We start from the raw sequence: 223,113 nt of genomic DNA, 5'->3' as shown, positions 1-223,113 counted from the left end.
TTGCCCCCCGTGTTCTCAGCATCGGAGCCCGTGGCCTGGGAGAACTCGACCGTCACGCTGTCGTCGTTGTTGATCGTGCCGGCGCCAGTGCCATCGCTGATGTTCCCGTAATTGCTCAGCTCGACCGTGAAGCCCTCGTCAAGCTCAACGTCCGTGTCCCCGTTCACCGTAACCGTAATGGTCGTGCTAGGGCTCCCGGCCGTAATCTGTCCCGAACCAGCCTCAAGGTCATAGTCCCCATCGGCAACCGTCGCGGTGCCATCAGACGTCGTGTAGTCAAAATCTATGTTGGACGAAGCGTTTCCGCCTCCGTCTACGCTAACCGTGAAAACAAAGTCCGTAGTGCCGGAATCGCCCTCGTCAAGGGTCACATCGCTGATGCTGATACCCTCTTGCCCATATCCAAAACCAACACAAAAAAGTGTAAATACAAAAAATAGAAATCTTCCTTGTCCATAGTTGGAGAAAGGGGGTATAGCAATTCTTTTAAGGAAGGGTAACATTACCTAATCAATGATTTTCAGTGTCCGTTCTTTTGTAACATGTGGTTGGTTGTTTGGGAGAAGCCAATATTACTAAAAAACAAAAGAATGCCAACTACTTTACAGATTAAATCTATGTTTCTTGGGTGAAATACCTTTTAGGTAAGAAAAGCCCTATTTTTAAACGCTTGCAGAAGCAGTTTCTGTATCAGAATTTATCTTTCTCACCAATCCTTGCAACACCTTGCCCGGACCTACTTCAATAAAAGACTTTGCTCCATCTGCAACCATTTGTTGTACACTTTGTGTCCATTTTACCGGAGCGGTCAGTTGTAGCATAAGGTTCTTTTTTATTTCATCGGCATCTGATACCGCAGTTGTTGTTACATTTTGATAAATGGAACAAGTAGGAACATTAAATGCAGTATTTTCAATAGCCGCTGCCAGTTCTTCTCGTGCAGGTTCCATTAATGGCGAATGGAACGCGCCTCCAACAGGTAACAACAAGGCTCTTCGTGCTCCAGCTTCTTTTAATTTTTCACAAGCTGCATTCACGGCATCCACTTCTCCTGAAATTACCAGTTGTCCAGGACAATTATAATTGGCCGGCACTACTATTCCATCTGTTTCCACACAAATTTTTTCGACCACCTCATCATCCAACCCCAAAACCGCTGCCATGGTACTGGGTTGCAACTCACAGGCTTTTTGCATGGCCAAAGCGCGTTGTGAAACCAATTTGAGGCCATCTTCAAAATTAAGAGTTCCGTTGGCCACTAAAGCGGAAAACTCCCCTAAGGAATGACCTGCAACCATATCTGGCTTGAAATTTTCCCCAAGGACTTTACTTAGAATTACTGAGTGTAAAAAAATAGCCGGCTGGGTAACTTTTGTTTGTTTCAAGTCTTCGGGGGTTCCTTCGAACATAATATCCGTAATGGAAAATCCTAAAATATCATTGGCTTGCTCAAAAAGTTGTTGTGCTTCGGGATGATTTTCGTATAAATCCAATCCCATTCCCACAAATTGTGCTCCTTGTCCGGGAAAAATATATGCTTTCATTTAGTTCGGTTTTGAAAGGTGCTAAAATAGGGATGATTCTTTAATCTTCCTTAAACCAACTGGCGTAAGTTACATAGTTATTTGCAATACGATCAATCTCTCCAGATGTCAATTCTGGACTTACATCTTTTATTTTTTTAGCGGGCATGCCTGCATAAATGCTTCCAGCTTCAACATGTGTGCCTTTTGTAAGCACAGCTCCCGCGGCGATTATAGAATTGCTTTCCACTACACAATCATCCATAATGATACTGCCCATTCCCACCAACACATTATCCTTAATGGTACAACCGTGTACAATGGCATTATGGCCTATGGATACATTATTTCCAATAGTGGTTGGTGATTTTTGATAGGTACAATGAATTACGGCTCCATCTTGCACATTCACTTTATTGCCCATTTTGATGTAGTGTACGTCTCCGCGAACAACCGCGTTAAACCATATACTGCACTGTTCTCCCATATCCACTTCGCCAACTATAGTTGCGTTTTCTGCAATAAAACAATCCTTGCCAATATTTGGGGACTTTCCTCTAACGGATTTCAGTATCATTTTTATGTATTTATTGAAAATAGGACAACAAATCAGATTTTTTGGAGGCAGAAACGGACAATTCCTTTCCGTTGGACAGCACTACACTCCCTCCTTTTCCTTTTTTATATTTGACCACTTCGGTCACATTTACCAAATATGATTTATGGATTCTGGCAAACGCATACGGTTTTAAGGCATCTTCAAAATATTTTAGGGTTTTGCTGACCACTATCTTCTTTTGTTCTAAATAGATTTCTGTGTAATTATCATCGGCCTTACAAAAATAGATATCTCCAACTTCCAGCACCTGAAAACCATCTTGTTGTGGCAATGTAATTTTCCCTTCTGCCTTCATGGGCATAACTTTAAGGACCTGACCATCCAAATCGTTTTCTTTTTTCTTGATGTCCTTTACATAATCAACGGCCTTGATTAATTCATCAATATTGATAGGCTTCATTAAATAGTAAGCCGCGTGATGGTTAAGGGCATCTATGGCATATTGATTATACGCGGTCACAAAAACAGTCTCGAAAGTACGGTTCGGTACTTTGTCCAACAGGTCAAAGGCATTTCCAAACGGCATTTCCACATCTAAAAACACCAAATCGGGTTTTTGACCTTGGATTAATTTCAATCCTTCTTCCACATTGGATGCTTCTCCCAACAATTGGACTCCTTCACAGTATTTTGCTAAATAGTTCCTCAGGATTTCTCTACTGTTTGCCTCATCCTCAACTATAATTGCCCTTAGTTCCATTAATCTTTTTTAAGCTTTAGGGACACCTTGGTGCCGGTTTGGTCATTGTATAAATCAGAAATGGATACGTCTACTTTGTTCTTGTACATTTCATTGAGAATCTGGATACGTTTTTTGATATTCCCCATTCCTTTTGATTTCTGTTTCTTTTGATTTTTGGTCTTCAGCTCAGCGGATTTTTTTCGTCCTATACCGTTATCCTCTATCTTGATTTCCAATAGATCATTGGTTACATGAATTACCGTGATCTTTAAGAATCCTTTTTCTTCCTTGTAACGCAAACCGTGCCAAATAGCATTTTCAATATAGGGTTGCAATAACATGGGGGGAATCTGAAAGGCTTCAACATCTATTTTTTCATCCACCTTAATTTCGTAATCGAATTTATCCTCAAAACGGGAATGCTCCAACTTTACATATAGCTCCAGCAGTTCCAGTTCTTTGGACAGTGGAATAAAATCCTCTTCTGAATTTTCAAGCACGCTACGCATCAAAACAGAGAATTCACTCAAAAATCTATTGGCACTGCGCTCATCACTTTTAGCAATATAATTATTCACCGAATTCAACGCATTGAAAATGAAATGCGGGTTCATTTGTGTGCGTAAGGATTTTAAAGCCAATAGGTTATTGGCCAACTTCTGTTGCCTATTACTTCTGTAGTATAAAAAGGCCGTCAATCCCATTAAGAAAATTCCAAAAATCAAGGAATAAATAATCCATTTTTGCCTTTTACTGGCTTCTTGAAACAGTTGTTGCTCGGTAACTGCCAAACTGTATTTACTCTGCGAAAGCTCTCTTTCCTGCTCCAAGCTTGAAATTCGGTTTTGCTTTGTCGCTATTTCTCGATTCAATCGGGCCGACCTGGAAATTTCTTGCTCTTTCCTGATATAAAGACTGTCCACAACAGTAACATAGGCCTGATAAGACTCCAAGGCTTTTGAAAAGTCGCCCTTGTAACGATACACCTCAGAAAGTTTACGGGTAGCATCTTTTTGGACCACTAAATCGTCCTCCGCATCAGCCTCAACAATACTTTTTTCCAAATAGGGAATAGCCTCATCCAATTTATCTTGGGCAATGTAGGCATTGGCAATTTTGTAGTTGATACGCTGCGATGTAATGGTATCCGAATTGGAAATTCCTTTCTGGGTGTTCAGGCTAGCCACACCATCCAGTTGCTGCAGTTCACTTAAACTTTGTTTGCGCAACTGAATCTCATCATCAAACCGGTTCTTCTGATTGTAAAAATCTGCAACTTTTTCATTTTCTTGAATCTGTCGCTGAGGATTCACCTGTTTTGATAGATTCAAAGAATTACTGTAGAAACCCTCTGCCTCAACTAATTTATCCTCACTTGCATAGGTATCAGCTATTTTAGAGTTTAAATCGATAACTTTTGGAGAAATTTGGTTCTTTTCAGCAACTTTGAGTCCTTCTTGATAGAAATCGAGTGCATTTTTATGGTTGGACAGCCCTTTATTGGCATCGCCGAGTGCTTCATAAAGTTCAACACGCTGATAAGGAACCATTTTTTTCACTTCCAATAAAGGAGATAGTGTGGTTTCGGCATCTTTAAGTTGTCCGTTCAGAATGTAGGTTTTCCCTAAAAGTATTTTGGTTTTAATTGATGATCTCGCAGCTAACGCATCTTTAAAATTAGTGATGGCGAGGTCGTATTGTTTGTGGTAGAGATAAATTTCGCCCAACATTGACAATGATTGGGAAAGTTCTTTTTTATTATCTCGTGAACCCAAAGGTGCAATGGATTTGGTAATAAAGTCGATACTTTTTTCTAAATCTATCCGCTTATAAAAGTTCGCAGAATCCAGAAACCTTTGGTGCCCCATAACACTTCTGGAACTTGATTTTTTCTCTTTTTTTGAAACGCTCTGTTCCGAATATCCCATAACCAGGACATCTATATCCTCTTTTGATTTTATGCGGTGGCGTACTGTTTCAAAATCTGTACTTTCCACGATAAGGATATCCCCGACTGAAGCCCTGATCTTAAACTCACCCAACCCATTCGTTGTGGTAAATCTTCCTTTGTCCGTTGAAATCTGCACTCCAGAAATCGGCATAAAGCTCTCCTTTCCCTTCACAGAACCTTTAAGTTCAAACTGTGCAGAGGTATTTTCCACTTGAGCAACTCCAATTTGGAAAACCAATAAAAGGAAAACTGTTATGTAATTTCTAACTATCATTTTTCTGGTAATACTGAGGTAAACTTAGTTCATCCTAAGCGTATTAAAAAATGGAAAAGTTGCCAAAATAGCCTGAAAAGACCTTCAATTGACCACTTTACAAAAGCACAAACACGGTTTACTCATCCAGAAAGCCACTTCACTCATTCTAGATTTTTATCCAAAAAAGTTGCCGCTACTTTTATCCCGACTTTTAAAAACATTGAACTATGAAACATTTGAAACACCTTTTAGGAATAGCGCTTTTAACGCTTACTACTGGCAGCATGTATGGTTGCGACCTCAAGGCCAAAGAGCCAAAGAAAACTGCTTTGCTAACAAAAACACATGCAGAAAAACCCGCTAAACAATATGTGAAAATTGCATTGCTGTTGGATACAAGCAATAGTATGGACGGACTAATCAATCAGGCAAAAGCACAATTATGGGATATTGTGAATGAATTTACCTATGCGAAATGTGGCAATGACGCTAGACCATCATTGCAGATATCATTGTATGAATATGGCAATGATAACCTTTCTTCCAATGAAGGTTATATAAGACAAGTTATTGGCTTCAGCAGTGATTTGGATGAGATTTCAGAAAAGTTGTTCTCCTTGACCACCAATGGCGGAGAGGAATACTGCGGTCAGGTAATTCACACCTCATTGAAACAATTGGATTGGGGCAAAAACGCAGACGATCTTAAAATGATTTTTATTGCAGGCAATGAACCTTTTACTCAGGGGAAGCTAAATTACAAAGATGCCGCAACCAATGCCAAGGAAAAAGATGTAATTGTAAACACTATTTTCTGTGGCAACTACCAACAGGGCATTTCCACTATGTGGAAAAGTGGCGCTGTTTTAACCGGTGGTGAATATATGGCCATCGACCACAATAGACAGGTTGTCCATATTGATACCCCATATGATGATGTTATTATTAAATTGAATTCTAAGCTGAACAACACCTACATTTCTTATGGTTCGCTTGGCAAACAAAAGAAAATGCTTCAAAGTGTTCAGGACAGTAATGCTGCTGACATGGAAGCCGCAGTAGCCGTAAAAAGATCGGTAAGTAAAAGTTCACGTCTTTATAAAAACTCACAATGGGATTTGGTAGATGCCATAGAAGAGGATGAAGTGGTTCTATCTGAGTTAGAAGAGCAAGACCTTCCAGAGGGGTTGAAAGGAAAATCAGAAGAGGAAATCAAGGAATTTGTTGAAGAGAAAAAAATAGAGCGTGAAAAAATTCAAGATCAGATTAAAGAACTAAACGCTAAACGAGAAGCTTATATCGCTAAAAATCAAAAGGATGAAAAGGGAGAGTTGGAAAATGCTTTATTGAATGCCATAAAGACCCAAGCTTCCAAGAAAAATTATAAGTGGGATTAGACGCTTATTTCATGCTGGTTGGAAAAAATGGTCCATCTTAAAAGGTGGGCCATTTTTAATTGTTGGCAGCTGGGCAGTAACAATCATATCGCTTGCCTTGGTCGTTTTCCCCAAAATCATATCCCAAGGTAATTTGATGAAAGCCACCATTATCAAAACGAATATCCCCAGATTGATAGGAGTAATTATAGGAAAACATAAATCGATTTACATTGATTCCAACTATCGGAGTGAACAATTGAAGTCTTTGCTCGCCAAAACCACCATTGGTCTGAAATTGAGCACCATCAAAACTTCGTCTATAAGAAAGTCCGGCCCAAACCGTGGTCTTTTCATTTAAATCTTTATAAACCTTGGCATTGAGGTCAATGGTTTTCTCTTTGGTAAAATCTGTCATTTGGAAAAGTATCGAAGGTTCTACCCGGGTGTTTCTTCCAAAAACATAACCAGCAGAAAGCAAATACCTTCTCAAATTATCAAACTCCTGAACGGTATACAAATCACGTCCACTACCTAAAAGATTAAGAACGGCAGCATGAGCATAAAATTCAAGAAAGTTGTAGGAAACCCCTAAATCCACATTAAAGTAACTGGCCGTATTCTTCACCCCAGAAACAACTGGATCAGGAATTACAGAACGGAACTCTGTCTCATCCAAACTACTTAAAATTACTCCTGCACTTAAACCAAAAGATAATTGATTCAACGTTCTAAAATCTCCAGCCAATTGTAAATGATGGGCATAAGTCCCCTTAAAACCTGTCTGGGAATGGTATCCATTAGCATCATTGAACAAGATACCCCCCACACCACTTCGTTGACCAGCCCTAAAATTGACATTCAATGTTTGTAAGCTGGGCGCTTCATCCACATTAAACCACTGTTTTCTAGCAGTAAGACGTATTTTACCTCCTTCACTGATACCGGCCATTGACGGATATACCAAATAATAGTTATCAGCCAAATAATCAAAATAAACAGGGATTCCTTCTTGAGCATTACTAGTAAGCCCAAAAAATAGGGTAATAATGAGTGAGGTTAGATAGCGTCTCATGTGACGATTTTGGGCTAAGTTTAGATTTTAAAGGTAATCAAACAATAAGATAACGGACGAAGTAATACATTATTATATATTTTGCTCCTCATATTTTCTATTGGTATTTTTGTATAAATCTTTGCTATGAAAGAATACAATATCACAGTTACTGTTACAAACAATCCCAAAATACTAAAGTTTGAAGCCAATCATTTTTTGGTGAAGGGAAATTATGAGTTCAAAAACATAGATGAGGCCAAAAATTCGCCATTGGCACAGCAACTTTTCTACCTCCCTTTTATCAAGACGGTTTACATCTCTGGAAATTTTATCGCTCTAGAACGATTTGACATTGTGGAATGGGAGGATGTAAAGGATGAAGTAGCACAACAGTTGGTGGAGTATTTAAATGCTGGTGAGAGCGTTGTCAATGAAGAATCTGTGGCAAAAAAACAGCCCATCACGGTATATGCAGAAGTAACGCCCAACCCTGTTGTGATGAAATTTGTGGCCAATAAGCGTATTGTCCCCACCACTTATGAATTCAAGAACATTGACGATGCCAAAGATTCTCAATTGGCCACGGAACTGTTTCACTTCCCTTTCGTGAAAGAAGTATTTATTGACGAAAATTATGTGTCCATTTCCAAGTATGATGTTACCGAATGGGATGAGGTGACCATGCAGATCAGGGAGTTCATCCGAGATTTTTTAGCTGATGGCAAAGAGGCTGTTTCCCAAGAAGCAGTGCAAAAAGCAAAAGAAATTGCTGACCAACAGAAGTCCCAAACGCATTATGATGATACCTCTCAACAAATCATAGACATTTTGGAAGAATATGTAAAACCAGCTGTTGCCAGTGACGGTGGAAATATTCTGTTCCAATCCTATGAAAAAGAAAGCAAAACAGTGAATGTAGTGCTTCAAGGTGCTTGCAGTGGATGTCCCTCATCAACCTTTACATTGAAAAATGGCATTGAAACCATGCTTAAAAATATGATGGGCGACAAAGTAAATGAAGTAGTTGCCATCAATGGTTGATTTTAGGGTTTTGTCTTCAATTTTTGCTAAATTGAACAAATTTTAAAACATTAACCATGGCAGTATTAAAAGTAATCGAAGTATTAGCAAATTCAGATGAAAGCTGGGAGCAAGCGGCAAAAAATGCACTTGAGCAAGCAGCTAAATCTGTAAAGAATATCCGTTCGGTGTATATCAACGAACAAAGTGCCTCTGTAAAGGATGGCAAGATAGACGACTATAGAGTCAACGTAAAAATTACCTTCGAGGTCCAATAAACCTTTTGCAGGGAAATTAAAAAATGCGCCTCTGTATGGCGCTTTTTTTATGTTCAAGAAAAAACTAGACATGCTCAGAAAAATCACCCTAGCAACAGTTTTACTGTTCCTAACCCATGGATGTACCCAAAAACAACAAAAAGTGACCCATAAATACACCAATGCCCTTATAGAAGAGACAAGTCCTTATCTACTGCAGCACGCACACAATCCCGTGAATTGGGAAGCTTGGAAACCAGAGGTTTTGGAAAGGGCCCAAAAAGAGGACAAGCCCTTGCTCATAAGTATTGGCTATGCAGCCTGCCACTGGTGCCATGTAATGGAAGAGGAATGTTTTGAGGATGAAACAGTAGCCCAAATGATGAACGAAAACTTTATCAATATTAAGATTGATAGAGAAGAAAGACCAGACGTTGACCAGATTTACATGGATGCCATTCAAATGATGTCCGGTAACGGGGGCTGGCCGTTGAATATTGTTGCCCTACCTGATGGCAAACCCTTTTGGGGAGCCACCTACCTTCCAAAGGATAGCTGGGTAAAATCTTTGGAACAATTGATTAAATTATACAAAGAAGATAAATCAAGGGTCACCAACTATGCTGCTGACCTTGCCAACGGCATCAATTCCATCAACTTGGTGGAAAACAAAGGGGACTCGGACCTATACTCCATGGAACAATTGGATGCTGCAGTTAAAAAATGGAGTCAGTACTTCGATAATTTCTTGGGCGGATATAAACGCGCACCAAAATTTATGATGCCCAATAACTGGGATTTTCTGCTGCATTATGCCACTGTGAATGATAAGCCAGAGCTTATGGAGCAGTTTAATACCACATTGACCCGCATGGCCTACGGAGGTGTTTATGACCATGTTGGCGGAGGATTTTCCAGATATGCCGTGGATACTAAATGGCATGTTCCCCATTTTGAAAAAATGCTATACGATAATGGACAGTTAGCAAGTCTTTATGCAAAAGCTTATGCCGTGACACAAAATGAACTTTATAAAGAAGTAGTTGAGGAAAGCATCAATTTTGTACAAGAAGAATTATTGGATGAAAACGGTGGGTTCTATTCCTCTTTGGATGCGGACAGCCTGGATGAACATGGTGAACTGGAAGAAGGAGCCTATTATGTTTGGACCAAAGACCAGCTAATGCAACTATTAGGGTCTGACTTTGAAATCTTCAAGGATTACTACAACATCAATTCTTATGGACTTTGGGAAGAAGGAAATTACGTTTTGATACGGGATAAGGATGCTGATGAAATAGCTAAAAAGCATACTATTTCAGTTATAGACCTTAAAGCAAAAATGAAAAACACCTTGAAAATCCTAAAGGAAGAAAGGGCAAAACGATCCAAACCCAGATTGGACGATAAAATCCTGACCTCTTGGAATGGGTTGATGCTTTCCGGACTTGTAGATGCGTACCGATACTTAGGCAACAAGGAATACCTTGACCTAGCGTTAAAAAACGCCCGTTTCCTTGAAAAGGAAATGATCAAAAAAGACCATTCCCTGTATAGAAATCATAAAGAAGGTGAAAGTACCATCAACGCCTTTTTGGAAGATTATGCCACAGTCATTGAAGCTTACTTGGGGTTATATGAGGTAACTTTTGATGAAAACTGGTTGAATCATGCCAAATCACTATTGGATTATTCAAAACTCCATTTCTTGGACAAAAATTCAGGCATGTTCTTTTTTACTTCGGATGATGATCATTCCCTTATACGAAGAAGTGTTGAAACCAATGACAATGTTATCTCGGCCTCCAATTCCATCATGGCCAAAAACTTGTTGAAGTTCCATAAACTCTATCCTGAAGGGGATTATGGTGACATTGCTAAACAGATGCTGAAAAACGTCCAAGAAAATTTTGATGAGGCCGCCCAGGGTTACACTAACTGGTTACACATGGTTCTTTTTGAAAACCAGAACTTTTATGAAGTAGCCGTAGTCGGTGAAAATTACAAGAAACTTGGAAAGGAAATCAGCAAAAACTACCTTCCAAACAGCATTTTGACCGGTTCCAGTAAGGATGGAAATCTCGAATTATTGCAAAACAGATATGTTGAAGGTGAGACCTTTGTCTACGTTTGCATTGAAGGTACTTGCAAATTACCAGTAACGACTTCCGAAGGAGTCCTTCAACAAATTAAATCATTCAAGTAAGTTTAATGAATCCTTAATTTTGCCTTTTTGATTTTAAAAAAATAATGAATTAGGTTGCCCAAATAAAAATAAACATGGAGGAGTTAAAAGAGTATCAGAAGTATATCGATATGTCGGTGGAATGGGTCGTTAAAATGTTCCCACATTTTGTTTTGGCCGTAATCATACTTGTAGTGGGGCTTTGGGTCATTCGCTTTATCAACAGATTGGTAAAAAGATTTTTTGATAGAAAGGATTATGACGAAACCCTGGAAACCTTCTTGCAAAGTTTTATCAGTATAGCTCTTAAAGTTTTGCTATTTGTTTTGGTCGTGACACAGTTAGGGGTAAAAACCTCTTCCTTAGTGGCCATGATTGGCGCAGCTGGGTTGGCCATAGGTCTTGCTTTGCAAGGCTCTCTAGCCAATTTTGCAGGTGGCGTTCTCATTTTAATCTTCAAACCTTTTAAAATTGGAGATTGGATTGCAGCCCAAGGCGTGGAAGGCTCTGTAAAGGAAATCTCTATATTTAGTACCAAACTGAACACTTTTGGCAATCAGGTAGCGATAATCCCCAACGGACAATTATCCAATGGAAGTATTGTCAATTACAACATGGAGGATACGCGCAGGGATAAATTTGATGTAGGTATTGGCTACGGGTCCAATATTAAACAGGCCAAAGATATTTTGCTACAAATCTGTGCAGACAATCAAGATATTCTGAAAGACCCTATTCCAGAGGTCTACGTTGGGGAATTGGGGGACAGTTCTGTAAATCTTACATTACGTTTTTGGGCCAAAAATGATGTTTTCTGGCCGGCACATTTTTATGTGATCGAAGAAACCAAACTCCGTTTTGATGAGGCTGGAATCGAAATTCCGTTTCCGCAACGTGTCATTCACACTACAGATACAGATTAGCTTTTCTTTTTGGTGTGAACCACAAAATCTTTAAGATAAAAGGGTTCAAAATAGGCTACATCTTCAAACTGTTTGGCTTGATATTTTTCAAAAGCTATTCTTGTCATTTCCCTTGCGGATGGCATTACGTCTGCATCAAAGTGAAAGTTGGAATGATACGATAATACTTCTTTGCATTTCGCTGCGCCATTCCCTATCAAATGGATTTTTTGATGGGATGTAAAATTGACAAATGAGTTTTCATCAACTATCTCAGCTCTGGTTTCCCTGATTTCATTGTAGTTTTCATCAAAAACTGCTGAATACACTTCCATTCTACGTGCATCCAATACTGGAATAATCACCTCATCATCCGAAGCATTAACCTGATGGGCCATACTTTTTAATGTAAGTACCGAAATCAAGGGTAAATCCAAAGAAAAACATAATCCTTTGGCAGCTGATACTCCAATACGAAGTCCGGTATAGGAACCTGGACCTTTACTAATGGCTATAGCATCCAGCTGAGAAAAAGACAAGGAAGCCTCTTGCAAGACTTCCTTTATAAAAACATGTAATTCTTCTGAATGGGAATAGTTTAAGGCATTATTTTCCTTAATAGCCACGATTTTTCCATCGTCAGAGACACTGACAGAGCAATTGGTGGTGGCGGTTTCTAAACAAAGTATCTTGGCCATAGCGGCCACAAAGATACTAGTTTAAGCTAATGGGAATACCAAAGTAGAACTCCAAAATCTTCAATCTGAAAATGTAATCGTATTTTGTTCTGATCACATCTGCTTCTGCATTGTCCACTCTGGATTGCGACTGGCTGAAATCAAAAGCATTCATCAAACCTACATCATAACGATCTTTGGCATATTCATAGGCCAATCTACGTGCTTCCAAGGTTTTTTGAGCCGCCTCGTAGGCTTTTTTAAAAGTGGTTACATCCACATAAGCCTGTTGAATGTTGGATTCCAGGTCCAGCTTATCTTGCTCCAACTGTAATTTGGCCCTTTCCAGACTTATTTGGGAACGCTTCACACTATTTCTGGTACTCCAGCCATTAAAAATGGGAACATTTAACTGAAATCCGTATGAGATTCCATCATTTTGCCAAAACTGGTCTCCAACCTTTTCTCTTGTCAAAAGAGGAAATCCTGTATTTGGATCAATAATAAGTTCTCCTGTATCTGGGTCAAAAACCCGCTGAAACTGATTGGAATAAAACGTATTATAGCTAAAAAAAGCATCAATTGTTGGATAATAAGCTCCTTTGGCAATTTCCAAATCTTTGCTAGCTAATTCAACATTAGATTGCGAAAACTTAATATCATTCCTAAAAGTCAAAGCTTTATCAAAAATAACCTTAGCAGAGTTATCTAAAATATCTGAAGGAGGCACATTGAACTCATCATCAGCAATATCAAAATTTTCATAATCGGTAATCTGCAGTAATTGTGCGAGGTTGACTCTTGAAATCAAAACCTGGCCCTCGCCATTCACAATTTGCTGTTCTTGATTGGCAGCCGTAGCTTCAATCTCCAAAAGATCTCCCCTAGGAACAACTCCAGATTCCACCAATTCCTTGGTGCGTTTCAAATCTTGCTCCGTAACAGCATATTGCGCTTCAAACGTTTTTAGCTGCTCTTTATTGGAAAGTACTTGTAAATAGGCATTGGCTACATTCAATCTAATATCATCTTTCAAATCATCCAATCGATATTGATTGGCAATAGCGTTCAACTTGGCTCTATTAAGACGATGTATATTTCGAAGTCCATCAAACAAAGTAATATTCGAGGACAATCCCGGTGATATTGAAAAAATTGTACCTGAAACGTTAGCATTGGTCTGAGGATCCGTAACTAATCCAGATCTTTCAGAAAAACTCGAACTGCCGCTTAAACTTGGCAGAAATGCTCCTATAGCATCAGATTTATCAATTTTTGCGTTATCTAAGTCCAATTCAAACTGTTCAACACTTAAATTGTTCTCTACTGCGTATTCCACACATTCCTGTAGCGTCCATTTCCGCATTTGCCCATAGGATGTGCATACTACAAACAGTAACAATAGGGTTATGGTTATTCTAATTCTCATTCGTTTTTTGATTTTGTTCGTTATTTAGATTAGGCATCCTCATCGGATTCTTCCTCATCCTCTAGGCCTTTTTTAATAGGTTCTGTTTTGTTCCATTGTTTTACCTCATCATTTTCATCCAATCCAGAAACAATTTCTACATTGATGCCATCAGAAATACCTATCTTAACATCCCTTCTTTCAAATTCTTGCTCTCCGGTGGACACTTCCACATAAGGCTTATCCGTTTCTTTATCAAATTGAAGCAAAGCTTCAGGAATTACCAATATGCTGTCTTTCTTCTCCAAGACCAAAGATGCATTGGCACTGTATCCTGCTCTGATCAAAAAGTCATCCTCAACAGCCACGTCTCCTTCAATTTTAAACTGAACGGCTCCTGATTCCTCTACACCTTTGGGTGCAATGAACTTTAATTCTGCATCAAACTCTTTATCCTCAATGGCTCCCAAACTTATTTTAAGTGGCATTCCTATTTCAAGTTTGCCCACTTCTCCTTCATCTACTTTTCCTTCAAAAATCATTTTCCCCAAATCGGCAATGGAAGCAATAGTGGTACCATCATTGAAATTATTACTTTGAATTACTTGATCACCTTCTTCCACAGGAATCTCCAAAATGGTTCCGGTAACCGTAGCCCTTATGTTGGTGTTGGCAGAAGCTGAACCTCCAGCAGAACCCACTCTGATAATTTGATAGTCCGCTTTGGCATTTTTCAACTCCTGAATTGCCTGATCGTATTGCAATTGTAGGTTATTGAAATCCTGACTGGAAATCACACCTTTTTCAAAAAGTTCCTTATTACGATTATACTCAATCTTGGTGTTGCCCAAAGCTAGTTCTGCATTTCTTACTCGACCTTTTGCTTGGTTCAGTGATTGTTCGTTGGGAACAACCTTGATGACAGCAATAAGGTCGCCAGCTTTTACAGGGGTTCCCTCTTCCAAGTAAATCTTATCGATAATTCCAGAAATTTGTGGTTTGATTTCAATCTCATCTTCCGGAATTACCTTTCCCGTAGCAACAGTTTTCTTTTCAATATTGGAAATGAAAGGCTTATGGGTTTCGTATTCTATTGCGGATTTGCTATTGGACTTTATGAAAAATGTAGCTGCCCATAAAGCGCCTAAAACAAGTACTCCCAGTCCTACCCATTTTAAAATTTTCTTCATTTTATTGATTATTTAGTTTTTACTTTTTTATTCTTCTCTTAGTGCATCAATAGGTCTAATGCTGACCGCTCTTTGGGCCGGAATCAAACCAATTAGTGTTCCCAATACCAACATTAACACAAAGGCACCCAATACCAAAGGAATGGGTACAGTTGGATTGGTATATGGAAAATCAATACCCTGTGTTGCGTTATTCACAATATTGAGCGTTAAGGCTCCAAGAATGATTCCAATCACCCCAGCGATAAGGGTTAGGAACAAACACTCCAATATGATCAAGGTTCTTACTTCTCCTGGTGTGGCTCCTAAGGCTCTCCTTACACCCAATTCTTTTGTCCTTTCCTTTACTGAAATCAATAGAATAGCTCCAATACCGATGATTCCCGCCAAAATGGTAGCCACTCCAACGATTAAGGAAATAAAAGTCAATCCTTTTGAAAAACCCATGATTTTACCGAAGACCTCCCCAAGGTTAAAAGTTCCAAAAGCACGCTCATCAGTAGGATCCACCCTATGGATGCTCTTTAATACTGCTTTTACATCTTCCTCAACTTGAATTACATCGGCATCATCATAAGCTGCCATGGAAAACCATCCCACATCATCCCCAGAATTGTACAATCTTCTATATGTTGTAAAAGGGATATAAATATCACTATCTGAATCAAATGGAGCGTTCTGCACAAACTTATGCACGCCCACTACCTGAAAAAAAATACCATCTATTCGGATATACCCTCCAATAGGGTCTTCATCCTCTTCAAACAATTCTTTTTGAGTCCGTTCGCCTATGATACATACTTTTCTGGCCTGTTCAATATCATCATCGTTGACAAATCTCCCTCCATCATATATTTTTTTGGTAGCAATTTTAGTAAATACCGGAAAATCACCATAAACCGGATAGCTCCCCGACTTTGAACCTCTTGTGATGGATGCAGGGGCAGAACCAAAGGTTCCTTTTACATTTCTTGGCGCCACATATTGCAAATCGGGAATACGATTCTGTAATACAGTGGCATCCCCCAATTTTAGCTGTAATTGTCTCCCCGTCTTATAGCCCGCATAGGGTTTACTGGTACTTTGGGCCCAAGCAAACAAACTGTTCATGGCCACAGTTTCAAACGATTTTTCAAAACCATTATCCATTCCTTTGGCTGCTCCGGACATTGCGATGTAGACAAAAATTCCCCATAGCACCCCAATAATGGTAATTATGGTACGTATTTTATTTTTTTGGATTGACCCAAAAATTTCTTGCCAAGTATTTCTATCAAATAAGAGTCTCATATTATTCGTCTCTAAGTGCAACTATAGGTTTAATCTTTGCCGCTCTTCGAGCTGGTATATATCCGGCCAATGCTCCGAATAGGATCAGGAATATTGTGGCAATAATGGCCACAGTTGTATTTATATAAGGATTCTTTATAAAGAAATCTTCCAATCTAGTTCCTATGGAATTCAGTACCGCCAAACCTATAATCATGCCCAGATAACCAAAAATTGTTGTAATGAAAACAGACTCCAATAAAATAGAGCTGATAACTGCTTTAGGCGTAGCCCCCATTGCCTTTCTTATCCCTATTTCTTTGGTACGCTCCTTAATTACGAACACCATAATATTGCTTATTCCGATAATTCCGGCAATCAATGTTCCTAATGCAAAAACAGAGGCAATAATGGCGAGAACATTGGCAAATTGCTGGTTTTGCTTCAATTGGTCTGCCACATTTCTTATAAACAAACCATTGGGGTCTTTGGGACTAATGTATTTTTTATCACGTAAAAATTTCTCCAGACTTCCTTGGAATGCCATGGCTCCGGCATATCCAATTTCTGGTTTAAAACCCAATATGATCTGGTCAATTTTATCCGTATTCTTCTCAATAAGCTGCCTTGTGGTATACGGAATATAGATGTAACGTTCTTCATTATCCCCACCATCATCCTGAAATACTCCTATCACTTTAAAAACACTGCCACCAATGTCAATGTATTTATTCAGGGCGTTCTTGTTGCCGAATAAATCCTGCTCCACCAAACGTCCAATGACCGCATATTTGGTTTTATCCTCAATATCCTTTTCATTAATGTAGCGCCCCTTCATCATAATGGTCTTTTCATTGAATTGGTGACCGGGGGCTACGGCCCGGGTATTATAATTATTGGATTCTTCTTTGTATTTGGTCAATGCCGAACGTGTGATTCTTGGTGTCACATATTCCAAGAACATGGAAAAGTTCTTTTTGATATCCTCTAAATCAGAGTTTTCAAACTCAATGACCCTATTGGATTTATACCCTTTGTACGGCATAGATGTTCTTCCAGGAAAGATATAGAAGGTATTGGTGGCATCATCATTAAAAAACTCCTCAAAGGTATTTCGAAGTCCGTTTGTGAGTCCTACCAAAGTAACAAAGATGAGAATACCCAAGGCCACGGTGAAACCCGCCAAAAAAGTACGAAGCTTGTTCTTTTTGATAGCCAAAAATATCTCCTGCCAAGTATCTCTATTGAACATATTCCGATGCCCTTACTTGTTCCACCTTTTTATCCTCAACTATAACTCCATCACGCAAATGCACAATTCGCTTGCACATATGGGCAATGTCTTCTTCGTGGGTCACCACTAAAATCGTATTTCCCTCATCATTGATTTTTTGAATCAAATCCATGACCTCATAGGAAGTTTTGCTGTCCAACGCTCCAGTAGGTTCATCTGCTAAAAGAACCTTAGGTTCTGCTGCCATGGCCCTTGCAATGGCAACCCTCTGTTTTTGACCTCCGGACAGCTCACTTGGTAAGTGCGTGGCCCATTCTTTGAGTCCAACCCTCTCTAGATATTGTAGTGCTTTTTCTTGCCGCTCTTTTCGGGGTACTTTTTGATAATATAGGGGCAGTGCCACATTTTCCATGGCGCTTTTATAGTTGATCAAGTTGAAGGATTGAAACACAAAACCCAAAAACTTATTTCGATATTGTGCTGCTTTAGTCTCGCTCAAATTTTTGATAGGAACACTATCTAACGTATATTCTCCTGAGTCAGCTTCGTCCAACATCCCCAAAATGTTCAATAAAGTGGATTTACCTGATCCTGATGAACCCATGATGGCAACGAGTTCTCCTGCTTCTGCTGTAAAGTTGATTCCTTTTAATACATGAAGGGAGTTGCTCCCCATTTTGTAGGATTTGTGAAGATCTTTGATTTCTATCATGATTGGTGATGTTAGCTATCCGGAAAATGATTCCGGTAATAGGACTTACAAGTTGTTAAAATGTTACAAGATTCTATTGAAAATTTTTGTTAAATCATTAGTTGGAATCTCCGTCTCCCTCAATAGCGTTCCAAACCTTGATTCTATCGTCCGCATTTAGCCCAGATTTAACCTCCACGTATATTCCGTCACTAATGCCCAATTCAATGTCCCTACGCTCAAATTGTTGTTCTGAAGTTTGGATTTCCACATAGGGCTTCTTGGTCTCATCATCAAATTGGACAAGTGCTTCCTTAAGGGCCAACACACTATCGGCCCGTGCTAGAATAATGGAAGCATTTGCACTTAAACCAGCTCTGATAAAAGTTGAATCTTGTTTCTTTAATGTTCCTTTTATTTCAAATTGGATAGCTCCGTTTTCTTCGTTTCCTTTGGGAGCGATATAATCCAAAACCGCATCAAAAACTTTATTCTCAATGGCTCCTACGGTAATTTCCAAAGGAAGATCCTCTTTTATTTTTCCCACTTCGGATTCATCTACTTTCCCTTCGAAAATCATTTTCTCAACATCCGCAATAGCTGCAATAGTGGTTCCTTCATTAAAATTATTGCTCTCGATCACCTGATTTCCTACCTCAACAGGAACTTCCAGCACCATACCACTTACAGTTGCCCTAATCAAAGTGTTTGCAGAATTTCGAAATCCACTTGTAGTACCTGTTTTTACAATGTCATATCTTTTATTGGCTGCCCCATAAGATTGTTTCGCTTGATCGTAAGCTACTTGTGCTCTTTCCAAATCTGCTTGGGAAATTACCCCTTTGTTGAAAAGCGACAGCTGTCTTTCATAATTTCTCTTTTGATCATCCAAATTGATTTTAACCTCATCTATGGCATTTCTAGCATCATTAAGTGCACTCAAATTGGGAACCACCTTTATCTTGGCCAAAAGGTCTCCAGACTTGACATAATCCCCTCCTTCTACGTAAATTTCTTCTATAACTCCAGAAATATTGGGTTTGATAAGTACTTCTTCTAAAGGAAGAATGCTTCCCGTTGCAACCGCTTTTTTGACAACATTCTGTTTTGAAGGAGTTTCTGTCTCATACACAATAGGGTCTTCGGCATTCTTTTGGTAGAGGTAGTACATGGATCCACCAAAAACAATTATGATGAACAATAAGATGATAATGGTTACTGACTTTTTCATTTTCTTATAGTTTGTTTTGATTGATTTTATTCCGTTCTCAAGGCTTCAATAGGTCTTACCCTTATGGCACTATTGGCCGGAATAAATCCTGCCAATAACCCTGAAATCATCAATATTAATAAGGCTCCTGTTACTACCCCAACGCTTACGCTTGGACTCAGGAACATATCTACTGGACCTACGCTGTCCAGCAAAGCATTGATGCCGTAAATGACCAAAGACCCAAAAATGATGCCTACCATGCCTGAAATTATGGTGAGAAAAATGGACTCCATGAGGATTTGTTTTTTTATCGACCAGGGTTTTTCACCTAGCGCTCTTCGTATACCTATTTCCTTAGTTCTTTCCTTGACTACAATGAGCATAATATTGCTTACTCCTATGATTCCCGAGAGCAATACCATTATTCCCACGATATAGGCTACTCCCTTTAGAGCTCCAAAAAGGCTTTCTACCCGATTAAATTGCTCATATAAATCAAAATATCCGATAGCGCGGTTATCTTCAGGGTGAATTTTATGCCTTATACGCATTACATCGATAATCTTATCCTTCAATTGGGAAATGGAACTTCCATCATGTGCGGTAATGGCCATCCAACTTACATCCTCCCCCCAATTGAAAGCTTGGGAAAATGATGTGAAGGGTACAAAAATTTCTTTCTGTGCCTCTTCACCATCCCCATCATTACTATTTTTCTTGTAAGTGCCGACTACCATGAAATTTACCCCCTGAATTTTAATGTAAGTTCCCAAAACATCATCCCCCTTTTCATACAAGTCATTTTTAACCCCCAATCCAATTACTGCAACCTTTCTTTTCTCATGGATATCATTATAATTAATAAACCGTCCAGATGTAACCGTCATTGGGTCTTGATTGATGATTTCAGGATAATCCCCATATACATTATAGGCACCGGTTCTAATACCCCTAACCACATTATTGCCTCCTCTAAATCCACTAAGTCGATTTCTTGGGGAAATGAACCTAAGGTTGGGCACATTATCCTTTATAGCCTGTACATCATTGATTTTGAACTCAAAACTTCTTCCCTTTGGAAGCCCTTCATAAGCTTTTGTAGTGCTTCTGCTCCACATGAACATAGTATTGGTGGCGATATCACCAAAATCTTTTCGAATTCCATTCTCAAGACCTTTACCAGCGGCCAAGAGCACAATTAAAATGAAAATCCCCCAACACACTCCAAAAGCAGTGAAAATAGTACGCCAGATATTGCTGGTCAATACTTCCAATATTTCTGCCCATCTATCTCTATTGAACATGTCTTATCGTTTTGAGTTGGAAAACTTATTCATCACGCAATGATTCTATGACCTGAACCTTTGCAGCTCTCCATGCCGGGACAAATCCTGCCAAGGCTCCTGCCAAAATAAGCACCAATACTGTTGAAAAGGCTACATTAAAGTTTACGGATGGATTTACCACATAATCAATTTCTACATTGGGTCCAACAATTTCCAAAAGTGCCATACTGAAAATAAGTCCACCAAATCCTGATATTGCAGTAATAAAAATCGATTCATGTAGAATCATGCCCACTATGGACCATGGTTTGGCGCCCAAAGCTTTTCGGATTCCAATTTCCCTGGTACGTTCACGCACCACAATCAACATAATATTGCTCACCCCAACAACTCCTGCTATTATGGTGCACACTCCTACAAACCAAAAGAACAGCTTTATGTTTCCGGTAAGTCCATAATACCTTTTAGCCTCTTCCATGGCACTCCAAACTTCCATGGCACCATTATCATCAGGAGCAACGGTATGGGCTTGTTGTAGATAATTCCGCAAATCATTTTTAAACTGAACTGCTTGTGTAACGGCTTCCTCAAAATTTTCAACCGGAGGCAGCGTGTACGACATATTACTGATTCTATCTCCCCCATTGAAAACACGTTGCGCAGTAGTGATGGGGATATAGATTCGCTCTTCTTCGCGCTCCCTCATTTCGGTATAAACGCCAACTATTTTAAAAGGAATACCAGAAATATCGATGAATTCTCCAATCGGAGTATCCACTTCATTAAAAACATCCTTTTTTATTTTGTTTCCGATTATGGCAACCTTACCCGTGGATATCTCATCTTGGTAGTTGATGAATCTCCCTTCTTTCATGGAGACATTTTCAATAAATTGAAACCCAGAAGCCACCCCTTGGATGCTATAGACCAGAGCTTCTTTACCATAGTTCACAGTTACTCCTCCAACAAAAATTCTGGAAGACTCATATTCCACAGTTTCCTTGAACATGGAACTGGCCATTTCAAAATTTTCATTTACAAACTGGATTCTTCTGCCTGGATTAAGACCCTTATATTCTTTTGAAGTTACTCCCGGCCATGCCCACACACTAGTAGATGCATCTTCTTTGAACTCTTGGGCAATACCATTTTGCATGCCTTGACCGAAGCCCAACAAAATCACAAGAATAAATATGCCAGAAGCTACCGATAGTCCGGTCAAAAAGGTTCGTAATTTGTTCTTTCGTATGGTGTCAAATATTTCTTGCCACCGCTCTATATCGAACATAGGTTAGCGTTTTGAGATTGATGAATTCTACAAAGCACTATTATAAGATGAGCAAAAACCTAAAATGTTACACTTTGCAACAAAAAATCACTAAATACTGGCAAGTATTTTAGCTTTTCATCTTTCTATAAATAAAATAAAATAATCCGGCCACAAGAATATAGGGAACAGCCATGAGATAGACTATTCCATTATTTAATCCTTCAGCGGTTTTTCCATCACCTTCACTTTCCACAACCGCCCTACACATGGCACACTGGGCATCCAAGGTCTGGGGCAGTACCAAAACCAACATCAGAATTATGAAAAGTTTCAACTTCATGAAAGGAATCAATAAGGGTAATATGGTGAAATCATAAAATAAACAACGACTCCGGTCACGGCTACATAGAGCCAAATAGGAAAAGTATATTTTGCCCACTTTCGGTGTGCATCAAAATCTTTAAGGTATGATTTACTATATGTAATCAATACCAATGGAATTACACCTATAGAAAGTAAAATGTGTGATATCAAAATGAAAAGATACAAATACCTTAATATGCCCTCTCCTCCATATGGTGTAGACTCAGAAGTCATATGATAGATTACATACATGACCAAAAACAACAAAGAAAGTACAATACAAGTAGTCATCATGTTTTGGTGCAACTTCTGCCTTCCATTTTTTATTGCGATAACGGCTCCTACCAATAGTATTGCCGTAAGACCATTAATTCCAGCATAAATTGGCGGAAGAAAACCTAAAGGTTCTGCATTAGGTATTTTATATCCAAACAAAATTGCAACTACTACTGGAATTACTACGGACAGAATAGTTATCCAAATCTTTATCTGTTTTTCTTTTTTTAGTCTCGCTTCCTCTATCATTCTGCAAGTAATTTTTTAATATCTTCCTTAAGCATGGTGATTTGCTGGGCCTCCCCTTCATCATTCACCCCTTGTTTTTCTGTTATTGTTCCTCGATAATAAATCAACGGATTTCCATTCCTATCCCTACGCGAGCGAATATATCCCTTCTTGTCCACCAAGGCGAACATCCCCGAATGCTCAAATCCCCCTGGAGCATCTTCAGATTCACTGGCAAAAATGTAAAAACCTTCTTCCGCCAATTGATAAATTTTGTTGCGGTCACCGGTCATTAAATGCCAGTCCTTATCTGTTACCCCATAATGTCCAGCATATTTTTTCAGCACATTGGGAGTGTCATATCTTGGGTTTATGGTAAAAGAGGCCACACCAAAATCATCATAATCCTTAAATGTATCTTGTAAGGAAACTAAGTTCTTGGTCATTATAGGGCAAATGGTAGGACATGTTGTAAAGAAAAATTCCACCACATAGACCTTCCCTAAATAGTCTTCATTGGAAACTTGTACACTGTCCTGATTTAGAAAAGAAAATTGCGGCACCTTTCTTTTTTGGCCATCATTGAGGATAAAACTTAAATCTTCTGATGTGGTGATTCCGCTCATACGATCATTCTCCACGATATCTCCTTCCTTTACTTTTTTTGTAATCTCATGAACGGCAAAGATTCCAAAAACCAAAATAACTGCGGAAACCCAAACATAGGTGTACTTCTTTTTACTGGTTGCTCCTGTCGGCATTGTTCTTTTTTAAAGCTAGACGATATTCTGCGAGAATAATCTTGACATCGTCTTCCATTTTATTGTTCAATTCTGCTACAGAGGCTGTGTCAAACCCAAATTTCACCCCTTCATCTTCATCATTATTTCTTCCTCGGAGGTTCCTGTCTTTATCAATGATAAAAACATAAGGAGTAGATAAATCCTCAGATAATTCTATATCTGTTTGCAGTGCTTTGAAATAGGATTTTATTTCTTCTTCACTTCCATAGACAAAATTCCACTTATTTGTGTTGGACAACTTACCAAGTTCAGCTTTTAAGGATTCCACTGCTTTTTGATTTCCTTCAGGAACCATCATGACCAATTGAAAATCCTTGAACTCGCTAAATCGCTTATAAATTTTCTGGTTAAGGTTAAAGACATTCCCTCTTTTTTGGTCTATTGTATTTCCCAAAAACCCTAGAATGGTAATCTTATTTTCCAAACTGACGGATTGGTCAATCTTGGAAATTTCAGGGACTTGTTCCGTTAAAATAGGCAACTTTCCAAAGTTATTAACGCCCGAGGCAAAAAAGAGATAGGCCACTAACGGAAAAATGAAAAGAATTACTAAAACAAATGCCTTCTTCATAATTTTCTAAACCCTACAAAAATAAAAAAAGACGGTTGGATAACCGTCTTTTTTTATTGTTAATACTTTACACTATAGGTCCCAAGCCAGAAAGCTAGTCTTGAACACATTGTAAATATAGTCTGCTTCAAAAAGAAGAATGAAAATCAAGTAGCTGACCAAAAAAATAGGGGTCCAAACTATAGCTCTTCTCAGAGAACTTTTTTCATCTCTCAAGTGCATAAAGTCCCATGCAATATAGTAGGCCTTCACTAAAGTGAGTATAATGAAAATCCAATTGAGGAGTTTCATCCCAACAAAATAGTTATGGGTCAAAAATCTTGGTTTTGTAATACCCAAAGCCACCTCAATGGCCGTAACAATTGAGAGGAAAATTAATACTCCCCATATTTTTTGGGTATTGGACTTAAATTTTAAGAGACCTCTGAAAATTTCAAGTTTATGTTCGTGTGCCATTATATAGAATGTTTTAAACCAAATAAAAGAATGTAAATACAAATACCCATACCAAATCTACAAAGTGCCAGTAGAGACCCACTTTCTCCACCATTTCATAATGTCCTCTGCGCTCATAGGTACCCAAGATTACATTGAAGAATATAATAACATTGATCACTACTCCAGAGAATACGTGAAAACCGTGGAATCCTGTGATAAAAAAGAAGAAGTCTGCAAAAAGCCTGCTTCCATATTCATTATGGATAAGGTTTGCACCTTCCACAACTTGTGTTGCTTTGGAAAGTTTAGCCAAGGACTCTTGTCTGCTCAATACTGTTTTTTCACCTTCTTCATTGATTGTCTCGGTTCTTATCAATATATCAGAGTTGGCTTTGAAACCTTCTATTACCTCATTTAATGAAAAGGAAGTTTTATAGCCTTCTTTTTGGAACCAAATACCTTCACTGCTTACATGCTTTACTCTTTCTTCAGGTAAAGTCTTGGCAAAATCAGCCAATGCCACTCGATGACCTTCAGCATCAACAAACTGAAGAATTCTACCCCCTTTAGTTTCCAATGCTCCATAATCTCCCTTGATGAAAGTAGCCCATTCCCAAGCTTGGGAGCCAACGAATATGGCACCACCGATAATGGTTAGGAACATGTATAGAATAACTTTTTTCTGCATCATTTTATGACCAGCATCAACCGCCAACACCATGGTTACGGAAGACATAATAAGAATGAAGGTCATAAAAGCAACATAATACATGGGATAATTACCGTGAAAAAAAGGAACGTGGGTAAAAACCTCATCCGCAATGGGCCATGTTTCGATAAACTTAAACCTGGAAAAGCCATAAGACACCAAGAACCCAGAGAAGGTCAAAGCATCAGAGACGATAAAGAACCACATCATCATTTTTCCATAGCTAGCGTTAAGCGGGCGATTTCCGCCTCCCCAAACGCTGTCTTCTGTACCGGTAGTCACCGTTGTATCCATATAACTAAGGTAGTTTTAATAAAATTTTCACAAATTTACATCTTTTGATGTATTCAAAAAGTAAAGTTCAAGGAAAACTGCTTCTTAAAAAATTTATTTTATGAAATACATAAATAGTATCAAATACACCCAAAGAAAATCCAAAAAATGCCAAAAAGTAGCACCTAATTCCAATCCCAACATATCTCCGGGCATATACTTATCTCTTAATTGCTGTACCAACACCACCAAAAGCGAAATTAAACCCGCAACAACATGTGCTATATGGACTGCTGCAATCAGAAATACATAGGACATTTTAATATTGCTGGTGGGTCCTGTAAAATAATACCCGTTTTCCAACATTTGGGAAAAACCAAAAAATTGTAAAATAATGAAAGTAATTCCCAAGACCAAGGTGATCACCAATAGCAACGTACCTTGACTTTGTTTATTTCTTGCCACAGCCTGTTTGGCCATAAAATAGGTAAGACTGCTCAAAATAATAATGAAGGTGCTTATAAAAAAAGCCTGCGGGAGTTCCAAGTCACTGATCCAATCCTCACGTTTACTGCTCACAATATAAGCACTGGTCCAACCGGCAAAACCCATGATCAAACTCACAATGCCAAACCAGAGCATCATTTTTTTGGCCCTTCTGCTCTTTTCCTCTACCGTCCCTTGGGTTAAATCCATAATTAATTAATAAACTTATCTATTACGTATATTATTTGAATCAATGATATGTAGGTAACACTGGCCAGCATTAATTTTCTTGCTGATACATTATCCCTATTTTCATATAGTTTGAAGGCAAAAAAGAGCATTGCCAAGCCAGCAATCAAAACAATAACTGCAGCAGGAATGGACAAATGCAATCTCCCAGTAAATCCAAAGACTGGCATAATGGATATCACAATCATCCATATAGTGTACAATATGATTTGCAATGCAGTACCTGCATCCTTTTTACCTGTAGGCAACATTTTAAAGCCCCCTTTTTTATAATCTTCATCCAACATCCATCCTAAAGCCCAAAAATGCGGAAACTGCCAAAAAAACTGGATCATGAACAAGGTACCAGGCTCAATTCCAAATTCATTGGTTGCTGCCACCCAGCCCAACATAAAGGGAATGGCCCCTGGAAATGCCCCTACAAATACCGATAATGGTGTTTTAGTTTTTAATGGTGTATAAACACTCGTATATAGAAAAATAGAAATAGCGCCGAACATGGCTGTCTTCGGGTTAAGGACATATAAAGTTGCCACCCCAAGCAGCGTCATTACAATAGCGATGGTCAATGCGGTTTTTACCGACATTCTACCGGAAGGAATAGGTCGATTTTTGGTTCGACTCATTAAGGCATCCAAATCCTTTTCTATTACCTGATTATACGCATTGGAAGCACCAACCATGCAATATCCTCCAAAAGCAAGGAGACATATGGAAAATAAATCGACTTGAACTGCCCCTAAAAAATATCCCGCAATTGAAGAAAAAACCACACTAACAGCCAACTTGGCTTTGGTAATTTCCTTAAATTCTGAAAGAACCCAGGACAGTGTGTTATTTTTTACGGAACCTACAGCAGATTTCATCCACGATCATAATTGGCTGGCAAAGATAACGTCGATGTTATTCTTTTCCAACCCGTTGCCGGTCTTTGTGTTATTTTTGAGAGAATACAACGTCTTATAAACTATCAATCCAAAGAAAAAGCCATGAACCGAATTATTCTGCTAGTTTTTATTTCAATCTGCAGTGGTCTTTACGCTCAATTTGAAAATGTCACCATCTCCATCGATACGATTTCTCCAAAAATTTACATGCTCACCGGAAGAGGTGGCAATATCGGGATTTATGTGGGAAGCGACAAGGTATTTATGATCGATGATCAATTTGCTCCATTGAGCAAAAAAATAAATGCTAAAATTGATTTACTGACCGATAAACCTATCTCCTATTTAGTAAATACCCATATGCATGGGGACCATACGGGAGGAAACAGTAATTTCAATACCGATACAACTACATTAGTTGCTCAGGACAATGTTCGTAAACGACTTATAAAAAGAGGATTGAAAAGTATTGCTGAACAAAAGATGACCTCTTCGGATTATGAGAAAAGTTTGCCTGAAATCACTTTTTCTGAAGAAATGACCTTTTATGACGGTGAAGAAACGATTATACTATTGCACGTTCACAATGCACATACAGATGGTGATACCATGATTTATTTTGTGAATGAGAATGTAATCCATATGGGTGACACCTATTTTGCAGGTCGTTATCCATATATTGATGTAAACAGCGGTGGAAGCATTGATGGATATATTGCCGCCCATAAAAAAGCTTTGCTTGTTATGAACGAAGAGACCAAAATAATCCCAGGTCACGGAAGACCTTCCAATAAAAGTGAATTAATAACATATGTTGATATTTTGAAAGATATTCGTTCAATTATTCAAAAAGAAATTACTGCTGGAAAAACACTGGAACAAGTAAAAATGGATTCTACCTTGACTTCCAAATATGATAGCACCCTTGGAAATGGCTACATTAATCCAGAACGCATGCGTGAAACAGTGTATAAAAGTTTATCCCAATAAAAAAAGCCCTGATGCAAACATCAGGGCTTTTTCAAATTTCTACCTCAATAGAAATTCTATATTTTTTATTGAAGCTTAAAGGTAATTGGGATACTAAATGGAACTTTTACCGCTCTACCTCTTTGCTTACCTGGAGTCATTTTAGGTAATTTTTTAATGATTCTCATGGCTTCTGCTTCCAAGTTTTTATCCGGACCACGCATTCTAATGTTTCCGATGCTTCCATCCTTCTGAATCACGAAAATTACGTTTACCCTACCTTGAACACCCATTTCTTGAGCAATTTCTGGGTAACGGAAATTTTTACGAATGTGCTTTTGCATCATTTCCTGGAAACATTGCTTCTTATTTCCTGCTTTTTCACAGCCAGGGAATACAGGAACATCCTCAATAACAGCAAATGGAACTGAAATGTCTTCGTCAATCTCTTCTACTTCAACTTCTTCTACCTCTATCACTTCCTCTTCTTGGCTGGTTTCAGTAGACTCAATTACAGTTTCTTCCACTTCCTCTTCGTCCTCAACAACCTCAATTACTTCTGGTGCTGCTGGAGGCGGTGGAGGCGGTGGTGTCTTAATTTGTTCTGTCATTGGCACCTCTTCATCCAACTGATCCTCAACATTCAATGCAATGTCATAGTCATTGGACTTATCATATTTTTTCCACTCCATGGCTCCATAAACCAATCCTAAGACAGCTGCCAACCCTATTACAAAATAGAGAGAACTGTTTTTTCCTACATCCGCTTTGGGACTCTTTTTTAGTTCCATCTTTTAGATTTTAATGTTTGCTAATTTAATTATTAATTGATTAAATAAGCAATTAAATTTTCCATTTTAACTGCCTTTCTTTAGAAAAATACCACCAAATGAAGCTAATCCCTGCAATTGCTCCAATGGTATTGGCCAAAATATCACCAAATTCAGCCATCCGGTCCACAGTAATTGTATACTGAAGTATCTCAATAAATATGCCATACCCTACTGCCACCAACAATATATATATTAAGGTCTTGCCCAACTTCATAGTACCTTTTGAGCGCTCCCTTAAAAATAAACATCCCAATACCGCAAACACCAAATAAAATACAAAGTGCACAATTTTGTCGGCATAGGGAATATTGATTTCACCCGTATCCAATTCCAATCCTGAAAAAGAAAATAAGCTGAGTATTGTTATGAAAAGTACCCAGCCAACAAATAATAGGGTGTAAATGTTTCTTTTAAGCACCTATCAGGGCCTTGTAATCTTCATCACTGATCAAATCGTCCACTTGAGAAGCGTCACTTATTTTAATCTTGATCATCCAACCTTCTCCATAGGGGTCTGAGTTTACTTTTTCTGGCTCATCCTCCAAGGCTTCATTGAACTCAATAATTTCGCCACTAAGAGGTAGAAAAAGGTCAGAAACTGTTTTTACTGCTTCTACAGTACCAAAAACCTCTTCCTTATCCAAAGTTTCATCCAACGTTTCCACTTCTACATAAACAATATCGCCAAGTTCACTCTGTGCAAAATCAGTAATGCCCACAGTAGCCACATCGCCTTCAATCTTGACCCATTCATGGTCTTTGGTATACTTTAATTCTGATGGTATGTTCATTCCTTCAATTTTGTTTTAGTCGATAAACAAATGTAACTTTTTGAGAATAGTTTGCAAGGAATCCGAGCAACAAAATTTCTACCTTTTTGATTAAAGCAAAAACAACTAGTTACCGAAGTTATAACGAAGCGTGAATCCTGTATTGATGGTGGTCTGAGGGAATGCCGTGGATACCGCAAATTCAGAGAAAGAGTGATCATAGAAGAACAAAGCATTCAAACTCTTGCTCAAGGCATAATCAGCAGTGAACTTGATGGACATTAATTTTTGACCAGAAGTGATTTGGTTATTATTAATATCCAAATTTCTTATTATGGTGATATTATCTCTAAGAGATAAATCAGCTTTTAAGTTCAAGTCACCTTTCAAACGGGTTTTTTCCCCACCAATGTTGGTTACGAATTTCACGTCCTTAAAACGATACCCCAATCCTAAAGTATATTCCTTACCATTAATTTCCGTAAGCAAGTTGTTGTCAAAACTAAGCGAGAGCGTTCTGTCCGTTCTCACTTCGGCTAAAAAGCTAAAGGAATTCTTCATTTCAAAATCTACCCGCATCAACGGATTGAACTGATCGGTAAGCACTACATTATTTATAATATTTTCTGGAAGAAGGTCTCCCGTCTCAGGATCAAAAGTTGTATTCTCTCGCTCCAAATTGGTTTGAAATGAATTGATACTGTAGGCCGCCCTGTAGCCATGACTTAAGGAGAAACGTTTGAATTTCTTTTTGAACCAACGGTTCTTCATCAATCCTGTATACTTAATGTTCCAGTTTGGAATTGGAATTTCCCGGAATGCATCCAAGTTGACCCTGTTTACATCCTGACCAGTATAGGCTGCAAAAAATGCCGGCAACAATACTTCTTGTTGTGTCTTTCCATATAGTTCCGGGAATCCATCTTCATCCAGGTCTCCAGGAGACTGTCCTCTATCTGAAACCAAACGATTGGCAATGGTTATCCTATTTTCTTTAAATTTTTCAAAGGTTTTAGAATCAAACTCATCACTTTTGTTGAAAATGGTACCGATCATGACGGTAGAAATACTAAAATTACCCAACTCATTGACCAAACCATCTTGTCCGTTTATCCAATCTTGAACACTATAATTTTCCTGCGAATTGCTGGAATACTGACGGTCTGCCGTCAAATCAATGGTCAAATCGGGTGTTGGTTGGGCAGTTGCCGTAATGTTCAACTGTTTATTGGTGGTCCTAATATATTGGGAATTGTATTCTGGGAAAGTTGTCAACCAACCATTTCGGGCCGCCTCGTATCTTACATCTGCCTGACTACCAAAAACAAACCCTATAGTTGGTCTAGCGGTTCCGATAAATCCTATGGATTGGGTATACCCTGGCAGCACAGTTCCATTATTTTCACTGTAATTTACATTCAATCGTTTCACCATAGTTACGATATCCACCAAAGTATTGAATGCCTTACTTGTTTTCTTGGGAGGTTTTTCATCAGTTCCATCGGCAGGATTCCCAGCTTTGTCCCTACGGATTGAAGCTTGGGCTGCAGTAACCTTTCCATCTCGCTTTTTCAATCCCAAAAAGTCATACAAGCGTTGCATGCCCATATTCGCCGTTAAGTTGTGGGTATTGGCGTTCTGTATGGTATTGATTTGCTCCCCTGCGACTTCAATCAACGCATCGCCACCTCTTTGCCAATCAAAATTACTGGTATAAGTATATTGAGCATTGATAAAATTGAGAAATGGAATCTTACTGAAAGGTAGCTCGTAGTTCAGTTGCATTTGTTGCGAATGCCTATTGGGTTCACCGATATCAAAAAATCCATCCCATAAATCCAAAGCTTCATTGATTCCTGAATCTGAATCATCATCGACATTGAAATAATTACGGACAATGTTGTTGTTCGATGCAGTAAGATTTAATCGCAAGGATTTTGAAATACTATAATTTAATGCATACTGCCAATTGAATAAATAATTGCGCTGTTGCAATAAGGGCAATTCCAGAGCATCGACTCCAGGTTCCAAAACATCTCGAAACCTTTGTTGGTTGAAAGATCGATTATAATTGGCATTGACCGACACACTGGTTGGCAATAGATTAAAGTTCAAATCTTTGAGCCATTGCCAGTAATTACTGGTGAACAATGAGTCTTTTTTGGCAAATGGAGCAACCTCCAATGGTTTAAAGTTATGGTTGTACACAAAACCAGTTGTAACGTTTTGATCGCTCAAGTTGGCCACTTCAAAATCCCTATGGTTGGTTTCATTATAGGAATAGTTGAAGGTGAAATTCTCTATATCAAAGAAATTTTCCTTAGCTTCTTCCCCTCTGTTTTTTCTAACCCCAATAAGGTTGATACTGGTTCTTTTGGTGTAATCCTCTGCCTGTTCTCTAATGGTTTCCGCTTCTTCCTCTGTTTCAGCTGCAGCTATCCGGTCGTCCAATTTTAAGTCATCATAAACTGGATCAAACTCTGGAGTAATTAGAGTTTCTGATATCCCATAATTAAATGGTAATTGCAGGTTCCATTTCTTGGGGAACAACTGCCCTACATTCACATTGGTGACCACATCATAAGAAATGGCATCTTCCCTTGAACGTTCATTGGGCATCTGGTCTATGGAACCGAAACCGGAAGTGCTGGTACTTGCCGTCGCCGTTACATTGGCAAAATCAGCCATGTTAGCATCCAAGGCAGCAATGGCAGCCCATCCGCCGTTATTATCCAATCCGGCCAACCGAAGTTCATTGAACCATACTTCTCCCCTAGCTGGAAGGTCATCAATATTTTTAACACCCACCATCATACCGCGAATACTTCCCAAAGATGGGTTACCCTTAATTCCAATACGAAGTCTTCCCAATGTTCTTGGCGCAAACTCATCCACCAAAACTGCTTCGCCATCAATGATTTCATAATAACTGACCTCATCAAGGGTTTGGTCTGAAATACCTTTGGATTTCACCTTGCTCAAGTCACTTAAAGCAATGTCAATTTCATTTACATCGGGCCAAATCTCTTCTGCAGATGTAGCATTGAAAGGTGTAAACTGCAACGGAAGTTCTATTTGATAGAAATTTTCCGAGAAATCAGTACCGATTCTCAAGAACCCGACCAATGGAGTGTCATTATCAGAATAATCTCCATTCAATATTTTTTCAGCATGCATGAACATTTTAATTCGCTCATACTGTCGCACATCAATATTTACATTTTTGAAAACACCCCTTGAATCTTCAGATTCTAAATTTTCGACCACAAAAGAAAGGGATTGCTCATTTTGACGGATAATAGTGTTGTTGTTGTTCAACTGCTCCCTAACCACCCCCGGAGGCAACACATAAGGAATTGGCTGTCTTCCAAAGTTTTCCTCAATATTAACCGTATTCACATCAGTAACAGTACCATCATCCGAAGGATCACTGTCCACTTCATCAGGCTGCAAGGAATTGGTATAAGTTCTCCAATCTCCACGCACTAAATCCAAGGTTGCAAAACGGAGTACCACATCATCTGTAAATCCTGTGAGGTACATCCGCATAAAACTTATGGATCTAAAATCTGCGATTCCACCCACAGCTTCGGTAAAATCACTTAATGGAATTTTATACTGGATCCACCTTCTGTTCAACTGCGTTCCGTTGGGAAGCGTTGGAGTGAGTCCTTCACGAATATCAGTGACATACTGGTCATCAATAGTGGTATTGGGCCTTATTTGAATGCGATATTCATAGTAACTATTCACCGTGTTCATGGTCAAATCCCTATCAATATCCTCTACATCTGGCAAAGTAGTTGACCCTCTATTCGTATTAGTAACAGCTACGGGCGAGTTACCTTCTGTATTGTTAAAATCAAAATAACGCTCTAAGATGCTGCCTTCCCTATTGAGGTAATATTGGTAATTATCCAAAGCAGGGTCATCACTTGGGCCGTTGTAAATGGCCTGTTCAGCTGCATCATCCAATCCATCCAGACCCACATCCTGCAAAGTCCTGTTTGTTTCATCTGCATCAAAAGCATAAACCAAAGATTGTGTTGAAGGCACCTGACCCCAAATAGTTTCCCTTGGAACTTCGCTATTGGTACTACCGGGCAATCCATTTTCGTATTGCTTTCGACCATCACGTAAAATATCCTCGGAAATGTTTCCTAAGTTCAATACCAACTCACCAGCATTGGCGCTAGTGGTTTGGCCATCAATATAAGGGTCCAATACCCAAAACTGCACAAATTCCACATTGGATTGTTCAAAATTGGTACTGCTCAATGGCCTCATAATCCCAGCCCATTTACCTTCCGGTGTCTCGGCCTCAAAACTAGGATTGGCATTGTACGGCCCTTTTTCATTGGGATAATAAACGATATCTAAAGTACTCTGTACCTGGGTTTGCCCTTGTGCAATATCAGTCTCTGTAAATACCTCATCAATAAAAACCCTACGGGTGGCATTCAAGGAAATGTCATTATCCGATAATCCTGAAGGTCTCTGATTGGTATAAAATATTGGGTCGATAGTGTACCAGGACATTTTTGCACGTTCAAAACCGACATCTATATCCGTTCTATCTTCCAAAAATTCTACTGGCGGACTTGCCAACGTCCATCCCAAAGAGGAACGAATATCAATTAGCGCCTGTGCTCCTTCAAAATCATCTAAATAGGTAGTTGTTTCTCCTTCAAAATCTGCGTTCTTGGGAGAGTTGGGTTTTAAAAAGGCCACTTCACCACGTACAGATAAATTTGACGGTACATCTGTGTCAATATTCGGCAACTTATTGGCCAAACGGGTCAAAAATGGAATTTCTGTACTAAAGTTCCCGTTCAGACCATAAATGGTATTGTTAACGGGTTCTACTCCATAATTGGATTTTTGGGTAAGAGGTCTCTCATTCAAGTTGAGCAAAGTACCACCTAACACAAAATTGTCACTAAACTTATGTTCAATATTGATTCCCGTAAATCTTCTAGTCTGTTGGCCAAACACCGCATTGTTTTCCACCGAAATATTGATGGGCGTATTGGATGCCGCCAAACTGGGATCCAAAATTTGAACTGTCCCCGCTTGATAGTTTACCGTATAATCTATGTATTCTTGAAGCTGACGACCACCAGCAGTAACCCTCACAGAACCTCTCGGCACATTGAATGCCCCTATTGGAATACCATTGTTGCCTTGTGATTTGTACCGCCCTTTTAATTGGAATCTGTTCTTTTCAGCATCCTGCAAAGATGCAGCTTTGGTTTTTGCGTACATGTTTCGGAACACATAGCGCTGCTGGTTGACATTGTATCCTTGATCATTTTCAACATCGTAAACACCACCCCCTAATTGTTCAAAAAGGAATTCTCCAAATGGCTCAACCTTCGTAAAGATGATACGTCCCGTTTGTGTATCTATCGTTATGCCTGGCACATAATCAAAGAAACCATCTCCCCCCGGCTGTACATCATTGTAAATATTGAGTCGATCTAAATTAAACACACTTAGCAAGATACGGTCTTCCAAACCTACTGGCCATCCTGCATTAGGGTCGACCGGAGTAATGTAGTTTCTTGGTGTTGGATCAGAATAAAGGATATTCAATTTAAAATCCTCTTGATCTAATTGAAAAGCTCCAGTGGAATAGATATTTTTCATCATCAAATCCCAAATGGGATCTTCCACATTGGTAATGTTACTCTTCAATAATTTTAGAATAAGCGTATTGTTTTCAACAATGGGATTGACCCCTCCAGAAACTGTAGTGGCATCCACTCCGCCATTGGCAAACTCTCCAACTTGAAATACTTCCCCACTAGTGGTGGTATATTGAAATGCCACTCCCAGTACCTCATCATTACTTAAACGTTGGTTCAAAGAAATATACCCCAATTGGGAATCGAATTCGTAATCCCTTCCTTCTTCCAACTTACGTGCATTTTCCAAAATGGCGTAATCAAAACCTTGGTTCACTGGATAGCTTGGAATATTGAAACCAGATTCAACCGTGGCAATATCTCTAATGGATTGTGTTAAAGCGCCTGTTCCAATTTGATTGGGGTCATATGCATTGGCTTCATTCCTTGGAAAACCTGATGCTACAGCAGCAGGATCAAAAAAGCCGGCTGGGTCTCCGTTATTGATTCCTATCCTCGTCTTATCCTCTGATGTTTCTCCCAAATCCTGAATAGCAACAACATTTCTTACATTCAAGGTTTGTTGATTTCTATTGGTCACCCATACTTCTAAGCGCGTTATCTGCACCTGACTTCTTATGAATGGATAATTTTCCAGCGCTTGGTCATAATTGTCCCTAAAGTACTGCGCTAAAAAAAAGTGCCTATCCTCATCATAGTCCAAAGCAGTAAGCGAAAACTCGTTCAAAGTGCCACCTCCTTGTGCCACAACGGTATTGTTTTGTGAACGTTGCTCAGAGAATACCGCAGTAACCGTTGTTTTTCCAAATTGTAATTGGGTCTTTACCCCAAAAAGACTTTGTGCTCCGGTAATTAAAGAACTGTTGAGGGGCATGTTCACATTACCTATTTCAATTTTCCGAAGAATGTCGTCCTCAGTTGGGGTGTAATCCAATTTTACCAAATTCTGGAAATCGAAAGTTGCTTCTGTATCATAGTTGGCGGTAACTTGCAATCTTTCACCAACTTTTCCCAATAAACTTAAACTGATTCGCTGATCAAAATCAAACGACAGATTTGTTCTATTTCTGGGGGAAAGTGCAGGGTTATCATTTTTTTGCCATAAAATACCTAAATCCATGGCCACTGACCCTTGCGGGATAACTTCGATAGTATTTCCACCAAAAATGGATTCAAAAAAGCTGCTATTTACATAGAAATTGGGCAATAGGTTTTTTCTGGCTTCCTCACTACCCTCTTTCTTTCCTGTAAATGCATCTATCTTTTCTTTGAAGTACAATTTCATCTGTTCCTTTTGAACAAGGTCAAAGTACTGTTCTGGTGTTAGAATAATAGGATGGCTGACATTGAAATCACCAACACTTTCAGTATAAATGTATCGGTCAAGTTCGGGGTCGTAAGTGTATTTGGCAATAATGCTATCAGGGTTTTCCAAAATCAAACGACCAAGGGCAACTCCGGTCTTTACAGAATCCTGGATTTGCTCATTGGTCTCCTGCCCCTTTAAAGTGGTAAAAGCCAGAAAACAAACGAATAAGAAAATGCACTTAAAACTTAATGTTTTAAGTATTGGTTTTGCCCCTCTTTTCAAACTAGTTACAAATTTTTCAGCGCCAATTTTATAATGTCCTCAACGCTTAATAAAGGATCTTGGGATAGTACCTTGTCCACTACCTTTTCAGATTGTCTTCGGACAAAACCAAGAACCTCTAAAGCAGATAACGCTTCTTCTTTGCCTGTATTGTTTGATTGAGGCGAAACTTCGCCTACATCTTGTACTTTTAAAATCTTATCCTTAAGATCTAAAATTACCCGTTGTGCAGTCTTAGCTCCTATACCCTTGATTGCCTGTATAGTGCGCACATCTTCATTGGCTATGGCATCTCTTACTTCAGCTGGCGACAAAGAGGACAACATTGTTCTTGCCGTACTGGAACCAATACCAGAAACTGAGATAAGCAACCCGAATACTTCCCGTTCCGATTTCTCGGCAAAGCCGAACAAAGTATGGGAGTCTTCGCGAACCAATAAATGTGTATAAAGCAGTATATTTTCTTGATCTTTAAGTTGGGAAAAGGTATGTAATGAAATATTTAAAAAGTAACCCACACCGTTACACTCTACTATAGCATAGGTTGGGTTTTTCTCTACCAATTTTCCTTTAAGATGGGTAATCATAGTTTATGTCCGATTTTAATCTATTCTCCCACTTTAGCCTTATATCTTTTTTCACGCTCTTGGGCATCAATAACCGCCACTGCCGCCATATTCACCATTTCATCCACACTGGCTCCCAATTGCAAAATATGGGCGGCTCTTCGCAAACCTACCATAATAGGTCCTATAGAATCTGCCTTGTTCAACCCTTTCAGCAATTTGTATGTGATATTTGCCGATTCCAAATTAGGGAATATCAACGTGTTTACCTTTTTTCCTGATAGTTTGGAAAACGGAAAGTTGTTATGGCACAACTCTTGACTCAGAGCAAAATCAGTTTGAATCTCCCCATCTACCACAAGATCTGGATTTTTCTCATGTAAAATTCTTACCGCTTCCCTAACCTTTTGTGCATTGGGATGACTGGATGAACCAAAATTGGCATACGACAATAAAGCCATGACTGGATTGAATCCAAAAGTAGAAGCCACATTTGCAGTCATTTGGGCAATTTCTGCCAATTCTTCTGCATTGGGATCAATATTGATGGAGGTATCCGCCAAAAACAATGGTCCTCTTTCAGTAATCATAATATTGACCGTTGAAGCATTTTTTACTCCTTTTGCGCGACCTAAAACTTCAAAAACAGGTCGTAGCACTCTCGGATATGATCTGGAATACCCAGAAATCATTCCATCGGCATCACCCTCCAATAGCATCATCGAACCAAAATAGTTACGTTTCCCCATATTTACCCGAGCACTGTACTTTGTTTCCCCTTTTCGTTTTCGGGATTCCCAAAGTTTAAGGGCATATCTGGTCCTCATCTCACTAAATTCATCTGATCGTGGGTCTATAATAGGCACATCAGCGGTAAAATCCAGTTCTTCCTTTAAATTTTCAATGGTTTCTTTATTCCCCAAAAGAATAGGATGGGCAATCCCTTCATCGTGCACAATTTGAGCTGCTTTAATAACATCTAAAAGCTCTGCTTCAGCAAAAACGATTCGTTTTGGATTCATTTTTGCCCTGTTGTGCAAGAGTCTTACCACTTTGTTATCATTCCCTGATCTTTGGTACAATTCTTCCTCATACCGTTTCCAATCCTTGATGGGTTCTTTTGCCACTCCACTGTCCACGGCTGCCTTTGCAACTGCCGGCGGAATATGGGTGATCAATCTAGGGTCAAAAGGTTTTGGGATGATATAATCTCTTCCAAATGTCAACCGAGTGGCATCATAGGCGATGTTAACTTGCTCAGGAACGGGTTCTCTTGTCAACTCTGCCAAAGCACGAACGGCAGACATTTTCATTTCTTCATTGATCTTGGTTGCCCTAACATCTAAAGCTCCTCTAAAAATAAAAGGAAAACCTAATACATTATTTACCTGATTGGGATGATCAGACCTACCGGTTGCCATGATGATATCTTTCCTTGTCTCACAGGCTAGATTATATTCAATCTCCGGATTGGGATTGGCCATGGCAAAAACTATGGGGTCTTTACTCATGGAGAGAAGCATTTCTGGTGATAGAATATTGGCAATTGAAAGTCCGATAAAAACATCTGAATCTTTCATGGCCTCTTCCAAAGTGTCTATTTTTCGGTCTGTGGCAAATTCTTGCTTCTCTAGGGTCAAATTTTCCCTATCACTTCTAATGACACCCTTACTGTCCAACATCACAATATTCTCAGCTTTTGCTCCGAAGGCTTTGTAAAGCCTAGTACAAGAAACTGCTGCCGCACCAGCACCGCTGACGACAATTTTGACTTCTTCTATCTTTTTATTTGCTATTTCCAAAGCATTCAACAAAGCTGCTGCCGAAATGATTGCAGTTCCATGTTGGTCATCGTGCATAACAGGAATATCCAACTCCTCTTTCAAACGTCTTTCGATTTCAAAAGCTTCGGGCGCTTTAATATCTTCCAGATTGATACCGCCAAAGGTGGGCGCAATGGTCTTTACGGTTTCAATAAATTTGTCGACATCCGTTGTATCCAACTCAATATCAATCCCATCAATATCTGCAAAGATTTTGAACAAAAGACTTTTGCCTTCCATAACAGGTTTTGAAGCTTCGGGTCCAATATTGCCCAAGCCCAAAACTGCCGTACCATTGGAGATTACCGCAACAATATTTCCTTTTGCAGTATATCGATAGACTTCATCCTTATTTTTTTCAATCTCCAAGCAAGGTTCGGCAACCCCAGGAGAATAGGCCAAAGCCAAGTCTCGCTGTGTAGCGTAAGGCTTGGTTGGAACAATCTTTATTTTCCCAGGTTGCGGCTTTGCGTGATAGAGCAATGCTTCTCTTCGTTGTTTCTCTTTACTCATATAGTGGTCTATGAAGGGGGTAAAGTTAGGGCATTCCAAAGTTTTATGAGTAATACCATAAACACCAATTTTGGTACTAAATTCAGAATCACCCAAATTTTGAAGAGTCATTCCTCTCTAAGTTTCCGGTATTCCCATGCCCAGATCATCACCTTATTTGTTTTAATGGGGTTGAGCTGAAATGAAAAAATCTAAAGTTGCTAAAACTAGTCCTTGGGCATATTTAAACGGGTTGCCAAAATGGATGCGATCACAAAAAATGCTCCCGCGAAAAACATGGCATTAACGGAATTGGCCCCCAATAAGTTTTTGAATATTGGGCCAAAACTCAATGTCTGGATTCCCATTGGAATCACAATCATCATATTTAGGATCCCCATATACACCCCTCTTCTTTCTTGAGGCACTATTTTGGAAACCATGCTATACGGAATACCCATCATTGCTGCCCAACCAATTCCGAATAGGATCATTGGGAAGAGTACTTGGACTGGATCTGAAATATTAGGAATAGCAAATAGTGCCAAACCTGTTCCAAACAGACTGAGTGCATATATTTTCTTACCTCCAAACCTCATGGTCAAGGGGACCAAAATAAGGGCGACCACTGCTGTTACCACATTATATGTGGTACTCATTTTGGCCGCTTGCGCAGCAGCTTCTGAGGTATCATACCCCAAAGTGGCCCTAAAAAGAGGTGTAATAAACTGCCAATACACAAAAAGGGCATACCACTGAAAAAGATATACTCCAGCAAGTTTCCACATAAACTTGGGCATTTCTTTTACAGCATGGGAAATTTCAATGAAGGGCATTTTAAATCGTTCTGCAAAGGGTAGTCCTTTATGTGCATTTATTTCTTTCAACTCTTCATCGGAAGGAGGTATTTCCGGAGTTTTCAGTACTGACCACAAAATGGTGGCTATAGACAAAAACGAGCCTATAAAAAAGGAATAGTACAACCATTTGGGCACTGCCCCTTCAACTTCTTGTCCACCACCAAACCAATCTTGGAACAAAAAGATGGAAGCATTGGCCAGAAGTATACCAGCCCCAACAAACAAACTCTGCATCTGGTAACCTATACTCAATTGATTATCTGGTAACTTATCCCCTACAAAAGCGCGATAAGGTTCCATGGCCATATTGTTCCCCACATCTAAAATCCAAAGCAACCCAACTGCAAACCATAGCGCGGGACTCAATGGAAATGCAAACAAACATAGACTCCCTAGAACGGCGCCAATCAAGAAAAATGGTTTTCTTCTACCCCATCGTGGCGACCACGTTTTATCTGAAATAGCACCAATTATAGGTTGTATTATTAAACCAGTAACGGGTCCAGCTATGTTCAAAATAGGCAAAAGCTCCTCTTTAGCCCCTAGGAAAAGAAAAATAGGATTAATGGCACTTTGCTGAAGACCAAAACTGTATTGAATCCCGAGAAATCCAACATTCATGTTAAATATTTGCCAGAAACTCAACCGGGGCTTTATCAATTTTGTCATTAGCTATGCAATATTTGTTTACAAAAAGATCTCTTGGCTATACTTAACCATTAACAATATAGGGTTTTTAAAATTTTTCCCGAAAATTTAGAATCCTTTAATTTCTTCTATTGATTTTTAACAAATCAACTATCAAAAAGAACTCCTGTCTTTTTTCCATCTGTTCCGGTAACCTGAAACTTCCCTGCTTTCAAATCCACATCCAAAGCTATCCAATCCTCATTCTTTTTCCATTTCATTTTGATGTGGGATTCTTCGGTATCTTCCAAACCAAATTCCCCATTAAATGCTTCATGTGTATTCCTCAACTTCATCAATTCAGCTAATTTTTGAAACATCTCTGTCTGGGTCTTTAGCTGAATTTCCTCTTTGGAGTAATAATGCCTGTTAATATCCCTACCAACATTGGTCCTTGCCAAAAGTTCCATATCATTTTCATCCCCGAACAGCCCTACATAATAGACCTGAGGAACACCTGGAACAAAAAACTGAATGGCTCGCGCTGCTAAATATGTATCTTCATTACTGCCCAAGGCTTCAAAATAGGTGCAGTTTACCTGATATAAGTCCAAATTTGAGGCAGCCGCACCCGTTGCCTTGCGACTCCTTCCTTCACTGTTTTCATGGATTTTATCCACTATTCCTTCCAATACATCATCGGGTATCAATCCTTTTTCTTCTCCTTCGGAAGCAACATCTACTATACCAATACCATCATGGGTGTCCAAAACCGTAATCACGTTTCGCGGGGCAATCTTGAGCCAATATTTCAGGTTATCCGCCCTTTTATTGAATAAAGCGTCCAGCACCAAAACAGGCAAGGCAAAATCATAGACATAATCTACCTTTTGTGCTATTTCAATTTGTGTTTTATAAAATGAATGAATCTCAACTAAAACCTCAATACCATGATTTCTAGCTTTTTGCGTAAGTTCATCAATAAACTCAAAGGTTTCAGGAATCATAAAACAAGAACTGCCCGCTTTCTTTATAGCATACCCAGCGGCATCCAACCGAATCATTGTAATTCCTGCTTCTTGATAGATTTCAAGAATGGAATCCAGATAATCAATCCCCGAGGGTGAGTTTACATCAATATCGATTTGCTTTGGAGTAAAGGTGGTCCAAATTAATTTTTGGGAGCCATCTGCCATCTTATATTTTGTGAATGGAAATCCAGGTCTAGGTCTATAGATGGACAATAAATCCGTTTCAGAAGCACCGTTTGGAAATACACTTTCAAAAGTCAAAAACAATGGTGCATGTTGGGAAGCATCGCCATGCTTCAAGAAATCCTTGAACTCATCAGAATCTGCCGACACATGGTTGACAATGAGATCGGCCATCACATCTGCCGTTTTTGTCAGCCTCTTTACATCAGTCCAATCTCCTAATCTTGGGTCCACCATTTTGTGATTGATGGGATCAAAACCAGCATCTTCACCATCTATGGGGTTAAAAAAGGGCAATACATGAACGCCACCGAACAATCCTGCCAATTCTTTGTTCAAAAGACCGTTAAGCTCCTTAAAATTGGAACAGGCAATACGATCCACATATGTAATTAATTGTATTTTATTCTTCATTCAGTATTAAGCTTACCTATAAGTATTTTTATAATTTGCTCAATTCAATGGTATTAAACACAAAGAGTGAAAGTTACCATGCACTTTCACTCCTTTGTCTACTCACTTTAAACCAAACGCATTGAGCAACAATCTAACTGATCTAACTCAAATAATCCTTGGTAACGGATCATTATGGTTCTAATTTAGTGGTTGCATTTCATTTTTGACAGCTTTTCTTCACGAAAACGTTTTCGATTCTCTCAAAATCCAATTTTTGGTACCTTTGTAACTGCCTGTTCTTCAATTTTATCCAAATATTTTATGAGTAGAACCACGCTACAACAAATAGCACTTAGTCTAAATATTTCAGTGACAACTGTCTCGAAAGCACTGCGATCTTATCCAGATGTCAGCCAAAAAACCATCGAGAAGGTCAAAGAAGCGGCAGAACTGCTCAACTATAAACCAAACACCTTTGCAGTAAATCTTAGAACTCAAGAATCCAAAACTATTGGATTGGTAATTCCTGAAATCGTACATCAGTTTTTTTCAAGTGTGGTAAAAGGTGTCATTGAGGAGGCAGAAAGGAACGGCTACACGGTCTTCATACTTCAGTCCAGTCAGAACGTGGAAATTGAAAAAGAAAGAATTGATTTCTTGATCAACAAACAGGTTGATGGTATCCTTATAGCCCTTGCCGATGATACTGTGGAATATTATCACCTTTTTGAAGCCCAAGCTATAGATCTTCCTATTGTGATGTTCGATAAAATAGGAAAGACAGTTCCTTGTTCCAAGGTCATTATTGATGATTTGAAGGCAGGTTATGAAGCCACTAAACATCTCATTGAACGTGGTTGCACAAAAATTGCACATTTTAGAGGGCCATTGACTTCGCAAAACTCCATAGACCGCTACGAGGGATATAAAAAGGCCTTGGAAGAATATGGTCTTGAGTTTGCTGAGTCCAATGTTTACCATTGTCAAGAAATGAGCTTCGATATTGGTAAAGAGAATGCCCAAAAGCTTTTAAAAAGTGGTAAAAAGATTGATGGTATTTTTATTAATACAGATTTAATTGCCGTTGGTGCCATGGCAGAGCTTAAAGAACAAGGTATAGATATTCCCGGTGATATTGCTGTTATCGGCTTTGGAAATTGGTTTTTAAGTTCGGTGATTACTCCTTCCCTGTCCACTGTGGCCCAACCCAGTTACACCATGGGTAAAATTGCCTTCAATACCTTGTTCTCTGAATTGAATCGGCGAAAAGAGAACCAGCATGTAGATTACGAAACAATTATTTTACCAACTGAAATCATTGAAAGAGCATCAACCCTCACGGGAAAGAAAGTCGATGTTTCGCACTAGTCCAGTATATTTGGTCCGCTTTACTGCGGATTTTTTAAATAGTTTTTGAAATACTTCTGTTGTAATTTCCTGCCAATCTTTTTGGGTCATGGACAATAAATCTGGATGGGGATTGAAAAGTGGCTCCTGATGTGGTTTTGAAAAACGGTTCCATGGGCATACATCTTGGCACACATCGCAACCAAACATCCAGTCGTCAAACTTTCCTTGAAATTCTGACGGAATTTCATTTTTTAGTTCAATAGTAAAATACGAAATGCATTTGCTACCATCTACAACATAGGGCTCCACAATGGCTTCCGTTGGGCAAGCATCGATACATGCCGTGCATGTACCGCAGTGGTCAGTCACAGGGGTGTCATAGTCCAACTCCAAATCAATAATAAGTTCGGCAATAAAATAGAAAGAGCCCACCTGTTGGGTCAATAAATTACTATGCTTACCTATCCATCCCAAGCCGCTTTTGGCCGCCCAAGCCTTATCCAATACCGGGGCAGAATCCACAAAGGCACGACCATGCACCTCTCCTATTTCATCCTGAATATAATGTAGAAGCGATTTAAGCTTATCTTTTATCACAAAGTGATAATCTGTTCCATAAGCATATTTGGAAATCTTAAATGAGTCCTGGTTTTGTTCTTCTGAGGGATAATAATTTAACAACAAAGAGACCACTGACTTGGCCCCATCCACCAATTTTGTAGGGTCCAAACGTTTATCAAAATGGTTTTCCATATACTGCATTTCACCATGCCTATTTTGGTTAAGCCATTTTTCCAAGCGGGGTGCTTCTTCTTCTAAAAATCCGGCTTTGGATATTCCACAAGACAAAAAACCGAGGCGCTGGGCTTCGGTCTTGATCAATTGGGTATGTTTTGCCTTCTGATTCAAATTAAAACAATCCTCCCTGCGTTCCTCCTTTTAATCTTCCTAAATGTTTATAGGCCAATTCAGTGACTTCCCTACCGCGTGGAGTCCTCATAATAAATCCTTGTTGGATCAAAAAAGGTTCATAAACCTCTTCAATGGTTTCTGCACTTTCAGAAACCGCAGTAGCCAGAGTTGTGATTCCAACAGGACCACCTTTAAATTTATCAATGATGGTCGATAAGATTTTGTTGTCCATCTCATCCAAGCCATGGGCATCCACATTAAGTGCTTTAAGCCCAAATCTTGAAATATCAATATCTATTTTTCCATTGCCCTTGATTTGGGCAAAATCCCTAACTCTACGCAACAAAGCGTTGCAAATACGGGGGGTTCCTCTACTTCTTCCGGCAATCTCAATGGCGGCTTCTTGTGATATGGGCATTTTTAAAATATCTGCACTGCGTTCCACAATAGTGGAAAGCAATTCGGTATTGTAATATTGAAGGCGGCTTTGGATACCAAATCTGGCCCGCATTGGAGCGGTCAGCAAGCCTGAACGCGTTGTTGCACCCACCAGGGTAAAAGGACTCAAATTAATTTGAACGGTACGGGCATTGGGGCCTGTCTCAATCATGATGTCAATCTTATAATCTTCCATGGCCGAGTACAAATACTCCTCCACTATGGGGCTCAATCTGTGAATTTCATCTATAAAAAGAACATCCCGCTCTTCCAAATTGGTCAGTAAGCCCGCTAAATCTCCCGGTTTATCCAAGACTGGGCCTGAAGTGACTTTAATTCCCACTCCCAACTCATTGGCCAAAATATGTGCCAATGTAGTCTTTCCCAAACCTGGAGGCCCATGAAACAGTGTATGGTCCAATGCTTCTCCTCTAAGATTAGCGGCTTCTACAAATACCTTTAGATTCTCCAGCACTTGGGCCTGACCTGTAAAGTCATTAAAAGTAATGGGCCGCAAAGCTCTTTCTATATCAAGCTCCTCTTGGGAAAAATTATCTGCAGTTGGATCTAAATTCTCGTTCATTATAATTCTTTCATTCTTCTTTTTTCAAAAGTTGAGCAGTATCCATAAACTCAACAATATTGATTTGGGGATTCCCATAAAGATAGGTTCTTGAGTTTCCTCTCGCTTTCAGCTCTAAAGTTTGATAAGCGTAGATTCTTGCACTGGCACTGTTTTCAATTGAGGTTGCTATATTGCCAGCTTCCATTCTTTCCGCTTTTAACTTGGCATTACCCATAAGATTGGCCACAAATCCATCCGAAGTTCCTTCAAAGGTAAGGGAGCCATTTCCATCCAAGTCAATTAAACTTGTGCCATTTACTGCATAAATATAAGCTTCGGCCCTATCGGAAAGACCTATGTTTAATGAATCAACATCTACATTGAATTCAGCTCTGCTTGTATTTTCTAAATTTATGTCCATAACAGAGGCACTGGCCCTGAGGTTTAATCGGGTATTTTCAAAACCATCAACAAAGAGCTCATCACTTTCTATAATATCATCAGAACTAATACTGCCTTGTTTTAGGGTTATTGCTTTCAAATCTGTGTAATTTATAGTGATATCCAATTGCTTTTTAGCGGTTACATCATAAAATGCACTAATAATCAAGGTACTGTCCATCACTTTAAACTTAAAGATATCTATTAAGTTATCATCCGCCACAATACGGTATCCAGGGCCAAAAGATTTTTTCAGGATAATATCATAATCATCATTGAGCTGAACGGCATTGAATGCCGGAAGTTCCTCGCTCACTTCGGTCACAATCCGACTACCTTTTATCCTCGGTTTTCTTTGTGCCTCCAACGTAACGTGCGTAAGCACAATAAGCAATAAAATAAGATTTTTCACAGGTTCTCACTTTAGGGTTATTAAAGATATTACAATTAACCTTAACAATAGCCGTACCACATTGAACAACAAAAAGCCCATCCTATAGGATGGGCTTTTCTATATTGTATACTTAAACCTGATCAGTGGTTAAGTTCTTCCTCATTTTCTTGAAGTGGAACGTTCTGTGGCACAAAATCCTGTCCAGGAATTATGTACTCTCCATTTTCATAGGTCTTACTGTAGTCATACGCCCAACGATATACATGAGGAATAGCACCTGGCCAGTTTCCATGTATGTGTTCTTGTGGTGCGGTCCACTCCAATGTATTGGAACCCCATGGGTTTTGCGGTCCTTTTTTTCCATAGAAAATACTAGTGATGAAATTGTATACAAATACCAATTGAGCCAATCCTGCAATAATCGCGAAGACAGTCATTAATACTTGAACGTTGGTCAATTCATCAAACATTGGGAATGCCGTGTTTTGATAATAACGTCTTGGGACACCGGCCATACCTACAAAATGCATTGGGAAGAATACACCATAGGCGCATATTGCTGTAATCCAGAAATGGACGTAACCTAGGTTTTTATTCATCATTCGTCCCTGGAACATTTTAGGGAACCAGTGGTAAACTCCCGCAAATAATCCATACAAGGCCGAAATACCCATTACCAAGTGGAAGTGTGCAACCACAAAATACGTATCGTGCACATTGATGTCCAAGGTGCTATCACCCAAAATGATACCCGTTAATCCTCCCGTAATAAAAGTAGATACCAAACCAATCGAGAACAGCATAGCTGGATTCAACTGTAAGTTACCTTTCCAGAGTGTTGTGATGTAATTAAATGCCTTAACCGCAGAAGGTATTGCAATTAAAAGTGTTGTAAATGTAAATACAGATCCCAAAAATGGATTCATTCCAGAGATGAACATGTGGTGTCCCCAAACTATGGTAGAAAGGAAAGCAATGGCCAAAATAGAAGCTACCATCGCCCTGTATCCAAAGATTGGCTTTCTTGCGTTCGTAGACATTACTTCTGATGTAATTCCTAATGCTGGCAACAATACAATGTATACTTCTGGGTGACCCAAGAACCAAAACAAGTGTTCATACAATACTGGAGAACCTCCTTGATAGTGCAGTACCTCCCCTTGAATAAATATATCTGAAAGGAAAAACGAAGTTCCAAAACTTCTGTCCATAATCAACAAAAGTGCTGCCGATAACAATACCGGGAAAGAAATTACACCAATTACTGCGGTAACAAAGAAAGCCCAAATCGTCAAGGGCAAACGCGTCATTGACATTCCCTTAGTCCTTAAATTGATAACCGTTACGATGTAATTCAAAGACCCCAATAAAGAAGATGCAATAAAGATTGCCATGGAGACCAACCATAGTGTCATACCAGCTCCAGATCCTGGCTGTGCCATTGGCAAAGCACTCAAAGGCGGATAAATTGTCCAACCCGCTGCTGCAGGACCTGCTTCAACAAATAAGGAAATTACCATGATTACTGAAGAAAGGAAGAACAACCAATAAGATACCATGTTCAGGAATCCAGAAGCCATATCTCTAGCTCCAATCTGCAACGGAATTAAAAGGTTACTGAAAGTACCACTTAGTCCAGCAGTAAGTACAAAGAATACCATTATGGTACCGTGTATGGTCACCAATGCCAAATAAATATCAGCATCCATAACACCATCTGGTGCCCATTTTCCAAGTAAAGCTTCAAAAATTGGAAAGGATTCTCCTGGCCATGCCAATTGCATTCTAAACAGCAGCGACATTGCAATACCTATAAATCCCATAATGAGACCTGTAACTAAGTACTGCTTGGAAATCATCTTGTGATCCTGACTGAATATATATTTGGTAACAAAGGTTTCCTTATGATGATGTCCGTGATCTTCGTGTCCGTGTTCGTGTCCAGTAGCTGACATAATCGTTTTATTTTTTTTAGTATCCGTGTATCTTTTTCTAGCCTATCTTATTGAACTGGAGCTACAGTTTCCTTAAAAGTTGTTTGCTCAGCCATCCACTTGTTGAATTCTTCTTCTGTCTCCACAATAATCTTCATCTGCATGTTGTAATGTGACTTTCCACAGATTTTGTTGCAAAGTAGTACATAATCAAATTCCCATGGATCGGTATTAGGTTTACCTTCTGCAGCCCACTTTGCACGTAGGGCGTTGGTTCTTTTCACCTTATCCACAACATCAGGATTTAATCGCATTTCCTCAGTGGTTACTGTTGGAGTGAATGAGAACTGAGTCACCATTCCAGGCACGCAATTCATTTGTGCTCTAAAGTGGGGCATGTAAGCCGAATGCAATACATCCTGAGATCTCATCATAAAATTCACTTTTCTACCTACTGGCAAGTGTAATTCCTTCACGATTACATCATCGTTACTATTAGGGTCTGCCTCATCTAAGCCAAGTACATTGGCTCTATCAATATCGATCAAACGTACACTTGCATCCCCTAAAACATTATCATCTCCTCCGTAACGTGCCGTCCAGTTAAACTGTTGGGCATATAACTCTACAATTAGAGGATCATCCTCATCATTGATGTCCATGATATTGGTCCACGTATATAACCCCCACAAGATCAAACCAGCCAATACTATTACTGGAATAATGGTCCAGATAAACTCCAAACGGTCATTATCAGCAAAGAAAAGAGCCTTTCTGCCTTTTTCGCCACGATATTTATACCCGAAATAGTGCAATAGGAACTGTGTAATGGTCTGCACAAAAAATATAATTGCAAATGACACCCACATCAGTTGGTCATACTCTCCTCCGTGAGCCGAAGAAGCTTCTGGCAATAATACTTTAGAATATTTTGCAAAACTGAATATGGTAATTCCGTAGATAAAAATCAGGAAGCCAAATAGTAAATATCCGTTATTCTTGTTATCGGAATCATTTGCTATCTCTGTGTTCGCTGTTTTGACTTGAGACAATTCAAAAATCTTGGTCATTTGCCAGATTGCAATTGCTACCAGTACTAAAACAGTCAATGTTAATAATGCCGTCATTGTATATCTATCTAAGACTTAATCTAATCGTATTAATAATGAAAATGTCTACTTTCCTCAATAAATGGATTTCTCTTGGGTTGCAGTGGTGCCTTGGTCAATGTATTGAACACCCAGAACACAAACAATCCTCCAAAAAATAGTATTCCTCCAATTTCAGGTAATCCTATATGCCATTGGTCTCCCACTGTTGCAGGCATTACCATGTTGAATATGTCCAAATAATGGCCAAAAAGCACTACCAAACCTGTCATGATCACAAACCAGTTTACTCTCTTATAGTCACTATTCATCAACACCAATAATGGGAAAATAAAATTCAATGCCAGCATACCAAAGAATGGTAATTTATAATTTTCAATTCGAGTTACGAAATAGGTAACTTCTTCAGGAATGTTGGCATACCAAATCAACATGAATTGGGCGAACCAAAGGTAAGTCCAGAAAATACTTATCCCGAACATGAACTTGGCTAAATCGTGAATATGGCTATCATTGACATCTTCTAAGTATCCTTTTGATTTTAAATAGATGGAAACCATTGCGATAACCGTGATACCAGAAACAAACATACTGGCAAACACATACCATCCAAATAACGTACTGAACCAGTGGGGATCCAAACTCATGATCCAATCCCATGACATCATAGACTCAGTGACCAAATAAAACACCAAGAATCCTGCGGACCATCTAAAGTTTTTTACAAAGTTGGAGTCATCATCAGATTCATCTTGAGCTAAAGATAGTTTTCTGGAATATTCACGGTAGAAAATCCATCCACCCAAGAAAATCGCAGCTCTCACCAAAAAGAAAGTTGGGTCAAGGTATCCCGATTTACCTTGTAATAGTTCATCGTGGGCAACTACATCAGCATCCATCCAAACGAACATATGATTCATGTGCAGCACGGAAAGAACCAAAATTACAAACACGATAATACCACCGGGCACTAAATAAGAAGTAATACCCTCCATTACTCTAAACAATAATGGTGACCATCCTGCTTGGGCAGCTCTTTGTATTGCATAGAACGCCAATACTCCAAGAGCAATCATAAAGAAAAAGAATGCGGCCACATACAGTGCGGACCAAGGTCTATTTTGTAGTTGGTGAAGCAAATGTTCATCGTGGGAAGCATCATGCCCCTCTCCATGTGTAGCTTCTTCTCCGTGTGCTGTGCTCTCTCCATGTCCTTGATCTTCCCCATGGCTTACAGTTTCCTCTGCATGCCCTCCTCCGTGACCATCATCATGGGCAGAAGCAACAATAGCTTTGGCTTCTTCCACAGTAGAAGGAGCAGACACAAAACCAATTGCCAACAATATAAGCCCAAGGCCCATAGCAATGAAAGATCCTATTTTAAGTCTGTTTGAAAAGGTGTACATAGTTTACTCTTATCCTATTATTTTGTTAGGTCTTCCTTTAATTTGATAACATATTCGGAAACTTGCCACATTTCTTCTTCGCTTGCGAATTGAGATGCGTAAGATCCCATGGAATTCAATCCATAATAAATGGTGTGGTAAGTAGTACCAACGGTAATGTTACGTGCTGCATCAGCATAGGTTGGAACACCCAATATTTTTTCTCGTTTCACCAAATTTCCTTGTCCGTCTCCTTTAGAGCCATGGCAAATAGCACAATAAATATCATACAATTCTTTCCCTTTGGCCAAATTGGTTTCAGACTGTAAAGAATCTAAAGGACTTGTATTCAACCTTGCCAAATCCTTACCCTCTGGTGTGTTTTCAAATTCGTATGGCAACCAGTTTCTGGAAACCGTATTGTCTGGGGGCAATAAAGCTTCTGTACCATCAGGAAACAATCCATTATCCACTCCTTCATAGGTTTCATACCCCACGGATTCGTACATGTTTGGCATGTATTGATAGTTAGGTCTGTTTTTATCGGCACAAGCCGCCACAAACAGTACCAAAACCAAAATCATACTTATTTTACCTAAATGCTTCATAGTATTAAGAATCCTTTTCTGTAACATTTATTTCCACAGCCCCTGTTTCCCACAACAAATCTGTAAGTTCCTTTTCGTTATCATGCACTCCGATTTCCATTAAAAAATGATCATCAGTAGTACGCTTATCTGGGTTCTCCGCTTTTTTGAAAGGCCACATTCTACTTCTTAAGTAAAAGGTTATTACCATCAAGTGAGCAGCAAAGAATACTGTAAGCTCAAACATGATTGGCACAAAAGCCGGCATGTTTTCCAAATAGCTAAAGCTCGGTTTACCACCAATATCCTGCGGCCAATCCTCAATCATGATATAGTTCATCATAACGATGGCAACCGTAAGACCCAAACATCCGTACATGAAGGAAGTAATTGCTATTCGGGTATCCTCCAATCCCATGGCTTTGTCCAAACCATGCACAGGGAAAGGAGTATACACTTCCTCAATATGATGGTGCTCTGCCCTTACTTTTTTTACGGCATGCATCAATATGTCGTCATCATTATAAAGTGCCTGTATAACTTTTGATGCCATAATTACTTTTTATCGTTTAATTTTTTTGCCTGTCCAGCCCAATCATCTCGTTGTGCCCTTCCTGGGAAGGAACCAGTGATGGAATCCAACAGATCATATTCCTTTTGGGTCATTTTACTTACTTGAGCGAAGGTAAAAATGCCTATCTGGTTCAAAGTCTGTTCCATTTGTGGACCAATGCCTTTTACTTTTTTCAAATCATCCGGTATTTCTTTATCCGCATCAAACGTTCCGATAGCATCTAAAAGTGATGACACCTGTTTTTCATCTGCTTCGAACTTTTCTTCAACCGGAGCTTCGTCTGCCTTTTTTGATTTTCCTTTTGCAGGCATTTCGTACAGAGGCTTACCTGCATCTCTTAATTTTTTGTAACGCTCTCCAGAAGATTTCAAAATAGATTTTACTTCTGCTTGAGCAATTACTGGGAATGTTCTGGAGTATAATAGGAACAATACAAAGAAGAACCCTATGGTACCAATGAAGATTCCGATATCCACAAAAGTTGGGGAGAACATCGTCCAAGAAGATGGCAAGTAATCCCTATGTAAAGAGGTAACGATAATCACAAAACGTTCAAACCACATTCCTATATTCACCACTATGGAAATAAAGAAAGAGAACATAATACTGGTTCTCAATTTTTTGAACCACATGAATTGAGGCGAGAACACGTTACAGGTCATCATGGACCAATATGCCCACCAGTAAGGCCCTGTCGCTCTATTCAAGAATGCATACTGTTCGTATTCGACACCTGAATACCATGCTATGAACAACTCTGTAATATAGGCACATCCTACTATAGAACCAGTAATCATGATTACGATGTTCATCAGCTCTATATGCTGCACAGTAATATAAGACTCTAGATTACACACCTTTCTCATGATGATCAAAAGTGTATTCACCATGGCAAATCCAGAGAAAATTGCACCTGCAACAAAGTATGGTGGAAAAATAGTGGTATGCCATCCTGGAATTACCGATGTAGCAAAGTCAAAGGATACAATAGTGTGTACGGAAAGCACCAAAGGCGTGGCCAAACCGGCCAATACCAAGGAAACTTCCTCAAAACGTTGCCAATCCTTAGCTCTACCTGTCCAACCAAAGCTCAACAGGCTGTATATTTTCTTTTGAAATGGTTTAATGGCCCTATCGCGAATCATGGCGAAATCTGGCAAAAGTCCTGTCCACCAGAAAACCAATGAAACCGAAAGATAGGTTGATATCGCAAATACGTCCCAAAGTAGCGGTGAATTAAAGTTTACCCAAAGCGAACCAAATTGGTTAGGAATTGGAAGTACCCAGTAAGCCAACCAAGGACGCCCCATGTGAATGATGGGAAACAATCCGGCCTGAATTACCGAGAAGATAGTCATTGCCTCCGCAGAACGGTTGATTGCCATTCTCCATTTTTGGCGGAAAAGTAACAATACCGCTGAAATCAGCGTTCCTGCGTGACCAATACCTACCCACCAAACGAAGTTTGTAATATCCCAGGCCCAGTTAACAGTTCGGTTAAGACCCCAAACCCCAATACCTGTGGAAATGGTATAAATAATACATCCTAGACCCCAAAGGAATGCCACCAATGCTATGGTGAACACAATCCACCATTGCTTATTGGCCTTTCCCTCAACTGGACCGGCGATATCCACAGATACATCGTGGTATCCTTTATCTCCAAGTACTAAGGGCTTTCGAATAGGTGCTTCGTAATGCGACGCCATAATTTATCTTCTAATTACTTCTTTTTATTGATTAAGCCTCGTTGGTGTTTCTTACCTTAACATGATAGAACACATTGGGTTTTGTACCCACATGCTCCAACAAGTGGTACATTCTATCATCTTCTTTCAACTCGGCAACCTTGCTTTCTTTATCGTTAATGTCCCCAAAGACCATTGCTCCACTGCTACAAGCCGCTGAACATGCCGTCTGGAACTCTCCGTCTTTGATGGTTCTGCCTTCTCTCTTGGCATCCAAGATGGTTTTTTGGGTCATTTGGATACACATAGAACATTTCTCCATAACCCCTCTAGACCTAACATTCACATCTGGGTTGATGACCATTTTACCCAAGTCATTGTTCATGTTAAAATTGAACTCATCATTATCACTGTACAAGAACCAGTTGAAACGACGTACTTTATATGGACAGTTGTTGGCACAGTATCTAGTACCCACACAACGGTTATATGCCATATGGTTTTGTCCTTGTCTACCATGCGAGGTAGCAGCTACAGGACATACAGTTTCACAAGGAGCGTGGTTACAGTGCTGACACATTACAGGTTGGAAAGCCACCTGTGGGTTCGCGGAAGGATCTTCCATTTCCCTGAAACCTCCCAAGGAACCATTATCTCCCCAAAGACCATCCATTCCTTCCTTCTTCTCATTATCTTCTTCAAAGGTATCTTCGGAAGAGTAATATCTATCAATACGCAACCAGTGCATATCTCTTGAGCGGCGAATTTCTTGTTTTCCAACTACTGGAACATTGTTTTCTGCATGACATGCAATTACACAAGCTCCACAACCCGTACAAGCATTCAAGTCTATGGATAGATTGAAGTGATGCCCGATGGAACGATCAAATTCTTCCCACAAATCAGCATCAGGAGATGTAACAGGTATTTCTTGATGGTCCAAGCTTACATGAGGCATTGGGTTCCACTCATGGTGGTCTTTGGTATTGAAGATTTCCAAGGTAGTTTCCTTGATGATATCTCCTCTACCCATTAAGGTTTTATGTTGTTGAATACATGCAAATTCATGCTCCCCAGCAGCTTTTTCAACAGTAACGGACTGCACATCTGAGAAATTATTATATAGTGCAAATGCATTTACCCCTGTTGCCATTTCTGATTGCATTCCAGCTTTTTTACCGTATCCAAAAGAAAGACCAACAGTACCATCCTTTTGACCGGGCTGCACAATCACAGGAACATTGTCCAACACTTTCCCATCAACAGTAAGCTTAACATAGCTACCGTTTACACCACCATTAGCAACTGCATAATTTTCAAGATCCCATTTTTCAGCATCAGCTTTGGAAACAGTCACGTAATTGTCCCAAGAAACTCTTGAAATAGGATCAGGGAATTCTTGCAACCAAGGATTATTGGCCTGACGACCATCCCCCATTCCAGTTTTGGAATATAAAACCAATTCGGTTCCAGCACTGGTTGAATTCACCAAAGAACGAATTGCAGAGGCAATTGGCGCTATATTTGGCTCAGCACCTTCTTCTTCCTCAACAACCGTAGCAACAGCTTCTTCACCATCAGCAACAACCGCAGCAGGAATGAACACACCATCTTGCAATGTTTTGTTCCAAGAGGCACCTTGAAGCACATCAGCATCCCAAGTCTCCTTGATGTATTCATAATATGTTTTTTCACTGCCCATCCATGTTAGCAAAGCAGTTTGGAACTGTTTGGTATCAAAAAGTTCGCGGATAGCAGGTTGCATCAAGCTATAATGACCTTTTTTAATCTGTGTATCACCCCAAGACTCCAAGTAATGGGATGCCGCACCTACATATTTTGAAGCTTGTGCAGTTTCATCATTATTAAATGCAAAGGCAACAGAAACATCAACTTTTTCAAGTCCGGCAACAAACTCATCTGCATTTGGCAAGGTGTAAGCAGGATTAACCCCATCCATCAATAAAGCACCAACGCGGCCCGCATTCATATCAGCGACCAGCTTTGTTACTTTGGCAACATCTCCTTGACGAACATATTTTGGTTTTTCTGTATCAAAAGCTTCGCTAGCCAACAATTTATTGATGGCCAACACCACATTCTGCGCATTAACGTCATTCAATCCTGTAACAACAACAGCTTTGCTCCCCGCTTTTTTGATTTGGGCAGCAACCTGATCAACAGCAGCATCCACATCAGAAGTTCCCCCTCCAACGTTACTGCCATTAAGTTTACCGTATAATTTAGCCAATGCTATTTTTTGCTGGGTGGCAGTCATCGGATATCTTTTATCCGCATTTGCACCGGTCAAGGACATATTCGCCTCCAACTGAACATGCTTGGACATTTTACCATGCTTTGGCACACGTCCTTTTGCATATCCTGTATCATAACCTCCTCCTTGCCAATCTCCAAGGAAATCAGCACCGAAAGAGACAATCAAATCCGCTTTTTCAAAATCATAATCCGCTAGGGCACGTTCACCATAATTGGCCATAAATGCATTCAAAGCAGCATCTTCAGAAATGGCATCGTAAACAACATGGCTTACATTGTCCCCAAATTCAGCTTTGAACTCCGCAATTAATTTATCCGTAGATGGGCTTGCATAGGTTTGCGTCAACAACACAATTTGTTTATTGGAACCTTTTAAACTTCCAAGTTTAGCCCTAACCGTAGCATCTAAAACCTTCCATTCAATAGGCTCTCCGTTGCCCATAGGCCCCTGAACCCTCTTGCTGTCATACAATGTCAAAACAGAAGCTTGCACTCTAGCATTGGCTCCACCGTTGACTTTGGCATCTGTATTATTTTCTATTTTAATGGGACGACCTTCACGAGTTTTCACTAGTACACTCGCAAAATCAAATCCATCTGCAATGGTAGTAGCATAGTAATTGGCAACACCAGGAACTATATTGTCCGGCTGCATTACATAAGGAATAGATTTATGCACTGGGCCCTCACATGCAGCAACGGTAGCGGCCGCAGTACTGAACCCAACATATTTCAAGAAGTCCCTTCTACTAGTGCTAGAATTTGACAGATTTTCCTTGTCTCCTAAAAACTCATCAACAGGAATCTGTTCAGTGAATTCATTTTGTCTTAGCGTCTCAACAATGGAATCGTTAGGATTTAACTCCTCAACGCTTTTCCAATATTTTTTGTTTGATGCCATACGATATATCTGAGATTATCTTCTTTTTATTCTTAATAGTGACATTTACCACATTCCAAACCACCCATCATAGCAGCGGTCAATTCCTCAACACCATACTTTTTGGAAAGCTCTGCATGAATGGCCTCATAGTACTCATTGCCTTCAACCTTAACATTGGTCTCTCTGTGGCAATTGATACACCATCCCATAGTCAAAGGGGAATACTGATACATGATTTCCATTTCCTCCACTGGCCCATGACAAGTCTGACATTCAACTCCCGCTACAGAAACGTGCTGAGAGTGATTGAAATAAGCAAAGTCTGGCAGATTATGGATTCTCACCCATTCTACTGGCTGAGTTTCACCTGTATATCTTTGGTTTTCCTCATCCCATCCAACAGCTTTATATAACTTCTTAATTTCAGCCGTATAGAATTCATTGGTATATCCATTTGCCAAATCTTCAGCGCTAGGACCTTCGGGATTACCAGTATATTGATAAATGGATTTATGACAGTTCATGCAAACATTCAAAGATGGAATGCCTGAAGTTTTAGATACTCTTGCTGATGAGTGACAATACTTACATTCAATCTTATTGTCACCAGCATGGATTTTGTGCGAATAATGAATTGGTTGCACTGGAGCATAGCCCTGATCAACCCCCACTTGCATCATCCAACCATATGCAAAGTAAGCAGCAGCCAATAGTAGAAAAATAGATGTCACCAGCACCAAGAACTGATTTTGAGCAAAAGCCTTCCAAATTGGAATACGCTTTTCTGCTTTTTCCTTTTCCAATACCACTCCATTGGCCTCAGCAATACGACGCAAAGTCCTGTTCACCAAGACAAGCATAATCACCAATAAAGCAAATATTAGAGTAAGGGCTCCTAAAATCAACTCATTTGAAATACCGGACGATTCCCCGCCTGAAGCATTCCCACCACCATCAGCAGTTGCAACAACAGCCGGTTTAGATGGAGGAGCAGCGGTATAGGCCAAGATATTATCAATATCCTCATTGGACAATGTTGGAAAAGCCGTCATTGCCGCTTGATTGTATTCAGCATAAATTTTGTTAGCGTAGGCATCTCCAGAACTTATTACACCAGGACTATTTTTAATCCAAGCATACAACCACTCCTTATCCAAGCCTTCATCCTCGGACAACCTTGACTCAACATTAGCCAAAGCAGGACCGGTCATTTTACGATCCAAGGCATGACAAGCGGCACAATTTTGATTGAACAACTGTTTTCCCTTCGCGGGGTCACCTCCAGCAGCACTCTCCGCTGTTACCGTCTCTGCAGTAGCATCAGCAGCTTCTTCTTGCGCATAAAATGAAGTGGAGAAAAGTAGGAGAGAAAAACCTAAAACTTTAGAAAATAGATGGCGGTATAAAACCTTTTTCATATTAACGAAATTTCTATCGAAATCTTTGGCACGATAATTACTGTTGATACTGAGAACAATAGTATTTTGCCCCACCAAAATTGGTGACAAAAGTACGACATAGAGTCATTTTTCAAAATGTTAAGGTATTTATAAACTATAATTTATAAGGATTCTAAATAAGAGGCTCGAATCGCTTCAATTTGTTAAAAAAATTCATTTGTATCTTAGCGCAATCAAAAAGAAGATTTCCTTTATGAAAACCCCAATATATATATTGCTGCTAACAGGTTTTACCTTAGGACTTTCTGCCCAAGAAGGCACTGTATCCATAGAACAGGATGCAAGAATTGACGAACTGATACAGTTGTACACTGAAGTCAATTCCAAGGCAAAATTTTATCAAATACAAGTTGGTTTTGGCACTTATCAGAAAGCTCAAAATCTAAAATCTAAAGTAGACGTGGATTTTCCCAACTGGTATTCTAAAATTGAGTTTGAATCACCAACCTATCGTGTTCGTCTAGGCAAGTTTAAAACTAAACTGGAAGCTGAACGAAAATTTTTGGAGGTTCGAAAAAAATACCCAGATGCCATGTTGCTGAAACCGGAAAGCGATGCTAGATAAATAAAAAAATCCCGCTAAATGCGGGATTTTTTTACTCATATATTCAATAACCTATAGTTTCTTCTTAACGGCCACCTCTTGGAAGGCTTCTATGATATCTCCTTCTCTGACATCATTGTAGTTTTTGACCTGTAAACCACAATCGTATCCTTTGGATACTTCCTTCACATCATCCTTGAAGCGTTTCAATGAAGACAATTCTCCCGTGAAGATTACCACTCCATCCCTGATAAGTCTTATCTGAGAATTTCTGAAAATCTTACCACTGGTCACCATACAACCCGCAATGGTTCCAACCTTAGAAATTTTAAAGGTCTCTCGTATTTCTGCATTACCGGTAACTTCTTCCTTCATTTCTGGAGACAACATACCCTCCATAGCATCCTTAAGGTCATTGATGGCGTCGTAGATGATAGAATATGTCCTAATGTCAATTTCTTCTTTGTCAGCAACAGCCCTGGCATTGCCCATTGGCCTTACATTAAATCCAATGATAACCGCATCCGAAGCACTGGCCAATAACACATCAGACTCTGTAATGGCCCCAACTGCTTTGTGAATGATATTGACTTGAATTTCATCAGTCGACAATTTTTGGAACGAATCTGTTAATGCCTCGACCGATCCATCCACATCACCTTTTAAGATAATGTTCAACTCTTGGAAGTCACCTAGAGCAATTCTTCGGCCAATTTCATCAAGAGTGATATGACGCTGAGTTCTAACTGATTGCTCTCGCTGTAATTGCGAACGTTTAGCAGCAATTTGTTTAGCCTCCCTTTCATCTTCAAGCACGTTGAATCGGTCCCCAGCTTGCGGAGCACCATCCAAACCTAAAATTGAAATCGGTGTTGCCGGACCCGCGACTTTAATGTTCTTGCCCCTTTCATCCTGCATTGCCTTAACCTTACCACTGCAAGTTCCTGCCAACACATAATCTCCAATTTGCAAGGTTCCCGTCTGCACCAAGATAGTGGATACATAACCACGTCCTTTATCCAAGAATGCCTCTACTACAGTTCCTGTGGCCAATCTATCTGGATTTGCTTTCAGCTCTAACAATTCAGCTTCCAACAAAACTTTTTCCAAAAGTTCCTTGACACCTTGCCCAGTTTTTGCAGAAATATCGTGGGATTGAATCTTACCTCCCCAATCTTCTACTAACAGGTTCATGCTGGCCAAGCCCTCTTTTATCTTATCTGGATTTGCCGTAGGCTTATCCACTTTATTGATTGCAAAAACAATAGGAACTCCAGCTGCTTGAGCATGACTGATAGCCTCTTTAGTCTGAGGCATGATATCATCATCCGCAGCAATAACGATTATCGCAATATCTGTTACTTGCGCTCCACGGGCTCGCATAGCGGTAAACGCCTCGTGACCCGGAGTATCCAAGAAGGTAATCTTTTGACCATCTTCCAGAGTAACCCCATAAGCCCCTATGTGCTGGGTAATACCTCCACTTTCGCCTGCAATTACATTTTCCTCCCTGACATAATCCAACAAAGAGGTTTTACCATGGTCTACGTGACCCATTACAGTAACAATTGGAGCCCTTGCTTTCAAATCTTCCGGAGCATCTTCTTGCTCTTCAATGGACTCCTCAATCTCAGCCGTTACAAACTCAACTTCATAACCAAATTCTTCAGCTACAATGGAAAGTGTTTCAGCATCCAATCTTTGGTTCATGGTCACCATGATTCCAAGCGACATACAAGCAGAGATAATTTGGGTGGTGGATACATTCATCATGGTAGCCACTTCATTCACCGTTACAAATTCGGTTACCTTAAGAATCTTGCTTTCCAACTCCTGTTGCTCCAGATCCTTTTCAGTCTGCTGACGGTGCTGATCTCTTTTTTCTCTTCTATATTTTGCCCCTTTGCCTTTGCTCGATTTGCCTTGAAGCTTCTCCAAGGTTTCCCGTACTTGTTTTTGTACTTCTTCCTCTGTAGGCTCCACTTTAGGAGTGGATGGGCGCTGACCCCCTCGTCTTCCCTGGTTATTACCGCCTCTTTGAGGACGACCATTACCTGATTGAGGGCCTTTGCTTACAATACGTTTTCTACGCTTCTTTCTATCAGAAGAAGCATTTCCCGCTTCTTTCTTCGGCTCTTCTTTCTTTTTCTTCGGTTTATTGAACTGGGAAAGATCAATTTTATCTCCAGTTATTTTTGGACCACTAAGCTTTTTATACTGGGTTTTGATAGTACCCGTTTCTTTAGGCTGCTCTTCTTTTTCAACCTTAGCCTCAGCTTTCTTTTCTACAGTAACTTCAACTTTAGGGGTTTCTGGTTGTTTTTCTTCAACTGGCTTTTCAACCTCCTCTGGTTTCACTTCTGCCTTAGGCTCTTCTTGAACTTTAGGCTGTTCCGGTTTTTTATCCAAATCGATTTTACCAACCGTTTTGGGACCAGAAAGCTCAGCTTTGGCCTTGATGACCTGCTCCGCTGCTTCCCTTCTTTCTCTTGCAAGACGTCTTTCTTCCTGCTCTTGCTCCATCCGAACCCTGATGGCCTCCTTCTCCTTTCTTTTCTCCTCTCCTACCTCTTTGGAAGCTACCTTTTTGCTCTTATCCGTTTGGAACTCATCCAACAGTACTTGATATACCTCATCTGTAATCTTAGTGGTAGGCCTTGCCTCTACATCATGTCCCTGCGCAGACAGATAATCCACCGCTCGATCCAGTGAAATATTCAATTCCCTAAGAACCTTATTAAGTCGTATTGTTGGGTTTCCTGCCATAAATAATTTTTGCTTGCCCTAAAATTCGCTGCTAATATATAGTTTAATCTTCAAATTCTTCCTTGAGGATACGCACTACATCATGAACCGTTTCTTCTTCCAAATCGGTTCTTTTGATCAAATCCTCAACATCTTGCTCCAAAACGCTGCGCGCAGTATCCAGACCTATTTTCTTGAACTCCTCAATTACCCATCCTTCTATCTCATCTGAAAACTCGGTCAACTCCACATCTTCCTCTACACCTTCTCTAAATACATCAATCTCATAACCAGTAAGTTGCCCTGCCAATCTAATATTATGACCTCCTCTACCAATAGCTTTGGAAACCTCCTCTGGCTTTAGGTAAACTTGAGCCGTTTTCTTTTCATCGTTCAGTTTTACTGATGACACTCTGGCCGGACTCAACGCACGAGTAACCATTAGTTGTGGGTTGTTGGTCCAATTGATGACATCAATATTTTCATTGCCCAATTCACGTACAATACCATGAATACGGGATCCCTTCATACCAACACATGCACCAACAGGGTCAATTCTATCGTCATAGGAGTCAACGGCAACTTTAGCTTTTTCTCCTGGAATGCGAACTGCTTTTTTGATACTTATCAATCCGTCAAACACCTCTGGTATCTCTTGGAAGAACAATTGCTCCAAGAAAATTGGTGAAGTTCTGGACATGATAATGGCCGGTTTATTCCCTTTCAGCTCTACACTTTCAATGATCCCTCGGACATTATCTCCTTTTCTGAAAAAATCAGATGGTATCTGTTTATCCTTTGGAAGAATGATCTCATTTCCTTCATCATCCAATAATATAATGGCTTTATGACGGATATGATGAACTTCAGCCGTATAGATTTCACCTTCAAGATCCTTGAACTGCTTGTAAATAGTCGTATTGTCATGTTCATGGATTTTGGAAATCAAATTTTGACGCAATGCCAAAATAGCCCTTCTCCCCAAATCCATCAGTTTTACCTCTTCCGATACATCTTCACCGACCTCAAAATCAGGTTCAATCTTCCTTGCTTCAGAAAGAGATATTTCTTCATTGGGTTCCTCTACTTCTCCATCTTCAACCACAACACGGTTCCTCCATATCTCCAAATCCCCCTTATCTGGGTTAATGATAATATCAAAGTTCTCGTCTGAACCAAATTTTTTCTTGAGCGCATTTCGGAATACATCTTCCAAAATGGCCATAAGGGTCACCCTGTCTATAAACTTATCGTCCTTGAATTCCGAAAAGGATTCGATTAGCGCTAGGTTTTCCATATTTGATCTTCAATTAAAATTTTAATACAACTTTTGCTTGCCGAATATCAGAAAACGCTATTTCCTGCTTTTTCTGAACCGTAACTTTTCCTTTACCTACAGGTTTTGGCTCACGTGCCTTCCATTCCAAGGTAATGTTATCTTCAGTGGTCTGAGTCAAGGTTCCTTCCAATTCTTCAGAATCGGTTCTCACCTTTAATTTTCTTCCAATGTTCTTTTTGTACTGACGGGGCAATTCTAAGGGAGATGTAGCTCCGGCGGAAGTAACTTCCAATGAAAAATCTTCCTCCTCCCTATCCAGATTATGCTCAATAGCCCTACTAATGTTCATACAATCCTGAAGATTGACTCCATCATCGCCATCCAAAACAACTCTGATCGTATTATCTCCTCCAATGGTAAAATCAATCAAAAACAAGGAAGGGTATTCTTCCAAGGCCTTGTTCAATAAAGACTCCACTTTCTCCTTAAACATTAGAAATCAGTAATAAAAGAGGGGACTCAAAGTCCCCTCATGAATAGCTTTATATCCGTTCAGTGGTGCAAATATACGATATTTAATACGGTATTTGCAACCCATGCCAGTAAGAATTATCCAAACATGGGGTCCCATCTTACAAAAACTCGCAAAACCCACGCATAAACATCCCTAATCGAGGGTTTCACAACAATTATTTTCCATCAAACCCATTGAGAATAGCTTTGTATTATTGAAAACGCCGACATGAAGTCAACCTCAAAAGGTTTAAAAAAGCAGCAGAACCTTTCATTTCTAAATTTCTCACTCCTAATATTTCTGTTTGGGACTTTTTCGGTGTGGTCACAAACCACCATTTGGAGCGAAGATTTTAATAGTTATTCCAACGGAACCGAAAACGGGACAGCGACCGGCCCATCCCTTACAGACTGGGCATCAAATAACGGAAGATTGGACATTCGGAATGGCAGCATGAGAGGCAGAAATCTAGACTCAGAAAGTACTTGGTCCACTGACCCCATCAACATATATGGATACACCTCCATTAGTTTTAGTATGGACGTTGCCGTGAACAATGCGAACAATTTTGAACAAGGAACCGATTATTTTATTGGGGAATATAGAATTGATGGAGCAGCTTCTTGGACAGAATTTGAAAATGCCTCAGGAGATGCCAGTCCAAGTGACCCTTTAGATTCTTCCTATACGGTAAACCTTCCAACAACGGGATCCACCCTTGAGATTCGGATTCGGATGTATAATACAGACAATAGCGAACATTATTATATTGATAACGTTTTGGTGGAAGGCACACTCCCTTTATGTTCTGGGGAGGTGGATTTTGAGTTTTACGACAGCGTCCCCTCCGGGAATACTGTGGACAATATTCCAACCTCTGGAGCCTTGAGCACAGGGGTTTTTACCAGTTTCGATGTGGATGCCCTTCAAAATCAGGAAGATTCCGGGGACACCAATACCTTCAGTATCCGCTATGTCGGATATCTCCAGATAGATACCCCTGGCTCCTATACCTTCTATACTTCTTCAGATGATGGTTCAAAACTCTTTATTGATGGAACCGAAATTGTGAGCAATGACGGTCTTCACGGTACACAGGAAAGATCGGGAACAGTCTCATTGACTACAGGTCTCCATGATATTACCGTACTTTTCTTTGAAAATGGCGGCGGCGAGACGTTGACAGTACAATACCAAGGTCCATCGATTTCCAAACAGAATGTTCCCTTCAGCAACCTGTATTCCAACTGTGGAACACCGGTTGTTCCTAATGACCCACCAAGCATTACGGCAACAGGGGACCAAATATTCTGCCCGGGTTCCACCATTCAAATCATTGAAACCGTATCCATTACAGACCCTGATGACACCACTTTGGATGCTGTTTATGTTCAGGTTACCGCAAACTATGACAATACTGGCGACCAACTATCCTTGACCGGAAGCCATCCAAACATAACCTCTAGCTGGGATGTTTCCGAAGGAAGATTAACCTTAACAGGGCCTGCTACACTAGCTGAATTTGAAGCAGCTCTTCTCGATGTTACTTTTCAGACTACGGCAACGGTAAACTCCGGTGACACCAGAACGTTTTCCACAGTATTGAATGAAGCCAATTATTTGGCTTCCACGGGTCACTATTACGAGTACGTGCCCTCATTGGGAATTACATGGACTGCAGCCCGTGATGCGGCAGCACTAAGGACTTTTTACGGTCTTCAAGGATATTTGGTCACCATAGGTGCCCAAGACGAAGCAACCCTAGTGGGGAGTCAAGCTCCTGGTGCAGGCTGGATTGGTGCCAGCGATGAAACCACTGAAGGCGATTGGCTTTGGGTTACCGGACCAGAGGCAGGGACCCTTTTTTGGCGCGGCACGGCCGGAGGAACGGCTTTTGCTTACGAATTTTGGAATACGGGAGAACCCAATCAGGCAGGTAATGAAGACTATGCCCATATTACCGCTCCAGGCGTGGGTCTAGATGGATCCTGGAACGACCTCTCCAACACTGGGGCATCAAGTGGATCCTACCAACCCCAAGGTTACCTAGTTGAATACGGTGGCATGCCCGGTGATCCTGCCGCTCCCAACATTTCAGCCACCACAACCATTACAGTTGATACAACAGCACCTACCGCAACTAGTCCAGCCCCTGTGACCGTGTATTGCAGTGCCGACGTTCCTACTGCAGATGTCACCGTTATTACCGATGAGGCAGATAATTGCGACCCAAGTCCAACGGTTACTTTTATAAGTGATGTTAGTGATGGCGGCACCGACCCAGAAATTATAACCAGAACTTATCGTGTAACCGATGCATCTGGAAACACTTTGGATGTACAACAAACCATAACGGTATCTCCATTTTCCTTTACGACCCAACCCAATAATCAAACCATAATTGTTGGCAATAATGGCAGTTTTTCAATTGTGGCAAACGGACCGGATACTTTTCAATGGGAAGTGAGCACAGATGGCGGTTCCAATTTTAATCCAATAGCTGATGGTACCGAATATTCGGGCACACAAACTGCAAACTTAACTGTGACCATTCCCGGTATAGACAAAAATGGCCACATTTTCCGAGTGATAGCTTCCAATTCAGGGGCCTCCTGTAACTCCATAACCTCAAATACCGCAACTTTATCCGTAAGAGCAGGCACGGTCATCACCAATCGGAAAATCACCTACCGGGTAAATCAGAATTAATTATAGCTTAAGTATTATTCGTGTTTATTACTACCCACCACTAATTGTCCATATATTCAGACGGTGAGCAGCCAAAATGCTGCTTAAAAGCTGTGGAGAAATAAGCGGGTTGGTTAAAGCCAACGGCATAACCCACTTCAGAAATATGGGTATGGCCATCCTTTAGCAACTTTGCCGCCATTTTTAACCGCTGGACCCTAATAAATTCTGAGGCAGCATAACCGGTCAGAGCCTTTAGTTTTCTATGCAGGTGCATCCGGCTTAGGCCCACCTGATCACAAAAGGATGCCGTATTGAATTCAGAATCGGTCAGATTATCATCTAAAATCTGCTGTATTCTTTTGAGCAATAGGCTGTCTGGGTCCGTAAGTTCAATTTCCTGTGGTTTAAGTATAACCTGCTTGTTCAACTTCTCACGTATAGCTTCGCCAGTAGCCACAAGTCGCTTAATGATTACCCGTAATTTTTCCTCTTTAAAGGGTTTTACCAAATAGGCATCCGCTCCCGCTTTAAAGCCCGTAAGTTCATTTTCTTCCCCAGACTTTGCTGTCAATAAAATAATGGGGATATGGGAAGTCCTTTCATCATTTTTCAGCACATTACTCAACTGGATTCCATCCTTAACAGGCATCATAATATCAGAAACAATCAGGTCTGGAACTGCTTTAAAGGCAACCTTAATACCTTCTTCACCATTTGGGGCCTCCAAAATTTGATATTCTTTTTTGAACAAGGTTTTAATGAAAAGTCTAATCTCTTCATTATCGTCTATAACCAACATCACAGGAAGGTTGTTATCTTCAAACTCGGCAATAGGCTCATCTAGAGCAATGGATTCTTTTTCTGTACTTTCAAAATTTCCTTCATACTTCTCGGCCATTACCATATCTTCATTGGAAAATGCACCCTTGGCTACGGGCAACGTAACGGTAAAAAGAATGGTACCACTATTAAGTTTTGAAGCCACAATACTTCCTTTTGAAAGATGTACCAATTCCTTCACCAAAGAGAGGCCAATACCCGCACCTGGGTTGAGCATATTGTTCTGATAAAAACGATCGAACAGTTGGGGGAGTTCGTTTTCTGATAGCTCCTCATTCTCATTGGTTACGGTTAGGGTCATTTGTTGGTTTTTCAACTCGGCATTAAAACCTATGGTTCCTCCCTCCTTATTGTACTTGATGGCATTGGACAAGAGATTGGCCACCACCTTTTCCACAATATCCCGATCAAACCAGGCTTCACTGGGCACCATGACCTCTCTCTTAAAAACCATCCCTTTGCGTTCGGCTTGATATTGGAAAGGTTCTACCAAATACTTAAGAAAAAGTTCCAAATTACCTTTAGAGACCATTAGTTTCCTATGCCCCACCTCAATTTTGGAGAGTTCCAACAACTGGTTAACCAAATTCAATAATCGATTGGCATTACGCTGTATCAGGTTTAAATCGGTTTTATCATCCGTAGATAAACCATCTTTAGAAAGTTGGTGTGCCACCGGCCCGGAAATCAAGGTGAGCGGTGTTCTAAACTCATGGGAAATATTGGCAAAAAACTTGGATTTGGCAGATTCCAGTTCCTTCAACCTTTGGTTGGTTTTCTGCTTATTCCTAAAAAGAAAAAACAAGGTGCCAAAAGCAAGCCCTAAAATCAATAAGCCCAGTGTTAGCAAATTCCTTTGATTTTTAGACTTTTGCGCTGCAAGTTGTGATTGGGAAGTCAGAAGCTCAATTTCCTGTTGTTGTTTGTCCGTTTGGTATTTTTTATTGAGTTCTTCAACCTCCAACTCATTTTGTGACTTTTGAATGCTTGCCTCCAATTCCATTTTTTTTTCAAGGGCATTCAATGCATTCTTATAATCGTTATTGTCTTTGTAAGCACCATAAAGTCCTTTATAAATATTGAATAGCTGAAGGTCCTTAGCGTCATTGCCATCATTCTCTTGCAATAGTTCCAAAGCATTTTTAAAATGGGAGACAGCCTTCTGATGCTGTTTTTTATGCGAGTATAGGTCTCCCAAACCTATTTGGTTTAAAACTTTTATAGATTTGTCCTGTGACGCTTCCGGCATTGAAGAAACCTTTATCAGGTATAACTCAGCGTTCTCAAAATCATTTAATTGCAGGTAGCAACTACCTAATCTGCCATAAATATGCCCAAGCATATTTTTATCACCATATTCTTCATAATACTTTTTGGCTTTCAACAAATGGTTAATTGCAACCTTGTCTTCTTGAAGAAAATCGTAGTAGGTGGCCAAGGCCACATCTCCATAACGAGCTCCTTCTTCGAGTCCCAACCCTTCATATATCTCAATGCTCTTTTTAATGTAATCAACCGCTTTCGGATTTCTAAGCTCGGAATAAATCATTCCTATATTGTTGTAGGCTGCCGCCAGAGATTTATCAACCTTATTTTGGGATGTATAAATGGAATCCAGTTTAAGATAATAGGTGAGTGCTTCTGGATATGCTGTCTGTATAAAATTTTGATTGCCCAATAAGATGTATATGGATGAAAGTATTCTCCAATCATCAGTTTGTTTTGCATTCTCCAAAGCCATATGTGCATACTTGGCTGAAAGCGAATCATTTCTTCTGACATTATAAATGACACCTATTTTCTTATAACAATCTGCCAAATACAATTTGTTTTGCAGCTTTTCAGCTATTGTGGAGGCTTTTTCGATATGATAAAAAGCACTATCAATATCAGATTTGGCAAAGTGATAACGACCGCTCAATGAATGATATAGATACTGACCATCGATATAATTATTATTTTCCGAAATACGTTTGATGTTTTTGCGGTAGTGGTCAGCAGAATCTGGCGAAGTATAGAGGTAAGCCACAAAAAGCTGCTCATTCAACCCAACGGATTCCTCAACGTTCTTGGTGTCCGTCAATAATTGTCTTAGAGAATCAACCCTATTTTTAGCTTGGCTCCAAGACACTGAAAGACCAATGAAAAGAAAAAATATGAACGCTATTTTTTTCATTTAAGATTGATTCACAAAAAGATACAAAAACCGAACTAATGACATGATTAAACTATTAAAAAAACCACGAATTCATCGGTAATAGGTCAAATAACCGGTAGATGGAAACTCAGAAGGGCAAGTCCCCGACGTTTCCCGTACAACACGCAAAGTACCATCTGCCTGTAATTGAAAATAGAAATAGCCCCCAGAACCTACTTCATAACAATGTTCCAAGGTCACCTCTTCGGGATCTGCATAGGTTGCATCACCAAGGGAAACCCTATACACATTGGTTTCTGTTCCACGGATTATCTTGACCGTTCCGTTCAATGCCGTGGCTACTACAAGGGGAGAATATCGGGTCTGCCCATAGTAAGGGGTCACTACTTCATCGGTGTCGAACCAAGGTCCGGCAATGGTCCCAGCCCTTCCTCTTGGCCCCCTACAATCCAAAGGTTGTGCAAGTGGCTTTGGACCAAAGAGGGCATACATTTGGTTTTGCAGATCAGATGTATAATAATCGTAGGGACAGGTTGAATATCTAAAAGTTTCTACTGGATGGAAGCGATCGTTGTTCAGGAAATTTTGAGATCGTTCACCGTGGTACACCCCAAAATCAAAACTTTTGGCCTGCGCTGTTCCAGATGTCGTTCCCATCAAATCACCTGCCGAAAGTTTTAGGAGGGAGGGCGCATAAGGGTCGAACAGCCCCATTTGATTATTCACGACCAAGTTTTGAATGGATTGGGCAGGATTGGTGATGTGCGAAAAACGGACCACCACTTCACAACTGGCCCTTGAGACAATTTGATAATCTATCCCGTCGTATGTCACATTGATCACATCCATATCCGTAGGAGCGTAAATGGGCACTTCGGTCACCTCCTGTTTTATAAACACATAGGTATGCCCTACAAAGTTATGGGCTATCTGTACCTCGCCCAAGGGCTCTATATGGTCTATATCCTCCAAATCTGTAAACGAGACCGTAAACGTTGCATTGGGGTTAGAACCTGTTTCGCATGCCGACAATGGCAATGGCCCATTACCTTCATCGTTTCCACACCCATGAATCGCAAAACATAGAATCACAAGCACAAAATATTTTAACTCACCTGCAATTTTCATAACGTATTACCTTTTGACAACAAAGGAATTGGATTTATCCGTAAACCGATACAACCGTTGGTCATTGGAACCTTTTTTACAAAAATCACCGGAACTTTGATTTCCTTTGAATGTCTCGATATGCAAATAATTAAGGTTCCAGTTGTCACCCCCCATACCCCCTTTAAAGGTTGTTTGGAGAACTACCTGACTGATTTCGGAAATGGAATTGACCGGGTAATTGAGCTCCACATCCAAAGAAACTGTAGTGTTGTCTTTCCAGCGTGTACCCTTATTCACATTTTTTACCGTTTGGCGCCTTCCGCTTTTATAATGTATCACGATGTTTAAATTATCATTGCCTCCCCTAAGGTCATCATCTCCTGTACGAATTCTGAACCGAAGTTTATCAATAGGCTTTGTTGAAGGCACAGTTTCAGCTTTAGTGGGCATTGAGGTTGTTGCACCCGTCGCAATAGACCTTGTCTGTGGTGGTCTGCTATTGATCACGGCCAAAAAAGTCTTGTCTTTTCCAGTAAAACGTTTTAATGGGGCACCCCTCTTATCATAGACTTTCCTATTCCTATTGAAACCTTTAACATGTATCCGCAATACATCCAAATTGAAATTGTCGTTTCCGGAAATTGTATTTAACTGTACAGATTTAATCGCATTCAAAGGAACAGGCTTGCGCAATGGTATTGTTATATATTGCGAATAGTCATCTATCCATTTGTTTCCTTTGTTCACGTTATAAACCCTTTGCTGAGTTCCATTATGATAAAAAATGGTGAGGTTTAGATTGTCGTTCCCTCCCCTAAGGTCATCCTTGCCAACGCCAAATTCAAAAACCAGTTCGTGAATATTACCATCGTTGGGATAATCCTTCAATGAGGTTCTTAGCGGAGTTTTTGCGCGATATTTCTTATCCACAAAATAGGTTCTCCACCGCATATGTGGTTCTTTCTCGTAATAAAAAACCTCGTCCTTAAAATTGGGTATTAGGGTCATAATTTTATTGGGATAGTTAGGGTCGTAAGTATAGATTTTCATTTTGCGTTTGTATGCTCCATTGGCCAAATCCTGGGCTGTTCCAAAATCATAGCCAATTGCCAAAACCTGATGATTCCCTGGGTCAGATTCTTTTTCCCCAACACTTTGCAAGCCCAAAGGCACAGGTTGTCTTCTATTAATAAAAGAACGTAACTCATTGATCCTGCTACCCTTCTTGTTTTCTACTCCCCAATTGAAGAATTCGCTATTACGAGCTCCTTCTATATTGAACCCTATTTCTGCCCATTTGTCCAGATTGGAAGTCAGTGACGTTACCTGGCGATCATAGAGGTATTTCTGTAATGGACTCCCCTCTGTAGGTCTGATCGTGGTTTTTGGTGTGGAAATACCTCTTGCATAATAATAATCCAAGGCGGAGTAGGACATTCCTCCACAAAGCCCTCCGGTTCTCCAATCAATTGCATCTATAAAGATGTTCTTAAAACTATTATCAAATTTAAACCCATGCAGTTCTGGCTTAAATGATGTCATTTTTTTGGTCTGGCCCCAAATAGGACTTACCAAAGTGCAAAAAAGAAAGAATCCTATTAATTTTTTCATTTTAATTGATTTGAATGATTTAATCTGGAAGGTTATAAAAAGCCTTTACAGCCTCGTAGTTGGAATAATCCAACTTTCCGGATTGGGCACTTTCTGGTATCAACACATACCGAAACCTATTACCTCTGGAACCTGAGTACTGAAATTCAGTTAAATCCACCCCGTTGGTACTTAAAAGAGTTACGGTTATGCCATTTAACGTTATCCCATTATTTCCAAACGTATAGGAATACCATGTATTGGACCAACGGCCGGCATTCGGCATAGGATAAATACTAGAAGTCCCCCATTGTTGTAGATAGACAAACACCAAGGTTTTATTCCTAAGCTCAATATTGTCTATCTCCGTGACCAGAAGGTTCATTACCTTTGCTCTAGGGTCGTCTTGAACATTCCAATCGGCATCTATCCAATTGGAAAAGATTACATTGGCATTGCCATCCTGTCCATCTGTTCCATCCTGTCCATTGACTCCTTGTGGGCCTTGTTCTCCCTGAACGCCCTGTTCTCCTTGAGGGCCTTGAATGCCCTGTTCGCCTTGAGGACCTTGGGATCCGGTTTCCCCATCTTCCCCGCTGCAGGAGGCAAAGAAAATGGCACATAGTAACGTAGCTCCGAATTTAAAAAAATTGTGAGGTTTCATATGGATAAGTTTTATGGGTTAATTCCTAAGTATTCCACTACTTCTTTATAGCTCATTTTGGTAAGGTCTATGCCACTGTTTTTGTCAGATGTTGATGCGGGCCCAACAATCATATATCTAAATTGGGTCTCTGGCCCTAGATATTCCTCAGCTTCCACATTCCGACCATACGATTGCACCTGGATGAACAATCCGTTCCCAGATATCCTATTCTGTATAGTTAGCTCCATACTTCCAGTGTTGCTCAATAGATATAGCGGTAAAAGTTCTATTGTGGTAAGTGCTGGACTTGGCTGGTATCTTCGATACACCAAGAATACATGATTTTCAATTTCAAAATCCGTTAAGATCAAATCGGGAATTCTGTGAAATTTGAAATTGGACAGGTCTGTGTCCCAGGTATTAATTTCAAACCATCCGGAGGAAATTACAGTAGAATTGGCATCAATTCCATCAACACCATCCTGTCCATCAGCTCCTGCAGGACCTTGCTCTCCTTGCGGCCCTGTAGGCCCCTGTTCTCCCTGTTCCCCTTGCGGACCAATGGCACCATCTTGTCCATCTTCTGCTGAGCAAGCCAATAAAAGGCTCATCGCGCACATTAACATTAACTTCAAAGTGTTTTTCATGATTTTCAACTTTTTATGAGTATTTAATTTTCCGAAATAAAAAGGGGGGGGGAACTCAAAAGTTTTAATCTTCCATTGAAGGATTGTAAAAACATGCTTCGAAATTAACAGTGGGGTTTAGGACTAACTTTCCAGTATGTAACAAGTCCTTTTTGAAATGTAACAAAGGCAGAAAAAATGGTGCCGAAAGTAGCAGGTAGGTACGTTTTGAAAGGAAAATACGTAAAGACCAAAAACAAACAACCCAGCTAAAGCTGGGTTGTTTTCTTAATCTTTTGTTGGCCTACAAGGACTTGGGAAATGCTAAAATGCAATTTATCATATTGTAACTAGCTTTATATCAAATCACTACAATTGCATTTGAAAATTTAAAAATAATTTTCATAGCTTTATGTTAAGTGTGCGACCCACTTTATGTCCCACCAAAAGTTAGCATTCAACCTCTTTAATCATAGTTAAATTAAACCTATTGTAAATAGGTTAAATCAGGTTGAATGTGGAGATAATTTTTTCATTAAGGACAGATGCGATCAATAGTAAGGGATTTGCCCCGGTCCGAATCAATATTACCGTAAACTCTCAACGTATCCGCAGAAGTGTTCCCAAGGTAAGGGTGAACCCTGAGGATTGGGAAAACCAAAGAGTAAGACCCAACACAAAATCGGAGCCATACAATTATCACATTGAGTACAATATCATTCTGGACGGCCTTGAGCACAAGGTCAAGGAATTATATCGTATGAGCCTGATCTCAGGGGAATTGCTCCGCCATCAAGATATTTTGGATTGCTTGGACGGCAAGGCTTCCAAACCTATGGCTCCAGATATTTTTGAAGCTATGGATGAATTCTTGGAGACCCATCGGGCAATACGGGCAGTGGGCACTCTAAAAAAATACAACGCCAGCAAGAACTTTATTAGAGATTTTGAGCGTGCAAAAAACTACAGATTGAATTTTGAGCGGGTGGACCAAAAATTCCTGGAGAATTTTCGGGATTACGCATTTCTGGAAAGAAAAACGCTTAACAACTATTATGGAAAATTGATCGCTTTCCTCAAAACTTTTATGACCTGGTCTATGGAAAGAGGTTACCATAGTAATACAGAATTCAAAAAGTTCAGGACGATAAGTGAGGATATTGAGGTTATTTATCTGACTATGGACGAGCTGATGTCACTATATGGCCATGAGTTTAACTCGAGACGGCTCTCCATGGTAAGGGACCTCTATTGTTTTGCGTGTTTTACGGGTCTTCGTTTCTCAGATCTGAAACAGCTTCGTTCGTCCAATATCTATAAGGAATATATCCGCCTTACGATACAAAAGACCAAGAGCCTTGATCACAAAATTCCGTTGAATAAACTTGCCAAGGGCATCTTGGACAAATATAAAGGAACCATATACGAACCGATACCCCGGATCTCTGGTCAAAAATTCAATGAGTACATCAAGGAATGTTGCGAAATTGTCGGGATTGACCAACCCACAACGATAACTAGGTATGTAGGCAACCGCAGAGTGGACAGAACCTGTCCAAAATATAAATTAATCACAAGCCATACCGCCAGAAAAACCTTTGTGACAAACAGTCTGATATTGGGTATGAACGAACGGGTGCTCAAGAACATCACGGGACACAACGATGATGCTTCTTTTCGCAAATACCTCAAAATAGCTGAAGATTTCAAATCAAATGAAATGATCAACACATGGGATAAAATTTAAATCATAAAACATCATATAATCAAATTTAAAACTCGTCAAAATGAAAGGAGACAAAACCGTTCTCTATGCCTTCTCCATGCAGGATTTGGAGCGTATAGTGGAAAACGTAATCGACAAATTAAGAAAGACCGAACTCATTGGAGAGTCCCCGATAGCCCCGGAGGAGGATAGGCTTTCCCAAACAGAGGCCGCAAATCTTCTGGGCATAACCGTACAGAGCCTTATCGCTTGGAAGAAAAAAGGCCTGGTCCCCTATTATCAGATCAATCGTTCAATTTTCTATTCCAAAACGGAACTATTGGAAATTTGCAGAAAAAATCCCGCACTGGTAAAACTTCCAAGAAACTAGGCCCATGGAAAAATCAAAGAAAGTATTGCAGCCCATGCGATTTGTGGATGCCTATTGTGATTTCACACCGGTTCAAAAAGATTTCATCATGTTGGTCCAATATATGACCAGTAAACAAAAGGAGATTGTGAACGACTTCAAAATCGACCTTAAGCCTTATTTTTTGGCAAAGGGGTTGAATGTTTCGGCCATCAGGCCACACCATTACAAGGAGGTTACCGATGATCTGATGAAGTCAAAAGTCACCTTTAAGTACCACAAGGGAGATAAGTTGTATTCCATTTACAATCTTTTTAGCAGATGCGTGGTAGATGAAACACTTGCCCTTCAAATCTCGATTATTGATGATGTACTGCCACTGTTCTACATCAATAAATTGGAGGAGGGCCATTTTCAGGACAATCGTTTGGTCAAGGAACTCTATCAACAGAGCTATCCGGATTATGACAGATATATTTCCTACCTACCAAAGACCTTTGTTGATTTTGGGGAAAGCCAGACCAAAAAGCTTTTTGAAAAATTGCTACAGTTCAGGAGGCTGCAAAAGCATACTTATGAATTTGCCAAAAATGAGCTGTATTTAATGCTGGGCTATGGGTTTTTAAGGGATAAGGACGAAGATACCGTACAAAAGCAAATCTTTAAGATTGTTGGCCAGGAGTTCATCCAGACCTCGTATAAGGGGGTTGATGGGTGGAAAAATTTGCGGGCAAAATTGAACAAATGGCTAAAAGAAATTTCCGAAAATAAGGACACGGGTATAACGATAATTAAAAATGGGAGGAACTATTTTACAACTAAGGGAAAGCCCATTAGGAGCATCTTTATTGAGGTGGAATATGATGACGCGCTTTTGATTTTTACCGAGGAACGGCAAAAAGCCTATGATTATCTAAAACGATATGGTCTATCTGAAAAACAATTGATAAGGATTGTCTGCAACTTTGATTATCGAACAATTGTTCGAAAAATAACAGAAATGGTAGTCGCCAAATCGGATGCGCATGGGAAACGATATTATGGGGACAATAGAACCCCGGACGATAAAATGATTAAAAATGTTCCAGGGTTCATTTATGGAGTTGTGTTCGAATTCGGAAAACGATTTGAGCAAGCAGATGGGATGTGAACATAGAATTGGAGAAATAACCGTTCGTTATATTCCGTCAATAAATAGGATTCTGGTCGTCAATGATAATGGCATAAAATTCTATACCAATGATTTTGGAATCGTTAGGGATTACATCCAAAAACAATCATCAAAAAGACAATGCAAAATCGATTATGAAACCTGATTTTGAATCCTTGTGATTAAAAAATGAACTGCAGTAATAGTGCTACTTTAAATTGTAGATGTTTCCTTATGGTTAAATATTGTTTATTGAGGGAAAACCATTAAAAAACTAAGGTTTTTCCGCAAAAACATTTAAGGGAATTTATCTACATTTAACCACTTCCCCAATTCTAGAGAGAGCATTTTAGAAAGAAACGTATTTCAGATTCTTAATGATATATGTTCAATTCTATGACTATGAAATTTTAACAAAAGTAACTTTATCCGCCATTTTGGTAGTTATGTTAAAACATTAACAGACCTAACCATAACTACCCGAATTGTCGAGTTATAGTTTATGTAATGGATATTTTAAAGGACAAACTTTTATACAAACGTTGTGCCTAATACAAATTATCGATTGAATAAAAATGAAAATTAGAATAGTAAAAATTATACTAACTATAATCTTGACTTTCTCTGGAGTTATAGGATTACTATTCAAATTCAAAAATGAAGAAGGTACTTTAACTTATTCCGGTTACGTAGGATTAATACTTATTATAATTGCTGGATTAATTCATATCATACTTGAAGTCCTTGAAAATTCAAAGGATAAAAAAGAAAAACATCTAGCCGAAATTGCTAGAAAAGATAATTTGCTTCGAGACTTGCACAGTCCAGTTAACGAGGTGGCTAATAAAGCTGTTCATGAATTAAGAGCATTAGGAAAATTAACTGGAGAAAAATCTTGGGTAAGATTCGCTAAACTTGGAGGTAAAGCTGACTTATCCAAAGCAAGACTATATGACACGAATTTTGAAGGAGCCAGATTACATGGTGCGAATTTATCAAAGGCTGACCTTAGAAATGTAAATTTTAAGAGTACAGATTTGACTGGAGCAAACCTGTTTGAATCAAATATTGTAAATGCAAAGTTTGATGAAAACACTATTCTACCTGATGGTACTCAGTGGAATTTTGAGGTTGATATGTCTAAGTATATTAATACAGACAGTTGGACGAAAAAGAATAATTGGCTAGAACAAATTGATGTAGTTAAAGAATCGTTAGATTTAGAACAATTGCTTAAACAAAAAACCACAGTCCGAAATGTAATTTTATATTTAAATCATCAATTCCCAAACTCTGAAATTGAAATAGCTGAAGATGAGTTACACTTCTTAAGGCATTGGAAGGCTTTAATAGAATCAGGTTACGAAACGATAAGTGACGTACATGACTTACTATACAGAACCGAAAAAGCTCGGCAATGGGTTTGGGAAAATAGAAAACCACCATATTTGATAATCTATATATCATATTCTATTGCGCTGGAAAATCCAAAACATATGAATCTAACTCATTGGACAAAAGACACTATAGAAAAAGTCAATTTGGCACGAAAAGAGTTTTTTAACATCTAAGTACTAGGCACAACAAAGTGTATAAATAATAGCGATTTAAGTGATAAAATGAGAATATAAATATAAAACAAAAGGTCTGTGCTAAACTGAAAAGTTAGTGAGTAAAAATCCGCTACTACTCATACACGAGACCGTTAGGGGCAATACGAATGAAACTACATAGATTTAAAATACAGGGATTTAAGCGACTTGAGGATATAGAAATTTATCTTGAAGATGCGACATTCTTAATCGGACAAAATAATTCTGGAAAGAGTTCAATACTGAAAGCTATTGGTGTTTTGCTTTCCGCAACCAAAACATTACCAAGTTCAGATTATTACTCGGTTATTGATGAAGAAACTGGAGAAACAAAACCTCAAACAACCAAAGTTATTTTTGAAGCTGAATTTAGAAACCTACCTGAAGAATCAAAGACTTGGAGAGGATTTAAAGGAAGAATTTTTGAGTACGAAAGTGAAACTGAAACAGGGCTTTCAGTTACTTACAAAAAAACCTATGAATTAGGCAAAGATGTAGTTATAGAGTTTAAATCAAAAATTCGAAACCTAAAAGCGGAATTTGAAGACTGTAAAAAGCCACAAGATTACATAGATAAGGGAATTTTGGAAGATGTTATTTCCGATTTTTTTCCAGAATTAGACAAGAACATTGGCAAGAGCAAAGGAGCATTAGAAAAATTAGAGCAACTTGATGAAATATGGGATATAGTTGACGAAGATACTTGGTTTCAAAATCCTGGTGGAATACCTGGTAATGTTTTAAAAATGCTACCAAGATTTTTACTAATTCCAGTTGACACTTCTATGAATGAAATACAAGGAAATACGTCAGGTGTTCTGGGTAAAACATTAAATGAACTTTTTCAAGTAGTAAGAGAAAACTCTGATAATTTCAAAAACGCTCAAGAACATTTAGAAAAACTTGCAAAGGAATTAGACCCAGAAGATGACACATCGGAATTTGGTAAAATGATGACTGATTTAAATTCAGTTCTGACAAAAGTATTTCCTGAATCTCAATTACACGCAACTACAGACTTAAGTGACCCAAATAAAGCATTAAAACCAAGCTTTAATATTGAAATGTCCAGTAACATAAAAACATCAGTTGAAAATCAAGGAACAGGTATGGTTCGAGCTGCGGTTTTTGGTATGCTACGTTTTAGACAAAAATGGCTATCTGAAAGAGAAGATGAACATAATCGCTCACTGATTATTTGTTTTGAAGAACCTGAAATTTATTTACATCCAAGTGCTGCAAATCAAATGAGAGATGCTATTTATGAATTAAGCAGTTCAAATTCTCAGATAGTGGCATCCACTCATTCGCCATTTTTAATTGATATTTCAAGAAAACCAAAGCAAGTATTGAACAGACTTATCCGAAATAAAAAGTCCGTTAAATGCAGTACATTTTCAGTATCAAATGCGTTTTTAGAACTACAAGGAGATGATAAGTCATACGTCAAAATGCTTCTAAAGATTGATGATTATATTTCCAGAGCATTTTATACCAATAATGTCGTTATAATTGAAGGAGACACAGAAGATATTTTAATAAGAGAGTCTTTAGCAAGATTACCTAAAGAAAAGTATTTGAGGATTATTTCAAACTTTGAGGTATTAAAAGCCAGAGGAAAAGCTGCTATTATTGGTTTAGTAAAATATTTAACCTCTATGGGCATTAAACCTATTGTTGTCCACGATAGAGATAATGGAATCGAAGGAGCTGTAAAGTTTAATCAACCCATTAAAGATGCTGTAGGTACAAATGGCAGAATCGTTGAGATGCACGAAAATGTTGAAGATGAAATTGGATATCAAGCGAATTACGAAAAGCCATTCAAAGCTTTCGAGCAGACTCAAAATTGGGGAGATAACTGGGAAGATATTCCAGAAAATTGGCGGAATAAAATGATTGAGATTTTTGGTAGTTACATTTCAGAATAAGTACTGCCCCTAACATTGTATAAAAATAATAGCGGTTTAATCGCTTAAACGAAAATGCATTTTATAAATCAAACAACAGTAACAAACCGAAAAGTAAGTGCATAAAATCCGCTACTATTCTTATACGTTACCGCTCAATGCAATATAACCCTAACGAAAACTAAATATGAATCAAAAAAAACTTGGTATTATTCTAATTTCTTCATTGACTTTAAATAGTTGTACAAAAGGTGAACCCGAAGGAATTTCATTAGTATTTACTATTGTACTTGGAATTATTTTTGTTATTGCAGCATTTAGAACAATGTTTGCTGAAGATGAGGAGAATCAGTCAGTAAGTGGAATTGTTGGACTAGTTTGTTTAATCGCAGCATTATTGATATTGGCATAATCACAATAGAAAGTAATTAAATGGGAGGTTGGGGTAGTTTAATAGAAAATTCTTGGTCCAGTATAACAATAACAGCTATAATCTGTTCAATTGCAGCACTCATCACGATTTCTAAAACTGTTCGTTCTTTTATATATTCATTGATTTCCTCTAAGCCAAATATTTCGGGTAAATGGTTGCTTATAATTTATGACGGTCAAAAAAAAGTATATAAAGTTGATGAATATCAAATTAAACAAATTGGAAATAAGATATCAGGAAAAATCAAAAGAATCTATTCAAGTGAGAATACAAATCAAGAATTTTTAAGAAAATATACTTTTAAAGGCTTTTTTTTCAATAGCGAAGTTTTTTATGCTTTTAAGCCAAATAATATAGCTATAAGAAGCTATGGAGTTTGCGACCTCAAAATGAAAGGCGATTTAGAGTTTACAGGATATTATTACGTTCCTATCGATAAACAAGGAAGGAGAAAAAAATACGACATTAAATTAACTAGATTAATTAAAGAAATTTACGAAATCGAGAATTTCAATCAAGCTAATCTAGCTCAAAGTTTACTTAAGTTACCAGTAAATAAGAGGCTGAAAAGTAAATAAAGTACTGCATTGAACAATGACTATTTAGCCTTCCCTAAAAATAAGACAGTATAAAACCAAACATGTCCAAAGTAAAATATTACTACGATCCAGACACCTTATCTTATCGAAAGATAGAACCAAAGAAATCCAGAAAGTATAGAAACGCATTCATATTCCTTCTTATTAACTTTTCATTCTTGTTTTTAGGGTATCATCTTGCATACCATAATAAATTTCCACACCATGTAATTTGGGGGAATGGAAAAATGGTGAAACACAAACTTCAATTTGCCCATACTTCGCTTCAAGGCCTTGATAACACACTATCGTCAACACAACAACATATAAAAGAAATAATAAAGTTCAATGAACAACTAACAAAGTCTCTCCATCAAAGTAAACGGAAAGTTCAAAATTTAGAGAACAACGTTAAGAATTTAAATACTAAACTAACAGTTACTAAATATGAGTTAAACAAGGAGATAGAACTTAAGGACATCCTTATAGAGACTCAAGAAAAAACCTTGCAAGAGCTTAGACATAAAAGTGATAGCACGGAAGTTGAAATAGACAACCTTGAAAACGAGGGGGCAAAATACATATCTACCTATACTAAGTTATATGACAAAAAGAATAGGAATGAAAAAATCATTTACACCGTATTAGGGGTACTGCTAACCCAGTTAATCAACTATATCGTTAACAAACGAAATTCAAAAAGGAGAGAAGAAAAAGCATATAGAGAAGCTAAGTTCAATAAAAAAATATTTGAAGATGGCTTTGAAAGTGTAAAAGAACAATGGGCAATTGAACTGACAGAAACAAAAAAAGAATTGAAAGAAAAAGAGTCTTCCTTCACAACATTACAATTACTTTTTAACAATTCAGAAAAAATAATCGTGAGGTTATGTTTGGTTTTAATCAAATTGAAACACCCTATCCATCAAAATAAAGAAGCAACAATAAAATGGCCAGAAAATGAAAGAAAATTATTTTACCAAATAATAGAAAGACATACAGCATAAAATCCCAAACAGATAATAGCAAAAAACCATTAAAAAGGGGCATATACTATTCAAAACTAGAAATATTAAAGAAAACCCCCAGAAAAAGTAAGGTTATTGTTTAATTGAAATAACAGGAAACTTACTACCTTGTAATCACTTCCCCCCTATACTATCAGGCTTTAAAAGATTTAATCAAAGATGGTTGATGATCATCAAAACTTATGTTTTGTCTGCCCAATCTATGGTATACATTTAACATAGTTGCACTCCATTAAACGAAACTAAAATGGCAATAATAAAAGCAGTGCTCTAAGAACAATAAATAGTTGGAGCAGGGATTATAATGGGAAAACGATGAAAGAAATTAGAGCTGTACATACAGAATAATTGAAATAAATAATAAAAGCACAATAAAATGGCAGGAAACAATTCTACAGAGCACATTAACGAGGTAATGAACAATAATGTAGCCGAACAAACAAATGTAGCTGAACAAGAAGAGGCTATAACCAAATTGAATCTAAGAAGTCATACAGCTTATATCGATGCTGACCCTTACATTGCAAATCCTTATGCTTTATTGGGAATGGTACTTCAGATAAGAAAAGTCAATGACAACTGTCCGGATAACCTAGCTGACCCAAATTACCAATTTGAATTTACCCCATTCCCCATTAAAAGAACCGTTGATGAATTATCTAAATTGTCAACTCCTAAACTGAGGAGTTCAATAGTTGTAGATGAACAACTTGCTGCAAACGTTTCTTTCTTAAGTTACTTAAGTGCAGAATTATCCTCCGAAAATTTCTTCTCGTTAATGATTTTTGACCAAGCTGCAGGTGTAATTAATCAACATCATCCTGACTGGCCTTCAAATGTAAGACAATGGAAACAAGACAATCAAGATTTATTGAATGATTCTCAAATCTGTTATCTATTTGCCATCTCCGGATTTGTTCAGAAAAACATTGTCCGAAAAAAATACAATAAATTTAATGCTGGTGCAAAGGGAGGTGCTTATGGCCTAAATATTGGTGGAGAGTTGGCAACTTCTACTGAAGAATATTCTTTAGATATTAAGTTTGGTATAAATCCCATTGTCCTTAAAAGACCCACAATATCAAGTCCTGCAGAAGTAGCCAACCTAATAGCGACACCTACACTTGAAGAAAACAAATTATTTGAAGGGTTAACCGGCAGCACATTTCGAACTCTAACAAAACTCACAAAATAAATGTAATATGGAAGAAATAGACTTGTCAAATTATTGTCCTAATTCCATATCTCAATATCGTGCCACATGTTATGCTTATGCTGTAGTATATACAGCTTTAAGTGCTGAATTCAATATCAGAAACAATATATCAGACAGAGAATTAATCAATAAAAACTATTTTTCTTCAGGTATCGTAGCCAGTAAGAATAATTCAAATCTGCCTCTATTTAAAAAAAGTCCTTATTGTGGAAGATCTGGTACAGCAAAAAAATCATTGGATATATTAAAAAGTACTGGGACAGTCTTCAGCAATGAATACGATTGTAATTGCAAAAGTTTTTCAAAAATAAAACGACGGGTTCCCAGAAATACTAAATGGCACAAGATTTCCGGTTATAGTAAACTGGAAATAAACAATAAAATGAGTGAGGATAAAAAAAACTGGATTATTTCTGCACTTATTGAAAAGCATCCCGTAATTATTGGATTATACCAAAATAGTTTTTTTAAGAATATTAAAACTGAATTTTCAACTGAAGAATTTTTAGATGAAGAAACGAATAGAATTATAACCTCAAATTCAGGAGGTACATCTAACCATGTTGTTTGTATTGTTGGATATAATTCACAATATAGGGACGATAGAGAATATTTTTTAGTGAAGAACAATTACACTACCTGGGGCATAAATAATGGTTATTCATGGATTCCAGCAACATTTCTTATGCCTTTGATTCACGAATCATATTTTATTGAAGGAATTGTCGAATAAAACAATAAGAATCACCCTTTTCCATTCTGATTGAAACAAGCGAAAAATATCATTATTTAATAATCAGTATTTATTAAGTTTAACAAAAATCAAGCTTGATTTAAAATGAATCAAATCAGAGAAATTCTATAAGACAACCAAGTCTTGAAGATTTATACAAGATAGCTGATATATTAAATGTGAGTGTATCTGATTTACTAATTGACAATAAGAAAGAATTGAATGAAAAACTTCAAAAGCAGGCAAAAGCGAATAAAATGGATACGTTTAAATATGCCTTTGAGGATATGTTTATGACCAAACTAATTGGACGAATGGACCAAAATCAAGACATATTTGAGAAAATATTGGAAGACAAAATCTTCGGTGACTTGGTGAAAGAATTAATGATGAAAAAGATATACCGAAAGATGAATGAATAAGCCAACATATATAACTGGCTAAACAAATTATTACAGACTCACTTCTTCAAAATAGAATCAGCGTTAATATATTCCAGAAATTCCGCATACTTTTTTTCCTTTTTAGGAAAATCCATTTCCTTGGCCAATAGCTCCAGGGCCTCACGAATGATGCTGCCCTGGGAAATCGACTTCACCCCTGGAGTGGTCAGTTCCTTGATCTTTTGGATTTTTTCGAGCAGCACTTTGGTAGAAACATCGTCCCTTACCGAAAAAGTATGCTGCGGCTCTTTTTTGGGTTTTCTTCCGGGCTTTCCCTTTTCCCGTTGGGGCTTGTTGGGTTTGTTTCCCCTATTTTCTGGCAATAAATCGTTTAATCCCATTTAACCGTATTTTTTTATTTTTTGTAAAACCTCTTTTCCGAACTTGGTATAATCGATTGCTCCATGGCTTTTTTGGTCATACTCAAAGATGGTCTTACGGTTATGTTTCAATTGTGACTTTTCTATGGCCGTATTCCTTCTGATCTTTGTTTTGAACAGCGCACTTTCCCAATCATTCTCCTTTAGGTTCTTTGAAATGCTCTTGCTGATGTTCAACCGTTCATCAAAGTGCGTAATCAAAAGACCCAAAAGCGCAAGGCTTTCATTTAGGGAGTCCCTGACCCCGCTAATGAACTCTACCATGATATGTACCCCATCCAAGCTAAATTGCGTCGCTTGGACGGGAATAATGACATAATGCGCTGCAGTAAGCGCATTGACCGTAACCAAGTTCATATCCGGTGGACAATCCAATAAGATGTAATCATAATCCCCTTTTATTTTAGCAATGGCCTTTTTGAGAATCGTCTCTCTGGCCAATTCATTTTGTATCAAAAGGTCTACCCCCGCAAAATCAATGGAACTTGGAACCAAGTCTATGTTTTTCCCCACCTTATAGACCTGAAAAGGTCTTTTCAAAAACATATCGTTCACCGTTGTTTCGGCCCCTTCCATTCCAAAAAAAAGGGAAAGGTTGGCCTGTTTATCGCAGTCGATGACCAGCACTTTATGTTTTTTTGCGATAAACGCAGCAAGGTTGATACAAGTGGTTGTTTTTGCAACGCCACCTTTTTGATTACTAACAGCAATGATTTTCATATACAATATATATAATATTTAGAATATATAAACTAACTCTGTATCGGAAGCTCTTCCAATAACATCAATCTGGCGTTTTCATAATACAAGGTAACATCCCTTTCCAATCCCTTTGAGTTGGGAACCGAAAAATTATTCAAATCATTTCTGGAGGTATCGAAGAAACCAAAGAAAATCTTTTCATCATCAGGGGTGAGAAGCACAAACATATCTTGTTCTTCCTCTAGACATATCAGTGCCAATTTAGTAAGTAGTCCATAGCCCAGTGATTCATCACATAAGGCTTTCACCTTATCGGTTATGGCAATTCCAACATTACCAAAAGAGTTGAATATTAATGGCGTTGTAGGATTTGATTCGGGTTGTTCATTGGGATTCATAGTTGACGAATTTTAAATTAATGAATATTTGACATATTTAAAATAACAATATATATCATATTATATATATAATATTTTATTTATTAAAACAATGAAAGCTGTAATTTCTTGATTTCCATCGTTTTTTCATGCTCTAGGTAGCATTTCCATTGCTTGGATTTGCTTTGAACATCTAAGCCTTTAAGAGTGTATTCAAAAGGGTCTGTACCCTCCAGTTCCCCATCAAGTACCCAATGGGAGCGATACCCAGTTTCGGTAATAGGAAGTGGTTCATCGGCCCTAACCTCCAAATGGGAAACATTGGCACTTTCAAAATAGTTAGGCTGATAAACCACCGTAATTGCGATGCCGTTCCAACGACCTTTATAGGTGTGCACTTCTTTATCATCTTTATAAGAAATAATGGGTTGTTGTGGATTGTCCATACTAAAGATTTAAGGGTGGATTTCATTTGCAGCGTTTAGAAAATTTTGGATGTAAAAGCAATGATCTATGGAAATTGCGCAACAGCAAAAATTTTCAGCTTTGCAAAGGTGAAATAGTACCCGCTTTAAGATGGGCCAACAACCCACTATAAAGCAAAAGACCACTTGGTCATTTCAGCAGGGACAATAACCGGAAACTCGGTAAATAAGCCCGCCAATTCAGTTCTGTTCTTTTGGTCATAGTGCAGTGCCCTGCATTTAAAGCAAACACCTTGCCCCGTATCCAGGTCCAGAAAACCGTTCCAAACTATGGAGTTGGGCCTGTTGCCAGGGTTTGAATTACAGTAACAACACTCCATGACCTAATCAAATGAAAATTTCACCTTAAAATCCTTGTCAAGGACCAACTGGGCATCAAAAGATTTGCCTTGCTTACTCTTAAACCCTTTCAGTTTTCGGGTTTCCCTCTTTACCAAAAGGTCAGTAATCTGGATATCGGTCAGCTTTTTGTTGGCAACAACGCTCCAAATGGAAAAATCACATTTCGGCTCTTGGTTCCAGTTGGAGCAATAGGCCCCTTTTTTTCCTTTACGTATCTCCCCTTGTTTGCACTTGGGACATTTCCCATAGCTAAAACTTTTGGAGATCTCATCAGGAGTCTTGATTTGGGACACCTTGGAGGCCGACTCCAAAAGAGAGGGAAAAGTCCTTTTGACGTAAGAACCGATATCCAGCATAAAGTCGGCATACGAGAGTTCATTCCGTTCAATTTGTTTCAGTTTGTATTCCCACTCTCCAGTAAAACCAGGAGAGCAAATATCCAAATCCCCCAAAGCATCAATAAGCCCGCACCCCATATCCGTAGGGATTAGTTTTGTTTTATTTCTCAGGACATATTCCCTTTTGATAAGTGTTTCTATGATGGCCGCTCTGGTGGCTGGTGTACCCAATCCCCTATCTTTCAATCCTTCACGGATTTTGGGGTCACTGACCAATTTCCCTGCCGTTTCCATGGCCCCTAGAAGTGAGCTATCCGAGAACAAAGGCTTTGGTTTGGTTTTCCCTTCGTGAATTTCGATATCGATTATTTTGAGTTGGGTTCCCTGTCGCAACTCTGGCAATACATTTCCGGTATCATCATTTGGCGAAAGTATTCTCCAACCCAATTCGACAATTTGTGTTGAAGAAGCAGAAAATGTATGCCCGTTCAATTCGAAGAACAACTTTCTATTTGCCTTTTTGCAAAGAGGCAGAAAGGTCTGAAAGAAGCGTTGCACGATCATTAGAAAAACGTTCCGTTCATTTTCCTTCAGAATAGATAGATCAATAGACCTCCCGGTGGGAATGATGGCATGATGGTCAGAAACTTTCTTATCATTAAAAACGGGGTTGCCCTCAATAGCAATGTCCTTTTTTAATGTATCCGTTACCACGCCATTTATAGAAAAGCCCTCCAATGTATCAAAGACGGTGGCCACATCCTTTTCTTGGGCATTGGCCAAATACTGGCTGTCGGTTCTAGGATAGGAAACCACTTTGTGTTTTTCATAAAGTACCTGGACCATATCAAGAGTTTGTTGTGCCGTGTAGCCATAGACTTTGTTGACCGTTCTTTGCAAGGTGGTAAGGTCGTACAATACAGGCGGTTTTTCGCTCGACAACGTATCCTCTCTGGTGATTTTAGGGCTTAATGTACCTTTTACATTCAGGAGTATATGCTCCGCAAGCTCTTTTTGTTCAAATTTATCCTCAGACGAAAGCTTCAAAGACACCTCTCCATTTTCCAAACTTAGCATTGGCACATAAAAAGAGGTTGATCTGAACCTTTGATCATCCAAATAGCGTTGCACAATAAGCTTTAAGGTGGCAGTCTGCACCCTACCAATGGACAATGCTTTGTTTTTACCACTGGCCAAGGTAAACCCTTGGGTGAAATTGATACCAACCAACCAATCGGCCTCACTTCTTGCTTTCGCAGCAAAATACAGGCGGTCAAAATCAGCAGCAGGGCGCAAATCCCGCAAACCTTTTTTGATGGTAGCATCGGTTAAATCCGAAATCCATAAGCGTTTGATGGGGATATTGGAAGGAGTATTGGCCAAAGTATGGATATACCTAAAAATGAGTTCCCCTTCTCTCCCTGCATCCGTGGCCACAATAATTTCTGTGGACTCATGGAAAAGAGTTTTGATGGTCTGAAACTGTTTATTTGGCCCAATAGCACTGCTAACATGAAGTTTAAAAGGATTTGGGATGATGGGCAAATAGTCCAGAGACCATTTTTCGTGACCATAAGCAAGGGGCATGGACAAGCCCACAAGGTGGCCAATGGCCCAAGTTACACGATAACCGTTGCCCTCCATATAACCCTCTTTTTTTTGGGATGCGCCAACAATGGACGCAATGGAGAAAGCAACACTAGGCTTTTCAGCTAGAATTGTTTTCATTTTTGACGAGTATTAATTTAAAATTATTTGACAATTAAATATATATAAAAAATATATGACATACAATATTTATAATATATATTTTAAATAAAAAAATTGGAATTTTAAACTGTAACTAAAAAATAGTTACATTAAAATCATTATCTTTGCACATGGGTGAAATTGACAAGCTGACAGAGAAGTTTCTAAGAGCGCCAAAGGACTCGACTTGGGAAGAGCTGGTAAAAATATTGGCACACTTTGGCCTTATGGAACTATCTAAAAAAGGCAGAACAGGAGACTCTAGAAGAAAGTTTGCAGATACAGAAAAGAGGATTGTAAACTTACACAAGCCCCACCCTGGCAACATCGTAAAACAATACGCCATCAAACAGATCATAGAAAAATTAAAATCATGGCAAATTATTTAAATCACAACGGTTATATAGGTTCGGTGGAATACAGCAGTACAGACGGGGTTTTGTACGGCAGTATTATAGGAATAGATGATTTGGTCTCCTATGAAGGAGAGTCCGTAAAGGAGCTTGAAAGCTCTTTTAAAGAAGCTTTGGAAGATTATTTAGAGACTTGCAAAGAAATCGGCAAAAATCCCGATAAGTATTATAAGGGCGCTTTCAATGTAAGGACCACATCAGACAAACACAGGCAATTGGACCATATGGCAAAGCGCAAAAACATGAAATTGAACCAGCTTGTGAACAAGGCATTTGATTATTTGGTTGAGAATGAAGAAAAAGTACTGGACTAAATTTAAAATAGAACATAGTCAATAAATGTATTTTTTGGTTTTTTCTGAGCATTTTGAATTAAATGCATGACTTCAATAAAAAGATTGGTCGCCCTAAAGATTAAGAGCCTTAGAGCCTTTGTATTGCCCGTATGGCGAAGTTAGTCGCCCCGTCGATGCCTCAACAATTATGGCGGGCATGCCAACAAGAGGTTTTTGGAAGCTTGCGACCAAACAAAAAAATCGTGGTGGGTTCCCCTGGCAAGAGGGATTCCCTGTTTTTTTGAAAAACATTGCAGATGTGCATAAGGCAAGCCATTACATTTGCCGTCGATGGGGAGATACGAACCGATACGGATTTAGCAATACAAAAGATGGACTTGCTTTGGATTTTAGAGCAGCTCTTTGCCGTATAGGTCAAAGATTGGCCATGGCGTGTGTTTTTGGTCAAAAACCATGACAAGGGAACCGTAAGGGCAATCGGTAAGAAAACCAAAGCACCGATGCTTATTGAAATTATGCTTTGAGAACAAGAAACCCTGAAAATTTAACAAAAGTGTCTTTATCCGCCATTTTGGTAGTTATGTTAAAATATTAACAAACCTAACCATAACCGCCCGAATTGTAGTGTTATAATTTATTAAAACGGTCATTTCATTTGATGTACCTTTATACAACCGTTAGCAAACATTTTGTAAATCCAATGTATTTTTGAAATAAAATGTCAAGAGTTCAAACCAATATTAAAATCATAAGTCCTGACGGAGGAGATTTTGCCTATTTCACGGACAAAAAAGACTTGTATTCCAAACTTAGCGGTGTAAAAGACGAGTATGGCGAGAATATGGAGTTCATCGAAATCGGACAACACATCCAATTAAATGAGCACACTCTTAAGGTGATTGATATTAATTTGAAATTTGAGAACATTGATATCAAAACAAAGCATATAGAAAAGACAGAAGAATCGATGCCCGAAAACCTGATTATTGAGGTAGTTATAACAGTTGAGAATGTTCCATTAAGTATTTAGGTAATGAAAAATAAAAAAGCTCTTTTGGTAATTGATATGCAAAAGGGTTCTTTCACGCGCAAAACCCCTCGATTTGACACAAACGGAGTCGTAAACCGAATAAATGGACTGGCGGACTTGTTCCGCAAAATGGACTTTCCAGTTTTTTTTATACAACACGATGGAAATGGTACTGGAGAGTTTGAAAAAAACTCTTGGGAATGGGAATTGTTAGACGAACTTAAAATCAAACCGACAGACATTCGACTGGACAAATATGCAAACGATGTTTTTTACAAATCTGGACTTCAGGACAAACTTGCGGAATTGAAAACGCAGAAATTGGTAATTACTGGTTGTGCAACAGATTTTTGCGTAGAATCCACGATTCAATCTGCCCTGACAAAAGATTATGACATAACCGTGGTTGCGGATGGACATACAACGGGAGAAAGGCCTCATTTAAGTGCGGAAAAAGTAATTGAACACTATAATTGGGTGTGGCAAAACATGATTCCAACAAACGGAAAAATAAAAGTGGAAAACTACGCTGGAATAATAAAAACGTTTGCTAACACGGTGTATAATTAATTGCGGTCGGAATTTCCACTTGGAAATTCCTGCAATCAATTATCTTTAAAGTCAGGCGGACATTTTCCGTTGGAAAAGTCCGCAACTAATCATACACATGACCGTTGTACCTAATTGGAGAATGAAGAACAACCAATACTCTAAATATAGTCCTGAAGAAATCTTTGAGATTTTTAAAGAGCAGCACAGGCTAGCAAGTCCTCTTGACCCAATTGCTGATGAGACATTTGAATTGACAAAAGAAACTGTGATTGTTGACCTTCAAGACGCTCAGGACTTACTTCCTTGGCAAGAGTGGACAGAGTGGCTGAACCAATGTTACGGAATAGAAGCAAATAGAGTTGAATGGAAAGAAGTTGTTAAACCAACAACCGAAAAAACTTTGTGGGATGTCTGTCTTTTCATTTCCGAAAGAGCTGAAAAAGAAGAAGTAAAACCAATTAAACTCTTAGGGAATGAATGCTTAAGCTCCGCTGTCTTCCTTACTCTAAAAAAGAATTTAAAAATTAAAGGAGCTAACGTGGACAACTTGAGACCGTCTACCAATATCTCTGAATATTTGGATAATAATGACAACTTTTCTCCTTTACTTGAAGAAGCAACATTAACAGGAGTAAGAACTTTTGAAGAACTGACCTACGGGAAATTGGAAACTGAAAGAAGATTTAAATATTGGATAGATAAGATAATACCTAATGTCATTTACAAACGACCTCTGAAAACTGGAAACTTAGTCACTTTTGGAGATTTAGTGAACAGAATAATTGAAAATAATAAACTAGGTACAACACTGTATATGAAATCATAGCCACCTATCGGCAGGCTACGCTTCATATACTCAACGTTGGCAACAAGCTGAAAAAACGAAATGCTGAAAGGAAAACGAAAACTGATTTTACTAATTGTTATTGTAATTCTGACTTTTATTTTCGGAATGCGATACGAATTGGATTATCGGATTTTGACTCGCAGAACGGTAAAATATTTAGCAGATTACAAACTCGGATTTTATGGTGGAAAGGACTTTCGGATTTTCGAAACTGACATTGCTTTCATTCTGACTTTAATCCCAATCGGATTTTATTTTACCTCTCGAAAGATTAATTCTCTAAAAAAAATAATCGGACTGAATCTAATCTATCTGATTATAATTCCGACTTTTTACTGTCTGTATTGTTTTCTCGAAAGTCAGTTTATTAAAATAACCATAACGAACCCAATAATGAATGACGGAATTTTGAAATATCATCAAAATAACGTGAATTATAGAATGATTTTATTTCTGACAATAATCTCGACTTTTATAAGTGGAATAATAATTAAGAAAATAACGAATGGAAAAAAGCCAGTTGCCAACAATGTATAACCGCAATTACGGCGGATTCGACTACGTCCGAATCCACTCGGAATTGCTAAAGCCTGTGCTAAACCGAATATTAACGCATATAAACCCGTAACTGACGGTTATACGAGACCGTTGTGTGTAATTTAAACCATCCTTGAAAACAAAATGATATTACCGAAAAACAACTTTTTAAAAGCAAGAGATTTTATATTGACAAATGCAAGAATGATTGAGAGACGTTTATTTGAATTTCACTTTGCAAACGGAGATATGAATGGTGTTTTTCACGCAGTTTACGCTTACCGAAATCCTGATGGTGGATTTGGACACGGAATGGAACCAGACACAGCATCACCAGAAAGTCAACCTCTATTTAGCATTATGGCACTTGAAACGCTCGATGAAGTTGGTTATCTGACCAAAGAAATCATTCTAAATGACTTTATGCCTTATTTTGAAAGCATAACAACAGAAAAAGGGGGAATTCCGTGGATGTTTAGACCAAAAAGCATTTATCCTTGTGAAGAACATTTTAAAACAGTTAAAGAATGGGGTGCTTTAAGCACTACTGCACCACTACTTGGAATTTTGGAAAAATATGAGATTGATATCCCTTGGATGAAAAAAGCGGAACAGTTTGTTTGGAGTGAATTTGAGCGAATTAAAGACAAACACATTTTTTGCTATTTATGCGTACCAAGATGGTTAACGTTTTTAAAGTTTACTAAAAGTCAAGATAAAGCTGAAAAAACAATAAATGACTTAAAAAATTGGGTGTCGAATAAGGGAATAATCTGTGAAGATAAGTCTGATGACGGTTGGGGACTTTACGGAAAACCACATAGTTTAAATTATGCAACATCTTCCGAAAGCATTCTATATTCGTTATTTACTAAAGAGACTATTGAATCCGACATAAAAGAATTAATTAACAGGCAAAAAGATGATGGACGATGGGATACTTGGTATGGCATTAGTGAAGGAACAAAATTAGAGTGGGCTGGCATACAAACATTGTGGACTTTGAAAGTGTTGAAAAACTATGGAAAAATTGAAAAGTAAAAAACTACACACAACAATGTATAACCGCAATTACGGCGGATTCGACTATTTCCGAATCCACTCGGAATTGCTAACGTCTGTGCTTAACCGAAAATTATTTACTTTAAACCCGTAACTGACGGTTATACCAGACCGTTAGCTGTAAGCATAAAACCAACCTAGCCTATGTCGATGACAATGGTTGCTTTTTACTCGAAAGCAAAATCACCTACCAAAGTTGAATTGGAATCAGAAATTGCAAAACTCAATTATGACTTTAAATTCCTTGGAGAATTTGAATCAATTAATGAGTTTGGAGGTACTTGCCAACTAAATGGGAAGGAGACTTTTTTCCAGACTTATGTGGTGAGCAAGAGGGAAATACTGAATGACTATGATTTTCTAAATAAGGACATCGAAGAATTCGATTCTGGAATTTCTTTTATCTGGGGGGCGGACTTCATTGCTGGAGCTTGCATAGGAATTATTTCTACTGCCTTAATAGACCTATGCGGTGCCAAAATAGTGTATGTCGATGATGAAACTTGGTATACCCGACAAATGCTTTTGGACGAAATACCAATATTCATTGAAGAGCACAAAAAGCAAATCCATAAAAGAATTCCAAGCTCTTCACAATCAAAACAAAAGAAAAAAACAGAGTGGATGGATTGGGCAATTATTGGGCTTATGATAATTTCAGCTGTCCTTTTGAAGAGAGAGATAATCACCTGGCACATCCCTACAATTCTGATAGCCACTTACATTGGATATAGCATATGGACAAAAAGAAAATAAATGCCTACAGCTAACAATACCTATAATCCATTGCGGTGGATTTTCCAGACGGAAAATCCTTACTTTTAACCTATGGCTCGGATCTAGGCGGACTATTTCCGGTGGAAATGTCCGCAACGAGATCATAGCCGAACCGTTGGCAATAATGCAAAAAAACAAACTAATGAAAAAATACCTACATCTAATAATAATTTTTATCAGTTTAATAATACTAAACAGCTGTTCTGATGATGATGACTCACAAACTTGCCCTCAAACTGAAATTGCATCTATGGAAATTAACGATGAATCAAAACAGTTCGATATTAACGGATGGGGAATAGATTTAGATAACGATGGAACGGGTCATACATTAAGTTTATGGTTAATGACAGGAGTCCTTCAACCACAACAAGATACATACGCAATAACTATTAAACTTCCCTACAAACAAACAGGTAATAATATAATTGAAGAACTTAATTATTTCAGAGTTCAAAATGGCACTTCTTCCGAAATTGATTTTGTCGCCCAAGGCGAATTAGTAAGTAATGTTATAGTTAATACAAATTCATGTTTTAGTGCAACATTTTCGGGAAGTGTATTCTTAGATGGAAATGAAATTATTATTGAGGATGGAATTGTCGAACATGTTTATGATGAACCTTTTGACTAATAAGCACTATTGCCAACAAAGAACTGAGGTAAAAAACAATCTTTTTTAAGCCAATTTTGATACAAAATTCTCATCATAGGGCAATCCGTTTTTCACAATACTAAAAGCTTGTTTTAAAAGTTTGTTTGCAACGGCAATCAAAGCCAATTTTTTACTTTTTCCTTTCATGGTAATTCGTTCATATAGCGCTCTACAGGCCTTATTATGTCTACATGCATTGAATGCACATAAGAACAACAGATTACGCATTTTTTTGTTTCCTACCTTACTGATTCTACTCCTTCCCCTTATACTACTCCCAGACTCCCTGGTTGTTGGCGTTATACCAACATAACTGCAAAGCTGTGATGCGTTCTCAAACTTGCTGAAACCTTCGGTCATCACCACTAAGAACAATGCGGTTTTAATGCCTATCCCAGGGATGCCCGTAAGTAGGGTCAACTGATGTTGGTACTCCTGTTTCACCAAGGTTAGCAGACGTTCTTCTATACCGGATATCTCTTTGTCCAAATGCTTACGATCCCGTTGAAGGGAACGGTATACAAATGTAGAGGGTCTCCCCAAGGCCTCCTCTCCATGGATCTTGTTCTTTGTAGCTGTCCGCTTTTTTAAATAGCTGTCCAGTAACCGAAAGAGCTGTAGACATTCTGACTGTACCTCACTTAAAAAATTATAAATAGGAACTTGATTCTTCATTGCATATTCGCAAATACTTTTGGAATCGCTCTTATCCGTCTTTACCTTAGAAAGTTTCATTTGAATAAATCGCTTTACAACCAAAGGGTTCACAACCGATACCGTTATCGAACTCTTGGAAAGATATTGTGCCAAACGATAATGATAATAACCTGTGGCTTCCATTACGACTATACTTCCTTGGGGAATGCGTCCTAAAAATTCCTTGAAGCCCTTTGGGCTGTTTTCATATTGAAGATGACCGCTAAGACTTCCATGGACATCGAATACATCCTTACTGATATCCACACCAAATGTTTCTGTATATTTATTCATAGAACTGATTTGGAAAGAACATACTACGCTGGTCACAACAACTTAAAAACGAGATCTCACGTCTCACAGAACTGAACGTGCTATCGTAGAAAAAGAGAGAGGGTTATCAATGTTGTCGAAGTCTTGGCTTCACCCTGTATACTAACCTTAATTCTCTCTTTTGTTCTTTCTGATTTATTACTTGAATTTAAGCAGTTCCAAACTTAAGCGGTGTATAATTAATTGCGGTCGGATTTCCTAAATGGAAATCCTAGCAATCAATTATCTTTACTACAGGCGGACATTTTCCGTTGGAAAAGTCCACAACTAATCATACACGAACCGTTGTGCTTCATTAAAAAAGACTAAATGACAAGAATTGAGTTCATAGAATTTCTGAAAGAGTTTAGAGAAGACTTAAAAGAGAATAAATCGAATTGGGAAAATAAAACTCTTGAAGACTTTCTAGAAGCTATGGAAGCATATATAGAAGATGTTCAAGGCTTTTATGACAATATGAAAATGGACGTTGACGCAGATAAACCAACTTGGGAAAATTTCAAAAAGATTCTTAAAGGCGCGTCCATTTACGAATAGAATAAGAAAGAACTATGACAGAATCTTACATTCAATACGCTGCTGGATACCAAAAAGACAATGTCGATTTATCTGATATAGAAAAAGCAATTAAGGACATTCAAGAAATGGATGAAGAACATGGAGCTTTTTGGGTTTCTATGATTACAGATGACGAGAATGTGATTGAAACGAATAAAGATTTAACTCTTTCCTTTATTATTGACGGAGAGGAGTCAAAATTCAAAGCTTCAGACTGGACGGAAGTCAAAGAATTATATGAATCGCTTTTGAATAAGGATTTTGAGCAAATTAAAACGAAAATAAAATAACGAAAGCACAACAAAGTTGGCTATAATTCATTGTGGCTTTGTGCCAAACCAAAATATAAACATAAATCTTACCGCAGCAAGCCGAACAAAGATGTTAGACAAGACCCAAAGGTTTGACGATATTTTGAGAAGGACGGGCAAGGAAAGAATTATGTAACTTCGTAATAGCATAGCCCGTATTCAAAACAGTTCAATGAGAATATTAGTTTTTCTTCTGTGGGTTCCTATGCTGTGCATTGCACAAATCCAGGGCAAAGTAGTAAAGGTCAAAGACGGTGATACAGTGGTGGTTCTCGACAAAAATTTGAGAGAACACACGATAAGGATTGCCGATATAGATTGTCCTGAATATGCCCAACCCTTTAGCAAACAGGCCAAAAAATTCACTTCAGATGCCATCTATTTTAGAGAAGTTGAAGTAATCAGTAAAGGACAAGACCGCTACGGGCGTACCATAGCTTTTATCCACTACGGAGATGGATTGGACTTGTCCCAAGAATTACTTAAAAATGGGTATGCCTGGCATTATAGAAAATATTCCAAGGATAAAGACTTGGCCGCCTTAGAAGTGCATGCCCGTAATCAAAAGTTGGGTCTATGGAAAGACAAGTCACCAGTTCCACCATGGGAATGGAGAAGAAAACATTAATATCAATTCTTTAAAACAAAACGCAAGGGCAAAAACAACGGTTTTGGCTTGAGCATCAAATCAATACTGTTGTGCGGGGTTTTGAGGGGCCATAACGATTAAAATGAATAGGAATGAACACTGGCCCGGTTTTCTGGCCTTGCGAAGTTCCAGCAATGAAGGGAGGTCATTGCTCCCGCAGAAAAAAGGGGGGAATATTAGAAAATCTGCTCAGTTAAAATTATGATTTCAATTTTTCAAAGAATCTGAATCAAATCCTGAAACTGCGCAAAATCCCCAGAAAAACTAAGGTTTTTATGTAAAACAATTTTGGGAAATCAAACTAACTTGGTGCTACAAGTATTCGATTTATTAACCTAAACCATTTTGAATGAAAATTACGATTAAAGTACTGAGATTTTGCCTGTTATTGCTTATGATTATAAGCTGTGAAAAGGAGAATTCTTATATGGAGAACTTAGAAAACTCCTCAGAACAGAAACAGGAGATAGGATTAAAGCTCAATCTTGACAATTTCACTGACTCGAAGAATATTCCAAAGGGCAATTTGGTTGTTGACTGGGACACTGGCAAGGAATATAATGTAGATGGGGGCACATGGTATGAATATGCGATACAACAAAAGGTTACACCGATGATTGTTGATGAAAAAATAACAAATATTGATTATACTTTACTGGAGCATCACGCTCAATCCGGAAACGTGGAATATAGTGTTGTCAAGATGGATTCACATAACGGAGACGTTCAATACTCTTATTTTGACCTATCCAAAAGGAGTTTTACTGGGACAGTTCAGGTCTATGATGAAAATGGTTATGTTCAAATGGCTCAGTATTACGATAAAGGGAATGCCTTACAGGGAGTTATCACAGAAGGCACAAAAGGAGGTGCGCCATTGACCAAAGGAAGTACCGCTAAGTGTTACCAACGCGGGAGTGTTTGCGATGGGAATGCCAATTGCAGAGAACCCCAAACCTCTGGAGGCAGTTGTGGTGGCACTAGCGGTGAAACCTCATACGGCTGGCAGCGAGTTGTCACAATAACAGATTGGTATATGGACCGTAATGGAGACCGTATAGCCCAACCAAGTGAATATTCCTCAACCACCACAGAAGTCACATATAATTATGTGCAATATTCTGGGACATCGGGACCACCTTCCCAGAACAATTATTATTCTTACGGCACATCAGGTTTTGAGGGAACAGCCACCTACCCAATTAAAGTTCCTACAGAAGTAAAACCCACTAAGATTACATATTTGATTTCTGATGATAAAAAATGCCAGAAAAAGATAATTCATGCAACAACACAAAACACCCATATTATCTCAAAACTTATGAGAGATGTATTTGGTGAGGAAGGCGTATATAATATAGAGTACTCTTCAGCAGATTTAAAGGGTTCAAGGGCTCATACAGATTTTAAAGTTGACAAGTACGGAAACATACAAAAGTTCGTGATAGTTTTTGACAACACTTTTTTGGAAGAGGCAACAGATATTGCAATATATGGTGTAGCATTCCATGAAAATATCCATGCGCTTTTATACTATCTTGCAGAAAATGGTAATATTACCAAATATGATGAACTTGCTGACCTTTCTGCTCTAGCAGAGGAATATGTAAAACTAAAAGTAGCCAAGGAAAAAAATATCGAGTACCAAGGCTACAACAACTTTTATCATCATCAGGCGATGTCATACCTTGTAGATGACATAGCGGATGGAATAGAGGAATTTGGTGACTCTAGGGGCTATGACCTTGACCATGAATATTATACCTATTTAGCATGGAGTGGTCTACATATGACTACAACCTATGCTACTCAATATTCTGACCCAGATGAACAAGCAAATTTTGAATTGGCCGTACAAAACACTGTGGATTGGGAAAGTACTAACTTTCTGGGTTTAGCCGAGGGAAAACCTTGTGCCAGCAACTAGTTTTGTTATACCTTTATCAATATGAAGCACAGCTTTTGCGTCTTGTTAGTAGTTTACTTTATCTCAAGTTATATGGGTGCCCAAAATTGTTTGGGCATCCATTCCTATAATAGATTCATGAGTGAAAAAATTCTTGAACACCAACAAGAGGTAGAAGCACATTTTGATTCACTTGTTGCACAAAGAATAATTACAAAAAGGGAAGCGCAAAGCATATTAAAATCGGAATATCCTTTCCCTTTGATACTAGAAAAGGAAAAAATCGATAGCGATTTAAAGCAAGAGCTAAAATTTTTTAAAGACAGAACAACCCCTTTAAGTATTTATCTATCTAAACATTTTGGGAAAGGAATTATGGATTCTGTCATATCTGAAATCAATACAGACAACAGTCCCCATTCAATAGTAGGACTTGACCAAAAAATAAGGTTGTCTGAGGACCACTCATTGATACACTTTGGCTTTTCCTCTCCTATACGATTGGACAATGAACATTATCTTCTTTTTATGTTTTTAAAAAAATACAGGCCAACATGGAACCGAGACAAAAGAGCCTATATCGTAAAATGTGATGGGTATGGTAGAATAATCACCGAGGCGGAATTTTATATTTGGCATCCATAATAATCCAATCTATTAAATTGAAAAGGGCACTTAAAATATTGATTTTCTTTTTCGTTTGTTCAGGTTCAGGCCAGCAATCCCCGAGCCAAGAGGCCTATAATGGTTTCTTGATAGATAAAGTAACAGGAAAGAGACAAGCGGCTATCAAACATCTCATGGTACAGTTGATGAGAGATGTAGTTGACTATGCTTACATCGAAAAATATCTTGAGAGCCAATTCCCTTACCCGCATCTAATAGATAATCAACAAATGGGAAAAGATTTGAAAAAGGTTATACTAAAATCTAAAAAAAGGGGCGGTTCATTCTATAATGGGATTTCCAATAATTTTGGCAAGGAAGCTTTCAGAACAATTATAGAGAACATCCCTAAAAAAAATAATTATCATTCCTTTTCTGGTTTCGAAGACGAGAAGTTCATTTCCTTTGTCAGCGAATACTGGTCATATCGTTTTTCTCCGCCCATTAGAATGGATAATGAACATTTTGTGATTGTTATGAAAGACTTGAATAATTCAGATATCGGGATTGCATATATTGTCAGTTGTGATAAAAATCAATTAAAAAGCATAGCTTCATATTATCTTAATTTTTCGCAATAGAGACATTAATCTTGTTGAAAGACTCCATTAATAATGGTTGTATTAGGGATATGTGCGGAAATCCACTACAAGGATTCTTATGGAACGATTAGGGCAAGGAAGCTTCCTTTGGTCGCTTCCTTGCCCAAACTGTTCTTAAAACACCTATAAATGATTGCAGGGATAGCCCGCTCAAATACCCCTATAATCATTGTTCCTCTTCGATTTTGTACAAGACTCCACGAGATTTTCTATTGCCCCAAATAGAATTGAATCTATAACCTGTTTTCAACATCGGGTCGTTCACATCCTTTTTAATGTGATAGAAATAAAATTTAGCCTTAGCTCCAAAGTATCTCTTTCCACTTTCAAAATAAAGTCCTTGGTATACTTTATCAAGATTAGCTTCCCCAAAAGTCTTGGCAAGCTTTTCTTCAGGGACAATGGACAAGGTATCTTTATCGCTCCAACTACCATCCTTTTTAACAGATTGAACAAAATAAAGGTCTCTGTCTTTGGAAAACAGAAAGTCGGCTTTACCGTTAGGGCTTTGGGCAAAAGCTCCAATAAAGCCCTCCTTTTTAGGTTCAGAGGAACAATTACATAAAAGCAAGGCCACGAAAGCCAAGCATAAAACATTTTTTTTCATAATGATAGATTAAGATAAGTAAGATGTACGGGGCAGGGTATAAAGATAAAAAAAGGGGGCAAAAGCCCCCAATGATCAGTTAACATAAGGGACGCTGACAGGCACTTCCACCACATGGCCATATTGATTTTTGATGAACAAGGTCAAAAAGAAACCATCCGTATCGTTTTCTATATAGAATCCATCGGTTATACTGCCACTGGTAACCAAAGACTCAAGAGGGCCGTATTCATTTTCAACATAGTACGTAAAAGTAAAAAGAAGTTGATCAGGCACTTTGACGGTATAGGCTTGTATTTGCTCATCAAAATCCACCTGCATCATCTCGAACACCTGTCCTTCAGTATCGGGAATAATTTCTAAAGAAAAACCCATTGAATTGGTTGAACCACCACCAGGAGTAACATTGGCAGGAACATCCAAATTCACGGAAAACCCGGGCAAACCAACATTAAATATTTGAGAATCCTCAGCAATGGTTCCCTGTTGGTTTTGCAAGGTAAAGGTAACCTCATGGTTGCCGGCAGATAGCGGATTATAGAACAAGGAAAATTCTTGTTGAGCAATAGTAAAGGGAACACCTTCCTCATAGGAAACACCAGCATATTCAATAGTACCACCACCATTAGAAGAGAAGCTGAGTATATAAGGAAATGAGGTAGTAGGACTTTCAGAGATAGTAGTAGTCATTTCAATTTTATTGTCGACAACCGTTTGGAAAGCCAAAGGAACAGTTTCAATGCTCAACTCATTTTTGATGACAGAGAAAGTAACATTATTGGTCAACTCCGCACCGAATTGATTTTTTAGCGTGAATACTATCTCCACATCATTTTCATAATTGGCAAGGGCTTCCCAAGTAAAAGCACCGGGCAACACATCATAAAAAACACCGGGGTTGATGGGCTGATTATTAAAGAACAAATCAATATCACCCTCCACCATCTCATATTTAAGCTGATATTGTCCCCCAGAACCCCCATTCTCAGAGACGGTAAAGAAAATATCGTTGGCATCACCAAAAGCCACCTCGTTTTTGTCACTTGTGGCAGAAAAAGAGACATCAATTTCCTCAATGGTAAAATTTAGGGTCTTTTCTACAATTTGATTATTACTATCCTTTACGCTTACTTTAATTGTCGCTTCGCCAAGGTCGGCAAATGAAGCTTCAAAGGAAAAAGTGCCCGGTTGGACCTCCTCATAGGTATCCAAGGCCACTTTTTGGTCAGATCCTGGCAAATACATATCGGCAGACCCCTGCGTAATGAAAATTGCCCTTTCAAAGCTGACATTATCATCCACTCCATTATTGAACAAACTGATGGTCAAAGGTACTCGGTCTTTGACCTTGGCCACGGAGAAGGGAGCAGAAAATTCGACCGTGAAATCGTTGTGCACGAAATTGTAGACCAAAAGGATATTTTCCTCCTTTCCCTCGCTATCCCGTACATATACCCTAACACTCTCTTCCCCGATAACCGAAGAACTGTAGGACATTGACGTTTCCAGAGCAGAAATGGGAAGATAGGAGCTTTTGGGGATGGGGTTACCATCAGCATCATAAAATTTACCACTCCCGGATTCCACCTCGTATTTGACCTCATAAACGACGGAGGACACGACTTTTTCAGGAATGACCCTTATGAGGGTTTCATTAAAGAGGTTGACGGTGGTAGTTTCAGCATGTGTTTCCGAAAGCGAAAAGGAAAAACTGGAAACCACCTCAGATTCCTTGGAACAAGAAACAAAGAGCACCAAGGCAAAAAGAATTGACGATAAAAGATTAATTGACTTCATAATAAAACAAAAAATTGATTAAAAGATTAAAGATTATTGGGTCAGCGAATAGCGAAGGCCAAGGCCGCCATAGATTAAATTGTTGCCCATATCGCTATTGAATTGGTAAATAAAATTGATAGGAACAAACAAGGAAATGGAGCTGCTTAAAAAGACATCATAATCAGCCCCTGCGGTCAAACCGTAGACAAAGCCACTCTCAGAGAGGATGACCGAACCATTGGACAGTTGTTGCTCACCATTGTTGATGCTTTCATAACCAAAGGAGATACCCGCACCAACAGCAAATGTCATCCCCGAAGAGGGACTTTGCATCAAAGCGGTATAATAGCCCGCATTGAGCAAATAGTTTTGGTAAGGGATTTCCAGATCCGCATCAAAAGGCTCATTGGCCAAAGTGGCCAAAGTGGCGATTTTGATAAAATCGGTACGGTTATGATAATGGTTAAAAGAAGCTTCAATCCCGAAGCCATCGGGCACATAGCCCCCGGAAACCCCGAAGGCCGATTTGCTCCTTTGGGCGTGTCCTGTAAAGGCAACGCCCAATAGGGCAATAAGGGTCAAAAAATTCAATTTGTTTTTCATCATAAGCATAAGAATTAAAAATTAGTATTTGGATTATTTATAATTCTGTAACCAATGGGCAATTCAAGGTTTCGTTCACCTTGCATCTCATTGATTTCAATATTTATCAGTTTATTCTTGTCAATGGACAATTTGTCAAACACATAGACGGCCTTGCGGGTGGAAAAGGCATCAATTCTATCGAAGGTCTGGTAATTGGAGTCTTCCAAAGATTTAATCTCAATGGCCTGATAGTTGGATTTTTTACTGGCTTTCTTGGCAATCTTGTTGAACTGGATAAAGTTCAGGTCGTAATCGACCGAGGATTTATTTTCGATGGTCACCACCATAAAGGTCTTATTGTTCCTATACCCGATATTGGACAGTTTAAGGAGCATATTGTTTTTGGTGCGGTAGATGTTTTTATAATAATCCTCTTGATCAATGAGATTTTTACAAAACTCCAGCTCCAGGTTTTTTTGTTCTTTGCTGGCCTTATAATAACTGTCCTCGGTAATCTTTACGCCCTCGGGATTTACAGTGCCATCCATGGCCATAACCGCATTTTTACCCTTGTTGGCTTCTCTATCGCTTAGATTACCGACCGCTTTAGAACCATCCAGAAAATATTCAAACTGCGAAGGATTCGGGGCATAGCGGACAATAAAGGAATAGACTGTTCCATCCTCGGTTATCACATGCAAGGTACTTTCCCCTTCTGAGGAAACGGCCTTGAGCACCCCGAACTTTTCTGCAGTCTGGGTGTTATAACCAAACTTGAAATCCCCATTGCCCGATAAAGCTTTGGAAATAGGAGAAGGGAAGAACAGGAACACATTTTTGTCCGTGGTGGCCTCAATGGCCTGTTTTTCTTGTTGGGCAAAAAGCCCAAGACTAAAAAAAGAAATAAAAAGAAATAGCTTGTTCATTATGATTTGGGTTTCAGGATTAATTTTGTATTGTTCAACAATGTGACGGTGGGCTGTTCCTGCTTCTTCTGGAATACCTTTTTGATTGTCGAGCCAACGGGAACACCGCCCACATCCACATCATCCACGGCATCTTTAGAGCTTTCGTCCACAACTTCACCAACCATTCTGGCCCCTTTGACATAAAGTCCCAAAGCACTATCCTCAGTATCGTAAGCAGAAATGCTAACAGGAACATGGTTGATGGAGGTTATGGTCAAGAGCACCCTATTGTTCTGAAAGGAAGGGAATGCATACACATAACTGTTCTGGTCAAATTCCATCCCTGCAATGGTGGCCTTTTGGGTAAGTCTCAATTTGACCCGCTCCCCTTGCTTTATGGTATGATCTCCATGGATAACCGCAAAAATGAAGGGGTCTGTTTGTGAAGTCGCAGCATCACTGGAAGATTGACTTTTAGGAGCAGCAGTAAAAAAGGCATCGAACTCTTTACCAACATTCTTGTTGACCTGAGCTTTGTTATTGTCGGGGGAAGCGGAATGACCACGGGCAGGAGCACCGCCAGCAGAAGAACGATGACCCACCTTTTGAGGATTAGCCCTTGGAGCATCCGCTCTTTTGTTCAGGTTCATCATGGAATCAATTTCCCTTTCCATAGCCTCCTCTTCGTCCTCATCCTCCTTAAAATCATCCAGATTAAATTCAATCGACGGGCTATCATCATTTTTAGAGTTATCGTCATAAGCTTCTAATTTTGAATTGTAATCCTCTATTTTGTCCCTGTTTTCAGGAGTTTCAAATTCTTCAAAATCTTCGTTTTCAGATCCATCCCCGCCCATGAACAATAGCGGAGAGGTCAGAATAAAAAGAACCCCAAGAACAATAACTATGCGCTGTTTGGGTTCCATGTTTTTAAATTTCTCTAATAGTTCATTCATCTTTTATTTGTTTTTTGGATATTTCTTTAAAATCTAGAATGAGGTAGCCGTAAGGATTCAAAGGATAGTTCTGGGAAACCTGTTTCAATTTCCCTGCAACTTTGAGCACATACCGTTTCGGCTCCTCTTGGTTGGCCTTGTTGATGGCTATAATGGCAGAGGCTTGAAAATTTCCATCCCCATCAATGACGATTTCAGAAGATGCTATGGATTGGCTCGATGTTGTCTGTATCATCCGGTTGTAATAACCACTTTGTTTATAATGGTTATAAAGACCTTTACCAGATTCATCAATGAGCCAGAGCGCCTTCTCAATTCTTTTTTTATAGTTCCATTGGTCATAGGCATAGAAATTATTGAGGAAGTGTTCAATGTGCGCTTTTTTTAAAATCTGTTTGATTTCCGCTTTTTCGATTTGTTCCAAAGGGAGCAACTTTTCGTTGGAGGAAATCCCATAGACAAATCGTTCCGCATTGGCAGCAGCTTTGTTGGACATATAGACCGAATACATGGCCACAGAGGCACACAATACGGTCATGGCCCAAACAATGAGATTATTGCGTTTCAGGTTTTTGTAAATGTCATGTTTAACTTCTTTCATAGGATTTGGGTTTAGGAGAATATCTTATAAACTAGATCGTAGGACTTTTTGAACAGGCGGAGTTTTAACCAAATCATGGTGCACAGAATAACTACATTGATTTGGGTACCAACAACTGGCATATCAAAATTTTCTTTGAAGAAATCGGTAACGAATGAGCCAAACCCAATGATCAAGAAAAATGGGAAAATCAACAGATAAATCGCGATATAAAGTTTAATCCATTTGTAGAAGAGATCCCGGAACTTTTCAAAAACGGCCAATACAATAGCAATGGCCCCAAGGACTTTTAGCAGACCTATAAAAAAGAAGCGTTCCAAGAGAAAGACACCGTATATAACGGTATCCACAATCCATGCGATTCCCTCCAAGAACATTAAAAATATATAGGTAGGGTCAGCAAAAATGTGCAAAGCTTCCGTTGCAAACTCCTTAAGCATTGCGGCGTAATCCAAAATACCCCCGTCACCGTCCTGTTCAATTTGTTCATTTTTGGGAAAATTATAGAGCGTGGGGGAAAATTCATTGTACGTTTGGTCAAGTCCCAATAGCAGCGAGTCTAAATAACCAAGTAGCTTATCATAAAAAATAAGAACCAAAACCATTGCAATAGAAGAGAGCAATTTCTTTTCATCAAAGGGAAGCTTGGCCTGTCCGAACGAAGTCATTCTACTGAACATACCAGTATAGACGTTCAACAGAAAAAAGATGATGGCCAAAACTTTGAGAGCATTGGTAATGTCATTTAAGTACAGTTTTTGGCTAAAGAAGTCTTGATACAGCTTTAAGATCACCTCATAAGAAATATCCATGACTATTTATTTTTGGAATTGGCAAAGTATTGTCGCAATGCTCTTTTTTCAGCTATTCGCAGATATTTTTTACGAGAAATGCGAGTATCTATCAGAGCCTCATTAAGTTCTTGTCTGGATTGTTTCAAAAGGGCAAGACGTTCAGCATCGTTCATTTTAAAAATACCACCACTTAAAAGGTCATTGGCAACTTTTAAGATTGTGTTTCCCCTTTCCATACCTCTAGAAAATTGACCTGAGATAATGCCCATTTCTTTGTCAGAGAACATATTGGTGGCCTGAATCTCTTTTAAAAAACTACCTGTGTTTTGCAATATCTGTGTGGTAACATTGGTCATATCGGTAATGTACCCAAAGGTCTGCAGCGCCGAATTGATGTCGTCATACATTTCTTTGGTCTCTTTCAAAAGCTTCACGGTCTTTGTGGTCTGTTCCACGGTTTTGACGCTCTGGGCAATCTGTTTTAAGAGGGAGGCGTTGGCCTGAGTATCATTGACCACCATTTGGCAAAACCCTTGATAGAAGGAGCCAAAAATGACCAGGGAGACGAGTAATTTGGTTTTCATGATTGTTTGACTTTATGGATTCAATTTATTTTTTGCATGTAATCGGTGATAGCAGCTTCCATATCTCCAGTAGCTTCAAAAAGTTCCATGATGGCGTTATAATCCTTCCCATCGGTCTGGTAGGCCAGGAAGCTTTCCCTGGATAGCTCCAACCGCATAATCCATATTTCTTTTCCGATAATGAGTGCAAACTCCGTATAGGGATTCTTGGCCTTTAGATTGGGGGTTATGGATTTTAATATGTTGTGCTGGTGTTCAGAAAGATTGAAACGGTCCACTATGGGTTGATAGCCCTTATCATTATGGAGGATATATAGTACTTGTGAATTTTCAATCATGGCATTGGTATCGGGCCCAACAGGCAATTGGTCAGGGGTTTGCAGCGCAGTTCCCACAGAAGCGGAATGTTTACGGTTGGTCTGGTAGTAATGGGTGACACGGTTTCGAATACCATTGTCCTTGATGAACTTGGCCAGCTCATCGTAAAAGACCACTCCGTCAATGCTCCTATCTTCCAAAACAACCTTGTTGACGGCCTCATTGCCCAGTTGTAACAAGAGCGACAATAAAATGACATTTTCGTTTGCTTTTTCGAACTCAAAAATTATCAAGTCCTTGTCTTCCATTTGATGGCTGAAATCCTCGGTATCATCGAACAAAAAACTGTATTCGCCCCTTACATAAGGTTCAGTGAGCAACAAAAGGGATTGGAGGTCAAAAAAGCGCTCATCGATATGGAGTTTCGACAATATATCCGTTTTGTTGACCTCCAAGAACTTATAAAAATTGGGAAAAGAATGCGCTTTGTCCACATTGGTATAATAGACATCCAAAAGTTTGTTGATAATGGTTCTTTGACCATTATCAATAAGTTTATCCGGTTGCCAGAGATTGAAAATAAATTCAGAGAGTGAGTTTTTCTTATCCACCCCCATTTGGGTAATATCAGTCACATGAAAGGGATTAAGTCCCAAGGGTTTTCCATGTTCATATGAGAAAAAAATGGATTTGTTCTCTGGAACGAGATAGGACAACTTTTTGAAGGAACCGCCAATATCAAAGATGACCAACTTTTTTCCCTGTTCGTTCAATTGCCGGAAGATGTGCTGAGAAAGAACAGACTTCCCTTCACCCGTGGGTGCAAAAACAAAAAAGTTCCATGCCTTAATCCTTTTTTTGGCTTCGTCCCTTATATCCCTTTTAATGGGAATATTGAAAATCCTATCAGAGAAAACCACCCCATCATCATCCGATTTATAAGAGGTAATGTTCAAAAAAAGCGTTAGGGCATTTTGCAGCTCTGTACGAAACAGATTATTGCTGTGCAATGTTGAGACATAGGGAAATAGCGATTTAACATAAACTTCCTGTATACCGCTTTTATGTGGATAGTGTGGTTTGAAATCCAAGGAACGATACACTGTGGAAATCAAGTTGCTGTTTTTTTCAAACGCCACATCCGTATCAGCATAAAAAATAATATTGCTGTGGCCCCGTACTATTTTTTTGCTTTCATCTTTCGAGAGTTCCTTGAGATAATCGGTCAAGTCCTCGGCAGCAGTTTCATTATCTGTACCAAAACCACTTGCCCCAATAAGATGTTCCCTTCTGGATTCAAGATGGCTCTTATGTTCCGAATGCTCATCGATGAAAATGACTTGATTATAGATATGGTCAAAAGGCATTTTAAACCCAAAATCATCAGAAGCACCCTTAAATATTTTGAACTTTTTACTACTGTAATCATTGTCCAGTTTGAAGATTTCCACATAATCGGGAAACTGCTTGATATTATTGATGGAATAGACCCCGACCTTTTTTTCACCGACAGCGATGGCATTAAAGCTCTGCCCCGAAGCCTTTATCGAAATATCCATATCCGTATCGACAAACCTTTCAGAGTCAAAACCGTTAAAATAGTTCTGAATGAGTGCTTCAATTTCTTCTTTATAAAGAGGTATTGCCTTAATGTATTTGGAACTGTTCAGGAATTCAACGGATTTTACCACTTCCCCTATAAAGGCATTATCGGCATCAAATTCCTCAACTATTTTTTTTGGGTTGGGAAAAGGCTTGAATGGGTTGGAAACCGCATTGGACTTTAAAGCGCTCTTGCCATGGTACCCAATAAAAAGATAGGAGGTATGGGCCATGAAGGGTCTGCCGGAAAAATGATTCTTGGTGGATCTCTGCAAAAAAGTTCTTTCCGGCAAATCATCACCGGTATACCTCTGTTTCAGGAAAATATCTTGTTTGTGCACAAAACTATGGGCGGGTAGATATTTGATGGTTCTATACCAGAAATCTTGCAGATTGACGTAATCCTCTTTCGACAAAGTGAAAATTTCAGGGAGTTCCAGGGCATAACAGAGAATGATATCCCCTGTATTGGAAAGGGTGATATTATCCTTGATGGATAAAATGGGATAATGGTCACTAAGATTGATTTTCTCCACGGTCTTCTAATTTTTTATATAAATCGTTAACTAAGATTTTGGGATAGTTCTGGATATTGAACTGTTCCAAGAGGTCTTTTTCATCTGCGTACTTTACGAGCATATAACTCACAGAGGCAGCAATGACAGATACTATAAAACTGCTGAAACCAACACCGTTGATAATGAGCGGGATTAATGAAAGGAAAACAAAGGCCCCGTATATGGCTAGATATTTAAGTTTGAAGCCCAATATCGTAGCTTGCCTTTCGAGGCCTTTTTCAACTTTTAAACGGTGTTCTTCAGTTTTACCTGAAGATTCCATGATTTAAAATGACAGGGACAGCAGATAGGTTACAATTCCTCCAATAATGGTCACACCACCAAAGAATAAGAAAACGCTGACCAAGAAACTCTTGTAGTCCCGATTCTCTCCCAGTAGTTTCCCAATGTTCAACAAAATGCCAACCAGAAAGATTATTGCAAGAATTACGGGTGCTGCCGCTTTGATTTCTTCCCAGAGGTCATCGACCAAGGCCTTGATTCCTAGATCAGCAGCAAAAATTTGTGTAGAGGATAGCAAACATGCCACCAAAAATAGACGAGTGTAGGGAGTTTTCCCTTTTGATAAAAACATAGATTATTTGTTTTTGGTTAATAAATAGAATTAAAAATTTCAATGTTTTTAGACGAATTATTTGACAATGTAAATGTAAGATCAACTTAGAAATATGCGTAATAAGTATATTTATAGTTCTTTAGCTTTCTTTAAAATTAAATGGAACAAACTCTGTATTTCACGATCGGTAGTGATATTTGTTTTCTGAAATTTTAAAGGTTCAAATACTGGCATTTTAATTTTTGCATCGTAATTGTTTCCCTTCTCATCAAAAACAAAGAACTCCCCGGCACTTCTTTTGAACATCTCGTGCGAGCGATGTTTTTTCTCATCTTTTTCAGATTCAGAAATACGACGGTCTGCACTACCCCACCCAGCTTTTTTACTGGTACTTTTGGTTTTTACCTTAACGGTTTCAAAATAACTTTCAAAAAACTTGGCTGTATCGGGGTCGTTGGTTTTACCAAAGAAGATAGTCGAAAGGTTCGCCAGTACCTCCTTCATTTTATCCACTCCCATCTGTACCTGGGCCTGCACCTTATCCTGTAGCATGTAAATAGTAGCGATATTGAAACTTCGCATGGTGGCGGGGACTTTTCCGATACGATTGATTTTCAAAGTGGGTGCTTCATCCAACATGAGATAGGTTGGGCTTTGGTCACGTTCACTCAATGACGTAATAATGGCCTGTGTAACTATGGAGAGAATCGGTGAATATATTTCATCATATTTTGGTTTGTTGACCAAACAGAGTACCGCCATATTATCTTGATTATTGATGTTGAGCGGTATGGTGTTCCTTTGCATGGTATAAAAGATATTTGGCACGGCCAGCACACGAAAAGCATTGGAAAGAGTGGCCTTTACCGCCGCCATTTGTTTTTCAGAATCCTTCCCGTCCAAAAAAGCCCTGGCATGAATACTGGCAACGGGACTTCGTTCAATAAACTCACACAGTTCATCGGCTTCTTTGGTCAATAGGATAGCGGCCAGATAGGAAAACGAACAGTACATGGGGTATTTATCCCTAAGCACATAAATAATACCTATAATGGCCCCTTCGGCAGCTTGTTCAAAAAAGTTGTCCCCTTTGCTATTATTGCCCAAAACATTTTGAACGATACATTTGGCCATGAGGGAAATATCCTCATCAGTCTTTAGTATGGATATATCTATGGGGTTGATATGGATGGATTTATCGGGTTCATGGGGAGCAAATGCATGGACAGTCAAGTTACTTTCCCTATAAAACCATTGTACCACTTCCACCAGTTCAAAATCCTTATAGTCATAAATTAGACCAGGAATATTTCGCAAGCCCATCCAATGCAATATCCAACCTGCCACGGATACGGTCTTTCCACTTCCAGCAGCACCTTGGACGCTCACCCCTCTTTTGATGTTTACCGTCATCTTTCCTTTGTTATAGGGGATTTCGACATCAAAAACATTGGTAAGCTTGGTCTTTTTGTTGGGATTGATGGAGTAGAATACAGCCAAAACAAACAAGCTTAACAGGAAACTAGGGGCAACATAGAGCACCAAAAAGTAAGAAATGGGCAATTGGCTGGACATTTGGGCAACCCCAAAATAAATCAAGACATACACTAATACAGGAGCTATGGCCTTAATCTCTGGCCTTGGTAGATGAAACGCAATTCCCATGAGTAGGGCAGCAACAAGGTTGATGACAACAATTATTTGCTGTGTTTGTTCTGAAGCGGCTAAAAAAGCATCAATAATTTTCATATTCCCATTCCTTTTGATACGGTTTTTGCGGCCATGGATATAGCCTGTTTTGCCACCTGAACACCTGCGGTCACAGGATTGGTATAAGCGGCAGCACCCATCTTGGCCACTATAGCTTCAATGGCCTTGGTTTCCAATTTACCGACAAGCTTTTTTGGTATTTTACGGGGGTCTGTAACTACAATACTCATCTGCCTTTGCAAGGTTTTGTCGGCAATCATTTCCGACATGGCTCGTTTATAGGCCATTTTGGCAAAAACCTTCGGATTGGTCAAATGCAATAAATTGCCCATCGTGCGGATGTCCTTGGCTTCCTTATAATAGTTATAGCTTTTCGTATAGTCCCTTTTGTACTGGAATTTTTCATCGAACAAAGACTCGCACTTGCCCACAAATTCGTCCCTATTAAAACCAATCTTCACCTCTTTCCCGTTAAGCTTGTTCTTGCTCTGTCTATGGTTGGCCATGGGTGACAATCGAATTTGTTGGGACTTGTCCATTCTGCTCACGATAATATGGGCGTGAAGGTTCTTGCCGTCCTTTAAATTACCTTCCTTGATGATGGTGCCCTCGGCGTTACGTTTAAAGTTTTTGTCCAAAAAATCAATCCTTCTATGCAAGTCTTTAATTTGCTTTGGATTGGCATCTTTTCCAATCTTGGATTTCAATTGGTATATTTTCTTTTCAACGGCCTTATTGTGCTGCATTTCCTTTTCATAGCGCCTTTCATTGTGTTTATAGGTGCGCTCATGTTCTATTTTGGCATAATAGAGAATATCATCCCCAGTAAGCGGCCTGCCATCCGAAAATTCACGATTGAAGTTTTCGGCGTATTTATCCATTACATCTTTGATATACTCTTGAAATAGTCTTTCATCGGAAATTTCCCCATCATGGCCTTTAGCTTCCATAATTCCCTTCAAATGTTCAAGCTCTGCTTTGGAAGGATTTACGGTAAGCATATAAAACTTCGTTTCTTCGCTTGACAGCTTGCCTTTATTGTTGTCAATTTCCCGCTCTACCACAGCAGCAGAAAAATGTTCCCCATCATGATTAAAGAAGTGTTCGTGTTCCATTTCGGGCACATCCCTGTTTTCCTTGTCGAGATATTCAACTAAATCCCCACAGGAGCCTTGGTTCTTTCCAAGGGTATGTTTGGGATTGTGAATCTTAACTACCATCTACGAGATTTTTAATTTTGTCTATATCTTTTTGAAATAGGTTACAGACAAATCTTGGCCCAGAAATAGACTTGCTCGGCTTAATATTATCCAACAAAAATTTGAGCTGTTCCAAGTAGGTGTCACGCTCAATTTTGGACCTTTCCAACTCATCCAGAATCCGCTCATTATCTACATTGGAAAGTTGGTTTTTTTCAACCTTGATATCAGTGTTTGGAACAGGGGTAATTTCTTCTTTTTTTTTGGTGAAGTTTTCAGGAATTTTGAGACTTGGTTTTTCGGGTTCTGGTATCGAAAATCCCTCTTTCTTTTGCAAGCCTATTTCTCCTGGTTTAAGAACATCCAACATTTCAAAGGTACGGGTGTGCAACTCTATCATTTTACGAAAGGATTTATCCATTGGAATAAAAAAATCCTGCTCCCTCTTCTTTAAAAATGACACCATTCTCCTATCAAGGTTCTTGATTAAATCGGTAATGTTTGGATTGATGTCCGTGAAAATATCCACCCCTGTTTTGTGGACAAAATAAATCATCTGAGAAGCAAACTGTGTTTCAGAAACCTCACTGTTCCCCGCCATTATCTTAATCTTTTGTTTGGCTGGATGGCTTACCCTAATGTTATAATATTTATCCTTCAATGTGGCACAAACTGTGGCGTGAAAATAGGTTTAACCTATTATAAATCAGCATGTAAATTGATGAATACCACTTTTGAGTTGATAGATGTGGAGCAAAAAAATCAACATGCCACGTAAATTTGCAGTAGAGAAAACCTTTAAAATGGGGACTTCAAAAAAAACAGAGGGAGAAAATCACCACAAAGCAAATCAGGGGTTCCCTGATTCCATCTCGCTTTCCTATTTTCTCCCTCACTACGTTCGCAGAAAAAGGAAATTTACACCGTCAATTTTCTTTGGCCGGAATGTAGTTTTTTCAACACTCGTTTTGATTGTGGGCATACAATATGGGACAGCTCAAAACAAAACAGAAACAGAGAAAAAATTTATCGTTGTACTTGATGCTGGACATGGTGGACATGATACCGGGGCCATTCATACAGATGGGTATTATGAGAAGGAAATAAATCTGTTGGTAGCGAAGTACACGAAAATATATTTGGAAAAATTTGCTCCAGCAATAAAGTGTGTGCTCACCCGAAACGATGATACTTTTTTGCCCTTGAAAAGACGTTCCCTGTATGCCAAATATCTGCATGCGGATTTGTTCGTTTCGATACATTGCAACCACAATCCAAATAGAAGTGCGGAAGGCATGGAGATCTACATACAAAATACCTCTAAAAAAGAGGCTCAGCCGAACCTCAGAAAAGCGGTTAGGTTTGGTTTGATTTTGGACAGGGTGATCGAGGACAAATTGAACTACAAATCAAGGGGGGTTTTAAGGGAAAATTTTCAAGTACTACGAGAATCGATTTCACATACTCCAAGTGTCCTGGTCGAATTGGGTTTTTTCTCAAATGCCAATGAGTCAGATTACCTGATCTCAAAGAAAGGAATCAAGGGATTATCTTTGACACTAACCAAAAGTATCATTGAATATTTTGAACATATATGAAAGGTTTTCTTAAGCTTGCGCAACCAATAATCAAAAGAACAAGAATTGATAGAATTAGTTTTTTCATTAAGTATGCCAATTAGACTTATCCTTTTTTTGAACTTTAGTTTAATTCAACTTTTTATAGCCTGCTTTCACTGCAGATTAAATGTAATTGGAAATGTACCTTTTGAATTCTCATAAATTCCATTTATTTTTTTTGGCAACCACAAAGGTCCAGTTTTGATTAGTCGAACGGCTTCTTCCCCAATACCATAACCTGGATCGTTTTCTGCAAAAAAATTCTTCATTTCAAGGTTTTCATCAACTGTGAAATGAACATAAACCTTTCCCGTTACACCATTCAGTTGCGCTTCTTCTGGGTATTGGAATTGTATTCGAATATGTTTTAGAAGCCCTTCATTTCCACCCAGTATCATGCGCTTGTGGTTTTCCGAATCATTTAATAGTTCATTTGGTTGTTCTGATGAAGCATCCTCATTTGTTGTATAATAAATCAATTCGTTTAAAGTATGGTCAAATTTATGGATTAATGTTCCATGCTTGTTGGTATAACTCCAAACACCAACTTTATGTCCTTTTTCATAATGTCCAATACTACTAGGTATGCCAGAGTCCCAGTAATAATATAACCATTCTCCATTTTTCTTGCCTTTTGAGAATCTTCCCTTTTCCAGGATTCTTCCATCTCCGACATATCGTGTCCAGATACTATCCTTCAGTCCATTTTCAAAGCTACCAATCTTAGAAATTGAACCATCCCAAAAATAGTATTTCCAAACACCATCTTTTTTATCGTCCTTGTACTGTCCAGAAATTCTGGGGAGTTTCCTCTTGAAATATTTTTTATAGGGACCGTGCTTTATGTTCTTATCAGTTTTTAAAACATGGTAGACTTCATTTTTCTGGCGATTCTTTTCTTCAATTATTTCTTGAGAAATAATATTTGAAATTGTTAAAGTGAAAAGTATGGTATAAAGTTTCTTCATCGTTTTTTTGAACTTTTTGTTTCATACCGATTACTGGAATGACGTATCAATATAATACATCAGTAAAACCAAAAGAATCAGAAGTACCATACCAATATATATTGGGATACTGTCTTTGTGGTGCTTCCAAATCATCTTTCTTAATTTTTCATTATCGAACCACATGCAATCGTTTTTTTGAACTTTGTATTGACCCAGTTTTTTAAAGTACTGTATTTTTATTTGTTTTTCGGTTTAGCTCTTCTATTCATTTTTTTAATGTCCCTCTTTTCAAGTCTTAAAGCCTTTTTATCCCTTTTTTGTTTGTCATTTTGGGTCAGAAAATGAATAGCTAGAACAATTTGGACATTTCGGTCTTCCAAATTCCAATTTTGAGGATATTCTATGATATTCCAGACCAGAAATTTCCCAGATTCAAAAGACCCAACGTTTTCTAGTTTCTCAGCATATCCTTCTAAATATGGATTTGACTGCCCCACTTTTTTTAAGAAACCCATGAAATTTTCATTTTGGCTAAAGCATATGCTTTCATATTCATACTTCGGTTCAATTGTTCTCCAAGTCTTGCAAAGAGTCCATATTTTATGAAAGGTTGAATAGGATATTTTTGAATATAATTTTTTCTGTTTTCGCCAACCTATTTTTTCTTGGACATAAGTTTGTTTCCAATCTGCCAGGTCAGGCAATGATAATTTTAAGCAATTCCCAAATTTGGTCTTATCTACAATACCGCAGAGTTCACGTTGAAAAAAGTTCGTTATTGTATTCAAGTCCTTAATCTCGGTATCAGAGAAATATTCGTTTAAGTCAACTTTGGAATCTTGTCCAATACAAATTCCAAAACTTAGAAGACATATTAAAAGTATATTATATTTGACTGGGTTAGATCGAACCAAAATTGTCTTTACGTTTATTTGAACTTTCCAAAGTCAGTATTATTAATTCTCTCAAATTCTATTTATTGCAATACTTTTTTACAGCATCCAAAACCATCCAACTTTTATCTCCCAAAGCAACAGCTTTGTTCAAATCTTCACATACTTTTTGTAGCTCCGACTCTGGGATTTTGGCTTCTTTAGATGCAATGATTTGAACATCTTTATTTTTTGAAAGAGTCCTGCTATCGGCAAATTCATACTTACGAATTATTGCAAAGGCACGATTTGAATATGCGTTTGTAAAATAAGGCTCAATTTCAAGGGTCTTATTGAAATCCTTTATCGCTTCGTTAAATTCAAAATTGTTTAGTTTCGCCGTTGCCCTGGCAAAATATCCATCCGCCCAATTCCCATTCAGCTCTATGCACTTTGTATATTTTTTTATTGCAGATTTAAAATTGCCTTGTTTGTAGTAGGATTGTGCCTGATTATACAACTCTAATATCTTGCCATCTACTTTTTCTTTCTGGTACACCCCATTTTTATAGTGGTTTTTACCTTTGAGTTCTCCAGTGGAATAATATGAAATGGATTCTCCATCCATTTTACCGTTAACAAATGTTGAACGTTGTTTTAGTTTTCCATTAGGATGATACATTTCCCATATTCCAATCTCCTTTCCATCTCGAAATTCTCCCTTTTGCATGAGGGTTCCGTCTTCATAAAACCGCTTTTCAATTCCATCACTAATTCCATTCTCATATTCGATTTCATCTGAGACATTTCCATTCAAATGGTACATTAATCGCCTGCCTTTCAGTCGGCCATTAAATAAAATTCCTTCTCCCTGCTTTTTGCCGTTTAGGTAATAGTCAATGAAAGGCCCTGAATATGGAACAACTTCGTCCTTATAGAACCAGGTTCCATTTTTTTGGGTCATCAACTTGGTGGATGGTATGGCCAAGAGGCTATCAGGTCTTTGAGCGTAGGACTTTGTGAACACGAAGATTATCTCATCCAAATTTTTGAACCCGGTTGAGTCTATAATGCTTTTGTCCTTAACAACATCTATTCTTTCTATCTCATCTTGGGACAAGGTTCCAAACCCCTCTTTTGGCTCCTCGATAACAGGAATGGAGTCCACAATGTAAAGGACATTTTTGCCTTCATTTTGACCAAACCCAATGAATGAACATAAGGTCAATATTGAAATTAAGAGATTTACTTTCATTCTAATTTTATCGTTTTTTGCAACTAGTATTTGCACCTTGCTCTTATCCTTTATTTAGACTTTTGGCTTATTATTGTTTCTGCCCGTGGGGCTTGTTCCCTATCATAATTTTCAAGTTCAATGGTATGGGTGTGGGTTTTAGTTTGTAATACCAGTTTTCCTTTACCTCTTTTCCAGTGACCAACACCATGACCAGAAATTAAATCAATTACCGATGTGATCATTCCAGTGAACCAAGGTATGCGGCCTTTAATAAATCTGGCGCTCGTGATATGGGAGAATTTTGTCTTTTCAATTACAGGCGTTCCAGAATTTAACACCTCCAATTCTTGTTCATAAAAAACAATTTCAATCCTTGGTATAGCCTGTAAAATCAATATTTCTTGAATCATCGTTTGTTTGAACTTTTATTTCTTCAGTACTTCCTTCCACATTCCTGATTCAGCAAACTCTTTTATCGTTTGATTGCGTTTTTTAAGTAATGTCTTCATATATTTTTCCAAAAACAAACTATCGGCAAGGTTTCCCAATAATCCAAGTGGTGACTTATATTCAAAATAATCAATCATTAAGGTGCCGTAATCAGACTTTTTAAAATAATGCTGATGCCTAAAACTTTTAAAGGCACCTTTCTCCATTTCATCTACAAAGTATTCGGGTCTTTCAAATTCGACAATTTTTGAAGTCAGGGTTTGGTAGAATCCAAAATGTTTAGCTCGCCACGTCACCCATTCACCCTTGCCAATGAGACCGGAAGTTTTGCCTTTTATTGCTTCTTCTTTTGTCTGTTCGGTCGAAATTTTATGCAAATCAATACTTCTGGATAAATCAAAAACGATTTCTTTCTCGGCTTTGATTTCAGTTTTCAATTCAATCTTCGGCATTGTTCATTTAAGTTTAGATTTCCTTGGGCCTAATACTCTCTATACTATACTCAAAACGCAAAACCCTTAAATTCCATAAAGTTAGCGTTTGTATGGCAGTTATTTTTCCATTCTCGCCAGTTACTACCAGTTTATCTTTAAATGATTTGATGAATTTTGCCCATAGTTCTCCTTTTGAGTCTTCTAACAAAAAGTAAAATCCACTATCGCCAATTTTTTGTCCCGTTGACTCCAAGATTAGGTCACCTTTCTCACCGACTCTAGGAGTTAAAATGACTGTTGCACTTCCATTTGGTAAAGGAAAAATTGCTTTTATACACGCCTGACCCGAAGGGAGGGTACAAGTTTCATATACTCCTGAATATACTACTTGCCCAGTTGCCTTAAATGATCTGAGCCAGATTGTCCGCTTTAGTTTATTCGTTTTTTGATCGAGTAAATGGATTATTTCGCTTTTCAATCCTTTAGAATCCGCAATGTTTTGAATAGGAACATTTAATTGCTCTATTCTTTTACTGAAAATTATTCTCAATAGAACACCAAAAATTTTGAAGAACGGATTCCACTTGACTTTTAATTGAAGGTCATAATTGGATGTGTTTTCATAAAAATCAATTACACTTTGGGACAGGGCTGCCAATTCGTTTTCAGGTAAATTTAGTTGGTGTATTGATTGAATCAATCCCTTTGCTTCTGTTTGGTCATCAACAACCAAATTTTCACTTTCCGCTAATTGACTGATAAATTTGTGACCAATACCATTTGTTCCCCCAAAAGGGCCGAGTAGCCATTGGTGATTTATTCTGTCAATTCTATGGCCACAAAGAATAACCCATTGCTGTGTGATCCAATCTTGAAAAGTTTGTTTTTTATGCGGTGTTCCCATTTACCCTAAAATTCTTTAAGTTTTGGGAATATAATTCGATTGGCCCTTCCAAGTACCAAATTCGGCAATAGGTTTAAACCTTAGTGTCGTGAATTCAAAGTGAAAGTCTTTTCGTTCTCTTTCTTTCATTGCAGCATTGTGTCTTTTTGGTTTTTCCACGGCACTATGTCCATGAACCATGTCGGTCATTTCTTTCTCCGTTTTCCAAATTGAAAAAGTAGAGACCGTATTTGGAAACTTCACTGATGCTAAGGAAAGTGTAGTTCCTGGATGGTCTCTTACCAGTTTTTCCACGGGCCTTCCCCAATGAATAAATCGTGGTACGGAAAAAGGCTTCATTCTTGCTATGGTCACTGCAACCACGGGAGAATTTGGGCTTTCCAATTTATCTTTGTGATGTGGGATTTGGAATCCACTGAATTTTCCCCATTCCCTTATAAAAGTCAATCGTACATGCCAACCTTTTGCCAAGATTTTTCCAAAACTGGTTTGTTCCAAATAGTTTTGAAGTGCAATTTCATTTTCCCATTGTGCAAAAACCGCTACTTGTCCTATTAAAACTCTGGAGATGGAAATGATTGGGGAACCCAAGGTCATCACGGTCATATATTCAGAGTGAATCAGTCCTTTGGTATTTTTGGAAATAGGACTAGAGAATATTCCACCTATCGCTTCAAAAAAGGTAATCTCGGCCAAATGATAAGAGAATATGCTCACTTTTTATTGGTTGGATTAAAACTTGTATGGTTTATTTGAACTTAAGAAACTAGATCAGTCTCCATTGAACACAAAGTTGTCAAGGTTTTCGATTTTTGCTCTTGATTATCTTTTTAGGCTTAAAATACCTATACAGCAGAATAGAGACTATAGCAACAAATAATAAAATTATCGAAGTTAAAATTGCTGTTATTTCGCTTTGAATTTCCATGGTTTCAATCGTTTTTCTGAACTTTTATTCTGTTCAAGCTTAAATTAGTTCCTTTCATTTGGAAAAAGGAACTTCGGTTTATACTCTTTCCTTACACAATAATCAATTAAGGCATTTCTAGTTAAATAGCGTGTAACTCCCACATTAGGTACAATATACTCTTTACTCATAGTTAATTCTCCTTTTCCAATTTCTTGGTGTAGCATGTTCTTGGTCTCTTCAATTTTCCTAGTCATTTTAACAAAATGAGCTTCAATCCCTGGTGGCTCATAATCATGCCATAAAAAAGCCACCTCATACACCATCCATTCATTTCGTTTATCTTCTTCCATATAGTCAACTTTAGAAAGGTCATTATTATTTATTACCGTATTGGTTATGCTTCCGGAATTATCTCCACCAATGGCTGTAATATTGCCAGAATTACTCGTTTTCTTTAAGGAAAAACTTCTATCTGACTTTTCTTTTCTTTTTGAATATTCTAACCAAGCGATTACTACGCCTACCACAGCTGTTATTGCGGCAATTAATGCAATGATATCCGAAGTGTCCATATTGTATGCAATATCAATAATCGTTTATTTGAACTTTATTGATTTAAATATTGATCGTACATTATCATGGCTTTCTTAATGTCTTCCTCTATCAAATAGTCTGAATTGTTTTCGTTTGACCGGCTCAACTTGACGTCCATATTTCGGTAACTCTTTTGTGCGCCACCAACCAACTTGATGGCAGAATTAAGTTCATTTAAACTAGCAATCAAATGATGTTTAGCATCGATTGTCCATATCACTTCATGAAGCAAAACAGTCTCGTTTTTTGTAAATTTTCCATTTAGAATGCTGGCAATTTCGTTGACTATTTGACTCTTCATATGTGAATCGTTTTTCTGAACTTCTATTTTACTCATGTTTTATCGGAAGTCCGGCGGGAGCGGGAGGTGGAGGGATAAAGCTACTATCTTTTCTTTCCAATTTGCTTGCATCTCCATCTATATTCTCAATATTGACATTCCTTCGAAATTCAATACTTGAAATTTTTGAATCCCCATTTTCATCAACCAATTCAATTTGAATCTGGAAAAGGTATTCAAATTCTTCTTCGGATTTTCTAAAATATGTTCTTTGATACCACAGAAAATCTTTCTCTTTGTTCGAAATGAATCCAGGGATGCCTTCATCAAAAGGAAAATTTTCTGAAATGTAGTTGCACTCCTTTTGAAGAAGAGCATGATTTATTTTTGAGTTTTTGGACAGGTATTCTATTATTCTATCTGGCTTGTTCATTTCCATCCATGCAAGTGCTGATACTGCTGTGTTCAATTTTTCAATTTCTTCACTTCCTCTATCAATCACGAAAACTTGACAGTAAGATTTGATGGTGAAATTTAGCAATGCTATTAAAAAAAGAATTCTCATTTCTTTGGCTTTATTTTTATCTGTTAAATCCCAAATTTACCTTTTCCAGAAAATGATTTAATTTCATCTTTATATTCATATTGATACATTTCATTGGTCAGGTAAGAATACCAATTCCAAAATTTTAAGGGATTTCGTTTAAATGTCCTAAACAGGACTAAATCCCTATACTGTGGATGAGCTGTCCTAAAATGGGAAAATTGTATTTCCATTATCTCAATATCTCTTCCTTTCGTTGGCATAGTCGTAAATTCAAATTCAGCACGATTGGTTTGATACAAATATGTCTGAAACATATTAATGAATCCTGAAGAAACGTTTCCCAGTACAATAACTGAAATTACTAAGATTGATATTTTCAAATATCCTGCTTTCATCGTTTTTTTGAACTTTAAATTTATAGATGCTTTCTCTTATAGATTAGAACGTAATTCAGTCTATCTGCTATCACCATTGAGTCTTTTTCAAAAAATAGAATACGCTTCTTGACCGGTTTTTGATAGTATTTTCCATCTTTTCTTTTTTCTACAATCTTCTTTAGATATTCCCAGGCCGGATTATCTGGAGATATTATCAATTCAAGATTAATTTCTTCCTTTTCTTTATCAAAGAACCAAGTACCATTGGAAACATTTAAGGGATTATAACTTTTGTAGCTCATATTAGAGTTAAAGATATAGTTGTCCCTATTTACTTTCTCTATTGATTCTTTGCCCAAGACTCTAATAGGTATTTCTACGAGAACATTCCCTTTTTCATCCTGAAGATTGATGAATTCCCACTTGCCAATAAGTTCAGATTCACTTAACTCTTGACCAAGAACAATTTGAATTGAAAGAAACGCAAATAGCAATAATAAGTTACTGTTTATTCTCATTTAAAATCGTTTATTTGAACTTTGTAAAGTTTTACCAAATTCAAGATTTTTAAATTTTAATTATTTCATAGTTACCCCTCAGGTTCTAATATCAACGTTATTTTATTGAAATCCGCAGCGGTATTGATTACTTTTCTAAATTTCACAAATATCGATGGAGCAACAATATTGGTTCTATAATGTTCGTCTGCGGTAATGCTTAAAACATTGTCCTTTAATTCATAAAATGAGGTAAACGAAAAGAGTTCTTCTCCATTCTCATCATACTTGTTTTCTATATTGAGTTCATCCAGATTGACCACCCTGTAGCCTTTAGGCAAGGTAATGTTAAGTGTTCGGTAATAGCTTCTAGTATGCTCATTCTCCAATGGAAGCACACGTTTTTTCTCTTGGTACATCTCTATTTGAGGGCCTATTAGTTCCCCTAGTTTAAATAAGTATTTTCGTCCAGCCTTTTCAACAAAAGCATCAGACTTTAAGTCTATTATAAACCCTATCGGCTTTATCCCAAAAAGGTCTGGGCTTTCATTGACCAATTCCATTTTTTTTACTTCGATATTCTCATTCATGGTTTTTGCCAATCCCTCCATCATTTCACTCCTGTTATCTCCAATTATCTGATTCATATACGGATGGAACGGCATTGCATAGTAACCCGAAAAAGAACGCTGTAACTTTATCGAGTTATAGGTTAAATCCTCTTGGTCGAACTGGACATCAATTATCATTTTATCAATGGTTTTATCAGCACTTAATGGCTCAATATATTTTATTTTCCCTATAGCAGATTTAAAAGACCCAACACTTACCTCCTTTATGAAAAGACCATAGTTATCCGTTAAAAAGGCTGGTGGATAACCATATCTGGATTGCATATCTGTGGGTGAAAGGTAAGTTTTCAGGTCAGGAAAATAAATCAAGAAATCCTTCAAAAAATTGTGGGCTTCAAAATCTTTATCAAATTTTAAAGTTTTACGATTAGATGTTATAACGATTTCATGAGCTATTTGAAGGTGCCTCAAAAGAGCGACATAAAGCTTTATCATTCCAGTGGAACTTGCAACCTTCTTTTCAAGAATTTCCTCTAGATTCTTAAGGTTCTCACCTCCAGACTCCGATAAGATAAAACCAGATTTGATTAAATTATCAATACTCCGGATTTTGGATTCTAAATCATTATTGTTTTTAGATGAAGAGGCTGCAAACTCCTGAATTTGAGAGCTTGCTTTCTTGCTTGGTTCGGTATAGTAATAGTTATAAATATTCTGAGCAACTTTTCCATAGGAGGATAAGTCGCTTTTATTGGTTTTTAGATTTTTGTCAAGCTTATAAATCAAATAACCGCGAGAAGCAGCGTAAGGGGCTTGTTCCTCCTTCTGCAACCCTGCTAAACTTTCCAAGCTTAACTTCCAATGCAGTCTATTTTTTGACAATGTGTCCTTAACAACATCTGGCAATCCATTATAGCTTTTGAATTGAAATACTAGGTTTGATGGAGAGTATAAGTCAAAATCAACATTTTTTTTATCAAAATCTGATTGTAGCCGAAATGCTATTCCATTGTAGCTGGGTTTTTTCTTCTCTACATAAAAGTATTCAATGACACTACCTTTTTCCACTCCTTCAAAAGCAAAATATTTGTAGTGCTTCCCCGTTTCTTCGTCTTGGGCGGTCAATATTTTTGATTCGTCCAAGTCAATGATTTTTCCATTCTTGGTAATTACCCTTGCCTTGTTTTCAAGCAGCTCAGAATTTGTGGAATAAGGCAAATATATTTTATTATATGCCTCAATTTTCTCATTGCTGTTTAACCAAAATGCCTTGTGTTCTAGATAATGCTCAGTAAATGCGTTATCCGAATAGGCAAATTCTGTAATGTATTTTTCCTTTAAAGCCATCATCGGCTCTTCACTGTCAACAGGTAATTTGTAGTTAGGGGTTTTATCCCAATTGTAACTTGACACATAAAGGTTGTCTTGACCATAAATCGAATAGGATAAAAAAATAATAACCAGAAAATAGAGATTTCTCATATGGGTTTTGGAAGTTATATTATTGTTTCTTTAATACAACAACTTCTTTAAGTTGCCGCTCAATTTTTTTGGCGAGTTGATTTACCTTTTTTTGAGCATCTGAATCAAAAACCAATGTATTAAGCCGAAAGTTACGTTTATATATTATTTGATTTGAACGAAGTTCATAAGCAATGCCATAATCAAAGTATTGATTAGATAGATTTATGCCTTCAGGTAAATAATCAACTATGTAGCCCTCAGGAACATTAAATACGTATTCATACTCACCTGAATCTAAATATCTGTGTTCCAATGGAACAGTTCGATCATTATCCGTTTTTAAGTTAGATACAACAGTCCTGCCCAGATTCAAGTTAATGTAGATTTCATCCCCCAAAGTCTTGGCATAATTGGGCACATTAAAATCATATTCTACAATGAGGTTTTTATCATAACTGTATTTGTTTGTCTCAGTAAAATTGGATATTTGGAAACTATTGTTCCCCTTTTGAAAACCCGAGTTGTATATATCGAGGATTTTTGTTTTAGTATTGTTCTTTTCCAAGCGATAGAAGAGATCTATTTTCCCATAACCAGATAATTCAGATCTTGATTTTCCTTTCAAATTATTACCCTCCAGCTCAATAACAGAATGGTCTTTATAGATATTTTTTGATGGATCAATAATTGGGACTTTTTTTATCATAAATGAATCTCTTCCCATTGAGACCAATGCCTCCTTCCCTTGAATAAACGATGTAGGCATTTCCATAGGGTTGAACCTTCCTGTAGCATCCAAAAAATAAGACTTCCCTTGATACTCATAATGTAAAATCATATGATTATCTACTGATGGAGTCGGAACATTCTTATAGCTATATGGGATACTTCTTGTGCCAATCCAAGCTAGGTTTCCTTTGATATTAGCTATATCGAGCATTTTTAATAATAGACTGGAATTGTCTTTACAATCACCATACTTTTTATGAAATACTTCATTAGCTTCCCTCGGAACGAATCCACCCAAGGCATATTCGAAAGCTATGTATTTTACATTTTCTTGTACCCAATAATAAATAGCTCTTACCTTTTCAAGCTCATTTTCTTTGTCAGCCGTTAGATTTTCCACAAGCTGTACCAATTCTTTTGGCGCAGGCTCGTTATTCAAGTTTTCTACAAGGGAAAAATACCACCTGTATAAATCGGACACATCTTCAAGAAGCTTGACAGTTTTTCCATTGGTTTGATATGAAACAATTATTGGGATGATATGTGGTAAAATACTTTTATAATCGGGTGCTTTTTCCTCATACTTGAATTCATTAATGTTTTTGAGTTGCCAAGTATATATATTCTGTTTTCTAGTCTTTTTTACGGTGAATTCAACTTGGACACCCTCCATGTTAACCTCTTGAAATCTAAGGTTAATGGCATTGTCCGAAATGATAGTGAATTTGTTATTTTCAATAGGATAAAAGTTTCCTAAATAGAAGGCACTTAGAAAACGTGGGTTTTTTATTATTTGCTTATAAGTTAGTCTGGTTTTTGCTCCTTGCTCTAAACTGGGGAAAATAAAATTGATTGATTTTACATCATCGTGAAATGATCCATCCAATTCATCCTTATCCCTAAAATCGGAAACTTTTAGCTCTTCATACTTATTGTTCCTTATCACAAATGAAGAGGCCTCTATTTTTTCCAACTCGTAAAAAGAGGAATAGCTTAAAGATTGTTTTGCATCATTTTTAGCACTGTCATACAAGAATATGTCTTCTTCTAAAGACTCTTTGGATATTTTAAACTTTCCCTTGTCAAGACCAATACTCAAAACTGTCTCTTGGTTCAATCTAACAGATTGGGAGTTCGGATATTGCTCCTTATACTTTTTATAGTCAGTCGAAATTTGTGAATATGAAGTATATCCAAGCAGGAGCAAGAAAAGTGTTGTTATTCTCAGACCCATTCTATTTGGAGGTAGATGAAATAATATCGCCATCAAAGTAAACTTCTTCAAGTATTAATTTCCCGTTTTCATCATACTTTTTGGAAACACCTTCTTTGATGTTATGCAAATAGGTTTCTTCCTTTTTCAAATTACCATTCTCATAATACTCCCTTACAACGCCATTTAAATTGCCCAATTGATACTGACGTTCTTTTTTTATGTTTCCATTTGAAAAGTATTCCACTCTTTTTCCATCAATTTCTCCCTTAGCGTAATGTATCTCTTCAAGCAATTGACCTGAATAGTAATATTCTTTGTACACATTAATCAGGTTCCCATTTTTATACTCAATATCCCTTGACACCTTCCCATTATCATAGTAAGTCAACATTTTACCTGTTTCGTTCTCAATGGGAATCATTGGTAGCTCTTTAGAGTTTTCATCCAAGTAGCTGTAACCTTTTAGGCGCCCATTATCGTAAAATCTAACAAGTTGTAACTTTCCTGCTGGGCAATAAGTCTCTCTTCTACCATGTCGCTCATCATCATAAAATTCCCCCTTATTTTTTATGGTGCCATTTTTATAATAGCCGATAACATCCTTTTGGAGCTTTCCTGAGCTATAATGATTTTTGGTGTCCAGTGTTCCATCTTCATAATAATAAATGTAATCTCCCTCTAATTCTCCATATACATAATTTGCCACGGTCTCGATGTTTCCGTTATCATGGTACCAAGTTAATTTTCCATGGAGCTTTCCATTTAAATAATTGCCCTCGGACCTCTTTCTTCCATAGAAATCAAAAAATGTAAAAGGACCGTGCAATACACCGTTGACATAGGTTGTTTTGGTACTAGGTTTTTTATTTAGATGTTGATATATTAATTCATATTTTTTCTCTTCTTTTTCATAATTGATAGTATAGGAGACTTTCCCATCCATATCATAATAAACATCTTTTATTTGATTTCCGTAATTATAGATACTGGCTTGAGTTTTAAGTCCTTTTCCTGAAAAAAGCAATTGTTCTCCATGGAGCAATCCTTTATGATAAAAGTTAACTTCGGTAACAACGCCATCTGGAGCATAAGACCTCCATTCCCCATGGGTATTATTGTCCTTGTACCATCCTTGTCTGTTTATTTTTCCGCTTTTATAGTAATTTACATAATAGCCATTCAAGGTGTCATTTTTATATTGAGCAATGGACATTAGCCCTCCATCGGTATAATACGCTTTATATTCTCCTTGCAGCTTATCATCTTGGTATGTTCCCTCATCAGTCAAAACCCCATGGGAGGAATAGTATTTCCATTTACCTTTTTTACCTCCTTTGATATCATATAATCCCTCAGATTTAATTTTACCATAAGGAGAATAGCCCTTATAATAAAATTCCCCTCCTTTTTTACGGTTTTCTTCAATAATATTGCCTTCTTTGTCGAAGTACTTATAGGCAATAAACTCGCCATGACGATATTCAAAAATATAATGTAGTTTTCCGTCTACATCATAGTATTTATATTCTCCGTCCGTTTCGCTTTTATCATTATAATTAAAATCGCTTTCTACAGTGTTGTCGCTATAATAAGTCTGCCAATGCCCAACATAATTGCCTTCTGAAGTCTGTCCAACTTCTTTTGGTGAGCCATTTGGATAAAATAATTTGTAGTATCCATCAACGAAACCATTTTTACTATTCAAATCTGTATCCAAAGCTCCATTTAAATAGTATTTGGTCTCTTGACCGTGAGCCTTTCCGTCTTTAAAACTTATCTCTGAGCTTATCGTACCGGTAGGAAAGTATTTCGTATACTTGCCCTTGATGCTTCCATTTACATACAATGCTTGGGATTTTAGTAGTTCTTCACCAACATCGTGGTAAGAATAAAACTCACCATCCAATTCCCCATTTTTGAAATGCTTTTTTTGCTGCAATGCACCGTTTTTGTTATAAAGCAAATACTCTCCTTCTAAATTGTCATTCTTATAATTGGCATGAACATTTAGTTTCCCATTCTCATGATATAGAAAGTTTTTCCCATTCAATTTTCCATCTATATATTGAGCAGATTCTTTAATTTTTCCATGCGAGTTGTAGAAAATCCATTCTCCATCTCTACTACCATCAGAGTTAAATGTTCCTTTTGCTGTCAATCTTCCCTTATTATTGAACAATTCCCACGGCCCTACAACAACATTATTTTTAGTTTGACCAATGCCTTTGGTATATCCGTCTTCAAAATAATAAGTCAACGTTTCCAATTTTCCATTCTGTTGTATGGTATTGTTCTTTACAATATCTGCCCATTTCTGTTTGGATTGGTCAAAAAACTCTTGAATGTCATCTATCTTTTTTTCAATAACTTTCGCATAAGTTTCATTCTCAATGGAATATGAAAGGGTATAGCTAAAAGCATCAAAAAGGCCTTGATTCACTATCCATTGATAGTATGGGACAAACTTGGTATCCCAAAATCCACCATTACCTGAAAAGTTTTTCAAAGACTCCATAAGGGCATGGTTTTGCCTTATAAGGGCAATGTCAATTTCGTTTCCAGTTTCATACTTTTCGTTCAATGCTACTCGATTATTGATTATCAAATCAATTTCTTCGAATGACTCATCATCCTTAGAAATATTTATATCTGGATTCTTCTCATGCTTATTCTTACTTTGAACAGTAGTGTTGAGGAACTTCAAAAGGTTAAACGCGTTGCTGGCATCAGGTTCAATTAACAAGTACATATTATAAGACATTAAAGCTTGGCTAATTAATTCTTGTTTGTAACAGATATCACCCAGTTTTAAATAAACGTTTTTGTAAAAGGGATCTAGAAGGATTGTCTCTTGATATGCATTAACTGCTTCCTCCCATTTATCTGTTTTTTCTAAACAAACCCCTTTGTTGTACCATAATGTCTTATTTTGCGGAAAACGTTTCAATCCTAGTTCACAGATTTCCAGAGCTTCTTGATTTTTATCTTGCCCTAAAAGTGAAGCCACTTTGTTTACATAAAATGAACTATGTAAATCATAACAACTAGAACCAAGCCCCTCATCTGTTACTGCAATAGCCTCATCATATTTTTTTTGAGCCATTAAATAATATGATTTAGTTACCATTACTGAGCAATAGGTAGAATCATTTTTGCTAATTTTTTCTAGATAATCTACTGTTTTTTCATACTCGCCTTTTTCGATAGCTTCACCCACCTTTTCAGATACAGAATCATAATCTATGAAAGGGATTTTTTCTTGGGCTGAACTGAGAAGACTAAAAAACAGGGTTGATAGTAGGAGTAGGTATTTCTTCATTTCTCAAATATAAAAAAGCACCTGATAATTCCACTATTGTTGTAAGGAATTTCGATGTCAAAAGGAATAATTTCGATTAAACTTATTTCACTTGGATTATTAAGGGCTAGATCAAATTCCAAGATGTTTTTTGCTTTCGAATATTCTCTAATTTCAGTTTTTAAACATGTCATTTCCTCAGAAAAATATTGAATAGTTTTTCTGTGGTTTTTATGCATTCACTCTATTATTTGTGTTAATGATTGAAACAAATAGCTTTATCTATACTTTGTTTCTTATCCCAAAACAATTTACCACACTCTTTACAAGTTCTTCTGCCTTGATAAGCTAAATATTTATAAAGAGTTCTTTTCGACCCAACTTCAATTAATTTCATAATCTCTTCAATACTAAGCTTATTATCGCGATAATACTTCTCCGCAAGAATGGCCTTATGCTGGGCTTTTTTGCTCAACCCAGGTTGCCTCCCTAATCTTACCCCTCTTCTCCTTGAACTTTCGAGACCGGCTCTTGTTCTCTCTATGATGATATCTCTCTCGAGTTGGGCAATGGAGGCAAACAAGTTGAATACAAATCTTCCATGAGGTGAAGATGTATCAATGAAATTCTCTTGGATGCTTTTAAAGTGTATACCCTTTTTCTCAAAATCTTCGATGAGCTTCACCAAATGTGATAGGCTTCTAGCAATTCGGTCCATCTTCCAGACGACAATTGTGTCGCCCTCCCTTAACTTGGAAAGCAATTCGTCTAAGCCCTTACGTTCACTTTTTGCTCCAGACGAAATATCAGCATAGATATTATTCGGTTTGATACCTTCCTTCAAAAAAGCGTCAACCTGTAAATCATGTTTTTGAGAATTTGTACTCACCCTTGCATAACCAAATGTCATTCTATGTCATTTAAACGTATACAAGGTAAACTTTAAAGGTGTACGGTTAAAGTAAACTTACTAGGAGTAATGAACAAGTTTGGAAACAAAAGTTTACAAAAACGGTGGATTTATGACAGCATGTTGACCCCGTATGACAGCTACCCTTCCACTAGGCCTTTAAGTATGTCCAATTTTTGGTGAAAAAAGGTTTGGATGTAAATGATTTGTTCAAGTAATCAAGAGAACCGTATTTGTTGGAATTGATTATTTTTGGATTAAGAAGTTCTTTTTGACGAGGGGACTTCCCGATTATTTGACAAGAAAGGGATCCTTTCGGATCCCTTTCATATTGACGAGTTAGACTACATAGGATTATTTGATAATAGGGAGGGGAAATTCCCCTCTCTTATTAGAAACCAATCCCACTTTTTGACGAGTATCAGCAACTGCTGAAAATTGATTATTTGAAAAAGGTAGACAAGAATATTATTTTTTAATTTAAAAACCAAATTATAATATAGTATTTTGTCATATTTATTGTTTGGAAATACACGAGAAAATACGGCTGATCAGAAAACTACTGGGTTTAACTCAAGTAGAAATGGCCAATAAATTAAATATTTCTCAAAATGAAGTTTCCAAAATGGAGTCAGGAAGCCGCAAGTTTGTCGCAAACAATTACATAGATTTTTTACTTGAAGAAGGTTTCGAATTAAATGATTTTTTTGATGAGTCCATTGAGGGTGTTCGCCGAAAAGGAAAAAATAAGACTGGTTTACACTTAGAATCAGATTCCCTGCACACCAAAAATCTTCCAAAAAAAAATAAGCCGAAGAAAATTCTTTTAGATCATGAGTTCTTACTTAGAACCGATGAAGTAGGAGAATTGGTAATGTTTTTGAATGGGGATTATAAAGATTTAAAGAAGCATCCCCTGTTTAAGCTGTTTTTCTATAAAATTGAAAAAGAAGCTGTCATCAATTACAAAGAATGGTTGATCAATGAACTTAACCAAGAAACTTTCACAAAGGAGGAATTGATAAAAAAGCTTTTGACAAAATCCGGCTGATTGACTAAATTCTAATCCATTCAAGATATTCACATTCTGGATTTTTTTTAGCATTTGGGAACAAATGCAAGGAACGACTTGACAGTCTTGGTTTATCTTCAGTTTTACCCTATTGTGTCCGGTTCCCGGGCCAATATCTTTCCCTGGCAAACAAATAAGTAGATGATTTTAACTAGAGAACCTGGTCCCTATAGCTGATAGCCATCCCAGCTTGTAGATGAACGGCGCGGTGTGCCTCCAATTATAAAAAAAGCTCCCTTTCGGGAGCCTTTCTGGTTTGGCATTGGAACTATTCTTCCACTTGTCCATTTTCCTTGGATTCGATGGGATATAGATTTGCCCAAACCTCACCCTTACTGTTGGGTAGTGGGTAGGCGGTTAATTTCAGGCTTTGGTGCCCATTTTCGTTTTCGAAGATAACCCCTACTTCTTGATAGGATCTCTTTTCCTCGCCTTTGTCGTTTTTGAATGTTCCTGTTGTCTGTACTACTTTGAATTTTGCTGTAAACATGATTTTTGGTTTTATGTTAAACTTCATTTACATGCAGCAATAAGGATGCGAACCGTTCCAATTGGCCCGGGGCCATGAGCTTGCGATCTGGCAAAAAAAATCTCGACATGGGAGGGATTTATTTTGTGGACCCGAAAAGGACAATTGGGACAGCATCCAACATTTGTATGGAAATGATGGTTGTTAATACAGAAAACCCGAAAAGCATACAACAAAATCAAAAATGGGACAACTGGCACAAAACCACGAAACCAGGTAAAGGAGAAAATTATCTATATTTGTCGTGCATGTGAGGAAGGACAAAGCGGCAACGTGGGAACGACCGTGAGAAGCGCCGAAAGTCATGTGACGGAAGCAAAAGCCTTCTAAGAAAGCAGCACAAAAGTGCTGCTTTTTTCTTTTTTTAAGACCTTTTGTGAGGTTTTCTCCCTTCTTTTGGTATACCACTAGGGCTTCCGCGAAAAAAGCCATCAAAACCCCTTAAAATCATTTTTTTGTTTTCTTGCATTTGTTCCCAAATGCTAAAAAAAATCCAAAATGAAAGTGACCGATATTTTAATACGAGCCGGGAAGGCGAAGTATAAAAATTGAGACCTTTTTTAAAAGCCTCGCGGCGTTTGAGCAGGGAGGTGGGTGGGCTTTAATGCTCTTAAAGTTCCCTTATTTCGAATTGTGAAGAATTTATATAATTATAATATAATTAGGGGGTTTGTAACTTGTTGTTTACCAAATAGATACAACACCTAAAGTGTGTTTTGTTTCTCACAAAGTGTGTTTTGTTTCTCACAAAGTGTGTTGTGTTTACCATAACATTTCGTTATTTTTATAACTTTAGGTTTGTTAAACATTGATTATCAATTAATTACTGAATAAAAACAACGTATTTTTAGACTTTAACAAAATTCGATGATTTTTCCTAAAGTGTGTTTTGTTTCCCTAAAGTGTTCTATTTTTCCGATCAGTGATGGCGCGGGTTCCCCAGTGGTGGTGGGCCTAAAGTGTGTTTTGTTTCCCAAAATGAATTTTTTAATCCATTTGAAGAATTTGACCCACTTTTTGCCCCATTAAAAACAAAAACCCCTATATTTAGGGGCTTAAGAGAGTTTTTATGTTGGCCTACAAGGACTCGAACCTTGAACGACTGAACCAAAATCAGCTGTGTTACCAATTACACCATAGGCCAATACCGTAATTGAGCGTGCAAATTTATAACAAACTTTTGCTTCTACAAATAATTTCTGAAGAATACATCCTATTTTTCTACCTGTTTGCTGTTAAAGCTTTTGCAAAATTGGACAACCTTCTCTCTTATATTTACTAAATTCGCCCCAACTCGGTTAACAACCATCCATATGTTTGCAAAAGACTTTAAAAAATGGGATACCATCCTTGGATGGGCTTCCTTCCTTATAGCACTTATCGTATATGCACTTACCGTAGAACCCACAGGAAGTTTTTGGGATGCAGGGGAATACATTACCACTTCCGCAAAATTACAGGTAGGCCACCCTCCTGGCGCTCCACTTTTACAAATGATCGGAGCCTTTTTTGCCATGTTTGCCTTCAACGACTCCTCTAAAGTAGCCTTGATGGTAAATGCGGTTTCCATTGTATCCAGTGCTTTTGCGGTTTTATTTACTTTTTGGACCATAACCAACCTCACCCGAAAGCTCATTGCTAAAAAGAAAGCCGTTACCAACAGCAGAGCTATTGCCATTTTTGGCAGTGGCCTAGTAGGTGCATTGGCTTTTACTTTTTCTGATAGTTTTTGGTTCAATGCTGTAGAGACAGAGGTTTATGCCATGGCAAGCCTTATTATGGCACTACTGCTATGGATGGGACTTAAATGGACAGACAATTTGGATGAACCTCGAGGCCATCGCTGGTTATTGCTCATCTGTTTTGTCATAGGGCTTACCTTCGGAATTCAGTTTATGGGCTTTTTGGCCATTCCTTCCATTGGGCTCTTGTTCTATTTCACAAAATACAAGAAGACGACAGTAAAGGGCTTTTTATTGGCCAACTTGGCAGTTATCGGTATTTTGATATTGGTCTATAAATTTTCGCTCACCTATGTTTTAAAATTGTTTGGATGGAGTGAAGTGTTCTTTATCAATGATGTTGGACTTCCCTTTAACTCGGGAACGATTATTATGGGACTCATTTTTATAGCCGCCTTTTATTTTGCACTTCGATATACCAGAAAAAACGATTTCCATACAGGAAACATTATCGTGCTGTGCTTAATGTTCTTGATTTTAGGTTTCTCTTCTTGGTTGATGTTGCCTATAAGAGCCAATGCCAATACAGTAGTGAACGAAAACAATCCTTCGGATGCCCGTTCCCTTTTGGCTTACTACAATCGTGAACAGTACCCAGGTGTGGACAGTCCGGTTTATGGCGCTTATTATTCAGATACGTTTGCTCCTGCTGGAGAGGACAAAGACGACCGTCCCAAATATGAAAAGGATGAAAAGTTGGGCAAATACGTCATCGTAAACAATTACAAGGATGCTATTCAAGGCCCCAATAAAAAACATGTGGGAATATTGCCTAGAATGTGGAGCGACCAACATGCGGAAAACTACATTCGATATTTTGGGGAACTGGATTTCCGTATCAAATCAGAATACATCTCCAACAATGATTTACGACAAGCTGTAAGTCAATTTAAAACAGCTTACCAACAAGGGGAACTGGACGCAGAACAATACATCCGTTTTTTACGTGAATTTGATGAATACATAGAAGTTCAACCTCCCACCCTTTGGCAAAATGTGCGCTACCTTTTCCAGTTCCAGTTTGGTTATATGTACATGCGCTACTTCATGTGGAATTTTGTAGGGAGAGAGAACGATGTACAGGGACGTTATGATGATAATGGAAATTGGCTCAGTGGAATTGGGTTTATCGATAGTATAAGATTGGGCAGTCAGGACAATTTGCCTTCGGATTGGAAAAATAATAAAGCCCGAAACACCTATTTCTTCCTTCCCTTATTATTGGGAATAATTGGTATTGTATTTCAAATTTCCAAGAACCCGAAACATTTTTGGGTACTGTTCGTGTTTTTTATGTTCACCGGATTAGCCATTCAATTCTATACCAACCCCTATATTTTCCAACCTAGGGAACGAGACTATTCCTTGGTGGGCTCTTTCTACGTGTTCTGTATTTGGATTGGTCTTGGTGTATACGGACTGTACGATGAGTTTCGGAAATTCCTATCGGCAAAAATTGCCGCCCCGGCCATCACAACACTCTGCTTATTGGCCGTACCGCTATTGATGGCCTTTCAAAACTGGGACGATCATGATAGATCTGGAAGATATACCGCCCAGTCCACCGCAAAAGCCTATTTGGATTCCTGTCAGGAAGATGTCGGTGCCATTTTGTTCACCATAGGCGACAATGATACTTTTCCGTTGTGGTATGCCCAAGAAATTGAAGGTCACCGCACGGATGTTCGCATTGTGAACACCAGTCTTTTTGCCACGGATTGGTATATTGACCAAATGAAGCGAAAAGCTTATGAAAGCAATCCTATCCCTTCCCAACTGACGCATGACAAATATCGATATGGATCTAGAGATGCCGTGTACTACCAAGGCATTACCGAAAGCAGATGGGATATTAAGGATTTTATGAATTGGATCGGTAGTGATAAACCTCAGACCAAGTTTAGATATCTGTTGGAAAAACAGGGTGCCGATTTAAGCAATTACCCAGAGAGCAACTTGGATATTGTATTCTACCCAACCAACAAAATCAGGATTCCCGTCAACAAAAAGAACGTTTTGGAAAGTGGCTTGGTCAAGGAAAAGGATTCTGCACTTATCGTGGATTACATCGATATTGACCTGCCTAAAAGTGCGCTCCCCAAAAACCGTATTTTGATGTTGGATCTTATTGCCAACAACGATTGGAAAAGACCCATCTATTTTTCTGGTGGAAGTTTCGATCGTGCAGAATACATTTGGATGAAGGATTATCTACAGCTGGATGGTCTCACCTATAAACTGGTTCCTATTCGCACTAAAAATGAAAGCTCTTTTGAAATGGGCCGTATTGATACGGACTTGATGTACGATGTGGTCCAAAAATGGGATTGGGGCAATTCTGGCAGTCACGAAATCTACCATGACCCTCAAACACGCTCACAAGGACTTTCCTTCCGAAGTAATTTGGCCCGTTTAACGGAAACCTTGATTGCAGAAAATAAAATAGACAAAGCCAAGGACATTATTGAAATTGCCATGACCAACATGCCTGTGGAATACTATGGATTCTATGCCTTTGTAGAACCTTTTGTGGATGGCTATTATAAAGTAGGTGAAACCGAAAAGGCGAGAGAGTTGTTTGAAAAACTGAAAAAAGTCTATCAAGAGCGATTGGAATATTATGCTGGCATTCCTTTGGATGAGCAATATGAAAAACTTGACGATATCTTGGCTGATATGCAAGCCTACCGAAGAAATATCGATATTCTAATTGAAAACAGGGACAAGGATTTAGCCGAAGCTGAAACTTTGATTTTTAACGAATACATCGATAAGTTTTCCACATTTATGGGAGGTGAGGAAGAAGATATATTCGAAGAACCTGAAAGCCCAGACCCCGACATTGAGGATTCCATTGCCTTGGACACCATTGAAGCTGTCCAGGATTCAGCAGTTTTGCAACAATAAAGAAGCGAGGGTAAAACCTCGCTTTATATATATTCGTTCAAGATGCCTATTAGCGTATTGGCGTCCTGTTCACCACTCTGCCGCCAGACCATTTCACCCTTTTTGTAAATCATTAATGTAGGCAAACCTTTGATTCTCAATGCCTGAGAAAGCTCTTTGTTTTTATCTACATCAATTTTAATTACTTTACCCTTGTCTCCGAGGGCCGCGGCAACATCGCGCAAAACGGGGTGCATGGAAGTGGATTGTTCGTTCCACTCTGCGTAAAAGTCCAACAGTACTGGGACACCTATATCTATGAGTTCACCAAATTTAGACATGTGTATTCTCTGGTTTACCAGCCAAAAGTAAGAAAATTTGTTAAAGTTTTACATGAAGTCAATGCTTTACCGTATTGACCCTCGTTAAATTCACGTTAAAGCTTTCTTTTTTAAAGTAATCACAGAAATCTCTGGCATTATTCCAACCCTTCCTGGGTAGCCAATAAATCCAAAGCCACGGTTTACGTTGATGAACTGCCCCAACTCCTTATAAAGTCCGGCCCAATACTTATAGCGCCATTTTACAGGACTCCATTTTACCCAGCCTGGAATTTCAACCCCAAACTGCATCCCGTGGGTATGTCCGCTCAAAGTCAGGTGAAAGTGATAATCGTCTTTAAGCACAACATCTTCCCAATGCGAAGGATCGTGACTCAACAATATTTTAAAATCATCTTTAGAAATACCAGCTTTGGCCATATTGAGATCACCCGCTTTTTTAAATCCCCCTCTACCCCAGTTTTCTACTCCAACCAAGGCAATTTTTTGACCATCTTTTTCCAAATAACGATGAGAGTTCAAAATCAAATCAAAGCCCATTTCTTTTTGCAAAGCTTTCAAGTCTTCTAGATTTTGAGCTTTGGCTTCCTCGGTCTTCCAACTGGTATAATCCCCGTAGTCATGGTTTCCCAAGACAGAAAACAAGCCATCTTTAGCTTCAAGCCTTGAAAAAATAGTCTTCCACGGCACCATTTCAGAAGTCTTATCATTGACCATATCCCCAGTGAAAAATATGACATCACTTTTTTGGGCATTGATCAGGTCAATACCATAGGACACTTTTTCTCTATCATCAAAACTACCACTGTGCACATCAGAAATCTGTGTGATTTGGTATCCATCAAAAGCATCTGGAAGATCATCAAACTCCACCTCGTATTTTAGAACCTGATAATTGTATTTACCGCGATACATACCATAGAGCAAAGCTCCAAACGGAATGGAGGCCAAACCTACGGCAATGGCACTCACAAACTTTCTACGCGATGGGAAATGACCTGTTTTAGATTCTGATAATCCCGCAACTTTATGGTATCCGAAAGCCAATAAGCGACCGATATCCTCCAACAACATAAAAGAACCCAGCACCACCGCCAACAGAAAAAATGAAAAGAAAATTCCGGATGCCACTGCGACCGTTCCCTTAAATCCATCACCTGGTTGATAAGCCAGCACTTTGATAATCAAAAACAACAAAGCACCCAAGAAAAGAACTCCGTAGGCCCACTGTGCCCATTGATTTTTAAACACCGTTCGGAAAGCTTGAAAGCCATAAATGGCCATCACAACATAGATCAGGGATAATATTATTACGAATCGAGGCATATCAATCTTTTTGCAAAACTATTGGTAATCTGTTGAAATCAGGGTTGTTTTAAATTTATTTAACGGTTTGCACCACCTGATTCACAAGTGCCTCACTGGTTTGGGGCACTTCGTTTTCCACCCAATGTTTGGACGAGTTCATACTGATATTGTTACCCAAATCCACAGAATTAACAAAATGTGTGCCCGACAAATGGATGGCGCTTAATCCCGCTTCTTGAAATAAGGCAGCATTTTTGGGTGCAACTCCTCCTCCTGCCATGATGGTCATTGCAGAATCCTTTTGCCATTGTTTCAGGTTTTCAATCCCTAAAACAGCCGATTCATAGGTCCCAGAGGTCAGTATCGTATTCACACCTATTGCTTCCAACTGCCTTAAGGCAAGCTCTGGTTCTACTATCCAATCAAAAGCACGATGAAACGTAAAGTGCAAAGGCTTGGTCAGTTCCACCAACTCTTTTGTGCGCTCAATGTCCACAGAAAAGTCTTTCATCAAGATTCCTGAAACAATTCCATCAACACCCAATTCCTTGCATCGTTCAATATCTGCCTTCATGACCTCAAACTCCATATCGGAATACACAAAGTGGCCGCTTCTGGGCCGAATCAATACATGTACTGGAATTTCAACCTCTTTTTTTACCATTTCTAGGAATCCAAAAGAAGGTGTAACTCCTCCAACACTAAGTTCGGAACATAGTTCAATACGGTCTGCTCCGGCCTTTTGCGCATTAATTGCCGATTCCAAAGAATTGGCACAAACTTCTACCAGCATTTGGCTATCTTTAATTCCCTAAAATTAAACAACCAGTTAATGAAAAGACGCAAATTCCTTAAAAATTCTGGGCTAACTACAGCCGGATTCTTATCAACGCCTATTTTGGGTTCCTGTAAAACCGAAAACAAAGTAGAGCCTGAGGCTTCCACTCTCCCCTCTATACGACCTATCACGGTCTGTACCTGGAACTTCCAAAATGCCACTGCCAAGGCATGGGAAGTATTGAATGCTGGAGGCAATGCACTGGATGCTGTGGAACAAGGAGTAAGAGTGGAGGAGGCAGATGTAACCAATGAAACGGTTGGCAAAGGCGGTAGACCAGACCGCGATGGGAATGTGACCTTGGATGCCTGCATCATGGATAAAGATGGTAACTGCGGCTCAGTGGTCTATCTTCAAAATATTGCACATCCAGTTTCCGTAGCCCGAAAGGTGATGGAAGAGACCCCACATATTATTTTGGCGGGCAGAGGGGCAGAAAAATTCGCTTACGAACAAGGTTTTCAAAAGGAGGACCTTTTTACCGAAAGTACCCGTAAGCAATATGAAGAATGGAAAAAAACCTCAAAATACGAGACCACCATCAATATAGAAAATCACGATACCATTGGTATGCTGGCCATTGATAAAAACGGGGACATTGCCGGAGCTTGTACCACTAGTGGTATGGCCTACAAAGTAGCTGGGCGCGTGGGTGACTCTCCCATTATTGGTGCCGGACTATTTGTGGACAATGAAGTAGGTGGCGCAACGGCCACTGGGGTTGGTGAAGAAGTCATCAGAACCGTAGGCAGTTTTTTGATCGTGGAATTGATGCGGCAAGGCATGAGTCCGCAGGAAGCTTGTGAAGAAGGCGTAAAACGTATCATGAAAAAGAACGAAGGTCGAAAAGATTTCCAGATTGGTTTTTTGGCCATTAACAAACAAGGAGAAACTGGTGGTTATTGTGTACATCCCGGGTTTACCTATCGCGAATACACCGAAAATGGCCATGAAAACAATTCCGTAAAAAGTTTTTATTCGTAAAGCTTTTTTTTGACATCCATTTTAAAACCCCTTGCATGACTCCCAGGATTGAACAATTGAAAGCGAAAAAGTTGGTGGGACATTACATAAAAATGAGTCTCACAGAAAATAAAACAGGGATACTTTGGAGGGATTTCTTGCCCAAAATCAAGGAAATTCCAAAACGGATTTCCCAGGATAAGATTTCCATGCAAATTTACCCAGCGAACTATTACTCAGCATTCAATCCCAATACGGAATTTGAAAAATGGGCAACTGTTGAAGTTGAAGATTTTGAAAACATCCCAGATGGAATGAGCGCTTTTAACTTGGAAGGAGGTTTATATGCCATTTTCGATTATAAAGGTTCAAGTTCTGACACCTCTATATTTGAATACATTTTTGGGGAATGGTTTCCTTCCTCTGGTTTTCAAATTGATGATAGGCCCCATTTTGAAGTTCTTGGGAAAAACTACAAAAACAATGACCCAGACTCCGAAGAAGAAATTTGGATACCTGTTAAGGCAAATAGATGAATTATAAATTCTTTTGGAATTGATCCCCTCCAAGATTCCACGGATAGAGAAAAATGGGAATATTTTACAGATTGGCGTGTTAAAAGGAGAATTTAAAACAATTTAATGTACCAAAGTATTTTTGCCATACTACTAGTTATGTTCGTAAGCTGTTCAACTAACAAGATTTCAGAAGAACAAGCGATTCGAATTGCTGAGAAATTTATAGTCCAAAATGGCTATACAAACTCAGAAATTAAAATTGACACGAATCAAATTGCTGCTGATTTTGGAGAAACGCAGATGTCAAAAGATAGAATTCTAGAGCTACGCTACAATACTTTGGAGCCACACGTTTCTTTCAAGAGTAAAAAAATGGGGAAATGGACTTTTGGTTTTCGAAACTCGCGTGACTCTTCCAGATATCAATTAGTTAAATTAAGTGGCAATGGCAAAAAAATTTGGGTTGTACACCAAGATGTCAAGGTCGAACAAATTCAAAATTAAAAGTTCAAAAAAACGATGATCAAGTAAATTTAATAAATGAATTCATCCAAATTCAAAAGACTCGTAAACAAACATTTTGCTCCAACGGTCAAGGAAATTGGCTGGGTTGGAAGCGGTTTCAACTATAGAAGAACCAATGAAAATCATGTAATAGACTATTTTGGAATGTACGGTAGTTGGATGGGAGGCAGAATTTATTGTGAAATGGGGGTTCATTTTGATTTTTTACCCCTTTATGAGCATGACAAGCCGATTGAAAAAAAGAGTGTTACCGAGTGTTTATTTAGAGAACGACTCTCAGTAGGAACGTGGGAGTTTTACACAGAGGAGGAAAGGAACATAAAACAGGTTGAAAGCATATTAGAAACATTTCTAAGGGATAGCTCCAAGTTTTATTCAGATTTTGAGAATTTTCCTGTTCCTTTTGACAAGATATCTGTTGAACACCTCAGAAATGACAAACACTACAAATTACTGGACAAATATGAGATATTCAACAAGCGGATTTTTGCTCGGTTAATGAAGGATATCCACCTGTTTCTTGGGAATATTGATAAAGCCAAAGATTTTTCGGAATATGGAATTGAACGAGTAAATGAACTGGCAAAAGAAATGTTGGTAGGGAGAAAAACTAAAACCTATCGCTTAACTGAAGAAACTTTTAGAATGGAAATTGAAAATCTTCGATTGAAATGAAACTTTAAAGAAAAGTTTATTTAAACGATCCAAACCATTGGCAAATATTTAGATTCAACATGTCCTATTCATCTAAGATGTTTTTAAACAGAAAAAATTATGAAAAGAAAGACGGTATATATTTTGACCCTTATTTTGCTAATTTGTTGTAAAAATGAAGGCCCTTCAAATATAAGTGCCCAAAGTCTTTCTCCGAAAATCGATGGCAGAATAACAGGCTTTGATGATAGCATTAAACTGCTCAGTATGAATAGGTCATATGCTATCGAATTGGATTCTTCGGGTTATTTTTCCAAGGAATTAACAAGAGAAGATGTAGGTAACTATACTTTGTTCGTAGGAACGGAAACCAGGATTCCACTATATATCGGAGATCACACAAACTTGAACATTAAAATTAGCTTTGATAGTTCAAGAAGCCCGCAACCAAATTCAATTGAGTATAGTGGAACCAATATTGACGAAACCAAATTACTGTATGAATTGTTTCTAAGGGAGCCCATCAATCAATACACTGTGGAGCATTATAAGCAAAAATATTTGCCCATGGTGTACTCCAAAAACCCTTCAGAATTTGAGGCTTATCAGCTTGAACAATTGGAAAGCGTCTCTGATTTTATTTCGCAAAACAAAGAGGGCCATGAACTAAATCCCGATTTCTTAGAACAGTTGAAATTGAGCAATTTGCTGAAGTACAATCGTAATTTCAGACAATATCAGGACTTGCATAACCATTTCTTGCCACAAAATGCCGTCAAAGTCCAAGCTCCCGAAAACTTCCAAAATTATTTTGCCAAGGAAATTCCCGAGAATGATATGGAACTGTATCAAAGGAATCCTGTCTATAGAGGTTATTTAATGGAAAAGTACCATAACATGATGGCCCAAACCTTGGGGCCAAAAGGGGAGTACTTAGATTATTTTAAGGCGAAAGTGGCTGTTTTGAAGAGTTCGGATTTTCCAGAAAAAATAAAACAGGACTTTTTTAATGGATTTGTGATTGATTATATGAACACAGAAAGCAAGGACATCAAAACATATCTGGAAATTATCATTTCCAGATATGTGAAGGATTCCGCTAGCTTAGAACGATATATGGACTTTAAGAAAAGAGAGGCAACTTTGGCAAATGGCGATAAGGCCCCCGATTTTACCTATCCCGACATGAAGGGAAAGCCCGTTTCATTAAGGGACTTTAAGGGATTTGTTGTCTATATTGATTTATGGGCTACCTGGTGCACCCCATGTTTACAAGAAATGCCCAGCATGAAAAAGCTCAAAGAAACATATCGTGGAGAAGAGGTTGTATTCTTAGGCATCTCGTTCGATGAAAATGTGAATCGTTGGAAAGATATGGTTTCCAAAAACAAGAACAATCTATTCAATGGAATTCAACTATCTGCCGGGGCTCTTGAAAATGAAATCAGTAAAGACTATAACGTAAACGGAATTCCGCACTATATTTTGATTGGCCGTGACGGAAATATTGTTCAGAAAAAGGCACTTCGTCCCTCAGATCCAAAATTGGTACACCTAATTGATGGATTACTGGATTAGTTTAGATTCAATTAATTATTAGAATAGTTCAAATAAACGATAATTTCAAAAAATGTTTGCGGTAATATATCAATTCAAAGTAATTGAAAACAAAGAAGCTGATTTTATCAAGTCTTGGAAAAAATTTACGGAACTTATATACCAATATGAGGGGAGTTTAGGCTCAAGGCTTCACAAACAAAAAGATGGAAATTACATAGCTTACGCTCAATGGCCTAATCGAGATATTTGGAGTAATTCAGGGAAGAATTTACCAGATAAAGCCAAGGAGGCAGGGAATGCAATGCGAGAATCTTGCTCAAAGATTGAAGTGCTTTTTGAATTAGAGAATATTGAAGATTTATTAAAAAATGATACTTGGACACAATGAACAATTATTGTGTTACCTGTGAGGTTAAAAATCAAAACAGCAGTATAGTTCAAAAAAAATCCAAATGTGGAGAATTTTTCAAGACATGAACGGCCTAATTTGTTGGGTTTTCATAAAATTCGGAAGAACAGAACTTGAAAATGAACAATCAAAGGTTCATTGGACTAGAAACCTCTTTGTTTCAGCTTTTACTATTTTAATCATTACCTATGCAATTTTAAAGTTTAAATAAAAAATCATTAAAATCGTACTTTTAAAGCCTGTCCATTGCTTATCACAAATTGTTAATTGACAACTGAAAAATATGTCCGACCAAAAAAGACTTTTTCTACTAGATGCTTACGCCTTGATCTTTCGTGGTTATTATGCACTCATCAAAAACCCGAGAATCAACTCCAAAGGCATGGATACTTCTGCCATTATGGGGTTTGTGAATTCCCTTTTTGATGTGATCAAACGCGAAAAACCCGATCATTTGGCCGTCGCTTTTGACAAAGGAGGCAGTGTGGAACGCACGGAGCTTTTTGAAGACTACAAAGCTAACAGGGATGAGACCCCAGATGCCATCCGCATAGCGGTCCCTTACATTCAAGACATTCTAAAGGCGATGAAAATTCCAGTGGTGGAGCTGGCTGGCTATGAAGCTGATGACCTTATCGGCACTTTGGCCAAACAAGCTGAAAAAGAGGACTATAAAGTTTTTATGGTGACTCCTGACAAAGATTTTGGCCAGTTGGTGAGCGAGAATATTTTTATGTACCGCCCAGCCCGAATGGGGAACGGCATCGAAATTTGGGGCATCCCGGAAGTACAAAAACGTTTTGGCGTGGAACGACCAGAACAGGTCATCGATTATTTGGGAATGATGGGTGACGCCAGTGACAACATCCCCGGTCTTCCAGGAGTTGGTGACAAGACCGCCAAAAAGTTTCTGGCTGAATTTGGTTCCTTAGAAGGTTTGTTGAGCAATACCGACAAGCTGAAAGGCAAAATGAAAGAAAAGGTAGAGCAAAATGCGGAATTGGGAAGACTATCCAGAAAATTGGCAGAAATCAAGATTGATTGTGATGTCACTTTCCAAGCTGAAGATTATGAAATGTGTCCACCAGATACCCAAAAAGTACAAGAGATTTTTGATGAACTGGAATTCCGAAGACTCAAGGAGCAGTTTGTCAAGGTATTTTCTGAAGAACCACAGGCAGATACCACTTCCACTAAAGTGGAAGCAACAAAGCAAGACCCTAAAGTGGCTGGTAGTGGACAGTTTACCCTATTTGGCGGCGACCCAACCGAAGCTCCCGCAACCATTAAAGACACACATGGCAGGAAAACAGTAAAAGATGTGCCACACTTCTATCAAATGGTCGGGAATGGTTTGGCCATGAATCTTTTCTTGGAAAAACTGATGGAACAGACTTCGGTTTGTTTTGATACAGAAACAACCTCTATCAACCCGCTTGAAGCAGAACTTGTTGGCATTGCCTTTAGTTGGGATGCCGGCAAAGGCTTTTACGTTCCTTTTCCAGAAGGGAAAAATGACGCCATGCCCCTTATTGAAAAACTCAGACCTTTTTTCGAATCGGAAGCCATTGAAAAGGTTGGACAGAACCTAAAATATGACATCAAAGTAATGCAGAACTATGACGTGGTGGTCAAAGGCCCGCTTTTTGATACCATGTTGGCGCATTACCTCATCAATCCAGACATGCGCCACAATATGGACGTACTGTCGGAGACCTATCTTAACTACACTCCTGTTTCCATTACTGAGCTTATCGGAAAAAAAGGGAAAAACCAGTTGAGCATGCGTCAAGTGCCCTTGGAAAAGCAGACCGAGTATGCTGTAGAAGATTCAGATGTTACTTTTCAATTGGCCCAGCACTTTAGACCTGAGTTGAAAGAGGCACAAACCGACAAGCTATTTGAAGAAATTGAGGTGCCGCTACTTCGGGTTTTAGCAGATATGGAGAGTGAAGGCATCAATTTGGATGAAGAGTTTTTAAATGCGCTCTCTTCAGAACTGGATGAGGACATCAAAAATCTGGAGGCAAAAATTTACGAACAGGCTGGAGAACAGTTCAACATAGCTTCTCCCAAACAATTGGGGGATATTCTCTTCGGCAAAATGAAATTGGTGGACAAGCCCAAAAAAACCAAAACAGGTCAGTATTCCACCTCCGAGGATGTACTTTCTTATTTGGCCAAGGACCATGAGATTATCCAAAATGTGTTGGACTACCGCGGACTTGCCAAATTGAAAAGCACTTATGTGGATGCGTTGCCCAATGAAGTGCAACAACACAGCGGTCGAGTTCATACCGACTATATGCAAACTGTAGCCGCTACAGGTCGATTAAGCAGTAACAATCCAAACTTGCAGAATATTCCAATACGTACCGAAAGAGGTAGACAAGTACGAAAAGCCTTTATTCCTCGAGATGATGACCATGTGCTTTTGGCTGCGGATTACTCACAAATTGAATTGCGCATCATTGCGGCATTAAGCGAAGAAGACACTATGATCAACGCCTTTAAGAATGGGGAGGATATTCATGCTTCGACCGCATCCAAGGTATTTAATGTCCCTATTGAAGAAGTGACCCGGGAACAACGTGGCAATGCTAAAACGGTAAATTTTGGGATTATTTATGGGGTATCGGCCTTTGGGTTGAGCAATCAAACGGATTTGAGCAGAACTGAGGCCAAGGAACTTATCGACACCTACTATAAAACCTATCCCAAACTACGCAATTATATGAGTGAGCAGATAGATTTTGCTCGGGACAATGGCTATGTGCAAACCGTTTTGGGCAGAAGAAGGTATTTAAAGGATATCAATGCCGGCAATCAGGTGGTGCGTGGCGCTGCAGAGCGAAATGCAGTGAACGCCCCCATACAGGGAAGTGCTGCGGACATCATCAAAATTGCCATGATCAATATCCATAAAAAACTTTCTGAAGGAAATTACAAAACCAAGATGTTATTGCAGGTGCATGATGAATTGGTGTTCGATTGCTACAAACCTGAGTTGGACATCATGAAGGAACTCATTAAAACTGAAATGGAAAACGCCTACAAACTTGCCGTGCCTTTGGATGTGGAAGTAGGTATTGGTGAGAATTGGTTGGAAGCTCATTAAACCATAAACCCTCCGCTTTCTTTTAACTTTTCACGCTAATAATCAGCAATTAATTTTTTATTGTATATTTGTACTATACAACTATTACAATAACACAATGATTAATTTTAGATTGGACCCAAAAACAGGCATTCCATTTTACAGACAAATCATTGATCAAATTAAATTTGGCATTGCCTCCGGTAATTTAAAAACTGGTGAACAACTACCTACTGTTAGATCTTTAGCTGTGAATTTGAAGGTTAATCTCAATACTATCGCCAAAGCTTACAAGGAACTCGAAATCCAAAACATCTTGGAAACCCATCAAGGCACCGGAACTTTTATCAACGAAAACAAAATAGAGATTTCAGCTAAGGAAAAAGAGCAAAAATTGAGCGAAATATGCAATGAATTTACATCTATTGCATATAGCTATGGATTTTCAGTAGATGAAATAATTGATCAACTCAAAAAATCAAAAAGGACATGAAAGCAGCAATTACCAAAAAAATGTGGAATCCCATTTCAGGAACAGTAATTATAACAGCAATAAGCATATGTATTGCTCTGTATTATTTTGATATAGTTTCTCTTCAACAATTTGGGTTTTTGTTATTAATTTCAATTTTACTTTCAAGAGCTATACATATTGCTGACCAATGGGAAAAGGCAGTAGTCTTGAGAATGGGGAAATTCCAGGGCCTAAAGGGACCCGGCATTTTCTTTATCATTCCTATCATTGACCAAATAGACAAGTACATAGATCAGCGTGTCAGGGTAACAGATTTTAAGGCTGAACAGACTTTGACTAAAGATACGGTTCCCGTTAATGTAGATGCTGTAGTATATTGGACAGTATGGGATGTTGAAAAAGCTGCATTAGAAGTCCAAGAATATGAAAGAGCCATATTTTATATTGCACAAACTGGCTTAAGAGATATTATCGGAAAACATGAATTAGCCGACATTCTCCAGGAAAGAGAAAAGATTGCAGACGATTTGCAAAAAGTTCTTGACGATAATACCAATCCATGGGGGATTACTTGTCAAACGGTTGGAATAAAAGACATTATCATACCTCAGGTATTGGCAGATGCAATGAGTAAAGAAGCACAAGCCGAACGTGAACGAAGAGCAAGGGTTATTCTAGGTACAGCAGAAACTGAGATAGCACATAAATTTTCGGAGGCAAGTGAACGATACAAAGAAAATCCAGTAGCTCTTCACCTTAGAGGTATGAACATGCTTTTCGAAGGACTAAAAGAAAAAGGATCTATGGTGATAGTGCCCAGTTCAGCTTTAGACTCTATGAATCTAGGTGCCTTAGGTGGTTTAGTTTCTTTAGCCCAAGGCAATAGCGAAGAATTTCCAAGTAAGCAATAAAAACAAAAAAAGCATCCCTAAGGGATGCTTTTTTAAAACTGGTTTTCTTTAGTTTCCAAAACTATTGGCCAATCGTGGGCTTGGGTGTTTTTCTTTTTTGAAAAGTAGGGTGAAAAGTTTAAAATTCTGCATCCATTGGAAAGGAGCAAAATCAAACCATAGTTTTACCTCAGTCCCCTCGGAGCCGTCAATCTCCAGACCGTTTTCAATGGCAAAGTCCAAACGGGAAAATCTATCCGCCGATTCTTCCATACCGTCCCTGTAGGTAAAGATATTTCCGTTTTCCTTTAAATAGAATCGAAGAGTAGTGTAATTGCCTTTTGGTAAAGCAAGTACACTTTTAGACCTTAAAAAGCTTCCAGAAGGTATTCCTTTGAACACCACACTATTTTGTCCGTCAAAATCTTTTATTTGATGCTCATTTCCTTCGCTGTCAATTGCAACGAAGCTCGAAATGTTCAGTGTCATTTCAGAAACATTCAGCGGCCTTGCCGCTTCGTTCTTTAAAATCAATTCCTTGGTAGGAGCACCTAGACTATCCCATTTCGCAAAAATATCATACGAAAAAGGCACTACCTGCCAACTATTTGGATATACTTTCTTATTTCCCATAACCCAACATTTAAATTGTACGCCGCAAAATTGCAACGGTTATGGAGTCGATGCTTCTTTAAAATTGACCAGTTTCTATGTTATTTTATCCTTTGGATGTCATTTGGGCAATTATTTAAGGTAAAATTCACAATTGCCTGCCACTTTGCTCACAAGAAAGGCCAAAGTTGAATGATTTTTATGCGTCCGTATTGTTACTATTAGTTACAGATGCATAGTTTGCTCCTATTTGTTCCAAAACTTTTAAAAAAGTCTCAAATTCGAAAACATCCAATCTATTCACCGTGAGTTTGCGCAATTGAATGGCATGGGGCAGTATTAAATCGATGACTTTTTTTCCCTCCTTCGTCAATTCTAACTTAAAACGTTTTTGATCACCTTCAAAACGGGTTTTATTGACCCAATCTTTGCGTTCCATCCCTCCAATGACACGGGAGATAGTTGCCCTGTTCCTAAAATTTAGTTGAACAATGTCTCGTTGCGACGCTTTTTCGCCAAGTTTATACACCTGATGCAAAATCACCCACTGTTCAATAGTAATTTCAATTCCCAACTCAGCAAACCGCTGTACATAGGCCTCCTGTATTTTACGAAGCACCGTATCTAAATGAAAACCCATTCCAGATACGTCATCAATCCGATTAAGTAGTTCTTCTATTGTGGGTTTAGATTGCATACTATCAAAAGTAAAAACAATGGTTTACAAGGAATTTTGCTCACCATAAACTCATTTAACAAAATTTATACTCCAAATATACTGTTGCTTTTCGAAAATTATTATTTTTGTTGCATCAACAACAATATAAACAGGCTTTTAAAATCCAGGACGTTATGGAAACATCTACTTTATCACCATTGCAAAACAGTAAAACACAAGATTTTATGCCGATAAACGGTACAGATTATATAGAACTGTACGTTGGCAATTGCAAACAAGCTGCCCATTTTTATAAAACAGCTTTTGGATTTCAGTCTTTAGCTTATGCTGGACTGGAAACCGGATTAAAGGATCAGGAAAGCTATGTCGTAGTCCAAGACAAAATTAGGCTGGTCTTAACCTCTCCTTTAAAAAGCGGTACAGTGATAGGAAAACACATCGATAACCATGGTGACGGTGTAAAAGTTGTTGCATTATGGGTTGATGATGCCACATATGCTTACGATACTGCCATTGCACGAGGGGCCAAATCCTACATGGAGCCAATTATTGAAGAGGACGAGACCGGAAAAGTAGTTCGCTCGGGCATTTACACTTATGGTGAAACGGTCCATATTTTTGTGGAAAGAAAGGATTATAATGGAACATTTCTTCCCGGGTTCAAGAAATGGGAGACTCCAGATCACAATCCCGCTCCTATTGGACTTAAATATGTAGATCACATGGTTGGCAATGTTGGATGGAACAAAATGAACCACTGGGTAAACTTCTATGAGAATGTAATGGGCTTCAAAAACATTCTTTCTTTTGATGATAATGACATTTCTACCGAATACACAGCCTTGATGAGCAAAGTGATGAGCAATGGCAACGGTCGTATTAAATTTCCTATAAATGAACCTGCTGAAGGTAAGAAAAAGTCGCAAGTAGAGGAATATCTTGATTTTTATGAAGGTGAGGGCGTTCAGCATATTGCTGTGGCCACAGATGATATTATTTCTACAGTTCGTGACTTAAAAAGCAGGGGGGTTGAATTCTTGAGAGTACCGGACACCTATTATGATGTGGTTACGGACAGAGTTGGTAAAATTGATGAAGATATAGCTCCACTGCGTGAATTAGGTATTTTGATTGATCGTGATGATGAAGGTTATTTGTTGCAGATTTTCACCAAACCTGTTGAGCCTAGGCCAACTATGTTTTTTGAAATCATACAAAGAAAGGGAGCTAAATCATTTGGAAAAGGTAACTTTAAAGCACTGTTCGAAGCTATTGAGCGTGAACAAGAAGTGCGTGGAACCCTTCATTAATTAAATGTAACCGTATGCCGATTTATCATAAGCTTGGTAACATTCCGCAGAAACGGCATGTTCAATTTGAGAAGCCAGAGGGCGGCTTATATTATGAGCAGTTGTTCGGAACCATTGGTTTTGATAGCATGTCCTCTTTGCTATACCATATCCATAGGCCTACCCAAGTTAAGGAGATAGGCAAAGCTTTGGATTTGAGCCCAAAAATTGCCGTGGAAAAAAACATTACTTCACGAAAATTGATTGGATTTGATATTGAACCCAAGGACGATTTTCTGGAGTCTCGTGAGCCGCTTTTGGTGAACAGCGATGTACATGTTGGTTTGGCTGCACCCAAAAAATCGGTTACATCCTATTTTTATAAAAATGCGGATGCAGATGAAATGCTCTTCATCCATAAGGGGTCTGGAACACTTAGAACTTTTTTGGGAAACATATCTTTTGAATATGGGGATTATCTGATTATTCCTAGAGGAATGATCTATCAGATAGATTTTGATACGGAAGATAACCGCATCCTCTATGCGGAATCTTTTCATCCCATCTATACCCCAAAACGTTACCGAAATTGGTTCGGACAACTGTTGGAGCACTCCCCTTTTTGTGAACGGGACTACAAACTTCCCCAAGACTTGGAAACTTTTGATGAAAAGGGCGAGTTTCTCATCAAAATAAAAAAGCAGGGCATGTTGCACCAATTGGTCTATGCCACACACCCTTTTGATGTGGTTGGTTGGGATGGTTACAATTTTCCGTATGGGTTTTCCATCCATAATTTTGAACCCATCACCGGTCGAGTTCACCAACCGCCACCCGTGCATCAAACTTTTGAAACCAATGCCTTTGTAATTTGCTCATTTTGCCCAAGGCTGTATGATTATCACCCCAAGGCAATACCCGCACCTTATAATCACTCCAATATAGATTCTGATGAAGTGCTGTATTATGTTGATGGTGATTTTATGAGTCGGAAAGGAATTGGCCCTGGGTATATTTCCTTGCATCCGGCAGGTATTCCACATGGACCTCATCCAGGCACTTACGAAGCAAGTATCGGTAAAAAAGGAACCGAGGAATTAGCGGTCATGATAGATACGTTTAAGCCTTTGCAGGTAACAGAAAACGCCCTCAAAATTGATGATGGCGAATATTTTAAGTCTTGGGTGGAGTAAAATAAATTTATAAAATGTCATTCAAACATAGCAAAGCAGTGAGGAATCAAATTTTAGATTTCTCACTTTCGTTCGAAATGACAAATTCAACAATAACACAAAAATGATAATCAATATACCGGAAAATTCTGATTTTTCCATTCATAACATCCCATTTGGAATATTTTCCACTAAAGATAGAAGTCCTAGAGCTGGAGTGGCCGCAGGAAATTACATTCTGGATTTAGTTGCTGTTGCAGAACTTGATGTCTTTAACTTCAATACAGCAGTGTTGGAACGAGAAGATCTTAACGATTTTATTGCCTTAGGTAAAGAAATCACCAGTAAGGTCAGAACAGATATTCAGGCTTGGCTACAAGATGACCAATCCATTTTGGCGGGAAAACCGGAGCTTTTTGTGAAACAATCCGAAGCGCAAATGCATATGCCCGTTTGTGTGGGTGACTATACCGATTTTTATTCCAGCATTGAGCACGCGACCAATGTAGGCAAAATGTTCCGTGACCCTGAAAATGCCTTGTTGCCCAATTGGAAACATATTCCTGTAGGATATCATGGCAGAGCCAGTTCCATTGTGGTGAGTGAACAGCCTATTCACCGCCCTAAAGGACAAACACTCCCCAAAGATTCCAAAACACCAATTTTCGGACCTTCACAACGATTGGATTTTGAATTGGAAATGGGATTCATAATTGGAAAAAACACGACTTTGGGAGATGCTGTTTCCACAAAAGATGCTGAAGACTATATTTTTGGTATGGTCTTGTTCAATGATTGGTCTGCCCGTGACATTCAAAAGTGGGAATACGTGCCCTTGGGACCATTTTTGGCCAAGAACTTTGCCTCTTCCATTTCGCCTTGGATCGTTACCATGGAAGCTTTAGACCCCTTCCGAACTAAAGGGCCACAACAAGAACCAAAAGTGTTGCCTTATTTGGAATACGAAGGAGATAAGAATTATGATATTAACCTTGAGGTAGCGATTACTCCAGAGAATGATGAAGAAACTACTGTTTGCCATAGCAATTTCAAATACATGTACTGGAACATGGCGCAACAATTGGCACATCATACGGTGAACGGTTGCAACATCCATGTGGGTGATATGATGGCTTCCGGAACCATTTCTGGAAAGGATGAAAATAGTTATGGCTCCATGCTGGAATTGGCCTGGATGGGCACCAAACCCATCCAACTAAAAGATGGTACCGAACGAAAATTCATCAATGATGGCGATACAGTAACCATGAGAGGATTTGCCCAAAAAGACAATATTAGAGTCGGATTTGGTGAAGTCGCCACTAAAGTGCTTCCTACAAAATGACAAAAACCGTAGATCCTTCACAAATTTCCCAACCAGACTTACACGGGATTCTGTTAACTGCAGTGGCACCAAGACCCATTTGTTTTGCAAGCACTGTGGATAAGGATGGAAACGTAAACCTGAGTCCGTTCAGCTTTTTTAATGTATTCAGTTCAAATCCGCCAATTCTGATTTTCTCCCCAGCACGCAGCGGACGGGACAACTCCATGAAACATTCGCATCAAAATGTAAAAGAGGTTCCTGAAGTGGTCATCAATATTGTGAACCATGATATGGTAGAGCAGATGTCACTCGCAAGTACCGCTTATGAAAAAGGGGTGAACGAATTCATAAAAGCTGGTTTCACACAAATACCCAGTGAAAAGGTAAAACCGCCACGTGTGGGAGAGGCTCCGGTATCTTTTGAATGCAGTGTGCAGCAAGTTATTGAATTGGCCCAAACCCCGGGTGCCGGAAATTTGATTTTGGCCAAGGTTGAACTTATCCATATCAATGAAAAATACTTAACTGAAGATACGTTGGACACCCAAAAACTGGATTTGGTTGGACGTATGGGAGGCAGTTGGTACATAAAAGCCAATGGGGAAGCCCTTTTTGAAATCCCCAAACCCATTACCACAAAAGGCGTTGGAGTGGATGCCTTGCCCATAGGTGTTCGAAATAGTGAAGTTTTAACTGGAAACAATCTAGGAAGATTGGGCAATGTGGAAAAAATACCTAGTGAAGATAAAATCAATGAATTGATCAAGCATCATGATTTAGATGGTATGTCTAAAAAATCAATTCATGAGATGGCTAAAAAGCTACTTGAAGAAGGAAGTACCGAAAAGGCTTTATCCATTTTATTATATGCTGAAAAGTTAGAAGAATGAGCAAGGGAATAGCATCCATCTTTAAACCATACTTGGAACCCAAGGAAGTGTACAAAGGAGGTAAAAACATTCCTCCGTCCAACAAAAGGATATTCAAATTATCCTCCAATGAAAATCCATTGGGTTCTTCTCCCAAAGCAGTTGAGGCCATGAAATTGGCATTGGATAAAATCGACCTATACCCCGACCAGACAGACATTCGTTTACGGGAAGCTTTGGTTAGCGATTTTGAGGGACAGTTGAACGCAAACCAATTTATTACAGGCAATAGTGGTTCAGAAATTATTGATATGATTTTGCGTGCCTTCATTAATGAAGGTGATGAAGTTATTTTTTCCAATCCGTGCTTTTTACCCTATTCAGTTTTTTCCAGATGGTATGGAGCAAAGCAAATTGATGTTCCCCTACTTGAACCCGATTACCGTTTGGACCTAGATGGAATTTTGAATGCGATTACGGAACGAACCAAAATTGTCTTTCTTACAAGCCCCAACAACCCCACGGGAACTTATATTCCAAAAACTGTTTTGGAAGAATTCCTGAGCAAAATCCCAGAAAACATTGTTGTGGTTTATGATGAGGTATACCGTCATTTTGCAGATGCCGAAGATTACACTACCGCCCTACCCTATGTCTTACAGGGTCATAACATCATCGCTTTGAATAGTTTTTCCAAGACCTATGGTTTAGCTGGCCAACGTGTAGGTTATTGTTACACCACAGAGACCATCGCCAATTACATCCGATTGATACAAAAGCCTTTTTTACTGCCACTGACCTCAATAGAGGCCGCCATTGGCGCTTTGAACGATCATGACTTCATCAAAAAAACGGTCACAACGGTTCGTGAAGGGAGAAAATACCTCGCCGCTGAATTCAATCAAATGGGAATTAAATACTGGCCAAGTGAGGCCAACTTTTTTATTATTGACCCGCCCTTACCTGAAATGGAATTCACGAATAAAATAATGGAAGAAGGTATTATGGTTCGTCCCGTTTCCCAATTTGGAGCTCCTGGAAAGGTTAGGATCACCATTGGCAATGAAGAAGCCAACAAAGCTTTGGTTAGTGCTCTTCAAAAAATACTTTCATTTAAAACACAAACCGATAAGTAGCCTTCAACAAGAAAATATTCTGGGGTTTTTGGCCAAAAATATTATCGCCTAAACTGGCCAGTAATCCTTCACCGGGATTTCCGTCCCGGGAAACATCTTGAGACCACACTAAGAAAATTTCAGAACCAGGAATATACTCCCAGCGCAACACAAGGTTAGATCGAAATTGCACAAAAGAGAAATCTGGGTCGTCAAAACTAAAATCTTCGGCACCATCCAAATCCTCATCTACTGAATATGCCCCATCAAGAATGGAAATCTGATTTGTTTCATACTGGGTAAATCTATCCTCAAACCGTATTGCCGTAGGATTAATAACATGCTTGAAATTGGAATACCTTCCTCTTGAAATGAAAGGCTGACCCCAATATTGAATCGTTAAGTTTGGATTTATGGTATAATTTAATCGAAAGGACATACTCAAGGTCCGTTGATGTATCTCCCCATTTAAATATCGCACATCTTCATTAATATCATCCAGATTATCTATGAACTGTAACTTATCTTCATTGATCCTCAGTGAAGGAAGAGCAGAAATGCGAAGTGCATTAATAGGTTGATACGTAAAACCTGCCTCTATATAATAGGACTTGAACGAATTGTCCGCAGCCTTTCTTCCATTATGAAAGACACTGAAACGAAGTTTCTTTCTGTTATCTGTATTGATTCCGTTCCAAAAACTCATCCAAGGTGACACTCTTAATCTTGGTCCACCCCGCAACGCAAAATTGGAATATTGAATGGGAGCATAATTGAAGCCCATACTGGTACGCCAATTTCCCTTCCACCTTTGCCAGCTGTTGGTATTGAATTGAAGATAGTTATGGTTGCCATCAAAATCCCAAGAGGTCCAATGGTTGTAATTGATGCCCACGCGTCTAAAAGTACTATCTGGCTTTAGGCTCTGATACCCGATCCATGTGTAATGTCGAATATCATCTGCCTGCCTTTGAAACCCAATATCATTCAATTCCAATTCTGGTGATCTCCAAGTTCCACCCGACTCAAACCTCCAATGGCCATTTCCTATCTTTCCAATTTGGATATTACCTCCCGTGCCACTCAAAGAAGTTCTTGTACTGTCTACAGTAACATGACCTGCATCTACACGTTGAAACAGATGTGTTATGGATTCTTGCGTATTTTGAATAGCTTCTTCACTTCCTTGAACATGACTAAAAGTGATATTTCCACCAACATACCAATCCCTGTCGTTCCACTGATGTTTAAAATCCAAAGCCCCCGCATAGGCAGATTTGTGCAAAAAGTACAACTCTTGTGTTAAGTTATCCCGATTGGTAGCTGTAAAAATTCCACCTATATAAGAATTACGGTCGTTGAAATCTTTTTGAAGTCTTCCAACAAAATAGTTGGTCAAAGGCTCCACCATTTCCCGGCGTCTATCACCATTTTCATCACTTATGGAAGCAAATCTTCTGGAAGTAACGCTTTCCAGAATACCAATGGCCCAGCCATCTTTGGTTTTTCCACTAAATTTAGCAGCCCCAATAATCGGTGTGTTATCCGGTACATCAACATGTTCATTGTCCCCAGTATCTGGAGAGCCCTGAGGGCTCCTCCCAATACGCCTGGAGTAAAAAATATTATCAGAACCAAAGGTGTTGCCAGCTTCCGAACGGGAAACGTTAAAATCAAAAATGTTTTTGTTCTCCACAAAAAAGGGACGCTGTTCTCGAAAAAATATCTGAAAACCATCCAATGCAATCGCGGATGGGTCTGCTTCCACCTGTCCAAAGTCAGGATTAACAGTTAAATCTAATGTCAAATCGTTGGTCACACCTATTTTTGCATCCAGACCCACTGTCAAATCACTTTCATTTCCATCTCTATAGGGATTTCCATCCTCAGCCTCATAGGTTTCCCCACTGGTTACCGTATAGGGTTGAATCTCCAATTGTTTTTGAGGTTGAATATTTTTCAACCCATGCAATTCTCCAAATTCACTTACCCACCCAGGTTGATCAATAGGTTTTCGTTGCCATAATGAACGTTCCTCTGCCCTAAAAAAACGCCTTGTTGACTGTAGCCCCCAAACTTGGTTTTTCTCTGCGCCAAATTTCAATTGACTCAATGGAATTCTGATTTCTGCTGTCCAACCTTCTTCATCTATATTGGTTCTAGCATACCATATGGGATTCCAACTAGGATCCCAATTGTTACCATTATTGGAAACAAACTCATCACCCTTTACCCCTGCAGCAGTAATGGTGAAGGAAAAAGCTGTTCGCTTGTCATGATAACTATCAATATTGAATTCTACCCAATCCCCTTCAAAACCATCCCTACGGGAAAGTCTTTTTACAATTTTGTCCGGATTCTCATCATAACAACGTACACCTATATATAAGTTCTTGCTATCGTATACTATTTTAAATTTGGTTTGATTGGAAGGATCTGTATTTTCATCGGGTTGCCATTCTATGTAATCCCCTCCCCATTCAACCAAGTCCCAGGCCAAATCATTCAGCAATCCATCTATAGTTGGCGATGTTTCTTCTTTCAAGGCCTTGGTAACGTATATTTTTTTGGGAACTACTTGAGTAGTATCTTGGGCACGGATAAATAAGGGCAATAGCAAAATTGCAAGGAGAATACCTGTTCGTTTCACTGTTCGTTTTTGATTTGATTAGTTGAATTAAAGACCTATCGAAAACCTTTCAGTTACAGTTCCTTAAGATTTTAAAGCTTTTTTAACAGAATAATGCACCAAAACCTGCACTTTAAGGGGCAAAACCCTTGGAAACAAAAAAGTAAAAAATATTCCCGACCAACCATTTGTAATTCAATCTAATAATTGTACATTTGCAGCCCGTTTATCGGGATAGGTTTTAAATTCAATAATATTCGAGAAGTGGATACATTAAGTTATAAGACTCTTTCTGCCAATAAGTCTACCGTTGACAAGCAATGGGTGTTGGTTGATGCTGAAGGACAGACACTGGGAAGATTGGCTTCAAAAGTGGCCAAACTACTTAGAGGAAAATACAAGCCAAACTTTACTCCTCATGTAGATTGTGGTGACAATGTAGTTGTTATCAATGCAGAAAAAATCAATTTGTCTGGAAAAAAATGGGACGATAAGGAGTATTTGAGATATACTGGATATCCAGGTGGTCAACGTTCTACCTCTGCCAAAGAATTGTTGGAGAAACGTCCAGAGCGCATTATTGAAAAATCTGTAAAAGGAATGCTTCCAAAGAACAAACTTGGAGCTGAACTTTTCAGAAACCTAAAAGTTTATGCTGGATCAGAACACGGTCATGAAGCACAAAAACCAAAAGCAATAAACCTAAACGACTACAAATAATGGAAGTGGTTCATAAAATTGGTAGAAGAAAAACTGCAGTGGCAAGAGTTTATGTTTCTGAAGGAAAAGGAAACATTACGGTAAACAAAAAAGATTATAAAGACTACTTTACCACAGCCACTTTACAATATAAAGTTCAACAACCTTTTGCTTTAACCAATACTGAGGACAGTTATGATGTTAAAGTAAATGTATATGGTGGTGGAATTACCGGTCAGGCAGAAGCTGTTAGACTGGCATTATCCAGAGCCATGTGCGAAATAAATGAAGAGAACAGAACTGTTCTTAAACCAGAAGGTCTTTTAACCAGAGACCCAAGAATGGTGGAAAGAAAGAAATTCGGTCAGAAGAAAGCCCGTAAGAAATTCCAGTTCTCCAAGCGTTAATATTCGGTGCATTGCACCATACTATAATAAAAGTTCATTGAAAACCCTGATTTTTTTCAGGGTTAAATTTTTAACCAAGTTGTCGTTGTTCCAAAAAGGAAAAAAATCGACTTTTTGGAATTTAGTTTAGCATCTAAATGGGTAGGGCGAGCTTTTGCGACCACCAATCCATTGCTACTACAACGGAACGTAAACTAAGTACAAAAAAATGGCAAGTAACATTGAAGTTAAAGACTTATTGGAAGCAGGTGTACATTTTGGACACCTGACTAGAAAGTGGAATCCCAACATGGCTCCTTATATCTACATGGAGCGAAATGGAATCCACGTTATCAATCTCTACAAAACTGTAGCAAAATTGGATGAAGCCAACGAAGCACTCAAAAAAATAGCTGCTTCTGGAAGAAAAATCCTTTTTGTTGCCACAAAAAAACAAGCAAAGGACATTGTAGCGGACAAGGTCTCAAAAGTAAACATGCCTTACATCACAGAGAGATGGCCCGGTGGCATGTTGACCAACTTTGTAACCATTCGTAAAGCTGTTAAGAAAATGGCCGCCATTGATCGCATGAAAAAGGATGGTACGTTCAATACGCTTTCCAAAAAAGAAAGATTACAAGTAGATCGTTTGCGAGCAAAACTGGACAAAAACCTTGGTTCTATTGCTGATATGACTCGTTTACCAGGAGCAATTTTCATCGTGGATACCATGCGTGAGCATATTGCTGTTAAGGAAGCACAAAAATTGAACATTCCAATTTTTGCCATGGTGGATACCAACTCTGATCCAAGACCTATCGACTATGTAATCCCTGCAAATGATGACGCCGGTAAATCCATCGAAGCTATTTTGACACAAGTTACCGGTGCAGTTGCCGAAGGTTTGGCAGAACGAAAAAGCGATAAACAAGATGCAAAAGCTGAAACAGAGAAAGCTCCAACTGAAGAGAAAACCCCAGTTGCTGAAGTAAAAGAAGCTGCTAAGCCCGTTGAAGAAAAAACTGAAAAAGTAGTTGAAGCCAAAGAAGAGCCAAAGGTTGAAAAAGCTGAAGCTAAATCTGATGACGACCTTACCAAAATAGAAGGTGCTGGACCAAAAGCTGCTGAAGCTTTAGTAAAAAGTGGCATTGACACTTATGCAAAACTTGCCGAAGCTGACCCAGAAAAAATCAAGGAAATCTTGACAGAGGCCAGCTCTAGAATGGCTCATTTGGATCCTACTTCATGGCCAAAACAAGCAAAATTGGCTGCAGAAGGAAAATGGGAAGAATTACAAGAATGGCAAGACAACGTGAAAGGTGGGGTTGAATAACCTAAAACCGATTTAACATTGTCCTAAACAAAAACACTTAAATAGTGTTTTACTTTACATAAATTTTAAATAAAAAGAAAAATGGCAAAGATTACCGCCGCAGAAGTAAATAAATTAAGAAAGACCACCGGAGCTGGAATGATGGACTGCAAAAAAGCTTTGGTTGAAGCTGATGGTGATTTTGATAAAGCAATAGAGATTCTTAGAAAAAAAGGACAAAAAGTAGCTGCCAAAAGAGCTGACAGAGATTCCTCTGAAGGTGCTGCTATTGCAAAAGTGAACGAAGATAAGTCAGCTGGTGTTATCATCTCTTTAAATTGTGAAACTGACTTCGTTGCCAAAAATGAAACTTTTGTTCAATTGGCCAATGATTTAGCTGACCTGGCATTAGGTTTTGACAGCAAAGATGAGTTCTTAACAGCTTCTTTCAACGGAATGTCCGTTGCAGAGAAATTGACCGAGCAAACGGGAGTTATCGGTGAAAAAATTGAAATAGGAAGCTTTGAAAAATTAAGCGCTCCTTTCGTGGGCTCATACATCCATGCAGGAAACAAAATTGCCACTTTAGTTGGATTGTCCGCAAACGTAGACGGAGCTATCGAAGCTGCTAAAGATGTTGCCATGCAAGCAGCAGCTATGAACCCAGTTGCATTGAACGAAGAGGGAGTAGATCAATCTACTATTGATAAAGAAATTGAGATTGCTAAAGATCAATTACGTCAAGAAGGTAAACCTGAAGCTATGTTGGACAACATCGCTAAAGGTAAATTACAACGTTTCTTCAAGGACAATACCTTGGTGAACCAAGCCTTCATTAAAGATAGTAAACAAAGCGTGGCCCAATATGTAAAATCTGTAAATTCAGACTTAGAAGTCACTGGTTTTTCCAGAGTGGCTTTGGGTTAATCGCTTAACCACCTAAATAAAAAAACGCCCCTTTTAGGGGCGTTTTTTTATTACACGTAATTTTATCTTCTATTTTGACCGAATCAATATATCGCCATTAAAGGTTTTGAACAACATTTCAGGTCCTCCGCCATTGATCTTACCTCTCACCCACTGTTCAATTTTCAGCTACCGACATATCAAAATCTGTGAAAATTTCACCCATATCGGATTTTGCCTTTACATTAGCCTTTAAAGAGCCGGGAAAAGTAATATCCAAATCACCGTTTAACGTATCTGCAGAAGCAGAACCACTAACATTTTCCAAAATAATCTCGCCATTCACGCCCTTCACCAGAATATTTCCATCATTCACCAAAGGATTATTTCCAAGATTATAGAAAAATCCAAACAACTTTTTCTAATAGCGCTCATACAGTAATCCCAACTTGTCCAAGTCTTCATGTTTTACTTTTATCATTAAATGATTATCGGTTATGCTTTGCAATTTGTTCTGGTTTTGAAGGATATACTGCTGTTTTAAAAAAAGGATACAAAATGTATGGATTTTTTATCCATAATAATCCTGAAGAGCTAAAATTTGAGGTGATTCCCGTAAATAATTTTGATTATTTTTGTCCGGACTTCAAGACACCCTCAATGCAATACAAAAGAATTTTATTAAAATTAAGCGGAGAAGCCCTCATGGGCGAGAAACAATACGGAATTGATGCCAAGCGTCTTTCTGAGTATGCCGAAGACATTAAATCCGTAGTGGAGAAGGGTGTTGAAGTGGCCATTGTGATTGGGGGAGGCAACATTTTCAGGGGGCTTTCTGGAGCCAGTCAAGGAATGGACCGCGTACAAGGGGATCATATGGGGATGTTGGCCACTGTAATTAATGGTTTGGCACTTCAGAGCGCTTTGGAAAACGAAGGTATTGAAACCCGTTTGCAGTCAGCCATCAAAATCAATGAAGTTGCAGAACCTTTCATTAGAAGAAGAGCTATTCGGCATTTGGAAAAAGGCAGAGTTGTAATTTTTGGAGGTGGAACGGGCAACCCATATTTCACTACAGATTCTGCAGCAGTTCTAAGAGCTATAGAAGTCAATGCAGATGTTATCCTAAAAGGAACCCGTGTTGATGGCATATACACCTCGGATCCCGAAAAGGATAAAACAGCCACCAAATTCGACTCCATTTCTTTTAACGATGTTATTTCCAAAGGATTGAAAGTAATGGACACCACCGCTTTTACCTTGAGTCAAGAAAACGAACTTCCCATTGTGGTCTTTGACATGAACACAAGAGGAAATCTGATGAAAATAGTTTCTGGCGAACGAATTGGAACTGTTGTCAACATATAGATTGGCATATACTTTGATGCCATCTCTAAAATTGTAAAATTATGGACGAAGAAGTAAAATTTGTATTGGATAGTACCAAAGAAAGCATGGATGCAAGTATTGCCCATCTTGAAAAGGCTTTGATAAAGATTAGAGCAGGAAAAGCAAGCCCCATGATGTTGTCTACCGTTATGGTTGACTATTATGGTTCTCAGACCCCTCTTTCTCAAGTATCCAATATCAACACTCCAGATGCAAGGACAATTTCTGTGCAGCCTTGGGAAAAAAATCTTCTTGCAGATATTGAAACTGCCATAATGAATGCCAATTTGGGATTCAACCCTATGAACAATGGTGAAACAATCATCATTAATGTCCCACCTTTAACTGAAGAGCGTAGAATACAGTTGGTAAAGCAGGCTAAATCTGAAGCTGAAGATGCTAAAGTTAGTATTAGAAGTGCAAGACAAGAGGCCAACAAAGATTTAAAATCTTTGGAAATCTCTGAAGATTTACGAAGCAATGCTGAAGTAGATGTCCAAGAGCTTACAGACTCTTATATTAAAAAAGTAGATGCCACGCTAACCGTTAAGGAAGCTGAGATCATGAAGGTGTAAAACTTGAAATTGCCTCGCTCGTTTCTTAGGAACACATGTTTTCATTTTCTACCTTTGCGCCCAATTACACCCAATGGCAGTAAAGCTTACTCAAGGATTTTGGCTTAAGGTCGCAAAAATTATGCTGCGCAATAGGATTTTGATTCTATTGGGTATAGCAGGATTCACTGTTTTTTTGGCCCTGCAGTGGAAAAACATACAATTTTCCAATACTGAAGCCAATATACTTCCAGATGATCACCCTTCCACCATTCAGTATAATGCCTTTACAAAGATATTTGGAGAGGAAGGTAACGCCATTGTATTTGCAATAAGGGACTCAACACTTTTTACACCAGACAATTTCAACAGATGGAACAAATTGAGCAAACAGCTTGAAGCATTTCCTGAAATTGATTTTGTAGTATCCACAGACAATCTCAAAGTTTTGGAAAAGGACAATGAACAACAAGCGTTTGTCATGGAGCCTTTCATCAAAAATCCCCCAAAGACCGAGGAAGAAGTAAATGAACTTAAAAATCATCTTTTAAAAGAACTTCCTTTTTATGACAACTTGGTCTACAATCCAGAGAGTCAGACCATACAAACCATAGCTTATCTGGACAAGGATATCATGAGCACTTCAGTACGAAATGATTTCATCCTAAATGATCTTGGGGATTTGGTAAAAAACTTTGAAGAAGAGACCCAAATGGATGTCCATGTTTCGGGCATGCCATACATCAGAACTTGGAACACTAAATCCATCAAAGATGAAGTCGGGATTTTTATTTTGGCCGCTCTACTAGTCACCTCATTAATTTTCTTCTTTTTTTTCAGAAGTTTCAGGGCAACATTCATATCCATGTTTGTAGTGATTATTGGCGTAATGTGGGCCTTTGGCTTTTTAGGGCTATTAAAGTATCAGATAACCATACTTACAGCACTCATTCCGCCACTTATCATTGTAATCGGAATACCTAATTGTATTTTTCTTATCAATAAATACCAACAAGAAGTCAATAAGCATGGTAATCAAGCACTGTCCTTGCAACGGGTCATTTCCAAAATAGGCAATGCAACCCTTATGACCAACATTACTACAGCCTCGGGATTTGCCACCTTCATGATTTTGGACAGTGATTTGCTCAAAGAATTTGGTATTGTAGCATCCATCAATATTGTGGGGATATTCATCCTATCCTTGCTGATCATACCAATCATTTACAGTTTCATGCCATTGCCAAAGACCAAACATCTTAAACACCTGAACAAAAGATGGATGGATTATTTTGTCAATTGGATGGAACGTATGGTAAGACATCACAGAATTGGGGTTTACATTACTTCCATCATTGTTTTGGTTCTCAGCATTATTGGTATCTATCAAATTAAAATCACAGGGAGTAGAATTGAAGACCTCCCCAAAAACACCCATTACTTTAAGGATATCCGGTTTTTTGAGCAGGAGTTTGATGGTATTATGCCTATGGAAATTGTAGTGGACACCAAACGAAAAAATGGAGCAATTAAGCCCGCCACATTACGGCGAATGAACCAATTGGGAGATATAATTGAAGAAACTCCTGAGCTTTCCAAACCTATTTCTTTGGTAAACTTGGTGAAATACTCCAAGCAAGCCTTTTACAATGGTATTCCAAAATACTACCAGTTGCCCACTTCGCAAGAGAACACTTTTATCATGGATATGGTGCGGAAATCCTCCGCCAATGATAACCTTTTGGAAAGTTTTGTGGATAGTACCGGCCAAACCGCCCGCATCACGACCTTTATGCGCGATGTGAAAATTGAGCGCATGGAAGAAATTGAAAAAGATGTGCAACAAGCCATAACCAAATTCTTTCCATCCGAGCGCTACAATGTTTTTATGACCGGTAAAGCCTTACTTTTTTTGAAAGGAACACGATATTTGGTCAAAAATCTATTACTCTCTTTGGCTTTGGCCATTGGGTTGATTTCACTCTTTATGGCCTATCTGTTCCGTTCCTTTAGAATGGTCATTATTTCCTTGGTACCCAATCTGCTTCCTTTGGTCATCACTGCAGGACTTATGGGATACCTAGGTGTGCCTATAAAACCATCCACTATATTGGTTTTTAGTATTGCCTTTGGGATATCTGTGGATGACACCATTCACTTTCTTGCAAAATATAGACAGGAACTTGCTGCTAATCGTTGGCAAATCAAAAAATCGGTTTATGCCGCTTTGCGGGAAACTGGGGTAAGTATGTTTTATACCTCTATTGTGCTATTTTTTGGATTTTCTGTATTCATCATTTCAAGTTTTGGAGGAACCAAAGCACTTGGAGGGCTAGTATCAGCCACCCTACTCTTCGCCATGCTCTCCAATCTTATTTTACTCCCCTCTTTACTTCTTTCTTTAGAAAGAAGCATCGCCAATAAACAAGTACTTAAAAAGCCACAAATTGATATTTTACCAAAAGATGAGGTAAATATCAAAGACAAATAGTCTGTGGAGCACCCACATTTGTAAGCGAATCATTACTCACAGTTTTCATCAAAAACCTATCTTTACCGCTTAAATTACCAGAAGTTAAAAATGAAGTCTTATTCCATAAAAGAACTGCTACAAAAGCAGCCCACAGGAGATTCGGTTGAAATAAATGGGTGGGTAAAAACATTCAGAAGCAACAGGTTCATTGCATTGAATGATGGATCTACCATACACAATCTACAATGTGTTGTTGACTTTGAAAATTTGGATGAAGCCATCCTCAAACAAATATCAACAGGAGCAGCTTTAAAAGTTAAAGGAACTTTGGTGGAAAGTCAAGGACGTGGACAAAGTGTGGAAATACAAGTCTCTGATGTTGTTGTGCACGGTGCTGCCGACCCAGAATCCTATCCTATTCAACCCAAAAAGCATTCATTGGAATTTTTAAGGGAAAAAGCACACTTAAGAGTCCGAACCAATACGTTTGCAGCTGTAATGCGGGTACGATCTACTCTTGCATTTGCCGTTCACAGTTATTTTCAGCAAAATGGATTTTACTATATGCACGCCCCCATCATCACAGGATCGGATGCAGAAGGTGCCGGGGAAATGTTTCGGGTAAGTGCTTTAGACGCTAAAAATCCACCGTTGGATGATAATGGTGATGTTGATTATACCCAAGATTTCTTTGGCAAGGAAACCAACCTTACCGTTTCTGGGCAATTGGAAGCAGAAACCTATGCTATGGGATTGGGCAAAGTATATACCTTTGGTCCAACATTTAGGGCTGAAAACTCCAATACATCCCGCCATTTGGCAGAATTTTGGATGATTGAGCCTGAAGTGGCTTTCTATGATCTTGATGCTAATATGGATTTGGCCGAAGATTTTATCAAATGGATTCTACAATACGTTTTGGACCATTGTGCTGATGATCTTGAATTTTTGGAAAAACGCCTTTTGGATGAGGAAAAATCCAAACCCCAAAATGAGCGTTCAGAAATGGCCTTGGTTGAAAAACTAAAATTTGTTGTAGAAAACAACTTCAAAAGAGTTTCGTATACTGAAGCTATTGACATTTTAAAGAACAGCAAACCCAATAAAAAGAAAAAGTTCCAATTCCCAATTGACGAATGGGGTGCCGATTTACAAAGTGAGCACGAAAGATTCTTGGTGGAGAAACACTTTAAGTGCCCAGTCATTTTGTTTGACTACCCTGCAAACATCAAAGCATTTTACATGCGATTGAATGAAGATGGAAAAACCGTTAGGGCCATGGATGTGCTTTTCCCTGGCATTGGTGAAATAGTGGGAGGATCGCAAAGGGAGGAACGTTTGGATGTCCTGCAAGAAAAAATCAAGGCACTTGAAATCGATGAAAAAGAGCTGTGGTGGTACTTGGATTTAAGAAAGTTTGGCACCGCAGTACACAGTGGGTTTGGACTAGGTTTTGAGCGTATAGTTCAATTTGCCACAGGAATGGGCAACATCAGGGACGTTATCCCTTATCCAAGAACCCCTCAAAATGCAGAGTTCTAATTTGAATTCTTAAATTTATAAGAAGGAAGATTGTAACGCAATATGCTAAAACAACATCTACAGTTTAAGCTTTCCCAAAAGTTGTCTCCTCAACAGATACAGCTCATGAAGCTTATCCAATTGCCCACACAGGCCTTTGAGCAGCGCTTAAAACAGGAGCTGGAGGAAAATCCCGCCTTAGAAAGTGGCAAGGCTGAAAGTGAGGCAATGGATGATAATTACGCAGATGCGTTCGAAGAAGCATCCGACGGTGAAACTATTTCGGCAGAGGACATCAATATTGATGATTACTTAAGTGATGATGAAATTCCGGATTATAGAACGCAAACAAGCAACTATAGTCCAGATGACGATGAAAAAAGTATTCCCTATGCCGCTGGAACTTCTTTCAATCAACATTTACTGAATCAGCTCAACACTATTTATTTGGATGATGAGGAATGGGCCATCGCCGAATTTTTGGTGGGTAGTGTTGATGAAAGTGGTTATATAAGAAGGCCTTTATCCGACATTATGGATGATTTGGCCTTCACCCAGAATATTTATGTTGAAGAAGACAAAATAGAGACCGTCCTAAAGGTGGTACAAACTTTAGATCCACCCGGTGTTGGCGCCCGCTCCCTTGATGAATGCTTGACCATTCAACTCAAAAGAAAAGAAAAGAAACCTTCAGTTGAGTTGGCGATTACCATTTTGGAAAAGTCCTTTGAACAGTTCACCAAAAAGCATTACTCCAAGTTACTCCAGAAGCATCACATCAATGAAGAAGAGTTAAAGGAGGCCATTTCAGAAATAGAAAAATTAAATCCTAAACCAGGTGGTTCTTATGCGGGCAACAATAGAATCATTGAACATATTGTGCCCGATTTTTCCATAAAAATTATTGATGGTGAGTTGGACTTGACATTGAACGGAAGAAACGCTCCTGAACTTCATGTTTCCAAAGAGTACAACAATATGTTGCAGGGATACAAAGACTCTAAGGAAAAGTCAAAATCGCAGAAAGATACTGTGCTGTTCATCAAACAGAAGTTGGATGCGGCCAAATGGTTCATAGATGCCATCAAACAGCGACAGCAAACACTTTTTATTACTATGAGCGCCATCATGAATTACCAAAGAGAGTATTTCATGACCGGTGATGAGCGAAAGTTGCGTCCGATGATCCTAAAAGACATTGCCGACCAAATTAATATGGATGTCTCAACAGTTTCCCGAGTGGCCAATAGCAAATATGTGGATACTCCTTATGGCACAAAGCTGATCAAAGAGTATTTCTCCGAAGCCATGAAAAATGAGCAAGGAGAAGATGTATCCACAAAAGAAATCAAAAAGATTTTGGAAACTGTTATTGGCGAAGAAGAGAAGAAAAAGCCTTTAACGGATGATAAGTTGGCCAAAATTCTAAAAGAGCGTGGATACCCTATTGCCAGACGTACAGTGGCTAAATATCGGGAGCAGTTAGGAATACCGGTAGCAAGGTTAAGAAAGCAGATTTAATGCGTCACTTCTTCAACATTATTTCCTACGTTTTTCATCCTTTGTTTGTTCCTATTGGAGGCACCATTCTGTATTTTATGGTTACCCCATACAGCACCTTGGAAATACAGAGCGGTAACGTTCTTCCTATTTTTATACTTACGGTGATCATACCTATTATCTTCTTTCTAATTCTAAAGAACATAGGGGTCATCAATTCTATTTTTCTACCTACGTTACAAGAACGCAAATATCCGCTTTACATAAGCTGTATCTTATTGTTGATGATTTTATACAAGGTCATTCCCAACAATTATGTAAATGAACTGTTTTTCTTCTTTATTGGACTCTTAATGGCTACTGGAGCCGCAATCATATTGTTATTCTTTAAATTTAAGACCAGTATGCACCTTCTGGGCATGGGAAGTATTCTAATGTACATGGTTGGACTCAGCATTCATTTTGAAAAGAACATTACCTTGGCCATCAGTATATTTATTCTTGTAACTGGGTTGGTGGCCACCTCCAGATTATACTTAAAAGCGCACAATAGAGCTGAGTTATTGATAGGATTTCTAGTGGGATTGTTTTCCCAACTGATTACTCTCAAGTATTGGTTATAGGATATAAAAAATTATGCCTATTCGTAAAGCACGCATATCGATGGGACTTCCATTGTTCAGTTCTACACCGTCTTCCAGCAAAGGATTAAGGGCATAATACGCATGAAGATTCCATGTGTTGTATCCAAAATTGAACATGAGACCATATTGAAGCTTTTGAATATCATCATTTGCAAAGGCCGTAGTTTTTTCCTCAGTCACCAATTTTGACCTTCCAGAAAAAACATAGGCCACTTTAGCACCAGCATATATTCGCCAAAACTTATACTCTTCAGCAGTGGAGGTACGCCATCTTATTTCAAAAGGCACTTCAATGGCATGGGTCTCAAACTTACTCCTTTTGAAATCATCAGAGCTAAATATCTCGTAAACAATATCACCATCAGTTTCCATTGCACCAATATTTGTATAGTATGAATTGGTGGCATAACCCAACCCTAATCCCAGACCAAAATTTCTACTTTGATTCAAGGGAATATCTTTGATAAAACCCGCCTGCAAGTTGTAGGATAGACTTCTTTGAACAACATCATCCGGTCTGTCCAACAAAAAATTAAACCCTAGACCTATATAAAATTGGTCTTCAAGATACCGATTATCAATTGCACCTTCTTGTTGCTGTAGCTCTTGAGATTGCACCAAAACAACAGATAAAGACATGAGTATAAGAATCAAAAATCCCTTCATTTGGAAAGCATAAAATGAAAAACAACCCAAATTACACATTTGAATTGTTTTTACATCTTAGTTTATACGTTTATTGCTCAAAGCGAATTTTCATCGTTTGTGTAAGTCGTATAATTCACTTTCAACAAGTTTACTTTTCGTAGTTCTTCTTTAATATCTGACACTATGCCCACTTTCACTTCTTTATCAATTTTAAGTGACACGGTCACAAAATTCCTTATACCTTCAGGCTTTTTGGCCAATTCACTTAAGATATACGGTCCAACATCATTTACATTGGCCAACCTATCATCTAATTGGATTTTTGGTTCGGAGCCAAAAACTTTTGCCAGTTCTGGAGAAGGTTTTCCAACAAAAATTTCGATTATCCTATCTTTTTTATCTAAACTTTTAACCTCACTTGCATTGGGTAAATTATTATCTACCAGCAAGGTTCTACTTTTTATTGTTGTGACCGTCATGAAAAAGAACAACAACATAAAAACAATATCTGGCAATGATGCGGTTGAAATGACGGGGGTACCACGGGTAATTTTTCTATGATTTCGCATGATTTGAGTTTTAAATTTGGGCTTGTGCTTCGATTAACTTTAAAGGATACATTTCTCTCACTTCTACAATTCTCTCCTTAAGAATCATTTTATCATTTAATGATGTGGCAGGATCCTCGTATGATTGCTCCATTTCCTCATAACTCATACCGTAGCGCCTTTGAGCTTCTCTATTTCTGAGTTCATTGTACGCTGCGATCAATTCATTCTGTACTTTTATATAAATCCCGTAAGAAGCTTTTCTATCACTATTCAATGAAATTATTGCTTTGATGGGATTATCAGATGAATCTTGATTCCTTTCACCTAAACAATACGTACAGTGTTCAGCATCGCCGATGGGAATACCACCGTTGTCCAAAAAGGAAGTAGCTATAGCCTTCAGATCATTTAGCTGAACTACTCCGTCCTCAACAAAAAGTTCATCATTTTGGTTGAGGCTCACTCTTAAAATATTGCGTTCCGATATTTTGGGTGGCGGGGTAGTATCAGATGGAGGGAGTTTTCTGTTCAATCCCACATCTGTCTCAATGGTTGTGGTAACCAGAAAAAAAATAAGTAGTAAAAAGGCGATATCCGCCATTGAACCAGCATTGACCTCTGGAATTTCTTTTCTTCTTTCCATAATAGAATGTTTGTTGGAATTAATGATTCAGTTAACCCTTAAAGGGTAGAAAATCCATCTCAACAATCATTCCAAAGCATTTAGGAGGATACTGTACGAAACCAAAAAACGCTCCAAATCAAATATTTGGAGCGTTTTCCACTAAATCTAAGTTATTGTCTACTGCAAATTGTTAAAGGCATTACCCTCGTAGGTGGTATAATTCACCTTTAGGGCGTTAACCTCTCTTAATTGTTGTTTGATATCAGTGATAAGACCCATATTGGCCTCTTTATCAACTTTCAAAGCAGTAGTCAATACGTTCTGTAGTTCCTGTGGTTTTTTGGCACGCTCAGCCAATATATAAGAACCCACTTCATCTACACTAGCAAACTTATCGTTCAATTGGATTTTTGGTTCAGTACCAAAAACTTTCTCGTATTCTTGCGTAGGTTTACCCACATAGATGTAGATTACACGGTCCTTCTTTTCCAACTTCTTGATTTCAGTTGCATTTGGAAGCGTATTTTCAACCAATAGGGAACTATCCTTCATCGTGGTCACTGTCATAAAAAAGAACAGTAACATGAAGACGATATCCGGTAAGGAAGCGGTTGATACCGCTGGCAAATCCCCATCTTTCTTTTTTGCAAACTTTGCCATAAATTCTAATCTTTAGTTACTTGTGGTTTCCGCTTCCGATAGTTTCTGTGGAAACATATCTTGAATACGCTTTACTTTATCCTTTAGGTCATCCCTTACATTTGAAGGAGTCTCTGGATTCAGATACTCAGCTTCCATTTCAGTAAAGTCACGTCCAAAGATTCTGTTGGCCTCACGGTTTCTCAAGTCGTTATAGGCACCTACCAATTCATTTTGAACTGTAATGTAGGTTGCATATCTAGTTTCACGGTCATTCTTCAGAGAAATAATGGCTTTTGAAGGATTGTCTGAGGAAGCTTGATCCTTTCTTCCGCTACAATATGTACAAGTACCATCGGCTCCGTTTTCCAAGAACGCCTTAGCGGCATCTCTAAGATCTTTTAATTCCATCAGTTCATCTTCAACCAAAAGCTGACCATTTTTATTGATGTTCACAGTAAAAATGTTCTTCTGCTTGATGACAACATCCTGATCTGGCGGTTCAATCGGCGGTAGCATCCTGTCCAATCCTGCATCTGTCTCAATGGTTGTGGTAACCAAGAAAAAGATAAGCAAGAGGAAGGCTATATCCGCCATGGAACCGGCATTTACTTCCGGTGCTCCTTTTCTTCTAGGCATAATTCTATTCTTTTTACTTAACGAACATTCTCTTCAATCCTGGGAAAACCATTAGCGCAACGGCCACAACGGTAAGGATAAAGAATACATTCAATCCCATTCCTATGTTTTTCACAGTACCTTCAGTAGTTTCAATACCTCTAGTGGCCATTTCCTCCACTACAGCAGCATTATTTGATGAAAGTCCATAGGATATGGCTACGATAATGGCCAATCCACCAATGGCAAATAAGGCCTTTTTTAAACTTCCAGGAGTAGAGAACAGTTTTTTCAATCCGAAAAATACTGCTGTAACCACTGCTATTGCCAACAATATGTACATGATAACGAACATAAAGCTCATAGAACCACTATTGATGGCATCTGGGTCATCAGCATCAGGCAAAGAGAACCAAAGTACGGCCGCAATCAACCCGATGACTATGAGTGCAATTTTTACTATTTTATTCATGATTCTCGATAGTTTTTAATTTCGTAATTATTTCTTGTGTGCAGCCAACATATCAATCAATGATATGGAGGAGTCTTCCATGTCGTTTACGATACTATCGATTTTAGCAATGATATAGTTGTAAAAAATCTGAAGGATAATTGCCACGATCAAACCAAATACAGTAGTCAATAACGCCACTTGGATATCACCGGCAATCAAAGATGCGCTCAAGTTACCAACAGCCGCAATTTTCTGGAAGGCCTGAATCATACCAATTACTGTACCCATGAACCCAAGCATGGGAGCAATTGCGATAAAGAGCGACAACCATGAAACGTTTTTCTCCAACTGTCCCATTTGTACACCTCCGTAAGCAACAACAGCTTTCTCTGCAGATTCCAATCCTTCTCCAGCTCTATCCAATCCTTGGTAGAAAATAGAAGCAACAGGTCCTTTGGTGTTTCTGCACACCTCTTTGGCCGCTTCAACACCACCAGAAGCCAAGGCATCCTCAACTTGCTGCTTAAGTTTGGCAGAGTTTGTGGTAGCCAAATTCAAATAAATGATTCTTTCAATGGCAACAGCCAGTCCCAAGATCAAACAAAGAAGTACAATACCCATAAAGGCAGGACCTCCCTGGATAAACTGTTCTTTCAAAACTTGGGTGAAACCTTTGCTTGCCTCAGCAGCAGCTTCTTCTTGTAACATTGCCGCAGAAGCATTTGTAGTTCCCAAAATAAACATTCCGGCAGCAGCCAGAGTAAAGGATATTCTTTTCATTTCTTTCAAACTTAAATTTAGTTAGTTAATAATGTTAAAGATATAAAAATTTTATAATTGAAAAATTAAAATACCTAGCAGAGAGGAAGGGATTCGAACCCTCGATACACTTTTGGTGTATACACACTTTCCAGGCGTGCGCCTTCGACCACTCGGCCACCTCTCTATTTCCCATAGTTAGGCCGACCAAGAAACAAAAAAATAATTAGTTACTAAAATTTGAGGCGTTAATTTTAGCGCATTTCACCCCGTAGGGGCGTTTCAAAAACAGTCTTGAAGAGCCTACTGGAAATCTTGGTTCCCAAGAGATACATAGACTTGGTTATGGCCGCCTCGGTCGTAATGTCCTTTCCATTAATCAATTGCATTTGCTTTAGCTTTTCACTGGTCTCATAATGCCCCATGGCAACTGCTCCCCCAGAGCATTGTGTTACATTAATAATATGCAATCCACTGTCCAATCCTTTTTTTAATCCTTTTAAGAACCAATCGTCCATTGGAGCATTTCCTGCACCATATGTTTCCAATACAAGTGCTTTCAATCCGGGAGTCTCCATGACAGATTTAAGAACTTTTTGGTTCAATCCTGGAAAAAGTTTGAGGATGGCCACATTATCATCCATTGTTTTATGCACCTTTAATGGTTTGTTTTTAGCTGGTGGCCTGCAAAGTTTATCGTAATCTACTTTTAAGTGCACACCAGATTCCACCAATGGAGGGTGATTCAAAGATGCAAACGCTTCAAAATGCTCTGCATTGATCTTGGTGGTTCTATTAGCTCGATAAAGTTTATACTCAAAATAAAGTCCTACCTCTTGGATCACAGGTTTTCCTTTTTCTTGAAGCGATGCAATTTCAATAGATGTTATCAAGTTCTCCTTGGCATCTGTCCGCAAATCCCCAATTGGCAATTGCGACCCAGTAAAAATGACCGGTTTCGCCAAGTTCTCGAGCATAAAGCTGAGTGCCGAGGCAGAATAACTCATCGTATCACTTCCGTGCAAGACCACAAAACCGTCATACTCCGCATAGTTTTCTTCAATAATGGAAGCTATCAAAGCCCAATACTTAGGGTTCATATTGGAGGAATCAATCGGATTTTTAAAGGATATTCCCTTCAAGGTGCAATCCAACTGGTTCAACTCAGGAATATTCTTAATCAGTTCATCAAAATTGAAAGCTTTTAAAGAACCTGTTTTATAGTCCTTGACCATCCCTATGGTTCCACCTGTATATATAAGGAGTATATTAGTTGACTTTTGCATGCTTAGACACCAAATATTGCTTTGGAATTTTCAGTGGTAATGACCCCTATTTCTTCCGGAGTTATACTATATATATATGCAAGCTTTTCCAAAACTTTTAAAATGTATGAACTTTCGTTGCGTTTCCCTCTAAATGGGACCGGCGCTAAATATGGCGAATCGGTTTCCAACACTATATGTTTCAAATCAACTTCGTGTAAAAATTGGTCTATTTTGCCATTTTTAAAGGTAACCACCCCCCCGATTCCCAATTTCATATTATAGGATATGGCCTTATGCGCTTGTTCCAAAGTTCCAGTAAAGCAATGAAAAATTCCGAAAAGGTCTTCTCCCTTTTCCTGTTCCAAAATTTCAAAAATCTCATCGAAAGATTCCCTCCCATGAATCACAATGGGCAGCTTATATTTTTTGGCCAATTGAATCTGCTGCACAAAAGCATCTTGCTGTTCTTTCAAAAAGGTTTTATCCCAATACAGGTCGATTCCTATTTCCCCCACAGCACAAAATTTCCTTTTGGAAAACATTTCTTCCACATGCGCCAATTCTTCTTTATAGTTTTCCTTCACATGGGTTGGATGAAGACCCATCATTAAAAAAACATTGTTAGGGTAAGCTGATTCCAAATCCAGCATGGCCTGAGTATAGGTAGAATCAATGGCTGGTATAAAGAAGCGCTCCACACCTTCCTCCAATGCTCTATTCATCATCTCGTTCCTATCTTCATCAAAGGCCTCACTATATAAATGAGTATGGGTATCGGTTATGATCATTTAATTTTTTCCTTCTTTTTGATACAATTCTATAGCTTTTAAATAGTTCAATGCCCCTTGCCTGCTTTGGTCAATCAAGAAACCATCCAATTCTGGGTAGTTGGTCTTTATCCATGTTACCAAACGCTCCCTATTACCAGTCCATTTTTCGTCATTGAACACAATATATTCAGTAATATCCACACTATTTATGGCACCATCTTCAAATTTCACCAACTCTTTTGTGATGATTGGTTCCTCATTCAAAAATTGTATCCTTGTGCATTGCTTTGAAACTTTCATTTCTACATCCATTCCTTTTGGCTTAATCTCCAAAATTTGATATGTAGCCCCAAAAGTGGAATCCCACTGAAAAAATGGATAATATTCCCGCTTGCTATAGGCACTGGCATAATCCAATTCCTTCATCCGGATGCTATCTTTAAAGCAACGGAACACCTCATCAAAATTTCTACCGTTAAGCGCATCGATATAGCTCTCAACCAATTGGACTTTATCTACTTTTTTCTTTTCCTGCTTGCAGGATATCACACAAATAACCAGAATGGCAACGATAACTATGTTCTTCATAAACCTGTAACACATAACGCAAAAATAGGTTTATCTTAGTTGTCTCAAAACTTTGAACATTAGAATCCTTCGACTGCGCTCTGGATGACAACATTCAAACCTCAATATGACATCACTGAAAAAATTCCTGAAAGCCAAAAGCTATGTGAAAATTCCCCTGATATTAACCGAAACTAACCATTTTGAGATTTCAGCAAAAATCAATGGTGTTTCCGGTCGCTTTATTTTAGATACCGGAGCCTCCAATACTTGCGTGGGAATAGACAAGATTGATTTTTTTGAAATGATTTCTGAAACTTCTGATGTTAAAGCAGCCGGGGCTGGGGCCGTAGAAATGGAAACTTTGGTCTCTTCCAAAAACAAAATACAGATTGGGGACTGGAAAAAGAGTCGGCAAAAAATTGTACTTTTTGATTTAGTCCATGTGAACCAAGCTTTGACCTCCCACAATGTACTTCCGGTTGACGGCATCATTGGAGCCGATGTCCTTAAAAAAGGAAAAGCTGTAATTGATTATGAAAAAAAATGCCTCTACTTAAAAAAGTAAAGGCATGCTATTTATTTTACGAACGATTTTCAATTAAAGCTCAAGGGCTTTTTTCACATCGCTATCCATCAATAATTCTTCTGGACTTTCCAATGCTTCCTTAACGGCCACCAAGAATCCAACGGATTCACGACCGTCAATAATTCTATGATCATAGGAAAGTGCCACATACATGATAGGTGCAACCACAATTTCACCGTTTTTCACGATAGGTCTTTCTACGATATTGTGCATTCCCAAAATACCACTTTGTGGTGGGTTGATGATAGGCGTGGAAAGCATGGAACCGAAAACCCCTCCATTTGAAATGGTGAAAGTACCTCCGGTCATTTCATCTACCGTAATTTGCCCATCTCTTGCACGAATCGCCAAACGTTTCACTTCAGATTCAACTCCTCTAAAAGTCAAATTCTCAGCATTTCGTATAACTGGAACCATTAAACCTTTGGGTCCGGAAACGGCAATACTGATATCACAGAAATCATAGGTAATCATTTCCTTACCATCAATCATAGAGTTTACCGCAGGATACATTTGTAAAGCACGAATCACAGCCTTGGTGAAGAAAGACATAAAACCTAAACCTACCCCGTGCTTTTCCTTGAATTCTTCTTTATATTGTTTGCGAAGTTCAAAAATAGGCCCCATATCCACCTCATTGAAGGTAGTCAACATGGCGGTTTCGTTCTTGGCAGAAACCAATCGCTCAGCCACCTTTCTACGAAGCATGGACAATTTAGAACGAGACTCCCCTCTACTTCCCCCTGTAGGTGTGCCCATAGAAGGCACTGCTTTTACAGCATCTTCCTTGGTAATACGACCATCTCTTCCAGTACCAGAAACGGATGAAGACTTTATTCCCTTTTCATCTAGAATTTTCCTTGCTGCAGGAGAAGGTGTCCCAGAAGCATAAGTTTCTTTTTTCGAAGCTTCCTTTTTAGGCTCTTCTTTAACTTTCTCAGGCTGCACCTCTTTCTTTTTCTCAGCATTAGGTGCATCACCTTCAGGTTTTTCAGCACTGGTATCGATAAGGCAAACCACTTCCCCAACGGCCACAGCATCTCCAACTTCGGCCTTCAAAGTAATAATACCGCTTTCTTCAGCCGGAAGCTCTAAAGTTGCCTTATCAGAATCAACTTCTGCTATAGCCTGATCTTTCTCCACATAATCACCATCCTCAACCAGCCACTCTGCAATTTCAACTTCTGTAATGGATTCCCCAGGTGAGGGAACTTTCATTTCTAAAACCATTGTACTCGTTATCTTAGTTTATCGAATTAACATATTGTCCTTACTCTTATCAAAAACGTACTCCAATACCTGAGAGTGACGTCTTTGGGAACGCACTGCACTTCCTGCTGCAGGTGCCCCATAAAATCTTCGGGAAGCCACCCTAAATTGTTTGGCCTCATCAAAATGCATCAATAGATGACCCCAAGCCCCCATATTTCTAGGTTCCTCTTGAGCCCATACCACATCATCCGCATTTTTATATTTTTTGATGATGCTGCGCATTTCCTCTGCTGGCAATGGAAACAATTGTTCCACACGCACCAATGCCACATCATCTCTATTGAGTTCCTCTCTTTTGTCGAGCAGGTCATAATAGAACTTACCTGTACAGAACACCAAGGTCTTTACTTTTGAAGCAGTTGCCGAAGCATCATCAATGACCATCTGGAAACCGCCTTCAGCCATTTCTTCTTTAGTGGAAACTACTTTGGGATGTCTCAACAAACTTTTGGGCGTGAAAACCACCAAAGGCTTTCTAAAATTAGCCTTCATTTGTCTTCGCAATAAATGGAAAAGGTTGGCGGGAGTGGTTACATCGGCAACAAACATATTATCTTTTGCGCAAAGCTGTAAATAACGCTCCATTCTTGCAGAAGAGTGCTCAGCCCCTTGCCCTTCATATCCGTGGGGAAGCAAAAGCACCAATCCGTTTTGCAACTTCCATTTATCTTCCGCAGATGATAGGTATTGATCGATTACAATTTGAGCTCCATTACTAAAATCTCCAAACTGGGCTTCCCAAATCGTTAAAGTTTTTGGACTTGCCATGGCATAGCCATAATCAAAGCCCATTACTGCATATTCTGAAAGCAGGGAATTATAGATATGGAATTTCCCATTTTGATTTTTCCCCAGCTCGTTCAACAAGATAACTTCCTCCTCATGCATCTCCGTTTTGATTACGGCATGCCTGTGCGAAAATGTCCCTCGTTCCACATCTTGTCCGGTCATCCTTACATCATACCCTTCCTCAATCAAAGACCCATAGGCCAATAATTCACCCATGGCCCAATCCAGTCGATTGTCTTCAAAATACATTTTATGTCGCGCCTGCACCAAACGTTCCAATTTCCTCAGGAACTTTTTCCCTTCGGGAAGTGCCGTGATACTTTGGGCGACTTGCTCCATTTTTTTGAGGTCATATGAAGTATCTATCAACTTCAACATGGGTCCTTCTGTAACTTGTCCAAAACCCTCCCATTCATCTTTCATGAAAGGAGTTATTCTGGTCTTCTCTATCTTGCGAGAATCTAAAAGGTCTTCTTCTAAATTTTTCTTGTATTCCACCTCAAGATTCTTCACATAATCCTTATCGATGACTCCTTCGGCAATCAATTTGGCCGCATAAATATCTCTAGGGTTTTGATGTTTGGAGATGGACTTATACAACAAAGGCTGTGTAAACTTTGGTTCATCCCCTTCATTGTGTCCATATTTACGATATCCCAAAAGATCGAGGAAAACATCCCTCTTGTATCGCATTCTATATTCCAGCGCAAAAGTTGCAGCATGTACCACCGCTTCCGCATCATCTGCATTAATATGAAGTACAGGCGACAAGGTTACTTTACCAACATCTGTACAGTACGTTGACGACCTTCCATCCAAATAATTAGTCGTAAATCCTATTTGATTGTTCACCACAATATGAATGGTCCCTTCTGTTCTATATCCATCCAATTTGGCCATTTGAACAACCTCGTAAACAACTCCTTGACCAGCGAATGCCGCATCACCATGGACCAAAATAGGCAATACTTCAGAGCCGTTGCCTTGATGGTCCCTATCTTGTTTTGCCCTAGCGATTCCTTCTACAATGGAATTGACCGTTTCCAAATGTGAAGGGTTAGGAGCAATGTTCATATTCACCATTTTGCCGGAGTCGGTCTCACGCATGGAAGTCCATCCCAAATGGTATTTTACATCACCATCAAAGATGGTTTCCTCATAATCCTTACCATCAAACTCACTGAAAATATCTTTGGGTGACTTTCCAAATATGTTTGTCAATACATTTAATCGTCCACGGTGGGCCATTCCCATGACAAATTGTTTCACTCCTGCATCAGCTGCCTTTTCAATAATTACATCCAAAGCGGGAATTAAGGACTCCCCTCCTTCCAAGGAGAATCTTTTTTGGCCCACATATTTTGTATGCAAAAAACTTTCAAAAGAAACTGCCTCATTCAATTTTCTGAGGATGTTTTTCTTTTCATCGGCAGAAAAATTAGGGTGATTGTCATTGACATTAAGCCAATTCTGTATCCATTGAATGCGTTCCGGCGTCCGGATATACATGTATTCCACTCCAATGGCATCACAGTAAATCCGCTCTAAATGATTGATGATTTGCCTCAAAGAACTGGAACCAATACCTATAATGCTACCCGCATCAAAAACGGTATCCATATCATCTTGAGACAGTCCAAAATTGGCAATTTCCAATGTAGGCACATACTGCCTTCTGTCCCGTACCGGGTTTGTTTGAGTGAACAGGTGTCCTCGAGATCGGTACCCATTGATCAACTGAATAACTTGGAATTCCTTCTGCAAGGCATCTGGAATTGGCACCTGTTTGCCATTGGCAAGGGCGACCATGCCATTTTCTCCAGATTCAATGCCCAAGTCTTCCAAGGAGCTCTCCAAACCAAAATCAAACCCTTGAAAAAAAGCCCTCCAACTGGGCTCAATACTGTCTGGGCTTGTAATATATTTATCGTACAACTCTGCAAAAAAAGAGGTATGTGCAGCGTTTAAAAATGAATATTTGTCCATTCTTTCCGTTTTTCCGAAAACTTTCAGGAAAATTTTCTCAAAAATACGGGTTTTGTCTTTGACAACCCCATTTTACAGCAAGAATTGTCCAAAAACAACAATTATTATATTTCTTGGTTAAAATTCTAAAATTTCCAAAAAAAGCATACCTTGGTTCCCAAGCCAAAACCAACCTTTATGACCAAATTAAAAAACCGATATCTTTCGTTGGATGTCTTTAGGGGCCTTGATGTTGCCCTAATGATTTTAGTAAATTCCCCTGGGAGCTATGAAACCACTTTTTCTCCATTGCTCCATGCCAAATGGCATGGTTTTACCCTAACAGACCTTGTATTCCCCACCTTTCTTTTTGTTGTGGGAAATTCGATGAGTTTCAGTATGAAAAAATATGAGTCCATGGGTACTTCTTCATTTTTCAAAAAAGTACTGAAAAGAACTGCCATTATCTTTTTACTCGGCTTCTTAATGTACTGGTTCCCGTTTTTTGATGATGGACAACTAAAACCATTGGCAGAAACCCGCATTTTTGGGGTTTTACAGCGCATTGCCCTTTGTTATATGTTCGCTGCGATTTTGTTGCATTATATGAAAGCCAAAAGCGCCATTATTTTCAGTATAGTTGCATTGATTGGCTACCATATAATTTTAGTCGCCTTTGGTGATCTTACGCTAACCGGGAATGCTGTATTGAAACTGGACACTTGGTTGATCGGCACAAAACATATGTACCATGGCGAAGGAATAGCGTTTGACCCAGAAGGACTGTTGAGCACTTTACCAGCTATTGTCAATGTCATCGCTGGTTATCTTACTGGTCGTTTTATTCAACAAAATGGACAGAATTTTGAGACTGTCTCCAAACTAATGATGATGGGATTTGCTTTGGTCATAGCCGGGTTGGCATGGGATCTGATCTTACCTATCAATAAAAAACTATGGACAAGTTCCTTTGTACTCCTTACATGTGGTATAGACCTATGCGTCCTAGCTATCCTTGTTTACTTTTTGGATATGAAAAAAGCCAAAAGCTGGTCGTATTTCTTTGAGGTGTTTGGAAAAAACACACTGTTCATCTACCTACTATCTGAACTTTTTATCATTAGCCTTTTTGAAATAGGACTTGGAAGCGGGATTTCACTTTATCAGTGGATAGCTGACAATGTATTTATTTCATGGTCTGGTGGATATATGGGATCGCTATTATTTGCCCTTTGGGTGATGCTGACTTGTTGGGTCGTTGGATATATTATGGACAAGAAAGGAATTTATGTGAAGGTGTGAATTTCTTAGCTACTGCTACTGTATTGGTTTTTAAACCAAACCTTGGTCCATTCCCTTTTTAAGAGCAAAAAACACGCCTCCGCTGCTATTTCCATGGCATCGGAGGGTTTTATGCTTTTAACTTGATTTTCGGGAATATCAACCACATACAATAGGTTCAAATAATCATCAAACCGTTCCACCAACAAAACATATAACTTTTCCTGAAGTATTTTTTTCAATTCTGATGGTGCAATTCCCAAAGAAAACTTCAACCCAACATTAGCCAATTCAAAATCCTTGTTGAGTTGTAAAATCAGTTTTTTGTACAGTTGCTCTTTTTGAGCAACCTCCAATAATTCTAAACTATTATTTGCGTTGGACAACATGTGTTATATACGTCCAAAAGAAGGTAAAAGATTTACTAAGACTTGAATATTTTTTCCTTTTTCGAGCAGCCCACCACATTCTACAATATTGTAATGGTAATTGTGACTGATTCCAACAAAAGGTCTTTAGCAAAAAACAACTAGATTCGTTGGCCTAGTTCCTAATCTTACGCTCCCAATCCCATGCAGATTTAACCGCTTCATCCAATGTGGAATCAGCAGCCCAACCTAAAACTTCATTGGCTTTTTTAGTATCGGCATAGGCCTGCACAACATCTCCTGGTCTTCTGTCCACTATTTTATAATTCAGACTCTCTCCAGAGACACGTTCAAAACTGTGTATCACTTCCAAAACAGAACTTCCTTTACCAGTTCCTAGGTTAAAAACTTCGTAATTGGCTTTGTTTTCACCTTTCAAAAGTCTTTGAAGTGCCATAACGTGGGCTTTGGCCAAATCCACAACATGTATATAATCTCTTACGCAAGTACCATCCTCTGTTGGGTAATCATCCCCAAAAACAGAGAGTTGTTCTCGCAGACCAACTCCAGTTTGCGTTATATAAGGCACCAAATTCTGAGGAACACCTATGGGCAATTCACCAATTTCTTTGGATGGATGTGCTCCAATAGGGTTGAAATATCTTAAAGCTATCGCTTTTACATGCTGATTTACTTTACAAGTATCCCGAATAACCTCTTCCCCTATTTGTTTGGTGTTACCATAAGGGGACTCAGCTGCCTTTACGGGTGCATTTTCAGTAATAGGAAGTTCATCTGCCTGACCATAAACTGTACATGAGGAACTAAAAATAAAACTTCCACTTCCTTTTCTCTCCAGTTCTTGAAGAATATAGACCAAAGTCCCAACATTGTTTTCGTAATATAAAAGTGGTTTTTCAACACTTTCACCAACTGCTTTTGATGCAGCAAAATGAATGACCCCTCCTATATCAGTATTTTCAGCAAATAACTGCTGAACTTTGGATTTTTCTCTAAGATCTAATTTTTGAAAAATAGGCCTTTTACCTGTGATGGCTTCTATTCCATCCAAAACTTCTACTGAGGAATTGGAAAGATTGTCAACAACTATAACATCGAAGCCTTCGTTTTGGAGTTCCACAACAGTATGCGACCCAATATAACCTAATCCTCCCGTTACAAGTATTTTCATATTAATCGTTTACAAATTTTATGACCAAATCAGTTATAAATTTAATTTGCCCATCATCCAGTTCAGTATGCATTGGCAATGAAATCACTTCTTGAACCAATTGATTGGTCACAGGAAAATTAGCCTCATTGTAACGCTCATCTTGATATGCCTTTTGTTGATGCAAAGGAACAGGATAATACACTCCACAAGGAACTCCATTTTCATTCAAATACTGCACCAGCCCATCCCTTTTTCCATTTAATATCCGCAAGGTATATTGATGGAAAACATGACAATCGCATGTATCACATATTCCATCACAATCCATAGAAGTTTTTGGAACAACAATATTGGGTTGGCCTTCAAAGGCAATTGAATATTTTTGAGCAGCCACTCTACGTTTTTTATTATACTCATCCAGTTTAGGAAGTTTTGCTCTTAAAACTGCTGCCTGTATGGAATCCAACCTGGAGTTTACACCTACCACATCATGATAGTACCTTTTATACATCCCGTGGTTCACCATACCACGAATAGTATGCGCCAAATCATCATCATTAGTGAAAATAGCTCCCCCATCTCCATAGCAACCTAAATTCTTGGAAGGAAAAAAAGAGGTGGAAGCCACATGTCCAATGGTCCCTGTCTTCTGTTTTTTACCAGTTTTTGAGGTATAAGTGGCTCCAATGGCCTGAGCATTGTCCTCTATAACATATAAATTATGTTTTTGGGCCAATTCCATAATAGTATCCATATTGGCACACTGGCCAAATAGATGTACTGGAACAATAGCTTTTGTCTTGGGCGTAATAGCTTCTTCAATGGCCTTTAGGTCAATATTGAAGGTATCCGGCTCAACATCAACCAAAACAGGTGTAAGATTCAACAATGCAATCACCTCTACTGTAGCGGCAAAGGTAAAATCAGCAGTAATTACCTCATCACCTGGCTTTAAACCTAAGCCCATCATGCAAATTTGAAGAGCATCCGTACCATTTGCACATGGAATCACATGTTTAACATCTAAATATTCTTCGAGTTCTTTTTGAAATGCATGAACATGGGGTCCGTTTATAAATGCCGACGAGTCTAAAATCTCGGTTATGGAATCGTTCACCTCAGTTTTAATGCCTTCATACTGACCTTTGAGGTCAACCATTTGTATTTTTTTCATTCAAATCTATTATGCCTCAAAATTAAGAAAATAAGATACCATAATGTCCTCTTGCCGAAAGAATGTATTTTTGGGGAATTATGACTTTTTTGCGCCTTCTCTACAACTTTTTGATATTCCTCTCATGGCAAGGATTAAAGGTTATTGCCCTTTTTAATCCTAAAATCAGATTATTTGTTTCTGGAAGAAAAACAACTTTTCAGCAATTGAAAAATACCATCCAACCAACAGAAAAATGGATTTGGATGCATGTTGCTTCTCTAGGAGAATTTGAACAAGGCCTCCCCATTTTGGAAGGTTTGCGAAAAAGCTATCCGGAACATAAAATCATACTCACATTTTTTTCTCCATCTGGTTTTGAGGTAAAGAAAAACACTCCCTTTGCAAATGTAACGGTCTATTTACCTATGGATACCAAATCCAATGCGGTTCAATTTCTTGATACCGTTAAACCTCATCTTGCCCTATTTGTGAAGTATGAAATTTGGCCCAATTATCTTTTTGAACTTCAAAAAAGGAACATCCCTACCCTATTGGTCTCTGCTATTTTTTCTAAAAGACAATCCTATTTTAAACCTTGGGGAGGTTTCATGAGATATAGCTTGAAAAGTTTTGCTCATTTCTTTGTTCAGGACGAAACCTCAAAAAAGTTGCTTAAATCCATCGGTTTTGAAAATGTGACTGTTAGTGGAGACACTCGTTTTGATAGAGTTTCCCAAATTTTGGAGAACAATAATTCATTATCTTTTATGGACAGTTTCAAAGGAAATTCGCCTTGCATGGTAGCGGGAAGCACCTGGCCCGAAGATGAAAAAATCCTATTGGAATACATCAACACTGTAGAAACTTCCATGAAATTTGTCATTGCCCCACATGAAATCAAGACCACACATATTGAAAAAATCACAAATACTTTGACCAAAAAGGTTGTTTGTTATTCTCAAAAAGAGATTAAAAATCTAAATGATTTTGATGTTATGATCATTGACACTATTGGACTGCTCACCAAAATATACAGTTACGCAGATATTTCCTATGTTGGTGGTGCATTTGCCACCGGACTTCACAATACTTTGGAGCCAGCCACTTTTGGCGTTCCCATCATTATTGGCCCTGACTATGAAGGTTTTAAGGAAGCTGAAGATTTGGTCGATCTAAAGGGAATCCACCCCATTGCAAATTTTGAAGAATTCAGCACAGTAATGAACATTTTTGTTTCAGATGCTTCAATACGCAAAGAAAATGGACAGATAAATGCAACTTATGTTCAAGAAAACCAAGGTGCTACCACATTAATTTTGAAGCATATTAAAACTTTTCTTTAAGTTTTACCTAGTTTTGGAAATCCAACCTTGCACAAATGAACAACCGTATTTTTAAGATTTCAATTGCCGCGGCTCTTGCCGGATTTTTATTTGGATTTGACACTGTCGTTATTAGTGGAGCCAATCAACCGATCAAAGAAATTTGGGACACCAATTGGTTTTTGGGAGATTCCATTTTCACCTTCCATGGTATTTTTATCATGTCCATGGCTCTTTGGGGTACCGTTTTAGGATCGCTTTTTGGAGGCATACCCTGTGACCGATTGGGAAGGAAAAAAACACTTTTTTGGATTGGTATACTCTATTTTATTTCCGCAATTGGCTCTGCATTAGCTCCGGAAGCCTACAGTTTTTCCTTTTTTAGATTTATTGGTGGGATTGGAGTTGGCGCATCATCCGTGGCAGCGCCTATCTATATTTCTGAAATTTCAACAGCCGAAAACCGAGGTAGGCTTACGGCCCTATATCAATTCAATATTGTTTTTGGAATTCTGATAGCCTTCATTTCCAACTATCTTATCGGAATTATTTTCGATGCCAATATATCTTGGCGTTGGATGTTGGGCATTGAAGGACTGCCAGCACTAATCTATACTTTGTTGGTTCTGAGAATTCCGAACAGTCCAAGATGGCTTTTGTTGAAAGAAAAGGAAGATGCTGTGGTCATCAAATCTTTGACCTTGCTTGGCATTGAAAGCGACAAAGCATCGGTACATCTTTCAAAAATAAAAGTAACATTGTTTGAAACTGCCGAAAAGCACAAGGAAAAATTGTTTTCTGGCAAGTACAACAAACCTCTCATTTTAGCCTTTTTGATTGCCTTTTTTAATCAAGTATCAGGAATTAATTTTGTATTGTACTACGCCCCAGAGATTTTAGAACGTGCGGGTTTGGCTTCTGGAGAGTCCCTGTTTAGTTCAATTTCCATTGGAATCATCAACTTAATATTCACTTTTGTGGGCATAGCCCTTATCGACAAGTTAGGACGAAAACAACTCATGTACATTGGTTCTATAGGCTATATTTTGAGTCTGGGCATGGTGGGTTGGTGTTTCTACTCTGGCGCAAGCTCTGTTTTGCTTTTGATTTTCATCTTAGTGTTTATCGCCTCCCATGCTGTTGGGCAAGGTTCTGTGATATGGGTGTTCATTTCAGAGATATTCCCCAACAAGGTACGCTCTTATGGACAGTCTTGGGGTACGGGAACCCATTGGGTTTTCGCCGCGCTGATTACATTGCTCACTCCTACTTTTTTAGATTCAGAAATTGGTATTTTCAAAGAAAACCCATGGCCTATTTTTATATTCTTTTCAGCCATGATGGTGCTTCAACTTCTATGGGTAATCTTTATGATGCCAGAAACCAAAGGAAAGAGTTTGGAAGAACTGGGGGAATTATTGAGTTCCAAAAAACGTAAAACGGATTAAGATACCGCATATACCAAAAATCCGTCCTTTAATCGAATAACAAACAAGGGGTTAAGCTCAGTCCTTGAATAATTCCGTACATTGGAAAAAATTACACTATTATGTCTAATGAAATTTCTTTTGGCAATAAGCTAATGGTGGCCTTTTTGCGCTTTATGGTCTTTGTGCTGGTTCTTATTCTGATCGCAATACCTCTTTGTATTGTATTGGATCTTCTCGGAATTATTAAATAAGGTTCTTTGGCTAAATAATCAGTGAATTGATATCTGATTAGCATTCTAAAAAATGACATCTTGCTCCGCCATGGAGTTTGTGATAAGTTTGATATAGTCATCTATGGCCTTATCTACATTCGCAGGCTCTGACACATCAATATTACCTCTCCAGATAAGCTCTCTTTCTTTGCCAATACAGATGCAATAAAGCGAAGTCTCTGCATTGTAAACATTAAAAGTTTCGTAATACTCAGGGTCGTAATAAATATCTTGATGTTCCAGATAGTCTGAACTAAACTGGGTGAAAATTGCATCAATATTGTTCATTCTTTCCCTGAAGGTCCTCTTGTTTTCCGTGCCAACAATTTTTGTAAAAAGAATGGCATCAAAACCCTTGTCCAATAATTGTTGCTCCACATTGTTAAGTTCTTCTTCTGATTTTTCAGAAGATGTAAACTCTACATCAAATAGATCAATGCTGCGCATGGCCTCAACATCCTCCCAATTCAACTTCTCCACAAGACGAGTTTCAAACTCAATCCTAGCGTTCTCATCCTGTGTCATTCCCACTACCAACACCTTATAGGCATCAAACAATACTACGTCAGGATTCTTCCATGTACTAACCAATTTGGTGGAAGAACAACCTACAAGCAGCAGTAAAAGAATAAATGCGAATTTCGATTTCATTTGAAGAAAATTAATGGTTCATGCGCAGCTGTTTGACCTACACTATTTAATGAGTGGCAAACGCTCCCTGACGTTTTTCCAATTGACGTTTCAATTCATCAATGGTCTCGGCCAAAGCCTTCTCAAAATCATTTGTTTTTGCCTTGGCAAAAAGTCGCGGTCCAGGAGCACTAAGTTCAATTTCACACACCTTGTTTTCGCCTGTCCTGTCATTTTCAAGTTTAAAAAGCACATTGGCCTTAATGATCCAACTATATTTCTCTTCCAACTTGTTGAGCTTTTTCATCAAGATTTGACTTAATGATACACTGGTCTTCATTTTTTGATATTGAACATGTACTTCCATGATATTTGTTTTACTTTTATTCAAAGCTAAATCAGGAAAAAAAGAAATTAAATGACAAATGTCATTATTAGCCCAAGAAAAAGGGCTGTCCGGTACTTTGAAGCACAGAAAACCAAAATTCCCCTTCCAAATCAATTTTCTTTCTTTTCTTGGTCACCTCAGAAATAGGCACGTACACAAATTGATTGTTGACCTTACAGGCCATGAATTTCGTTTTCCCGGCCATAGCTCCATGCACGGCATGATAGGCCAATCTGCTACAGTACACACTATCCCCTGAGTTGGCAGGAGCACTTCTTACAATATAACTGGGATCTATATATTTTATGGTAATTGGAATATCTGAAAAATGTTCTTCTATTTTTTCTTTTAAGAAAAGTCCAATATCAGAATGCTTAATATTTCCAGAAGCATCTTTTACACTACTTTTCTCTTGAAAAAGATGTTGCCCGGCTCCTTCAGCCACTACAATCAAAGCATGCTTTTTACGCTCCAACCGGCGTTCCAATGCCTTCAAAAAGCCATTTTCACCTTTAAGAGCAAGATCCATTTCTGGAACTAGCACAAAATTGACCACAGGCATGGCCAATGCTGAAGAAGCAGCGATAAATCCACTGTCCCTTCCCATCAACTTTACTATGGCTATACCATTATAAGCCCCAGTAGCTTCGTTATGGGCATCGCGAATAATGGGACTTGCCACATCAAAAGCAGTTTCAAATCCGAAGGATTCGTCAATTAGGTCAATATCATTATCAATGGTCTTTGGAATACCGACCACACTAATTTTAGCATTCCTTTTTTTGATTTCCTCTCCGATGGCATTTACCCCTTTCAAAGTACCATCGCCCCCAATACCAAACAACATGTCCACGCTATTCTCTTCCAGAGTATCCACCATCATGGAAACATCTTGACCACCGCGGGACGACCCTAAGAATGTTCCTCCAAATTGGTGTATTTCATTGACCACATCCGGCGTTAATTCAACAAATTTATGGTCCATATCTGTATTAAGACCTTCATATCCATAAGGCACCCCTATGATTCGTTTCACCCCATAGAAGTAATGCAAAGTCATGACCAAGCCTCTTATTACATTGTTGATTCCCGGACATAATCCACCACAAGTAACAATTGCTGCAGTTACATTTTTTGGTTCGAAGAAAATATGTTGTCTAGGTCCAGACTTTTCCAGACACAAAGGTTCTTCTCCAGAGTCAAGGCATTGATTGTATTGATCCAAGGAAAGGTCAAAAACCAATCTGTCCGAATCTCGGACAAAATCAAAAATTTTATCTCCCCTGACAGTACTCAACTGCAGGGGAGATTTGTATTTAGGTTCTCCTAGACTTTCTATTTGAAATCTATTGTTTTTATCCACTTTGATTTATTGATTAAAAGTGATCATCCAAGCCATGGTGAGAATCAATCAGTGGGCCACCATTAAGGATTTCCTCTGATGATTGACTCGCAAACTTGTCAAAATTAATATGAAACGAATGTGCCAATTGAATGGCCTTGCTCACATATGCTCCTTTTTGTAACCAAGTATTCATAGGATCCAATATTTCCGTAGGAACACCTGGGCAATATTTTGGCATATATAAACCAAAGATAGGATGTACATCGTAATCTACCTCATCCATTTTGCCTTCTAAGATTGCAGAAATCATAGCTCTGGTGTACTTTAACTTGATTCTAGAACCCACTCCATAAGGTCCACCACTCCATCCGGTGTTGATCAACCAAACATTTACTCCGGCTTCTTGCATCTTCTTGCTAAGCATTTCTGCATAAACTGCTGGGTGCAACGGCATAAAAGGTTCTCCAAAACAGGCCGAGAATGATGGAACAGGCTCGTTGATACCTGCCTCTGTTCCCGCAACCTTAGCGGTATATCCTGAAATAAAGTGGTATGCAGCTTGACCTGGAGTCAATTTAGATACTGGAGGTAATACTCCAAAAGCATCACATGTTAAGAAAAAGATATTCTTTGGATTTGATGCATAAGACGGTACTTGAATGTTATCAATATGCTCTATTGGATAGCTTACACGTGTATTTTGTGTAATAGAACTATCAAAAAAGTCAACTTCTTTAGTCCCTTCCTTGAAAACAACATTTTCCAACAAAGCTCCTGGACGGATAGCTCTGTAAATGTCTGGTTCTTTTTCTTCTGTCAAATCAATCACCTTGGCGTAACAACCTCCTTCAAAATTGAAGATGGTATTCTCTGCTGTCCAACCATGCTCATCATCACCGATTAATTTTCTTTTTGGGTCTGCAGATAAGGTTGTTTTACCAGTTCCTGACAATCCAAAATAGATTGCCGTGTCCCCTTCTTCCCCAACATTTGCAGAACAGTGCATGGGTAATACGTTCTCTTCTACAGGCAAAAGAAAGTTCAACGCTGTAAAAACACCTTTTTTCATCTCTCCAGGATATTGAGAACCACCTACCAAAGCTATTTTTCTGGTATAGTTCAAAATGGAGAAGTTCCCTGCTATGATTCCAAATTCTTTTGGATTGGGGCACTCATAACCTGGCGCGCACAATACCAACCAATCTTCATCAAAGTCTTCCAATTCTTCAGCTGAAAGTCTCATAAACATATTTTTGACAAAATAATTTGACCAAGGCAACTCGGTAACCGTACGCACATTGGTTCGGTATTTTGGGTCGGCACATACTGCCCCATCACGCACATAAATCTCTTTACCGGAAAGATAGTTCACCACCTCATCATACAATTTGTCAAAATTTTCAGGGGAAATCGGTTTATTAATGCGTCCCCACCAAATTTTATCTTTAGTATAATCATCTTTTACCAGAAAGCGATCTTTGGGTGAACGTCCAGTAAATTTTCCAGTATTAATGGCAAGTGTTCCATTTTCAGATTCTACTCCCATACCTTTTTCAAGAGTAATGCGTTGAAGTTCCTCGGGACTGAGATTCCAATGGGCAGTAACGCCCTTCAGTCCGTATTTGTCTAATGATCGTGTTGTAGTTGCTTCCATAATTTATTGTTTTATTAAGGTTAATAGCCCCATATCCATGGAACAAGAATTAATGTTGCAATGAAGAAAAGAAGGAGTAACGGAGCTCCTACTTTCATGTAATCAATGAATTTATACCCTCCTGCAGCCATCACCATGGCATTGGTGGTGGTACCCACAGGGGTTAAAAAGGCTGTTGATGCACTTATGGCCACTCCAATCATAAAAGGTTTAGGGGAAACCCCTAGGTTTGATGAGGCCATTATAGCTATGGGAGCCATCAATACTGCCGTAGCTGAGTTATTTATTGTTTGGCTAAAAGCCGCTGTCAGCAAAAAGACTCCAGCTAAAAGGGCTGTGGGATGGATATTCCCCAGGGTGTTCACCAAACTATTTGCAGCCAATTGTGCCATCCCTGTTTTTTGTAGTGCTAGCCCCATTGGAATCATGGCAGCAATCATCACCACACTGGTCCAACTGATTCCTTTGTAAGCTTTTGTGATAGGAACGCAGCCGCTCAACATCATGATTCCCGCACAAGTGAGTGCCGCAACCGCCCCTGGCAGAATTTTAAATACCAGAAGCACTATCATCAATAGTAAAGTGCCCAAGGCGATATAGCTTTTTGGAGTGAGTTCATCTACATTTTTTGCCAATACCTCCGGACTACCAGAAATCACTACGTTTTCATACATGTCCGTCAAAGCCTCAATATTTTCCCATTGGCCTCGTATTACAAATGCATCTCCTGCTTCAATTTTTATTTTGCCCGTTAATGGTCTATTTTTCCTTGAAGCAGCTAATAGCTGAACTCCAGCCTGACTTAGGTATTGACCCAATGCTATGGTTCTCCCCACAAAAACAGATTTAGGGGTGATGATCATTTCGGCCATGCCAACCTCTTGATTGATCAACTCTTTCTTGAGCATATCTCTTTGTGGTTGTAATGGAATGACACCCAGGTGATATTTCAACACCAGCCTATCAACATCTTTTGCCTCACCTTTTACGGTTATGATATCGTGATATCGCATCTCAGTATCGGGGTCGGGCATTTCCACAAATTGAGGTACTCGTTGTTGTAACGGACTTGGGTGCCTTCTCTTCAGTCGCATCACAGACACGTTGTGAGTTCCTTCAAAGTCCCAATCGCCAATTTTGGTATTGATCAACTCTGATCGGGACCGAATACGTAATCGGTATAGATTGTCCCCTATACTGTAGTTTTCAATCCACTTGTGCATTTCTTCATCAATGGCCATAGGCCTATTTTTCGTCCTTCTGCTTGGCAACAATTTATGCCCCCAGTACCTGAAATAAAGAATGGAAATCACAAGCAACGGCAATCCTATCAATCCAAATTCAAAAAAGGAAAAACCTTCAAAACCCTGTTCCACCAAGGCATTACTTACTATAATATTGGGAGGGGTTCCCGTCAATGTCAATAACCCTCCTGTGTTGGATCCAAAAGCCACTGGAATGAGCAGTTTGGAAGGAAGAGTTCCTGCACTCCACGCAGCAGTAACAGATACAGGTAAGAGTGCAGCTACTGTACCCGTATTGCTTACCACCCCGGAAAGCAAACTAGAACCTAGGGTTACTATGACCAGTAGTTTAGGGGCACTTTTCTTGGCCCATCTTACAAAACACTGTCCGGCTACGGCAGTCCAACCAGTTCTTGAAAGACCTTCTCCAATAATGAACAAGGCAGCAATCATAATCACCGTAGGATTGCTAAAGCCTGTCAAGGTTTCCGAAAGATTTAAAACTCCAGTGAGAAAAAGTGATAACATTGCCATAAGGGCAACAACGTCTGGCGGAAATTTTCCCCAAACAAAGAGGGCAATGGTAACACCCAGAATTATTAGCAGTGGCAGCATGCTTTATCTATTTGGGTTGATTGATTAGTCCAAGGTTAAAATCGGAACCTCTGAATGCAAGGTCAACAGTTGGGTCAACCGTCCTTCAGATGGAGTGCTTTTTTCTGCATGGTTTCTTGGAATTATGGTCAAGAGATCAATCTTTTTTTCATTGACATATTCCAAAATACCTTCTTCTACATCCTGATTCTTACTGAAGGAGTGTTCCACATAAAAATGCTCCAGATAGTATTCCAATAAATGCTCTGTACTATCAACAATAGATTCCTCAGCATATACAGATTCCTTATAAATGGTCAACACATGTACTCTGGAGTTAAACAGTCTGGCCACTTGCAAAAGCATGCTCAAAACCTCTTTATCCTCAATTTCCTCCTTGCCAATAACCAAGGCAATATCCTTGGGTTCTTTAATCTCGTATCCGTATGGCACTGAAATCACTGGACAATTGGCCTCTAACACCAATTTAGATGTATTAGTAATGGCCTCATCGGTTACCATATCTCCCATTGTACCCATAATGACCAAATCGATATCTTGCTGTTTTCTAACAGTAAGAATGGTCTCATTTACATTACCTGTGGTGGTAATAAGAGTTGGGTCTGTTTTCACCTTATTTGAGAAAGATGCAATGACTTTTGCAAAATCCATTTTCAGCATATTCACTTCGGATTCTACAGTGGGCATTGTTGCCACATAAAGGGCCAGAATATCAATTGATCTATTGGGCCCTACAAAGTTGATTGCATATTGCAAAGCATTTACTGATGCTTCGGAAAAATCAAAAGGGACTAAAATTTTATTAATGTTACTCATACCTATTTACAAATTAGTTTGTTAAACTTGACGACTCAAAATTAGAACTGGACCTCAACCTAAAATATGACGGAAATCAGTTTTTGGTCTTTTCCCAATCGTTTAAGAAATTATCCTTCTTTTTTAAGTCCATGAATTTCACTTTATGGTTATCTTTAAAAAGCATAAATCAAACACAGAGGATCGGTAAAATGGACATTGTAATTGGAGTGGATATAGGCGGCACCAAGACCAAAATTGGATTGGTAGACCAAAGTGGAACATGTCATGTGAAGAACTTCTTTAGAACTAGGGAATTTCCAGAATTGGATTTGTATCTGGACAAAATCAAAAGTACTTCCGATGAGCTTATAGAAAGTATGGGGCAAGACGTAAAAATTCTAGGCTGCGGTATTGGAGCGCCCAATGCTTCCAGCAAAAATGGCACCATTGAAAATGCCAGTAACCTGCTCTGGAAGGGAACCGTTCCTATCTTGGAAAAACTGAACCAAAGAATGGGTATGCCCATGCGAATCATGAACGATGCCAGTGCAGCTGCATTGGGGGAAATGCTTTTTGGCGGAGCTAAAGGTATGACCGATTTCATAGCAATTACCTTAGGAACAGGTTTTGGCGCAGGTATTGTGGCCAACGGGCAATTAATAGATGGCTTTGATGGCTTTGCCGGCGAACTTGGACATGTGGATATGACCATGGGTGATGGCAGACTCACTGGGCTTGGTGTCCGCGGTGGATTGGAGGCCTACGTATCTGCAACAGGACTAAAACGCACCATTATGTATATGTTGAGTAAATACATAGTTGATAGTAAGTTCCGAAAGATTGCCTACAGTGACCTTCACGGGGAAGATATTACCAAAGCAGCTGAGGAAGGGGATGTAATTGCACTAAAGGCATTTGATTATACTGCTAAAATTATGGCCCAAGCCTTGGCCAACTTTACTGCTTTTACCCAGCCAGAAGCTTTTATTCTTATGGGGGGGCTCACCAATAGTGGCAAATGGATATTGGAACCACTGGAAACCTATTTTAATGAATTCTTGCTGGAAGTTTATAAAGGGAAAGTGAAAATTCTCCAGTCTGGCATGCAAGGAAAAACAGCGGCAATTTGTGGCGCTGCTGCATTAATCTGGGAAAAACAGAACCATTAGACCTATTACAGCGCAAATCTTACACTTTTTCCATTAAAATTTTTCCATAAATGACAAGCGTCATGTTTTTTCAAAAGTATTGGAGCAAAACTTTGTACTTAACCAACAGAAGCCACAGCTATGAGGTATACAAAGCGTTATTGCATTTTGCTTTTGTTCTTAATATTCCTCACAAATTTTCCATCTGAAGTTTATGGACAACTTGAAAACGAAAAACACACGGGTACCTGGATGGTTTTTTCGGGGAACACCAAAATTCATGAAAACTGGCGCATCCCAACAATAGGAATCCTGACCCATCAGGATATGCTTGAAAATTATAACTTTTCTTTTTTTAGAACTGGCATCTCATACCAAGCAAGTAAATCATCTACACTAACAGGAGGTGTTGCCTTTCTAAATTCCAGTTCGTATTCTGAAGAAAACATTGTAAAGAATTCTTCGCAAATATGGTTTTATGGTGAATATACATTTAAAACAAAGCTTGGAGAAGACATTCTTGCCCAACGAGTACGTCTGGAGAACCGTAGAAAAATACATTCCGAAAATCCCAATGTCAACAATCGACTTCGGTACAGGTTGCAATACGTAAAACCCATCAACTCTAAAACTTACCTGAGGTCCTTCAATGAACTCTTTTTACATCTGGAAGGCACAGCTTTTGATCAAAACCGATTATATATAGGTATGGGGCAAAAACTATCGAAATCCTTAAAAATGGACATCGGTTATTTAAAAAGGTTCTTTAAAAACTCCAATGAAGGGATGGTGCGAATGGAGCTTACTTTCAATGTTGATCTGACCAAAAACGACCTAGCCCTAAATCCAGATTAGAAGTCTTAAAATTTTAGATTGAAATCCATAACATGATGATTATCATGTTTTTTCATCTACTACATAACTAATTTTATTTCAATAAAAGAAGATAAGTCATGAAACCCAAAAAGAATCCCAATGTAGACGTAGGCAGGAATAGTAGCCTATATTTTATGATAGGCCTTACTTTAGTTTTATTCGTTACCTGGCAGTCATTTGAACTGAAAACTTACGAAGAGGAATCTTACGTATCTGAAGCTCTAGAAGTGACTGATAACCTTGATGAAGAAGTTCCAATAACAGAAATGCTGAGGACTCCGCCACCACCACCGCCACCATCCGCTCCAGATGTGATAGAAATTGTGGAAGATGTAGAGGACGTGGAAGAAACTGTTATTGAAAGTACCGAGAGTAGCCAAGATGTATATGTTGAAGACGCAATTGTGAGGGTGGATGATGTTGAAGTAGAAGAAGTAGAGGAAGAAGTGATTGTGCCCTTTGCCATAATAGAACATGTTCCTGTATTTCCAGGTTGTGAAATCTACGAATCACAAGCAGAACGTAAAAAATGTTTTAATGAGAAGGTACAAGAGCATGTTAGAAATAATTTCAAATATCCATCTGCTGCTCTTGAAATGGGTGTCTCTGGAAAGGTATTTGTGCAATTCGTAATCGATTCCAAAGGAAGAGTAACTGAAATCAAAAAAAGAGGGCCAGACAGACTTTTAGAGGATGAAGCCGTAAGAATCATATCTGTACTTCCAAAGGTAAAACCAGGAATTCAACGTGGTAAACCCGTTAAAGTTAAATACAGCATTCCAATACATTTTGTAATGAAGTAGGATACAACCAAATTCATTCAATAGGCCCAGAACAATGTTCTGGGCCTATTTTTTATTAAAACCACTTTGCATTAGCATAATCTTTGGTTTTGGAAACTGTTTCCCTGCTCTTTACCACTAAATGTGTACTCCCTGCCTGTCTGGCACGGTAGCCCAATAAATGAAAAAATGACTTGGCTAAAAATCTAGCAATCCTTTGATCGACCAACATGGCATCCTTTTTAATGGATTTCCATGAGACCCCGGGCAACTTCACCAGTAAATGATCCACCTTAAACCTTCGTAATCTTTTAGAAAACCAAAGCAGAAAATTGGGAATAGGTCTAATAAAATAAAACCCCTCATTGCCTTGATCTTGGTAAAGGGGCATAAAAATTTGCCTTTTCCCCCTGGCTGTTAATATTTCACCATTGCTTAGGGCAATTTCAACCCCTTTTTGTATTTCCTGAAAATTGACAAATCCGGGCAACATTTTAAAATCCCGTCTAGAGGTAATCTCAAACTGAAAATAGATTTCATAGAAACGTTGAGAGACCGAGCTGGACCTCAACACTTCATTCCTAAATAAATCCCTCTCATATTTAGTACTGGGAATTGCTCCCGTAAGCACTAATGAATAACGGATGAAATCCATACAGTTTTTAATGGCCTTGATATCATCATGCCTTCCACTTTCATAACCAAGGGAAACGTAGCCCAATTCATTGATATAACTTAAAAGGGCACCTTCCAAATATTCTTCTATCCCCAAAATAGTGGGCAAAGGATAGTTTGATGCATATTTCCTGTTCAGCAAACTATCATTCAACACGATAAAAGGTGAAGTATCACTTGAAGTAGTGTGCAAATCCATAAAATAAAAAGGTGGACGACCATTTTTTACTATATCGGAAAGTACTCCGTGGAGATCCAACAGCTCCTTTTCTTCAATTGAACAATTGGTCTTCTCTTGTATTTTTTTTATCCGCTCTGGAAACCATATTCGATTTAAATCCTCTTTTTGAAATCGCACACCGCGCTCCAATGCCTTCAAATTTCCAGCTATTGCGAAGATTTCACCTTGTATGGAAGTTTCCTTGATTTTCAACTCTTGAAGTACATGTTTCAAAGCAAAAATTCCAGCAGGTTCATTGCCATGTATCCCCGCAAAAAATACTACCGTAGGACCGTTGTCATTTCCTTTCAAATAATCAATGATTCGTTCAACTTCCAATGTTTCGGAAAGGGCATTGCTGTATACTTTGGACATACTTAAAAATCAACTTTACTTACGATACCGACTAAATTAGATCCCGAGCACACGGGCAAACACCCTATTTGATAATCTTGCATTAGTTTTTTTGCTGTGGTTATTTTTGTTCTGGGTCTAACGGTGACTACTTTTTTTATCATGATATCTGATACTCGTACATCATGGTTGTTCTTTATTTTTCCTATGTCATCAATGTGACTCCATGTGAGCAGACCAACAAGTTCTCCTTGGGTATTTTCCACTGGCAAATGGTGAATATTGTTCCATCTCATAATAGCGGTGGCCAAATTGGCAAAATCGTCTTCCCGAAGCTTTAACAATTTTGTGGCCATGATTTGCCCTACCCACTCAAAAGACTCCTTTATTTCTTCTGTCTTAATAATAGAGGGCCATTCGTGAACCGGTAAATTGGTTTGCTGGTTAGTATACATGACTTTTGTCATCTGTACCAGAGCAGTGTCAGATTTCATTTGCTTCTTCAACTGTCTGTAATTTTTCACTTGCCATTCAGCTCCAGAACTCTTTTTGGTCCTTGCTTCAATTATTCCCAATAACCTATTGATGTCTTTTGAGTCAACACCATGTTTTTGAAGTCCATCATAGGCAATTGGAAGGAGCTCTTCCAGAATAAGTTTTTTCAAAGGCCTAGCTTTACCTAACCAAGAAAATATGGTCTTTCTACCATTAATGGCAGCTCTAATAAAATTGAGTTTTGCTTCTCTAAAGTCCATGATTTGGGATAGGTCATCATATTTTTCAGGTCTTCCTCTCATCAGCCCCACCCAAAAAGCAAAATTGGCCATTTCATCAATTACAGACGGCCCTGATGGAATGTACCTGTTTTCAATACGGAGATGAGGTTTCCCATTTCCCACACCATAACAAGGTCTGTTCCAGCGGTACACCGTTCCGTTGAATAAATTCAAGGCCTCCAGCTTGGGAATTGCTCCATTTTCCAAAAGTTTTAAGGAATTATGCGCAATGGGTTTGGTCAACATTATGCTATGAGTGGAGATATCTTCCTTGAAAATATCTGCAACAGTTCCTGTTTGCCAATGCTGTCCAAAACCAACACGAGGGACTTGTTCTTTTAAAGCATTAATCCATTTTCGGGTATCTAGACTTTGTTGAAAAAGTGCTATACGGGTCTCTTTCCACAATTCCCTCCCCATGAGGTAAGGGGAGTTGCAAGAAACTCCCAATACTGGCCCAGCAATGGCCTGCGCCCAATTATAACTTTTGATGAAATCCTCAGGATGTATCTGGAGGTGAAGTTGAAAACTGGTGTTGCAAGCTTCAAAAAGTACGGAGTCGTGATGAAGGGATAGTTCATCGACACCCTGAATTTTAATCCTAAAATCATCTCCTCGCCATGTTTTCAATACTTCATTGATCTTATAATATCTTGGTATTGGAGTCATATAATCCATACCCATTTCGGCTTTGCTAATAGTTGGAAGAATTCCCGTAAGTAAAATTTTCAATCCTAATTCCCCAGCCTTTGTTTTGGCATCATTCAATAAAGAATACAATTGTTTTTCAACATTGCTAAAACAATCTGCATCCAATATAAATGGGTCTAAATTGGCTTCAAGATTGTAACTGGCCAATTCTGTGGTAAAATGGGAATCCTTTATTGCTTCAATAAGTGCCAATGATTGGCCTGCAGGCCTAAATTCTTCATCTATCAAACACATTTCCTGTTCGGCTCCAATTCGCACAATATCATTTTCAATAAGTTCTTGTTTGAGCAGAATTTCCAAGGCCTTAATATCATCAATAAGGTTTTGAACGAACGCCATACGCTCTTTTACATCGAACTTACTTTTTGTGATACGCTCACCCATACATCAAGGAGATTGTTGTATTCCAGATAATTATAAAACTACAAAGCCCTAAAAGTTTAAAATATGATAGTTGTCATAAAGGATACGGGCGCGAACTGATAATTATCATGTTTTTATCGTAGACACAGGGCTAATTTTGGATTGAAAAGGTATGTAGTGATTATGTGTGATCTTGTACAAAAATATAATGTGCCCGGGCCTAGATATACCAGTTATCCAACGGTCCCCTATTGGGATTTAAACAGTTTTTCTGGGAAGCAATGGAAGTCTTCCGTTTTAAAAGCTTATAAGGAAAGTAAAGGTGAAGGGATAAGTCTATACATACACCTTCCCTTTTGTGAAAGCATGTGTACTTTCTGTGGATGCCATAAACGTATTACCAAAAGACATGAATTGGAACTTCCGTACATTAAATCTGTTCTTAAGGAATGGAAGCTGTATTGTAATCTTTTGGAATCCAGACCAATTATAAAAGAATTGCATTTAGGTGGTGGAACACCTACTTTTTTCTCCCCCGAACATTTAAAATTACTTATTCAAGGTATTTTAGATTATGGAAAAAAGGCAGAGAATCCAGAGTTCAGTTTTGAAGGACATCCCAACAACACTACCAAAGCACATCTTCAAGCGCTTTATGATGTAGGATTTAGAAGGGTCTGCTATGGTGTTCAAGATTACAATGAAAAAGTCCAAAAGGCCATAAATCGTGTACAACCGTTTGAGAATGTAAAAAAAGTAACCAATTGGGCCAGGGAAATAGGTTATACTTCGGTTGGCCATGATATAATTTATGGTTTGCCCTTCCAAACTATTTCCAATGTGGAAGAAACCCTTCAAAAAACCAATGCCCTTAGGCCAGATAGAATAGCTTTTTACAGTTATGCCCATGTGCCTTGGTTAAAAGGAAATGGACAGCGAGGTTATAAAGACATCGACCTTCCTACATCCCAAGAGAAAAAGCAACAATACGAGCTGGGCAAAAAGAAACTTGTTGGTTTTGGATACCAAGATGTTGGGATGGACCACTTTGCACTGCCCACCGACAAGCTTTCAGAAGCATTAGCCCAAGGGACACTGCATAGAAATTTTATGGGCTACACTGCCAGTAAAACCAAACTAATGATTGGCTTGGGTGTTTCCAGTATAAGCGATAGTTGGTATGGATTTGCCCAAAATGTCAAGAATTTGGAAGAATACGAGCATTTGGTATCGCAAGGGATACTTCCCATTTTTAGAGGACATATTCTTACTGCAGAAGATCAATTGATAAGAAAACACATTCTAAACATTATGTGCCAGTTTGAGACTTCTTGGGAAAAAGGAGAGACCAGTATCGCCGATTTCCAAAGAATTATTGAAAACCTTTCCGAAATGGAGTCAGATGGATTGGTAGAAGTAGATGCCAATCGCATTAGAGTAACTGAAAAGGGAAGACCATACGTGCGGAACATCAGTATGGCTTTTGATTTAAAATTACATCGAAAAAAACCTGAAACCCGAATATTTTCCATGACTGTTTAACCTTAAAAAATGAAAAAATGAAAAGTATTATTGTACCTATAGATTTTTCGGAGCAATCTGAAAATGCCCTTAAAGTAGCAGCCTCAATGGCAAAAGCACATGATGCAGAGCTTTATGTCCTCCATATGCTGGAACTTTCTCCTGCCATTATGAGCGAATCAGGCTATGTTTCACAAGAACAAGTAGTTCATCTACTGAAAATTGGAGAAAAACGATTTGCTGAGTTTTTGGACAAACCTTATTTGAGCGGGATTAAAATCACCCCAATCATCAAACATTACAAAGTGTTTAGTGAGGTCAATGAAATTGCCGAGAAGCATAACGCGGACTTGGTTATCATGGGATCTCATGGCACAGATGGTCTTCAAGAAATTTTCATTGGATCTAATACAGAACGTGTAGTTCGAAATTCTGATATTCCTGTTTTGGTCATCAAAGGAAAAATAGACAACTTTCAACCAAAACATTTTGTATTTGCTTGCGATTTCCAAGAAGAAAATGTACCCGCTTTCAAAAAGGCCATTGAAATGACCAAGTTATTGAAAGCTGAATTCCATCCGGTTTATGTAAATACTCCTGGGGATGAATTCTTGAGCAGCAAGGACGCTTATGAAAAAATCTCCAAATTCTTGCACAGTGCCAATGCAGGATTAGAAGTTGAGATCTATAATGATTATACGGTAGAAAAAGGGGTACTCAATTACAGCGATACCATTAGTGCCGACCTCATTGGAATTCCCACCCATGGAAGAAAAGGATTGTCCCATTTCTTTATGGGCAGCATTGGGGAAGATATTGCAAATCATTCCGAAGCTCCGGTGATAACATTTAAAATTTAATTGATTGCGTTTTTGATTGGTTTAATGCAATGAAAAAGAAGGGAGGCCATTTTGACCTCCCTTTTTTTATTATGAAGAAAATAAGTCTACACCTTTAAAAATCTTTCATAAGCCGCCCTCTCCAGCTCTTCACGATGGTCCGGGTGTGCAATGGATATTAAAGCCTTTGCACGTTGCTTAAGGTTTTTCCCAAAGAGGTCGACAACGCCATGCTCAGTTACCACATAATGCATATGCGCCCGTGTTGTGGTCACCCCAGCACCTGTCTGCAAGAAAGGAGTGATTTTTGAAATGCCTTTATGGGTTGTGGAAGACATAGCTATAATTGGTTTACCTCCTTCGGATAAAGATGCTCCCCGGATGAAATCCATTTGCCCACCAACTCCGGAAAACTGACGACTACCAATGGTATCTGCACAAACTTGCCCCGTCAAATCAATTTCAATGGCACTATTTATTGCAGTAACTTTAGGGTTACGTCTAATTTTAGCTGTATCGTTTGTATATGCAGCTTCCCTAAAGTCACAAACTGGATTATCATCAATAAAGTCATATAGCTTACGTGAACCTACAGCAAAACAGCTCACAATTTTACCTTGCTTCACTGATTTTTCCTCTCCCGTAATAACTCCACTTTCAATTAAAGGAAGCACCCCATCTGAAAACATTTCGGTATGTATGCCCAACCTTTTATGATTGGATAAATTGGAAAGTGCTGCATTAGGGATATTTCCAATACCCATCTGTAGTGTAGCCCCGTCTTCAATCAAAGAAGCTACATTCTTTCCAATTTCATATTCCAATGGGGATATTTCTGTAGGCTCATGCTCATGAATGGGGTGTTCCACTTCAATGGCACAATCTATCTGTTTGATATGGATGATACCATCACCATGCGTACGTGGCACATAAGGATTGATTTGAGCCACTACTTTTTTTGCTGTTTCAATGGCAGGCAAGGCCACATCTACCGAGACCCCAAGAGAACAATATCCATGTTTATCTGGTGGGGAAACTTGGATGAAGGCAACATCAAGAGGTAAAATGTTCCTTCGGAACAGCAAATGAATCTCACTTAAAAAGATTGGAATATAATCCCCAGAACGAGTATTTACAAAGCGCCTAACATTACCTCCAACAAAACATGAGTTCAAGGTAAATGTATTGCTATAAGGCTCTCTGGTATATTTGGCATCTCCCTCCGTATGAATTGAAATGATTTCTACATTCTCGAGCTCTTCGTGCCTGTCGCATAAGGCATCGATAAGTTCGTTTGGGGTCATGGCCGCACCCTGGAAAAAAACTCGGTCTCCGGATTTTATGCCTGATACTGCTTCTTCTACTGTGGTTATTCTCATGTTTTCTTGGCTAATCTTTATGTATAAAAATAAAAAGGACCATCATTGTTGACAATCCTTCTTATTGCTAAAATTTTGACTCATTTTAATTATTCATTAATCTACCCATTCCACAGCTTACAAAAGATTTTGCCTTTGTGGATAGCGTATTAACATCATCTATCGTGGGATATCCCATACTTTTTAATAGATCTTGAACTTTTGAAGACTCAACTTCAGATTTAGATTCAAAAATTACCTCCCCCGTTTCAATTTCCACATTAACTGCTGCCACTCCACTCAATTTCTCAAGGTTCTTTTTGATGGTGTTGGCACAGCCTCCACATTTTAAATTCTGTACAATAACCTTTGTCTTCATACTTTATAACATTGTTGTTGGTTCCTCATATTCTGAAACCGCTACATTTTTAGTTTTAATATCGGCAAAGCCTCCAGCCACATCAACAAAATTCTCCCAACCTCTTTGCTTAAGAATGGATGCGGCAATCATACTTCTATATCCCCCTGCACAATGCAACACAAATTCATTGTCTTTTGGAAATTCTGCTAAATGATTGTTCATGACATTAAGGGGTATGTTCACAGCACCGATCACATGTTCAGAATCAAACTCGCTTTTCTTTCTTACATCGATGACCAATGGCCTGCTATCGTTATAAGCCTGTTCAAATTCATCGGCATTCATGCGCTGTATCCTATCGATTTCTTTCCTAGCCGTTTTCCAGCTTTCAAAACCACCTTCCAGATACCCCAAGGTTTTATCATAACCTACCCTGGCCAAACGAATGATGGCCTCTTCTTCCTTACCTGGTTCACATATCAATAAAATCTCTTGTTGTATATCTGGAATCATTTCTCCAACCCATTGAGCAAAACTTCCTTCCAAACCAATGTTGACACTGTTGGGAATAAATCCTTTGGAAAATGTTTCGGCATCCCGCGTATCCAAAACCAGTGCGCTGGTCTCATTGGCAGCAGCTTCAAAAGCCTCTGCGGACAACGGATTTGTACCTCTATCCATTATTGTGTCAATGCTTTCATATCCTTTGATATTCATGAGTACATTTTGCGGAAAATACCCTGGAGGCGCAGTAAGTCCTTCCAACAATTCCTTAATGAACTCTTCCTTTGTCATACCTTCTCTTAAGGCATAATTGGTCTTTTTTTGATGTCCCAAAGTATCCGTGGTCTCACTGCTCATTTTCTTTCCACAAGCAGATCCTGCCCCATGGTTAGGGTAAACTATCAAATCATCGTTCAATGGCATAATCTTGTTGCGAAGTGAATCAAACAGATGTCCTGCCAACTTTTCTTCTGTAAGTTCTGAAATTACATGCTGGGCCAAATCAGGTCGACCTACATCTCCTATAAAAAGGGTATCCCCAGTAATGATTCCATGCTCTTTGCCATTTTCATCAATCAACAGATAGGTGGTGCTTTCCATGGTATGTCCAGGCGTGTGAATCACTTTTATTTTATAATCTCCAACGGTGAACACTTGACCATCCTCTGCTACTAAAGCGTCATACCCGGGTTTTGCAGTAGGTCCAAAAACAATGGTAGCCCCAGTTTTTTCTTTAAGATTCAAATGCCCACTGACAAAATCAGCATGAAAATGGGTTTCAAACACATATTTTATTTTAGCTCCATCGTGCTCGGCTCGATCTATGTAGGGCTGCACCTCTCGTAATGGGTCAAAAACAGCTGCTTCCCCTTTGCTTTCCAAATAGTAAGCAGCGTGAGCCAAACATCCTGTATAAATTTGCTGTACTTTCATGATTTTTAATGTTTTAAGTTACTTTTAAAGGTAAAATCATCCTAGTTCCACCACAGTAACTTTAGTTGCAAAACTGCCGAATTTTTAAGCAAAAAAATATGACATACATCAGGAGGGTTTACATGTAATTTTACGGTCAGTGACATTCCAAATTACTTGAAGCCATTTCAACTTTGGGAGGCGCTTTTGGAGAAACGTAGGGTATTCCCAGACCCAATCCCCGCAAAATGAAAAGGGCTCCTATAATCACCACAAAAACAGGGACAAACTTTTGAATAAGTTGCCGAGTATTGCCTTTTAGAAAAGAACTAAAATATACTGCGGACGTCATCAAGGGTACTGTTCCCATTCCGAATAGAATCATATACAAACCTCCTTCCAAAGGATTCCCAAGTGCAATGGCTCCCAGCAGTGCCATATAGACCAAACCACAAGGTAAGAATCCATTTAAAAAACCAATGGTCAAAAAAGTATCTGGGGTCTTTTTTTGAAGCTCTGCCCCAAGTCTGGATTTTATTTTGGACAGAAGTCCGTAAACTGGTTTTGCCACACTGAATTTTTTGACATATTTCGCAGGAATCACCACCAACAATATCATGACCGCACCAATGAGAATAGATAGCTTTTGCTGAAACCCAAAAAGATATAGGCCTTTGCCAACAAATCCGAAAACCAATCCCATAATTCCATAAGCTAAAGCCCTCCCAAAATGGTAGATGCTTAGCTGCAACAGTTTTTTGGATTTGCTTTTCCTATCCAAAGGCAACATAAAGGCAATGGGGCCGCACATGCCCAAACAGTGCAAACTTCCCAAAAGACCTAGAACTATTGCCGATGCCAACATAACTTAGTAAACCAGTTTTTCTTTATGTAAAAAGGGTTTGCCCTCATACTGCCATTTAACAATAATGTCCCAGCGACCGTCCACCAAGCGATTGTCAGGTATGAGCAAATGTGTTTTGGACAAACTTATGGGAAAGTCAACATCCAAGTGCTTGTTAGACGGTCTGTATAGGGACACTGTGCCTTTAATCTTTTTTGGGTTGAATTGTTCTGGAAAAATCAGGGTAATCCCTTCTTCGGATTTTTGAACTTTTATTGTAGCCCCCATTTCTGATGCCGAACGTGCAGCATCTATTTCTTGTTGATAGGCCAGTTCTTGTTTGTAATATTCTTCGGTGACCAAATCGTGATTAGCCCTATCATCCGTGCTCATTCGATATACAAAGTATAATATAAAGGTTATGAAGGCTATGAAAGCCAAAACAATTCCTGTTCCCCAATTTATCTTCATCTTAGTCTATTTTAATTATAACTCCTAGGTGCCAAAAACTGGGTCACCGTAGTTTCAATTAGTTTATCACCACTATACACACCTATTTTCAGTTTGTCCTTATCACCAGTTAATGCCGATGCATTTATTTCAATAAACAATGTTCCTTCTGCCAATTCCTCAGCTGGCACCACAAAACTATCTTGTGACACCATTTTTATTGTTCCCTTGTGGGACAGCAGTTTAAAAGAGACATTCTCAATATCTTTACTTGTTTTATTTACCATCTTATAGGTATAGACATTACTGATGATATTATTTGCCTTACGTTCATATAGTTGACCTGGAAGTCTTAGAATATTGGCTTCCAGCTCGTTTCTGAGGAACAACATCCCAACCAATATGCCTATCAATACGGTCAATACTGCGGTGTAACCTTTCATTCTGGCCGTAAACTTGAATTTGGATTTATTGGTTATCTCGTCTTCACTGGCATACCTGATCAACCCTCTTGGTTTTTTGATGCTGTCCATGATGTGATCGCACTCATCAATACAAGCAGTACAATTGACACATTCCAACTGGGTCCCATTACGAATATCGATTCCTGTAGGGCATACATTTACACACTGAAAACAATCAATACAGTCACCGACCCCTAAAGCTTCCCTGTCCTCGTTCTTTCTAAACTTCTTTCGACCGTTTTCCCCTTCTCCTCTTTTATGGTCATAAGCCACCACAATGGATTTATTATCCAAAAGGACTCCTTGCAAACGTCCATAAGGACAAGCAATAATGCACACTTGCTCCCTAAACCAAGCAAACACAAAATAGAATACCCCAGTAAAGATCAGAAGAGGTATCATAGTACCTAAATGGGCCATAGGCCCGTCAAGGACATAGCGCATCAATTTATCACTTCCTATTAAATAGGCTAGAAATACGTTGGCGATCAAAAAGGAAATAATAAAAAAGATGATCCACTTTAAGAGTCTTTTTCCAATCTTTTTACTATTCCAAGGAGCTTTGTCCAATCGCATCTGTGCTCCTCGATCACCATCAATCCAATACTCAATCCTGCGAAAGACCATTTCCAGAAAAATGGTCTGCGGACACATCCATCCGCAGAAAATTCGACCATAAGCAACAGTAAACAGGGCAATAAATATGACCCCGATTATCATTGAGATGACAAACAGATGAAAATCTTGGGGCCAAAAGGGAAATCCAAAAATATTGAAGCGACGCTCCAATACATTGAACATTAAAAACTGATGCCCGTTGACTTTAACAAATGGTGCTGCCACTAAAAAAATCAGAAGGCCATAGCTAACATATTTACGATAATCATAAAATCGTCCACTAGGTTTTTTGGGATAAATCCAAGCGCGTTTCCCTTCTTGGGTAACTGTGCCTATGGAATCCCTAAAATTTTCTTCCATTACAACTTTTTTCTCAATTAAAGGCCGTGCACAGCACGGCCTTTATCCAAATACCAATTAATTCATGGCCACGTCCGTGGAATCCGAGATTTGTTCCATCTCGGGGTTTTCGGTTTCGGTTTCTTGTGGTTGCGGTGCATCTGGGTCTATCCAAATTTCGCCCTCAGGTGCTTTTGGGTTTTCTGGTGTGGTTCCGCCCAATGTAAGCACATAACTGGACACTTGGGCTATTTCGGCAGGTTTTAGGGTCTGTTTCCAAGCTATCATTCCTTTTCCGTCACGTCCTCCTTCGGATATAGTATTGAACACATTTTTAATTCCTCCACCCAAAATCCAATATTCGTCGGTCAAGTTAGGCCCAATTGCCCCTCCTCCATCTGCTGTGTGACAAGCGACGCAATTTGCTGTAAATATCTTCTTGCCCGCACTTAAATCAGAAGCGTCGGATAAGAACTCAACAGTATTGACGTCTACCAAATCTTTGGCTGTTTTCTTATATTCCTCAATGGCAATTTGAGCAGCAGCAACTTCTTCTTCGTATTCCAGCTTTTGGTCATAATCACCAATAATATGGAAACGTACTAGATAAACTACCGCAAAAACAATGGTGGCATAAAAAAGGTATACCCACCATGGCGGCAGTACATTGTCCAGCTCTCGAATTCCATCATAGTTATGATCCATGATAATCTCACCTTCTTTTTCAATCGCTTTACTTTTGGTAAGATTATTATATACATTCTTGGCCCATTTCCACTCCCATTTTTTGTTCTTGGCAGCCAAGTAGCGTTCCTGTGCCTCTTTGGAAAGTGTCTGGAACATTATATTTTCAATGGATTTTAAAATCAACTCAATGGCAATGAGAAGCATCAATACCATGAGCAGAAAAAACTGTGTAATGGGATATTCTATAATTGCCGGCTTATCGCCTGAATCTATAAAGTATTCCATCAATCCGAAGATGATAAAGAATAATACGGGGACCCGAATCCACCAAGGTGTTCTTGTGCTCATAATATTATAGTTTGTGTTGTTGATCGTTAGTCTCCAAGGGTAATTCTCCCATCTCTTTTATGTGCTCTTTTGAAGCGGTGAACACCCACCAAAAAAGTGCCACAAAAAACACGAAAAAGATTAAAAGTGATATCATGGGATAACTGGCCACCCCTTCGATACCTTCCATATGTCCTTTTACAAATTTCAACATGGTTATTTGTTTTGAGATAGTAATTCTTCTGTTTCCTTTACTTTGATGTCTGTACCCAATCTTTGCAGATAGGCTATCAGTGACACAATTTCCCTATCGCGCATTTCCACAAAATCCTCACCATTTTCTTGCGCATATTTCTTATCTGCTTCATAGGTTTTTGCAAATTCAGGATCACTGTATAGGTTTTTCTCTATTTGCACGGCTTGTTCACTCATGGATTGCGGTGCATTGGCAATATCCTCCTCTGTGTAAGGGACTCCCAGTTTCACCATGACTTCCATTTTAGCCTGAACCCCACTACGATCATGTCTGTTCCTTACCAACCATTGATACGCTGGCATAATGGATCCCGCAGAAGTACTTTGCGGATCGTACATGTGGTTTAAGTGCCAATTATCTGAATATTTACCACCAACCCGAAGCAAATCTGGACCGGTACGCTTACTTCCCCAGAGGAAAGGATGGTCATATACAAATTCTCCTGCCTTCGCGTATTCACCGTAACGCTCTACCTCGCTCCTAAAAGGTCTGATCATTTGGGAGTGGCAACCCACACAACCTTCTCTAATGTAGAGATCGCGGCCTTCCAATTCTAGAGGGGTATATGGTTTTACACTGGTTATGGTCGGAATGTTTGATTTTACCAAAATGGTTGGAATTATCTGCACAATACCACCTATCAAAATCGCAATAGTTGCCAAAATTGTAAGCTGAATGGGTCTTCTTTCCAACCAGTTGTGGAAAGTCTCTCCTGCCACACGTCTTTTGGACACCCGTGTCAATGCAGGAGCTTCTGCCAATTCATCTTCAACCTTACTACCAGACCTAATGGTCATCACAATATTGTAGAGTAAGACAAACATTCCCAATATATAGAGACTTCCTCCTATGGCCCTCATCCAGTACATTGGAATAATCTGGGTAACGGTCTCCAAGAAGTTACCATAAACCAATGTACCGTCTGGGTTAAAATCTTTCCACATCAGGGCTTGGGTAAATCCGGCCACATACATGGGAAGTGCATAAAGCACTATGCCCAAGGTGCCTATCCAAAAATGGAAGTTGGCCAATCCTTTAGAGTGCAAACTGGTCTTGAACATTTTGGGCACCAACCAATAAATCATACCAAAGGTCAGGAACCCGTTCCAAGCCAACGCCCCTACGTGCACGTGGGCAATAATCCAGTCACTGAAGTGGGCAATGGCATTTACATTTTTAAGGGAAAGCATGGGACCTTCAAAGGTGGCCATACCGTAACCTGTAATAGCTACCACCATAAATTTTAAGGTGGCATCGCTACGTACCTTATCCCAAACACCTCTAAGTGTCAATAATCCATTGATCATACCTCCCCAAGAAGGTGCTATCAACATTACAGAGAAAACAACCCCTAGGTTTTGAGCCCAGTCTGGCAATGCGGAATATAATAAATGGTGTGGTCCTGCCCAGATATAAATGAATATCAATGACCAGAAATGGACAATGGATAAGCGGTATGAATAAATAGGTCTGTTGGCCGCTTTGGGAACAAAATAGTACATCAACCCTAAGAAAGGAGTGGTTAAGAAAAAGGCCACTGCGTTGTGTCCATACCACCACTGTACTAAGGCATCTTGCACCCCTGCATACACAGAGTAGCTTTTAAGGGCAGATACCGGCAATTCCAAACTATTGAAAATATGCAGTACCGCTACGGTAACAAATGTGGCGAGGTAAAACCAAATCGCGACATAAAGGTGTCGTTGCCTCCTCTTAAGTATTGTACCGATGAGGTTCCAACCAAATGCTACCCAAACTACTGCAATGGCCAAATCTATAGGCCATTCCAGCTCGGCATATTCTTTTGAGGTTGTATAACCAAGTGGTAACGTTAGTGCCGCAGCTACAATAATGAGCTGCCAACCCCAAAAGTTGAAATTACTCAAGAAGTCACTGAACATTCTGGCCTTGAGCAAGCGTTGGGTGGAATAATAGACCCCTGCAAAAATGGCGTTACCCACAAAGGCAAAAATCACTGCATTGGTATGCAGTGGCCTTAGGCGACCAAAACTAAGCCATGAAATTCCATCGGTTACATTGGGAAATAAAAACATAAAGGCCAATAACAGACCTACCGACATTCCTACTATACCCCACAGAATGGTGGCGTATAAGAATTTTTGCACGATTTTGTTATCGTAGCGAAACTGCTGTGTTTCCATATTTATTGGTTTGTACTTTTCTTTTGTTTGATTCTGTTAGTATCTTGATTTGTTTTACCAGCGTCCCCCACTACCTCATCTTCAAAAAGCATGCGAACGGATGGGGTATAGGTATCATCATACTGTCCACTTCTCACAGAGAACAGGAAGGCAGCAAAAAAAGCCAGCGCAACCAAAATACTTATGGCCAATAACACATAAATGACACTCATACCTGCTTTAAATTGGTGGTAAAACTACTGTGATGGTGTTGTGCAAAAAATGACATATATCAGCTTTCAACTTTTTTTAATTTTCTACCCCAATAATTTGTGCAAAGAGTAGTAAACACAACTATGCTGATGGAACTCAATGGCATTAAAATAGCCGCAATAACTGGCTGCAACTGACCAGTGACCGCAAAATAGAGTCCTACAAGATTGTAGCATAATGAGAAAACAAAACTCATTTTGATGATCTGAATGGCTTTTTTGGAAAGCATCAAAAACTTAGGCAGCTTAGGCAAACTTGAAGCATCTAAAATTCCATCGCATGCCGGTGAAAAAACATTAATATTTTCTGAAACAGCTATCCCAACATTACTCTGCGCCAATGCTCCTGCATCATTGAGTCCATCACCTACCATTAATACCTTATGGCCTTTTTGCAACCCTTTAATGTGATTCAGTTTATCTTCTGGTTTTTGATTGAAAAGCATACGGGTATTCTGGGGCAATAAATTTTCCAATTGTTTTCGTTCCCCATCGTTATCTCCAGAAAGAATTCCAAGATCCAGATCATCTCCCAATGTTCTAAAAATCTCTTCAACCCCCTCCCTATAGGTATTTTTAAATACAAACCGGCCTTTGATGTCTTCATCAGAACTTACATAGACGGCTGTGTTGGTCAAAGAGGGAGATTTATCTTTGCCAACATAAGCAGCAGAACCTACTTTTATAGAATGATTTTTGACTTTTCCCTCTATTCCTTTACCCGTGTGTTCTTCAAATTCATCCAAGGTCAAAATGGCATTGGATTTTAGAATTTCATACAAAGACCTGCTCAAAGGGTGGTTAGATGCCCGAAGGGTTGTTTTCAGTAATGCGGTCTCCTCTGGAGTCAATTCAACTCCTTCATAAACAATCGTATCATTTTGGGTTGTTGTGAGGGTCCCTGTTTTATCAAAAATGGCAGTATCTATTTTTGACAATCGTTCTATAACATTGGAGTTCTTGAGGTAAAATCTATGTCTTCCAAAAATGCGAAGCATATTCCCCAAAGTAAATGGAGCCGCTAAGGCAATGGCACAAGGACAAGCTATGATCAACACCGCCGTAAAAACATTGAGCGCCAAGCTTGGTTGATAAATTAGCCAGTATGTTGTGGCCAATATAGCAATGGTCAAAACAGCAATGGTAAACCGTTTTCCAATACTGTCCGTAAGGGATTGGAACTGACTTACTTTATCTTTTGAAAAAACAGAATTACCCCATAATTGAGTGAGGTAGCTTTGTGAAACTGATTTCAATACCTCGACCTCTATTATTCCAGTTATTTGCCTTCCCCCTGCAAAAAGCTTTTCTCCTGCTTGCCTAAACACTGCTTGTGATTCTCCGGTAACAAAGCTGTAATCAATTTCAGCCTCACCTTTAATCAGCAGACAATCCACAGGAATGATTTCTTGATTGCGTATGAGAATCCGGTCTCCGGCTTTTATGTTATAAATCTGAATGTTTTCTTCGGTATTATTTGCCCCCAATCGAGTAACTGCAATGGGAAAATATGATTTGTAATCCCGCTCAAAGGATAGGTAAGCATAGGTCTTTTGCTGAAAGAATTTCCCTAACAACAGAAAAAAGACCAGCCCTGTAAGACTATCAAAAAAACCAGATCCAAGATCCAATGCTATATCGATAGTACTGCGAACAAACAAAGTCAAAACCCCTAGAGCAATGGGTACATCTATATTCAAAAGTTTGGATCGTAACCCCTTGTATGCAGATAAGAAATAATCCTGAGCAGCGTAAAGCACCACTGGCATTGCAAATGCAAACATCAACCAACGAAAAACCAGCTTGTATTGATCTAGCCAAAATTCCTCTACTTCAAAATATTCTGGAAATGACAGCAACATAACATTCCCAAAGGCAAATCCTGCCACTCCCAACTTATAAATCAAAGATCTATCGACCTTATTTTGCTTTTTGTCATAAGCTTCCAAGGAGATATAGGGTTCGTAGCCAATACTGCCCAAAAGCAACACCAAAGCTTTTAGGGAAAAATCTTCGGTTTTGTAGGTAATCCGAATTGTTTTCTTAGGGAAATCGACCTGTGAACTGGATACGGCTTTGTGCAGTCGATTCAAATTTTCCAGCACCCAAATACAAGAGCTGCAATGTATGGCAGGAATGCTCAAACTTACCACCTGAACACCATCTTCGTCAAACTCCACCAACTGACTTACAATCTCTTGATTGTCCAGAAAGTCATATTTCTTTTTGATTTCATTGGGAGTGGTTCCTGCACCAGCTTCTATCTCATAATAGGTAGATAAGCCATTGGATGTAAAAATCTCATAGACTGTTTTACATCCATTGCAACAAAAATCCTTCCCGTCAAAATGGACTTTGTGCTTTCCGCAATGATCACCACAATGATAACATGTCATGTTTGCCATCGACATTTGCTTTACCTAGCACAAAATTGTGATACACTTCCGATCTAAAACATGACATTTATCAGTTATTGTTTTTGTCCTTACATGTAAATTTGCACTATCAGGTAAATCAATAACAGTCAGTTATGGACGAGAGTAGATGTGAAAATTGTATCATCAGGCAGTTTAATTCGCTCAGGGCCATGAGCAAAGAGGAATTGAAACAAGTTTCCGATTCCAAAATCACCAAAAAACTTAAAAAGGGAGATCATCTTTTTGAAGAAGGAGAAAAACTCAATGGGGTCTATTGTGTACGCAATGGTGTCTCCAAACTCTCCAAATTAAGTGCCAATGGCAAAGACCAAATTGTAAAATTGGCCACTAAGGGTGAAGTAATCGGTCAACGCTCCGTTATTTCTGAAGAACACACCAATTTATCCGCTATTGCAGTAAGCGATATGGAAGTGTGCTTCATTCCAAAAGAAACCATTAACCATACATTGCAAAAGAACCCTAATTTTACTTTGGAAGTTTTGCGACATATGGCCCATGATCTGAAGGAGGCCGATGACGTCATCGTGAATATTTCCCAAAAGACCGTTAAGCAACGTATTGCAGAGGCTTTTCTTTATTTGAAAAATAATTTTGGGGAAGACGATGAAGGTTTTTTGGCACTTACACTTTCTAGAGAAGATATTTCCAATGTGGTGGGTACCGCTACAGAATCTGCAATCAGAATTATTTCTGAATTCAAGAAAAAAGGACTCATCCATACTTCGGGCAAAAAGATTGGCATAAAAAACGAACGGAAGCTTTTGGAAATGGTGGAAGGGTTTTAACCTACCCTTAATCCAAAACCTGACAATTGTCATAGTATCCCCTATAGCTTCATCTTAATTTTATCGCATCCTTATTTTGATCAGATGCAAAAGATTTTAATACCTACGGATTTTTCAGAAAACGCATGGAACGCGATTGATTATGCCATGCAGTTGTTCCGTGATAAGAAGTGCACTTTTTATCTGCTCAACACCTATACTCCTGTTATTCCCAGCAGTCGCTTTATGGCAAAAATGGTAGATGGTGTTCGTATTGTGGATGCGGTAAGGGACTCTTCAGAAAGGGGTCTACAGAAAACTGTTTCCCAAATCAAAAGCAAGTATAGAAATCCTAATCATAGTTTTGAGACCATATCTTCTTTCAATCTTTTGGTTGAAGAAGTGAAGGACATTGTGGATTCTTTGGGTATTCATCTAGTAATTACTGGAACCAAAGGAGCCTCTGGCATTGATGAGGTCTTTATGGGCAGTAACACAGTGCGAATTATCAAAAACGCCAAAAAATGCCCAGTTCTTGCCATTCCTCAGCATTTTGAATATGTAACGCCAAGTGAGATTGCGTTTGCTACGGATTTTAATCGTTTTTATACAATATCTGAGCTGGCCCCCCTATTGGAAATGGCCAAAATGTTCGGCGCCACCATACGCATAGTCCATGTACAATATGGCATAAAAGCCTTGTCTGAGTTACAACAGTTCAATTTGAACATGCTCCGCAGGTACTTGAGTGATGTTGAACATTATGTACATACCGTTTCCGAGCTTCATTCGGTTTCCCAAACCTTGGAAGTTTTTTCCAAAGAACTGGACATCCATTTACTGGCTTTGTTGAATTATCAGCACAGCTACATGGAAAAAATGACCCGGGAACCCATCATCAAAAGGACAGCTTTTCACACCCAAATACCTTTATTGGTCATTCCAGAATTGGGTATGGAAGGTATTTCCGTTGAAATTAATGAAGAGGAAAAAGAGGAAGCAGCTTCCTAATAAAGCGCCTCCTTTTATTGCCCCAAAATTTCACAAAGGTATTTTGAATGAAAAAACTATGCCCCCATTTTCTGCTCTAAGGCATGTAAGCCAACTGAAGGTATTCCTCCAAATGCTCAATACGCAATGGCTTGGCAATAAATTCCTTAACGAACTTACCATACTTTTTAGCTTCTTCGCGGTCAGCTTCAAGAACTGAAGAGGTAACCAATAAAACTTCAATAGTTTCTGGAAAATTCTCTAAAACCATAAATTCCAAGAATTCAAAACCGCTCATCTCTGGCATATTAATATCCAACAAAACTAGGGTTCTGTCATTTTGGTTAGCACGAAAACGCAAATCATCCAAGGCCAACTCCGGATTGGTAAAACTTTTCAGTTTATCCTCCATTCCCATTTTTCTAAAATGAATGGTGTTGATGGTGTTTACCAAATCTTCATCGTCTACAAGGTAAATTTCTTTATACATACTGGCTGATTTAATTATTAATAATTCAAGTATTATCACTATTACTGTATGCAATCAAAAACCATACTGCATATGAGTACAACACGATTATCTTGAAATTATTGTAAGAATTTTATTTCTTTTAAAGGAAGTAATGCTTTCTTTTATTTGTGAAATTAAAATAAAAACAAAATAGTAATCTGAGACCCTTAGGGATAGATGCTATTTTTAAACAAAAAAAGCTCCCAAAAATTTGAGAGCTTTTTGTGCGGGTGAAGGGAGTCGAACCCCCACGCCTCACGGCACTAGATCCTAAGTCTAGCGTGTCTACCAATTCCACCACACCCGCGGAAAGGAGTGCAAATATACTTCAATTTTCTAATTTGCAAATGTCCTGTTCTTAAAAACTTGTTTTTTGTACTTTTAGTATTCTTTTTAAAATATACATGGAACAAATAAACGAATACATCAACACCCACAAAGACCGATTCATCAACGAACTTATTGAACTCCTCAAAATTCCATCCATTAGTGCGGACACTGCTTTTTCCCAAGACGTATTGGAAACTGCCAAAGCCGTAAAAAAGGCATTGGAAGAAGCGGGTTGTGACAATACCGAAATCTGTGAAACGAAGGGGTATCCTGTGGTCTATGGAGATAAAATCATTGACCCTAACCTACCCACCATACTGGTCTATGGACATTACGATGTACAACCACCAGACCCTATGGGTTTATGGGAATCACCTCCCTTTGAACCAATCATAAAAACAACTAAACTACACCCAGACGGTGCCATATTTGCCAGAGGTGCCTGTGACGACAAAGGGCAGTTCTACATGCATGTGAAAGCTGTTGAATTTATGATCAAAAACAACACGTTGCCCTGCAATGTAAAATTTATGATTGAAGGTGAAGAAGAAGTTGGCAGCGATAGTCTAGCGGACTTTCTTGAAGACCATAAAGACAAACTGTCCAATGATATTATCTTGATTTCCGATACTGGAATGATGGCCAACGATGTGCCATCCATCACCACGGGCCTACGAGGACTAAGTTATGTTGAAGTTGAGGTGACAGGACCCAATAGGGATTTACACTCCGGAATTTATGGCGGCGCCGTTCCCAATCCCATCAATGTACTGTCTAAAATGATTGCTTCCCTACATGATGAAAACAACCATATTACCATTCCTGGTTTTTACGATAAGGTAGAAATCCTTTCCAAAGAAGAACGTGCAGCAATGGCCGAAGCTCCTTTTGATATTGAAGATTATAAAGATGCATTGGATATTACAGATGTTTATGGGGAAAAAGGCTATTCTACCCCAGAACGTTATTCCATTCGTCCAACTCTAGATGTGAATGGCATCTGGGGAGGATATACCGGAGAGGGCGCCAAAACAGTCATTGCCAGTAAGGCCTATGCTAAAATTTCCATGCGATTGGTACCTCATCAAGACCCTGATGAAATCACCAAACTCTTCTCAGACCATTTTAGTGCCATTGCACCCAAAGGGGTAAAAGTAAAGGTGACTCCCCACCATGGAGGTCTGCCCTACGTAACCCCAACAAACAGTGTTGGTTACAAAGCAGCTGCCAAAGCGTATGAAAAAACCTTTGGAAAGACCCCAATTCCAGAGCGCACAGGGGGTAGTATTCCCATTGTAGCACTATTTGAGCAAGTATTGCAAAGCAAGACTATTCTCATGGGATTTGGGCTGGACAGCGATGCCATTCATTCTCCCAATGAACATTTTGGGGTCTGGAACTTTTTAAAAGGTATTGAAACCATCCCCTACTTTTATAAATATTATACGGAACTAACGGCCTAATAGCATGTAATGGGAAAACCACTTCCAAGGAAGTGGTTTTCATTTGGAGTTTACTTAGTTAGGGTAATTGTGAATACCCATTTTTTGTCTTCCACAAGAAATATTTTTCAAAAAGTACTTTCGAAAAATCATAAAAGACATTGGGAATCATAATTGCAAAATTCCTTGGTTTGAACAAATGGTCACTAATAATGATCACCTCTTTTTTACCAGCATCCATTACGCAGATACCTGGTATTTTCCCCCATGCTTTTCGCTTCAACTTGGTTACACCTTTGGATACCCTTACAATGTTCTCGGCTACTATTTTGCCCGTTTCGTCTGAAGGATACCCCGTTTTCGGTCCAGAAAATGGCACCTTCCCCGGTTTGAAGGGCAATTGTACATCCACAGCAATACCGGCGGACCAAACATTGGGATAATCAGGGTGTCTATAATCATCCCCTACTGGCAAATACCCCGTTGGCGTGGCATTAAGTTCTGGTGAATTCATCACAAAATCCACCCCAACAAAAGGAGGCATGAGCATGGTAAAACTACTTGGCAAAATTTCACCAGAGGTCAAAACTACCGTATCATGGGTCACTTCCTTCACCCCTACCTCTGTCCTGTAATGTATGTTGAACATCTTCATAAAAGACTTGAGCATCGTCTCCCCTCCCGTCATACCATCAATTCCAAAATGCCCCAAAAAAGTCTCGGGAGTAATCCAGTAGAGATCCACTTTTTTTCTGATTTTCTCTTCTCGCAACCACTTTTCAACATTGAACAAAAACTCATAGGCCGCTCCCATACAACCAGCATTCTGTGTTGCTCCAATTACGATGGGCCCAGGATTTTTTTTAAATTCCTCAAGGGCCTTTCTCGTTTGCATGGCACCATTGGGAGTTCCTATATAATGGGCATACTCGGGCACTCCTGGAGCAACGTCATATTTTACCTTGGGTCCTGTGGCAATGACCAAATGATCATAGGCATAATCTCCTTTGGTGGTACGCACCACTTGACTTGTTGGATCTACCTTTAAAGCTTCGGCCTGTATAAACTCTACTTCTTTCTTTTCCAAAATTGCATCTTTCCTAAAGGAAATGTCCTTGATTTCCCTACGCCCAAAAGGCACCCAGATCAGTGAGGGAACAAATAGAAATAGTGGAGATTTATCTATGACGATAACCTTATGTTCCTTTTTCCCTTTTCTTTTGATTTCAAGAGCGGCGGTGAGTCCAGCAAAGTTTCCGCCTATTACTACGGTAGTTGTCATCGTTTTCAATTTTATGGAATAAAAATACGTTTTCAATACCTCAAAAAATATGACAAGAATCATGTTTCAAATTATAACCAAATGACTTTCAATTATTTATAACTCACTAAAAATCAATTTTAAACAAGCCGTGTGTAACAAATGTCACAAAACTGCGTTCTAATAAAAGCAATCAAAAAAAGAACACTATCATGTTGCAACGCTTCTTTATTTTCTGTTCCGGCGCGGACACCGGCATTCTTGAAACCTGTTCCAATGGGGAACGTAATAAATACGCAGGCATTGGAGCCACCGTTTTCTTTACGGCGGTTATGGCCTTTATTGCCAGTGGTTATGCCCTGTATACTGTTTTTGACAACATTTACACCTCCATTTTCTTTGGTTTGATTTGGGGCCTGTTGATCTTCAATTTGGACCGATACATTGTATCCACCATCAAAAAACGCGATAACTTTAAAAGTGAACTCCTACAAGCAGCGCCGCGTATTATTTTGGCCGTAATCATTGCCGTAGTGATTTCCAAGCCTTTGGAAATGAAAATTTTTGAAAAGGAGATAGATCAAGTCCTGCTGGAAGAGAAAAATGCCATGACCTTGGCCAACCAAGAGCAATTGGCATTGCAATACACGCCCAAAATTGAAAGTCTGAACCAGGAAATTGCAGCTTTAAAAAATGAAGTGGCCCAGAAAGAGGCAGAAACCAATGCCTTATATGCCACCTATATTTCTGAAGCCGAAGGAACCGCTGGCACAGGTTTGTTGGGGAAAGGCCCCGTGTATAAAGAAAAACGTGAAAAACATGATGCTTACTTGGCAGAACTGAACGCACTTAAAGCAACCAATGCTGCCAAAATTGAAAATTTAGAAGCTCAAATTGCCGCTTTGGGCACCGATTACAATACCGCTGTCACCAACTCCCAACCTATTATTGATGGTTTTGATGGGCTTATGGCCCGCATCAATGCGCTTGGAAAACTGCCTTGGTTACCTTCATTTTTTATTTTCCTTTTGTTCCTTGCCATAGAAACTGCACCGATCATTGCCAAGCTATTGGCTCCTAAAGGGGAATACGACTACAAGTTTGAGGAGCAGGAAAGTGTGGTGGCCACTTGGGTGACCCAGAAAGTGAAACAGCGCAAGCTTTTACTCGCTACGGATGGCGAACTTAACCAAAAAATCTACGAGGACATTACCAATGAGGAGCAACTATATCGCTACAAAAAAGAAAAGGCCGAAGAATTGCTGCGACTCCAAGCCGATGCTTTCCATAAAGTTCAGACGAAGGGGCTGTAGATAGCTTTAAAATGAGCAACTTTAAAGAAAAAACCATAGAAAAAGCTTGGTTTTTCTATAATAGTATCTAAGAGAATTTATATGCATTCAATCCCTTCCCCTTTGTTTTAAAAAGAGCGCTTTTTAGAAAGAAACGTATTTCAGCATTTTACTGAGCTATGGTTCCATTCTACAATTCCGAAAATTTAACAAAAGTGTCTTTATCCGCCATTTTGGTAGTTATGTTAAAATATTAACAAACCTAACCATAACCACC

General features: G+C 38.7%; 207 protein-coding genes and 3 tRNA genes. 76 read left to right on the top strand and 134 right to left on the bottom strand.

The window, feature by feature from the left end:
* The 5 genes from HJC33_RS11805 to HJC33_RS11785 form a co-directional block, all read right to left on the bottom strand.
* A partial coding sequence (locus tag HJC33_RS11805) for a Calx-beta domain-containing protein (protein ID WP_216366693.1) occupies window positions 1-503 on the bottom strand: 503 nt, incomplete at its 3' end.
* Between the two features lie 159 nt (window positions 504-662).
* Window positions 663-1,544 (bottom strand): ACP S-malonyltransferase, encoded by an 882-nt coding sequence (fabD, locus tag HJC33_RS11800; RefSeq protein WP_171659027.1) that lies wholly within the window; start codon window positions 1,542-1,544, stop codon window positions 663-665.
* 40 nt (window positions 1,545-1,584) lie between these two features.
* Window positions 1,585-2,100: a gamma carbonic anhydrase family protein gene (locus tag HJC33_RS11795; RefSeq protein ID WP_171659026.1), complete on the bottom strand. Its 516-nt coding sequence runs from the start codon at window positions 2,098-2,100 to the stop codon at window positions 1,585-1,587.
* Between the two features lie 10 nt (window positions 2,101-2,110).
* Window positions 2,111-2,842: a LytR/AlgR family response regulator transcription factor gene (locus HJC33_RS11790; protein WP_171659025.1), complete on the bottom strand. Its 732-nt coding sequence runs from the start codon at window positions 2,840-2,842 to the stop codon at window positions 2,111-2,113.
* A complete protein-coding gene (locus tag HJC33_RS11785) occupies window positions 2,842-5,049 on the bottom strand; it encodes a tetratricopeptide repeat-containing sensor histidine kinase (protein WP_171659024.1) in 2,208 nt (735 codons plus the stop codon). Before HJC33_RS11785 ends, HJC33_RS11790 begins: the two co-directional genes overlap by 1 nt.
* A gap of 209 nt (window positions 5,050-5,258) precedes the next feature.
* Here HJC33_RS11785 and HJC33_RS11780 point away from each other — a divergent pair, with 209 nt between their 5' ends.
* Entirely contained in the window at window positions 5,259-6,428 is a 1,170-nt protein-coding gene (locus tag HJC33_RS11780) for a vWA domain-containing protein (protein WP_171659023.1), read from the top strand.
* Between the two features lie 55 nt (window positions 6,429-6,483).
* Here the strand turns inward: HJC33_RS11780 and HJC33_RS11775 are convergent, their stop codons facing one another.
* Window positions 6,484-7,482: a PorP/SprF family type IX secretion system membrane protein gene (locus HJC33_RS11775; protein WP_171659022.1), complete on the bottom strand. Its 999-nt coding sequence runs from the start codon at window positions 7,480-7,482 to the stop codon at window positions 6,484-6,486.
* A 126-nt stretch (window positions 7,483-7,608) separates the two neighbouring features.
* Between HJC33_RS11775 and HJC33_RS11770 the strand changes: the two genes are divergently transcribed.
* The 4 genes from HJC33_RS11770 to HJC33_RS11755 all read left to right on the top strand — a co-directional run bounded on the left by HJC33_RS11770 (window position 7,609) and on the right by HJC33_RS11755 (window position 11,849).
* A complete protein-coding gene (locus HJC33_RS11770; protein ID WP_171659021.1) occupies window positions 7,609-8,505 on the top strand; it encodes a NifU family protein in 897 nt (298 codons plus the stop codon).
* 56 nt (window positions 8,506-8,561) lie between these two features.
* Entirely contained in the window at window positions 8,562-8,762 is a 201-nt protein-coding gene (locus tag HJC33_RS11765; RefSeq protein WP_171659020.1) for a dodecin family protein, read from the top strand.
* 70 nt (window positions 8,763-8,832) lie between these two features.
* The gene (locus HJC33_RS11760) at window positions 8,833-10,947 is read left to right on the top strand and encodes a thioredoxin domain-containing protein (RefSeq protein WP_171659019.1); all 2,115 of its coding nucleotides are present in this window, start codon (window positions 8,833-8,835) and stop codon (window positions 10,945-10,947) included.
* 74 nt (window positions 10,948-11,021) lie between these two features.
* Complete coding sequence (locus HJC33_RS11755; RefSeq protein ID WP_171659018.1) at window positions 11,022-11,849, top strand: mechanosensitive ion channel family protein; 828 nt, start codon at window positions 11,022-11,024, stop codon at window positions 11,847-11,849.
* On the opposite strand, the gene tsaB is transcribed toward HJC33_RS11755, so the two are convergent.
* The 17 genes from tsaB to cyoE form a co-directional block, all read right to left on the bottom strand.
* Window positions 11,846-12,526, bottom strand: coding sequence for a tRNA (adenosine(37)-N6)-threonylcarbamoyltransferase complex dimerization subunit type 1 TsaB (gene tsaB / locus HJC33_RS11750; RefSeq protein WP_171659017.1), 681 nt, complete (start codon window positions 12,524-12,526; stop codon window positions 11,846-11,848). The two genes, HJC33_RS11755 and tsaB, sit on opposite strands and share 4 nt — an antisense overlap.
* A 16-nt stretch (window positions 12,527-12,542) precedes the next feature.
* Window positions 12,543-13,934, bottom strand: coding sequence for a TolC family protein (locus tag HJC33_RS11745; RefSeq protein WP_171659016.1), 1,392 nt, complete (start codon window positions 13,932-13,934; stop codon window positions 12,543-12,545).
* Window positions 13,935-13,963: 29 nt separating this feature from the next.
* Complete coding sequence (locus tag HJC33_RS11740) at window positions 13,964-15,103, bottom strand: efflux RND transporter periplasmic adaptor subunit (protein ID WP_171659015.1); 1,140 nt, start codon at window positions 15,101-15,103, stop codon at window positions 13,964-13,966.
* 27 nt (window positions 15,104-15,130) lie between these two features.
* The gene (locus tag HJC33_RS11735; RefSeq protein ID WP_171659014.1) at window positions 15,131-16,393 is read right to left on the bottom strand and encodes an ABC transporter permease; all 1,263 of its coding nucleotides are present in this window, start codon (window positions 16,391-16,393) and stop codon (window positions 15,131-15,133) included.
* 1 nt (window position 16,394) lies between these two features.
* Window positions 16,395-17,624, bottom strand: a complete 1,230-nt coding sequence (locus HJC33_RS11730) for an ABC transporter permease (RefSeq protein WP_171659013.1) — start codon at window positions 17,622-17,624, stop codon at window positions 16,395-16,397.
* Window positions 17,614-18,318 (bottom strand): ABC transporter ATP-binding protein, encoded by a 705-nt coding sequence (locus HJC33_RS11725; RefSeq protein WP_171659012.1) that lies wholly within the window; start codon window positions 18,316-18,318, stop codon window positions 17,614-17,616. Before HJC33_RS11725 ends, HJC33_RS11730 begins: the two co-directional genes overlap by 11 nt.
* 97 nt (window positions 18,319-18,415) lie before the next feature.
* Window positions 18,416-19,528: an efflux RND transporter periplasmic adaptor subunit gene (locus tag HJC33_RS11720; RefSeq protein WP_171659011.1), complete on the bottom strand. Its 1,113-nt coding sequence runs from the start codon at window positions 19,526-19,528 to the stop codon at window positions 18,416-18,418.
* Between the two features lie 26 nt (window positions 19,529-19,554).
* Window positions 19,555-20,814, bottom strand: coding sequence for an ABC transporter permease (locus HJC33_RS11715; protein WP_171659010.1), 1,260 nt, complete (start codon window positions 20,812-20,814; stop codon window positions 19,555-19,557).
* A gap of 25 nt (window positions 20,815-20,839) precedes the next feature.
* Window positions 20,840-22,084 carry an ABC transporter permease gene (locus HJC33_RS11710; protein ID WP_171659009.1) on the bottom strand — a complete coding sequence of 415 codons (1,245 nt, stop codon included), beginning with the start codon at window positions 22,082-22,084 and terminating at the stop codon, window positions 20,840-20,842.
* Window positions 22,085-22,193: 109 nt separating this feature from the next.
* Window positions 22,194-22,406, bottom strand: coding sequence for a hypothetical protein (locus tag HJC33_RS11705; RefSeq protein WP_171659008.1), 213 nt, complete (start codon window positions 22,404-22,406; stop codon window positions 22,194-22,196).
* 8 nt (window positions 22,407-22,414) lie between these two features.
* Window positions 22,415-22,954, bottom strand: a complete 540-nt coding sequence (locus HJC33_RS11700) for a DUF420 domain-containing protein (protein WP_171659007.1) — start codon at window positions 22,952-22,954, stop codon at window positions 22,415-22,417.
* The gene (locus tag HJC33_RS11695; protein WP_171659006.1) at window positions 22,951-23,694 is read right to left on the bottom strand and encodes an SCO family protein; all 744 of its coding nucleotides are present in this window, start codon (window positions 23,692-23,694) and stop codon (window positions 22,951-22,953) included. The genes HJC33_RS11700 and HJC33_RS11695 overlap by 4 nt, the downstream gene beginning before the upstream one ends.
* Entirely contained in the window at window positions 23,672-24,307 is a 636-nt protein-coding gene (locus HJC33_RS11690; RefSeq protein ID WP_171659005.1) for a hypothetical protein, read from the bottom strand. Before HJC33_RS11690 ends, HJC33_RS11695 begins: the two co-directional genes overlap by 23 nt.
* 72 nt (window positions 24,308-24,379) lie before the next feature.
* Window positions 24,380-24,763: a cytochrome C oxidase subunit IV family protein gene (locus tag HJC33_RS11685; RefSeq protein ID WP_171659004.1), complete on the bottom strand. Its 384-nt coding sequence runs from the start codon at window positions 24,761-24,763 to the stop codon at window positions 24,380-24,382.
* Between the two features lie 13 nt (window positions 24,764-24,776).
* A complete protein-coding gene (locus tag HJC33_RS11680; RefSeq protein WP_171659003.1) occupies window positions 24,777-25,748 on the bottom strand; it encodes a cytochrome c oxidase subunit 3 in 972 nt (323 codons plus the stop codon).
* Window positions 25,749-25,841: 93 nt separating this feature from the next.
* Window positions 25,842-26,423, bottom strand: a complete 582-nt coding sequence (locus HJC33_RS11675) for a cytochrome c oxidase subunit 3 (RefSeq protein WP_171659002.1) — start codon at window positions 26,421-26,423, stop codon at window positions 25,842-25,844.
* Window positions 26,424-26,425: 2 nt separating this feature from the next.
* Window positions 26,426-27,328 carry a heme o synthase gene (gene cyoE / locus HJC33_RS11670; protein WP_171659001.1) on the bottom strand — a complete coding sequence of 301 codons (903 nt, stop codon included), beginning with the start codon at window positions 27,326-27,328 and terminating at the stop codon, window positions 26,426-26,428.
* A 123-nt stretch (window positions 27,329-27,451) separates the two neighbouring features.
* On the opposite strand from cyoE, the gene HJC33_RS11665 reads away from it, so the two are divergent.
* Window positions 27,452-28,339: an MBL fold metallo-hydrolase gene (locus HJC33_RS11665; RefSeq protein WP_171659000.1), complete on the top strand. Its 888-nt coding sequence runs from the start codon at window positions 27,452-27,454 to the stop codon at window positions 28,337-28,339.
* Between the two features lie 65 nt (window positions 28,340-28,404).
* Here the strand turns inward: HJC33_RS11665 and HJC33_RS11660 are convergent, their stop codons facing one another.
* The 8 genes from HJC33_RS11660 to gtfA all read right to left on the bottom strand — a co-directional run bounded on the left by HJC33_RS11660 (window position 28,405) and on the right by gtfA (window position 43,156).
* A complete protein-coding gene (locus HJC33_RS11660) occupies window positions 28,405-29,109 on the bottom strand; it encodes an energy transducer TonB (protein WP_171658999.1) in 705 nt (234 codons plus the stop codon).
* A gap of 52 nt (window positions 29,110-29,161) precedes the next feature.
* Window positions 29,162-29,569, bottom strand: a complete 408-nt coding sequence (locus HJC33_RS17370; protein ID WP_171658998.1) for a VanZ family protein — start codon at window positions 29,567-29,569, stop codon at window positions 29,162-29,164.
* Window positions 29,562-29,942, bottom strand: coding sequence for a glycine cleavage system protein GcvH (gene gcvH / locus HJC33_RS11650; protein WP_171658997.1), 381 nt, complete (start codon window positions 29,940-29,942; stop codon window positions 29,562-29,564). The genes HJC33_RS17370 and gcvH overlap by 8 nt, the downstream gene beginning before the upstream one ends.
* Window positions 29,943-30,047: 105 nt before the next feature.
* The gene (gene sov / locus HJC33_RS11645; protein WP_171658996.1) at window positions 30,048-37,160 is read right to left on the bottom strand and encodes a T9SS outer membrane translocon Sov/SprA; all 7,113 of its coding nucleotides are present in this window, start codon (window positions 37,158-37,160) and stop codon (window positions 30,048-30,050) included.
* 5 nt (window positions 37,161-37,165) lie between these two features.
* The gene (gene ruvA, locus HJC33_RS11640) at window positions 37,166-37,747 is read right to left on the bottom strand and encodes a Holliday junction branch migration protein RuvA (RefSeq protein WP_171658995.1); all 582 of its coding nucleotides are present in this window, start codon (window positions 37,745-37,747) and stop codon (window positions 37,166-37,168) included.
* A 20-nt stretch (window positions 37,748-37,767) separates the two neighbouring features.
* Window positions 37,768-40,062, bottom strand: a complete 2,295-nt coding sequence (locus HJC33_RS11635) for an NADP-dependent malic enzyme (RefSeq protein ID WP_171659033.1) — start codon at window positions 40,060-40,062, stop codon at window positions 37,768-37,770.
* Window positions 40,063-40,268: 206 nt separating this feature from the next.
* On the bottom strand, window positions 40,269-41,522 hold the full coding sequence (locus tag HJC33_RS11630; RefSeq protein ID WP_246245538.1) for an MFS transporter: 1,254 nt from the start codon (window positions 41,520-41,522) through the stop codon (window positions 40,269-40,271).
* 173 nt (window positions 41,523-41,695) lie between these two features.
* The gene (gtfA, locus tag HJC33_RS11625) at window positions 41,696-43,156 is read right to left on the bottom strand and encodes a sucrose phosphorylase (protein ID WP_171658993.1); all 1,461 of its coding nucleotides are present in this window, start codon (window positions 43,154-43,156) and stop codon (window positions 41,696-41,698) included.
* Between the two features lie 303 nt (window positions 43,157-43,459).
* Between gtfA and HJC33_RS11620 the strand changes: the two genes are divergently transcribed.
* Complete coding sequence (locus HJC33_RS11620) at window positions 43,460-44,506, top strand: LacI family DNA-binding transcriptional regulator (RefSeq protein WP_171658992.1); 1,047 nt, start codon at window positions 43,460-43,462, stop codon at window positions 44,504-44,506.
* On the opposite strand, the gene queG is transcribed toward HJC33_RS11620, so the two are convergent.
* From queG to HJC33_RS11565, 11 genes are all read right to left on the bottom strand, one after another.
* The gene (gene queG, locus HJC33_RS11615; protein WP_171658991.1) at window positions 44,468-45,397 is read right to left on the bottom strand and encodes a tRNA epoxyqueuosine(34) reductase QueG; all 930 of its coding nucleotides are present in this window, start codon (window positions 45,395-45,397) and stop codon (window positions 44,468-44,470) included. The genes HJC33_RS11620 and queG overlap by 39 nt on opposite strands.
* Window position 45,398: 1 nt before the next feature.
* Window positions 45,399-46,421, bottom strand: coding sequence for a Holliday junction branch migration DNA helicase RuvB (ruvB, locus tag HJC33_RS11610; RefSeq protein ID WP_171658990.1), 1,023 nt, complete (start codon window positions 46,419-46,421; stop codon window positions 45,399-45,401).
* Between the two features lie 10 nt (window positions 46,422-46,431).
* A complete protein-coding gene (locus HJC33_RS11605) occupies window positions 46,432-47,256 on the bottom strand; it encodes a GIN domain-containing protein (RefSeq protein ID WP_171658989.1) in 825 nt (274 codons plus the stop codon).
* A 122-nt stretch (window positions 47,257-47,378) separates the two neighbouring features.
* Window positions 47,379-49,193, bottom strand: coding sequence for a cytochrome c oxidase subunit I (locus HJC33_RS11600; protein ID WP_171658988.1), 1,815 nt, complete (start codon window positions 49,191-49,193; stop codon window positions 47,379-47,381).
* Window positions 49,194-49,240: 47 nt separating this feature from the next.
* A complete protein-coding gene (locus tag HJC33_RS11595) occupies window positions 49,241-50,299 on the bottom strand; it encodes a cytochrome c oxidase subunit II (protein WP_171658987.1) in 1,059 nt (352 codons plus the stop codon).
* Between the two features lie 32 nt (window positions 50,300-50,331).
* Window positions 50,332-51,687, bottom strand: a complete 1,356-nt coding sequence (locus HJC33_RS11590; protein WP_171658986.1) for a quinol:cytochrome C oxidoreductase — start codon at window positions 51,685-51,687, stop codon at window positions 50,332-50,334.
* A gap of 17 nt (window positions 51,688-51,704) precedes the next feature.
* Window positions 51,705-52,274: a c-type cytochrome gene (locus HJC33_RS11585; RefSeq protein ID WP_171658985.1), complete on the bottom strand. Its 570-nt coding sequence runs from the start codon at window positions 52,272-52,274 to the stop codon at window positions 51,705-51,707.
* Window positions 52,275-52,278: 4 nt separating this feature from the next.
* Window positions 52,279-52,806 (bottom strand): DUF3341 domain-containing protein, encoded by a 528-nt coding sequence (locus HJC33_RS11580; protein ID WP_171658984.1) that lies wholly within the window; start codon window positions 52,804-52,806, stop codon window positions 52,279-52,281.
* A gap of 2 nt (window positions 52,807-52,808) precedes the next feature.
* Entirely contained in the window at window positions 52,809-54,536 is a 1,728-nt protein-coding gene (gene nrfD, locus HJC33_RS11575) for an NrfD/PsrC family molybdoenzyme membrane anchor subunit (RefSeq protein WP_171658983.1), read from the bottom strand.
* Window positions 54,537-54,567: 31 nt separating this feature from the next.
* Entirely contained in the window at window positions 54,568-57,693 is a 3,126-nt protein-coding gene (locus HJC33_RS11570) for a TAT-variant-translocated molybdopterin oxidoreductase (RefSeq protein ID WP_171658982.1), read from the bottom strand.
* A gap of 32 nt (window positions 57,694-57,725) precedes the next feature.
* Window positions 57,726-59,093, bottom strand: coding sequence for a cytochrome c3 family protein (locus HJC33_RS11565; protein WP_171658981.1), 1,368 nt, complete (start codon window positions 59,091-59,093; stop codon window positions 57,726-57,728).
* A 235-nt stretch (window positions 59,094-59,328) separates the two neighbouring features.
* Here HJC33_RS11565 and HJC33_RS11560 point away from each other — a divergent pair, with 235 nt between their 5' ends.
* Window positions 59,329-59,700 (top strand): SPOR domain-containing protein, encoded by a 372-nt coding sequence (locus tag HJC33_RS11560; protein WP_171658980.1) that lies wholly within the window; start codon window positions 59,329-59,331, stop codon window positions 59,698-59,700.
* A 51-nt stretch (window positions 59,701-59,751) separates the two neighbouring features.
* Here HJC33_RS11560 and infB read toward each other — a convergent pair whose 3' ends face one another.
* From infB to rimP, 3 genes are read right to left on the bottom strand one after another with little or no spacing between them, the layout of a single operon-like run.
* The gene (gene infB, locus HJC33_RS11555) at window positions 59,752-62,445 is read right to left on the bottom strand and encodes a translation initiation factor IF-2 (RefSeq protein ID WP_171658979.1); all 2,694 of its coding nucleotides are present in this window, start codon (window positions 62,443-62,445) and stop codon (window positions 59,752-59,754) included.
* 43 nt (window positions 62,446-62,488) lie between these two features.
* A complete protein-coding gene (gene nusA / locus HJC33_RS11550; RefSeq protein ID WP_171658978.1) occupies window positions 62,489-63,721 on the bottom strand; it encodes a transcription termination factor NusA in 1,233 nt (410 codons plus the stop codon).
* A 13-nt stretch (window positions 63,722-63,734) separates the two neighbouring features.
* Complete coding sequence (gene rimP / locus HJC33_RS11545) at window positions 63,735-64,196, bottom strand: ribosome assembly cofactor RimP (RefSeq protein ID WP_171658977.1); 462 nt, start codon at window positions 64,194-64,196, stop codon at window positions 63,735-63,737.
* A 249-nt stretch (window positions 64,197-64,445) separates the two neighbouring features.
* On the opposite strand from rimP, the gene HJC33_RS11540 reads away from it, so the two are divergent.
* The gene (locus HJC33_RS11540) at window positions 64,446-66,926 is read left to right on the top strand and encodes a PA14 domain-containing protein (protein WP_171658976.1); all 2,481 of its coding nucleotides are present in this window, start codon (window positions 64,446-64,448) and stop codon (window positions 66,924-66,926) included.
* A gap of 40 nt (window positions 66,927-66,966) precedes the next feature.
* Here the strand turns inward: HJC33_RS11540 and HJC33_RS11535 are convergent, their stop codons facing one another.
* The 5 genes from HJC33_RS11535 to HJC33_RS17250 all read right to left on the bottom strand — a co-directional run bounded on the left by HJC33_RS11535 (window position 66,967) and on the right by HJC33_RS17250 (window position 73,899).
* The gene (locus HJC33_RS11535) at window positions 66,967-69,924 is read right to left on the bottom strand and encodes a hybrid sensor histidine kinase/response regulator transcription factor (protein ID WP_171658975.1); all 2,958 of its coding nucleotides are present in this window, start codon (window positions 69,922-69,924) and stop codon (window positions 66,967-66,969) included.
* A 72-nt stretch (window positions 69,925-69,996) separates the two neighbouring features.
* A complete protein-coding gene (locus HJC33_RS11530; RefSeq protein WP_171658974.1) occupies window positions 69,997-71,034 on the bottom strand; it encodes a hypothetical protein in 1,038 nt (345 codons plus the stop codon).
* A 6-nt stretch (window positions 71,035-71,040) separates the two neighbouring features.
* Window positions 71,041-72,627 (bottom strand): hypothetical protein, encoded by a 1,587-nt coding sequence (locus tag HJC33_RS11525; protein ID WP_171658973.1) that lies wholly within the window; start codon window positions 72,625-72,627, stop codon window positions 71,041-71,043.
* Between the two features lie 19 nt (window positions 72,628-72,646).
* The gene (locus HJC33_RS17255) at window positions 72,647-73,270 is read right to left on the bottom strand and encodes a collagen-like protein (protein ID WP_216366692.1); all 624 of its coding nucleotides are present in this window, start codon (window positions 73,268-73,270) and stop codon (window positions 72,647-72,649) included.
* An 11-nt stretch (window positions 73,271-73,281) separates the two neighbouring features.
* Window positions 73,282-73,899, bottom strand: a complete 618-nt coding sequence (locus tag HJC33_RS17250) for a collagen-like triple helix repeat-containing protein (RefSeq protein WP_216366691.1) — start codon at window positions 73,897-73,899, stop codon at window positions 73,282-73,284.
* Window positions 73,900-74,395: 496 nt separating this feature from the next.
* On the opposite strand from HJC33_RS17250, the gene HJC33_RS11510 reads away from it, so the two are divergent.
* From HJC33_RS11510 to HJC33_RS11455, 12 genes are all read left to right on the top strand, one after another.
* The gene (locus HJC33_RS11510) at window positions 74,396-75,625 is read left to right on the top strand and encodes a site-specific integrase (protein WP_171658972.1); all 1,230 of its coding nucleotides are present in this window, start codon (window positions 74,396-74,398) and stop codon (window positions 75,623-75,625) included.
* Between the two features lie 40 nt (window positions 75,626-75,665).
* On the top strand, window positions 75,666-75,974 hold the full coding sequence (locus HJC33_RS11505) for a helix-turn-helix domain-containing protein (protein WP_171658971.1): 309 nt from the start codon (window positions 75,666-75,668) through the stop codon (window positions 75,972-75,974).
* A 4-nt stretch (window positions 75,975-75,978) separates the two neighbouring features.
* Complete coding sequence (locus tag HJC33_RS11500; protein WP_171658970.1) at window positions 75,979-77,103, top strand: hypothetical protein; 1,125 nt, start codon at window positions 75,979-75,981, stop codon at window positions 77,101-77,103.
* A complete protein-coding gene (locus HJC33_RS11495) occupies window positions 77,081-77,269 on the top strand; it encodes a hypothetical protein (protein ID WP_171658969.1) in 189 nt (62 codons plus the stop codon). Before HJC33_RS11500 ends, HJC33_RS11495 begins: the two co-directional genes overlap by 23 nt.
* A 409-nt stretch (window positions 77,270-77,678) precedes the next feature.
* On the top strand, window positions 77,679-78,674 hold the full coding sequence (locus tag HJC33_RS11490) for a pentapeptide repeat-containing protein (RefSeq protein WP_171658968.1): 996 nt from the start codon (window positions 77,679-77,681) through the stop codon (window positions 78,672-78,674).
* 149 nt (window positions 78,675-78,823) lie between these two features.
* A complete protein-coding gene (locus tag HJC33_RS11485) occupies window positions 78,824-80,626 on the top strand; it encodes an AAA family ATPase (RefSeq protein ID WP_171658967.1) in 1,803 nt (600 codons plus the stop codon).
* Between the two features lie 166 nt (window positions 80,627-80,792).
* The gene (locus HJC33_RS11480; protein WP_171658966.1) at window positions 80,793-81,017 is read left to right on the top strand and encodes a hypothetical protein; all 225 of its coding nucleotides are present in this window, start codon (window positions 80,793-80,795) and stop codon (window positions 81,015-81,017) included.
* 20 nt (window positions 81,018-81,037) lie between these two features.
* On the top strand, window positions 81,038-81,616 hold the full coding sequence (locus tag HJC33_RS11475; RefSeq protein ID WP_171658965.1) for a hypothetical protein: 579 nt from the start codon (window positions 81,038-81,040) through the stop codon (window positions 81,614-81,616).
* Window positions 81,617-81,678: 62 nt separating this feature from the next.
* Window positions 81,679-82,623, top strand: coding sequence for a hypothetical protein (locus HJC33_RS17365; RefSeq protein ID WP_246245537.1), 945 nt, complete (start codon window positions 81,679-81,681; stop codon window positions 82,621-82,623).
* Between the two features lie 397 nt (window positions 82,624-83,020).
* Window positions 83,021-83,839, top strand: coding sequence for a hypothetical protein (locus tag HJC33_RS11465; RefSeq protein ID WP_171658964.1), 819 nt, complete (start codon window positions 83,021-83,023; stop codon window positions 83,837-83,839).
* A gap of 7 nt (window positions 83,840-83,846) precedes the next feature.
* Window positions 83,847-84,593 carry a C1 family peptidase gene (locus HJC33_RS11460; RefSeq protein WP_171658963.1) on the top strand — a complete coding sequence of 249 codons (747 nt, stop codon included), beginning with the start codon at window positions 83,847-83,849 and terminating at the stop codon, window positions 84,591-84,593.
* A 179-nt stretch (window positions 84,594-84,772) separates the two neighbouring features.
* The gene (locus HJC33_RS11455) at window positions 84,773-85,015 is read left to right on the top strand and encodes a hypothetical protein (RefSeq protein WP_246245536.1); all 243 of its coding nucleotides are present in this window, start codon (window positions 84,773-84,775) and stop codon (window positions 85,013-85,015) included.
* 38 nt (window positions 85,016-85,053) lie between these two features.
* On the opposite strand, the gene HJC33_RS11450 is transcribed toward HJC33_RS11455, so the two are convergent.
* The 6 genes from HJC33_RS11450 to HJC33_RS11425 form a co-directional block, all read right to left on the bottom strand.
* Window positions 85,054-85,377: a hypothetical protein gene (locus tag HJC33_RS11450; RefSeq protein WP_171658962.1), complete on the bottom strand. Its 324-nt coding sequence runs from the start codon at window positions 85,375-85,377 to the stop codon at window positions 85,054-85,056.
* Window positions 85,378-86,136, bottom strand: a complete 759-nt coding sequence (locus HJC33_RS11445; RefSeq protein WP_171658961.1) for a ParA family protein — start codon at window positions 86,134-86,136, stop codon at window positions 85,378-85,380. It lies immediately after the preceding gene.
* A 32-nt stretch (window positions 86,137-86,168) separates the two neighbouring features.
* The gene (locus HJC33_RS11440; protein ID WP_171658960.1) at window positions 86,169-86,516 is read right to left on the bottom strand and encodes a hypothetical protein; all 348 of its coding nucleotides are present in this window, start codon (window positions 86,514-86,516) and stop codon (window positions 86,169-86,171) included.
* Between the two features lie 83 nt (window positions 86,517-86,599).
* Complete coding sequence (locus HJC33_RS11435) at window positions 86,600-86,941, bottom strand: hypothetical protein (RefSeq protein ID WP_171658959.1); 342 nt, start codon at window positions 86,939-86,941, stop codon at window positions 86,600-86,602.
* A 146-nt stretch (window positions 86,942-87,087) separates the two neighbouring features.
* Window positions 87,088-87,300: a hypothetical protein gene (locus tag HJC33_RS11430; RefSeq protein ID WP_171658958.1), complete on the bottom strand. Its 213-nt coding sequence runs from the start codon at window positions 87,298-87,300 to the stop codon at window positions 87,088-87,090.
* A gap of 3 nt (window positions 87,301-87,303) precedes the next feature.
* Entirely contained in the window at window positions 87,304-89,388 is a 2,085-nt protein-coding gene (locus HJC33_RS11425) for a type IA DNA topoisomerase (protein WP_171658957.1), read from the bottom strand.
* A 152-nt stretch (window positions 89,389-89,540) separates the two neighbouring features.
* On the opposite strand from HJC33_RS11425, the gene HJC33_RS11420 reads away from it, so the two are divergent.
* The 9 genes from HJC33_RS11420 (at window position 89,541) to HJC33_RS11380 (ending at window position 95,557) form a co-directional block, all read left to right on the top strand.
* Window positions 89,541-89,798 (top strand): type II toxin-antitoxin system HicA family toxin, encoded by a 258-nt coding sequence (locus HJC33_RS11420; protein WP_171658956.1) that lies wholly within the window; start codon window positions 89,541-89,543, stop codon window positions 89,796-89,798.
* The gene (locus HJC33_RS11415) at window positions 89,783-90,136 is read left to right on the top strand and encodes a type II toxin-antitoxin system HicB family antitoxin (RefSeq protein ID WP_171658955.1); all 354 of its coding nucleotides are present in this window, start codon (window positions 89,783-89,785) and stop codon (window positions 90,134-90,136) included. The genes HJC33_RS11420 and HJC33_RS11415 overlap by 16 nt, the downstream gene beginning before the upstream one ends.
* Window positions 90,137-90,314: 178 nt before the next feature.
* Window positions 90,315-90,575 (top strand): hypothetical protein, encoded by a 261-nt coding sequence (locus HJC33_RS11410; RefSeq protein ID WP_171658954.1) that lies wholly within the window; start codon window positions 90,315-90,317, stop codon window positions 90,573-90,575.
* A 261-nt stretch (window positions 90,576-90,836) separates the two neighbouring features.
* On the top strand, window positions 90,837-91,148 hold the full coding sequence (locus HJC33_RS11405) for a hypothetical protein (RefSeq protein WP_171658953.1): 312 nt from the start codon (window positions 90,837-90,839) through the stop codon (window positions 91,146-91,148).
* A 3-nt stretch (window positions 91,149-91,151) separates the two neighbouring features.
* Complete coding sequence (locus tag HJC33_RS11400; RefSeq protein WP_171658952.1) at window positions 91,152-91,718, top strand: cysteine hydrolase family protein; 567 nt, start codon at window positions 91,152-91,154, stop codon at window positions 91,716-91,718.
* Between the two features lie 121 nt (window positions 91,719-91,839).
* A complete protein-coding gene (locus HJC33_RS11395) occupies window positions 91,840-92,526 on the top strand; it encodes a hypothetical protein (protein ID WP_171658951.1) in 687 nt (228 codons plus the stop codon).
* 702 nt (window positions 92,527-93,228) lie between these two features.
* The gene (locus tag HJC33_RS11390; RefSeq protein ID WP_171658950.1) at window positions 93,229-94,125 is read left to right on the top strand and encodes a hypothetical protein; all 897 of its coding nucleotides are present in this window, start codon (window positions 93,229-93,231) and stop codon (window positions 94,123-94,125) included.
* A gap of 165 nt (window positions 94,126-94,290) precedes the next feature.
* Complete coding sequence (locus HJC33_RS11385; protein WP_171658949.1) at window positions 94,291-94,902, top strand: hypothetical protein; 612 nt, start codon at window positions 94,291-94,293, stop codon at window positions 94,900-94,902.
* Between the two features lie 163 nt (window positions 94,903-95,065).
* Complete coding sequence (locus HJC33_RS11380) at window positions 95,066-95,557, top strand: hypothetical protein (protein ID WP_171658948.1); 492 nt, start codon at window positions 95,066-95,068, stop codon at window positions 95,555-95,557.
* Between the two features lie 45 nt (window positions 95,558-95,602).
* Here the strand turns inward: HJC33_RS11380 and HJC33_RS11375 are convergent, their stop codons facing one another.
* Entirely contained in the window at window positions 95,603-96,568 is a 966-nt protein-coding gene (locus tag HJC33_RS11375) for an IS110 family RNA-guided transposase (protein ID WP_171658947.1), read from the bottom strand.
* Window positions 96,569-96,916: 348 nt separating this feature from the next.
* Between HJC33_RS11375 and HJC33_RS11370 the strand changes: the two genes are divergently transcribed.
* The 6 genes from HJC33_RS11370 to HJC33_RS11345 all read left to right on the top strand — a co-directional run bounded on the left by HJC33_RS11370 (window position 96,917) and on the right by HJC33_RS11345 (window position 101,278).
* Window positions 96,917-97,144, top strand: a complete 228-nt coding sequence (locus HJC33_RS11370; protein WP_171658946.1) for a DUF7660 family protein — start codon at window positions 96,917-96,919, stop codon at window positions 97,142-97,144.
* A gap of 14 nt (window positions 97,145-97,158) precedes the next feature.
* Window positions 97,159-97,455, top strand: a complete 297-nt coding sequence (locus HJC33_RS11365; RefSeq protein ID WP_171658945.1) for a hypothetical protein — start codon at window positions 97,159-97,161, stop codon at window positions 97,453-97,455.
* 193 nt (window positions 97,456-97,648) lie between these two features.
* Window positions 97,649-98,104, top strand: a complete 456-nt coding sequence (locus tag HJC33_RS11360) for a thermonuclease family protein (RefSeq protein ID WP_171658944.1) — start codon at window positions 97,649-97,651, stop codon at window positions 98,102-98,104.
* 370 nt (window positions 98,105-98,474) lie between these two features.
* Window positions 98,475-100,052: a hypothetical protein gene (locus HJC33_RS11355; RefSeq protein ID WP_171658943.1), complete on the top strand. Its 1,578-nt coding sequence runs from the start codon at window positions 98,475-98,477 to the stop codon at window positions 100,050-100,052.
* A gap of 117 nt (window positions 100,053-100,169) precedes the next feature.
* Window positions 100,170-100,676: a hypothetical protein gene (locus HJC33_RS11350; RefSeq protein WP_171658942.1), complete on the top strand. Its 507-nt coding sequence runs from the start codon at window positions 100,170-100,172 to the stop codon at window positions 100,674-100,676.
* A 38-nt stretch (window positions 100,677-100,714) separates the two neighbouring features.
* Window positions 100,715-101,278: a hypothetical protein gene (locus HJC33_RS11345; RefSeq protein WP_171658941.1), complete on the top strand. Its 564-nt coding sequence runs from the start codon at window positions 100,715-100,717 to the stop codon at window positions 101,276-101,278.
* Between the two features lie 187 nt (window positions 101,279-101,465).
* Here HJC33_RS11345 and HJC33_RS11340 read toward each other — a convergent pair whose 3' ends face one another.
* The 14 genes from HJC33_RS11340 to HJC33_RS11275 all read right to left on the bottom strand — a co-directional run bounded on the left by HJC33_RS11340 (window position 101,466) and on the right by HJC33_RS11275 (window position 114,737).
* Complete coding sequence (locus tag HJC33_RS11340; protein ID WP_171658940.1) at window positions 101,466-101,906, bottom strand: hypothetical protein; 441 nt, start codon at window positions 101,904-101,906, stop codon at window positions 101,466-101,468.
* Between the two features lie 75 nt (window positions 101,907-101,981).
* On the bottom strand, window positions 101,982-103,703 hold the full coding sequence (locus tag HJC33_RS11335; protein ID WP_171658939.1) for a TraQ conjugal transfer family protein: 1,722 nt from the start codon (window positions 103,701-103,703) through the stop codon (window positions 101,982-101,984).
* Window positions 103,704-103,736: 33 nt separating this feature from the next.
* Entirely contained in the window at window positions 103,737-104,291 is a 555-nt protein-coding gene (locus HJC33_RS11330) for a conjugal transfer protein TraO (RefSeq protein WP_171658938.1), read from the bottom strand.
* Window positions 104,292-104,302: 11 nt separating this feature from the next.
* Window positions 104,303-105,196 carry a DUF4138 domain-containing protein gene (locus HJC33_RS11325; RefSeq protein ID WP_171658937.1) on the bottom strand — a complete coding sequence of 298 codons (894 nt, stop codon included), beginning with the start codon at window positions 105,194-105,196 and terminating at the stop codon, window positions 104,303-104,305.
* Window positions 105,196-106,134, bottom strand: a complete 939-nt coding sequence (gene traM / locus HJC33_RS11320; RefSeq protein WP_171658936.1) for a conjugative transposon protein TraM — start codon at window positions 106,132-106,134, stop codon at window positions 105,196-105,198. Before traM ends, HJC33_RS11325 begins: the two co-directional genes overlap by 1 nt.
* Entirely contained in the window at window positions 106,127-106,735 is a 609-nt protein-coding gene (locus tag HJC33_RS11315) for a hypothetical protein (protein ID WP_171658935.1), read from the bottom strand. Before HJC33_RS11315 ends, traM begins: the two co-directional genes overlap by 8 nt.
* 11 nt (window positions 106,736-106,746) lie before the next feature.
* The gene (locus HJC33_RS11310) at window positions 106,747-107,547 is read right to left on the bottom strand and encodes a hypothetical protein (RefSeq protein ID WP_171658934.1); all 801 of its coding nucleotides are present in this window, start codon (window positions 107,545-107,547) and stop codon (window positions 106,747-106,749) included.
* Window positions 107,548-107,549: 2 nt separating this feature from the next.
* On the bottom strand, window positions 107,550-108,113 hold the full coding sequence (locus HJC33_RS11305) for a hypothetical protein (protein WP_171658933.1): 564 nt from the start codon (window positions 108,111-108,113) through the stop codon (window positions 107,550-107,552).
* A 20-nt stretch (window positions 108,114-108,133) separates the two neighbouring features.
* Window positions 108,134-110,569: a TraG family conjugative transposon ATPase gene (locus HJC33_RS11300; protein WP_171658932.1), complete on the bottom strand. Its 2,436-nt coding sequence runs from the start codon at window positions 110,567-110,569 to the stop codon at window positions 108,134-108,136.
* Complete coding sequence (locus HJC33_RS11295) at window positions 110,550-110,873, bottom strand: hypothetical protein (protein ID WP_171658931.1); 324 nt, start codon at window positions 110,871-110,873, stop codon at window positions 110,550-110,552. The genes HJC33_RS11300 and HJC33_RS11295 overlap by 20 nt, the downstream gene beginning before the upstream one ends.
* A 3-nt stretch (window positions 110,874-110,876) precedes the next feature.
* Window positions 110,877-111,185 carry a hypothetical protein gene (locus tag HJC33_RS11290; protein ID WP_171658930.1) on the bottom strand — a complete coding sequence of 103 codons (309 nt, stop codon included), beginning with the start codon at window positions 111,183-111,185 and terminating at the stop codon, window positions 110,877-110,879.
* A 111-nt stretch (window positions 111,186-111,296) separates the two neighbouring features.
* A complete protein-coding gene (locus HJC33_RS11285; RefSeq protein ID WP_171658929.1) occupies window positions 111,297-112,916 on the bottom strand; it encodes a type IV secretory system conjugative DNA transfer family protein in 1,620 nt (539 codons plus the stop codon).
* Window positions 112,913-114,097 (bottom strand): MobB family relaxase, encoded by a 1,185-nt coding sequence (gene mobB / locus HJC33_RS11280; protein WP_171658928.1) that lies wholly within the window; start codon window positions 114,095-114,097, stop codon window positions 112,913-112,915. Before mobB ends, HJC33_RS11285 begins: the two co-directional genes overlap by 4 nt.
* Window positions 114,087-114,737 (bottom strand): BfmA/BtgA family mobilization protein, encoded by a 651-nt coding sequence (locus tag HJC33_RS11275; RefSeq protein ID WP_272621394.1) that lies wholly within the window; start codon window positions 114,735-114,737, stop codon window positions 114,087-114,089. Before HJC33_RS11275 ends, mobB begins: the two co-directional genes overlap by 11 nt.
* A 106-nt stretch (window positions 114,738-114,843) precedes the next feature.
* Here HJC33_RS11275 and HJC33_RS11270 point away from each other — a divergent pair, with 106 nt between their 5' ends.
* Window positions 114,844-115,674: an N-acetylmuramoyl-L-alanine amidase family protein gene (locus tag HJC33_RS11270; RefSeq protein WP_171658926.1), complete on the top strand. Its 831-nt coding sequence runs from the start codon at window positions 114,844-114,846 to the stop codon at window positions 115,672-115,674.
* Between the two features lie 134 nt (window positions 115,675-115,808).
* Here the strand turns inward: HJC33_RS11270 and HJC33_RS11265 are convergent, their stop codons facing one another.
* The 16 genes from HJC33_RS11265 to HJC33_RS11190 form a co-directional block, all read right to left on the bottom strand.
* Entirely contained in the window at window positions 115,809-116,663 is an 855-nt protein-coding gene (locus tag HJC33_RS11265; protein WP_171658925.1) for an energy transducer TonB, read from the bottom strand.
* Window positions 116,664-116,881: 218 nt separating this feature from the next.
* Entirely contained in the window at window positions 116,882-117,160 is a 279-nt protein-coding gene (locus HJC33_RS11260; RefSeq protein WP_171658924.1) for a hypothetical protein, read from the bottom strand.
* A gap of 457 nt (window positions 117,161-117,617) precedes the next feature.
* Window positions 117,618-118,772, bottom strand: coding sequence for a toxin-antitoxin system YwqK family antitoxin (locus HJC33_RS11255; protein ID WP_171658923.1), 1,155 nt, complete (start codon window positions 118,770-118,772; stop codon window positions 117,618-117,620).
* A gap of 50 nt (window positions 118,773-118,822) precedes the next feature.
* Window positions 118,823-119,164, bottom strand: coding sequence for a hypothetical protein (locus tag HJC33_RS11250; protein ID WP_171658922.1), 342 nt, complete (start codon window positions 119,162-119,164; stop codon window positions 118,823-118,825).
* Window positions 119,165-119,179: 15 nt separating this feature from the next.
* Window positions 119,180-119,656, bottom strand: coding sequence for an SRPBCC family protein (locus HJC33_RS11245; protein ID WP_171658921.1), 477 nt, complete (start codon window positions 119,654-119,656; stop codon window positions 119,180-119,182).
* Between the two features lie 13 nt (window positions 119,657-119,669).
* Window positions 119,670-120,542 carry a hypothetical protein gene (locus HJC33_RS11240; RefSeq protein ID WP_171658920.1) on the bottom strand — a complete coding sequence of 291 codons (873 nt, stop codon included), beginning with the start codon at window positions 120,540-120,542 and terminating at the stop codon, window positions 119,670-119,672.
* 15 nt (window positions 120,543-120,557) lie between these two features.
* The gene (locus HJC33_RS11235; RefSeq protein WP_171658919.1) at window positions 120,558-121,259 is read right to left on the bottom strand and encodes a hypothetical protein; all 702 of its coding nucleotides are present in this window, start codon (window positions 121,257-121,259) and stop codon (window positions 120,558-120,560) included.
* Window positions 121,260-121,514: 255 nt separating this feature from the next.
* Entirely contained in the window at window positions 121,515-122,024 is a 510-nt protein-coding gene (locus HJC33_RS11230) for a hypothetical protein (RefSeq protein WP_171658918.1), read from the bottom strand.
* Between the two features lie 35 nt (window positions 122,025-122,059).
* A complete protein-coding gene (locus tag HJC33_RS11225; RefSeq protein WP_171658917.1) occupies window positions 122,060-122,383 on the bottom strand; it encodes a hypothetical protein in 324 nt (107 codons plus the stop codon).
* Complete coding sequence (locus tag HJC33_RS11220; protein ID WP_171658916.1) at window positions 122,376-122,891, bottom strand: hypothetical protein; 516 nt, start codon at window positions 122,889-122,891, stop codon at window positions 122,376-122,378. Before HJC33_RS11220 ends, HJC33_RS11225 begins: the two co-directional genes overlap by 8 nt.
* 23 nt (window positions 122,892-122,914) lie before the next feature.
* Window positions 122,915-123,268, bottom strand: a complete 354-nt coding sequence (locus HJC33_RS11215; RefSeq protein WP_171658915.1) for a hypothetical protein — start codon at window positions 123,266-123,268, stop codon at window positions 122,915-122,917.
* Window positions 123,269-123,288: 20 nt separating this feature from the next.
* The gene (locus HJC33_RS11210; protein ID WP_171658914.1) at window positions 123,289-123,768 is read right to left on the bottom strand and encodes a hypothetical protein; all 480 of its coding nucleotides are present in this window, start codon (window positions 123,766-123,768) and stop codon (window positions 123,289-123,291) included.
* A 71-nt stretch (window positions 123,769-123,839) separates the two neighbouring features.
* Window positions 123,840-125,801 carry a DUF3857 domain-containing protein gene (locus tag HJC33_RS11205; protein ID WP_246245535.1) on the bottom strand — a complete coding sequence of 654 codons (1,962 nt, stop codon included), beginning with the start codon at window positions 125,799-125,801 and terminating at the stop codon, window positions 123,840-123,842.
* 19 nt (window positions 125,802-125,820) lie between these two features.
* On the bottom strand, window positions 125,821-127,746 hold the full coding sequence (locus tag HJC33_RS11200) for a DUF3857 domain-containing protein (protein ID WP_171658913.1): 1,926 nt from the start codon (window positions 127,744-127,746) through the stop codon (window positions 125,821-125,823).
* 1 nt (window position 127,747) lies between these two features.
* On the bottom strand, window positions 127,748-131,047 hold the full coding sequence (locus HJC33_RS11195; protein ID WP_171658912.1) for a hypothetical protein: 3,300 nt from the start codon (window positions 131,045-131,047) through the stop codon (window positions 127,748-127,750).
* A 235-nt stretch (window positions 131,048-131,282) separates the two neighbouring features.
* Window positions 131,283-131,936, bottom strand: coding sequence for a recombinase family protein (locus HJC33_RS11190; RefSeq protein WP_171658911.1), 654 nt, complete (start codon window positions 131,934-131,936; stop codon window positions 131,283-131,285).
* A gap of 523 nt (window positions 131,937-132,459) precedes the next feature.
* Between HJC33_RS11190 and HJC33_RS11185 the strand changes: the two genes are divergently transcribed.
* Window positions 132,460-132,987: a helix-turn-helix domain-containing protein gene (locus tag HJC33_RS11185; protein WP_171658910.1), complete on the top strand. Its 528-nt coding sequence runs from the start codon at window positions 132,460-132,462 to the stop codon at window positions 132,985-132,987.
* 289 nt (window positions 132,988-133,276) lie between these two features.
* Here HJC33_RS11185 and HJC33_RS11180 read toward each other — a convergent pair whose 3' ends face one another.
* Window positions 133,277-133,498, bottom strand: coding sequence for a hypothetical protein (locus HJC33_RS11180; RefSeq protein WP_171658909.1), 222 nt, complete (start codon window positions 133,496-133,498; stop codon window positions 133,277-133,279).
* Between the two features lie 1,111 nt (window positions 133,499-134,609).
* Window positions 134,610-134,681 (bottom strand) — tRNA-Gln (locus HJC33_RS11175).
* A gap of 169 nt (window positions 134,682-134,850) precedes the next feature.
* On the opposite strand from HJC33_RS11175, the gene HJC33_RS11170 reads away from it, so the two are divergent.
* Window positions 134,851-138,186, top strand: a complete 3,336-nt coding sequence (locus HJC33_RS11170; protein WP_171658908.1) for a glycosyltransferase family 117 protein — start codon at window positions 134,851-134,853, stop codon at window positions 138,184-138,186.
* A 23-nt stretch (window positions 138,187-138,209) separates the two neighbouring features.
* Here HJC33_RS11170 and HJC33_RS11165 read toward each other — a convergent pair whose 3' ends face one another.
* The 3 genes from HJC33_RS11165 to HJC33_RS11155 all read right to left on the bottom strand — a co-directional run bounded on the left by HJC33_RS11165 (window position 138,210) and on the right by HJC33_RS11155 (window position 140,607).
* Entirely contained in the window at window positions 138,210-138,506 is a 297-nt protein-coding gene (locus tag HJC33_RS11165; RefSeq protein ID WP_171658907.1) for a thioredoxin family protein, read from the bottom strand.
* Window positions 138,507-138,596: 90 nt separating this feature from the next.
* The gene (locus HJC33_RS11160; RefSeq protein ID WP_171658906.1) at window positions 138,597-139,832 is read right to left on the bottom strand and encodes a metallophosphoesterase; all 1,236 of its coding nucleotides are present in this window, start codon (window positions 139,830-139,832) and stop codon (window positions 138,597-138,599) included.
* Window positions 139,833-139,887: 55 nt separating this feature from the next.
* A complete protein-coding gene (locus tag HJC33_RS11155) occupies window positions 139,888-140,607 on the bottom strand; it encodes a copper homeostasis protein CutC (protein ID WP_171658905.1) in 720 nt (239 codons plus the stop codon).
* 39 nt (window positions 140,608-140,646) lie between these two features.
* Between HJC33_RS11155 and HJC33_RS11150 the strand changes: the two genes are divergently transcribed.
* The 9 genes from HJC33_RS11150 to HJC33_RS11110 all read left to right on the top strand — a co-directional run bounded on the left by HJC33_RS11150 (window position 140,647) and on the right by HJC33_RS11110 (window position 149,764).
* A complete protein-coding gene (locus HJC33_RS11150) occupies window positions 140,647-141,636 on the top strand; it encodes an isoaspartyl peptidase/L-asparaginase family protein (RefSeq protein ID WP_171658904.1) in 990 nt (329 codons plus the stop codon).
* A 35-nt stretch (window positions 141,637-141,671) separates the two neighbouring features.
* Window positions 141,672-142,151 carry a GyrI-like domain-containing protein gene (locus HJC33_RS11145; protein WP_171658903.1) on the top strand — a complete coding sequence of 160 codons (480 nt, stop codon included), beginning with the start codon at window positions 141,672-141,674 and terminating at the stop codon, window positions 142,149-142,151.
* 105 nt (window positions 142,152-142,256) lie between these two features.
* Window positions 142,257-142,637 carry a hypothetical protein gene (locus tag HJC33_RS11140; RefSeq protein WP_171658902.1) on the top strand — a complete coding sequence of 127 codons (381 nt, stop codon included), beginning with the start codon at window positions 142,257-142,259 and terminating at the stop codon, window positions 142,635-142,637.
* A gap of 36 nt (window positions 142,638-142,673) precedes the next feature.
* Window positions 142,674-143,333, top strand: coding sequence for a DUF4304 domain-containing protein (locus tag HJC33_RS11135; protein WP_171658901.1), 660 nt, complete (start codon window positions 142,674-142,676; stop codon window positions 143,331-143,333).
* Between the two features lie 99 nt (window positions 143,334-143,432).
* Window positions 143,433-144,890 carry a TlpA family protein disulfide reductase gene (locus HJC33_RS11130; RefSeq protein ID WP_171658900.1) on the top strand — a complete coding sequence of 486 codons (1,458 nt, stop codon included), beginning with the start codon at window positions 143,433-143,435 and terminating at the stop codon, window positions 144,888-144,890.
* Between the two features lie 52 nt (window positions 144,891-144,942).
* The gene (locus HJC33_RS11125) at window positions 144,943-145,260 is read left to right on the top strand and encodes an antibiotic biosynthesis monooxygenase family protein (RefSeq protein ID WP_171658899.1); all 318 of its coding nucleotides are present in this window, start codon (window positions 144,943-144,945) and stop codon (window positions 145,258-145,260) included.
* Between the two features lie 304 nt (window positions 145,261-145,564).
* On the top strand, window positions 145,565-148,399 hold the full coding sequence (polA, locus tag HJC33_RS11120; RefSeq protein ID WP_171658898.1) for a DNA polymerase I: 2,835 nt from the start codon (window positions 145,565-145,567) through the stop codon (window positions 148,397-148,399).
* Between the two features lie 97 nt (window positions 148,400-148,496).
* On the top strand, window positions 148,497-148,871 hold the full coding sequence (locus HJC33_RS11115; RefSeq protein ID WP_171658897.1) for a GntR family transcriptional regulator: 375 nt from the start codon (window positions 148,497-148,499) through the stop codon (window positions 148,869-148,871).
* Entirely contained in the window at window positions 148,868-149,764 is an 897-nt protein-coding gene (locus tag HJC33_RS11110) for a slipin family protein (RefSeq protein ID WP_171658896.1), read from the top strand. Before HJC33_RS11115 ends, HJC33_RS11110 begins: the two co-directional genes overlap by 4 nt.
* Window positions 149,765-149,812: 48 nt before the next feature.
* Here the strand turns inward: HJC33_RS11110 and HJC33_RS11105 are convergent, their stop codons facing one another.
* Together HJC33_RS11105 and HJC33_RS11100 are read right to left on the bottom strand one after the other, a co-directional pair.
* A complete protein-coding gene (locus tag HJC33_RS11105) occupies window positions 149,813-150,376 on the bottom strand; it encodes a hypothetical protein (RefSeq protein ID WP_171658895.1) in 564 nt (187 codons plus the stop codon).
* A 178-nt stretch (window positions 150,377-150,554) separates the two neighbouring features.
* Window positions 150,555-151,052, bottom strand: a complete 498-nt coding sequence (locus tag HJC33_RS11100; protein ID WP_171658894.1) for a MarR family winged helix-turn-helix transcriptional regulator — start codon at window positions 151,050-151,052, stop codon at window positions 150,555-150,557.
* A gap of 155 nt (window positions 151,053-151,207) precedes the next feature.
* Here HJC33_RS11100 and hppD point away from each other — a divergent pair, with 155 nt between their 5' ends.
* The 5 genes from hppD (at window position 151,208) to hisC (ending at window position 156,827) form a co-directional block, all read left to right on the top strand.
* Window positions 151,208-152,344, top strand: a complete 1,137-nt coding sequence (gene hppD, locus HJC33_RS11095) for a 4-hydroxyphenylpyruvate dioxygenase (RefSeq protein WP_171658893.1) — start codon at window positions 151,208-151,210, stop codon at window positions 152,342-152,344.
* A gap of 14 nt (window positions 152,345-152,358) precedes the next feature.
* On the top strand, window positions 152,359-153,516 hold the full coding sequence (locus tag HJC33_RS11090; RefSeq protein ID WP_171658892.1) for a homogentisate 1,2-dioxygenase: 1,158 nt from the start codon (window positions 152,359-152,361) through the stop codon (window positions 153,514-153,516).
* Window positions 153,517-153,619: 103 nt separating this feature from the next.
* On the top strand, window positions 153,620-154,840 hold the full coding sequence (fahA, locus tag HJC33_RS11085) for a fumarylacetoacetase (protein WP_171658891.1): 1,221 nt from the start codon (window positions 153,620-153,622) through the stop codon (window positions 154,838-154,840).
* The gene (locus HJC33_RS11080) at window positions 154,837-155,712 is read left to right on the top strand and encodes a flavin reductase family protein (RefSeq protein WP_171658890.1); all 876 of its coding nucleotides are present in this window, start codon (window positions 154,837-154,839) and stop codon (window positions 155,710-155,712) included. Before fahA ends, HJC33_RS11080 begins: the two co-directional genes overlap by 4 nt.
* Window positions 155,709-156,827 carry a histidinol-phosphate transaminase gene (gene hisC, locus HJC33_RS11075; protein WP_171658889.1) on the top strand — a complete coding sequence of 373 codons (1,119 nt, stop codon included), beginning with the start codon at window positions 155,709-155,711 and terminating at the stop codon, window positions 156,825-156,827. The genes HJC33_RS11080 and hisC overlap by 4 nt, the downstream gene beginning before the upstream one ends.
* Here hisC and HJC33_RS11070 read toward each other — a convergent pair.
* Window positions 156,805-159,456: a DUF5916 domain-containing protein gene (locus tag HJC33_RS11070; RefSeq protein WP_171658888.1), complete on the bottom strand. Its 2,652-nt coding sequence runs from the start codon at window positions 159,454-159,456 to the stop codon at window positions 156,805-156,807. The two genes, hisC and HJC33_RS11070, sit on opposite strands and share 23 nt — an antisense overlap.
* Before the next feature lie 243 nt (window positions 159,457-159,699).
* Here HJC33_RS11070 and rplM point away from each other — a divergent pair, with 243 nt between their 5' ends.
* The 4 genes from rplM to tsf all read left to right on the top strand — a co-directional run bounded on the left by rplM (window position 159,700) and on the right by tsf (window position 162,759).
* Window positions 159,700-160,155, top strand: coding sequence for a 50S ribosomal protein L13 (gene rplM, locus HJC33_RS11065; RefSeq protein ID WP_171658887.1), 456 nt, complete (start codon window positions 159,700-159,702; stop codon window positions 160,153-160,155).
* Window positions 160,155-160,541, top strand: a complete 387-nt coding sequence (gene rpsI, locus HJC33_RS11060) for a 30S ribosomal protein S9 (protein ID WP_171658886.1) — start codon at window positions 160,155-160,157, stop codon at window positions 160,539-160,541. Before rplM ends, rpsI begins: the two co-directional genes overlap by 1 nt.
* A gap of 208 nt (window positions 160,542-160,749) precedes the next feature.
* Window positions 160,750-161,853 (top strand): 30S ribosomal protein S2, encoded by a 1,104-nt coding sequence (gene rpsB, locus HJC33_RS11055; RefSeq protein ID WP_171658885.1) that lies wholly within the window; start codon window positions 160,750-160,752, stop codon window positions 161,851-161,853.
* Between the two features lie 81 nt (window positions 161,854-161,934).
* Window positions 161,935-162,759, top strand: a complete 825-nt coding sequence (tsf, locus tag HJC33_RS11050; RefSeq protein ID WP_171658884.1) for a translation elongation factor Ts — start codon at window positions 161,935-161,937, stop codon at window positions 162,757-162,759.
* Between the two features lie 157 nt (window positions 162,760-162,916).
* Here tsf and HJC33_RS11045 read toward each other — a convergent pair whose 3' ends face one another.
* Window positions 162,917-163,153, bottom strand: a complete 237-nt coding sequence (locus HJC33_RS11045; RefSeq protein WP_171658883.1) for a DUF4097 family beta strand repeat-containing protein — start codon at window positions 163,151-163,153, stop codon at window positions 162,917-162,919.
* 245 nt (window positions 163,154-163,398) lie between these two features.
* Between HJC33_RS11045 and pyrH the strand changes: the two genes are divergently transcribed.
* The 6 genes from pyrH to HJC33_RS11015 all read left to right on the top strand — a co-directional run bounded on the left by pyrH (window position 163,399) and on the right by HJC33_RS11015 (window position 170,798).
* Entirely contained in the window at window positions 163,399-164,106 is a 708-nt protein-coding gene (gene pyrH / locus HJC33_RS11040; protein ID WP_171659030.1) for a UMP kinase, read from the top strand.
* Between the two features lie 41 nt (window positions 164,107-164,147).
* Window positions 164,148-164,702: a ribosome recycling factor gene (gene frr / locus HJC33_RS11035; protein WP_171658882.1), complete on the top strand. Its 555-nt coding sequence runs from the start codon at window positions 164,148-164,150 to the stop codon at window positions 164,700-164,702.
* A 73-nt stretch (window positions 164,703-164,775) separates the two neighbouring features.
* Entirely contained in the window at window positions 164,776-167,172 is a 2,397-nt protein-coding gene (locus HJC33_RS11030) for an efflux RND transporter permease subunit (protein WP_171658881.1), read from the top strand.
* A gap of 90 nt (window positions 167,173-167,262) precedes the next feature.
* A complete protein-coding gene (gene asnS, locus HJC33_RS11025) occupies window positions 167,263-168,696 on the top strand; it encodes an asparagine--tRNA ligase (protein ID WP_171658880.1) in 1,434 nt (477 codons plus the stop codon).
* A gap of 42 nt (window positions 168,697-168,738) precedes the next feature.
* Complete coding sequence (rpoN, locus tag HJC33_RS11020) at window positions 168,739-170,196, top strand: RNA polymerase factor sigma-54 (RefSeq protein ID WP_171658879.1); 1,458 nt, start codon at window positions 168,739-168,741, stop codon at window positions 170,194-170,196.
* Entirely contained in the window at window positions 170,196-170,798 is a 603-nt protein-coding gene (locus HJC33_RS11015; protein ID WP_171658878.1) for a hypothetical protein, read from the top strand. The genes rpoN and HJC33_RS11015 overlap by 1 nt, the downstream gene beginning before the upstream one ends.
* Here HJC33_RS11015 and HJC33_RS11010 read toward each other — a convergent pair.
* The 11 genes from HJC33_RS11010 to HJC33_RS10960 all read right to left on the bottom strand — a co-directional run bounded on the left by HJC33_RS11010 (window position 170,793) and on the right by HJC33_RS10960 (window position 177,739).
* Window positions 170,793-171,473, bottom strand: coding sequence for a porin family protein (locus HJC33_RS11010; protein WP_246245533.1), 681 nt, complete (start codon window positions 171,471-171,473; stop codon window positions 170,793-170,795). The genes HJC33_RS11015 and HJC33_RS11010 overlap by 6 nt on opposite strands.
* An 89-nt stretch (window positions 171,474-171,562) precedes the next feature.
* Window positions 171,563-172,036 carry an ExbD/TolR family protein gene (locus tag HJC33_RS11005; protein WP_171658876.1) on the bottom strand — a complete coding sequence of 158 codons (474 nt, stop codon included), beginning with the start codon at window positions 172,034-172,036 and terminating at the stop codon, window positions 171,563-171,565.
* 10 nt (window positions 172,037-172,046) lie between these two features.
* Window positions 172,047-172,661, bottom strand: a complete 615-nt coding sequence (locus HJC33_RS11000; protein ID WP_171658875.1) for an ExbD/TolR family protein — start codon at window positions 172,659-172,661, stop codon at window positions 172,047-172,049.
* 159 nt (window positions 172,662-172,820) lie between these two features.
* A complete protein-coding gene (locus HJC33_RS10995; protein ID WP_171658874.1) occupies window positions 172,821-173,303 on the bottom strand; it encodes an ExbD/TolR family protein in 483 nt (160 codons plus the stop codon).
* A 12-nt stretch (window positions 173,304-173,315) separates the two neighbouring features.
* Window positions 173,316-173,921, bottom strand: a complete 606-nt coding sequence (locus HJC33_RS10990) for an ExbD/TolR family protein (RefSeq protein WP_171658873.1) — start codon at window positions 173,919-173,921, stop codon at window positions 173,316-173,318.
* A gap of 13 nt (window positions 173,922-173,934) precedes the next feature.
* Window positions 173,935-174,372 (bottom strand): hypothetical protein, encoded by a 438-nt coding sequence (locus tag HJC33_RS10985; protein ID WP_171658872.1) that lies wholly within the window; start codon window positions 174,370-174,372, stop codon window positions 173,935-173,937.
* A 27-nt stretch (window positions 174,373-174,399) separates the two neighbouring features.
* Window positions 174,400-175,134 carry a MotA/TolQ/ExbB proton channel family protein gene (locus HJC33_RS10980; RefSeq protein WP_171658871.1) on the bottom strand — a complete coding sequence of 245 codons (735 nt, stop codon included), beginning with the start codon at window positions 175,132-175,134 and terminating at the stop codon, window positions 174,400-174,402.
* A 78-nt stretch (window positions 175,135-175,212) separates the two neighbouring features.
* A tRNA-Ser gene (locus HJC33_RS10975) sits at window positions 175,213-175,300 on the bottom strand.
* 67 nt (window positions 175,301-175,367) lie between these two features.
* Window positions 175,368-176,399 carry an asparaginase gene (locus HJC33_RS10970; protein WP_171658870.1) on the bottom strand — a complete coding sequence of 344 codons (1,032 nt, stop codon included), beginning with the start codon at window positions 176,397-176,399 and terminating at the stop codon, window positions 175,368-175,370.
* A gap of 2 nt (window positions 176,400-176,401) precedes the next feature.
* Window positions 176,402-177,169, bottom strand: a complete 768-nt coding sequence (locus tag HJC33_RS10965; protein WP_171658869.1) for a TatD family hydrolase — start codon at window positions 177,167-177,169, stop codon at window positions 176,402-176,404.
* The gene (locus tag HJC33_RS10960; RefSeq protein ID WP_171658868.1) at window positions 177,170-177,739 is read right to left on the bottom strand and encodes a hypothetical protein; all 570 of its coding nucleotides are present in this window, start codon (window positions 177,737-177,739) and stop codon (window positions 177,170-177,172) included.
* A 106-nt stretch (window positions 177,740-177,845) separates the two neighbouring features.
* Between HJC33_RS10960 and HJC33_RS10955 the strand changes: the two genes are divergently transcribed.
* Entirely contained in the window at window positions 177,846-178,286 is a 441-nt protein-coding gene (locus HJC33_RS10955; protein ID WP_171658867.1) for a retropepsin-like aspartic protease, read from the top strand.
* Window positions 178,287-178,319: 33 nt separating this feature from the next.
* Here the strand turns inward: HJC33_RS10955 and odhB are convergent, their stop codons facing one another.
* Both odhB and HJC33_RS10945 read right to left on the bottom strand, forming a co-directional pair.
* Complete coding sequence (gene odhB, locus HJC33_RS10950) at window positions 178,320-179,537, bottom strand: 2-oxoglutarate dehydrogenase complex dihydrolipoyllysine-residue succinyltransferase (RefSeq protein ID WP_171658866.1); 1,218 nt, start codon at window positions 179,535-179,537, stop codon at window positions 178,320-178,322.
* Between the two features lie 18 nt (window positions 179,538-179,555).
* On the bottom strand, window positions 179,556-182,354 hold the full coding sequence (locus tag HJC33_RS10945) for a 2-oxoglutarate dehydrogenase E1 component (protein ID WP_171658865.1): 2,799 nt from the start codon (window positions 182,352-182,354) through the stop codon (window positions 179,556-179,558).
* Between the two features lie 177 nt (window positions 182,355-182,531).
* Between HJC33_RS10945 and HJC33_RS10940 the strand changes: the two genes are divergently transcribed.
* Window positions 182,532-183,635 (top strand): acyltransferase family protein, encoded by a 1,104-nt coding sequence (locus tag HJC33_RS10940; RefSeq protein ID WP_171658864.1) that lies wholly within the window; start codon window positions 182,532-182,534, stop codon window positions 183,633-183,635.
* A gap of 5 nt (window positions 183,636-183,640) precedes the next feature.
* Here HJC33_RS10940 and HJC33_RS10935 read toward each other — a convergent pair whose 3' ends face one another.
* The 3 genes from HJC33_RS10935 to HJC33_RS10925 form a co-directional block, all read right to left on the bottom strand.
* The gene (locus HJC33_RS10935; RefSeq protein ID WP_171658863.1) at window positions 183,641-184,003 is read right to left on the bottom strand and encodes a hypothetical protein; all 363 of its coding nucleotides are present in this window, start codon (window positions 184,001-184,003) and stop codon (window positions 183,641-183,643) included.
* A 154-nt stretch (window positions 184,004-184,157) separates the two neighbouring features.
* On the bottom strand, window positions 184,158-185,174 hold the full coding sequence (galE, locus tag HJC33_RS10930; RefSeq protein ID WP_171658862.1) for a UDP-glucose 4-epimerase GalE: 1,017 nt from the start codon (window positions 185,172-185,174) through the stop codon (window positions 184,158-184,160).
* 1 nt (window position 185,175) lies between these two features.
* Complete coding sequence (locus HJC33_RS10925; RefSeq protein ID WP_171658861.1) at window positions 185,176-186,330, bottom strand: DegT/DnrJ/EryC1/StrS family aminotransferase; 1,155 nt, start codon at window positions 186,328-186,330, stop codon at window positions 185,176-185,178.
* 80 nt (window positions 186,331-186,410) lie between these two features.
* Here HJC33_RS10925 and HJC33_RS10920 point away from each other — a divergent pair, with 80 nt between their 5' ends.
* Both HJC33_RS10920 and HJC33_RS10915 read left to right on the top strand, forming a co-directional pair.
* On the top strand, window positions 186,411-187,655 hold the full coding sequence (locus tag HJC33_RS10920) for a 3-deoxy-D-manno-octulosonic acid transferase (protein ID WP_313777733.1): 1,245 nt from the start codon (window positions 186,411-186,413) through the stop codon (window positions 187,653-187,655).
* 35 nt (window positions 187,656-187,690) lie between these two features.
* Window positions 187,691-189,082 carry a sugar porter family MFS transporter gene (locus HJC33_RS10915; RefSeq protein ID WP_171658860.1) on the top strand — a complete coding sequence of 464 codons (1,392 nt, stop codon included), beginning with the start codon at window positions 187,691-187,693 and terminating at the stop codon, window positions 189,080-189,082.
* A 278-nt stretch (window positions 189,083-189,360) separates the two neighbouring features.
* On the opposite strand, the gene HJC33_RS10910 is transcribed toward HJC33_RS10915, so the two are convergent.
* The 6 genes from HJC33_RS10910 to HJC33_RS10885 all read right to left on the bottom strand — a co-directional run bounded on the left by HJC33_RS10910 (window position 189,361) and on the right by HJC33_RS10885 (window position 196,028).
* Window positions 189,361-189,987, bottom strand: coding sequence for a hypothetical protein (locus HJC33_RS10910; RefSeq protein WP_171658859.1), 627 nt, complete (start codon window positions 189,985-189,987; stop codon window positions 189,361-189,363).
* 46 nt (window positions 189,988-190,033) lie between these two features.
* Window positions 190,034-190,333: an HPF/RaiA family ribosome-associated protein gene (locus tag HJC33_RS10905; RefSeq protein ID WP_171658858.1), complete on the bottom strand. Its 300-nt coding sequence runs from the start codon at window positions 190,331-190,333 to the stop codon at window positions 190,034-190,036.
* Between the two features lie 67 nt (window positions 190,334-190,400).
* A complete protein-coding gene (locus tag HJC33_RS10900; RefSeq protein WP_171658857.1) occupies window positions 190,401-191,717 on the bottom strand; it encodes an ATP-dependent 6-phosphofructokinase in 1,317 nt (438 codons plus the stop codon).
* Window positions 191,718-191,730: 13 nt separating this feature from the next.
* Window positions 191,731-193,353, bottom strand: coding sequence for a phosphoenolpyruvate carboxykinase (ATP) (gene pckA, locus HJC33_RS10895; protein ID WP_171658856.1), 1,623 nt, complete (start codon window positions 193,351-193,353; stop codon window positions 191,731-191,733).
* 20 nt (window positions 193,354-193,373) lie between these two features.
* Window positions 193,374-195,212, bottom strand: a complete 1,839-nt coding sequence (locus HJC33_RS10890) for an SLC13 family permease (protein ID WP_171658855.1) — start codon at window positions 195,210-195,212, stop codon at window positions 193,374-193,376.
* A 24-nt stretch (window positions 195,213-195,236) separates the two neighbouring features.
* Window positions 195,237-196,028, bottom strand: coding sequence for a universal stress protein (locus HJC33_RS10885; RefSeq protein ID WP_171658854.1), 792 nt, complete (start codon window positions 196,026-196,028; stop codon window positions 195,237-195,239).
* 191 nt (window positions 196,029-196,219) lie between these two features.
* On the opposite strand from HJC33_RS10885, the gene HJC33_RS10880 reads away from it, so the two are divergent.
* From HJC33_RS10880 to HJC33_RS10870, 3 genes are all read left to right on the top strand, one after another.
* Window positions 196,220-197,179, top strand: a complete 960-nt coding sequence (locus tag HJC33_RS10880; RefSeq protein ID WP_171658853.1) for an ROK family protein — start codon at window positions 196,220-196,222, stop codon at window positions 197,177-197,179.
* Window positions 197,180-197,299: 120 nt separating this feature from the next.
* Window positions 197,300-198,013 carry a DUF2490 domain-containing protein gene (locus HJC33_RS10875; RefSeq protein WP_171658852.1) on the top strand — a complete coding sequence of 238 codons (714 nt, stop codon included), beginning with the start codon at window positions 197,300-197,302 and terminating at the stop codon, window positions 198,011-198,013.
* A gap of 98 nt (window positions 198,014-198,111) precedes the next feature.
* Window positions 198,112-198,837 carry an energy transducer TonB gene (locus tag HJC33_RS10870; protein ID WP_171658851.1) on the top strand — a complete coding sequence of 242 codons (726 nt, stop codon included), beginning with the start codon at window positions 198,112-198,114 and terminating at the stop codon, window positions 198,835-198,837.
* Between the two features lie 55 nt (window positions 198,838-198,892).
* Here the strand turns inward: HJC33_RS10870 and HJC33_RS10865 are convergent, their stop codons facing one another.
* Together HJC33_RS10865 and HJC33_RS10860 are read right to left on the bottom strand one after the other, a co-directional pair.
* On the bottom strand, window positions 198,893-200,086 hold the full coding sequence (locus HJC33_RS10865) for a succinylglutamate desuccinylase/aspartoacylase family protein (protein WP_171658850.1): 1,194 nt from the start codon (window positions 200,084-200,086) through the stop codon (window positions 198,893-198,895).
* 2 nt (window positions 200,087-200,088) lie between these two features.
* Window positions 200,089-201,936 carry a glutamate-cysteine ligase family protein gene (locus HJC33_RS10860; RefSeq protein ID WP_171658849.1) on the bottom strand — a complete coding sequence of 616 codons (1,848 nt, stop codon included), beginning with the start codon at window positions 201,934-201,936 and terminating at the stop codon, window positions 200,089-200,091.
* Between the two features lie 162 nt (window positions 201,937-202,098).
* On the opposite strand from HJC33_RS10860, the gene hemN reads away from it, so the two are divergent.
* Together hemN and HJC33_RS10850 are read left to right on the top strand one after the other, a co-directional pair.
* Window positions 202,099-203,457 (top strand): oxygen-independent coproporphyrinogen III oxidase, encoded by a 1,359-nt coding sequence (gene hemN / locus HJC33_RS10855; RefSeq protein WP_171658848.1) that lies wholly within the window; start codon window positions 202,099-202,101, stop codon window positions 203,455-203,457.
* 17 nt (window positions 203,458-203,474) lie between these two features.
* Window positions 203,475-204,296, top strand: a complete 822-nt coding sequence (locus HJC33_RS10850) for a universal stress protein (RefSeq protein WP_171658847.1) — start codon at window positions 203,475-203,477, stop codon at window positions 204,294-204,296.
* Window positions 204,297-204,382: 86 nt separating this feature from the next.
* Here the strand turns inward: HJC33_RS10850 and HJC33_RS10845 are convergent, their stop codons facing one another.
* The 11 genes from HJC33_RS10845 to HJC33_RS10795 form a co-directional block, all read right to left on the bottom strand.
* Window positions 204,383-205,654: an acetyl-CoA hydrolase/transferase family protein gene (locus tag HJC33_RS10845; protein WP_171658846.1), complete on the bottom strand. Its 1,272-nt coding sequence runs from the start codon at window positions 205,652-205,654 to the stop codon at window positions 204,383-204,385.
* A gap of 85 nt (window positions 205,655-205,739) precedes the next feature.
* Complete coding sequence (locus tag HJC33_RS10840) at window positions 205,740-206,012, bottom strand: heavy-metal-associated domain-containing protein (protein ID WP_171658845.1); 273 nt, start codon at window positions 206,010-206,012, stop codon at window positions 205,740-205,742.
* A 3-nt stretch (window positions 206,013-206,015) separates the two neighbouring features.
* Complete coding sequence (locus HJC33_RS10835; RefSeq protein WP_171658844.1) at window positions 206,016-207,431, bottom strand: MBL fold metallo-hydrolase; 1,416 nt, start codon at window positions 207,429-207,431, stop codon at window positions 206,016-206,018.
* A 136-nt stretch (window positions 207,432-207,567) separates the two neighbouring features.
* Complete coding sequence (locus HJC33_RS10830) at window positions 207,568-208,275, bottom strand: sulfite exporter TauE/SafE family protein (protein WP_171658843.1); 708 nt, start codon at window positions 208,273-208,275, stop codon at window positions 207,568-207,570.
* Window positions 208,276-208,278: 3 nt separating this feature from the next.
* The gene (locus HJC33_RS10825) at window positions 208,279-208,725 is read right to left on the bottom strand and encodes a FixH family protein (protein WP_171658842.1); all 447 of its coding nucleotides are present in this window, start codon (window positions 208,723-208,725) and stop codon (window positions 208,279-208,281) included.
* An 11-nt stretch (window positions 208,726-208,736) separates the two neighbouring features.
* Window positions 208,737-210,146 carry a cytochrome c oxidase accessory protein CcoG gene (gene ccoG, locus HJC33_RS10820; RefSeq protein WP_171658841.1) on the bottom strand — a complete coding sequence of 470 codons (1,410 nt, stop codon included), beginning with the start codon at window positions 210,144-210,146 and terminating at the stop codon, window positions 208,737-208,739.
* Between the two features lie 57 nt (window positions 210,147-210,203).
* A complete protein-coding gene (locus HJC33_RS10815) occupies window positions 210,204-211,160 on the bottom strand; it encodes a cbb3-type cytochrome c oxidase N-terminal domain-containing protein (protein WP_171658840.1) in 957 nt (318 codons plus the stop codon).
* A 4-nt stretch (window positions 211,161-211,164) separates the two neighbouring features.
* Window positions 211,165-211,353 carry a CcoQ/FixQ family Cbb3-type cytochrome c oxidase assembly chaperone gene (locus HJC33_RS10810; protein ID WP_171658839.1) on the bottom strand — a complete coding sequence of 63 codons (189 nt, stop codon included), beginning with the start codon at window positions 211,351-211,353 and terminating at the stop codon, window positions 211,165-211,167.
* Window positions 211,354-211,355: 2 nt separating this feature from the next.
* Window positions 211,356-213,557: a cytochrome-c oxidase, cbb3-type subunit I gene (gene ccoN, locus HJC33_RS10805; RefSeq protein WP_171658838.1), complete on the bottom strand. Its 2,202-nt coding sequence runs from the start codon at window positions 213,555-213,557 to the stop codon at window positions 211,356-211,358.
* A gap of 2 nt (window positions 213,558-213,559) precedes the next feature.
* Window positions 213,560-213,769 carry a cbb3-type cytochrome oxidase assembly protein CcoS gene (gene ccoS / locus HJC33_RS10800; protein ID WP_171658837.1) on the bottom strand — a complete coding sequence of 70 codons (210 nt, stop codon included), beginning with the start codon at window positions 213,767-213,769 and terminating at the stop codon, window positions 213,560-213,562.
* Between the two features lie 59 nt (window positions 213,770-213,828).
* Window positions 213,829-216,213 carry a heavy metal translocating P-type ATPase gene (locus HJC33_RS10795; RefSeq protein WP_171658836.1) on the bottom strand — a complete coding sequence of 795 codons (2,385 nt, stop codon included), beginning with the start codon at window positions 216,211-216,213 and terminating at the stop codon, window positions 213,829-213,831.
* 125 nt (window positions 216,214-216,338) lie between these two features.
* On the opposite strand from HJC33_RS10795, the gene HJC33_RS10790 reads away from it, so the two are divergent.
* Together HJC33_RS10790 and HJC33_RS10785 are read left to right on the top strand one after the other, a co-directional pair.
* The gene (locus tag HJC33_RS10790) at window positions 216,339-217,031 is read left to right on the top strand and encodes a Crp/Fnr family transcriptional regulator (RefSeq protein WP_246245532.1); all 693 of its coding nucleotides are present in this window, start codon (window positions 216,339-216,341) and stop codon (window positions 217,029-217,031) included.
* Between the two features lie 84 nt (window positions 217,032-217,115).
* Window positions 217,116-218,021, top strand: coding sequence for a universal stress protein (locus HJC33_RS10785; RefSeq protein ID WP_171658835.1), 906 nt, complete (start codon window positions 217,116-217,118; stop codon window positions 218,019-218,021).
* A 76-nt stretch (window positions 218,022-218,097) separates the two neighbouring features.
* Here the strand turns inward: HJC33_RS10785 and HJC33_RS10780 are convergent, their stop codons facing one another.
* On the bottom strand, window positions 218,098-218,490 hold the full coding sequence (locus tag HJC33_RS10780; protein WP_171658834.1) for a response regulator: 393 nt from the start codon (window positions 218,488-218,490) through the stop codon (window positions 218,098-218,100).
* Between the two features lie 246 nt (window positions 218,491-218,736).
* Window positions 218,737-218,818, bottom strand: a tRNA-Leu gene (locus HJC33_RS10775).
* A gap of 97 nt (window positions 218,819-218,915) precedes the next feature.
* Between HJC33_RS10775 and HJC33_RS10770 the strand changes: the two genes are divergently transcribed.
* Window positions 218,916-220,304 (top strand): dipeptidase, encoded by a 1,389-nt coding sequence (locus HJC33_RS10770; protein WP_171658833.1) that lies wholly within the window; start codon window positions 218,916-218,918, stop codon window positions 220,302-220,304.
* A gap of 58 nt (window positions 220,305-220,362) precedes the next feature.
* On the opposite strand, the gene HJC33_RS10765 is transcribed toward HJC33_RS10770, so the two are convergent.
* The gene (locus tag HJC33_RS10765) at window positions 220,363-221,565 is read right to left on the bottom strand and encodes an NAD(P)/FAD-dependent oxidoreductase (RefSeq protein WP_171658832.1); all 1,203 of its coding nucleotides are present in this window, start codon (window positions 221,563-221,565) and stop codon (window positions 220,363-220,365) included.
* A 191-nt stretch (window positions 221,566-221,756) separates the two neighbouring features.
* Between HJC33_RS10765 and HJC33_RS10760 the strand changes: the two genes are divergently transcribed.
* Window positions 221,757-222,857 (top strand): DUF4407 domain-containing protein, encoded by a 1,101-nt coding sequence (locus HJC33_RS10760; RefSeq protein ID WP_171658831.1) that lies wholly within the window; start codon window positions 221,757-221,759, stop codon window positions 222,855-222,857.
* Window positions 222,858-223,113: the final 256 nt, after the last annotated feature.

Source organism: Flagellimonas amphidinii (assembly GCF_013090115.1).
Lineage (GTDB): Bacteria > Bacteroidota > Bacteroidia > Flavobacteriales > Flavobacteriaceae > Flagellimonas > Flagellimonas amphidinii.
The sequence above is the reverse complement of the archived record's forward strand: the minus strand, read 5'-3'. Positions and strand labels throughout refer to the sequence as shown.

Coding starts and splice junctions, on each gene's coding strand:
- fabD (WP_171659027.1), bottom strand. CDS start 1,544: ATGAAAGCATATATTTTTCCCGGACAAGGAGCACAATTTGTGGGAATG.
- HJC33_RS11795 (WP_171659026.1), bottom strand. CDS start 2,100: ATGATACTGAAATCCGTTAGAGGAAAGTCCCCAAATATTGGCAAGGAT.
- HJC33_RS11790 (WP_171659025.1), bottom strand. CDS start 2,842: ATGGAACTAAGGGCAATTATAGTTGAGGATGAGGCAAACAGTAGAGAA.
- HJC33_RS11785 (WP_171659024.1), bottom strand. CDS start 5,049: ATGATAGTTAGAAATTACATAACAGTTTTCCTTTTATTGGTTTTCCAA.
- HJC33_RS11780 (WP_171659023.1), top strand. CDS start 5,259: ATGAAACATTTGAAACACCTTTTAGGAATAGCGCTTTTAACGCTTACT.
- HJC33_RS11775 (WP_171659022.1), bottom strand. CDS start 7,482: ATGAGACGCTATCTAACCTCACTCATTATTACCCTATTTTTTGGGCTT.
- HJC33_RS11770 (WP_171659021.1), top strand. CDS start 7,609: ATGAAAGAATACAATATCACAGTTACTGTTACAAACAATCCCAAAATA.
- HJC33_RS11765 (WP_171659020.1), top strand. CDS start 8,562: ATGGCAGTATTAAAAGTAATCGAAGTATTAGCAAATTCAGATGAAAGC.
- HJC33_RS11760 (WP_171659019.1), top strand. CDS start 8,833: ATGCTCAGAAAAATCACCCTAGCAACAGTTTTACTGTTCCTAACCCAT.
- HJC33_RS11755 (WP_171659018.1), top strand. CDS start 11,022: ATGGAGGAGTTAAAAGAGTATCAGAAGTATATCGATATGTCGGTGGAA.
- tsaB (WP_171659017.1), bottom strand. CDS start 12,526: ATGGCCAAGATACTTTGTTTAGAAACCGCCACCACCAATTGCTCTGTC.
- HJC33_RS11745 (WP_171659016.1), bottom strand. CDS start 13,934: ATGAGAATTAGAATAACCATAACCCTATTGTTACTGTTTGTAGTATGC.
- HJC33_RS11740 (WP_171659015.1), bottom strand. CDS start 15,103: ATGAAGAAAATTTTAAAATGGGTAGGACTGGGAGTACTTGTTTTAGGC.
- HJC33_RS11735 (WP_171659014.1), bottom strand. CDS start 16,393: ATGAGACTCTTATTTGATAGAAATACTTGGCAAGAAATTTTTGGGTCA.
- HJC33_RS11730 (WP_171659013.1), bottom strand. CDS start 17,624: ATGTTCAATAGAGATACTTGGCAGGAGATATTTTTGGCTATCAAAAAG.
- HJC33_RS11725 (WP_171659012.1), bottom strand. CDS start 18,318: ATGATAGAAATCAAAGATCTTCACAAATCCTACAAAATGGGGAGCAAC.
- HJC33_RS11720 (WP_171659011.1), bottom strand. CDS start 19,528: ATGAAAAAGTCAGTAACCATTATCATCTTATTGTTCATCATAATTGTT.
- HJC33_RS11715 (WP_171659010.1), bottom strand. CDS start 20,814: ATGTTCAATAGAGATAGATGGGCAGAAATATTGGAAGTATTGACCAGC.
- HJC33_RS11710 (WP_171659009.1), bottom strand. CDS start 22,084: ATGTTCGATATAGAGCGGTGGCAAGAAATATTTGACACCATACGAAAG.
- HJC33_RS11705 (WP_171659008.1), bottom strand. CDS start 22,406: ATGAAGTTGAAACTTTTCATAATTCTGATGTTGGTTTTGGTACTGCCC.
- HJC33_RS11700 (WP_171659007.1), bottom strand. CDS start 22,954: ATGATAGAGGAAGCGAGACTAAAAAAAGAAAAACAGATAAAGATTTGG.
- HJC33_RS11695 (WP_171659006.1), bottom strand. CDS start 23,694: ATGCCGACAGGAGCAACCAGTAAAAAGAAGTACACCTATGTTTGGGTT.
- HJC33_RS11690 (WP_171659005.1), bottom strand. CDS start 24,307: ATGAAGAAGGCATTTGTTTTAGTAATTCTTTTCATTTTTCCGTTAGTG.
- HJC33_RS11685 (WP_171659004.1), bottom strand. CDS start 24,763: ATGGCACACGAACATAAACTTGAAATTTTCAGAGGTCTCTTAAAATTT.
- HJC33_RS11680 (WP_171659003.1), bottom strand. CDS start 25,748: ATGGATACAACGGTGACTACCGGTACAGAAGACAGCGTTTGGGGAGGC.
- HJC33_RS11675 (WP_171659002.1), bottom strand. CDS start 26,423: ATGGATTTAACCCAAGGGACGGTAGAGGAAAAGAGCAGAAGGGCCAAA.
- cyoE (WP_171659001.1), bottom strand. CDS start 27,328: ATGAAATCTGCTGTAGGTTCCGTAAAAAATAACACACTGTCCTGGGTT.
- HJC33_RS11665 (WP_171659000.1), top strand. CDS start 27,452: ATGAACCGAATTATTCTGCTAGTTTTTATTTCAATCTGCAGTGGTCTT.
- HJC33_RS11660 (WP_171658999.1), bottom strand. CDS start 29,109: ATGGAACTAAAAAAGAGTCCCAAAGCGGATGTAGGAAAAAACAGTTCT.
- gcvH (WP_171658997.1), bottom strand. CDS start 29,942: ATGAACATACCATCAGAATTAAAGTATACCAAAGACCATGAATGGGTC.
- ruvA (WP_171658995.1), bottom strand. CDS start 37,747: ATGATTACCCATCTTAAAGGAAAATTGGTAGAGAAAAACCCAACCTAT.
- HJC33_RS11635 (WP_171659033.1), bottom strand. CDS start 40,062: ATGAGTAAAGAGAAACAACGAAGAGAAGCATTGCTCTATCACGCAAAG.
- HJC33_RS11630 (WP_246245538.1), bottom strand. CDS start 41,522: ATGAATGTTGGATTTCTCGGGATTCAATACAGTTTTGGTCTTCAGCAA.
- gtfA (WP_171658993.1), bottom strand. CDS start 43,156: ATGAAGAATAAAATACAATTAATTACATATGTGGATCGTATTGCCTGT.
- HJC33_RS11620 (WP_171658992.1), top strand. CDS start 43,460: ATGAGTAGAACCACGCTACAACAAATAGCACTTAGTCTAAATATTTCA.
- ruvB (WP_171658990.1), bottom strand. CDS start 46,421: ATGAACGAGAATTTAGATCCAACTGCAGATAATTTTTCCCAAGAGGAG.
- HJC33_RS11600 (WP_171658988.1), bottom strand. CDS start 49,193: ATGTCAGCTACTGGACACGAACACGGACACGAAGATCACGGACATCAT.
- HJC33_RS11595 (WP_171658987.1), bottom strand. CDS start 50,299: ATGACGGCATTATTAACATTGACTGTTTTAGTACTGGTAGCAATTGCA.
- HJC33_RS11590 (WP_171658986.1), bottom strand. CDS start 51,687: ATGTACACCTTTTCAAACAGACTTAAAATAGGATCTTTCATTGCTATG.
- HJC33_RS11585 (WP_171658985.1), bottom strand. CDS start 52,274: ATGAAGCATTTAGGTAAAATAAGTATGATTTTGGTTTTGGTACTGTTT.
- HJC33_RS11580 (WP_171658984.1), bottom strand. CDS start 52,806: ATGGCATCAAAAGTTATACAGGCACTTTATAATGATGACGACATATTG.
- nrfD (WP_171658983.1), bottom strand. CDS start 54,536: ATGGCGTCGCATTACGAAGCACCTATTCGAAAGCCCTTAGTACTTGGA.
- HJC33_RS11570 (WP_171658982.1), bottom strand. CDS start 57,693: ATGGCATCAAACAAAAAATATTGGAAAAGCGTTGAGGAGTTAAATCCT.
- HJC33_RS11565 (WP_171658981.1), bottom strand. CDS start 59,093: ATGAAAAAGGTTTTATACCGCCATCTATTTTCTAAAGTTTTAGGTTTT.
- HJC33_RS11560 (WP_171658980.1), top strand. CDS start 59,329: ATGAAAACCCCAATATATATATTGCTGCTAACAGGTTTTACCTTAGGA.
- infB (WP_171658979.1), bottom strand. CDS start 62,445: ATGGCAGGAAACCCAACAATACGACTTAATAAGGTTCTTAGGGAATTG.
- nusA (WP_171658978.1), bottom strand. CDS start 63,721: ATGGAAAACCTAGCGCTAATCGAATCCTTTTCGGAATTCAAGGACGAT.
- rimP (WP_171658977.1), bottom strand. CDS start 64,196: ATGTTTAAGGAGAAAGTGGAGTCTTTATTGAACAAGGCCTTGGAAGAA.
- HJC33_RS11540 (WP_171658976.1), top strand. CDS start 64,446: ATGAAGTCAACCTCAAAAGGTTTAAAAAAGCAGCAGAACCTTTCATTT.
- HJC33_RS11535 (WP_171658975.1), bottom strand. CDS start 69,924: ATGAAAAAAATAGCGTTCATATTTTTTCTTTTCATTGGTCTTTCAGTG.
- HJC33_RS11530 (WP_171658974.1), bottom strand. CDS start 71,034: ATGAAAATTGCAGGTGAGTTAAAATATTTTGTGCTTGTGATTCTATGT.
- HJC33_RS11525 (WP_171658973.1), bottom strand. CDS start 72,627: ATGAAAAAATTAATAGGATTCTTTCTTTTTTGCACTTTGGTAAGTCCT.
- HJC33_RS17255 (WP_216366692.1), bottom strand. CDS start 73,270: ATGAAACCTCACAATTTTTTTAAATTCGGAGCTACGTTACTATGTGCC.
- HJC33_RS17250 (WP_216366691.1), bottom strand. CDS start 73,899: ATGAAAAACACTTTGAAGTTAATGTTAATGTGCGCGATGAGCCTTTTA.
- HJC33_RS11505 (WP_171658971.1), top strand. CDS start 75,666: ATGAAAGGAGACAAAACCGTTCTCTATGCCTTCTCCATGCAGGATTTG.
- HJC33_RS11500 (WP_171658970.1), top strand. CDS start 75,979: ATGGAAAAATCAAAGAAAGTATTGCAGCCCATGCGATTTGTGGATGCC.
- HJC33_RS11490 (WP_171658968.1), top strand. CDS start 77,679: ATGAAAATTAGAATAGTAAAAATTATACTAACTATAATCTTGACTTTC.
- HJC33_RS11485 (WP_171658967.1), top strand. CDS start 78,824: ATGAAACTACATAGATTTAAAATACAGGGATTTAAGCGACTTGAGGAT.
- HJC33_RS11480 (WP_171658966.1), top strand. CDS start 80,793: ATGAATCAAAAAAAACTTGGTATTATTCTAATTTCTTCATTGACTTTA.
- HJC33_RS11475 (WP_171658965.1), top strand. CDS start 81,038: ATGGGAGGTTGGGGTAGTTTAATAGAAAATTCTTGGTCCAGTATAACA.
- HJC33_RS17365 (WP_246245537.1), top strand. CDS start 81,679: ATGTCCAAAGTAAAATATTACTACGATCCAGACACCTTATCTTATCGA.
- HJC33_RS11465 (WP_171658964.1), top strand. CDS start 83,021: ATGGCAGGAAACAATTCTACAGAGCACATTAACGAGGTAATGAACAAT.
- HJC33_RS11460 (WP_171658963.1), top strand. CDS start 83,847: ATGGAAGAAATAGACTTGTCAAATTATTGTCCTAATTCCATATCTCAA.
- HJC33_RS11450 (WP_171658962.1), bottom strand. CDS start 85,377: ATGGGATTAAACGATTTATTGCCAGAAAATAGGGGAAACAAACCCAAC.
- HJC33_RS11445 (WP_171658961.1), bottom strand. CDS start 86,136: ATGAAAATCATTGCTGTTAGTAATCAAAAAGGTGGCGTTGCAAAAACA.
- HJC33_RS11440 (WP_171658960.1), bottom strand. CDS start 86,516: ATGAATCCCAATGAACAACCCGAATCAAATCCTACAACGCCATTAATA.
- HJC33_RS11435 (WP_171658959.1), bottom strand. CDS start 86,941: ATGGACAATCCACAACAACCCATTATTTCTTATAAAGATGATAAAGAA.
- HJC33_RS11430 (WP_171658958.1), bottom strand. CDS start 87,300: ATGGAGTGTTGTTACTGTAATTCAAACCCTGGCAACAGGCCCAACTCC.
- HJC33_RS11425 (WP_171658957.1), bottom strand. CDS start 89,388: ATGAAAACAATTCTAGCTGAAAAGCCTAGTGTTGCTTTCTCCATTGCG.
- HJC33_RS11420 (WP_171658956.1), top strand. CDS start 89,541: ATGGGTGAAATTGACAAGCTGACAGAGAAGTTTCTAAGAGCGCCAAAG.
- HJC33_RS11415 (WP_171658955.1), top strand. CDS start 89,783: ATGGCAAATTATTTAAATCACAACGGTTATATAGGTTCGGTGGAATAC.
- HJC33_RS11410 (WP_171658954.1), top strand. CDS start 90,315: ATGCCAACAAGAGGTTTTTGGAAGCTTGCGACCAAACAAAAAAATCGT.
- HJC33_RS11405 (WP_171658953.1), top strand. CDS start 90,837: ATGTCAAGAGTTCAAACCAATATTAAAATCATAAGTCCTGACGGAGGA.
- HJC33_RS11400 (WP_171658952.1), top strand. CDS start 91,152: ATGAAAAATAAAAAAGCTCTTTTGGTAATTGATATGCAAAAGGGTTCT.
- HJC33_RS11395 (WP_171658951.1), top strand. CDS start 91,840: ATGAAGAACAACCAATACTCTAAATATAGTCCTGAAGAAATCTTTGAG.
- HJC33_RS11390 (WP_171658950.1), top strand. CDS start 93,229: ATGATATTACCGAAAAACAACTTTTTAAAAGCAAGAGATTTTATATTG.
- HJC33_RS11385 (WP_171658949.1), top strand. CDS start 94,291: ATGTCGATGACAATGGTTGCTTTTTACTCGAAAGCAAAATCACCTACC.
- HJC33_RS11380 (WP_171658948.1), top strand. CDS start 95,066: ATGAAAAAATACCTACATCTAATAATAATTTTTATCAGTTTAATAATA.
- HJC33_RS11375 (WP_171658947.1), bottom strand. CDS start 96,568: ATGAATAAATATACAGAAACATTTGGTGTGGATATCAGTAAGGATGTA.
- HJC33_RS11370 (WP_171658946.1), top strand. CDS start 96,917: ATGACAAGAATTGAGTTCATAGAATTTCTGAAAGAGTTTAGAGAAGAC.
- HJC33_RS11365 (WP_171658945.1), top strand. CDS start 97,159: ATGACAGAATCTTACATTCAATACGCTGCTGGATACCAAAAAGACAAT.
- HJC33_RS11360 (WP_171658944.1), top strand. CDS start 97,649: ATGAGAATATTAGTTTTTCTTCTGTGGGTTCCTATGCTGTGCATTGCA.
- HJC33_RS11355 (WP_171658943.1), top strand. CDS start 98,475: ATGAAAATTACGATTAAAGTACTGAGATTTTGCCTGTTATTGCTTATG.
- HJC33_RS11350 (WP_171658942.1), top strand. CDS start 100,170: ATGAGTGAAAAAATTCTTGAACACCAACAAGAGGTAGAAGCACATTTT.
- HJC33_RS11340 (WP_171658940.1), bottom strand. CDS start 101,906: ATGAAAAAAAATGTTTTATGCTTGGCTTTCGTGGCCTTGCTTTTATGT.
- HJC33_RS11335 (WP_171658939.1), bottom strand. CDS start 103,703: ATGAAGTCAATTAATCTTTTATCGTCAATTCTTTTTGCCTTGGTGCTC.
- HJC33_RS11330 (WP_171658938.1), bottom strand. CDS start 104,291: ATGATGAAAAACAAATTGAATTTTTTGACCCTTATTGCCCTATTGGGC.
- HJC33_RS11325 (WP_171658937.1), bottom strand. CDS start 105,196: ATGAACAAGCTATTTCTTTTTATTTCTTTTTTTAGTCTTGGGCTTTTT.
- traM (WP_171658936.1), bottom strand. CDS start 106,134: ATGAATGAACTATTAGAGAAATTTAAAAACATGGAACCCAAACAGCGC.
- HJC33_RS11315 (WP_171658935.1), bottom strand. CDS start 106,735: ATGAAAGAAGTTAAACATGACATTTACAAAAACCTGAAACGCAATAAT.
- HJC33_RS11310 (WP_171658934.1), bottom strand. CDS start 107,547: ATGGATATTTCTTATGAGGTGATCTTAAAGCTGTATCAAGACTTCTTT.
- HJC33_RS11305 (WP_171658933.1), bottom strand. CDS start 108,113: ATGAAAACCAAATTACTCGTCTCCCTGGTCATTTTTGGCTCCTTCTAT.
- HJC33_RS11295 (WP_171658931.1), bottom strand. CDS start 110,873: ATGGAATCTTCAGGTAAAACTGAAGAACACCGTTTAAAAGTTGAAAAA.
- HJC33_RS11290 (WP_171658930.1), bottom strand. CDS start 111,185: ATGTTTTTATCAAAAGGGAAAACTCCCTACACTCGTCTATTTTTGGTG.
- HJC33_RS11285 (WP_171658929.1), bottom strand. CDS start 112,916: ATGAAAATTATTGATGCTTTTTTAGCCGCTTCAGAACAAACACAGCAA.
- mobB (WP_171658928.1), bottom strand. CDS start 114,097: ATGGTAGTTAAGATTCACAATCCCAAACATACCCTTGGAAAGAACCAA.
- HJC33_RS11270 (WP_171658926.1), top strand. CDS start 114,844: ATGCCACGTAAATTTGCAGTAGAGAAAACCTTTAAAATGGGGACTTCA.
- HJC33_RS11265 (WP_171658925.1), bottom strand. CDS start 116,663: ATGAAGAAACTTTATACCATACTTTTCACTTTAACAATTTCAAATATT.
- HJC33_RS11260 (WP_171658924.1), bottom strand. CDS start 117,160: ATGGGTTTCTTAAAAAAAGTGGGGCAGTCAAATCCATATTTAGAAGGA.
- HJC33_RS11255 (WP_171658923.1), bottom strand. CDS start 118,772: ATGAAAGTAAATCTCTTAATTTCAATATTGACCTTATGTTCATTCATT.
- HJC33_RS11250 (WP_171658922.1), bottom strand. CDS start 119,164: ATGATTCAAGAAATATTGATTTTACAGGCTATACCAAGGATTGAAATT.
- HJC33_RS11245 (WP_171658921.1), bottom strand. CDS start 119,656: ATGCCGAAGATTGAATTGAAAACTGAAATCAAAGCCGAGAAAGAAATC.
- HJC33_RS11240 (WP_171658920.1), bottom strand. CDS start 120,542: ATGGGAACACCGCATAAAAAACAAACTTTTCAAGATTGGATCACACAG.
- HJC33_RS11230 (WP_171658918.1), bottom strand. CDS start 122,024: ATGGACACTTCGGATATCATTGCATTAATTGCCGCAATAACAGCTGTG.
- HJC33_RS11225 (WP_171658917.1), bottom strand. CDS start 122,383: ATGAGTAAAATAGAAGTTCAGAAAAACGATTCACATATGAAGAGTCAA.
- HJC33_RS11220 (WP_171658916.1), bottom strand. CDS start 122,891: ATGAGAATTCTTTTTTTAATAGCATTGCTAAATTTCACCATCAAATCT.
- HJC33_RS11215 (WP_171658915.1), bottom strand. CDS start 123,268: ATGAAAGCAGGATATTTGAAAATATCAATCTTAGTAATTTCAGTTATT.
- HJC33_RS11210 (WP_171658914.1), bottom strand. CDS start 123,768: ATGAGAATAAACAGTAACTTATTATTGCTATTTGCGTTTCTTTCAATT.
- HJC33_RS11205 (WP_246245535.1), bottom strand. CDS start 125,801: ATGAGAAATCTCTATTTTCTGGTTATTATTTTTTTATCCTATTCGATT.
- HJC33_RS11200 (WP_171658913.1), bottom strand. CDS start 127,746: ATGGGTCTGAGAATAACAACACTTTTCTTGCTCCTGCTTGGATATACT.
- HJC33_RS11195 (WP_171658912.1), bottom strand. CDS start 131,047: ATGAAGAAATACCTACTCCTACTATCAACCCTGTTTTTTAGTCTTCTC.
- HJC33_RS11190 (WP_171658911.1), bottom strand. CDS start 131,936: ATGACATTTGGTTATGCAAGGGTGAGTACAAATTCTCAAAAACATGAT.
- HJC33_RS11180 (WP_171658909.1), bottom strand. CDS start 133,498: ATGTTTACAGCAAAATTCAAAGTAGTACAGACAACAGGAACATTCAAA.
- HJC33_RS11170 (WP_171658908.1), top strand. CDS start 134,851: ATGTTTGCAAAAGACTTTAAAAAATGGGATACCATCCTTGGATGGGCT.
- HJC33_RS11165 (WP_171658907.1), bottom strand. CDS start 138,506: ATGTCTAAATTTGGTGAACTCATAGATATAGGTGTCCCAGTACTGTTG.
- HJC33_RS11160 (WP_171658906.1), bottom strand. CDS start 139,832: ATGCCTCGATTCGTAATAATATTATCCCTGATCTATGTTGTGATGGCC.
- HJC33_RS11155 (WP_171658905.1), bottom strand. CDS start 140,607: ATGCTGGTAGAAGTTTGTGCCAATTCTTTGGAATCGGCAATTAATGCG.
- HJC33_RS11150 (WP_171658904.1), top strand. CDS start 140,647: ATGAAAAGACGCAAATTCCTTAAAAATTCTGGGCTAACTACAGCCGGA.
- HJC33_RS11145 (WP_171658903.1), top strand. CDS start 141,672: ATGACTCCCAGGATTGAACAATTGAAAGCGAAAAAGTTGGTGGGACAT.
- HJC33_RS11140 (WP_171658902.1), top strand. CDS start 142,257: ATGTACCAAAGTATTTTTGCCATACTACTAGTTATGTTCGTAAGCTGT.
- HJC33_RS11135 (WP_171658901.1), top strand. CDS start 142,674: ATGAATTCATCCAAATTCAAAAGACTCGTAAACAAACATTTTGCTCCA.
- HJC33_RS11130 (WP_171658900.1), top strand. CDS start 143,433: ATGAAAAGAAAGACGGTATATATTTTGACCCTTATTTTGCTAATTTGT.
- HJC33_RS11125 (WP_171658899.1), top strand. CDS start 144,943: ATGTTTGCGGTAATATATCAATTCAAAGTAATTGAAAACAAAGAAGCT.
- polA (WP_171658898.1), top strand. CDS start 145,565: ATGTCCGACCAAAAAAGACTTTTTCTACTAGATGCTTACGCCTTGATC.
- HJC33_RS11115 (WP_171658897.1), top strand. CDS start 148,497: ATGATTAATTTTAGATTGGACCCAAAAACAGGCATTCCATTTTACAGA.
- HJC33_RS11110 (WP_171658896.1), top strand. CDS start 148,868: ATGAAAGCAGCAATTACCAAAAAAATGTGGAATCCCATTTCAGGAACA.
- HJC33_RS11105 (WP_171658895.1), bottom strand. CDS start 150,376: ATGGGAAATAAGAAAGTATATCCAAATAGTTGGCAGGTAGTGCCTTTT.
- HJC33_RS11100 (WP_171658894.1), bottom strand. CDS start 151,052: ATGCAATCTAAACCCACAATAGAAGAACTACTTAATCGGATTGATGAC.
- hppD (WP_171658893.1), top strand. CDS start 151,208: ATGGAAACATCTACTTTATCACCATTGCAAAACAGTAAAACACAAGAT.
- HJC33_RS11090 (WP_171658892.1), top strand. CDS start 152,359: ATGCCGATTTATCATAAGCTTGGTAACATTCCGCAGAAACGGCATGTT.
- fahA (WP_171658891.1), top strand. CDS start 153,620: ATGATAATCAATATACCGGAAAATTCTGATTTTTCCATTCATAACATC.
- HJC33_RS11080 (WP_171658890.1), top strand. CDS start 154,837: ATGACAAAAACCGTAGATCCTTCACAAATTTCCCAACCAGACTTACAC.
- hisC (WP_171658889.1), top strand. CDS start 155,709: ATGAGCAAGGGAATAGCATCCATCTTTAAACCATACTTGGAACCCAAG.
- rpsI (WP_171658886.1), top strand. CDS start 160,155: ATGGAAGTGGTTCATAAAATTGGTAGAAGAAAAACTGCAGTGGCAAGA.
- rpsB (WP_171658885.1), top strand. CDS start 160,750: ATGGCAAGTAACATTGAAGTTAAAGACTTATTGGAAGCAGGTGTACAT.
- tsf (WP_171658884.1), top strand. CDS start 161,935: ATGGCAAAGATTACCGCCGCAGAAGTAAATAAATTAAGAAAGACCACC.
- pyrH (WP_171659030.1), top strand. CDS start 163,399: ATGCAATACAAAAGAATTTTATTAAAATTAAGCGGAGAAGCCCTCATG.
- frr (WP_171658882.1), top strand. CDS start 164,148: ATGGACGAAGAAGTAAAATTTGTATTGGATAGTACCAAAGAAAGCATG.
- HJC33_RS11030 (WP_171658881.1), top strand. CDS start 164,776: ATGGCAGTAAAGCTTACTCAAGGATTTTGGCTTAAGGTCGCAAAAATT.
- asnS (WP_171658880.1), top strand. CDS start 167,263: ATGAAGTCTTATTCCATAAAAGAACTGCTACAAAAGCAGCCCACAGGA.
- rpoN (WP_171658879.1), top strand. CDS start 168,739: ATGCTAAAACAACATCTACAGTTTAAGCTTTCCCAAAAGTTGTCTCCT.
- HJC33_RS11015 (WP_171658878.1), top strand. CDS start 170,196: ATGCGTCACTTCTTCAACATTATTTCCTACGTTTTTCATCCTTTGTTT.
- HJC33_RS11005 (WP_171658876.1), bottom strand. CDS start 172,036: ATGCGAAATCATAGAAAAATTACCCGTGGTACCCCCGTCATTTCAACC.
- HJC33_RS11000 (WP_171658875.1), bottom strand. CDS start 172,661: ATGGAAAGAAGAAAAGAAATTCCAGAGGTCAATGCTGGTTCAATGGCG.
- HJC33_RS10995 (WP_171658874.1), bottom strand. CDS start 173,303: ATGGCAAAGTTTGCAAAAAAGAAAGATGGGGATTTGCCAGCGGTATCA.
- HJC33_RS10990 (WP_171658873.1), bottom strand. CDS start 173,921: ATGCCTAGAAGAAAAGGAGCACCGGAAGTAAATGCCGGTTCCATGGCG.
- HJC33_RS10985 (WP_171658872.1), bottom strand. CDS start 174,372: ATGAATAAAATAGTAAAAATTGCACTCATAGTCATCGGGTTGATTGCG.
- HJC33_RS10980 (WP_171658871.1), bottom strand. CDS start 175,134: ATGAAAAGAATATCCTTTACTCTGGCTGCTGCCGGAATGTTTATTTTG.
- HJC33_RS10970 (WP_171658870.1), bottom strand. CDS start 176,399: ATGCAAAAGTCAACTAATATACTCCTTATATATACAGGTGGAACCATA.
- HJC33_RS10965 (WP_171658869.1), bottom strand. CDS start 177,169: ATGATCATAACCGATACCCATACTCATTTATATAGTGAGGCCTTTGAT.
- HJC33_RS10960 (WP_171658868.1), bottom strand. CDS start 177,739: ATGAAGAACATAGTTATCGTTGCCATTCTGGTTATTTGTGTGATATCC.
- HJC33_RS10955 (WP_171658867.1), top strand. CDS start 177,846: ATGACATCACTGAAAAAATTCCTGAAAGCCAAAAGCTATGTGAAAATT.
- odhB (WP_171658866.1), bottom strand. CDS start 179,537: ATGGTTTTAGAAATGAAAGTTCCCTCACCTGGGGAATCCATTACAGAA.
- HJC33_RS10945 (WP_171658865.1), bottom strand. CDS start 182,354: ATGGACAAATATTCATTTTTAAACGCTGCACATACCTCTTTTTTTGCA.
- HJC33_RS10940 (WP_171658864.1), top strand. CDS start 182,532: ATGACCAAATTAAAAAACCGATATCTTTCGTTGGATGTCTTTAGGGGC.
- HJC33_RS10935 (WP_171658863.1), bottom strand. CDS start 184,003: ATGTTGTCCAACGCAAATAATAGTTTAGAATTATTGGAGGTTGCTCAA.
- galE (WP_171658862.1), bottom strand. CDS start 185,174: ATGAAAATACTTGTAACGGGAGGATTAGGTTATATTGGGTCGCATACT.
- HJC33_RS10925 (WP_171658861.1), bottom strand. CDS start 186,330: ATGAAAAAAATACAAATGGTTGACCTCAAAGGTCAGTATGAAGGCATT.
- HJC33_RS10920 (WP_313777733.1), top strand. CDS start 186,411: ATGACTTTTTTGCGCCTTCTCTACAACTTTTTGATATTCCTCTCATGG.
- HJC33_RS10915 (WP_171658860.1), top strand. CDS start 187,691: ATGAACAACCGTATTTTTAAGATTTCAATTGCCGCGGCTCTTGCCGGA.
- HJC33_RS10910 (WP_171658859.1), bottom strand. CDS start 189,987: ATGAAATCGAAATTCGCATTTATTCTTTTACTGCTGCTTGTAGGTTGT.
- HJC33_RS10905 (WP_171658858.1), bottom strand. CDS start 190,333: ATGGAAGTACATGTTCAATATCAAAAAATGAAGACCAGTGTATCATTA.
- pckA (WP_171658856.1), bottom strand. CDS start 193,353: ATGGAAGCAACTACAACACGATCATTAGACAAATACGGACTGAAGGGC.
- HJC33_RS10890 (WP_171658855.1), bottom strand. CDS start 195,212: ATGCTGCCACTGCTAATAATTCTGGGTGTTACCATTGCCCTCTTTGTT.
- HJC33_RS10885 (WP_171658854.1), bottom strand. CDS start 196,028: ATGAGTAACATTAATAAAATTTTAGTCCCTTTTGATTTTTCCGAAGCA.
- HJC33_RS10880 (WP_171658853.1), top strand. CDS start 196,220: ATGGACATTGTAATTGGAGTGGATATAGGCGGCACCAAGACCAAAATT.
- HJC33_RS10875 (WP_171658852.1), top strand. CDS start 197,300: ATGAGGTATACAAAGCGTTATTGCATTTTGCTTTTGTTCTTAATATTC.
- HJC33_RS10870 (WP_171658851.1), top strand. CDS start 198,112: ATGAAACCCAAAAAGAATCCCAATGTAGACGTAGGCAGGAATAGTAGC.
- HJC33_RS10865 (WP_171658850.1), bottom strand. CDS start 200,086: ATGTCCAAAGTATACAGCAATGCCCTTTCCGAAACATTGGAAGTTGAA.
- HJC33_RS10860 (WP_171658849.1), bottom strand. CDS start 201,936: ATGGGTGAGCGTATCACAAAAAGTAAGTTCGATGTAAAAGAGCGTATG.
- hemN (WP_171658848.1), top strand. CDS start 202,099: ATGTGTGATCTTGTACAAAAATATAATGTGCCCGGGCCTAGATATACC.
- HJC33_RS10850 (WP_171658847.1), top strand. CDS start 203,475: ATGAAAAGTATTATTGTACCTATAGATTTTTCGGAGCAATCTGAAAAT.
- HJC33_RS10845 (WP_171658846.1), bottom strand. CDS start 205,654: ATGAGAATAACCACAGTAGAAGAAGCAGTATCAGGCATAAAATCCGGA.
- HJC33_RS10840 (WP_171658845.1), bottom strand. CDS start 206,012: ATGAAGACAAAGGTTATTGTACAGAATTTAAAATGTGGAGGCTGTGCC.
- HJC33_RS10835 (WP_171658844.1), bottom strand. CDS start 207,431: ATGAAAGTACAGCAAATTTATACAGGATGTTTGGCTCACGCTGCTTAC.
- HJC33_RS10830 (WP_171658843.1), bottom strand. CDS start 208,275: ATGTTGGCATCGGCAATAGTTCTAGGTCTTTTGGGAAGTTTGCACTGT.
- HJC33_RS10825 (WP_171658842.1), bottom strand. CDS start 208,725: ATGAAGATAAATTGGGGAACAGGAATTGTTTTGGCTTTCATAGCCTTC.
- ccoG (WP_171658841.1), bottom strand. CDS start 210,146: ATGGAAGAAAATTTTAGGGATTCCATAGGCACAGTTACCCAAGAAGGG.
- HJC33_RS10815 (WP_171658840.1), bottom strand. CDS start 211,160: ATGAGCACAAGAACACCTTGGTGGATTCGGGTCCCCGTATTATTCTTT.
- HJC33_RS10810 (WP_171658839.1), bottom strand. CDS start 211,353: ATGTTGAAATTTGTAAAAGGACATATGGAAGGTATCGAAGGGGTGGCC.
- ccoN (WP_171658838.1), bottom strand. CDS start 213,557: ATGGAAACACAGCAGTTTCGCTACGATAACAAAATCGTGCAAAAATTC.
- ccoS (WP_171658837.1), bottom strand. CDS start 213,769: ATGAGTGTCATTTATGTGTTATTGGCCATAAGTATTTTGGTTGCGCTG.
- HJC33_RS10795 (WP_171658836.1), bottom strand. CDS start 216,213: ATGGCAAACATGACATGTTATCATTGTGGTGATCATTGCGGAAAGCAC.
- HJC33_RS10790 (WP_246245532.1), top strand. CDS start 216,339: ATGGACGAGAGTAGATGTGAAAATTGTATCATCAGGCAGTTTAATTCG.
- HJC33_RS10785 (WP_171658835.1), top strand. CDS start 217,116: ATGCAAAAGATTTTAATACCTACGGATTTTTCAGAAAACGCATGGAAC.
- HJC33_RS10780 (WP_171658834.1), bottom strand. CDS start 218,490: ATGTATAAAGAAATTTACCTTGTAGACGATGAAGATTTGGTAAACACC.
- HJC33_RS10770 (WP_171658833.1), top strand. CDS start 218,916: ATGGAACAAATAAACGAATACATCAACACCCACAAAGACCGATTCATC.
- HJC33_RS10765 (WP_171658832.1), bottom strand. CDS start 221,565: ATGACAACTACCGTAGTAATAGGCGGAAACTTTGCTGGACTCACCGCC.
- HJC33_RS10760 (WP_171658831.1), top strand. CDS start 221,757: ATGTTGCAACGCTTCTTTATTTTCTGTTCCGGCGCGGACACCGGCATT.